General features: G+C 35.5%; 198 protein-coding genes, 3 tRNA genes and 2 riboswitches (1 of these 203 only partly in view). Of the genes, 80 read left to right on the top strand and 121 right to left on the bottom strand.

The features are described 5' to 3' along the window. Positions 1-96 precede the first annotated feature (96 nt). From ACJJVP_RS10415 to ACJJVP_RS10405, 3 genes are all read left to right on the top strand, one after another. Complete coding sequence (locus ACJJVP_RS10415) at positions 97-5,853, top strand: Calx-beta domain-containing protein (protein ID WP_405413440.1); 5,757 nt, start codon at positions 97-99, stop codon at positions 5,851-5,853. A gap of 287 nt (positions 5,854-6,140) precedes the next feature. Beyond that, positions 6,141-7,043: a type IX secretion system membrane protein PorP/SprF gene (locus ACJJVP_RS10410; protein WP_405413437.1), complete on the top strand. Its 903-nt coding sequence runs from the start codon at positions 6,141-6,143 to the stop codon at positions 7,041-7,043. Between the two features lie 18 nt (positions 7,044-7,061). Then, on the top strand, positions 7,062-9,008 hold the full coding sequence (locus ACJJVP_RS10405) for an OmpA family protein (protein ID WP_405413434.1): 1,947 nt from the start codon (positions 7,062-7,064) through the stop codon (positions 9,006-9,008). A gap of 72 nt (positions 9,009-9,080) precedes the next feature. On the opposite strand, the gene ACJJVP_RS10400 is transcribed toward ACJJVP_RS10405, so the two are convergent. The 4 genes from ACJJVP_RS10400 to ACJJVP_RS10385 all read right to left on the bottom strand — a co-directional run bounded on the left by ACJJVP_RS10400 (position 9,081) and on the right by ACJJVP_RS10385 (position 11,419). Beyond that, positions 9,081-9,629 (bottom strand): ClpP family protease, encoded by a 549-nt coding sequence (locus ACJJVP_RS10400; RefSeq protein WP_405413433.1) that lies wholly within the window; start codon positions 9,627-9,629, stop codon positions 9,081-9,083. Between the two features lie 118 nt (positions 9,630-9,747). Then, positions 9,748-10,581 (bottom strand): mechanosensitive ion channel family protein, encoded by an 834-nt coding sequence (locus tag ACJJVP_RS10395; RefSeq protein ID WP_405413430.1) that lies wholly within the window; start codon positions 10,579-10,581, stop codon positions 9,748-9,750. 20 nt (positions 10,582-10,601) lie between these two features. Then, positions 10,602-10,793, bottom strand: coding sequence for a hypothetical protein (locus ACJJVP_RS10390; RefSeq protein ID WP_036156071.1), 192 nt, complete (start codon positions 10,791-10,793; stop codon positions 10,602-10,604). Beyond that, entirely contained in the window at positions 10,793-11,419 is a 627-nt protein-coding gene (locus ACJJVP_RS10385) for an RNA polymerase sigma factor (RefSeq protein ID WP_405413428.1), read from the bottom strand. Before ACJJVP_RS10385 ends, ACJJVP_RS10390 begins: the two co-directional genes overlap by 1 nt. 78 nt (positions 11,420-11,497) lie before the next feature. Between ACJJVP_RS10385 and ACJJVP_RS10380 the strand changes: the two genes are divergently transcribed. Together ACJJVP_RS10380 and ACJJVP_RS10375 are read left to right on the top strand one after the other, a co-directional pair. Further along, positions 11,498-12,178, top strand: a complete 681-nt coding sequence (locus ACJJVP_RS10380) for a hypothetical protein (protein ID WP_405413425.1) — start codon at positions 11,498-11,500, stop codon at positions 12,176-12,178. A gap of 43 nt (positions 12,179-12,221) precedes the next feature. Continuing rightward, positions 12,222-13,388 (top strand): hypothetical protein, encoded by a 1,167-nt coding sequence (locus ACJJVP_RS10375; protein ID WP_405413424.1) that lies wholly within the window; start codon positions 12,222-12,224, stop codon positions 13,386-13,388. 6 nt (positions 13,389-13,394) lie between these two features. Here the strand turns inward: ACJJVP_RS10375 and ACJJVP_RS10370 are convergent, their stop codons facing one another. The 3 genes from ACJJVP_RS10370 to ACJJVP_RS10360 all read right to left on the bottom strand — a co-directional run bounded on the left by ACJJVP_RS10370 (position 13,395) and on the right by ACJJVP_RS10360 (position 16,400). After that, positions 13,395-14,543: an MFS transporter gene (locus ACJJVP_RS10370; RefSeq protein WP_405413421.1), complete on the bottom strand. Its 1,149-nt coding sequence runs from the start codon at positions 14,541-14,543 to the stop codon at positions 13,395-13,397. Between the two features lie 46 nt (positions 14,544-14,589). Next, positions 14,590-15,864 (bottom strand): kynureninase, encoded by a 1,275-nt coding sequence (gene kynU, locus ACJJVP_RS10365; RefSeq protein WP_405413419.1) that lies wholly within the window; start codon positions 15,862-15,864, stop codon positions 14,590-14,592. Positions 15,865-15,929: 65 nt separating this feature from the next. Then, entirely contained in the window at positions 15,930-16,400 is a 471-nt protein-coding gene (locus tag ACJJVP_RS10360) for a GNAT family N-acetyltransferase (RefSeq protein WP_405413417.1), read from the bottom strand. Between the two features lie 64 nt (positions 16,401-16,464). Here ACJJVP_RS10360 and ACJJVP_RS10355 point away from each other — a divergent pair, with 64 nt between their 5' ends. Further along, the gene (locus ACJJVP_RS10355; protein ID WP_405413415.1) at positions 16,465-17,106 is read left to right on the top strand and encodes an O-methyltransferase; all 642 of its coding nucleotides are present in this window, start codon (positions 16,465-16,467) and stop codon (positions 17,104-17,106) included. Here ACJJVP_RS10355 and ACJJVP_RS10350 read toward each other — a convergent pair. The 6 genes from ACJJVP_RS10350 to ACJJVP_RS10325 form a co-directional block, all read right to left on the bottom strand. After that, positions 17,069-17,644: a phosphatase PAP2 family protein gene (locus ACJJVP_RS10350; protein ID WP_405413413.1), complete on the bottom strand. Its 576-nt coding sequence runs from the start codon at positions 17,642-17,644 to the stop codon at positions 17,069-17,071. The two genes, ACJJVP_RS10355 and ACJJVP_RS10350, sit on opposite strands and share 38 nt — an antisense overlap. Positions 17,645-17,650: 6 nt before the next feature. After that, positions 17,651-17,989, bottom strand: a complete 339-nt coding sequence (locus tag ACJJVP_RS10345; protein WP_405413411.1) for a twin-arginine translocase TatA/TatE family subunit — start codon at positions 17,987-17,989, stop codon at positions 17,651-17,653. An 84-nt stretch (positions 17,990-18,073) separates the two neighbouring features. Beyond that, positions 18,074-20,386, bottom strand: coding sequence for a M1 family metallopeptidase (locus tag ACJJVP_RS10340; protein ID WP_405413408.1), 2,313 nt, complete (start codon positions 20,384-20,386; stop codon positions 18,074-18,076). Positions 20,387-20,443: 57 nt separating this feature from the next. Beyond that, complete coding sequence (locus ACJJVP_RS10335) at positions 20,444-20,950, bottom strand: DUF6702 family protein (RefSeq protein ID WP_405413406.1); 507 nt, start codon at positions 20,948-20,950, stop codon at positions 20,444-20,446. A 51-nt stretch (positions 20,951-21,001) separates the two neighbouring features. Beyond that, positions 21,002-21,775: a hypothetical protein gene (locus ACJJVP_RS10330; protein WP_405413404.1), complete on the bottom strand. Its 774-nt coding sequence runs from the start codon at positions 21,773-21,775 to the stop codon at positions 21,002-21,004. After that, positions 21,765-22,508, bottom strand: coding sequence for a hypothetical protein (locus ACJJVP_RS10325; protein ID WP_405413402.1), 744 nt, complete (start codon positions 22,506-22,508; stop codon positions 21,765-21,767). The genes ACJJVP_RS10330 and ACJJVP_RS10325 overlap by 11 nt, the downstream gene beginning before the upstream one ends. Before the next feature lie 293 nt (positions 22,509-22,801). Here ACJJVP_RS10325 and ACJJVP_RS10320 point away from each other — a divergent pair, with 293 nt between their 5' ends. The 5 genes from ACJJVP_RS10320 to ACJJVP_RS10300 all read left to right on the top strand — a co-directional run bounded on the left by ACJJVP_RS10320 (position 22,802) and on the right by ACJJVP_RS10300 (position 29,429). Next, a complete protein-coding gene (locus ACJJVP_RS10320) occupies positions 22,802-26,089 on the top strand; it encodes a beta strand repeat-containing protein (RefSeq protein WP_405413400.1) in 3,288 nt (1,095 codons plus the stop codon). Positions 26,090-26,094: 5 nt separating this feature from the next. Beyond that, positions 26,095-27,258, top strand: a complete 1,164-nt coding sequence (locus ACJJVP_RS10315; RefSeq protein WP_405413399.1) for a gliding motility-associated C-terminal domain-containing protein — start codon at positions 26,095-26,097, stop codon at positions 27,256-27,258. Positions 27,259-27,580: 322 nt separating this feature from the next. Further along, positions 27,581-28,315, top strand: coding sequence for a M15 family metallopeptidase (locus ACJJVP_RS10310; RefSeq protein ID WP_405413397.1), 735 nt, complete (start codon positions 27,581-27,583; stop codon positions 28,313-28,315). Positions 28,316-28,354: 39 nt separating this feature from the next. After that, a complete protein-coding gene (locus tag ACJJVP_RS10305; protein WP_405413394.1) occupies positions 28,355-29,125 on the top strand; it encodes a M48 family metalloprotease in 771 nt (256 codons plus the stop codon). Positions 29,126-29,261: 136 nt separating this feature from the next. Further along, on the top strand, positions 29,262-29,429 hold the full coding sequence (locus ACJJVP_RS10300) for a DUF6747 family protein (RefSeq protein WP_405413393.1): 168 nt from the start codon (positions 29,262-29,264) through the stop codon (positions 29,427-29,429). Between the two features lie 113 nt (positions 29,430-29,542). Here ACJJVP_RS10300 and ACJJVP_RS10295 read toward each other — a convergent pair whose 3' ends face one another. After that, positions 29,543-29,929 (bottom strand): ankyrin repeat domain-containing protein, encoded by a 387-nt coding sequence (locus ACJJVP_RS10295; protein ID WP_405413391.1) that lies wholly within the window; start codon positions 29,927-29,929, stop codon positions 29,543-29,545. Positions 29,930-30,109: 180 nt separating this feature from the next. Next, entirely contained in the window at positions 30,110-30,502 is a 393-nt protein-coding gene (locus ACJJVP_RS10290) for an ankyrin repeat domain-containing protein (protein ID WP_405413389.1), read from the bottom strand. Positions 30,503-30,727: 225 nt separating this feature from the next. Here ACJJVP_RS10290 and gpmI point away from each other — a divergent pair, with 225 nt between their 5' ends. From gpmI to ACJJVP_RS10275, 3 genes are read left to right on the top strand one after another with little or no spacing between them, the layout of a single operon-like run. Continuing rightward, a complete protein-coding gene (gene gpmI, locus ACJJVP_RS10285; RefSeq protein ID WP_405413386.1) occupies positions 30,728-32,245 on the top strand; it encodes a 2,3-bisphosphoglycerate-independent phosphoglycerate mutase in 1,518 nt (505 codons plus the stop codon). A 30-nt stretch (positions 32,246-32,275) separates the two neighbouring features. Beyond that, positions 32,276-33,094 carry a type I methionyl aminopeptidase gene (gene map / locus ACJJVP_RS10280; RefSeq protein ID WP_405413384.1) on the top strand — a complete coding sequence of 273 codons (819 nt, stop codon included), beginning with the start codon at positions 32,276-32,278 and terminating at the stop codon, positions 33,092-33,094. Between the two features lie 9 nt (positions 33,095-33,103). Next, entirely contained in the window at positions 33,104-33,868 is a 765-nt protein-coding gene (locus ACJJVP_RS10275) for a class I SAM-dependent methyltransferase (protein WP_405413381.1), read from the top strand. On the opposite strand, the gene ACJJVP_RS10270 is transcribed toward ACJJVP_RS10275, so the two are convergent. The 8 genes from ACJJVP_RS10270 to ACJJVP_RS10235 form a co-directional block, all read right to left on the bottom strand. Beyond that, positions 33,869-34,882 (bottom strand): FAD:protein FMN transferase, encoded by a 1,014-nt coding sequence (locus ACJJVP_RS10270; RefSeq protein WP_405413379.1) that lies wholly within the window; start codon positions 34,880-34,882, stop codon positions 33,869-33,871. Next, complete coding sequence (locus tag ACJJVP_RS10265) at positions 34,879-35,241, bottom strand: Na(+)-translocating NADH-quinone reductase subunit F (protein ID WP_405413377.1); 363 nt, start codon at positions 35,239-35,241, stop codon at positions 34,879-34,881. The genes ACJJVP_RS10270 and ACJJVP_RS10265 overlap by 4 nt, the downstream gene beginning before the upstream one ends. A 73-nt stretch (positions 35,242-35,314) precedes the next feature. After that, positions 35,315-36,622, bottom strand: a complete 1,308-nt coding sequence (gene nqrF / locus ACJJVP_RS10260; RefSeq protein ID WP_405413376.1) for an NADH:ubiquinone reductase (Na(+)-transporting) subunit F — start codon at positions 36,620-36,622, stop codon at positions 35,315-35,317. Between the two features lie 2 nt (positions 36,623-36,624). Then, positions 36,625-37,389, bottom strand: coding sequence for an NADH:ubiquinone reductase (Na(+)-transporting) subunit E (gene nqrE / locus ACJJVP_RS10255; RefSeq protein WP_405413374.1), 765 nt, complete (start codon positions 37,387-37,389; stop codon positions 36,625-36,627). Positions 37,390-37,410: 21 nt separating this feature from the next. Beyond that, complete coding sequence (locus ACJJVP_RS10250; RefSeq protein ID WP_405413373.1) at positions 37,411-38,058, bottom strand: NADH:ubiquinone reductase (Na(+)-transporting) subunit D; 648 nt, start codon at positions 38,056-38,058, stop codon at positions 37,411-37,413. 1 nt (position 38,059) lies between these two features. Next, positions 38,060-38,812, bottom strand: a complete 753-nt coding sequence (locus tag ACJJVP_RS10245; RefSeq protein ID WP_405413371.1) for a Na(+)-translocating NADH-quinone reductase subunit C — start codon at positions 38,810-38,812, stop codon at positions 38,060-38,062. Positions 38,813-38,814: 2 nt separating this feature from the next. Next, positions 38,815-40,095: an NADH:ubiquinone reductase (Na(+)-transporting) subunit B gene (locus ACJJVP_RS10240; RefSeq protein WP_405413369.1), complete on the bottom strand. Its 1,281-nt coding sequence runs from the start codon at positions 40,093-40,095 to the stop codon at positions 38,815-38,817. 3 nt (positions 40,096-40,098) lie between these two features. Next, positions 40,099-41,448 carry a Na(+)-translocating NADH-quinone reductase subunit A gene (locus ACJJVP_RS10235; RefSeq protein ID WP_405413368.1) on the bottom strand — a complete coding sequence of 450 codons (1,350 nt, stop codon included), beginning with the start codon at positions 41,446-41,448 and terminating at the stop codon, positions 40,099-40,101. 152 nt (positions 41,449-41,600) lie between these two features. Between ACJJVP_RS10235 and ACJJVP_RS10230 the strand changes: the two genes are divergently transcribed. From ACJJVP_RS10230 to ACJJVP_RS10210, 5 genes are all read left to right on the top strand, one after another. After that, positions 41,601-42,842 carry a DUF5103 domain-containing protein gene (locus ACJJVP_RS10230; RefSeq protein WP_405413365.1) on the top strand — a complete coding sequence of 414 codons (1,242 nt, stop codon included), beginning with the start codon at positions 41,601-41,603 and terminating at the stop codon, positions 42,840-42,842. A gap of 29 nt (positions 42,843-42,871) precedes the next feature. After that, on the top strand, positions 42,872-44,005 hold the full coding sequence (locus ACJJVP_RS10225; protein WP_405413363.1) for a DUF3667 domain-containing protein: 1,134 nt from the start codon (positions 42,872-42,874) through the stop codon (positions 44,003-44,005). A gap of 5 nt (positions 44,006-44,010) precedes the next feature. Then, the gene (gene apaG, locus ACJJVP_RS10220; protein WP_405416166.1) at positions 44,011-44,397 is read left to right on the top strand and encodes a Co2+/Mg2+ efflux protein ApaG; all 387 of its coding nucleotides are present in this window, start codon (positions 44,011-44,013) and stop codon (positions 44,395-44,397) included. An 81-nt stretch (positions 44,398-44,478) separates the two neighbouring features. Beyond that, positions 44,479-46,107: an L-glutamate gamma-semialdehyde dehydrogenase gene (gene pruA / locus ACJJVP_RS10215; RefSeq protein ID WP_405413361.1), complete on the top strand. Its 1,629-nt coding sequence runs from the start codon at positions 44,479-44,481 to the stop codon at positions 46,105-46,107. 115 nt (positions 46,108-46,222) lie between these two features. Further along, entirely contained in the window at positions 46,223-46,735 is a 513-nt protein-coding gene (locus ACJJVP_RS10210; protein WP_405413359.1) for a DinB family protein, read from the top strand. Positions 46,736-47,035: 300 nt separating this feature from the next. Here the strand turns inward: ACJJVP_RS10210 and rsmG are convergent, their stop codons facing one another. Beyond that, positions 47,036-47,671, bottom strand: a complete 636-nt coding sequence (gene rsmG / locus ACJJVP_RS10205; protein WP_405413357.1) for a 16S rRNA (guanine(527)-N(7))-methyltransferase RsmG — start codon at positions 47,669-47,671, stop codon at positions 47,036-47,038. A 120-nt stretch (positions 47,672-47,791) separates the two neighbouring features. Here rsmG and ACJJVP_RS10200 point away from each other — a divergent pair, with 120 nt between their 5' ends. Both ACJJVP_RS10200 and ACJJVP_RS10195 read left to right on the top strand, forming a co-directional pair. Then, positions 47,792-48,892, top strand: coding sequence for a fatty acid desaturase family protein (locus ACJJVP_RS10200; RefSeq protein WP_405413354.1), 1,101 nt, complete (start codon positions 47,792-47,794; stop codon positions 48,890-48,892). A 15-nt stretch (positions 48,893-48,907) separates the two neighbouring features. Then, positions 48,908-50,098: a pyridoxal phosphate-dependent aminotransferase gene (locus ACJJVP_RS10195; protein WP_405413351.1), complete on the top strand. Its 1,191-nt coding sequence runs from the start codon at positions 48,908-48,910 to the stop codon at positions 50,096-50,098. A gap of 80 nt (positions 50,099-50,178) precedes the next feature. Here ACJJVP_RS10195 and ACJJVP_RS10190 read toward each other — a convergent pair whose 3' ends face one another. Together ACJJVP_RS10190 and trkA are read right to left on the bottom strand one after the other, a co-directional pair. Further along, positions 50,179-51,672: a TrkH family potassium uptake protein gene (locus ACJJVP_RS10190; RefSeq protein ID WP_405413348.1), complete on the bottom strand. Its 1,494-nt coding sequence runs from the start codon at positions 51,670-51,672 to the stop codon at positions 50,179-50,181. A gap of 2 nt (positions 51,673-51,674) precedes the next feature. Continuing rightward, complete coding sequence (trkA, locus tag ACJJVP_RS10185; RefSeq protein ID WP_036156150.1) at positions 51,675-53,024, bottom strand: Trk system potassium transporter TrkA; 1,350 nt, start codon at positions 53,022-53,024, stop codon at positions 51,675-51,677. A 230-nt stretch (positions 53,025-53,254) separates the two neighbouring features. Here trkA and ubiE point away from each other — a divergent pair, with 230 nt between their 5' ends. Both ubiE and ACJJVP_RS10175 read left to right on the top strand, forming a co-directional pair. Further along, positions 53,255-53,992 (top strand): bifunctional demethylmenaquinone methyltransferase/2-methoxy-6-polyprenyl-1,4-benzoquinol methylase UbiE, encoded by a 738-nt coding sequence (ubiE, locus tag ACJJVP_RS10180; RefSeq protein WP_405413344.1) that lies wholly within the window; start codon positions 53,255-53,257, stop codon positions 53,990-53,992. 54 nt (positions 53,993-54,046) lie between these two features. Then, positions 54,047-54,739 (top strand): porin family protein, encoded by a 693-nt coding sequence (locus tag ACJJVP_RS10175; protein ID WP_405413343.1) that lies wholly within the window; start codon positions 54,047-54,049, stop codon positions 54,737-54,739. 35 nt (positions 54,740-54,774) lie between these two features. On the opposite strand, the gene ACJJVP_RS10170 is transcribed toward ACJJVP_RS10175, so the two are convergent. After that, positions 54,775-55,494 (bottom strand): TrmH family RNA methyltransferase, encoded by a 720-nt coding sequence (locus tag ACJJVP_RS10170; RefSeq protein ID WP_405413340.1) that lies wholly within the window; start codon positions 55,492-55,494, stop codon positions 54,775-54,777. A 54-nt stretch (positions 55,495-55,548) separates the two neighbouring features. Here ACJJVP_RS10170 and ACJJVP_RS10165 point away from each other — a divergent pair, with 54 nt between their 5' ends. The 13 genes from ACJJVP_RS10165 to ACJJVP_RS10105 all read left to right on the top strand — a co-directional run bounded on the left by ACJJVP_RS10165 (position 55,549) and on the right by ACJJVP_RS10105 (position 72,486). Next, a complete protein-coding gene (locus tag ACJJVP_RS10165; protein ID WP_405413338.1) occupies positions 55,549-58,113 on the top strand; it encodes a BamA/TamA family outer membrane protein in 2,565 nt (854 codons plus the stop codon). A 60-nt stretch (positions 58,114-58,173) separates the two neighbouring features. Further along, positions 58,174-59,241 carry a class II fructose-bisphosphate aldolase gene (fbaA, locus tag ACJJVP_RS10160; protein ID WP_405413335.1) on the top strand — a complete coding sequence of 356 codons (1,068 nt, stop codon included), beginning with the start codon at positions 58,174-58,176 and terminating at the stop codon, positions 59,239-59,241. Positions 59,242-59,273: 32 nt separating this feature from the next. Beyond that, positions 59,274-60,149 (top strand): acetyl-CoA carboxylase, carboxyltransferase subunit beta, encoded by an 876-nt coding sequence (gene accD / locus ACJJVP_RS10155; protein WP_036158588.1) that lies wholly within the window; start codon positions 59,274-59,276, stop codon positions 60,147-60,149. Further along, complete coding sequence (locus ACJJVP_RS10150) at positions 60,146-60,631, top strand: hypothetical protein (RefSeq protein ID WP_405413333.1); 486 nt, start codon at positions 60,146-60,148, stop codon at positions 60,629-60,631. Before accD ends, ACJJVP_RS10150 begins: the two co-directional genes overlap by 4 nt. A 106-nt stretch (positions 60,632-60,737) precedes the next feature. Further along, positions 60,738-61,007, top strand: a complete 270-nt coding sequence (gene rpsO, locus ACJJVP_RS10145; RefSeq protein ID WP_036156156.1) for a 30S ribosomal protein S15 — start codon at positions 60,738-60,740, stop codon at positions 61,005-61,007. A gap of 206 nt (positions 61,008-61,213) precedes the next feature. Next, complete coding sequence (locus ACJJVP_RS10140; protein WP_036156157.1) at positions 61,214-63,430, top strand: polyribonucleotide nucleotidyltransferase; 2,217 nt, start codon at positions 61,214-61,216, stop codon at positions 63,428-63,430. 160 nt (positions 63,431-63,590) lie between these two features. Then, positions 63,591-64,454 carry an RNA polymerase sigma factor RpoD/SigA gene (locus tag ACJJVP_RS10135; protein ID WP_036156158.1) on the top strand — a complete coding sequence of 288 codons (864 nt, stop codon included), beginning with the start codon at positions 63,591-63,593 and terminating at the stop codon, positions 64,452-64,454. A gap of 253 nt (positions 64,455-64,707) precedes the next feature. Then, positions 64,708-66,690: a type I pullulanase gene (gene pulA / locus ACJJVP_RS10130; protein WP_405413328.1), complete on the top strand. Its 1,983-nt coding sequence runs from the start codon at positions 64,708-64,710 to the stop codon at positions 66,688-66,690. A gap of 29 nt (positions 66,691-66,719) precedes the next feature. Further along, positions 66,720-66,944 (top strand): VF530 family DNA-binding protein, encoded by a 225-nt coding sequence (locus tag ACJJVP_RS10125; protein ID WP_036156159.1) that lies wholly within the window; start codon positions 66,720-66,722, stop codon positions 66,942-66,944. Beyond that, complete coding sequence (locus ACJJVP_RS10120; RefSeq protein WP_405413325.1) at positions 66,944-67,396, top strand: tRNA (cytidine(34)-2'-O)-methyltransferase; 453 nt, start codon at positions 66,944-66,946, stop codon at positions 67,394-67,396. Before ACJJVP_RS10125 ends, ACJJVP_RS10120 begins: the two co-directional genes overlap by 1 nt. A 271-nt stretch (positions 67,397-67,667) precedes the next feature. After that, complete coding sequence (locus ACJJVP_RS10115) at positions 67,668-70,778, top strand: glycosyl hydrolase (protein ID WP_405413323.1); 3,111 nt, start codon at positions 67,668-67,670, stop codon at positions 70,776-70,778. An 83-nt stretch (positions 70,779-70,861) separates the two neighbouring features. Next, positions 70,862-71,512, top strand: a complete 651-nt coding sequence (gene rpe, locus ACJJVP_RS10110; protein ID WP_405413322.1) for a ribulose-phosphate 3-epimerase — start codon at positions 70,862-70,864, stop codon at positions 71,510-71,512. After that, the gene (locus tag ACJJVP_RS10105; RefSeq protein WP_405413319.1) at positions 71,509-72,486 is read left to right on the top strand and encodes a YpdA family putative bacillithiol disulfide reductase; all 978 of its coding nucleotides are present in this window, start codon (positions 71,509-71,511) and stop codon (positions 72,484-72,486) included. The genes rpe and ACJJVP_RS10105 overlap by 4 nt, the downstream gene beginning before the upstream one ends. 1,281 nt (positions 72,487-73,767) lie before the next feature. On the opposite strand, the gene ACJJVP_RS10100 is transcribed toward ACJJVP_RS10105, so the two are convergent. From ACJJVP_RS10100 to ACJJVP_RS10025, 16 genes are all read right to left on the bottom strand, one after another. Then, positions 73,768-73,932 (bottom strand): hypothetical protein, encoded by a 165-nt coding sequence (locus ACJJVP_RS10100; protein ID WP_405416163.1) that lies wholly within the window; start codon positions 73,930-73,932, stop codon positions 73,768-73,770. A 125-nt stretch (positions 73,933-74,057) separates the two neighbouring features. Next, positions 74,058-74,131 (bottom strand) — tRNA-Arg (locus tag ACJJVP_RS10095). Between the two features lie 54 nt (positions 74,132-74,185). Then, a complete protein-coding gene (locus ACJJVP_RS10090) occupies positions 74,186-74,629 on the bottom strand; it encodes a GatB/YqeY domain-containing protein (RefSeq protein WP_396633599.1) in 444 nt (147 codons plus the stop codon). An 89-nt stretch (positions 74,630-74,718) separates the two neighbouring features. Then, positions 74,719-76,632 (bottom strand): cell division protein FtsZ, encoded by a 1,914-nt coding sequence (ftsZ, locus tag ACJJVP_RS10085; RefSeq protein ID WP_405413316.1) that lies wholly within the window; start codon positions 76,630-76,632, stop codon positions 74,719-74,721. Positions 76,633-76,675: 43 nt separating this feature from the next. After that, positions 76,676-78,019, bottom strand: a complete 1,344-nt coding sequence (ftsA, locus tag ACJJVP_RS10080) for a cell division protein FtsA (protein ID WP_036156175.1) — start codon at positions 78,017-78,019, stop codon at positions 76,676-76,678. Positions 78,020-78,023: 4 nt separating this feature from the next. Next, positions 78,024-78,743 carry a cell division protein FtsQ/DivIB gene (locus ACJJVP_RS10075; RefSeq protein ID WP_405413313.1) on the bottom strand — a complete coding sequence of 240 codons (720 nt, stop codon included), beginning with the start codon at positions 78,741-78,743 and terminating at the stop codon, positions 78,024-78,026. Beyond that, the gene (murC, locus tag ACJJVP_RS10070) at positions 78,733-80,088 is read right to left on the bottom strand and encodes a UDP-N-acetylmuramate--L-alanine ligase (RefSeq protein WP_405413311.1); all 1,356 of its coding nucleotides are present in this window, start codon (positions 80,086-80,088) and stop codon (positions 78,733-78,735) included. The genes ACJJVP_RS10075 and murC overlap by 11 nt, the downstream gene beginning before the upstream one ends. 1 nt (position 80,089) lies before the next feature. Beyond that, positions 80,090-81,178 (bottom strand): undecaprenyldiphospho-muramoylpentapeptide beta-N-acetylglucosaminyltransferase, encoded by a 1,089-nt coding sequence (gene murG, locus ACJJVP_RS10065; RefSeq protein ID WP_405413309.1) that lies wholly within the window; start codon positions 81,176-81,178, stop codon positions 80,090-80,092. Beyond that, positions 81,165-82,373 carry an FtsW/RodA/SpoVE family cell cycle protein gene (locus ACJJVP_RS10060; protein WP_396633593.1) on the bottom strand — a complete coding sequence of 403 codons (1,209 nt, stop codon included), beginning with the start codon at positions 82,371-82,373 and terminating at the stop codon, positions 81,165-81,167. The genes murG and ACJJVP_RS10060 overlap by 14 nt, the downstream gene beginning before the upstream one ends. A 1-nt stretch (position 82,374) precedes the next feature. Continuing rightward, positions 82,375-83,709, bottom strand: a complete 1,335-nt coding sequence (murD, locus tag ACJJVP_RS10055; protein WP_405413305.1) for a UDP-N-acetylmuramoyl-L-alanine--D-glutamate ligase — start codon at positions 83,707-83,709, stop codon at positions 82,375-82,377. Continuing rightward, a complete protein-coding gene (gene mraY / locus ACJJVP_RS10050; protein ID WP_036156187.1) occupies positions 83,709-84,929 on the bottom strand; it encodes a phospho-N-acetylmuramoyl-pentapeptide-transferase in 1,221 nt (406 codons plus the stop codon). Before mraY ends, murD begins: the two co-directional genes overlap by 1 nt. Positions 84,930-84,959: 30 nt before the next feature. Further along, positions 84,960-86,423 carry a UDP-N-acetylmuramoyl-L-alanyl-D-glutamate--2,6-diaminopimelate ligase gene (locus tag ACJJVP_RS10045; RefSeq protein WP_405413302.1) on the bottom strand — a complete coding sequence of 488 codons (1,464 nt, stop codon included), beginning with the start codon at positions 86,421-86,423 and terminating at the stop codon, positions 84,960-84,962. After that, entirely contained in the window at positions 86,420-88,426 is a 2,007-nt protein-coding gene (locus ACJJVP_RS10040; RefSeq protein WP_405413300.1) for a penicillin-binding protein, read from the bottom strand. The genes ACJJVP_RS10045 and ACJJVP_RS10040 overlap by 4 nt, the downstream gene beginning before the upstream one ends. Beyond that, a complete protein-coding gene (locus ACJJVP_RS10035) occupies positions 88,426-88,767 on the bottom strand; it encodes an FtsL-like putative cell division protein (protein ID WP_394330707.1) in 342 nt (113 codons plus the stop codon). The genes ACJJVP_RS10040 and ACJJVP_RS10035 overlap by 1 nt, the downstream gene beginning before the upstream one ends. Next, on the bottom strand, positions 88,754-89,656 hold the full coding sequence (gene rsmH / locus ACJJVP_RS10030) for a 16S rRNA (cytosine(1402)-N(4))-methyltransferase RsmH (RefSeq protein WP_405416162.1): 903 nt from the start codon (positions 89,654-89,656) through the stop codon (positions 88,754-88,756). The genes ACJJVP_RS10035 and rsmH overlap by 14 nt, the downstream gene beginning before the upstream one ends. Then, positions 89,646-90,311, bottom strand: coding sequence for a division/cell wall cluster transcriptional repressor MraZ (locus ACJJVP_RS10025; protein WP_405413298.1), 666 nt, complete (start codon positions 90,309-90,311; stop codon positions 89,646-89,648). The genes rsmH and ACJJVP_RS10025 overlap by 11 nt, the downstream gene beginning before the upstream one ends. A gap of 71 nt (positions 90,312-90,382) precedes the next feature. On the opposite strand from ACJJVP_RS10025, the gene ACJJVP_RS10020 reads away from it, so the two are divergent. Both ACJJVP_RS10020 and yihA read left to right on the top strand, forming a co-directional pair. Next, a complete protein-coding gene (locus ACJJVP_RS10020; RefSeq protein ID WP_036156195.1) occupies positions 90,383-91,147 on the top strand; it encodes an alpha/beta fold hydrolase in 765 nt (254 codons plus the stop codon). A gap of 11 nt (positions 91,148-91,158) precedes the next feature. Further along, entirely contained in the window at positions 91,159-91,773 is a 615-nt protein-coding gene (gene yihA, locus ACJJVP_RS10015; protein WP_036156198.1) for a ribosome biogenesis GTP-binding protein YihA/YsxC, read from the top strand. A gap of 716 nt (positions 91,774-92,489) precedes the next feature. Here yihA and ACJJVP_RS10010 read toward each other — a convergent pair. Next, positions 92,490-92,867: a GTPase gene (locus ACJJVP_RS10010; RefSeq protein WP_405413294.1), complete on the bottom strand. Its 378-nt coding sequence runs from the start codon at positions 92,865-92,867 to the stop codon at positions 92,490-92,492. A gap of 208 nt (positions 92,868-93,075) precedes the next feature. Here ACJJVP_RS10010 and ACJJVP_RS10005 point away from each other — a divergent pair, with 208 nt between their 5' ends. The 15 genes from ACJJVP_RS10005 (at position 93,076) to ACJJVP_RS09935 (ending at position 106,261) form a co-directional block, all read left to right on the top strand. Next, the gene (locus ACJJVP_RS10005) at positions 93,076-94,026 is read left to right on the top strand and encodes a DUF1837 domain-containing protein (protein ID WP_405413291.1); all 951 of its coding nucleotides are present in this window, start codon (positions 93,076-93,078) and stop codon (positions 94,024-94,026) included. A gap of 8 nt (positions 94,027-94,034) precedes the next feature. Continuing rightward, positions 94,035-96,149, top strand: a complete 2,115-nt coding sequence (locus tag ACJJVP_RS10000; RefSeq protein ID WP_405413288.1) for a DEAD/DEAH box helicase — start codon at positions 94,035-94,037, stop codon at positions 96,147-96,149. 185 nt (positions 96,150-96,334) lie between these two features. Beyond that, complete coding sequence (locus tag ACJJVP_RS09995; RefSeq protein WP_405413286.1) at positions 96,335-97,219, top strand: DUF5694 domain-containing protein; 885 nt, start codon at positions 96,335-96,337, stop codon at positions 97,217-97,219. Between the two features lie 143 nt (positions 97,220-97,362). Continuing rightward, complete coding sequence (locus tag ACJJVP_RS09990) at positions 97,363-98,028, top strand: hypothetical protein (RefSeq protein WP_405413284.1); 666 nt, start codon at positions 97,363-97,365, stop codon at positions 98,026-98,028. A 28-nt stretch (positions 98,029-98,056) separates the two neighbouring features. Next, positions 98,057-98,515, top strand: a complete 459-nt coding sequence (locus ACJJVP_RS09985) for a DUF2750 domain-containing protein (RefSeq protein WP_405413281.1) — start codon at positions 98,057-98,059, stop codon at positions 98,513-98,515. A gap of 94 nt (positions 98,516-98,609) precedes the next feature. Next, positions 98,610-99,125, top strand: a complete 516-nt coding sequence (locus ACJJVP_RS09980) for a hypothetical protein (RefSeq protein ID WP_405413280.1) — start codon at positions 98,610-98,612, stop codon at positions 99,123-99,125. Positions 99,126-99,234: 109 nt separating this feature from the next. Then, positions 99,235-99,864, top strand: a complete 630-nt coding sequence (locus tag ACJJVP_RS09975; RefSeq protein ID WP_405413277.1) for a hypothetical protein — start codon at positions 99,235-99,237, stop codon at positions 99,862-99,864. Positions 99,865-99,975: 111 nt separating this feature from the next. After that, positions 99,976-100,464, top strand: a complete 489-nt coding sequence (locus tag ACJJVP_RS09970; protein WP_405413275.1) for an AAA family ATPase — start codon at positions 99,976-99,978, stop codon at positions 100,462-100,464. A 71-nt stretch (positions 100,465-100,535) separates the two neighbouring features. Then, positions 100,536-101,264, top strand: a complete 729-nt coding sequence (locus ACJJVP_RS09965) for a zinc-dependent peptidase (RefSeq protein ID WP_405413273.1) — start codon at positions 100,536-100,538, stop codon at positions 101,262-101,264. A gap of 137 nt (positions 101,265-101,401) precedes the next feature. Further along, complete coding sequence (locus tag ACJJVP_RS09960; protein WP_405413271.1) at positions 101,402-101,746, top strand: cupin domain-containing protein; 345 nt, start codon at positions 101,402-101,404, stop codon at positions 101,744-101,746. Positions 101,747-101,755: 9 nt separating this feature from the next. Then, entirely contained in the window at positions 101,756-102,157 is a 402-nt protein-coding gene (locus ACJJVP_RS09955; protein WP_405413268.1) for a group III truncated hemoglobin, read from the top strand. 393 nt (positions 102,158-102,550) lie between these two features. Beyond that, complete coding sequence (locus ACJJVP_RS09950) at positions 102,551-103,186, top strand: transglutaminase family protein (RefSeq protein WP_405413265.1); 636 nt, start codon at positions 102,551-102,553, stop codon at positions 103,184-103,186. A gap of 69 nt (positions 103,187-103,255) precedes the next feature. Further along, positions 103,256-103,861, top strand: coding sequence for a hypothetical protein (locus ACJJVP_RS09945; protein ID WP_405413263.1), 606 nt, complete (start codon positions 103,256-103,258; stop codon positions 103,859-103,861). Positions 103,862-104,401: 540 nt separating this feature from the next. Continuing rightward, positions 104,402-105,391, top strand: a complete 990-nt coding sequence (locus ACJJVP_RS09940) for an IS110 family transposase (RefSeq protein WP_405409753.1) — start codon at positions 104,402-104,404, stop codon at positions 105,389-105,391. 210 nt (positions 105,392-105,601) lie between these two features. Continuing rightward, positions 105,602-106,261: a hypothetical protein gene (locus tag ACJJVP_RS09935; RefSeq protein WP_405413261.1), complete on the top strand. Its 660-nt coding sequence runs from the start codon at positions 105,602-105,604 to the stop codon at positions 106,259-106,261. On the opposite strand, the gene gldC is transcribed toward ACJJVP_RS09935, so the two are convergent. Both gldC and gldB read right to left on the bottom strand, forming a co-directional pair. Next, a complete protein-coding gene (gldC, locus tag ACJJVP_RS09930; protein WP_405413258.1) occupies positions 106,258-106,599 on the bottom strand; it encodes a gliding motility protein GldC in 342 nt (113 codons plus the stop codon). The two genes, ACJJVP_RS09935 and gldC, sit on opposite strands and share 4 nt — an antisense overlap. Continuing rightward, positions 106,600-107,577, bottom strand: a complete 978-nt coding sequence (gldB, locus tag ACJJVP_RS09925) for a gliding motility lipoprotein GldB (RefSeq protein WP_405413255.1) — start codon at positions 107,575-107,577, stop codon at positions 106,600-106,602. 70 nt (positions 107,578-107,647) lie between these two features. Between gldB and nadE the strand changes: the two genes are divergently transcribed. Then, positions 107,648-108,436, top strand: a complete 789-nt coding sequence (gene nadE / locus ACJJVP_RS09920) for an NAD(+) synthase (protein ID WP_405413253.1) — start codon at positions 107,648-107,650, stop codon at positions 108,434-108,436. A gap of 165 nt (positions 108,437-108,601) precedes the next feature. Next, positions 108,602-109,231 carry a response regulator gene (locus ACJJVP_RS09915; protein ID WP_405413250.1) on the top strand — a complete coding sequence of 210 codons (630 nt, stop codon included), beginning with the start codon at positions 108,602-108,604 and terminating at the stop codon, positions 109,229-109,231. Positions 109,232-109,304: 73 nt separating this feature from the next. On the opposite strand, the gene dnaG is transcribed toward ACJJVP_RS09915, so the two are convergent. Continuing rightward, entirely contained in the window at positions 109,305-111,290 is a 1,986-nt protein-coding gene (gene dnaG, locus ACJJVP_RS09910) for a DNA primase (RefSeq protein ID WP_405413247.1), read from the bottom strand. Between the two features lie 121 nt (positions 111,291-111,411). Between dnaG and ACJJVP_RS09905 the strand changes: the two genes are divergently transcribed. Beyond that, positions 111,412-111,663: a zinc-ribbon domain-containing protein gene (locus ACJJVP_RS09905; RefSeq protein WP_405413246.1), complete on the top strand. Its 252-nt coding sequence runs from the start codon at positions 111,412-111,414 to the stop codon at positions 111,661-111,663. Positions 111,664-111,722: 59 nt separating this feature from the next. Here the strand turns inward: ACJJVP_RS09905 and ACJJVP_RS09900 are convergent, their stop codons facing one another. The 10 genes from ACJJVP_RS09900 to rsgA all read right to left on the bottom strand — a co-directional run bounded on the left by ACJJVP_RS09900 (position 111,723) and on the right by rsgA (position 120,991). Further along, positions 111,723-112,805 (bottom strand): hypothetical protein, encoded by a 1,083-nt coding sequence (locus tag ACJJVP_RS09900; protein ID WP_405413244.1) that lies wholly within the window; start codon positions 112,803-112,805, stop codon positions 111,723-111,725. A gap of 89 nt (positions 112,806-112,894) precedes the next feature. Beyond that, a complete protein-coding gene (locus ACJJVP_RS09895) occupies positions 112,895-113,644 on the bottom strand; it encodes a hypothetical protein (RefSeq protein WP_405413242.1) in 750 nt (249 codons plus the stop codon). Further along, a complete protein-coding gene (locus ACJJVP_RS09890; protein ID WP_324025557.1) occupies positions 113,631-114,194 on the bottom strand; it encodes an RNA polymerase sigma factor in 564 nt (187 codons plus the stop codon). The genes ACJJVP_RS09895 and ACJJVP_RS09890 overlap by 14 nt, the downstream gene beginning before the upstream one ends. A 136-nt stretch (positions 114,195-114,330) precedes the next feature. Then, complete coding sequence (locus tag ACJJVP_RS09885; RefSeq protein WP_405416159.1) at positions 114,331-115,308, bottom strand: polyprenyl synthetase family protein; 978 nt, start codon at positions 115,306-115,308, stop codon at positions 114,331-114,333. 410 nt (positions 115,309-115,718) lie between these two features. Beyond that, entirely contained in the window at positions 115,719-116,762 is a 1,044-nt protein-coding gene (gene rlmN / locus ACJJVP_RS09880) for a 23S rRNA (adenine(2503)-C(2))-methyltransferase RlmN (protein ID WP_405413239.1), read from the bottom strand. A 104-nt stretch (positions 116,763-116,866) separates the two neighbouring features. Further along, complete coding sequence (gene queA, locus ACJJVP_RS09875) at positions 116,867-117,916, bottom strand: tRNA preQ1(34) S-adenosylmethionine ribosyltransferase-isomerase QueA (RefSeq protein ID WP_036156247.1); 1,050 nt, start codon at positions 117,914-117,916, stop codon at positions 116,867-116,869. A gap of 79 nt (positions 117,917-117,995) precedes the next feature. Next, positions 117,996-119,225, bottom strand: a complete 1,230-nt coding sequence (gene aroA, locus ACJJVP_RS09870) for a 3-phosphoshikimate 1-carboxyvinyltransferase (RefSeq protein WP_405413237.1) — start codon at positions 119,223-119,225, stop codon at positions 117,996-117,998. Between the two features lie 37 nt (positions 119,226-119,262). Next, positions 119,263-119,589 (bottom strand): nucleotide pyrophosphohydrolase, encoded by a 327-nt coding sequence (locus ACJJVP_RS09865; RefSeq protein WP_133688862.1) that lies wholly within the window; start codon positions 119,587-119,589, stop codon positions 119,263-119,265. Then, entirely contained in the window at positions 119,589-120,041 is a 453-nt protein-coding gene (gene dtd / locus ACJJVP_RS09860) for a D-aminoacyl-tRNA deacylase (RefSeq protein WP_405413234.1), read from the bottom strand. Before dtd ends, ACJJVP_RS09865 begins: the two co-directional genes overlap by 1 nt. After that, a complete protein-coding gene (gene rsgA / locus ACJJVP_RS09855; RefSeq protein ID WP_405413232.1) occupies positions 120,038-120,991 on the bottom strand; it encodes a ribosome small subunit-dependent GTPase A in 954 nt (317 codons plus the stop codon). The genes dtd and rsgA overlap by 4 nt, the downstream gene beginning before the upstream one ends. Before the next feature lie 107 nt (positions 120,992-121,098). On the opposite strand from rsgA, the gene ACJJVP_RS09850 reads away from it, so the two are divergent. After that, on the top strand, positions 121,099-121,911 hold the full coding sequence (locus tag ACJJVP_RS09850; RefSeq protein WP_405413230.1) for a hypothetical protein: 813 nt from the start codon (positions 121,099-121,101) through the stop codon (positions 121,909-121,911). A gap of 192 nt (positions 121,912-122,103) precedes the next feature. After that, positions 122,104-122,544 (top strand): hypothetical protein, encoded by a 441-nt coding sequence (locus tag ACJJVP_RS09845; RefSeq protein WP_405413228.1) that lies wholly within the window; start codon positions 122,104-122,106, stop codon positions 122,542-122,544. A 57-nt stretch (positions 122,545-122,601) separates the two neighbouring features. Here the strand turns inward: ACJJVP_RS09845 and ACJJVP_RS09840 are convergent, their stop codons facing one another. The 21 genes from ACJJVP_RS09840 to ACJJVP_RS09740 all read right to left on the bottom strand — a co-directional run bounded on the left by ACJJVP_RS09840 (position 122,602) and on the right by ACJJVP_RS09740 (position 147,529). After that, on the bottom strand, positions 122,602-124,692 hold the full coding sequence (locus ACJJVP_RS09840) for a DUF5723 family protein (RefSeq protein WP_405413225.1): 2,091 nt from the start codon (positions 124,690-124,692) through the stop codon (positions 122,602-122,604). 154 nt (positions 124,693-124,846) lie between these two features. After that, positions 124,847-125,929, bottom strand: a complete 1,083-nt coding sequence (locus tag ACJJVP_RS09835; protein ID WP_405413224.1) for a chorismate mutase — start codon at positions 125,927-125,929, stop codon at positions 124,847-124,849. A 6-nt stretch (positions 125,930-125,935) separates the two neighbouring features. Continuing rightward, on the bottom strand, positions 125,936-126,802 hold the full coding sequence (locus ACJJVP_RS09830; protein ID WP_405413223.1) for a prephenate dehydrogenase: 867 nt from the start codon (positions 126,800-126,802) through the stop codon (positions 125,936-125,938). A 4-nt stretch (positions 126,803-126,806) separates the two neighbouring features. Continuing rightward, complete coding sequence (locus ACJJVP_RS09825; protein WP_405413221.1) at positions 126,807-127,952, bottom strand: pyridoxal phosphate-dependent aminotransferase; 1,146 nt, start codon at positions 127,950-127,952, stop codon at positions 126,807-126,809. Further along, the gene (locus tag ACJJVP_RS09820) at positions 127,949-128,776 is read right to left on the bottom strand and encodes a prephenate dehydratase (RefSeq protein ID WP_405413219.1); all 828 of its coding nucleotides are present in this window, start codon (positions 128,774-128,776) and stop codon (positions 127,949-127,951) included. Before ACJJVP_RS09820 ends, ACJJVP_RS09825 begins: the two co-directional genes overlap by 4 nt. Before the next feature lie 345 nt (positions 128,777-129,121). Further along, positions 129,122-130,441, bottom strand: coding sequence for a hypothetical protein (locus ACJJVP_RS09815; protein WP_405413217.1), 1,320 nt, complete (start codon positions 130,439-130,441; stop codon positions 129,122-129,124). Positions 130,442-130,514: 73 nt separating this feature from the next. Then, a complete protein-coding gene (locus ACJJVP_RS09810; RefSeq protein WP_405413215.1) occupies positions 130,515-131,663 on the bottom strand; it encodes a serine hydrolase domain-containing protein in 1,149 nt (382 codons plus the stop codon). Continuing rightward, positions 131,660-132,454 (bottom strand): head GIN domain-containing protein, encoded by a 795-nt coding sequence (locus tag ACJJVP_RS09805; protein ID WP_405413212.1) that lies wholly within the window; start codon positions 132,452-132,454, stop codon positions 131,660-131,662. The genes ACJJVP_RS09810 and ACJJVP_RS09805 overlap by 4 nt, the downstream gene beginning before the upstream one ends. Before the next feature lie 10 nt (positions 132,455-132,464). Further along, positions 132,465-133,562, bottom strand: a complete 1,098-nt coding sequence (locus ACJJVP_RS09800; protein ID WP_405413210.1) for an acyloxyacyl hydrolase — start codon at positions 133,560-133,562, stop codon at positions 132,465-132,467. 229 nt (positions 133,563-133,791) lie between these two features. Next, the gene (metF, locus tag ACJJVP_RS09795) at positions 133,792-134,745 is read right to left on the bottom strand and encodes a methylenetetrahydrofolate reductase [NAD(P)H] (RefSeq protein ID WP_303600300.1); all 954 of its coding nucleotides are present in this window, start codon (positions 134,743-134,745) and stop codon (positions 133,792-133,794) included. Positions 134,746-134,922: 177 nt separating this feature from the next. Continuing rightward, the gene (metH, locus tag ACJJVP_RS09790) at positions 134,923-137,691 is read right to left on the bottom strand and encodes a methionine synthase (RefSeq protein ID WP_405413207.1); all 2,769 of its coding nucleotides are present in this window, start codon (positions 137,689-137,691) and stop codon (positions 134,923-134,925) included. Next, positions 137,691-138,047 carry a four helix bundle protein gene (locus ACJJVP_RS09785; RefSeq protein WP_405413205.1) on the bottom strand — a complete coding sequence of 119 codons (357 nt, stop codon included), beginning with the start codon at positions 138,045-138,047 and terminating at the stop codon, positions 137,691-137,693. The genes metH and ACJJVP_RS09785 overlap by 1 nt, the downstream gene beginning before the upstream one ends. Positions 138,048-138,071: 24 nt before the next feature. Beyond that, entirely contained in the window at positions 138,072-139,073 is a 1,002-nt protein-coding gene (locus ACJJVP_RS09780; RefSeq protein WP_405413204.1) for a homocysteine S-methyltransferase family protein, read from the bottom strand. A gap of 111 nt (positions 139,074-139,184) precedes the next feature. Next, a riboswitch (SAM riboswitch) is annotated at positions 139,185-139,302 on the bottom strand. 157 nt (positions 139,303-139,459) lie between these two features. Next, positions 139,460-140,521 carry an NAD(P)/FAD-dependent oxidoreductase gene (locus ACJJVP_RS09775; RefSeq protein WP_405413202.1) on the bottom strand — a complete coding sequence of 354 codons (1,062 nt, stop codon included), beginning with the start codon at positions 140,519-140,521 and terminating at the stop codon, positions 139,460-139,462. An 87-nt stretch (positions 140,522-140,608) separates the two neighbouring features. After that, the gene (gene cobA / locus ACJJVP_RS09770; protein WP_405413200.1) at positions 140,609-141,421 is read right to left on the bottom strand and encodes a uroporphyrinogen-III C-methyltransferase; all 813 of its coding nucleotides are present in this window, start codon (positions 141,419-141,421) and stop codon (positions 140,609-140,611) included. Between the two features lie 5 nt (positions 141,422-141,426). Then, positions 141,427-143,517 carry a HEPN domain-containing protein gene (locus tag ACJJVP_RS09765; RefSeq protein ID WP_405413198.1) on the bottom strand — a complete coding sequence of 697 codons (2,091 nt, stop codon included), beginning with the start codon at positions 143,515-143,517 and terminating at the stop codon, positions 141,427-141,429. A gap of 147 nt (positions 143,518-143,664) precedes the next feature. After that, entirely contained in the window at positions 143,665-144,912 is a 1,248-nt protein-coding gene (locus ACJJVP_RS09760) for a sulfate adenylyltransferase subunit 1 (RefSeq protein ID WP_036156285.1), read from the bottom strand. 105 nt (positions 144,913-145,017) lie between these two features. Beyond that, positions 145,018-145,968: a sulfate adenylyltransferase subunit CysD gene (gene cysD, locus ACJJVP_RS09755; protein WP_051941873.1), complete on the bottom strand. Its 951-nt coding sequence runs from the start codon at positions 145,966-145,968 to the stop codon at positions 145,018-145,020. Between the two features lie 48 nt (positions 145,969-146,016). Beyond that, on the bottom strand, positions 146,017-146,640 hold the full coding sequence (locus tag ACJJVP_RS09750) for a phosphoadenosine phosphosulfate reductase family protein (RefSeq protein WP_036156288.1): 624 nt from the start codon (positions 146,638-146,640) through the stop codon (positions 146,017-146,019). A gap of 14 nt (positions 146,641-146,654) precedes the next feature. Then, entirely contained in the window at positions 146,655-146,918 is a 264-nt protein-coding gene (locus ACJJVP_RS09745) for a DUF2061 domain-containing protein (protein WP_036156290.1), read from the bottom strand. Between the two features lie 200 nt (positions 146,919-147,118). Beyond that, complete coding sequence (locus tag ACJJVP_RS09740) at positions 147,119-147,529, bottom strand: RrF2 family transcriptional regulator (RefSeq protein ID WP_405413195.1); 411 nt, start codon at positions 147,527-147,529, stop codon at positions 147,119-147,121. A 92-nt stretch (positions 147,530-147,621) separates the two neighbouring features. Between ACJJVP_RS09740 and ACJJVP_RS09735 the strand changes: the two genes are divergently transcribed. Then, positions 147,622-148,152: a hypothetical protein gene (locus tag ACJJVP_RS09735; protein ID WP_405413193.1), complete on the top strand. Its 531-nt coding sequence runs from the start codon at positions 147,622-147,624 to the stop codon at positions 148,150-148,152. Positions 148,153-148,210: 58 nt separating this feature from the next. Here ACJJVP_RS09735 and ACJJVP_RS09730 read toward each other — a convergent pair whose 3' ends face one another. From ACJJVP_RS09730 to ACJJVP_RS09675, 12 genes are all read right to left on the bottom strand, one after another. Continuing rightward, entirely contained in the window at positions 148,211-149,383 is a 1,173-nt protein-coding gene (locus ACJJVP_RS09730) for a trans-sulfuration enzyme family protein (protein WP_405413191.1), read from the bottom strand. Between the two features lie 151 nt (positions 149,384-149,534). Then, the gene (locus ACJJVP_RS09725) at positions 149,535-149,846 is read right to left on the bottom strand and encodes a GIY-YIG nuclease family protein (RefSeq protein WP_405413189.1); all 312 of its coding nucleotides are present in this window, start codon (positions 149,844-149,846) and stop codon (positions 149,535-149,537) included. 149 nt (positions 149,847-149,995) lie between these two features. Next, positions 149,996-153,382 carry a bifunctional aspartate kinase/homoserine dehydrogenase I gene (thrA, locus tag ACJJVP_RS09720; protein ID WP_405413186.1) on the bottom strand — a complete coding sequence of 1,129 codons (3,387 nt, stop codon included), beginning with the start codon at positions 153,380-153,382 and terminating at the stop codon, positions 149,996-149,998. Positions 153,383-153,516: 134 nt separating this feature from the next. After that, positions 153,517-154,791 (bottom strand): O-acetylhomoserine aminocarboxypropyltransferase/cysteine synthase family protein, encoded by a 1,275-nt coding sequence (locus tag ACJJVP_RS09715; RefSeq protein ID WP_405413184.1) that lies wholly within the window; start codon positions 154,789-154,791, stop codon positions 153,517-153,519. Positions 154,792-154,930: 139 nt separating this feature from the next. Beyond that, a riboswitch (SAM riboswitch) is annotated at positions 154,931-155,034 on the bottom strand. A gap of 244 nt (positions 155,035-155,278) precedes the next feature. Then, positions 155,279-156,472 carry a hypothetical protein gene (locus ACJJVP_RS09710; protein ID WP_405413181.1) on the bottom strand — a complete coding sequence of 398 codons (1,194 nt, stop codon included), beginning with the start codon at positions 156,470-156,472 and terminating at the stop codon, positions 155,279-155,281. Between the two features lie 186 nt (positions 156,473-156,658). Beyond that, on the bottom strand, positions 156,659-158,281 hold the full coding sequence (locus ACJJVP_RS09705) for a sulfatase (RefSeq protein ID WP_405413178.1): 1,623 nt from the start codon (positions 158,279-158,281) through the stop codon (positions 156,659-156,661). Between the two features lie 72 nt (positions 158,282-158,353). After that, complete coding sequence (locus ACJJVP_RS09700) at positions 158,354-159,781, bottom strand: amidohydrolase (protein WP_405413175.1); 1,428 nt, start codon at positions 159,779-159,781, stop codon at positions 158,354-158,356. A gap of 89 nt (positions 159,782-159,870) precedes the next feature. After that, positions 159,871-161,814 carry a CocE/NonD family hydrolase gene (locus ACJJVP_RS09695; RefSeq protein ID WP_405413173.1) on the bottom strand — a complete coding sequence of 648 codons (1,944 nt, stop codon included), beginning with the start codon at positions 161,812-161,814 and terminating at the stop codon, positions 159,871-159,873. A 420-nt stretch (positions 161,815-162,234) separates the two neighbouring features. After that, the gene (locus ACJJVP_RS09690) at positions 162,235-162,432 is read right to left on the bottom strand and encodes a hypothetical protein (protein ID WP_405413170.1); all 198 of its coding nucleotides are present in this window, start codon (positions 162,430-162,432) and stop codon (positions 162,235-162,237) included. Between the two features lie 345 nt (positions 162,433-162,777). Then, entirely contained in the window at positions 162,778-164,034 is a 1,257-nt protein-coding gene (metK, locus tag ACJJVP_RS09685; protein ID WP_405413169.1) for a methionine adenosyltransferase, read from the bottom strand. Positions 164,035-164,288: 254 nt separating this feature from the next. Continuing rightward, positions 164,289-166,967: a carboxypeptidase regulatory-like domain-containing protein gene (locus ACJJVP_RS09680; RefSeq protein ID WP_405413167.1), complete on the bottom strand. Its 2,679-nt coding sequence runs from the start codon at positions 166,965-166,967 to the stop codon at positions 164,289-164,291. A gap of 38 nt (positions 166,968-167,005) precedes the next feature. Next, positions 167,006-167,863, bottom strand: coding sequence for a GLPGLI family protein (locus ACJJVP_RS09675; RefSeq protein WP_405413164.1), 858 nt, complete (start codon positions 167,861-167,863; stop codon positions 167,006-167,008). A 194-nt stretch (positions 167,864-168,057) separates the two neighbouring features. Between ACJJVP_RS09675 and ACJJVP_RS09670 the strand changes: the two genes are divergently transcribed. Genes ACJJVP_RS09670 through ACJJVP_RS09660 form a run of 3 tightly spaced genes read left to right on the top strand, consistent with a single transcriptional unit; the run spans position 168,058 to position 170,259 of the window. Continuing rightward, the gene (locus tag ACJJVP_RS09670; protein ID WP_405413162.1) at positions 168,058-168,672 is read left to right on the top strand and encodes a deoxynucleoside kinase; all 615 of its coding nucleotides are present in this window, start codon (positions 168,058-168,060) and stop codon (positions 168,670-168,672) included. Between the two features lie 26 nt (positions 168,673-168,698). Next, on the top strand, positions 168,699-169,673 hold the full coding sequence (locus ACJJVP_RS09665) for an aminodeoxychorismate synthase component I (protein ID WP_405413160.1): 975 nt from the start codon (positions 168,699-168,701) through the stop codon (positions 169,671-169,673). Beyond that, positions 169,657-170,259, top strand: coding sequence for an aminotransferase class IV (locus tag ACJJVP_RS09660; protein WP_405413157.1), 603 nt, complete (start codon positions 169,657-169,659; stop codon positions 170,257-170,259). Before ACJJVP_RS09665 ends, ACJJVP_RS09660 begins: the two co-directional genes overlap by 17 nt. Positions 170,260-170,261: 2 nt before the next feature. On the opposite strand, the gene ACJJVP_RS09655 is transcribed toward ACJJVP_RS09660, so the two are convergent. After that, positions 170,262-171,263, bottom strand: a complete 1,002-nt coding sequence (locus ACJJVP_RS09655) for an App1 family protein (protein ID WP_405413154.1) — start codon at positions 171,261-171,263, stop codon at positions 170,262-170,264. Positions 171,264-171,498: 235 nt separating this feature from the next. On the opposite strand from ACJJVP_RS09655, the gene ACJJVP_RS09650 reads away from it, so the two are divergent. Next, positions 171,499-172,206, top strand: a complete 708-nt coding sequence (locus ACJJVP_RS09650; protein WP_405413151.1) for an energy transducer TonB — start codon at positions 171,499-171,501, stop codon at positions 172,204-172,206. 57 nt (positions 172,207-172,263) lie between these two features. Here the strand turns inward: ACJJVP_RS09650 and ACJJVP_RS09645 are convergent, their stop codons facing one another. From ACJJVP_RS09645 to ACJJVP_RS09630, 4 genes are all read right to left on the bottom strand, one after another. Next, on the bottom strand, positions 172,264-174,690 hold the full coding sequence (locus ACJJVP_RS09645; protein WP_405413149.1) for a sodium-translocating pyrophosphatase: 2,427 nt from the start codon (positions 174,688-174,690) through the stop codon (positions 172,264-172,266). 105 nt (positions 174,691-174,795) lie between these two features. Next, positions 174,796-175,323, bottom strand: coding sequence for an inorganic diphosphatase (locus tag ACJJVP_RS09640; protein WP_405413147.1), 528 nt, complete (start codon positions 175,321-175,323; stop codon positions 174,796-174,798). 73 nt (positions 175,324-175,396) lie between these two features. Beyond that, positions 175,397-177,898, bottom strand: a complete 2,502-nt coding sequence (locus ACJJVP_RS09635) for a DUF5686 family protein (protein ID WP_405413145.1) — start codon at positions 177,896-177,898, stop codon at positions 175,397-175,399. Positions 177,899-178,004: 106 nt separating this feature from the next. Further along, entirely contained in the window at positions 178,005-178,982 is a 978-nt protein-coding gene (locus ACJJVP_RS09630; RefSeq protein ID WP_405413143.1) for a pyruvate dehydrogenase complex E1 component subunit beta, read from the bottom strand. A gap of 172 nt (positions 178,983-179,154) precedes the next feature. On the opposite strand from ACJJVP_RS09630, the gene ACJJVP_RS09625 reads away from it, so the two are divergent. The 8 genes from ACJJVP_RS09625 (at position 179,155) to egtD (ending at position 187,093) form a co-directional block, all read left to right on the top strand. Then, positions 179,155-179,895: an electron transfer flavoprotein subunit beta/FixA family protein gene (locus tag ACJJVP_RS09625; protein ID WP_405413141.1), complete on the top strand. Its 741-nt coding sequence runs from the start codon at positions 179,155-179,157 to the stop codon at positions 179,893-179,895. A gap of 37 nt (positions 179,896-179,932) precedes the next feature. Continuing rightward, the gene (locus ACJJVP_RS09620; RefSeq protein ID WP_405413139.1) at positions 179,933-180,901 is read left to right on the top strand and encodes an electron transfer flavoprotein subunit alpha/FixB family protein; all 969 of its coding nucleotides are present in this window, start codon (positions 179,933-179,935) and stop codon (positions 180,899-180,901) included. Positions 180,902-180,986: 85 nt separating this feature from the next. Next, positions 180,987-181,616 carry a bifunctional nuclease domain-containing protein gene (locus ACJJVP_RS09615; protein WP_405413137.1) on the top strand — a complete coding sequence of 210 codons (630 nt, stop codon included), beginning with the start codon at positions 180,987-180,989 and terminating at the stop codon, positions 181,614-181,616. Between the two features lie 155 nt (positions 181,617-181,771). Then, entirely contained in the window at positions 181,772-183,094 is a 1,323-nt protein-coding gene (locus tag ACJJVP_RS09610) for a NupC/NupG family nucleoside CNT transporter (RefSeq protein ID WP_405416157.1), read from the top strand. A gap of 134 nt (positions 183,095-183,228) precedes the next feature. Continuing rightward, positions 183,229-184,053, top strand: a complete 825-nt coding sequence (locus ACJJVP_RS09605) for a thymidylate synthase (protein WP_405413135.1) — start codon at positions 183,229-183,231, stop codon at positions 184,051-184,053. A 3-nt stretch (positions 184,054-184,056) separates the two neighbouring features. Next, positions 184,057-184,872: an energy transducer TonB gene (locus tag ACJJVP_RS09600; RefSeq protein ID WP_405413133.1), complete on the top strand. Its 816-nt coding sequence runs from the start codon at positions 184,057-184,059 to the stop codon at positions 184,870-184,872. Between the two features lie 75 nt (positions 184,873-184,947). Next, positions 184,948-186,108 (top strand): ergothioneine biosynthesis protein EgtB, encoded by a 1,161-nt coding sequence (gene egtB, locus ACJJVP_RS09595; RefSeq protein WP_405413131.1) that lies wholly within the window; start codon positions 184,948-184,950, stop codon positions 186,106-186,108. Positions 186,109-186,124: 16 nt separating this feature from the next. Then, on the top strand, positions 186,125-187,093 hold the full coding sequence (gene egtD, locus ACJJVP_RS09590) for an L-histidine N(alpha)-methyltransferase (protein ID WP_405413128.1): 969 nt from the start codon (positions 186,125-186,127) through the stop codon (positions 187,091-187,093). A 77-nt stretch (positions 187,094-187,170) separates the two neighbouring features. Here egtD and ACJJVP_RS09585 read toward each other — a convergent pair whose 3' ends face one another. Next, on the bottom strand, positions 187,171-187,467 hold the full coding sequence (locus ACJJVP_RS09585) for an isoamylase early set domain-containing protein (RefSeq protein ID WP_405413126.1): 297 nt from the start codon (positions 187,465-187,467) through the stop codon (positions 187,171-187,173). A 148-nt stretch (positions 187,468-187,615) separates the two neighbouring features. Further along, a complete protein-coding gene (locus tag ACJJVP_RS09580; protein ID WP_405413125.1) occupies positions 187,616-188,701 on the bottom strand; it encodes an aminotransferase class V-fold PLP-dependent enzyme in 1,086 nt (361 codons plus the stop codon). A 54-nt stretch (positions 188,702-188,755) separates the two neighbouring features. On the opposite strand from ACJJVP_RS09580, the gene ACJJVP_RS09575 reads away from it, so the two are divergent. Further along, positions 188,756-189,157 (top strand): 2TM domain-containing protein, encoded by a 402-nt coding sequence (locus ACJJVP_RS09575; protein WP_405413124.1) that lies wholly within the window; start codon positions 188,756-188,758, stop codon positions 189,155-189,157. A gap of 11 nt (positions 189,158-189,168) precedes the next feature. After that, positions 189,169-189,669: a dihydrofolate reductase gene (locus ACJJVP_RS09570; RefSeq protein ID WP_405416155.1), complete on the top strand. Its 501-nt coding sequence runs from the start codon at positions 189,169-189,171 to the stop codon at positions 189,667-189,669. On the opposite strand, the gene murI is transcribed toward ACJJVP_RS09570, so the two are convergent. Further along, a complete protein-coding gene (gene murI / locus ACJJVP_RS09565) occupies positions 189,656-190,444 on the bottom strand; it encodes a glutamate racemase (RefSeq protein WP_405413122.1) in 789 nt (262 codons plus the stop codon). The two genes, ACJJVP_RS09570 and murI, sit on opposite strands and share 14 nt — an antisense overlap. A 1-nt stretch (position 190,445) precedes the next feature. Then, positions 190,446-192,119 carry an alkaline phosphatase PafA gene (gene pafA / locus ACJJVP_RS09560; protein ID WP_405413120.1) on the bottom strand — a complete coding sequence of 558 codons (1,674 nt, stop codon included), beginning with the start codon at positions 192,117-192,119 and terminating at the stop codon, positions 190,446-190,448. Positions 192,120-192,230: 111 nt separating this feature from the next. Here pafA and ACJJVP_RS09555 point away from each other — a divergent pair, with 111 nt between their 5' ends. Next, complete coding sequence (locus ACJJVP_RS09555; protein WP_405413119.1) at positions 192,231-192,968, top strand: MlaE family ABC transporter permease; 738 nt, start codon at positions 192,231-192,233, stop codon at positions 192,966-192,968. Next, complete coding sequence (locus ACJJVP_RS09550; RefSeq protein ID WP_405413117.1) at positions 192,968-193,735, top strand: ABC transporter ATP-binding protein; 768 nt, start codon at positions 192,968-192,970, stop codon at positions 193,733-193,735. The genes ACJJVP_RS09555 and ACJJVP_RS09550 overlap by 1 nt, the downstream gene beginning before the upstream one ends. Here ACJJVP_RS09550 and ACJJVP_RS09545 read toward each other — a convergent pair. The 9 genes from ACJJVP_RS09545 to porV all read right to left on the bottom strand — a co-directional run bounded on the left by ACJJVP_RS09545 (position 193,732) and on the right by porV (position 203,285). Then, the gene (locus tag ACJJVP_RS09545; RefSeq protein WP_405413115.1) at positions 193,732-195,201 is read right to left on the bottom strand and encodes a DUF389 domain-containing protein; all 1,470 of its coding nucleotides are present in this window, start codon (positions 195,199-195,201) and stop codon (positions 193,732-193,734) included. The genes ACJJVP_RS09550 and ACJJVP_RS09545 overlap by 4 nt on opposite strands. Before the next feature lie 5 nt (positions 195,202-195,206). Beyond that, on the bottom strand, positions 195,207-196,286 hold the full coding sequence (locus ACJJVP_RS09540; protein ID WP_405413113.1) for a mannose-1-phosphate guanylyltransferase: 1,080 nt from the start codon (positions 196,284-196,286) through the stop codon (positions 195,207-195,209). 1 nt (position 196,287) lies between these two features. Beyond that, complete coding sequence (locus ACJJVP_RS09535) at positions 196,288-196,890, bottom strand: SprT-like domain-containing protein (protein WP_405413111.1); 603 nt, start codon at positions 196,888-196,890, stop codon at positions 196,288-196,290. A 2-nt stretch (positions 196,891-196,892) separates the two neighbouring features. Continuing rightward, positions 196,893-197,573, bottom strand: coding sequence for an SDR family NAD(P)-dependent oxidoreductase (locus ACJJVP_RS09530; protein ID WP_405413110.1), 681 nt, complete (start codon positions 197,571-197,573; stop codon positions 196,893-196,895). Then, complete coding sequence (locus tag ACJJVP_RS09525; RefSeq protein WP_405413108.1) at positions 197,573-198,613, bottom strand: M28 family metallopeptidase; 1,041 nt, start codon at positions 198,611-198,613, stop codon at positions 197,573-197,575. The genes ACJJVP_RS09530 and ACJJVP_RS09525 overlap by 1 nt, the downstream gene beginning before the upstream one ends. Positions 198,614-198,695: 82 nt before the next feature. Further along, positions 198,696-200,336, bottom strand: a complete 1,641-nt coding sequence (locus ACJJVP_RS09520; RefSeq protein WP_405413106.1) for a 2-oxo acid dehydrogenase subunit E2 — start codon at positions 200,334-200,336, stop codon at positions 198,696-198,698. A 4-nt stretch (positions 200,337-200,340) separates the two neighbouring features. Continuing rightward, positions 200,341-201,339, bottom strand: coding sequence for a pyruvate dehydrogenase (acetyl-transferring) E1 component subunit alpha (gene pdhA / locus ACJJVP_RS09515; RefSeq protein ID WP_405413104.1), 999 nt, complete (start codon positions 201,337-201,339; stop codon positions 200,341-200,343). A 188-nt stretch (positions 201,340-201,527) separates the two neighbouring features. After that, the gene (cdd, locus tag ACJJVP_RS09510) at positions 201,528-202,016 is read right to left on the bottom strand and encodes a cytidine deaminase (protein ID WP_405413101.1); all 489 of its coding nucleotides are present in this window, start codon (positions 202,014-202,016) and stop codon (positions 201,528-201,530) included. A 120-nt stretch (positions 202,017-202,136) separates the two neighbouring features. Continuing rightward, the gene (porV, locus tag ACJJVP_RS09505) at positions 202,137-203,285 is read right to left on the bottom strand and encodes a type IX secretion system outer membrane channel protein PorV (protein ID WP_405413100.1); all 1,149 of its coding nucleotides are present in this window, start codon (positions 203,283-203,285) and stop codon (positions 202,137-202,139) included. A gap of 440 nt (positions 203,286-203,725) precedes the next feature. Between porV and gldJ the strand changes: the two genes are divergently transcribed. After that, a complete protein-coding gene (gldJ, locus tag ACJJVP_RS09500; RefSeq protein ID WP_405413098.1) occupies positions 203,726-205,393 on the top strand; it encodes a gliding motility lipoprotein GldJ in 1,668 nt (555 codons plus the stop codon). 62 nt (positions 205,394-205,455) lie between these two features. Then, positions 205,456-206,733, top strand: coding sequence for a UDP-N-acetylmuramoyl-tripeptide--D-alanyl-D-alanine ligase (gene murF, locus ACJJVP_RS09495; RefSeq protein WP_405413097.1), 1,278 nt, complete (start codon positions 205,456-205,458; stop codon positions 206,731-206,733). Between the two features lie 17 nt (positions 206,734-206,750). Here the strand turns inward: murF and ACJJVP_RS09490 are convergent. From ACJJVP_RS09490 to nhaD, 13 genes are all read right to left on the bottom strand, one after another. Next, positions 206,751-206,825, bottom strand: a tRNA-Val gene (locus ACJJVP_RS09490). Between the two features lie 92 nt (positions 206,826-206,917). Next, the gene (locus ACJJVP_RS09485; protein ID WP_405413095.1) at positions 206,918-208,189 is read right to left on the bottom strand and encodes an Nramp family divalent metal transporter; all 1,272 of its coding nucleotides are present in this window, start codon (positions 208,187-208,189) and stop codon (positions 206,918-206,920) included. Positions 208,190-208,275: 86 nt separating this feature from the next. Further along, positions 208,276-208,977: a FadR/GntR family transcriptional regulator gene (locus ACJJVP_RS09480; RefSeq protein ID WP_405413093.1), complete on the bottom strand. Its 702-nt coding sequence runs from the start codon at positions 208,975-208,977 to the stop codon at positions 208,276-208,278. A gap of 997 nt (positions 208,978-209,974) precedes the next feature. Beyond that, on the bottom strand, positions 209,975-210,892 hold the full coding sequence (locus ACJJVP_RS09475) for a polysaccharide lyase family 7 protein (RefSeq protein WP_405413092.1): 918 nt from the start codon (positions 210,890-210,892) through the stop codon (positions 209,975-209,977). 109 nt (positions 210,893-211,001) lie between these two features. Then, positions 211,002-212,963: a PKD domain-containing protein gene (locus tag ACJJVP_RS09470; protein WP_405413090.1), complete on the bottom strand. Its 1,962-nt coding sequence runs from the start codon at positions 212,961-212,963 to the stop codon at positions 211,002-211,004. A gap of 16 nt (positions 212,964-212,979) precedes the next feature. After that, positions 212,980-214,428, bottom strand: coding sequence for a RagB/SusD family nutrient uptake outer membrane protein (locus ACJJVP_RS09465; RefSeq protein ID WP_405413087.1), 1,449 nt, complete (start codon positions 214,426-214,428; stop codon positions 212,980-212,982). Positions 214,429-214,446: 18 nt separating this feature from the next. After that, positions 214,447-217,545 carry a SusC/RagA family TonB-linked outer membrane protein gene (locus tag ACJJVP_RS09460; RefSeq protein WP_405413085.1) on the bottom strand — a complete coding sequence of 1,033 codons (3,099 nt, stop codon included), beginning with the start codon at positions 217,543-217,545 and terminating at the stop codon, positions 214,447-214,449. Between the two features lie 863 nt (positions 217,546-218,408). Then, positions 218,409-218,483 (bottom strand) — tRNA-Val (locus tag ACJJVP_RS09455). A gap of 59 nt (positions 218,484-218,542) precedes the next feature. After that, complete coding sequence (locus ACJJVP_RS09450; protein WP_405413083.1) at positions 218,543-219,754, bottom strand: bifunctional folylpolyglutamate synthase/dihydrofolate synthase; 1,212 nt, start codon at positions 219,752-219,754, stop codon at positions 218,543-218,545. Further along, on the bottom strand, positions 219,751-220,689 hold the full coding sequence (locus ACJJVP_RS09445) for an energy transducer TonB (protein ID WP_405413081.1): 939 nt from the start codon (positions 220,687-220,689) through the stop codon (positions 219,751-219,753). The genes ACJJVP_RS09450 and ACJJVP_RS09445 overlap by 4 nt, the downstream gene beginning before the upstream one ends. Next, positions 220,690-221,076 (bottom strand): biopolymer transporter ExbD, encoded by a 387-nt coding sequence (locus ACJJVP_RS09440; RefSeq protein WP_073247166.1) that lies wholly within the window; start codon positions 221,074-221,076, stop codon positions 220,690-220,692. 9 nt (positions 221,077-221,085) lie between these two features. Then, a complete protein-coding gene (locus tag ACJJVP_RS09435; RefSeq protein WP_405413079.1) occupies positions 221,086-221,775 on the bottom strand; it encodes a MotA/TolQ/ExbB proton channel family protein in 690 nt (229 codons plus the stop codon). Positions 221,776-221,827: 52 nt separating this feature from the next. After that, positions 221,828-223,198: a sodium:proton antiporter NhaD gene (nhaD, locus tag ACJJVP_RS09430; RefSeq protein WP_405413078.1), complete on the bottom strand. Its 1,371-nt coding sequence runs from the start codon at positions 223,196-223,198 to the stop codon at positions 221,828-221,830. Between the two features lie 339 nt (positions 223,199-223,537). Here nhaD and ACJJVP_RS09425 point away from each other — a divergent pair, with 339 nt between their 5' ends. The 3 genes from ACJJVP_RS09425 to ACJJVP_RS09415 all read left to right on the top strand — a co-directional run. Then, positions 223,538-224,677 carry an acyl-CoA dehydrogenase gene (locus ACJJVP_RS09425; RefSeq protein WP_405413076.1) on the top strand — a complete coding sequence of 380 codons (1,140 nt, stop codon included), beginning with the start codon at positions 223,538-223,540 and terminating at the stop codon, positions 224,675-224,677. A 322-nt stretch (positions 224,678-224,999) separates the two neighbouring features. Continuing rightward, positions 225,000-229,508 carry a glutamate synthase large subunit gene (gene gltB / locus ACJJVP_RS09420; protein WP_405413074.1) on the top strand — a complete coding sequence of 1,503 codons (4,509 nt, stop codon included), beginning with the start codon at positions 225,000-225,002 and terminating at the stop codon, positions 229,506-229,508. Between the two features lie 9 nt (positions 229,509-229,517). Next, positions 229,518-230,686: the 5' portion of a glutamate synthase subunit beta gene (locus tag ACJJVP_RS09415; RefSeq protein WP_405413071.1), read on the top strand. Its footprint extends 298 nt past the window's final position; the window shows 1,169 of its 1,467 coding nt (coding positions 1-1,169); it begins with the start codon at positions 229,518-229,520; its stop codon lies off the right edge, out of view.

Raw genomic sequence — 230,686 nt, 5'->3', positions numbered from 1 at the left:
ACAACAAAAATAGTTTTTTTACAGCTATCAAAATTAACTTTGAGTTCGATAAAGCACATTCAGTATGTTTCTTGAATGATTTGGATGCGAGGTATTATGTTTAAAATCCTACTTAAAATCTCATTTTTTCTTTGTTGTGTTAGTCTATCTGCCCAAATAGATTTATCACTAACCCAGTCTGCATCTATTTGTTCTTCTGATGGTAGTATATCCGCCACGGCTAGCGGTGGTTCCGAACCCTATCAATATCGAATTATAAGCGGTCCCCAACTTCGTCCATATCAGAGCTCAGGAAATTTTCTTGCCTTGCAACCCGGCACATTTACAGTAGAAGTAAGAGATGCAACGTTTACCACTATTTCAGACAACATTACTGTTAATGGTGATTATACGCTTCCTAACTTAAGTGTTACTATTACTCCCCCGACTTGCTCTAGCAACGCCGATGGTCAAGTTGTATTAAATGGTAGCGATGGAAATTTCATTGGAACGACAGAATTTCCAGAATATAAATATCGTATCGTAGATTTAAGTACCACGCCTCAGACAGTTATTCAAGAACAAAATACAGATACGTTTACTGGACTTGCAGAGGGTACATATACCTTTCAAATTGAAGATGGTTGTCAAAACACGGTCAGTGAAACAGTTACATTAACCGCCCCTACAATTACAACCCTAGATGGTCAAATAGATTTTGTAGAAAAAGCAGCTTGTGACACTTACGAAGTGGAATACGACCCCTTTGGCCGTGGTGTTTCACCACATGATGTAACGGTCACCGAAGATGCTACAGGTACTATAATTTTTTCAGGTTCAGTAGATTCTAGCTTTGGTTCTTCTTATAGTCTTGGTAGTAACTATAATTTTGGATCGAGCTATACTGCGAACATAGTTGATGCTTGCGGGCAAGCAGAAACGAAACCATTTAGCTTTACACCTGACCTTGATATGTGGAGTCAAAAAGCATATGATTGCTCTGGAGAAACGGCATTTTTTGTATTTGCCTCTTTAACGAATTCAAGTCTTCAAGAACCAAGTATTTTAGTTCCTGCCACTCTTACGTTGACCAATCAAACAGATGCAAGTGATGTTCTTATATACACTTTTACAGACCCAGATGATCTAGAGGCAGATATTCGTGAAGCCGATATTCAACTTGGGGATACTTATAATGCTGTTCTAGAAGATAGTTGCTCGTACACCATCAATACATCTCTAACATTTACACCTGTTCCCGCAACCACATTCGAGGTGAACGTTCGACCAGAACGCGGCTGTATGGATGGTACAACCGGAGTGGGATTTCATGTTAGAAACGGTGGAACAAATTATGGAAAAGTAACTATTTTATCAGGACCTGCAAGCTTTACCTCAGAAAGTGGCGTTGTTACCAACTATAGTTATCCGAGAGAATTTGTTAATCCGAACGGAAGTTCTGTATATCCAGAAGCTTTTCCTCCCGGAGTTTATGAAGCAGAAATTACGGACGGTTGTGAATCAGGTATTGAAACGTTTGAAATATTGGCATCGCAAACAGTTGAACATGATTTCAGCTTAGATTTTTTGCAAGGTTGTGGCAACTCGAACTCGTTAATTATCAATCCAAACATAATCAGTAATATTAACAGCACCTTCTACACCAATGTGAATATAACCAATCTAGATACCGGAAATTCCGTTTTTCGCGAGAGTATATATTTTTTTACAGAAGGAACTCCGGTTGCGGTACCTAATCTGCCATCGGGAAACTACCAGTTAAATCTAGAATTTCAGAGTGGCGGTGAATGTGTATCGAACAACGCTTTTACATGTCCTTGCGAACCCCAAACCAGAAATATAACTATACCAGGCTATGTGTCTACTTCTTTTGACAATATAGTTGGTTATCTATGCACAGAAGGGTCTGGCGTTATTTTTGCAGAAGGGTCTAACGGTATTGCTCCTTATCAATATGAAATAATAGATTCATCGGTTCCCTCAAATATTGGACGTACTTCAACAGATGGTATTTTTACAGCAACAGATGAAGGTACCTATACCGTAAGAATAACCGATAGTTGTGGCAACTCAGCTGATGGCGCTTTCGAAGTGGTTCCTTATTTACCTAATCTAGTAGCCAACTGCGAAGCTTCAGGTACACGTGTTACATTAACAGCCAACCCGGTTACCGATGCTATTTTCACTTGGATCGACGATTCGGGTACTACGATTCAACAAGGTACTAGTAACGAGCTTGTTTTTGACCCTTTTGATGCTTCCCAAGGAGGAGAGTACATCTTGCAAGTTGAAGCACCGGGCTTGAATTGTACTATTTTTGATGGTACCATTACTATACCGAATATACCTTGTGACTCTAGCATTGATATAAGTAAAACTGTTGAAACTGGTCCAATATATAATAGTATTACCGATGAATATACCGTAACCTATAGAATTACGGCCGAGAATAAAGGCGGACTCTCGGGTTCATACGATGTCATCGATACATTCATTTTAGGTGATGGATTTTCTTTAGTCAATGCAACTTTAGCTTATGGAAATGAAACTGATGGCGTAGATGGTAGTATTTTAACTCCTTTTATTAGTGGAGATCAGATTATAACTTCTGAATCATTAGCTGGACTTCGAACGGAAAGCTGGTTAGTAACGGCAATATTTACTTTAGATAAAGATTTATATGACCCTACCCAAAATTGTACTAATGGAGGTGGTCTTGGAAATCAAATTACCGCAACAGGCGACACCGACACAACGAATAACACAGCATGTGTACCTGTTGAAATAGGTAGACTAGAAATTACAAAAGATGGAGCATATGTTGATACGGACTCTAACGGTCTAACTAATATCGGTGATGAAGTAAACTATACTTTTATTGTATCCAACACAGGTAATGTTGCCATATCGAATGTAATCGTTACAGACGCATTACTTGGAGGTGTTATTTCTGGACCTATTGCTGGAGATACCGATTCTGATGGTGAATTAGACACTACAGAAACTTGGTCATTTAGCGCTAACTATGACATAACCCAAACAAATATAGATGATAATCAAGTGAATAACCTGGCATCGGTTACTGGCGAAGATCCCGATACGAACTCAATTACAGAAACATCTACAGACCCATCACCTTGTTCTACATGTACCCCAGATCCTTCTTGTGCAGATTGTACCTTAACCGAATTACCTAGCAATCCTAGTTTTACGATTAACGATTCATCTACAGTTGAAGGAACCAATAATATTTTTACAATTACAGCAACCAGTAGTATAAGCCAAGACATCACTTTTAATCTAGCGTATACCAATATTTCTACTACCAGTACTGATTATAGTGGCCCAAGTACGATTACACTGTTAGCTAATACTACTTCGGTCTCTTTTAATGTTGCTGCAGTAGATGACAATTTCATTGAGCCTAACGAAACATTTGAAGTAAAAATATCCAATGCCTTAAGTAGCGAAATCAACATTACTGACGATATCGGTTTGGGTGAAATTATAGACAATGATGGTGGTGTAGGTACAGGTATATCATTCGAAAACGACAATATTACCGTAGACGAATCTGCAGGTACTGCAACAGTAAACGTGTTACTTACAGGAAGCGTGCAGGGCGGGTTTACCTTAGACTTTACTTCTACCGACAATTCTGCTTTTGCACCAGGGGATTATACTACCACCTCAGGGCAGTTGACATTTACAGGTACCGATGGAGAAACCCTACCCATTACTATTCCAATTATCGATGATAACATTATCGAGGCTTTAGAAAATCTAACGGTTGATCTTTCTAACCTGTCTACTCCATTAATTTCCATTAATGATAACCAAGCGACCGTGAACATTACCGATAATGATGGTGGCGCCGGTACAGGCATATCATTCGAGAACGACAACATTACCGTTAATGAGGCTGCAGGTACTGCAACAGTTAACGTGCTACTTACAGGAAACGTGCAGGGTGGGTTTACCTTAGACTTTACGACAACCGATAATTCTGCTATTGCGCCAGGGGATTATACTACAAGTACAGGTCAGTTGACCTTTGCAGGTACCGATGGAGAAACCCAACCCATTACTATTCCAATTATAGATGATAACACTATCGAGGCTTTAGAAAATCTAACAGTTAATCTTTCTAATCTATCTACATCATTAATTTCCATTAATGATAACCAGGCAACCGTTAACATTACCGATAACGATAGCAATCCTTCTATATATGGTGTTCAATTTGACACTACCTCTGTTGAAGTAAATGAAGATGCCGGTACGGTTACTCTTGATGTGGTTCTAAATGCGGATGTTCAAGATGAGTTCACGGTTGAATTCTACACTGTTGATGGTTCTGCCAATGATAGTAAAGATTATACAGGTGTTTCTCGTAATTCGCAGACCTTGACATTTGGTGGTACCAATTCAAATACACAGACCATCGTTATCCCGATTATTGATGATATCGTCATTGAAGCCCCAGAAACATTCAATGTAATCCTTGAAAACATATCGAGCCCCATCGTAGGTATTCTATCGGATAATACTGCTACGGTAACCATTATCGATAATGATGGTGATGAAGGTTGGCCAACCGATGAGACTATCGAGGCATGTGATGCCATTCCTGATGCTTTTGTGATCACTTCAGATAGCTCTTGTGCCATTACTGTCGATTATAACGAACTGGTCGAAGGCCAAGATGACGAATGCGCTACGGAATATACGATTACCAGAACATGGACCATTACCGACTGTGTCGGCAATAGTCGTACGCACACTCAGGTAATCACTATCGAAGATACCGTTGCACCGACTTTCAACGAGGCATTACCTGAGGATGTGACCGTAGAATGCAATATGGTGCCAGAAGCTGAAACATTGACAGCTACGGATTCTTGTGAGCCAAACATCGTGGTAACATTTGAAGAAACGATTACCAATGATGAAAACTGTACTACCGGATATACCGTTACAAGAACTTGGACAGCTACCGATTGTGCCGATAATGAAACAGAACATACACAAGTAATAACGATCGAACCTAGTGAACCGATTATGAGCCAACCTTACGAGGAAGAAATTACAATCATTTGTGGTGATGAAATTCCCGAGGCACCAGAAATGGTTTTCACGGGTGGCTGTGATAATTTCCAGGTCGTATTCAATGAGGAAATACAACAAACAGAAGGTTCCGACGACTACTTGATCATTAGAACTTGGAACGTGACCGATTCTTGTAGTAACACTGCTTCTTTTGAACAGATCATATTTGTGCTACAACAACAATTGCAAGAGATTACAATCAACATCTGTATCGAAGAGGAGCCTATCGACCTGTTGAACTATTTACCGGCAGATTTTGACCGAAACGGTACATTCATGGTTTTAGAAGGTGATGTAGTTCTAGAAGAAAACTATTTCGACCCAATGAATCACCAACCTGGCGAGTATAAAATAGCTTACAGTTCTACCGAAGGCACTTGTAAATACTATGTTGATTTTACCGTCATTGTAGATACCGAATGTGTACCATGCAATAGAGACGATATTGAAATTTCTAGAGCGGTTACCGCAAACGGTGACGGTGTAAATGATATATTTGAAATAAAAGGGGCTGAAAATTGTGAGTTCAGTTTTGATGTTGTGATATTCAACCGATGGGGTGTTAAGATTTTTGAAGCCAAAGATTATCAAAATGACTGGGGCGGTGAATCTCCCGATGGTTCTTTCGGACAATCCGGAAGGTTACCTACAGGCACATACTACTATATTGTAGACGCCACCGATAAAAATACCGATACAACACTAGAACCTTTTAGCGGATATATCTATTTAGCAACGGAATAGAATCAATATATTTAATTGATAATTCCTTTTCTTGTTTGAAAAGGAATTTTTTATTTTCTGTCAATATCTCCCTGGTCAAACTACTTCTTTAGAGTCCATAATAAACCCAATTTACTTCGTCCGACAAATATATCAATTGAACGAAAATGCGGTTTCAGAACGAATAATATGGGGTGTCAGCCGTTATTTTTTAAATCTTTCAGAACAGCTATTAACTTTGTCCATAATAAGATAACCTACTTATTCCTTAACATATAGCCTTAAAAAGCTAAACCCTAAATATAACCATGAAAAAAGCTAATCTATTTTTAGCCATTCTCCTTTTTGCAGGTGCATTTGTAAGCGCTCAACAGCTTCCACAGTTTACGCAATATATGTACAATACCATTTCTGTAAACCCAGCTTATGCCGGTAGTAGAGAAACATTGAATGCTACAATTTTGCACAGAAATCAATGGGCAGGTTTAGAAGGTAATCCAAGAACTAGTACATTATCTATTCATTCTCCTTTAAAAAACGAAAAAATTGGTATTGGTGTTTCTTATATTAATGATAAGCTAGGTTTTGAAAGTACCAACTACTTTTATGGTGACTTCTCTTATACAGTTCCAGTAAGTCAAAAAGTAAATATGCGTTTTGGGCTAAAAGGTGGGTTCACCAGTTACAACTTAGAAAATCCTGATCCTAATGATCAGTTCTTCAATGCTAATTTTAATAATATCAATCCGAATTTCGGAGCTGGTTTTTACATTGGTTCTAACAGATGGTACGCTGGTATATCCTCACCAAGAATACTGAATACCGATTTAAACGATGGTGAGTTTGAAGCTATAGAACGTAATAGTTATTATGCTATTGGTGGTATGGTATTCGACCTTTCTGAAACTACAAAATTTAAACCCACCGTTATTACAAAATTCACCAATGGTGCGCCGGCTACATACGATTTTACTATAAACTTTTTATTCAACGAAAAATTTTGGATCGGTACTTCTTACCGCGTAAACGACGCATCGAACTTTGGTGCAATGATGGATTACCAAATATCAAGAGATTTTAGGGTTGGTTATGCTTACGATTTACCTACCTCAGCAGTAAGACCTTACACTGGTGGTACGCATGAAATTATATTGATCTATGAACTTTTCAAAAAGGTATTAGGACCTGTTAAGTCTCCTAGATATTTCTAATAATTTAAAATCGATACGATGAAAAATTATAAAAACTTCGTGTTATTGATGCTATTCTTACTTGTAGGTCAATTCTCAATAGCACAAATTGCATCTCAAAAAAAAGCTGATTATTATTTCAGTAAGTTCTCATATTCTTTGGCTATACCCGAGTATGAAAGAATGGTCGAAACTGACTTTAACACAGAATATGCTCATCAGCAACTAGCAGAGTGTTATTTGTTAATACGTGACTATAAAAAGTCTATTCCACATTTTAGCGCTGTAATCAATAATGCAACTTTACCTACTGATTACTATTTTAAATATGCTATGGCATTATATGCCAATGGAGATTTAGAAGAGTCTGAAGCTTGGTTAAAAAAATATAAGAAATACAATAAGAACGATTCTCGTATCAAGCGATTTTTAAAAGATGGTAACTTAGCTTCCGTTGTTTTCAATAGTAGACAACGATATGAGGTTGAGCTAGTTGCTTTCAACTCTACCGATAGTGATTTTGGTGCTTTTAGATTTTTAGGAAATATATATTTCGCATCTTCAAGACGCGATGTAGTCACAGGTGAAAGTTATGGCTGGAACGATGAACCATGGTTAGATCTTTTTGCGGTTCAAGAAGATAATTCAATGTCTGAACCTATACGTGTAAAGGGCGATATAAACACCAAATTTCATGAGAGTTCGGTTGCTTTTTCTACAGATTACAAAAATGATACGATCATGTATTTTACGCGTAATAATTTCTATGATAAAAAAGCCGGCTACGGAGTATCGAATGAAATTAATTTAAAAATATACACTGCCAAACTTGTTGATGATAAATGGGTAGAAAACAGCAACCTCAGAATTAATAGTGATTATTATTCTACCGGACACCCATCGGTAAATCTTGCAAGAACACGTATTTATTTTGCTTCCGATAGACCTGGTGGTTATGGTGGCACAGATATTTATTATGCTGAAATTCATGAGCGTGGTGGCATTCAAACACCAATTAATGCCGGACCGATAGTAAACACCGAGGGCAATGAAATGTTTCCGTTCATAAATGAAGAAGGTAAATTATTCTTCAGTTCAGATGGTCATGTAGGTTTCGGTCAATTAGACGTATTCTCAACAATTTCTAATGAAGACGGTAAAGTTATTGACATCATTAATTTGGGTACGCCTATAAATAGTTCTAGCGATGATTTTGCATATTACGGTTTACCTAATGGATTAGACGGTTATGTAAGCTCTAATAGAGAAGGCGGCGTTGGTAGTGATGATATTTACAAATTCAAATTCACCCCTGCATTAGATGTTGAAGGTTATGTGGTTGATGGTGTAAACAACCAAATGCTAGATAGTGTTAAAGTAACTTTATATGATCAAGTAACGAATACGTTAGTTGCACAAACTACGACAGATGAAAATGGTTATTATAGATTTCCTGTCAATAGAAAGACCGCGTATATGATAGAGGCCGTAAGAAAAACACACCCACATAAAAATGTTTTCTTTAACACATCGGCAACACCAAAGGCTCAAAAATTAATGCGACAAGATATCGTTCTTGAACCTGTTCTTGACCTTAAACTATTAGCCGGTCTAAACAAAATATACTTCGACTTCAATAAAAGCGATATAAGACCAGATGCCGCAAGAGAGTTAGATAAGGTGGTACGTGTAATGAACAACACCTACCCAGATATGATTATTAAACTTGAGGCACATACTGATCCCGTAGGTAGTCACTCCTATAATGACAACTTATCTGAAAGAAGGGCCAAATCAACATATGAATACCTCATCGAAAACGGGGTATCGCCAGACAGAATTGTCTCTTATAAAGGGTTTGGTAAGCGTATGCCTATTAACAAGTGCACCAGTAAACAAGATTGTACGCCCGAAGAATTGGAATTAAACAGGAGAACCGAATTCCCGATTATGCAAATCAAAAAAGGTGTATTGGCATCTAAATAAGTAACTACCAACCATAAAAAAAGTCCTTTACCAGTTTGGTAAAGGACTTTTTAATTTTTCAGATTTTAAAATCTATTCCATAATACCGTCTACGATACCATATTTAATAGACTCTTCTGCATTCATCCAGTAATCTCTATCGAAATCCTTTAACACCTTCTCAAAATCTTGACCACAGTTATCCGCTAATATTTGTGCACTTAACTCTTTAGTCTTAATAATTTCTCTAGCTTGTATTTCAATATTAGAAGCTTGACCTCTTGCGCCACCACTTGGTTGGTGAATCATTACCTGTGCATGTGGCTGAATAAATCTTCTACCTTTTTTACCTACCGATAATAGTATAGAACCCATTGATGCCGCCAAACCAGTACAGATAGTTGAAACCGGACTCTTTAAAGCTTTTATAGTATCATACATTGCAAAACCAGAAGTAACATAACCACCCGGACTATTAATATATAATTGAATTTCTTTATTGTTCTGCATATCTAGATATAACAACCTGTCAATTACATGTTTTGCAGAATCGTCATCAACCATACCCCATAGAAAGACTTTTCTTTCCTCCAGCATTTTTTCATCTATGGCTTCCTGAATTTTTCCTTTTTTAGCACTCATATTTTAAGTTTATTTATCTCTAACAAAATTAATGAATTAAATCATAAACATGATTAGCAATAATCCTTTAGATTATTACCAAACCTGTTTCTATGAATTTAAAAACGCTAATATTCGTTTAGGATTGTTCTTCTACGGTAACTGTTTTCTCTACCACCTTTTTAATCGGGATAACTACTTTACCGGTTTTTGTTTTTAATATCATTGAAATATTATCGATACCTATTACCGTACCTTGTAAATCTCCAATTTTCACCTTATCCCCTACCTCATAAATTTTTCTTGAGTAAAATGTTCTTAGCAAATCACCTACAATTTCTCTTGACCCTAAACCTAATGCCAATGCTATAGCCAATAAAAATGCACCTAGTACAATCGTAAAGTTATTGGTGATTATCTGTGTATCTATACCAGCTTGGTTCAAAGCTGTAATACTAACAAATATGATAATCAGGTAAAACAATACGTTACCTAAAAGCTTACCACCACCTAAACCAATAGAGTCAAATACCTTGACTATAGTTTCTTTTATAGTTTTGGCTAAAAACAAACCGATCATAAAAATGATCATCGCTGATAACAATACTGGTAAGTACCTTAAAAGGTTAGCAATTTCGGTAGATATAATGGTTAAGCCCATAATATCCGATGCAACGATTATAAATACCAACCATAATAGCACTTTTATAAAAGTGACGATTATTTTAGGTAAGTCTATTTTGATATCGGCATCTCCAAATAATTTTGCTTCATTAATTTTTTCAGAAGCTTTATCTAATTTGATCGCTTTAAATATTCGTCTTAATATGAAGGTAACCACCTTAATGATGATCCACCCAAAAATAATTACGATAAATGCCCCAAATATACCTGGCAATGCAGAAGCAATATCCTTGAATATATTGCTTAAAGAATCGAAGGTGAGGTCTTTCCACTTATCAACTGTTTCCATATAATTTTTCTACTTTATTTTTATTCACTTTTAGATTTTGTATTTAGCATACCTTCAATAATAGAAGCGAAACTACCTGTGAACAAATGAGACAATTCCATTATCAACTTAGCCGTAGCAACGTCTTCCATAACTTTTTTACGTAGTTCTGGCGGAACATCCTTTAGATCTCCCTGTAAGTTTTTAAATGGATTTTTGTCCTGTTCTAACATTAAGGTAGGGTTTTATACATTTCGGTAACTTTCGCTTTTGCTCTTTTGAGCCTCATTTTAATGGCACTTGATTTCAATTCTAAAATATCTTCCAGCTCTTTAATCGATGCCCCATCTTGATATTTTAATAGCAATATCGATTTATCCTCAGGTGCTATAAGCTCTAAGGCTTTCTTAAGTTTATCCACTTGCATTTCAAGCAACAAATTATCCGTCACCTCTACCGGAACATCTTCATGTGTTTCAAACTTAACCGAATTATCATTAATTTTCCGCTCCTTATTTCTATTCACGTAATTAACACAGAAATTATAGGTAAAAGAATATAACCAGGTAGAAAATTTTGAATTTCCTTTGAACGAACCTAATTTTACATAAAGCATTAGAAAAATATCTTGGGTCAAGTCTTCTGCCTCTTTATTAGACTTAGCAAAACCCAAACACTTATTGTAAACCAATTTCGAGTACCTATCATAGAGCACACCAAAGAGCATAGAGTCATTGTTAGTAACAATGCGTTCTACTAACTCTAAATCGGTATATTCTTCCTTCTTACCACCAGAAACCGATTTTCCACTGAATTGGTTTCCGATAATAATAAAACATAGCTTTTTAAGAAATGTCACTTTGATAGATGGTTTACAAAAAATAAAAGTAGGTTAAAGATACTGTAATTGATATATTTACTTGAAAATCTGCCGAAAATGAAAAAATTAATTATTCTCTCCGTTCTTATATCAAGCGTTTTCACAGCATGTAAAACCGACCAAAAAAAGCCTAAAATTGCTGTTGCCGAAGATACGCAATTGACAGTTCTTGAAAAAATCGCAAATGCGAACGGTTTTGAAAACTGGAAAAATGTAGAAAGTATTAAATTCACTTTCAATGTAGATCGTGAAGATGAGCACTTTGAACGTACCTGGTTATGGGAAACGGCACCTAACAACGTAACCATGATGACCAGACAAGATACCATTACATACAACAGAAAATCTGTGGACAGTACTATGACCGCGACCGATGGCGGATTTGTAAATGATAAGTTTTGGTTATTGGCACCATATCAATTGGTATGGGACCAAAATAGTTTTACCCACAAGCTTACAGAAAATGTAGAAGCGCCAATAAGCAAAGCTACCATGCATAAATTGACTACTGTCTATAATAATGAAGGCGGTTATACACCTGGTGATGCATATGATTATTATTTTGGTGATGATTATATTATTAAAGAATGGGTGTACAGAAAAGAAAACCAATCTGAACCCAATATGACGACCACTTGGGAAGACTATAAAAACCTAAACGGATTGAACATTAGTATGATGCACAAAAGACCGGATGCTGATTTTTCACTTTATTTTTCTGGGGTCGAGGTGAAGTAATATGGTACGGAGTTTGATATTGTTCAGAACTAACTAACCCAATATGAAATTTTCGCTTTTCACCTTACTTCTTTTTTCTTTTTTTGGCTATGCCCAATACAGCACTAGCGCTATTGTCTTGGATAGTGCAGATAATACACGATTAGAATTTGTTGGTGTTTACAATAGTATAGACCATACTATGACTAATGCTGACGGAAGGTTTCAGTTTTCATCATCATTAGATTCCGTTACAATTTACAGAGTTGGTTATGATAAATTAAGCACCACTTTTCAAAAAGTGGGAGACACTATTCGCCTCAACAAAAGTATATTAGAACTAAACGAAGTTACCGTTACTAATGAAAAAACGCTATGGCAAAAGGTTGGAGATTCTGTGAGATCAAACTACCCTATTTATCCTTATAAAGAGAAATTTTTATTAAGAGGCGTACTACGGTATAATGGTGAAATTACCCGTATACAAGACTTACAAGGAAAGTTGGAAAGGAGAACACTTCTATACACTAAAGAGATAGATCCCGATAAAAAGGACTTTAAAGTAGAGTTAACCAATATGCGTAAAGTTGGTTTAGTTAAAGATGAAAAGAAAGTATATTTCATTTTTGAAACTTTTTACCAACTATTCATGAATTTCACCCCTATAAATGCTACGGGTGATGCTTTTGATTTAACAGAATCTACTTTCGAGAATGGAAATAAAATAAATTTAAGTTTTCATACGAAACCTGAGTTTGACAATGAAAAAGTTGTTGGTTACTATATAATTAACAATAAAGACCACGCCATAGAGCGAATTTTAATAGAAATTAATTTTAAGAACAATCCATACAAGGAAGATGGTAAAACTAGATACAGAACTGTCTCAGTAAAAAAAGAAATGTCACTTAATAAATCATTGAACACTAACAAATACTACATATCGTCAGCAAAATATGATGTCAAGGTTGAATTGACCGATGAGCAAAATTCATATACCTCATACTACGATGTTTCATTTATTCTAACCACATCTGACAACGAAGGCGGTTTTGACGTCAAGAAAAACGTGAGCACATCAAAAGACTTATTTAAGATAAACTACCCGTACGACCAAAGTTACTGGAATGCACAAAACCAATTGCTTTTAACTGATGAGATGCTAGAATTTATTGAGAAAGTACAAGATCCCGCCAGCGAATTTAAAATCAAGAGTAATATTAAAAATTAGGAAAAGCTAAGCCGTTTTTCGCTTTAACAAAAGTGTAAATAATAGTATGAGAAATGCACAAACAAGCAATACCACAAAGCTTCTAGTCAAACTGTAATTCTCTGCTAGAAAACCCAAAATCGGTGGCGCACATAAAAACCCCGCGTAACCCGTACCTGCTATAAATGCAATGCCTTTAGAGGATTCAATTCCTTTTACATTCCCTCCTATTCTAAAAACTTCGGGTACCATTACAGAGAAACCTAATCCATTCAAGGTGAAACCTATAATACTTAAAGTAATGTCTGCCGAAAGCACTAAAAAATAACCTAGTATTGCAAAAATAGCTCCCAAAGCCACAATTTTCACCGACCCAATTTTATCACTTATACCATCACCTAAAAACCTACCTAAGGTCATGGTAATTTGAAAACCCAAAAATCCGATTCCCCATAAAGCTTCCGGAGCTAATGCTACTTCCTTAAGATACAATCCGCTCCAATCCACTATAGCTCCTTCGCTACCCATTGCAACAAATGAAATTAGACCTAGTAACAACAATGGCTTTAAAAGCCCTAAGCTGAAGGGTTCGTTTTCAATTTCCTCTGCTATTTCCGAAAAATATTGATTCCTAAATTTGAAATTGACCAATACTACCAACAAGACGGCAAGTGACATGTGTAATACGGGATTTGATAATGGACCAATCAAAAAACTACCTAAACCCGCCAAGACTCCTCCAAGACTGAAAAAACCATGGGAAGCAGCCATAAACTTTACTTTATCTTTTTTTTCAATCTCGGTTACCAAAGTATTCATAGCGATATCGGTAATACCGTTTGCCGCTCCAAAAAGAAATAATGCCAGCATCAACACATAATAATTAGACGCTAATAACGGCAACATAGCCGCAGTACAGCTCATCATTACCCCGTAAAAAGTAACCTTACCTACTCCAAATTTATTCACAATACCAGAAGCAAATGGAAAAACGGTAAACACCCCTAATGCCAAAAAGAATATAGCTATACCTAATTCAGATTTACTGATTTCCAAAGCATCTTTTACCGCAGGTATATAGATTGCCCATGTACCAAATAAAATATTAATACTTGCGAAAACCCATGAAGGGCCAAAGTATCTAGCATTTTCAAAAATTAATCGTAATGATTTCACTTTTTGTTGGTTGTTGGTTGTTGGTTGTTGAAAAACTTAAAATATGTTATTTTAAGTTTTTCAACACTCCTTCTTTTAAGATCTGACCAAAACGATACATATCTTCATAAGTAGAATAAAAAGGTGCCGGTGCTAAACGGATTACGTTAGGCTCTCGCCAATCGGTCACCACGCCGTTATCCATTAGATAATTGAACAAAGATTTTCCTTGTCCGTGTAAGAAAACAGATAGTTGACAACCTCTATCTTCGGGAGTTATAATTTCAAAAGAACTATCTACTTCTTCATCTATTTCGTGTAAAATATATTCCAAATACGAAACGATTAACTTTCTCTTTTCTATTAGCTTTTGCATCCCCACTTCTTCAAACATAGTCAGTGATGCTAGATATGGTGCTACAGATAAAATAGGTACATTACTTATTTGCCAGGCATCAGCGTTTTCCATAGGCTCAAATTCTGGCTTCATAAGAAAACGGGTTTCCTTCTTCGTTCCCCACCAACCTTCAAAACGTTGCATATCTTTTTTATTTAGGTGTTTCTTGTTTACAAAAATTCCCGATGCATTCCCCGGACCGCTATTCATATACTTGTAACTACACCACGATGCAAAATCCGCATCCCAATCATGTAATTTTAATTCCACATTACCAACGGCATGCGCTAAATCCCAACCTACATTGGCACCAACGTCTTTTCCGGCTTTTGTTATGGTTTCCATATCCATCACTTGCCCGTTGTAATAATTGACCCCACCTATTAACACAAGAGCCAGCTCATCACCCAATTCTTCAATTTTCGCTAGTATATCTTCTGTTCTCCAGTGATGTTCACCATCGCGTTTCTTTATTTCAACAATGGTTTCCTCAGGATCCAAACCATGAAAACGAACTTGACTTTGAAACATATATTGATCGCTAGGAAAAGCCTTTTCTTCACACAGAATCTTAAATCTCTTTTTTGTGGGATTGTAAAATGAAACCATCAATAAATGAAGATTTACGGTCAAGGTATTCAGTACTGATACCTCTTCCGGCAATGCTCCAACCACTTTTGCCAAAGGTGCCGCTAACCGCTCATGATAATCCCACCAAGGTTTTTCAGCATAAAAGTGACCTTCTACCGCTAATTCTCCCCAATCTTTCATCACCTCATCCACAAAAACCTTTGTTCGTTTTGGTTGCAGACCTAAAGAGTTCCCTGTAAAATAGATAACTTCCTCCCCCTTAATTTTAGGAAAAATGAACTCATCTCTATATGCTTTTAAGTTGTCTTGCGCATCTAAAGACTGTGCAAACGCCAACGTATTTTTAAATTCCATAACTAATTTTGTATAAAAGTAATCATAAGCCTATAATTCTATAGACTCTATTCAATAATTGGGTACTACGATTCTGTTCTTAAGCGCATTTCTATCATATGCCTTTTAAAACCTTTTTTCTCATAAGCTCTAATAGCAGGTTCATTATCATTGTACACATGCAACCGTATCTCAGTTAAACCTGCTTTTGTTGACCAATCTTGCAATGCACTTACTATTTTACCATTTATACCTTTACTTCTATAATCCGGTTCGGTATACATGAATCCGAAGTAAGCATATGTTTCATGATCTAGGTAATGTCTAGCCGGTTTTTCCAAGGCATAGCCAGTTGCTACAATTTTATCTCCGTCACAAGCAACCATAACTGTTGCTCTAGGGTTTTCCATTAACATGTCTAAATTATAATAAGTAACATCGCTACTTCTAATGGTTGGGTCCATCGGGCGTTCTGCTTTCACAACTTCCTGCTCATATTGTAACAAAACAGGTATATCACTTTTTACCGCTTCTCTAATCGTAATTTCAGTATTCATCGCTCTACTCTTTTTCAGTCCTTTAAATTAAGGCTTAAAACCCTATTTTTGCAAAAAGAAACGCATGCATTTTCTATCACCCCTTTTAGAAAACTATTTAGCCGATAATTCACAAGCTGAACCTAAATTATTACAGGAGCTTACACGCGAAACGCATTTAAAAGTCATACAACCTCGTATGCTTACAGGGCATTTTCAAGGTCGTGTTCTTAGCTTGCTTTCTAAATTGATGAATCCCACCAATATTCTTGAAATTGGCACTTATACCGGGTATTCTGCTTTATGCCTTGCAGAAGGCTTACAGAAAAACGGACAATTACATACCATAGATGTCAATGCAGAACTAGAACAAATTCAGCGTTCCTTTTTTGACCGAAGCGATTACGGTTCTCAGATTTTTCAGCACGTGGGCAATGCATTAGATATCATCCCAAAAATGGATATTACTTTCGACCTTATTTTTATTGATGCCGAAAAAAAACAGTATGATAAATACTTAGAGGCCGTTTTACCTAAAACCAAATCTGGATCTGTTATTCTTTCTGATAATGTATTGTGGTCCGGAAAAGTAGTTGAACCGTTAGATCCTAAGGATGTTACTACAAAAGTATTGTTGGATTACAATAAGAAACTAAGTGAACACCCACTTTTAGAAACCGTTCTGCTTCCTATACGTGACGGGCTGACCTTAAGTAGGGTAAAATAAGTAGACCGTATAACCTATAGAACAGCCAAGCTGATACGATACCTACCACAGCACCCACCATTAGATCAATGGGGAAATGTACACCTACATACACTCTACTCATAGCAAATAATAGGGGCCAAATATAAAATAGGTAAACCCACTTAAATTTATGTCTTAGAAAAAGTACCGTTAAAGTGATAATCGAAAAAGATGATGATGCGTGACCTGAGAAAAAACTGAAGCCAGACGGACTACGCAATATGCGAATTAAGGTATTTAGTTCTTCATCATTATTAGGGCGTAGTCGTGCAACAACGTGCTTTGTTAAATCGGTTATGGTAGCTACAAAAGCCGCCATGACCAAAATGGTCAAAATCATTGTTATGGCTTCACGTTTTGGAAACTTAAAAAAGAAAAGAAAAACGATAAGTGCAAATAAGGGAATCCAAGGTGGAAATTTGGTTACCGTAGACCAAAAAGCATCGTACTGCTCAATACCAAGACTGTTTAGATAGACAAAGGTATCTCGGTCCCATTGTAAAATGTCATCTAACATAGAAGTTTACTTTCGCTTGATGCTGCCCGTTACTTCATTGATATTTTTACTGACATCCGTAATTTGTTTTTTAACATCACTACCTAAACCAGAGCTAATGTCTTTTTTCATATCGTCGATATCTTTTTTGATATCGGTCACAAAACTAGTATCTATACCCTGCTTGTCAGCACTCTTCTGAATTTCTTGTTTAATATCTTCGGTAGCATCTTTAAGTTGACGCATACCTTTACCCAAACCCTTGGCTATACCAGGAATCTTGTCCGCGCCAAAAACCATCACTACGATAAACATAATGAAGAAAATTTCCGCGCCACTAATAAATAATGAATACATAGCAATCATACTACAAATATAAACAAGTTTCGCAACCAAAATTAAAAAAGCCCCGTAGTTATACGAGGCTTTTAACAATAATTATTTTCTTAATTATTTTCCTTTTACTCCATTCTTCATTTTATCGAAATCGCTCTCTTGCTCTTTCTTAGGCCAGCTATTGTTAGTTGTATCAATATCTGCCGTTTCCATTTTAGGATCAATGTTAATTCCTTTTAACTCAGAAGTAGATGAAATTACCATGCTTACCTCTTTGCTATTCTTTCTCCAAATTTCTGGAGGATAGGTAACATTCTTAACTGAACCGTCTGCATATGTATATTCTACGATCAATGGCATTGGTAAGCCACCCGGACTGTTATACGTTACTTCGTAAAAATACTTTGGCTCCTTAACCGCTGCTCTTTCTGCTGCAGTCATGTTATCCATCATAAATTCCTTTAAAGTTTTTGAAGTTTCTGATGGTAAATTATCCTTTAATTCTGGTGCTATCATGCCGGCATCATCATACTCCTCTAAATAAACCATTGGTCTTAAATTAGATTCAGGAATACCACGTTCTGCTAAATAAGCTTGCATTTTTTTGTTCGGCTTATCACTTACATAATATTTTTTAATATCCTTCACCGCCATATCTACATAGTCCGTAGTATAGAACCAACCTCTCCAGTACCAATCTAAATCTACAGCAGAAGCATCTTCCATTGTTCTAAAGAAATCTTCTGGTGTTGGGTGCTTAAATTTCCAACGGTGAGAATATGTTTTAAAAGCATGATCGAACAATTCACGACCCATTACGGTCTCTCTTAATATATTCAAAGCTGTTGCCGGCTTACCATATGCATTCGGACCTAGTTGAAATACGTTTTCTGGATTGGACATAATCGGAGAAATTGTACTTTGATCTCCGCTCATGTAAGGTACGATCTTTGCAGGATCACCTCTTCTAGATGGGTATTTGTCATTTGGTGCTATTGCCGTTGGGTATGCCTCACCGAATTCTTGCTCGGCCATAAACTGCATAAAAGTATCTAAACCTTCATCCATCCATCCCCACTGACGTTCATCTGAGTTTACGATCATTGGAAAAAAGTTATGACCTACTTCATGAATAATCACACTGATCATTCCGTATTTAGTTCTATCAGAGTAGCTACCATCTTTATTTGGTCTACCGTAGTTCCAACATATCATTGGGTACTCCATACCTTGCTGCTTGGCGTGTACAGATATTGCTTTAGGGTAAGGGTAGTCAAATGTATGCGAAGAATATGATTTCAATGTATGTGCAACTGCCTTAGTTGAATACTCTTCCCATAACGGGTTACCTTCTTTTGGGTACATAGAAACAGCCATAACATCTCTGTTACCTAATTTTACGGCTTGCATATCCCAAATGAACTTTCTTGATGTTGCAAAACCGAAATCACGAACATTTTCAGCCTTAAGCTTCCAAGTTTTTGTTTTATCTGAAAATCCTTTTTCAGCTGCTTCCGCTTCTGCTTGAGTAACTATAATAACTGGCTTGTCATATGACTTTTTCGCCTGCTCATAACGACTCATCATTGCTTTTGAATAAACTTCTTTTCTGTTCTGAAGTACACCTGTACCATCTAAGATATGATCTGCCGGTACTGTAATGTTCACCTCATAATCACCGAATGGAAGTGCAAATTCGCCATTACCCCAAAACTGGTGGTTCTGCCATCCTTCTACATCGTTATAAACTGCCATTCTTGGAAAAAACTGAGCAATTACATATGCTCTGTTACCATCTTCTTTAAAAAACTCGTATCCGGATCTAGCTCTGTTTACGGTATGATCAGGTATATTGTAGTTCCACTTTATGTCGAAAGAAAATTTATCTCCACTTTTAAGCGGTGTCGCTAAATCTACACGCATCATCGTAAAATTGATCGTATAAGGTAAAGCTTTACCAGAATCATCTTTTACGTAATCGATATTAAAACCGCCATCAAAAGATTCTGTCATGTAATTATTTACAAACTTTTCTGCTGAATCACCGAGTGGAATACCACCACCGTTCTTCAAAGCTGCTTTTGAGTCTTTTTCTCTAATATTCTGATCTAATTGTACCCATAAATACTCTAAATCATCTGGCGAGTTGTTTGTATAGGTAATCGTTTCTTCTCCAAATATTTTGGCATTTTTGTCATCTAAACGAATGTCCATTACATAGTCTGCCTGTTGCTGGTAATAATCAGGACCAGGTGCACCCGATGCAGACCTATAGGTATTCGGCGTAGCGAACTCCTCATATAATTGTTTGAATTTACTCTGGTTGTAGTGCCCAGGTTCCTTTTCTGTGGTTACTGCCTCTTGTGCAAAAGATACAGCGGCAAAAAGGAATAAAATAGACGCGAATGCGTACTTTACTCTTATCATTTCATAGTTATTTAGTACCCGAAAATTAAAGTTTTTATAGGGATATCTTAATCTATGTTACAAATTTAACATTCCTTTAGGACGTGATTTAACCAACACATGGCTCTTTTTCTGTCCGTTGACCTTCATATGTACCACATTTTGCTGATCATCATAAATATCGGTCAACACCTCATCGGTAATACCGATTTGTGTTAATTCGGCTAGAGGAATATTCGGCACTTCTAAGTAACAAATCACCATATCTGAATCATATTTATGACCTATAAAATCATACTTTACCGTTTCGCCGTTTATTTCTACCAGAAACTTAGTGCGCAGGTATTTCTCTAAAAACTCTTTATCAGTAACAGATTCTTTATCATTACCCAAATTGGCAGGAAAACCATAGCGCTCGTTTAAAACGGTATTCATATCATCTATAAATACACGGGTAATAATCTGTACGGCCTCATCTTTTTCTGAATAGTCTACATTGGTTACACTAATATAAAATTTATGCGCCCCGTTAAAAGCAAAAAGGGGAAGTACCATGAACAATAATACCAATCTTAAAATTCTCATGTTGTTCTATTTTATAACATCTTTACAAACCATATGCCAAAGATAATATGCCTAATCTAAAGCGTTATTCTCTCTATACAACAAACTTTTTTGTCGCAGATACTCCCAAATCTCTAATTCGCTATGCGTATCTACCACTTGCTGAAATCTAGGGTCAACCTCGCAGAAATAAAGAAAGTCGTCTATTTTATCTAAAGGAATCGATAGTTGCTTTACATACACACTATCTTCATAAAATTCTCTTACGCGCTGGGTCCTATCATAAAGTTTATTTCGCTCTACACGTTTTTTCAACATTTTGGTACGCCCAGAAATACCATTAAGTAAAGCATCCATACTCATGATCGGATTTTTAGTGGCGGCTTGTAGTTCTCGCTCTGCCTTGGTCGGTATTTTTACATATGCATTGGGCAAACCTAATGTAGATGAAGTAACCACGGGATCTAAACTTAAGGTCGGTAAATCTCTTAACAAATTGCCACTTAGGTTGTAAGGTGTTACCGTTACTTCATCTAATTCAGTTAAGGCTTCTTCCAAGCCGACGGAAATAAATTTGCTTTCTAATATAGCGGTACTAACAACTACGATTTTCTTTGCGTATTGAATGGCCGAGAACTCTAAGGTATCTAGCATTTTTACAGGTATGGAAAAATACCCATTTTCGTCTGTTATGGTTGCTCTTTTAGAAGTTAAATTCAGTACATGTGTAGCGGCAACGTCACCATCATCGCTGTATACCTTACCCTCTAATTTTTTAGACTCGCCTATTTGAGCGAAAACGAACACGCTAGAAAAAAGAAAAAATATAAGGAGTTTACTCCTCATTTATAGCCTCTAGAAAAGTTTTACTATGATTGACCAAAGAATCTATCAATTGAAATTCATTCTCTTTTTTCAATAAAGTTCTAGTTGGCATTCTAGCATCGCAATAGAATAAAAATTCGTTTATTTTATCTTGTGGTATTTGTAGATCTATTACAAAAAAAGAATCGTCGTATACCTGCCTAAGTACTTCGCTAACCTTTAATTTAGGTCCTTCTTCAACAGCTTCATCTTGAGCTTTAAAAATAGCCCTAAAAATATTCACGAAATTTAAACCGTCTTGCATACCTCTATCTGCCTCAGACATGGCTATGTTTTCTACCTCTGTACCACGATCAATTTCGTATTCATACTCCTTAAATTCTTGGTTTTTTACTTCTAAAAAACGCTCTTGCTGTTCTGGTGTAATAACTACCTCGTCTAGCTCCGTCACTTTTTCGTTTACCTCTACGACCAAACGATTATTAGCTAAAATTTCTTCGGTAATCGTCACTACCTTTATTTTGTAGTTAACGGCAGAAAAAGCAATTTGGTCACCAACTTTCACATTAATTCGAAACAAACCTTGATCATTGGTTATTGTGGCATGTTCTGCAGTGACATTGATTACATTTTCATTGGGAACCCCAATGTTCATGTAAATTACCGAACCATTTAATGGTCGCCTGGCATCTTCTTGCGAAAAGCCTGATACTGATACAATTAATACTAGTAAAAAAAGTAATTTTTTGGTCATTTAGTGTATATTAAGTCTCAAATTACCCCACTTATAGGGCATTCAAAAGATAAAGAAAAGATTTGTAATCTTTATAAAAAAAAAGCCGCCAATAAACTTTTGTTAATTTCTTTAGTGCAGATAGTAAAATAAGACCGAACAAGATCATAAATTAAGTTCATAAAATGACCCTTTTCAACGACTATACATGTTCTTTAACCCAATACCCTATAATTTCAACTTATAAATAAAGGGTATTACCAAGATAATTCTATTTTTGTTTATCACTATTTTCTGGTCATAAGACACTAAGTATGAAAGCAATAATTTTCTTTATTTTTTTTACAATACTAACCCTACCTACCGTATTTGGTCAAATTAAAATAGGTGACAATCCACAAAATATAGATGCTTCTTCTGTTTTAGAGTTAGAAAGCACGTCTAAAGTATTGGTAATTACACGCGTAACTACTTTAGAAATGGAAGCTATTACTCCGCAACGTGGTGGTATGGTTTATAATACAGACACCGAATGCATCAATTATTATGACGGCACAAAATGGGTAAATCTTTGCGATGCCGTAGACTTCAATATCACTAACGATCCAATTATCAATACCCGAAGTACTATTGAAATTACAGAATCTGCCGGAGCCATAAATCTAGAGGTGGCAAAAAACAGTATTCTAGGCGATAATATTATTGACGGCGGTATTGGCCCAGATGATATTCAAGATAATTCTATTACACAAGAAAAATTAGCCGATGCATCTGTAGGTTCTAGTGAGCTTAGACAAAATTCTGTTGGTGCCGAAGAAATTAGAGATAACAGTATTTCTGTAGCCGATATGGCCAATGACCAAGCCGGTCAAGTATTGACTACAGACGAGAACGGTATTGTACAGTGGCAAGATTCAGACGACTTATACGACCTTACTTTTAGTAAACTAGATACTACGTTGACCATTTCGAGATCTACAATAGCGGGAGTTTCTACTATTAGTTTAGGTGCCTTAATTGGTTCTGACGATCAGCAATTGAGTTTAGATGAAAATATTCTTAGTATTGAGAATGACCCGAATACCATTGACTTATCTACTTATTTTCAAACCATAAGTCTTGACCCTGACACAAACGAAATTGTTTTAAGTGGTAATGGAGGATCGGTTCCCTTACCTCAAACAGACGGTTCAGAGACACAACTAAGCGAAGGAAATAATATTACCATTACAGGTGATGGAACAGCAGATACGCCGTATGTAATAAATGCTGCCGATGCTGCAATTGTAGATGGTACCGAAACCGTTTTACAAGGTGGACCAACTATAACTATAACCGGTGAAGGATCTAATGACAATCCTTATATTATAAATGCTTCTGAAGTGATAGCATTAGATAATGGCAATATTTTTATTGGAGGAGACGAAGACACCGCAGTACAGGCTTTTATAAATGGTGATGCTACTATGAATAACCAGGGTTTGCTAACTATAGAAGAAGCTGCAGTAACACCTGCTAAAATTGAACCGGCACTTGGCGTACTGACGGAAGATCAAGTATTAATTACCACTACTGCCGGAGTTGTCGGATGGGCGGATTATACACCTGGTGGTGGTGACGATAATCAAGATGCCAGCGAAGTAGCATATGACAATACAACCTCTGGTTTAGAGGCTATTACTACTCAAGCGGCTATTGATGAACTTGTCGATAGTGGGTTGGTTGATACCGATGATCAAGATGCAAGCGAAGTAGACTACGACAATACCACCTCTGGTTTAGAGGCTATTACTACTCAAGCGGCTATTGATGAGCTTGCCGATAGTGGGCTGGTTGATACAAACACAACTAATGCAACATTGACTTTAACCGATGAAGATTTAGACAGCACTATTGAATCACTTACCATTACAGATTCTGAAGGAGCTAAAGTTAGTATTTTGCTTTCAGAATTGAATTCTGGAACAGATACGACTATTAGCACGCTAGCTTTGACTGATGAAAATTTAGACGGTATAGACGATTCGCTCACTATAACTGATTCGGCAGGTACAACCTTTAGTATTTTATTGACTCAAATAAATTCTGTTGTTGACGCAGAAATTGATGATGCACTAACAGATTTTAATGCAACCACCGGATATAGCATAAATGTTGATGATACCACAATCGAAATTCAAGGTGATGCCCTTCAAGTCAAAGAGGATGCAATAGGTTTAGACCAGCTGAACCCGATGGGCGCAGATACGAATGGACAGATTCTAAAGTGGAATCAAACTACATTGGGCTGGGAATTAGGAATCGATATTGGAGGCACATTGCTTGACGGACAAGTATTAATAGGAAATACGGCTGACCAAGCAACGCCGCAAACACTCAATGGAGACGCTACCATTACTAATACAGGTGAACTTACCATAACAACAGATGCTGTTGAAAACACTATGATTGCTGCAAATGTTGCGGGTAACGGACTTGTTAAAAATATAACTTCAGGCGCATTGGATATTATCCCTGGTACTTCGGATAACCAAATCCTAAAGTGGGATGAAGCAACAACCTCTTGGGAACTTGGTACCGATGATGGCGGTGAACTTCCTGATGGTCAGGTCTTGATAGGTGACACTAACGGAGCAGCAACACCACAAACGCTCTCTGGTGATGCCACCATTACAAACACAGGCGAACTTATCATTGAAGAGGATGCCATTGACAATACAATGATCGCTGCTAATGTTGCCGGTAACGGACTTGCGAAAAACATCACTACAGGAGCATTGGATATTATCCCAGGTACTACGGATAATCAAATTTTAAAGTGGGATGAAGCAACAACGACTTGGGAATTAGATACCGATAATGGTAATGTACCTGACGCCGTAGCAGGAACAATTTTCTTTTCGGATGGTTCCAATGCATTAGATATTGACGAAACCCAGTTATTTTGGGATAATACGGAAAATGTTTTAGGAGTGGGTACAAATACGCCAGATAGTGGTACAGGTATTAATAGTATAAAATTACATGTTTCTGGCGGTAGAATTAGGGCTGAAGGTATTCTTAATTCAGATGGCAGTGCAACTACCCCTGCATATCGTTTTGTAAACGATACAGATTATAATACCGGAATGTATTTTCCTGCTCAAGATCAATTAGGATTTTCTGCTGGTGGTCAAGAGGTTCTATTGCTAAAAGAATCTGCAGGAAATGGATTAGAGATTATCGCCGAAGGTAGTCTTGAACTAACAGAACAATTGTTAGATAGAAATGGCAGTCCAGGTAATGAGGGTGAAATTCTATCAGCTACAACAAATGGTACTGAATGGAAGGAACCTCAAATTTTTGCAATGGGTAAAGCTAACGGTGGCAATTCAATCAACATTAGTGGAATTCAATCAATCTCTGGCGGCTCTGGTATAAATACGGTCAACTTCATTACCCCAAGAGTTGATGAAGATTACATTATTCAATTGACAGTCCTGGGCAATAATAGAATATATGTAACCTCACAAACTATCGATGGTTTTACAGTAGAAATTAGAAATGCAACAACAGGTAATTTAGAAGTGGCTAATTGGTTTTTTACTGTTTCTGATTTTTAAATATTATGAAAAAATACACTTACATACTATTATTTCTGTTTACGGCAACTATTTCTGCCCAAACAGCTTTATATAATAACGGTAATTTTCGAATACATGAAGGTGGGCAAATTGGTTTTCACACCGATCTCATAAATGATGCCCCTACCGATAATAACCTTGGTTTGGCAGGTTTTTATGGTACTGAACAACTCACAGTTTCGGGCAATGTTACTCCGCAATTCTACGATATGGAAATTGCCCTAGAGAACAACATGCAATTAGACCTTGGTATGGACAATACCAATAATACCAATTTTATATTCGGTAGCATACGTACTCCCCTATCCGATTCAGACATATTTTACAACTTTGTAGACGTATCTTTTTATAGTGGCGAAAATGACTTTAGTAAAATTGAAGGGTACGCAGCGATTACCAATCAGCAAAGTTTTGTTTTCCCAATAGGTGATGTACAATTTCTTAGACCATTGATCCTAAACTCAGAAAGCATTAACCTATTTGCTAAAAGTGCTTACTTCTACGAAAACCCGAACAACCCTACGTCACTACCAGACACTTACAATACCGCTACTACGGATCTTGATGTAGAACTGGTAAACACCTTTGAGTTTTGGAAATTAGAAGGTACGGTTTCATCTACGGTAACATTAAGTTGGAACGAGAGAAGCACCGTAACAAGCTTAACAGAAAATGTAGATGAAATAATACCCGTAGGTTGGAGCAAAGCTTCGCAACAATGGGTCAACTTAATCGGTAGTGTTCCCGTAGGTACCCTAACCGAAGGCTTTGTAACTACAGCCGCATTTGTACCAGATGATTATGAAATTATAACGCTTGGCTCATCAGAAGACCCGTTCGAACCTCTATCACGAGACGTACTTTTTATAGATAATTTCTTTATTTCTGTAAATGGCGATGGTATAAATGACAATTTCTTTATTGAAGAACTACAAGATTTTGACAGTAATTTTCTTCAAATTTATGATCGTTATGGTTTAAAAGTATTTGAAAAGACCGATTACGTAGATGAATTTGTAGGCTTTTCTAATTTAAACAACATCCCTTTCGGAGCTGAAAAAGGTTTACCTACCGGTGTGTATTTTTACACCATATACATACCCGAAGACGATTTAAACTACCAAGGTTTTTTATACTTGTCTAGATAAAACAAACATTTTTAAAATTTTGGTTTCCTGCTAACAATTGCCACTATAGGTATTTCGTTATTTCTATCTGCTAAGAAAAAGTCTTTTAATGTAGCAATAGCCGAGCGCAATAAGCAACTTTTTTACTTTGTTTGTTTCAGCGACTATAATACAAAACGATAAGGTATTTGTATATTACCGGTTATCGAGTAAATTAATCTTGAAAATATTTAAGATCAAGATTTATTACTTTTACATTATAAGGACAATCTAAATTCAAGAGTTTTTTTCTTTTGATCAAGTTTGGCAAATCTTTTGTATTAAATAACACCAACATAGAGTTATGCAAAGAAGAACATTTATCAACAGAAGTAGTTCAGCGGCTTTGGCACTTGCTATTACACCGACCATCTTTATTCAAGAAGAAAAGGAATATTCCATTTTAGAACTTATGGGTAAAGAAGATATAAAATTATACGGTAAAGGTATCAACCTTCGTAAAGAGGCCCATGACGCTTTCGTAGAAATGAAGAAAGCAGCCTATAAAGACGGTATAGACCTTAAAATAGTTTCAAGTTTTAGAAATTACAACAGACAAGAGGCTATTTTTGAACGCAAATTCTTAACCTATACCGATGACGATGGCATGAACCCGACCGATGCTATCGATAAAATCATTGAATACTCTACCATACCAGGTACTAGCAGACATCACTGGGGTACTGATATTGACGTAGTTGATGGATATAGAAAGGTAGACGGAGACGTATTGGTACCACATAAATATGAAGGCGACGGCCCCTATGTAGATTTTAAAAAATGGATGGATGAAAATTCTGAAATCTACGGCTTCTTTCTAGTTTATACAGACGAGCCAAAAAGAAGAGGTTTTAAGTACGAGCCTTGGCATTATAGTTATGCCCCATTATCTATACCGATGCTTGAGCAGTTTAGAAGTAAAAATATAGCATCAATTTTAATTCGTGAAGATTTTTACGGCGCAGAAAATTTTACAATGAGCTTTTTAAGATCTTACATTCAAAATAATATTTTAGATATTAATAGAAACCTACTGTAAGCATTTAGTACATTAGAGTCTATACTATAACACTTTACCATGAACAGAGGAAGTTGGAAAATTAGAATATTCATTGGTCTGGCCATTGTTGCTTTCGCATTTATACAAAAATGTAGCAACACTGAAGAAAACCCATATACAGGTAGATCACAGCATATTACCATGACCTCTGATCAAGAAATTGCCATTGGTCTTCAAAGTGCTCCAGAAATGGCCCAACAGCATGGTGGGCTGTACCCTGACCAACGCTTACAAACATTTGTAGAATCGGTAGGCAATAAATTGGTTCAGAACAGTATTGCACGCGAAACTCCCTATCAGTATGATTTTCACCTATTGGCAGACGACCAAACTATAAATGCTTTTGCTTTACCTGGCGGACAATGTTTTATTACGTACGCCCTATTCTCTCAACTTAACGAAGCACAATTAGCTGGTGTTTTAGGTCATGAGATCGGTCATGTAATCGGCAGGCATTCGGCAGAAAGAATTGCAGATAGTCAAACATGGCAGACTGCCACTATGGGAGCAACAGTCGGCGCCGGCGATATGGGAAGTATTTTAGGAAGTATCGGTCAAAACACGCTATTAAAAAATGGTCGTGGAGATGAATTGGAAAGCGATGAACTTGGTGTATTGTTTATGATTCAAGCTGGTTACGACCCTTATGAAATGATCAAGGTTATGGAAATTCTTAAAGCTGCCGCAGGACCAGACCGCACCCCTGAATTTCAGAGTACACACCCTGACCCAGAAAATAGAATTGAAAAAATAAAAGAAGCCATAGATAAGTACAAAAACCAAGGTTAATCGGATTTTTAGAACACTTTATCTAGAGTACCTTTTCACCTATTTATATTTTTGTAGATTTGGGTAAGTCCCAAGCTTATTTTACCATTTATGAATTGCCTTTATAGCTATGATTTAATCATAGAAGAACACTATAATGGGAACAATTACACATTTCAGAAATTTGTACGTGCAGGCGTTTGAGAACTGTAAACCTGAATTATTGGTTGCATTTTTAAAAGTCTACTCAGTATTTTGTGCCCTAATGATATTTTCGGCACTGTATGCTTTTGTAGTTAGAGCTGCAAATGGATTTGATTTTTAACGCGTTTTTTACTCTTTTACTTGAACACTATTTGGAGTAGAAATTTATTAGGATTAAAAAAAAGGCTCATTGAAATTTCAATGAGCCTTTTTAATTAGTATAGTTTAGAAAAACTATGAATCTTGCTTAATAACGTCTAGTACATCTTTAGCATTTGACATTTTCGCATAATCTTTAGCAGTATAACCTTGGTCACTCTTGATATTAAGATTTGCACCGTTTAATAGTAATACTTTTAAAATTTCTGCTTTATTATAACGAGCAGCGTACATTGCAGGTGTAAGACCTAAAGATTTCTCGTTCAATTCTTCACCTAAAGCCAATAAGCTACGTACTTGGTCAACATCTCCTTTCATTACAGCTTTGCACAATGAATTGATTTCATCATTTGCCGAAAAAGAAATATCGTCATTTAAGTTTACATTACTTGTTGTAGTTGCATAAGCTCCCGTTAGTGTAAACAAACTAACACAGAACAATATCGCGATTGATTTTTTCATAATAATTACGTTTTATTGTTTAATTAAATTATTGATACTGCAAAATTACGTATACTCTATTATTAAATACATAATTTAAGAAATATATAATATATATTTAACAATTTCTATAACATAAATAAACAATTCTTCATATTCTGAAGGTTTTTTAGCTGTAATAGTCATACAGGGTAACCTAGTTTAGCTACCAGAAGCTATTTCTATAACCTGCAATGCATCGATAGCATTAGACAATTCTGCATATCGTTTAGCATTGAAACCCTGATCGCTTTTTGCATTTAAATCTGCACCGTTATTTATTAAAATTTCTAATATTTCAGCTTTGTTGTAACGTGCTGCGAACATCGCCGGAGTCATACCTTGTGACTTTTGATTAAGGTCTTCCCCTAAAACGATTAATTTTTTTACCATTTCGACATCGCCCTGTATTACTGCCTTACAAAACGAACTTATGTCTACACTAGTAACAAGTTGAGACCTACGAACTGCATTTAAATTTTCTGATGTTGCTGCTTTAAGGGTCGAACCTAAGGTAAGAGCTACCATTGATAATGTAAGAACTACTTTCTTCATGATGATTGATTTTTGATTGATGTGTACAATAGCGTACATATTAAAGACGAGAGTTACTTTAATTTGTTTCGGTCATTAACATTGTTATAACTAATTTTTAACACACACCTCTACATCTGAACTTAAAATTCGTTGCGATACGCAATCAAAACAAAAAAGGTAAGTAATCTAGTAGCTTAACTAGGTAGAACATAGTATTTTTGTACTTCTAAAACCTTATGAGAGATGAATAAAAAAGTAATCTTAATGATATTGGACGGATGGGGTAAATCTCCTGACCCAGCAGTATCAGCAGTCGATAAAGCTAACACCCCTTTTATAGATAGCTTATACACTAAGTATGCAAATTCAAACTTGCTTACAGATGGTATGAACGTTGGTTTACCCGACGGTCAAATGGGTAATAGCGAAGTAGGCCATATGAATTTAGGTGCCGGTAGAATTGTATACCAAGATCTGGCAAAGATCAACAAAGCTGTAAAAGAGAATACATTAAGTTCTGAACCCGTTTTAAAGGAAGCTTTCGAGTACGCCAAAAAAAATAACAAAGATGTACATTTTTTAGGACTGTTAAGTGACGGTGGTGTTCATAGCCACACTAACCATATTAAAGGTTTAATTGCCGCTGGTAAAGAATCTGGCGTAGAAAACATGTATTTACATGCATTTACCGATGGTAGGGATGTCGACCCTAAAAGTGGAAAAGGTTTTTTAGAGGACATTGTTCATTACGGTGCTGATAAAAACACAAAATTAGCCACGGTTATAGGTAGATATTATGCGATGGACCGTGATAAACGATGGGAACGTGTTAAGGAAGCTTATGATGTTATCGTAAACGCAGAAGGTGAAAAATCTACCGATATCGGTAAAACTATTCAAAAAAATTATGATAATGGTATTACCGATGAGTTTACAAAACCTATCGTAATGACCACTACAGACGGTACACCTATTGCATCTGTAAAAGAAGATGACGTTGTTATATTCTTTAATTTTAGAACAGACCGTGGTAGAGAACTAACCCAAGTACTTAGTCAGGTAGATATGCATGAACAGAATATGCATAAACTTAATCTGTATTATGTTACATTAACAAACTATGATGAATCGTATAACAACGTACATGTAGTTTACAATAAAGATAACATTGTTGAAACATTAGGTGAAGTATTAGCCAACGCCGGAAAAAAACAAATACGCATTGCAGAAACTGAAAAGTACCCGCATGTAACTTTCTTTTTCAATGGTGGTAGAGAAATTCCTTTCGACGGTGAGTCTCGTATTCTATGTCCGTCACCAAAAGTTGCTACATACGATCTACAACCAGAAATGAGCGCTTTTGAAATTAGGGATAAAATTATTCCTGAAATTAAAAAAGGTGATGTAGATTTTATTTGTTTAAACTTTGCCAATCCAGATATGGTTGGTCATACAGGCGTTATGGAAGCTGCTATTAAAGCTTGCGAAACTGTAGATCAATGTGCAAAAGATGTAATTACAGCTGCTATAGAAAAAGATTACTCTGTAATTGTTATTGCTGATCACGGTAATTGCGAAACAATGATCAATGAAGATGGTAGCCCCAACACGGCACATACAACAAACCCAGTTCCACTAATCTTAGTAGATAAAGATATACATGAGATTAAAGACGGGGTATTAGGAGATATTGCTCCAACAATTTTAAAATTGATAGGCGTTGAAAAGTCGAAATATATGACCCAAAACTCTTTGGTTTAAAATTAGACACAACAACTAGTATATAATAGTATGATAAAATTAAAGACAGCCGAAGAAATTGAATTGATGCGTGAAAGTGCGCTAATTGTTTCTAAAACTTTAGGAATGATAGCTTCGGAAGTAAAACCCGGAGTGACTACATTGCAATTAGATACTTTGGCTGAAACTTTTATTCGCGACCATGGTGCGGTACCTGGCTTTTTAGGTTTGTACGACTTTCCTAATTCATTATGCATGAGCCCAAATGCTCAAGTGGTACATGGTATACCTAATAATACACCTCTAGAAGAAGGCGATATTATCTCTATAGATTGCGGGGCTTTAAAAAATGATTTCTACGGGGATCATGCCTATACTTTTGAAGTGGGTGAAGTTAGTCCTGAAATTAAAAAATTACTAGAGGTTACCAAAAAATCACTTTACATTGGAATACGTGAATTTAAGGTAGGCAATCGCGTTGGCGATGTTGGTTATGCTATTCAAAAATATACCGAAGACCACGGTTATGGTGTTGTTCGTGAATTGGTAGGTCATGGTTTAGGACGTAAAATGCACGAGGGTCCAGAAATGCCTAATTATGGTCGACGTGGCAGAGGTAAAAAGTTCGTTGAAGGAATGACTGTTGCTATTGAACCTATGACGAACATGGGAACGAAAAGCATCAAACAATTGAAAGATGGCTGGACAATTCTAACGGCAGATGGTAAACCTAGTGCTCATTTTGAACATGATGTTGCTATAGTAAACGGAAAACCCGAATTACTTTCTACTTTCAAATACATTTATGACGCTCTAGGTATTGTAAGTGATGAGGAAGATGAGTTTACTTCATCTTCCATGAAAAGTTAGGAATTACAGATGAAAAAAATTTTTAAATTTTTTCTTAACCTTGTTCCAAGGCCTGTATTAATTTCCCTTAGCTATTTGGTAAAGCCTTTTTTCAAAGCTTACTATCGTGGTAACACCTATGAAGACCCGATTGACGGCAATACTTTTCGAAGTTTTTTACCGTATGGATACGAAAAACCGCGAGAGAACGTGCTTTCACCTTCTACACTATCATTAGAACGCCATCGTTTATTATGGTTATTTCTAAAAGAAGAGACTGACTTTTTTACCGCCCCTTTGCATGTTTTACATTTTGCACCTGAACAGGCTTTTTATAAAAGATTCAGGAAGCTAAAAAACCTGAATTATGTTACCACAGATTTAAACTCCCCTTTAGCAGATGTTAAAGCAGATATTTGCAACCTGCCATTTGAAGACAATACTTTCGATGTAATTCTATGCAACCATGTACTAGAACACATACCAGATGATACAAAAGCAATGTCTGAATTATATCGAATTTTGAAACCTAGCGGTTGGGGTATATTTCAAATTCCACAAGATTTAAGCAGAGAATTAACTTATGAAGATAATACTATAATCGATAAAGTTGAACGCGCTAAAATATTTGGTCAATACGATCATGTTCGTATTTATGGCAGAGATTACTTTGACAAATTAAGAAGCATAGGTTTTACCGTAGAAGAAATAGATTTCACCAAGTTAATGAGCCAAGAAAACATCAATAAATATCGCTTAGCATCAGGAGAAATAATTCCGTTCGTAAAAAAGTAGTTATTCCACTACAACAGCTTTAAATCCTTTGGTTAAGAATTCTTGGGTATCACCATTTTCATCCAAATAAATGATATACGCCTCTAAACTATCATTACCATTGATAATTTTAAATGCCTCATCCAAATCCATTGCCATAAATGAAGTAGCATACGCATCTGCCGTAGCACAATTATCTGCCAAAATAGTAACCGCAAGCGTATGTGATTGTTGGGTATACCCAGTTTTCGGATTTACAGTATGTACATATTTCTTACCCGTTTCTTCATCTATTCTAAACTTTCTATAATTTCCGGAAGAAGCTAAAGCCCTATCTTTTAAATAGATCAATATTTTGGTAGCTCTACTCCCTTCCATTTCAGGATCATCAATACCTACAACCCAAGATTTATTTTTAATGGTATTCTTTCCCTTTGCAACTAATTCGCCACCAACCTCAATTAAATAATTATCCACCCCTTTAGCATTCAACATTGCAGCAAGTCTATCTATTGCATACCCTTTTGCTATGGCATTAAAATCCATATAAATATTAGGATTGGTCTTTATTATACGATTTTCATCATCCAAGTTAATTTTATCTAAACCTACATAATTCAATAAACTATCTATTTTCAAGCTATCCATTGAAATTTTTTGTTCAGGTCCAAAACCCCAAGCATTTACCAATGTACCTACAGTAGGGTCAAAAAAACCATCAGTTTCATAATGAATAGTTTTCGAAAGCTCAAACACTTCTTTGAACATAGCATCTACAACAATAGAACTATCTCCTTTATTAATTCTGGAAATATCAGACTCTAGTATATAGGTTGACAAAGATTGATTTATAACAGCAAATACAGAATCAATCTCTTGCTGTAAATCCATTTCTTCAGGTGTAATAGAAATTATACTATAAGAAGTACCTAAAGCACCTCCAGAGTTTTGATTGCGAACACCTACCTCATTATTTTGCTTACAAGATTGAAACAACCCTACAACAACCGCTATTAATAAAATACATTTTTTCATATCTCAACTAAACCATCATAATCAACAATATATTCTTCATCTAAATAAACCGGTAAATTATGGTCTGTAGCATTTACCAAACCCACCCCTGCATAAAAAGTAGTTGCCTCAAATTTTATGGCATGATCCTTCATTTTTTTAAGGTCAGACATAAAGAAGTCCATATCCTTTGGGTCACCAGGGTATTCTATCGCCTTGACCACAACAAAGCGCATCTTTTTATCTTTCGTACAAACAAACTGCGGATTCTTTCGTAATTCACTGTTTACCGCTAAAAATTCAAAACCTTCTTCTTCCAACTTTTTACCGACAATGTTCATTGCCAAATTGTGAAGCTCTTGTTCTGTTAATACATGCATCCTAAACTATTTTTTATAAAAAAACCGATACATTATATATCGGTTAGTTTTTATTAATTTCTAGAATTAAGGTTTATCCACCAAAATCATCGAAACGTATATGCTCATCTGGTATACCGAAATCTTCACCCATTTTCTGAACAGCTTTGTTCATTAATGGAGGTCCACAGAAATAAAGTTCAATATCTTCAGGAGACTCATGAAGGCTTAAGTAGTTATCAATTACACAATTGTGAATGAAACCAACAAAACCATCACCAGGAGCATCGATATTTTCTTTTACTTTCCAGTTATCCTCTTCTTGTGGCTCTGAAAGTGCCAAGTAGAATTTGAAATTTGGAAACTCTTCTTCTAATTTATAAAAGTGATCTAAATAAAACAATTCTCTTTTAGAACGACCACCGTACCAATATGATACTTTTCTATTCGTTCTTAATGTTTTGAATAGGTGATATAAGTGAGAACGCATTGGCGCCATACCTGCACCACCACCTACGTATAACATTTCTGAATCTGACTCATTAATGAAGAATTCACCGTAAGGTCCAGAAATAGTACAATCATCACCAGGCTTTAGGTTAAAAATATAAGATGATGCAACACCAGGGTTAACATCCATCCATCCATTTTTAGCACGATCCCATGGCGGAGTTGCAATACGTACATTCAACATAATCTCTCTACCTTCTGCAGGGAAAGAAGCCATTGAATACGCTCTTTCAACTGTTTCTGGATTCTTCATAGTTAAAGGCCACAAGTTGAATTTATCCCACTCAGCTTGGAACTTATCCGGAGTTTCATGTTCTTCTGGGTGAGCTGTAATATCAATATCAGCATATTTTACCTCACACTCAGGAATTTCAATCTGAATATAACCACCAGCTTTGTAGCCCATATCTTCAGGGATTTCAACTACAAATTCTTTAATAAAAGATGCTACGTTATAATTACGTACCACTTTTGCAGGCCATTTCTTAATACCAAATACCTCTTCAGGAATGGTAATCTCCATGTCTTGCTTCACCTTAACTTGACAAGCTAAACGTGCACCATGGTTCAATTCTTTTTTTGAGAAATGCGGAGTTTCTGTAGGCAATGCTTCACCACCACCAGAAAGTACATGACATTCGCACTGAATACATGTTCCACCACCACCACAAGCCGATGGTAAAAATACTTTTTGATTACCTAAAGTAGATAACAAAGATCCCCCAGAGGCAACTTCAATTTTCTTTTCTCCGTTAATCGTAATCGTAACTGGACCCGATGGAGATAATTTTTGTTTAGTAAACAGAAGCAATGCTACTAATGCCATTAACAGTATTAGAAATGCGACAACAGTTATTAAAATAGTTCCGCCTGTACTTGCAGCTAAAATCATGTTTATTTATTTACATCGTTATAAGAAATTACCTTTTCGTCAATTTCTTCGTTTTTTTCTACTACTACTTCTTTGTCTACAGGAGTAACCATTTCTGGTACAATCACCTGATTAACTTGTTCAGCTGCTTCTTCAGCATCATCACCGCCACCAGTTAACATACCTCCAAAACTTTGAAAGCCAATTCCCATTAATCCCGTAATGATAAATGTTATACCCAAACCTCTTAAAGGAGCAGGAACATTACTATATCTTATTTTCTCACGAATAGCCGCAATCGCTAAAATTGCCAAGAACCAACCAATACCAGAACTAACTCCGTAATTAAATGCCAATCCGAAGGTTTCAATTTCTCTTGCCTGCATGAATAAAGAACCACCAAGTATTGCACAGTTTACCGCAATCAATGGTAAGAAAATACCTAAAGAGTTATATAAAGAAGGTGAGAATTTCTCAACTACAATTTCTACCAATTGAACCATTGTTGCAATGGTAGCAATGAATAAAATAAAAGATAAAAAGCTAAGGTTGTAATCTGCATATTCAGGACCCAGCCAAACTAAGGCTCCGTCTTGTAACAAATACTTATCTAACAACCAGTTCATCGGTACAGTAACCGCCAATACAAATATAACAGCAGCACCTAAACCAACTGCTGTAGCCACTTTTTTGGATACCGCTAAATAAGAACACATCCCCAAGAACACGGCAAACACCATGTTATCGATAAAGATGGACTTAAAAAATAATTCTACATGTTCTAACATAATTTCTACTTAAATGTCTGTTTAATTCTCTTCTACTAGCGCAGGGTTTCTTGAACGCTGTACCCAAATAATGATACCAACCACAATCAATGCCGCTGGAGGAATAATCATAAAACCATTATTCTCATAACCTGTAGCGTACAAACCTGTTTTTGTTATTGGGTCTCCTAATACAGGAATACCGAATAATGTTCCAGAACCTAATAATTCCCTAAAGAAACCTACGATAATTAGAATTACACCGTAACCTAAAGAGTTTCCTATTCCATCTAAAAATGAACGCCACGGCCCGTTCGCCAAAGCAAATGCTTCAAAACGCCCCATTATAATACAGTTCGTAATAATAAGACCAACGAATACCGCTAAGGTTTTACTTAATTCGTACTGATATGCCTTAAGTACTTGATCTACAATAATTACCAAGGTCGCAACAACTATAAGTTGTACGATAATTCTAATTTTAGAAGGTATAATATTTCTCATTAAAGAGATTACAACATTACCCGCACCTAGTACGAACATTACAGAAACAGCCATCACCAAAGATGCTTTCAACTCTGCTGTAATTGCTAATGCTGAACATATACCTAATACTTGAATGGTAATTGGATTGTTATCCGCTAGCGGATCCGTAATAAGATTTGTATCTTTTTTTGATAGTAGTGCCATATTACTTTGCTCTAATTGTTTCTAAATAAGGTTTATATAATTTGACAGTCTCGCTAATCATAGCAGAAACACCGTTACCGGTAATAGTAGCACCTGCTAAGGCATCTACTTCATTATCATCTTTTGTTTTGTTCAAAGGATCGTTGTTACCTTTTGCAACAGAGATACCCGCGTATTTGGTACCATTAAGAATAGTTTCCCCTTCAAAATCGTCCATGAAATATCGCATTTTAATGTTAGCACCTAGACCAGGAGTTTCACCTTTGTGATCAAAATAAACACCTTGAACAGTCATCGTATCATCTAAAGCGATAAAACCCCAAATAGCATCCCAAAGACCTTTACCGTACATAGGGATGATATAGAATTTCTTCCCCTCTTTCTCCCCAATAAAAACTGGTAACTTATAAGGTTCTCCTTTTTTTATCTTAGCCAATTCCTTTTTCAAGTCAATCAAATAAGCTTCTTTGTCCTCAGTGATTTTATCACCTTCAATAACCAATTGCTCTTTAATATAACTAGCAAACTCATTTTCAACCACGTCTGTTGGAATAAAGTTTACACTACCGGCATCATCACCATTCTCATTAACACCCATTGCATAAAGGATGTTCTGTTGTTTTTCAAAACGTTGATTTTCCTTGATATTAGGACTTAGTGCTGAAGCCAAAAACGCAAGTATTGACCCAACTACCACAACCATAACAGCAGCAAAAACTACTGTATAAACGTTACTATCTGTCTTTAGTGCCATAATTAAACTGTTTCAGCTTTAAGTTCTTCTGCCTTACCATCTGAATCTTTTGGATAGATAGTAGCATTTTTTAATCTGTTCATTCTTCTTTTAATATTACCCCTAACAACATAATGATCAATTGTTGGTGCAAATACGTTCATTAAAAGGATAGCCAAGAAAACACCTTCTGGGTACGCTGGGTTGAATACACGAATCATTACAGAAATAAACCCTATAAAGAAACCATAATACCACTTCCCCTTATTTGTTTGTGAACCAGTAACTGGATCAGTAGCCATGTAGACAATACCGAATGCCAAACCACCTACGATTAAATGTTTCCAGAAATCGAAACTCATTAATCCGTAAAATTTACTTGATTCGCCTACCCAACCAAAATCTACTACCTGATTGAATATTAAGCCCATTACCAATGAACCAATAACAGCGCTTAGCATTATTCTCCAGCTAGCAATTTTTGTAAATATCAAAAACAAACCTCCTAATAGAATTAGAAATGCCGATGTTTCACCTACTGAACCTGGTATAAAACCAAAAAACATATCTGAAATAGAATAGGTCATTTCAGCCCCTTTATTCTGAGCCAAATATCCTAAAATAGTTTCACCGGATATCGCATCGACGTTTGCGCCAGCTAATATTTCTTCTGAACGCTCACGTGCTCCGTAAACCCAAACTTTATCACCACTCATCCATGTTGGATAAGCAAAGAACAAGAATGCTCTAATTGTTAATGCCGGATTAAGAATATTCATTCCCGTTCCTCCAAATACTTCTTTACCTATAACTACACCGAATACCACAGCAACGGATAACATCCAAAGTGGAGTATCAATAGGAACTATTAAAGGTACTAACATACCGGTAACCAAATATCCTTCTTCTACTTCGTGTCCTTTAATTACCGCAAAAATAAATTCCACGATAAGACCAACTGCGTAAGAAACCACTACTAGTGGCAATACCTTGATTATTCCGATCCAGAAATTATCCCAAGTAAGGAAATCGTTCATTAAAGAAAAATCTGCCGGAAAACCATTAATAGCAGAATAGTGTTGATAACCTGCATTGAACATAGAAAATATTAACACTGGTACTAGTGCCATTATTACCGTGTTCATTGTACGCTTTAAATCATCTGCAGATTTAACATGTGTACCACCTGCATGAGTAGTCTCATCTGGCGAAAACAAAAAAGTATGAAAGGCATTAAAGGCAGGAGCCATTTTCTTACCCTGATACTTCAGTTTAAGTTCGTGTAATTTGCTTTTTAAACTCATTTCTTATCCTATTTCTTTTTGCAATAAATCTAACCCCTCACGAATAATCTTCTGGTGTGGTTGCTTAGAAATACATATAAACTCAGTTAACGAAAAATCTTCTGGAGCTACTTCATACAAACCTAATTGCTCCATTTCATCCAAGTCTTTTACCATACAAGCTTTTAACAATTGCATTGGAAAAATATCCATCGGAAAAACTTTTTCATATTGTCCCGTTACCACGAAAGCCCTATGCTCACCGTTGGTATTGGTATCTAAATCATATTTTTTGTTTGGCTGCATCCAAGAGAAAGTCAAAGCTCTGGTTGCCGAAATCTTATTGAAAACCGGCTTATTCCATCCAAACAACTCATAATCGTCTCCTTCTGGAATAACTGTTACCGTATTATTATAATACCCTAAATAACCGTCTGGCTTACTTTTAGAACCTGTTAGCACATCTCCGTTTATAACTCTAAAATTTTCTTCATTTACACCACTAGCGTATAAGAATGTAGAAATCTCCGCCCCTATTTTAGTTGTATAATATTTTGGCGCCTTAACCGATGAACCTGCAAGAGCTATAGTACGCTCAGCATTGAATTTACCAGTTAATAAGTATTCACCAATTATAATTAAATCTTGTGGTGTCACCGTCCAAACCAACTCACCCTTATTAATAGGATCTACCTTATTAATATGAGTACCTACCAAACCTGCAGGATGGGGGCCTGAAACATTATGCACCTCAACCCCGCTCATCGAAGACAAAGGCGATTTACCAGAGCCTACAGAAACATGAACCTTACCAGGTGTCAATTTATCCAATGCCGTAATTGCCATTTGTAATTCCTTTTCTTTACCCTGTAGTACATAATCCAAATCTGCCTGCAAGGGCCCACTTGAATATCCAGAAATAAAAATAGACTTTGGCGTAGTGTCAGGATTAGCCACTACATCGTAAGGCCTTTGCTTTATAAATGGCCAACAGCCACTTTTCAACAAAACCGCCTTCAACTCTTCTTTCGACGTATTCTCTACATCTAAAGCAGCACCTGAATACGCCTCTTGTGTTTTATCTGCTAATATCTTTAAGGTCAAAATACGTCTTCTATCCCCTCTTTCAATTTCAATAAGCTCACCGCTTACTGGAGAAACAAAAAGCATACCTTCTATGTTTTTGTTATAAAACAATGGCTCACCCGCTTTTACCTCGGCGCCTTGTTTTACCATCATTTTTGGGGTAATTCCGTGAAAATCACTTAACTGTATAGCGTAAACATTACTTAAAACAGCTTTTGAAGTAGTCTGTTCTGCGGTGCCCACCAGATTAATGTTGAGCCCTTTTTTAATTCGAATGTCTTTTGACATGTGCGTGTAGACCTTTAAGTTATCAAAATTTGAGCAAATTTAAGTACAAAAACTTCGTTTTCATAATTATTGTCCCATAAATTAGACAATAGAACCAGGTATATTTTTTAGGCATCGTTTTTGTTTACCTTTACCTAAAAAATAAGCCTATAATGCGCATTTTCTTCAAATATTTTATTTGCCTTCTATTTTTGCAAAATATAACGGCACAGGTACAGGTAGAAGTAAACCCGCCTAACAATATAAAATCTATTGTTTTTAAAGGTCCTACAGATGATCAATTTCCTGTAATTAAAATCGGAGAACCTATATATTTAGAGTTTGATGATATATTGGCCAACGAACAAGACTATTATTATAAGGTCGTGCATTGCGATTATGACTGGACACCTTCAACTTTATTAAAATCTCAATATCTAGACGGTGTAGACAACCAACGAATTACAGATTACGAAAATAGTTATAGCACCTTACAAGCTTATTCAAACTATCAACTTAGTATACCTAATGATAATGTAAGGTTAAAAGTGAGCGGTAATTATATACTAGAAATATATAATAACGACAATGATCTTCAATTTTCCAGAAGGTTCGTAGTATATAAAGATGTTGTTACTGTCGCCACTTCAATTAAGCGCTCTAGGGATTTTAACTTCATTAACGAAAAACAAGTGGTTCAATTCAGTATTACATCTGGCTCATTAAGACTTATAAATCCTAAAAAAGAGGTTAAAATCGCTATTTTACAAAATCATTATTGGCCAACAGCTATTACAGATATAGCCCCTCAATATACGCTAGGCAGCGAACTAGTATACAAGTATGATCAAGAAACAGCTTTTTACGGCGGTAATGAATATTTATTATTCGACACCAGCGATCTTAGAGCCCCAAGTTCACAGATTTCTAGCATAGATCTTACGGACCTCTATAATCATTATTTATTTTCAGACGATTTTAGAAACGACAAAGCTTATACCTACTTTCCTGATGTAAATGGCGATTTTCTTGTTAGAACTCTACAAGGCGACAATGCATCTAGAGAGTCAGAATACACCAATGTTTATTTTAGCCTGCCATACACAGAATATATTGCCCTTGACGACGTCTATATTTTTGGGAAATTCAATAACTACGCCCTAACTGATGAGAACAAAATGGCCTACAATGAAAAAAATGGCATGTTAGAAGCCACCTTGAAAATGAAACAAGGTTTTTACAACTATAAATATGCCCTAAAAAGTGGCGAAGAAATTAAATTAAACCAAGTTGGCGGTAATTTTCATTTTACCGAAAACAACTACCTAGTATTGGTTTATTATAGAAGTTTTGGTGATATGTACGACAGTATAATAGGTATTGGCTCTGCCAATTCTCGAAATATCACTAACTAAATGTATATTTACGTTTTTCATTTTTTTTCATGGAAAACCAATCAACTACAACGCCAGCCACAGAGAACAATAAATTGCAATACAGAGGTGTACATTGCCTTAATTGCGGACACCCATTAAACTTAAGTGACAAGTATTGCTCTAATTGCTCGCAAGCCAACAACACCAAAAAACTTTCTCTTTTAGATTTTTTTGAAGAATTTCTAGCAAACTATGTTTCATATGATTCTAAACTATGGAAAACATTAACCGCACTACTTTTAAGACCAGGGAAAATAACCCGAGAATATATTTCGGGAAAGCGCTTATCTTACACCAACCCTTTTCGATTCCTCTTAAGTTTGGCAATCATATATTTTCTTATTATTAGTTTCAATAACGAGTTTGAATCTTTTAACAAATACGGTACTGAAAAAGAAACGCCTTTTTTAAACGTTGATTTTGATTCGGAATTGGATAAAATTGAGTTTGAAAACGACGAAGAAAGAAAAATAGCACTTGCACACATAGACTCTCTTAAATTAAACAGATTCACCAAAAGCGGCATAAGTGAAAAAGACTCTGTAATACTTTCAGACCCTAAATCATATTTAAATAAAATTAATAAAGGAGGAGTAGCAGAACGTTTTTTTGAGAAAATGCAATTTTTCAAAACAATAATAAAACATGATACCATTTACTATTTTGAAGAGGCAACTACAAAATTTAATATGCCAAATGTGACAGAAAATGAAATGTCTTTTAACCTTGCCAATAGTTTAGCCGACATTGAGAAAAGACCAGGTTCATTTTTAAGTTCCCTTATTTCAAAACTACCCCTCACCACATTTTTCTTTCTTCCATTCTTTTCTTTTTTCATTTGGATGGTCTATATCAGAAAAAAATACACTTATACCGATCATTTAATCTTTAGTTTTCACAATCAGTCATTATTATTTATCTTGCTCATTGTTAGCAATTTGATTAACGCAGTGTTCAATTTTAGCAGTGAAGGATTCTTTATTTTGATCTTCGCTATTTATCTTTACAAAGCAATGCGCAATTTCTATCAACAAAGAAGAGTTAAAACGGTTATAAAGTATTTCTTCCTAAACACGATATTTTTTATCTTAGGCGGTATTGCGATAACCATATTAATCGCAGAAAGCGTATTTACATATTGAATATGATGATAACACAAGTTACTAAAGGCATAAAAATTTCGGTTCAAACAACTTTTGAAGGCACGTTCTTTAAAAACTACAAAATGCACTATGCATTCGGGTATACTATTACCATCGAGAATCAAAGTAAAGATGCTGTTCAGTTAACTTCTCGTCATTGGAAAATATATGACTCTTTAAATGACATGGAGACATTAGACGGAGAAGGTGTTATTGGCAATAAACCTGTAATTCAACCTGGCGAATCTCATACATATAATTCCGGCTGTCTACTTACATCACCTATTGGTGCAATGAAAGGTCATTACAATATGGTTATCATGAGCAATGCTGAAAAATTCAGAGTATACATTCCTACTTTCAAATTTAGCGCACCCTTTGCTTTAAACTAGGTGTTTTAAGTCTTTTTATAATTTTTAGTCCAACCCCCTTTTAGTACCTTTGGTCAACATTTTAATTTAAAATTTTTGACAATGGGTAAAGGATTTTTTCAAGTTCCTACAGCATTTAATGAACCTATTAAAAGCTACGCTCCTGAATCTTCAGAAAGAGAGGCGGTTTTGGAACAATACAAAGCATATTTCAATGACAAAATAGATGTACCTATGTACATTGGATCAGAAGAGGTACGTACCGGCAATACTAAGCCAATGTCTCCTCCACATGACCACCAACATATAGTAGGCACTTACCATACCGCAAATAAAGAGAATGTACAATCTGCTATTGATAATTGTTTATCATCGAGAGAGGCATGGGCCAACTTAACTTGGGAACAACGTGCTGCGGTCTTCTTAAAAGCGGCTGAATTAATTGCTGGTCCTTATCGAGCAAAAATTAATGCGGCAACCATGATTGCTCAATCCAAAAACATTCACCAAGCAGAAATAGATGCAGCCTGTGAGTTGATTGATTTTTTACGTTTCAATGTAGAGTACATGTCTCAAATCTATGCAGAACAACCAGACTCTGCAGAAGGTATATGGAACAGAGTAGAATATCGCCCGCTAGAAGGATTCATTTATGCAATCACCCCTTTTAACTTTACAGCTATTGCCGGTAATTTACCTGCAAGTGCAGCTATGATGGGCAACGTAGTGGTTTGGAAACCAAGTGATTCTCAAATTTTCTCTGCAAAAGTTATTGTCGATATTTTTAAGGAAGCAGGTTTACCTGACGGTGTTATCAATGTTGTTTATGGCGACCCAGTAATGATTACCGAAACTATTTTAGCAAGCCCAGATTTCGCAGGTATTCACTTTACAGGTTCTACACATGTTTTCAAAGAGCTTTGGAAACAAATAGGAAACAACATACACACCTACAAAACATACCCGAAAATAGTTGGTGAAACAGGTGGTAAAGATTTTATTCTCGCCCACCCTACCGCTAACACAAAACAAGTAGCTACAGCTATTTCTAGGGGTGCATTTGAATTTCAAGGTCAAAAATGTAGTGCAGCCTCAAGAGTATATTTACCAAAATCTACTTCTAAAGAAATTCTAGAATATGTCAAGGCTGATATTGCATCATTTAACGAACCTGGTTCTCCCGAAGATATGAGCAACTTTATTACTGCCGTAATTCACGAAGGTTCTTTTGACAAACTGGCAAAGTACATTACGCAAGCTAAAGAAGATAAAAATGCCGAAATATACGCAGGTGGTTCTTTTGACAAATCTAAAGGTTACTTTATTGAGCCAACGGTTATCTTAACAACAGACCCTAAATACACAACTATGGAAACTGAATTGTTCGGCCCTGTAGTTACTATTTATATTTACGATGACAAAGATTGGAGCGAAACATTACAATTAATTGATAGCACATCTGAGTACGCACTTACTGGAGCAGTACTTTCTCAAGATAGATATGCAATTGACGAGGCTACCAAAGTATTACAAAACTGCGCAGGTAACTTCTATATTAACGACAAACCTACAGGTGCCGTTGTTGGCCAACAACCATTTGGCGGAGCAAGAGCTTCAGGTACTAATGATAAAGCTGGATCAGCTCAAAACCTTTTACGTTGGGTTTCTCCAAGATTGATCAAAGAGACTTTTGTTACCCCTGTAGATTACAGGTATCCGTTTTTAGGATAAAAAAAAGCAACTTTAAAGGCTGAATGTAAATTCAGCCTTTTTTTTTGACATGGGCTACTTTTAGCTTAAATTACAAGTATTACAAATTACTTTTAACAACCTTAACACACTAATTATGAAAAAGTTATTACTCGTAGCAGTCATATTTACAGGCTGCTTTTCTTATGCACAAGAAGAACTGACACAAACCACGATTAAAGCAGTTTTAGCTGGAAATCAGTCTCAGGTCATTCAATTAGCCGAAGCTTTTCCTGAAAATAAATATGACTGGAGGCCAGAAAAAGGCATCAGTTCTGTAGGCGAAGCTTTGCTACATGTTGCAGGCGGCAATTATTTTTTAGCTTCTAAATTAGGATTTGCACCGCCAGAAGATGTCGATGTCATGAACCTGGGTAAAATCACTGGTAAAGAAAACATCATTGAAGCCCTTAAAAAATCAAACGAATTCGTTCTTGAAAATATCACTAAAGTAGAAGACGGAACTTTAAACGACGAAGTTGATTTCGGTTTTATGAAATCTAACAAATTAGGAGGGCTACTAGCTATCATGGAGCATAACGGAGAACACAAAGGTCAACTTATTGCCTATGCAAGAAGTAATGATGTTGTGCCACCCTGGAGTAAATAGATTTTTTCACCCTTACTACAAATGCCCATCAACCAAAAAGTTGATGGGCATTTTTTTGTTTTAACAAATATTAACACCGTATCAACACAACATCAATGTAAATTTAACGTTAATTAATTGTAAACTTCTGGTAATTTACCGAAATTTGTACCTCATTTAAAATCAATTGCTTATGACTATCGATAGTATTAGATTACATATAACTTGCATTCAAATTCATAGTTGGAATTATTTAAAAGAGTTCGCTCGTAAATACAAAAAGGCCTATTATAGCTCTTTTCTTCTATAAAAATTTTACGTTTACCCCTTAAATTTTAGTGGCAAGTAGACCATCTTCTTGGTTTCAAAGAAATCTTCTTTAAAATAATCGGTAAGATTATAAACTTCTGCCGTTCTATAGTCTTTCAATTCCTCTTTTAAATCACCACCTTTCAAATACAATATTCCATTACGAATAGGGTGTTGAGATTCTTTCTTGATTTTTCCTTTTACCCAGTAAACAAAGGTTGGCATAGCCGCAACTGCCCTGCTGACGATAAAATCAAATTTACCAGGTATCTCTTCTACCCTTGAATTTATGGTAGTTACATTAGTGATTTGAAGACCTTCGACAACCTCGTTCACTACTTTTATTTTCTTCCCTATAGAATCTACTAATGTAAACTGCACTTCAGGAAATAAAATAGCTAATGGTATACCAGGAAAACCACCACCCGTGCCTACATCAAGTATTGAAGAGCCATCTTTAAATTCTATAAATTTTGCTATTCCTAAAGAATGTAAAACATGCCTTAAATAGAGTTCATCTATATCTTTTCTTGAAACGACATTGATTTTTTGGTTCCAATCCTTATATAATTCCTCTAGTTTTTTAAACAATTGTTTCTGATGTTCAGATAAATTGGGAAAATTTTCAAATATGATTTCAGCAGTCATCCGTATATTTGTAAATAGATATTATTAGTATTATCACTAATGCAAAGATTTAGCTTTTAATTAAGCTATCAAACTATTATAGATTCAATTACATCATATTAAGTAAAAGATTACCGAATTATGGAACAAAATATCATTCGTTTCCCAAGAACCGATTCTGCAAAGTTCTTTAAAACTTTGAACAGTAGAGTTAACGATTACTTCAAAACAAATAAATTAAAGAAAACTGGAAACTGGAAACTTCACTTAAAAACTGTAGTAATGTTTGCTCTTTTTCTAGCCCCTTATTTTCTCATATTAACACTAGGCCTACCTAATTGGGCTAATATTCTACTAACCATTGTTATGGGGATTGGCATGGCAGGTGTTGGCATGAACGTTATGCACGACGGCAATCATGGTGCATATTCTAATAAAAAATGGGTCAACAAATTAATGGGCAGTAGCATTTACATTCTTGCTGGCAATGTATATAATTGGCAAGTACAACATAATGTACTTCATCATACATATACCAATATTCATGAACATGATGAAGATATGGAAGCAGGTAGAATTTTACGCTTCTCTAAACATGCAGAATGGAAAAAACACCATAGATTTCAGCACTTTTATTCTGTTTTTCTTTATGGCTTGCTAACGTTCAACTGGGCAATTACGACTGATTTTCAGCAAATGTACAGATATATGAAGCGAAAATTATCTTACGGTAAATTACCAAGTGCCACTATGAATTGGAGTACGTTAATCATTACAAAAATCTTGTATCTTACTATTTGGATTGTATTACCTATGTTAGTGTTGGATATTGCTTGGTGGAAAATTTTAATAGGGTTCTTTTTAATGCATTACGTAGCCGGAGTTATATTAAGTGTCGTTTTCCAATTAGCACATATTGTTGATGATGCAGACACGCCTTTACCAGATGAATCTGGAACAATGAAAAACACCTGGGCTATACACCAATTGTTCACTACTGTGAATTTTGGCACTAAAAACAAGGTTGTAAATTGGTTTACTGGCGGTTTAAACCATCAAGTAGAACATCACATATTCCCTAACATAAGCCATGTACATTACACAAATATTTCGAAAATTGTGAAACAAACGGCACAGGAATTTAATTTACCCTATCATGAGTATAAAACTACTAGAAAAGCTATAATTTCGCACTTTAAACATTTAAAAGAATTAGGCAAAGAGCCTACATTACAATACTAGAAATTTAGAGCAACCATGAGCAATCAACTTTCGGACAGAATTAACAGCGTTACACCGTCAGCTACTTTGGAAATGGCCGCTAAGGCCCGTGAATTAAGAGCACAAGGAAAAGACATTATTGGCCTAAGCTTAGGCGAGCCAGATTTCAATACTCCCGATTACATCAAGGAAGCTGCAATTCAAGCAGTAAAAGATGATTACAATTCTTATACACCAGTTGATGGTTATGTAGAATTGAAAAAGGCAATTATCACTAAATTTAAAAGAGACAACAACCTTAGCTACGAAGCTTCTCAAATTGTTGTATCAACTGGAGCTAAACAATCGCTATATAATGTTGCTCAGGTTATTTTAAACCCTGGTGACGAAGTTATTTTACCTTGTCCTTACTGGGTTAGTTATAGCGATATAGTAAAACTTGCAGATGGTGTTCCTGTAGAAGTATCAACTTCTTTAGAGAACGATTTTAAAATGACCCCTGAACAGTTAGAGGCTGCAATTACACCTAAAACGAGAATGTTATGGTACAGCTCTCCCTGTAACCCTAGTGGTTCTATTTATAGCAAAGCCGAGTTACGTGCACTTGCTGATGTTTTAAAGAATCATCCACAAATTATCGTGGTTAGTGATGAAATATACGAGCATATCAATTATGGCGTTACAGCACATGCTTCAATGGCAGAATTTGAAGATATGTTCGACCGAACGGTTACCGTAAATGGAGTAGCAAAAGCTTTTGCAATGACCGGATGGCGTATTGGTTACATTGGTGCTCCTGCGTATATTGCACGTGCAACAAACAAGCTACAAGGCCAAGTTACCAGTGGTGCAAACTGTATTGCTCAGCGTGCCGTTATTACTGCTCTAGAGGAGTCACCAGACCGTATCCAATACATGGTAGATGAATTTAAGGAAAGACGTAAATTGATTTTAGGTCTACTGAACGAAATTGAAGGTTTTAAATGTAACGAGCCAGAAGGTGCTTTTTATGTATACCCAGATGTAACCGCTTATTTCGGTAAAACATTTAACGGTACTACTATTAATAACGCTTCAGATTTTTCCATGTATATCTTAGAAGCTGCCAATGTAGCCACCGTAACAGGTGATGCTTTTGGTAATGGAAACTGTATTCGTATTTCTTATGCTGCTTCAGTTAAAGAAATCAAGGAAGCTATATCAAGAATAAAAGAAGCGTTGAAATAAAACTCAACATCTTTTTAGAACATAAAAAAAGTCCCATCAAATGATGGGACTTTTTTTATGCTTGAAACATTTCACTTTATTTAAGTTCTTTTCCAGAAATATGGTGTCAATAATATAAGTACGGTAAATAATTCTAGCCTACCTGCTAACATTAAAAATCCACACCACCATTTCGCCAAAGCCGGTAGACTATTAAAATTGCTCACAGGGTTCAAACTCCCTAACGCAGGACCAACATTACCCAAAGAAGATGCCGCGCCACCGATGGCAGATTCAAAATCTAATCCTAAAAAGCCCAACACTAAAGCCCCAATTATAAAGAGCAACATATATAGTACAAAGAATCCGATAATATTATAAACTATTTTCTCCTTTACAGTCTTATTATTATATCGTACAGGTATGATGGCATTCGTATGCAAAGTTCGCTTAAACTCCAATACACCATTTTTGATAATCAATAAGTGACGCATTACTTTTATACCACCTGCCGTTGATCCCGCCGACCCTCCTAGGAAGAACAATCCGAAGAAAAACACGGTCAAGAAAGGTGTCCATTGCGTAAAATCGGCACTTACGAATCCGGTTGTAGTAATCACCGAAATTATTTGAAATAATGAATGCCTGAATGCACTTTCCGCCTTACCTAAGACCATAGGGTAACCAGGAGTAAGTTCGGTAATATTTGCCTGAAAATAAACCACAAGCGCTACGATAATAGTAAATACGATAGTAAAACCAGCATAGTACTTAAACTCCTCATCTTGTATTACTTTTTGTACTTTTCCTTTGAAAGCAAAATAACTTAATACAAAGTTACTACCTGCCAAAAACATAAAGAATATGATGATATATTGTATCATCGGCTGGTCGTTATAGTAAGCCACACTCGCATTTTTGGTTGAAAAACCACCAGTAGACAAAGTTGCCATTGCGTGATTTATAGCATCAAAAAATGACATTCCCGCAACTTGAAGCAGAATAGTTTCAGCAACCGTATAACCAAAGTAAATCAACCATAGTCGTTTCGCCGTATCGGTAATTCTTGGGTGTAATTTATCGCCCGTAGGTCCTGGTGCTTCGGCAGAAAACAACTGCATCCCCCCTATTCCCAACAAGGGCAATATGGCAATCGCCAAAACAATAATACCCATACCGCCAATCCAATGGGTTAAGCTACGCCAAAACAAGATACCTTCTGGCATTGCTTCAATGTCATCCATAATAGAAGCACCCGTTGTCGTATAGCCGGATATGGTTTCAAAAAAGGCGTTAGTAACTGTGGGCAATGCACCAGAAAACAAGTAAGGCAACATACCAGAAATAGACATTACGATCCACCCGAAAGTTACAATGATATAGCCTTCTTTCTGTTTTACTTCTTTTTTATGACCTCTAGTATAGTACATCATAAAAACCCCTACGAACATAGTAGTTAAAGATGCAAGTGCAATGCTTAATGTAGCTCCATCCTGGTAAACACCACTGACAACAGCCGCCAAAAGCATAAAGCCTCCGTTGCATAGCAATAGAAGCCCCATTATATGAATTATGATTCTTAAATTAAGCCGCATTCTTAAAGGAACATTCGTTCTATTTTAGGTATCTCTGAAGGCAGACAACAAACCACTACCCTATCACCTTCTTGTATTTTAAATCCACCAAGTGCAATATGACCTTGCCCATCTCTTACAACTCCGCCAATTGTAGCTGCTTTAGGGAAGTCTAATTCTCGTATAGTTGCTCCTGTTACCTTAGAATTTCTTTTTACGATAAACTCTAATATTTCTGCATTCAAATTGTTCAAACGCATTAAGGCAACTACTTCACCTTTACGTATATGTCTGAATATATTATTGGCAGCAAGAAGCTTTTTATTGATCAGCGTATCAATACCTATGGAATGTGATAGCTGAAAATAATCCATATTCTCTACTAGGGCAATTGTCTTTTTAATATACTTTGACTTTGCCACTAAACATGACATAATGTTGGTTTCAGAATTTCCGGTTACCGCAATAAAGGCATCCATAGATTCTAAACTCTCTTCATCTAGCAACTCAACATTTCTACCATCACCATTAATAACAAGTGCATTTGGTAATTCGTCTGCAAGGTCAAAAGCTTTCTCTTTGTTCTTCTCAATTAACTTTACATTGAACTTATTGGCACAAAGATCCCTAGCGGTTTTATAACCTACTTTACTACCACCAAGAATCATTACATTCTTAATTTCTGCCTTTTTCTTTCCTGTTAATTTGTAAAGTTCATCTACCCCTTCTTTCACAGTAATAAAATACACTTGATCGCCTTCTTTAAAAAGCGTATCTCCCCTAGGTATTACGGTATATTGAGTTCCTGTTCGCTGCAAAGCAATTGGCATGAAGTGTAGTTCAGGAAAAATTTTGGCAGCTTCCTTTACTTGTTTGCCAACAAACGGAGCAGATTTAAGCAAAGAAACACCTACCATTATTAACTCACCTTCTTCAAATTCGTAGGTGTCGTTAAAAGCAGATTTATTTAACAGCATCTGAATTTCAGTTGCCGCTAAAGCTTCTGGAGATATCAATTCATCTATACCTAAGTCTGAAAATCTTAAAAGATCTTTATTTTTTATAAACTCGGTATTTGATATTCTGGCAATCGTTCGCTTACAACCTAACTGCTTAGCCAACATGCAAAGCGTTAAGTTGGTAGTTTCAGAAGAAGTTACCGCGATAACCAAATCTGAATCTTTTACCTGAGCATCATTCAATATTGCAATAGAAGTTGCATCACCTTTTAATACTCGTATATCTAGATGATTATCTGCATAAGCAAGACTTTCTTTTTTAGAATCAATCAAAGTAATATCCTGTGATTCATAAGAGAGTAATTTGGCTAAATGAAAGCCTACTTCCCCAGCACCAGCAATTATAATCTTCATTTATTTTATTAGACCGCTAAACATCAAGCACCAATATTCTTCTCTTAACTATTACATATACTTAAAAGTAGTCTTGAAAAACAATAGCATTTATTATGGCACAAAATTACATAATTAAATTAGTTTAATCTTTGTTTTCAATTCTTTAACCTATCAATTACCAACCTAACTGGCTAAAAAGTAATTAAGCATTCGCTATATTGTATATTTGCCAAAAAAATAGCTATAAAATGCCCCAAAAAGTTACTCCGTACAAAGATTCTGAATTAGGAAAGAAAGAACAGGTTACTAAAATGTTCGATACTATTTCTAAAAATTACGATGGCCTAAACCGTGTAATTTCTTTTGGAATAGACATTAAATGGCGTAAAAAGGTGGTTGAACTATTAAAAAAAGAACAACCACAATCTATTTTAGACATTGCAACAGGCACTGGAGATTTAGCAATTGCACTTACTGAAACTGGCGCAAAAAAAATTGTAGGCCTAGATATTTCACCCGGCATGCTTGCCGTTGGCAAAGAAAAAGTGACTGACAAAAAACTGGACAATACAATTGAAATGGTTGTAGGCGATAGTGAGAGCCTTACTTTTGAAGACAATTCATTTGATGCGGTTACGGTATCTTTTGGAGTACGGAATTTTGAAACACTAAATACCGGTATGGCAGAAATTTTACGTGTTTTAAAACCAAACGGAACTCTAGTGGTATTAGAAACTTCTGTACCTACTAAAACTCCATACAAACAAGGCTATAGTTTTTACACAAAAAATATTCTCCCGTTAATTGGAAAATTATTTTCAAAAGACGATTCTGCTTATGGCTATTTAAGTGAATCTGCTTCTGTTTTTCCACATGGAGAAAACTTCAACAATATTTTACGCGAAATTGGGTTTATAGATGTAACGAATAAGCCTCAAACATTTGGGGTTGCATCAATTTATGTTGCGAAAAAGGCTAAAAATTAATTTTAGCATACTCACAATATATTTTTGATGTTTTACAATCGTAAACCAGGATATATGAAGAAGTGGTTTTTTATACCCCTAGCGTTGTTGATTACGAATTTAGTAAGTGCTCAATTCAACGAAAGCCCCATATTGAATAAACAAAACGAAGATAAGAAACTCTTAAACTGGGGTTATTTTCTTGGCTTGAACCAATACGATTTTAAATTTGAATACAAAGAAAATGCTCAAGATATTTTGGTCAGCAAAAGCTTTGGATTTAATGTCGGACTTATTGGAGAAGTAAGACTAAATGAATTCTTAGATGTTCGCTTTGAACCTGGTCTACATTACGGATCAAGACTACTAGGTTTTCCTGGTTTTGATGATGAACGTGATGCTATTAGAGAAGTAAAATCTACTTATATAAATTTTCCGTTATTATTAAAAGCAAGCATGCGGAGATACGGGAACTTTAAGCCATTTTTGTTAGGTGGTGTTTCTACCGGGCTAAATTTAGGTAGCAATGAAGAAAGCCTTGACGACAATAGTTCTGGCACATTTAGAATGAAAAAATGGGCATACAATTATGAAATAGGATTCGGAATAGATTTCTATTTGGAATACTTCAAATTTACCCCATCTATACGCGGAGTATTTGCAATCACAGATGAATTGGTTCCAGATTTAGACCCTAATAGCCCTTGGACCGGAAACATCGAATCGTTAAAAACACGCGGAATTTTCATCAACTTCACTTTTGAATAGCAATTAGCAATTAGCAATAGTTAAAATTTCGACAATTATTTTCTAATTTCATTTAATAAAATTGCAGTTGCCGAAGCTACGTTTAAACTTTCCGTAGTCACATCTCCGAATTGAGGGATTGCCAATCTATCGGTACAAAGTTTTGCCACAGCTTCAGAAACTCCTTTTCCTTCATTACCCATAATCATTATTCCCTTTGCAGGTAACTGCGTTGAATTTACATTTTCACCATCCATAAAAGTTCCATAAACCGGTAACTTCATTGTTGACAAAAATGCGTCCAGATGCATATATTGAATATTTATCCTAGTGATAGAACCCATAGTAGCTTGTAATACTTTAGAATTATAACAGTCTACCGTATCAGTTGAACAAATAATATCACTAATACCAAACCAATCGCAAAGCCTTATTATAGTTCCTAAATTACCTGGGTCCTGTACTCCATCTAGCACCAAAATCCAATCAGAAGTTATTTTTTCGGTTAGTTTTGGAATATAGAAGACTCCAAGATATCCGTTCGGGTTCTTTAGGCTACTCATTTGACTAAGCTCCCTAGCTGTTACTTTTTCAACTTGTAGATCATCCACATCTAACCCATTAGGATCAATTGCAAAAAGTTTATAGACTTTCATATCAGAATTCACTACTTCTTCAATAGTCTTTTTTCCTTCCACAACAAATAGTTCGTGCTCATTTCGGCACTTTTTTTGCTGTAGACTTTTGATAAGTTTCAATTCACTTTTGACTACCATTCAAATAATGTATTTTTGATTTCTATGAGGATGGCACCTTGCTCCAAATACAACATGGCTAAATTAAGCTTATTATCCCTTCTGGCAATAGTTTTACTATCCTGCAACTCATTAAAAAAAGTTGAGGACAATGAATACTTGGTAGTCAAAAACTCCATCTATGCTGATTCTATCAAAGTTAACAATGAAGAACTAGAAAGTCTTATCTATCAAAAATCAAACTCTACCGTATTAGGCTACCCCCTCAGACTTAATCTTTACAACCAAGCAAAAGAAAATCCTGACTCTTCTTTTAACGCCTGGTTATACCGTAAAGAAAACAGAAAAAAAAGACTCACCAAACTTCTATCAGAAAAACAGGTTGAACGTTTAGGAGAATCATTTTTAGTAAAAGGTATGAGTAACTGGTTAAAAGATATCGGTGAAGAACCGACTATTCTTGACACTACAAAAACAAGATTAAGCTTAGCCAAACTAAGCGCATACTATCAAAGTAAAGGTTATTTCATAAATAGTACAACTTATGAAATTGACAGTACGAAGCAAAAAAAAGCTAAAGTTAATTATCATATAGAATTAGGAGATCCGTATATGATAGATTCTCTTGGTAACAATATTTCATCTACAGCAATAGATTCTCTTTATTTTCTAAACTCCTCTAAGTCATTTATAAAAGAAAATCAACAATTTGACCTTTCAAATTTTAATAAAGAAAGAGAAAGACTTACCAGCATTTTCAGAAATAGTGGTATCCGAAATTTTCAAGAAAGCTCCATCACTTTTGACATTTTAAGAGACACCACAAGAACCTCTGATGACCAACAAATGAATATCACTCTAAATATTGGTGATTTAAAAACAAGAGGTGAAAATGAGGTTACCACTTCTGCGTATAAGGTAGAAAAAATCAATAAAATCGATATTTATACTGACTATTTATCTACAAATTCACAAGATTCACTCTACAAAATTGATTATCAAGATTATACGATACATTACTCAAATAATTTTGACATAAAGCCCAAAACATTAGTTAATGCTATCTTTTTTAAAAAAGATAGCATATACAGAGACGTAGATAAAATTCGAACTTCTAGACAATTAAACGCCTTAAACGTTTTCAAATATCCAAACATCATTTTCGAGCCAGATAGTTTAGGAAACAAGGTAGATACAAACATCTATTTAGCTCCAAAAACCAAATATTCTTTAGGCACCAATTTTGAAGTTAGCCGTTCTAATTTAAGAAGATTAGGAGTGGGTATAGGAACCACATTACTTATTAGAAATATTTTCAAAGGTGCAGAAAACTTAAGTATTTCTGCAAACGGGTCTTACGGTTTATTGAGCAGTAATACTTTTGAAGCTAATTATTTTTCAGAATTTGGAGGAGATATTAGTTTAGATTTCCCTAGAATATGGTTTCCCTTTATTAATACCTCTAGAATTATACCAAATTATACACTACCTAAAACCAGAATCACCATAGGTACCAATTTTCAAAACAATATCGGTTTGGACAAACAAACCTTCAACACAGAATTAGGCTACAATTGGGCTCCTAGTGATTTTGTCAATCATGATGTAGAACTACTTAATATTCAATTTGTAAGAAACGTAAATAGTAATAGATTTTATAACGTTTACACGAATACATATGAACTATTAGATGATATAGCAGACAATTATGAAGATGCTGATTTATACCCAGAATTAGCCGAATATTTTGAAACTGGCGATAGTGACGATGAACTCAACCTGATTATTCCTTCAGGTACAACAGGGTTTACAAATGCTATCCTAAATGGTGAAGTAACCTCCACTACAGATGATTTTGATGATGTCAGCTCATACGAAGAAAGAAGGATTAGATTAACTGAGAATAATTTGATTTTTGCTTCTAACTACACTTTTAACAAAACCAATAGAACAGGAATCATCGATAATTCATTTTATCAATTCCGTTGGAAAATAGAAGGTGCAGGTAATGTATTGTCGGCTTTCTCCTCATTTATTCCATTCAATAAAAATGATGATGATCAGCTTCTAGTATTCGGCGTACCCTTTTCCCAATATATAAAAAATGAGTTCGAGTACGTAAAATACTGGGACTTAAAACGCTCTAACGTACTAGCGGCAAGAGCATTTTTCGGCATAGCAATACCTTATGGTAATTCTGACAATATCCCTTTTGTACGAAGTTATTTTGGTGGAGGATCAAATGATAATCGCGCATGGTTCCCCTATTCTTTAGGACCTGGTAGCGTATCTGCCGTGAATGATTTTAATGAAGCTAATTTAAAATTAGCATTAAATCTCGAATATAGATTTCCTATTGCAGGAGATATTAACGGAGCTATTTTTGCCGATGCTGGCAATATTTGGAATGTTCTTGATAATGTAGAAGACCCAGATGCTACTTTTGACGGTCTAAGTTCTTTAAAAGACATTGCTCTTGGCACAGGCGTTGGTCTTCGTTACGATTTCACATATTTCCTTTTTCGTCTAGATTTAGGCTTTAAAACCTACAATCCCGCTGAAATTCAATCTAAACGATGGTTTAGAGATTATAATTTCGCAAATTCAGTTTTGCAAATAGGTATCAACTATCCCTTTTAAATATAATTGTTTTATTACTTTTGTTTTTCATTTTTTTTAGAAACTAACAACTACATAATTATGGCTCATAATATCAAACCGGGAGTTGCAACCGGAGATGAAGTTCAAGCAATTTTCAACTACGCAAAAGAAAAAGGATTTGCATTACCTGCGGTAAACGTTATAGGATCAGATACAATTAACGGTGTTTTAGAAACGGCAGCTAGCTTAAATGCTCCGGTAATTATTCAATTTTCTAATGGCGGAGCCCAATTTAATGCTGGTAAAGGTCTTTCTAATGATGGACAAAAAGCTGCAATACTTGGTGCGGTTGCAGGCGCAAAGCATGTACACCAATTAGCTGAAGCTTACGGTGCAACTGTTATTCTTCATACAGATCATTGCGCAAAAAAATTATTACCTTGGATAGATGGACTTCTAGATGCTAGTGAAAAACATTTTGCTGAAACTGGAAAATCTTTGTTCAGCTCACATATGATCGATCTTTCTGAAGAGCCTTTAGAAGAGAATATTGAAATATGTAAAGGGTACTTAGAGCGAATGAGCAAAATGAACATGACGCTAGAAATCGAATTAGGTATTACTGGTGGTGAAGAAGACGGTGTTGATAATTCCGATGTAGATGATTCTAAATTATATACACAACCAGAGGAAGTAGCATACGCTTATGAAGAACTTTCTAAAGTTAGCCCTAAATTCACTATCGCTGCTGCATTTGGCAACGTACATGGTGTTTACAAACCTGGTAACGTTAAATTGACTCCGAAAATCCTTTTGAACTCTCAAGAATATATTTCTAAGAAATACGGTGTTGAGCACAACCATATCGATTTCGTATTCCATGGCGGTTCTGGTTCTACAGTTGAAGAAATTAGAGAAGGTATTAGCTACGGAGTTATTAAAATGAATATCGATACCGATTTACAATATGCTTTCTTAGCAGGAGTTCGTGACTATGTTCAAGATAATAAAGACTATTTGCAAGCACAAATTGGCAACCCTAAAGGTGCTGACGAACCTAACAAAAAATTCTACGATCCAAGAGTTTGGTTAAGAAAAGGTGAAATCTCTTTCATAGAGCGTTTGAAAAAAGCCTTTGAAGACTTAAACAATGTCGATACTCTTTAATAAATTTTTAGAACAACCAAAAAATGGATGATATGACGGCTTGGTTTAAAAGAAAAGAAAAAGGTATTCAAACCTCTACAGAGGAAAAGAAAGACACACCTAAAGGACTTTGGTATAAATCGCCAACAGGTAAAATAGTAGAGTCTGACGATCTTGCAAAGAACTTTTATGTAAGTCCTGAAGATGATTATCACGTAAGAATAGGCAGTAAAGAGTATTTTGAAATTTTGTTCGATAACAATAAGTTTACTGAACTTGATGCAAACCTTAGTTCTAAAGACCCTTTAAAATTTGAGGATACCAAGAAATATAGCGAACGTTTAAAAGCGGCGCAGAAAAAAACCGGACTTAAAGATGCTGTGAGAACAGGATACGGAAAGTCTTACGGTAAAGACATCGTAATCTGCTGTATGGATTTTAAATTCATTGGTGGTTCTATGGGTAGTGTCGTTGGTGAAAAAATTGCACGTGGCATAGACTACGCCATTAAAAAGAAAACACCATTTATGATGATTTCTAAATCTGGTGGAGCTCGTATGATGGAGGCAGCGCTTTCATTAATGCAACTTGCAAAAACATCAGCTAAATTAGCTCAGTTGTCTGAAGCCGGTTTACCATACATCTCTTTATGTACCGATCCAACCACGGGTGGTACTACGGCTTCTTATGCTATGCTTGGCGATATTAATATTGCAGAGCCAGGAGCATTGATCGGTTTTGCCGGTCCAAGAATCGTAAAAGATACTACAGGTAAAGATTTGCCAGAAGGTTTTCAATCATCTGAGTTTTTATTGGAACACGGCTTTTTAGATTTCATTTCACATAGAAGAGATTTAAAGAAAAAAGTGAACTTATATATCGACTTAATTCAGAACAACCCAGTAAGAGCAGAAAAAGCAACAGCGTGAAATCATTAGTATTCACTATACTATCTTTTTGGTTTTTATGCTGTTCTGCAGATAAAGAAAAAGTGCTCGTCGAAGAATCAGATTCGGCGAGCATTTTTAATTCTAATGCACAAGTTACCCAAGTAAGCATATCAGGTGAACCAAATGCATACACTTTCAATACTACAATTTCAAGTCCAGATACAGGATGTGATCAATATGCAGACTGGTGGGAAATTATAGATTTAGAAGGTAAACTTATCTATAGAAGAGTTTTGGCACATAGTCATGTAGACGAACAACCTTTTACAAGGTCAGGAAGCAACATTCCACTAGAAAGTACCAGAGAAGTATATATAAGAGTACACATGAATACTACAAGTTATTCAAATGCGGTACTTAAAGGTGCTATTGACACTGGCTTCTCTTCTTCTGAATTGGATATTGAATTTGCCAAAGAACTAGAAAACGTAGAACCATTACCAAATGGTTGTGCTTTTTGATTTTAAATTATTAAAATTTAAATTAAACATTTCAAAAAATATCTTACCTTTGCGGCTTGATTGAAAATCAATCACGTACATAAAAATCATTTAAAATAATATTGGAATGTATTTATCAAAAGAAGTAAAAGCCGAAATTTTCAAAAAACACGGCGGTAGCGAAACAAACACTGGTTCTACAGAAGGACAAATTGCTTTGTTTACACACAGAATTAATCACTTAACTGGTCACTTGAAAAAGAACCATAAAGATTACAACACAGAGCGTTCATTAGTAAAGCTCGTGGGTAAAAGAAGAAGTCTTCTTGATTACATGATTAAAAATGATATTGTAAAATACAGAGAGCTAATTAAAGAGCTAGGTATTAGAAAATAATATTGCAAAAGGGGATAGCTAGCTATCCCCTTTTTTAATACTCCCGCCTTAGGAGTTTAAGCCAAATATTTGGCAAAGGAGAACAAAAAGCTACACACGGTTTTTCATTGGTCAACACAACAACACAACAACTCCGACCAGAGAAATTTCAGTCGGAAAGACCATTGTTTAACAAATTTGCATGATGCAAATTTTAATCGAATTTTATGATTCCAAAAGTATTTAAAGAGGTCATAGACCTTGGTGACGGTAGAGAAATTTCTATCGAAACAGGAAAATTGGCAAAACAGGCACACGGATCTGTTGTTGTTCAATCAGGAAAATGTATGTTATTATGTACAGTTGTTTCCAACTACAAACAAAGTGATGTGGACTTTCTTCCACTAACGGTAGATTACCGTGAAAAATTTGCAGCTGCAGGTCGTTACCCAGGTGGTTTCTTCAAAAGAGAAGCAAGACCAAGTGACGGTGAAGTTTTAACCATGCGTTTAGTGGATCGTGTTTTACGTCCGTTATTCCCTAAAGATTATCACTCAGAAACTCAAGTGATGATTCAGTTAATGTCTCATGATGAAGACGTTATGCCAGATGCAATGGCAGGTTTGGCTGCTTCTGCCGCTATTCAATTATCAGATTTCCCTTTTGAATGTGCTATCTCTGAAGCTAGAGTTGGTCGTGTAAACGGTGAATTCGTTATCAACCCAACCCGTGCTCAATTATTAGAGTCTGACATTGATATGATGATCGGTGCTTCTGCTGATTCTGTAATGATGGTTGAAGGTGAGATGGATGAGATTTCTGAAGAAGAAATGACCGAAGCCATTAAGTTTGCCCATGAAGCTATTAAGGTTCAATGTGCTGCTCAAGAAGCTTTAGCTAAAGCTTTCGGTAAAAAAGATGTACGTGAGTACGAGCCAGAACGTGAAGATGCTGATCTAGCTAAGAAAATTCATGACATGGCTTATGATAAAGTATACGCTGTTGCTCAAGCAGGTTCTGCAAAACATGAGCGTAGCGCTGCTTTTGGCGAAATCAAAGAAGAAATCAAAGCTTCTTTCTCTGAAGAAGAGCAAGCTGATTTTGGCGGATTAATTTCTAAATACTACAGTAAAGCTGAAAAAGCCGCTGTACGTGACTTAACGTTGAACGAAGGTTTAAGATTAGATGGTCGTAAGACTGATGAGATCAGACCAATTTGGTGTGAGGTAAACTATTTACCATCTACACACGGTTCTTCTATCTTTACTCGTGGAGAAACTCAAGCTTTAGCTACAGTTACTTTAGGTACAAGTAGAGAAGCAAACCAAATAGACATGCCATCTTACGAAGGTGAAGAGCGTTTCTATTTACACTATAACTTCCCTCCTTTTTCAACTGGTGAAGCAAGACCTATTCGTGGAACATCTCGTAGAGAAGTTGGTCACGGTAACTTGGCTCAACGTGCATTGAAAGGAATGGTTCCTGAAGATTGTCCTTACACAGTACGTGTAGTTTCTGAGATTTTAGAATCTAACGGTTCTTCTTCTATGGCTACTGTTTGTGCTGGTACTATGGCAATGATGGATGCTGGGGTTCAATTGAAAAAACCAGTATCAGGTATTGCAATGGGATTAATTTCTGATGCAGATTCTGGAAAGTATGCTGTATTATCAGATATCTTAGGTGATGAAGATCACTTAGGTGATATGGATTTTAAAGTAACAGGTACTGCAGACGGTATTACGGCTTGCCAAATGGATATTAAAGTAAAAGGTCTTTCTTATGAGATTCTTGTTAATGCTTTAAAACAAGCTCGCGAAGGTCGTTTACATATCTTAGGAAAAATTACCGAAACTATTTCTACACCTAACGAAGATGTTAAAGATCACGCTCCTACAATGGTATCTAGACGTGTTCCTAATGAATTCATTGGTGCATTAATTGGTCCTGGAGGAAAAGTGATTCAAGAAATGCAGAAAGAAACTGAGACAACTATCGTTATAAACGAAGATCCAGTTACTGAAGAAGGTATAGTTGAAATATTAGGTGTTGGTAGAAAAGGTATTGATGCTGTAATGGCAAAAATAGATTCTATCTTGTTCAAGCCAGAAGTTGGTAGCGTTTACGAAGTAAAAGTTATTAAGATGCTTGATTTCGGTGCAGTTGTAGAATATATGGATGCTCCTGGTAATGAAGTATTATTACACGTAAGTGAACTAGCTTGGGAACGTACGGAAAATGTAGCTGATGTTGTAAACATGGGCGATGTATTTGACGTTAAGTATTTCGGTATAGATAAGCGTACTCGTAAAGAAAAAGTTTCTCGTAAAGCACTTTTACCAAAACCAGAAGGTTTTGTTGAAAGACCACCACGTGATGATAAAAGAAGAGATGACCGTCGTGGAAACGATCGTAATCGCGATAGAAAACCAAGAAGAGATTAATTCTTTTGTAAGGTAATTCTTAAAGCCTCGACTAAACAGTCGAGGCTTTTTTTATGTAGTTCAACGGAAAAATGAACTTTTTTTGATTGAATTGTAACATTCGGAAGTTTTTTACGTATAAGTATATGCAGTCTATGCAAACTGAACTTAATTTATTTTAATGAGACAGCTTAAGATTACAAAACAGGTCACCAATAGAGAGACCGCATCTTTGGACAAGTACTTACAAGAAATTGGAAAAGTAGACTTGATTACCGCTGATGAAGAAGTAGAGTTGGCACAACGTATCAAGGCAGGCGACCAGATCGCTCTTGAAAAACTCACCAAAGCCAACCTCAGATTCGTGGTTTCAGTTGCGAAGCAGTACCAAAACCAAGGCCTTACTTTGCCAGATTTGATTAACGAGGGTAACCTTGGATTAATCAAAGCTGCACAGCGTTTTGACGAAACGCGGGGATTTAAATTTATCTCCTACGCCGTATGGTGGATCCGTCAATCTATATTACAAGCATTGGCAGAACAATCTCGTATCGTTCGTTTGCCTTTGAACAAAATTGGTTCTATCAACAAGATCAATAAAACTTTTGCTTTCCTTGAGCAAGCGCATGAAAGAATGCCTTCTCCTGAAGAAATTGCAAAAGAATTGGACATGACTGTTGATGACGTAAAACAATCATTGAAAAACTCAGGTAGACACGTATCTATGGATGCGCCTCTTATTGACGGTGAAGATTCTAACCTTTATGATGTACTTCGTAGTGGTGAATCTCCTAATCCAGATAGAGAATTGTTACATGAGTCTTTACGTACAGAAATTGAGCGTGCTTTAGAAACATTAACGCCACGTGAGGCAGATGTAATTCGTTTATACTTTGGTCTTGCTAACCAGCATTCTATGACCTTAGAAGAAATTGGTGAAACTTTTGATCTTACTAGAGAAAGAGTTCGTCAAATTAAAGAAAAAGCAATTAGACGTTTAAAGCATACTTCTAGAAGTAAAATATTAAAAACGTATTTGGGTTAAAAACTCTTAGCGTTCAAGCTATAAAAATTACACGTTAAATATTCCCTAAATTGGTAATATGGCATATTAATTGTAATTTTAACGGTAACAACAGTTTATCATGACTGTTCGTTTTTTGATTGATGAATAAACTCCGGCTGATTACCGGAGTTTTTTCATTTATAATAGTTTCATTATTATTTACTTAGCTAACCCTAAACAACAATTATCCCCAAAATTTCTTTCCTTATCTTAGAGCATCATTACCATTTCAATGAAATACACACTACTAATTTCAATAGTTTTCATGTACTTTAATTCCTGTAATCACCATAAAAATAATACTGATTTTGGCAGCTACCCTACCCCTGTTAAAGAAAATTTATGGGCGCAATACAGTCAAAAATCAACTTTATTTAAACTTTGGTCCCCTAAGTCAGAAGAAGTGATTTTAAGACTCTATAGAACCGGAAACAACTCTAAATCATATGCAAAATATTCCCTAAACAAGGGCGACGAGGGTATTTGGGTAATTAACGTTGATGGCGATTTAAACGGAATTTACTATACTTTTCAAGTTAAATCAGATAACAAATGGCTTAATGAAACTCCAGGAATTTACGCACAAGCTGTTGGAGTAAACGGAAATAAAGCAATGGTTGTTGATATGGAAAAAACCAACCCTAAGAATTGGCAAAATGATATCTCCCCAGCGCTCAATTACCAAAACGAAGCTATTATCTACGAGCTTCATATTAGAGACATGACAATTCATCCCCAATCTGGGTCTTCTATGCCAGGAACCTATCTAGGCCTAGTTGAAACCGGAACTAAAAGCCCTAACCAAATTACTACGGGCATAGACCACTTAAAGGAATTGGGCATTACTCATGTACATCTTTTACCGTCTTTCGACCATTATTCCATTGACGAAGCCAACTTAAACACCCCGCAATTTAATTGGGGATATGACCCTCAAAACTATAATGTTCCTGAAGGTTCCTTTTCTACTGATCCTTTTATTGCAGAAGTTCGTATTAAAGAATTTAAACAAATGGTTCAAACTTTTCATGCTAATGGCATTGGTGTTATTATGGACGTTGCCTATAACCATACCGGCAAAACGGATGAATCTAACTTTAATCAGGAAGTGCCAAATTATTATTACAGACATTGGGAAGATGGCTCGTATTCAGATGCTGCTGCTTGTGGTAACGAAACTGCCTCTGAGCGCCCAATGATGCGCAAATTCATGATTGAATCTGTTTTACACTGGACTAAAGAATATCATATTGATGGATTTCGTTTTGATCTTATGGGCATTCATGACATTGAAACCATGAACATCATTGCTAAGGAAATTTTAAAAATAAATCCTAACGCACTATTATATGGCGAAGGATGGACTGCCAAAGATTCCCCATTACCTGAAGAAAAGAGAACGCTCAAAAAATACATGCAACAAATTCCAAAATTTGCTGCCTTTAGTGATGATTTACGTGACGGATTAAAAGGTTCTGTTTTTGAAGATGAAAGCTTAGGTTTTGTGAGTGGAGCTGTAAAAACGGAAGAATCAATAAAATTCGGGATTGTAGGTGCTATTCAACATCCCCAAATTAATTATAACAGTGTAAACTATTCTGAAGCCCCCTGGGCTAACGAACCTTGGCAATCTGTAAACTACGTTTCTTGTCATGACAATCATACGCTTTTTGACAAACTAAAAATCTCAAGACCTAATACAGATTCTAAGAACTTAATTGCTATGGATAAATTGGCAAATGCCATTGTTCTCACATCACAAGGAACTCCATTTTTACATGCGGGTTCAGAAATGCTTCGTACAAAAAATGGCGAACACAATTCATACAATTTACCTGATAGTATTAACCAAATAAATTGGAACAGGAAAAATGAATATATGGAGGTTTTTGAATACTATAAAAATCTAATCAAACTTAGAAAAGAACATCCGGCTTTTTATATGACCAAAGGTTCAGATATTCGTAAACATCTAATATTTCAAAAGACTAATGATTCGCTAGTTTCATTTATTTTGGAAGACAATGCAAATGGCGATAGCTGGGAGAAAATTTTAGTCATATACAATGCATCCAACGAAATAATAGATTATAAAATAGAAGGAATTTGGCAAGAAGCGGTTTCTGGTAGTACCTTTGATTTTGAAGGTTCAACTTTTTTGAAAAACCATATTAAGGTTCCAGTACTATCAATGTACATTGCTTTTCAAAAATAAAAGTAATTCCTACTAAATAAAAAACTATCATGAGCTCAGATTCTCAACCCAACAATCCACTTCACGGTGTAAAATTGGCAACTATTCTAGAAGAACTTACAGAAAAGTATTCATGGGAAGATTTAGCCGGTCAGGTCAATATAAACTGTTTTAAGAGTAATCCGTCCATAAAATCTAGCTTGAAGTTTTTACGTAGAACACCATGGGCACGTGAAAAAGTGGAACATTTATACCTTCAATCTTTTAAAAAATAATGGGATTTAATATTGTACTTATAGAACCTGAAATTCCCAATAATACAGGAAATATTGGCAGACTAGCACTTGGCACAGGTTCTACTCTACACTTGGTAAAACCTTTCGGGTTTGAACTTACAGACAAACGCTTAAAAAGGGCAGGGCTTGATTATTGGCAGCATTTAAATGTAATTATGTACGAGAATGTTGATGAATTCTTTGAGCAGAATAAAGAAAAGAAAATGATTTTCTTTTCTGCTAGCGCAACTAAAAATCATTGGGAAATTGATTTTGAAGAAGATATGTTTTTAGTCTTTGGCAAAGAATCTGTTGGCTTGCCAAAATCTATTTTAAATGACAATGAGGATAAAGCTGTAAAAATTCCCTTATACAGTAAACATATCCGCAGTCTTAATTTAGCCAATGCAGTTGCAATTTCAATTTACGAAGGTTTAAGACAAATAGAATAGCAGCTATTACCTTCTTGTTTATTTTGTCTTAGTAATTTTATATTCATTCTATTTATTCTCCGTTTGCTAATAGCTACATTTCATAACTATGGAAATAGCAAAATAATTAGTGTATTCTAAGAGTATTCTTAAGACAAACATCATTTAATAAGCTTACCATATTAAATGAGTGCTATCCTCGTTAAAATTTTCCTATCGCTTATTATTGGCAGATTAAATTATTATTTTCAAGCTAGTAATAAATCAATCTACCAAACAAACAACGACTACAATGAACTCAAAATCATCTCTCGTTTTTATTTTATCTTTTTTATTTATTTGTAGCTCTTTACTCGCTCAAAAAAAGAAAAATAAAAAAACCAACCCGCAAACAACGCTCAACAAAGCTTTTTATGACAATTTAGAATGGCGTAATATTGGACCTGTACGTGGCGGGCGTTCTTTAGGTTCTGCCGGTAGCCCTAGCAGACCTAATGAATATTATTTTGGTGCAACTGGTGGTGGATTATGGAAAACTACTGATGGCGGTAATGAATGGAAACCAGTTACAGACGGTCAAATAACCAGCTCTTCTGTTGGCGCTGTAGCGGTAGCTGAGACAAATCCTGATATCGTATACATCGGTATGGGCGAAGTACAATTACGTGGTAGCATAACGCAAGGCGATGGTGTATACAAATCTATAGATGCCGGTGAAACATGGAAGCATTTAGGACTAGAAGAAACTCAGGCGGTTTCTAGAATTAGAATTCATCCCACAAATCCTGAAATTGTATATGTTGCAGCCCTAGGTCATCCATATGGCGATAATGAAGAACGTGGTGTTTTTAAAAGTACTGACGGTGGTAAAACATGGAACAAAACACTTTATGTGAGTGATAAGGCTGGTGCCGTAGATTTGATCATTGACCGCAACAACCCAAATGTATTATATGCCAGTACTTGGCAAGTGCAGCGTAAGGCTTGGAAAATGTGGGGCGGCGGTACAGATTGTAAACTATGGAAGTCTACAGATGCTGGTGAAACCTGGACAGATCTTTCAAAAAATCCAGGTATGCCAGAAGGTCCGTTAGGAAAAATTGGAGTAACCGTTTCTCCGGCAGATTCTAATCGCGTTTGGGCAATTGTCGAAGCTAATGAAGGTGGAGTTTTTCGTTCAGACGATGCGGGTAAAACTTGGAAAAGAACAAATGATGAGCGTAAACTTAGACAACGTGCTTTTTACTATTCTAGAATTTATGCCGACCCATTGAATAAAGATATAGTTTACGGACTCAATGTAAACTTTTGGAAATCTACAGACGGAGGCGAAACATTTGATACAAAAATTAAGGTGCCTCACGGAGACAATCATGATCTTTGGATAGACCCTAATAATCCAGACCGTATGATTTCTTCTAATGATGGCGGTGGCGTTGTTAGTTTAAACGGCGGAAAATCCTGGACAGAAGAAGACTACACAACCACACAGTTGTACCACGTAATGACCACTAACGATGTACCTTACCATGTGGCAGGTGCACAACAAGACAACAGTACGATTGCCGTACCAAGCGATGGTTGGGAGCATATGCAAGCAAGAGGCCAAGGTGATGGTTGGGCATACGCTGTTGGTGGTGGTGAAAGTGGTTGGATTACCCAGCACCCAACCAATTTAGACATATTTTATGCAGGTAGTCAAGGTGCACTATTGACACGATATGACAGAAGTAATGGTCAATCTAGAGACATACAGGTATATCCACGATTTTTCTCGGGCGAGCCTGCTAGCGCCTTACCTGAACGTTGGCAATGGACGTTTCCTATCATGTTTGCACCAAAAGATGAAAATGTAATGTACACGTGTTCACAGCATGTTTGGAAAACTTCGAATGATGGACAATCTTGGGAAAAAATCAGTCCAGATTTAACCTATGCAGACCCATCAACCTTAGGTAAAACGGGTGGTATTATTACCATGGATATGAACGGACCTGAAATTTACGCTACGGTTTTTGCTCTTGCTCCATCTAACCATGACATTAATACTATATGGGCAGGTTCAGACGATGGTAAAATTCACATTACTAGAGATGGCGGTAAAAATTGGTCAGACATTACTCCTAAAGAATTACCAAAATTCTCTAGAGTTAGTATTATTGATGAATCTATTCACAATCCAGGAACATTATACGTTGCAGCGAATAGATACCAAGAAGATGATAGACAACCTTATGTTTTTAAGACACATGATTATGGAAAAACTTGGACAAAAATTATTAACGGAATAGAAGATGGGCACTTTGCAAGAGCGGTTCGCGAAGACCCTGTTAGAGAAGGACTTCTATTTTTAGCAACTGAACACGGAGTATATTTTTCAATGAACGACGGGGAATTATGGCAAAGTCTTCAATTGGAATTACCTGATACTCCAGTTAGGGATTTAGTCATTAAAGATAATGATGTCGTTTTAGGAACCCACGGTAGAGGCTTTTGGATTCTTGATGATATTCAACCCTTAAGACAGTTTACTTCTGAAATGGAAGATCAAGAAGCTGTACTTTTTAAACCAACCAATGCTTTAAGAGGATTGACAAATGCTTCTATTCAATATTATTTAAAGGAAGAAAAAGACACCATCACCTTTGTAATTTATGACACTAATGATAAACTCATAAATACATTTACTGGTAGTAAACCTAAATATGAAGTTGACCCTAACTTACCTTATTGGTTAAAAGGAGGGTCTACAAAACCTACCACAGCAAAAGGAATAAACAATTTTACTTGGGACATGAGGTATCAAGGTGCTACTACTTTTGAAGGAATGATCATTTGGAGTGCAAGACCTGCACGCGGACCAAAAGCTCCTTTAGGGACTTATAAAGTAAAAATGAAATCAGGGGATTATGAAAAAACATATGCGTTTGAAATAAAAATGGATCCAAATCTAAAAGGAATAACCAAAGAAGATTTAGATGAACAGTTTGAGTTATCCAACAAAATAATGGGTAAAACTTCGGCTGCCAATGAAGCGGTTATTAAGATTAGAGAAATTAAAAAGACCCTTGGTGATGCAAAAGATGCTATTGATGACTACGATAAGAACATCACCCCTTTCTTAAATGAGTTAACCGAAGTTGAGGAAAGTCTATATCAAGTGAAAAATCAATCAGGTCAGGATCCATTAAACTTTCCAATAAAACTAAATAATAGATTAGCATCATTAAGAAGAAGTGTAGAATCAGGTGAAGCAAAACCTACAAACGGGGCTTACAAAGTTTACAAAGAACTATCGGCAGAACTAGATGTTGAATTGAACAAGTTGAACACTATTATGAAGCAATACAAGTCAAAAATTAATCCCATACTCACTAAATATGGTGGAAGTAAAATTGATTAAATAGAGTTAAAGCTAATTTAAAAACGACTGTTGAACGAAATACAAATCCGTATTTTTGTATTTAATTACAAAGGTTATATATCATGAAAAAGGCAAGTATAGCGCCATCACTTTTAGCAGCAGACTTTGGAAATCTACAACACGATGTAGAAATGGTAAACGCCAGTGAAGCAACATATCACCATATCGATGTTATGGACGGAGTTTTTGTGCCAAATATATCTTACGGTATGCCTGTGGTCAAAGCAATACATAAATATGCCACTAAGCCTTTAGACGTACATTTAATGATTGTAGACCCTGACAGATATCTAGAGGAGTTTGCAAATTTAGGCGCTCATATCCTAACCGTACATTACGAAGCTTGCACCCATTTACATAGAACCATACAAGCTATTAAAGCTTTAGGGATGAAAGCAGGTGTTGCCCTGAACCCTCATACCAATGTAATGCTATTAGAAGATATTATTCAAGATATAGATTTAGTATTGATTATGAGTGTTAACCCAGGTTTTGGCGGACAATCGTTTATCGCTAATACTTATGAAAAAATAAAAAAGGTAAAGGAATTGATTACCAGAAAAAAATCATCTGCATTAATTGAAATTGATGGTGGGGTAACTTCTGCAAATTCAAAACAATTAATGGATGCCGGTGCAGATATATTAGTTGCCGGTAGTTTTGTATTCAAAAGTGAAGACCCAACCGCCACCATAAAAGAATTAAAGGGATGAAAACGGAATTTGATATTGTAATTGTTGGTGGAGGACCTATTGGTATTGCATGTGGATTAGAAGCAAAGAAAAACGGACTCTCTTATCTTATCATCGAAAAAGGGCCTATCGTGAATTCTCTTTTTCATTACCCTAGTAATATGCAATTTTTCTCTTCATCTGAAAAATTGGAAATTGACGAAATTCCTTTTATAAGTAACGAAGCTAAGCCTAAACGAGATGAAGCCTTAGAATATTACCGACGTATCGTCACTTCCAACAAACTGAATATGCATCTTTTTGAAAAAGTAGAGAACGTTCAGAAAAACAATAATACATTTTCCATAACAACGGACAAGAACACATACATTTCAAAACAAATTGTAGTAGCTACAGGATTCTATGATATTCCTAACTTATTAAATGTTCCAGGAGAGAATTTAGATAAGGTTGTTCATTATTATGATAACCCACATTATTATTCAGGTCAGAAAGTAGCAGTTATTGGCGCAAGCAACTCTGCCATTGATGCTGCCTTAGAATGCTACAGAAAAGGTGCTGAAGTATCTTTGATCATACGAGGACCGGAAGTTGGCAAAAGGGTTAAATATTGGGTAAGACCAGATATCATTAACCGTATTGAAGAAGGTAGCATAAAAGCTTATTTTAATACCACTGTAAAATCAATTTCCAAAGATGCCATTACTTTAACTTCAAATGATAAGGAATTAGAAATACAAAATGATTTTGTTTTGGCACTAATAGGATATAAGCCAAATTTTGATTTCTTAGAGAAACTAGGAGTAAACATCAGTGATAATGAGAAAAAACTACCTGAATATAATCCTGACACTATGGAAACCAACATTAAAGGACTTTACTTGGCAGGTGTTATTTGTGGTGGTATGGAAACACATAAATGGTTTATTGAGAACTCTAGAATACATGCAAAAATGATTATAAAAAATATTGTTACAGATTCTATTACAGTATAATTACAATCATAATCACCTGATTTATGGTAGCTAATGGTAAAGCAAATAATAGGTAATCTATAAAACAGATATATATTTACTTAATAACAAACTTAATCATAAGATTTTCTACGGTACCGGTTCTGCTAACCTTGACTCAGTAAAGACAAGAAATATTGCTTGTCAGCATGGCAAAAACCAAATACGGCATACATAAAGCCATAGCTATTACGTACATCAAACTCCTGACTATTATTCTCAATATTAGGGATACAAAATACTACATTTAAAAAATTTGCAGCTGTAGTAGTAGTAGTAGTAGTAGTAGTAGTAGTAGTAGTAGTAGTAGTAGTAGTAGCTTTATTAACGGTAACAATGTTCCTTGGTATTCCAAGGATATCCCTCTCTTCTAAACCTTGACTTTATTCCATAAAAAAAGCCCCTTACATTACTGTAAAGGGCTTTCGAAAAAGGCGGCTACCTACTCTCCCACTTGGTATAGCAGTACCATCGGCGCAAACGGTCTTAACTTCCCTGTTCGGAATACAACATACATAAGAACCTATTTCCTACTCCCGATTCCAAAATCATCTTCCTCGTTTGCGGGGTGCAAATGTACACACTATTATTAATTACACAACCATTTTTTAAAATAAAAAACGAAAGTTTTTTGACCACCTCATAACTGCATGATTTTGACAGGGTTGGAGTAGGATAAAATGAGGTGATAATTCAACCATTAAACCCACTGCAGCATTAAGTAACATATTCTGTTTATAACCCTGCTAGTATTTTAAACTACAAACCATAATTTAAAAAACAAAACAAGCTTCAAATACTCATCATCTCCTCCATCTATTACTCGAATAAAAACAGAAAAACGTATCAATATTTAATTTTCGCCCTTACTAAATGATAAAATGGATAGTCAAAAAAAGTGTATTTATTTCTAAACCTATATAATGTTTCAAATTATTGATGTAAGCAAACAGAAGATTATTAAACAACTATTCATTAAGGGCCATTACAATTTGAGCTTACACTATATAGAATAATAATATTTAATTATCTAACTGTACTTTAATATTCAAAAATAACAGCATCAAAACATAGTAACACAGGTATACAGATATGCGTTCGTCAAAAAGTACAATCACCAAATTAAAACAATCGCATTATTTAAAACAAAAAAAAGGTCCTGCAAAAGCAAGACCTTAAATTTAAGTGACCTCGAAGGGATTCAACCCCCCAACCCTCAGAGCCGAAACCTGCCTGCCGGCAGGCAGGTCTGATACGCTAACATTAATCATCAAGAATACTTTTTAAGTACTCACGACCAATTCCTGATTTAAAGTATTTTTCTCTTGCTCTTGCCTCAACTCTAGTTTCAAATTCTTCTTTATAAACCATAACCGACGGTAAAAAACCTTTAATAGATTTATTCTTACCTAAATTATGTTGTTCTATTCTTTTCTATAAATCCGTAGTCATTCCTTTATATAAACGACCATCAACTTCACTTTTTAAAATATATACGTAAAACATAATTTAAAATAAAAAAGGTCTTGCAAAAGCAAGACCTTGGATTTAAGTGACCTCGAAGGGATTCAAACCCCCAACCCTCAGAGCCGAAATCTGATGCGCTATTCAGTTGCGCCACGAGGCCATAATTTTTTAATAGCAATTAGCAAAATTAAAAATGCCCTAATACGAATCTATATTATGCCAATTTCTTTTTTACGATTGTAGAAATCAACTTACCATCTGCTTGACCAGCTAATTCCTTAGAAACAATCCCCATCACCTTACCCATATCTTTCATACCTGAAGCACCGGTAGCATCTATAGTTTGAACTACAACCTTTTCTACTTCTTCTTCAGTAAGTTGTTCTGGCAAAAATTGCTCTATTACAGCAATCTGGGCTAATTCTGGATCAGCAAGATCTTGTCTTCCTTGTTCTATAAAAATGGCTGCACTATCTTTTCTTTGTTTTACCAATTTCTGTACAATCTGTATTTCGTCATCTTCGGTAATTTCTTCACCTCCACTCGTACTTGCAACCAACAATGCAGATTTTATAGCTCTAAGCGATTCTAGCGCTACGGAATCCTTTGCTTTCATTGCTAATTTCAACTGTTCCATTACTCTTTGCTGCAAAGCCATATCTCTTTTATTTTGGTCTGCGAAGATAAAAAATAAAACCCGAAAACTATATTAGTTTTCGGGTTTTAAAAATATCGTAAGACTTACTATTAGTCTACATTATCATGTAAAAATGAGTTGTTAGATCTTAACTGAATATCATCATTACTATCTCCGCTTAAAGAGGTTCTAGAAATCTTTTTTTCTCTTGAGCTTTCATTCAAATCAACTCCTTGTCTTTGGTATGCCGGCTTCTTTTCGTCATAACTTGTAGGCGCGTTGTTTTTAAACTTATAATTGAAATCTTTTAGTTTTCTTCTGCGTTCGTCAGCTCTATCTCTCAACAATTCTTCAATAGGAGTTTCCATTGGATCTAACGGTTCCTCCGGACTTGCCTCCCTACTTGGTGCTACTGTCTTTCTTTCAAATACCAACTCATCTTCAACAACCTTTGGCTCAAATTCTTCTGCTTTAGACTTTGCTCCAGTCAGTTTACTCTCTAACTGCATATAGTCATCCAAGCTATAGCGTTTTTCACCATTCTTATTATATTCTAAGACCGGTACAATTTCAATGCTTTCTTTTACATCAATATCTTTTACCTCATCATGTAAGTCAAACATGATTACATTATCTTTCTCCTCTTCATCTTTTGATGATCTATCGAACCCTACTGCGAATTGATCATCTTTCTCATCAACTTGTAATTCTTCTGGATCAACTACTTCAATATCTCTAAAAGCGGATGGTGCATCTACTATTACAAAATCTTCTTCTGAAACATTTTCAGCTAATACTTCCTCGTAAAAAACATTGAAATTTTTAATATAGTTCGTTGTAGGTATCAAGTCAAAATCTTCTTCCTCAACGAACTCATACTTTTTTACGGGTTTGACTTGTTTTACCTCCTCTTCCTCGTCGTCCATTTCTAAAGTATGAACTGTTTTTTGGTTAGATAACAACATTGCTTCTGCTCGTTGTCCTTCTTCTAACGTATGGATAATTTTCTTAGACTCGGTATTTACAATATCATCTTGTTGCTCAATATTAAACCCAGTAGCAATTACCGTTACAGCAATAGCCTCACCTAAGCTCTCATCTTCACCAACACCCATAATAATGTTTGCTCCGTATCCTGCTTCTATTTGAATATGATCATTGATTTCACCAATCTCGTCAATTGTGATTTCTTGTGCACCAGAAACAATCAATAACAATACGTTTTTAGCTCCTTGAATCTTGTTATCGTTCAACAACGGAGAATCCAATGCTTTCATAATCGCTTCATTAGCCCTAGCAGAACCAGATGAAATAGCAGATCCCATGATAGCAGTACCACTATTTGATAGTACTGTTTTAGCATCACGTAAATCTATGTTTTGTGTATAGTGATGTGTAATAACTTCTGCAATACCTCTAGCAGCAGTTGCCAATACTTCATCAGCCTTAGAGAACCCAGCTTTAAAACCAAGGTTACCGTATACTTCTCTTAATTTATTGTTATTAATGACGATCAGCGAATCGACATTATTACGCAATTTCTCAATACCACGTTGTGCCTGCTCAACTCTCATTTTACCTTCGAATTGAAACGGCATAGTAACGATACCAACAGTAAGAACATCCATTTCTTTTGCAAACTTGGCAATTACGGGAGCAGCACCAGTTCCTGTTCCCCCGCCCATACCAGCAGTAATGAATATCATTTTAGTAGTTGTATCCAACATACTTTTAATCTCTTCCATGCTTTCCATGGCAGCTTGTTCACCTACTTCAGGATTGGCACCAGCACCCAAACCTTCTGTTAATGACACACCTAATTGTATTTTGTTTGGCACCGGACTATTGTCTAAAGCCTGAGAATCCGTATTACAGATTACAAAATCAACTCCGTTAATTCCTGCCTGGAACATGTGATTAATGGCATTACTACCACCGCCACCTACACCAATGACTTTTATAACGTTGCTTTGATTCTTTGGTAGATCAAAGGAGATATTATCAAATTCGCTGTTCTTACTCATATTCTAATTATTACTGGTTATGTATTCTCTTATGCTATGCTTATTACTCTGCGTTATCTAAAAATTCTTTCAATTTTTCAGACCACTTATCAAAAACGGATTTTCTTTCTTTATGCAAGTTAGGGCGAGCTACTGCTTCCGTATCACGATCTGCATATACCAACTCTTCTTCTTGCTCTAGTTCCTGTTCTTGTAAAATCTCTTCTTGCGTCAATTTCAACTTCTCTTGGTTTTTAATGGCATTCATTAAAAGACCAACAGCTGTTGCGTACAATGGACTAGCAACTTCTTCATCAGAATCGCCAGCCAAGTGTTCGTTAGGGTACCCTATACGAGTATCCATACCTGTTATATATTCTACTAATTGCTTTAAATGCTTCAACTGGCTACCACCACCTGTTAACACGATACCTGCAATCAATTTTTTCTTTTGCTCTTCGTGACCGTAGTTTTTGATTTCTACATACACTTGCTCAATAATTTCAACTACACGGGCGTGAATAATCTTAGATAGATTTTTCAACGAGATCTCTTTTGGCTCTCTACCACGTAAGCCTGGTATGGACACAATTTCATTATCTCTGTTCTCGCCTGGCCAAGCAGAACCAAATCTTGTTTTCAACAATTCGGCTTGCTTCTCAATAATCGAACATCCTTCTTTAATATCTTCCGTAATGACTCCGCCACCGAAAGGTATTACTGCGGTATGCCTAATAATACCATCTTTAAAAATGGCAAGATCAGTTGTACCACCACCTATATCAATTAATGCTACACCAGCTTCTTTTTCTTCTTGACTCAGTACTGCGTCAGATGATGCTAATGGCTCTAGTGTTATATTACCTAAATCCAATCCTGCACTTTTAATGCAACGACCTACGTTTTTAATGGAAACAACCTGACCAACTACTACATGAAAATTAGCTTCTAGCCTACCACCGTACATACCAACAGGTTCACGGATTTCAGCTTGCCCGTCAACTTTGTATTCTTGTGGTAACACATGAATAATCTCCTCACCTGGTAGCATAATCAATTTGTGCACTTGATTACATAACAAGTCTACATCTTCTTCTCCTATTACCTCCTCAGAATCTTTTCTGGTGATGTAATCGCTGTGCTGTAGACTTCTAATATGCTGACCGGCAATACCAACAACAACAGATCCAATCTTAAGACCAGAGTTTGCTTCTGCCTCTTCAACTGCCTGCTGTATAGATTTTATGGTCTGGGTAATGTTATTTACCACCCCTCTGTGTACACCTAAACTTTTGGACTTACCGATACCCAAAATCTCAATTTTACCATATTCGTTTTGTTTTCCGATTATGGCAACGATTTTCGTTGTTCCTATGTCTAAACCGACTGAATATTTAGTTTGTTCCATTTTATTATATTTTAGTGCACACCACCTGGTTATTGAATTCTAAACTTACTTCTGCATAATCCTCCAAGGTCTCATCCTTGTTCGCTTTGGCATAAAATGCCTTAAAATTGCTAAACTTGGCATCTAAATCTTCAATACCGCCTATGTTTACAACAAAATTGTTAAGCCTTAATCGTAACTGATATTCTTCTTCTCCTTTGATATGAATACCAATTACAGATTCCCGAAAAAAATCATCCATATTTATGTGTTCCAATATGACATAAACATCCTCAAGGCTTTTACCACTGATATTGCCTGTGATGATAGGAACTCTAGCCGAATGATTATTTGAAAGAGGCATTCTCTTTCCTTCATCGTCCAAATAGAACTTTGTGTTCCCTTCTATGCGCCCTATTGGTTTCCTTTGAACAATTTTAGACGTTAGCTGACCATCTATTGTTAAATAGACTTGTGCACTTTTCACCATTTCATTGGCCTCAAGGGCCTTTTCTACAGTATTCAAAACTATATTTTCTTTAGGCACATTATCAAGGCTACCGTAATTTTGTATTAACAATTTATTAACCGCTCCTTCAGTGAGGTACAAATTTTGATCCCCAATGAATTCTACCTTCATTCCCGTAACATTTTTAGCGCTATTACGCTCATTTGAAAAAGCATATAACCCCATGATTACTAGAACTAAAGCCGCTAACTTTATAAAATTCCAATTAACCTGCATACGACATTTCTTTTTTAATTTTAACAACTTCTAAACCTATATCTCCAGCTCCCATTGTTAGTAAAACATCAGGATCCTGTTTTTTTATTTCAGAAAGGATTTGTTCTTTCGAAATTAATTTTTTATTACCGCTATTTACCTTTTCCAACAACCATTCTGATGTTACCCCTTTAAGTGGTTCTTCTCTAGCGGGATAGATATCCAGCAACAATATATTCTGGAATTGCGACAAGCTTTTTGCAAACTCATCTGCAAAATCACGTGTTCTTGAAAACAAGTGTGGCTGAAAAATCGCCAATACTTTTTTATTCGGATGCATTTCTGCAACTGCTTCAAAAACAGCATTTATTTCTGTTGGGTGATGCGCATAATCATCTATAAAAACGAAATCATCATTTTTGATTTTGTACGAAAAACGCCTTTGCACTCCTTTAAATGTTGCTAATGCCTCTGCAAGGCGATGCGGTGGGGAACCTGCTTGCATCGCCATTGCGAAAGCTACCAAACCGTTCAACAGATTATGTCTACCTGGTTTGTTGAATTCAACCCCTTCTAGTTTAAGGTCAGGGGTCTCCAAATCGAATATGTAGGTGCCATGTTCTATTTTTATGTTTCGAATGCAATAATCCGAATCGTCTTCTATACCATAGGTCAACCCTTCTAAAGGCAAACCATTACGAACAAATAGTTTACCACCCGGTTTTAAGCGTTTGGTAAAATCAACAAATGTTCTTTCCAATTCTTGCGCATCACCATAAATATCGAGGTGATCAGCATCCATAGACGTAACACACGCTACATTTGGCGTCAACTGCATAAATGAACGATCAAACTCATCTGCTTCGACTACCGAATAGTCTATTCCTTCTAAAAGGAAATTACTATTAAAATCTTCTGAAATTCCGCCTAAGAACGCCGTCATTTTTACTCCTGTTTCTTTTAACAAATGTGCCAGAATACTAGAGGTCGTTGTTTTACCATGTGTACCGGCAACTGCCAAACAGAAAGAGTCTTTGGTAATTAAACCAAGTACCTCTGAGCGTTTCTTAATCGTGAACCCATTATTTAAAAAATACTGATATTCAGAGTGACTAGAAGGTATCGCTGGCGTATACACTACCAAGGTATGCTCTTTGTCATTCTTATATTCATCTGGCACTGCTTCAATATCATCAGTATAGTGAATATTCATACCTGAACCTGCCAATTCTTGTGTAAGCGGAGTTTCGGTTTTATCGTACCCGGCAACCGCTTTATCAATGAACGCAAAATAACGCGCCAAAGCAGACATACCTATGCCCCCAATGCCTATAAAATAAACCCTATGTATTTGCGTTACGTTCATTTTATTTGATCAATTTTTCTATTTCATCGCAGATATCAGATGTTGCATTTGGTAATGCCAACGACTTAATATTCTTTGATAATTCTTGTTGCTTTTCTGCGGATTTAAATACAGATTCAAACTCCGTTTTAAATGTTGTATCAAGTTCTTTCTCCCTCACCATAATTGCAGCATTATGACCAACAAGAGATAATGCATTCATGGTCTGGTGATCTTCCGCTACAACTGGCGACGGAATAAAGAATGTTGGTTTCCCAACCAAACACAATTCTGACACCGCACCTGCACCTGCTCTTGAAATGATGAAATCTGCAGCTACATAAGCTTTATCCATCGAATTTAAAAAAGCATGTACTTTAATATTCTCTGACTGATGCGATTTATAGGTTTCGTAATACCCTTTTCCACATTGCCATATCACTTGCAATCCTAATGCCTCAAAATATTCTAAATGATCGGCTACCAATTGGTTGATGCGTCTTGCCCCTAAACTTCCACCTAATACTAAAAGTGTTTTCTTATCGGCATTCAATTCAAAATACTGTAAAGCTTCATTTTTAGTAGCTTTCAATTCCACTAAATCTGAACGTACAGGATTACCCGTTTTTACAATTTTATCTTTAGGAAAAAACTTCTCCATGCCATCATAGGCCACGCATATTTTTTTCACTTTGTCTTTTAATAGTTTATTGGTAATACCAGCAAAGGAATTCTGTTCTTGCAATACACAAGGTATACCCTTAGTGGTTGCCATTTTTAACAACGGACCACTAGCAAAACCACCCGTACCAATTACGGCGTGTGGTTTAAACTTCGATACGATGCTATTTGCTCTCATTAAACTACTTATCAATTTTATTGGAAAAAGTAGATTTTTAAGGGTCAGCTTCCGCTGAATTCCCGTAATCCACAATCCTTCTATTTTATATCCTGCTTGCGGCACTTTCTCCATCTCCATTCTATCCTTCGCCCCTACGAACAAAAACTCCGCATCAGGATATCTCCTTTTCAATTCGTTCGCTATGGCAATGGCCGGATAAATATGTCCGCCAGTACCTCCTCCTGACAAAATGAACTTATAACTGCCCACTTAAAATCTCTAAAGGGTTCGTTTCATCTATATCAACATCATTGCCAGAAGCACTCTCCTGCGCAATACTTTTATTACTTGCACTTAAAATGATACCTATCGCCAAACAGGTCATCCAACTAGAGGTACCACCACTACTGATCAATGGTAAATTCTGTCCCGTTACCGGAAATAATTCTACCGCAACAGCCATGTTTATCAGTGCTTGAAAAACAATAGGTAATCCTACCCCTAGCACTAATAATTTGCTAAAGATCGATGCACATCCGTTAGCGACGACCACTATCCTAAACAACAGAAACAAGTAAAATAGCATCAAAATAAATCCACCTATTAAACCATATTCTTCAACGATAATCGCATAGATAAAATCTGATGAACTCTGAGGTAAAAAGTTCTTTTGCACACTTTTACCCGCTCCTTTACCCATTACTCCACCTGTAGCTATGGCTATTTTTGCTCTTTCTATTTGATAGGTTCCTTCTGAATCTTCAGGATTAGAGAAACTATCTATACGGCTCATCCATGTATCCACTCTATTTGGAAACAAATCCGGGAAAGCTTTTGCCGTTAATATGAATATGGACAAGCACACTATTCCCGTTCCTACGATTCCTAATAAGTATTTCATAGGATATCCTCCTAAAAAACACAATACCATAACCATGGAGAAAACAATGGCAGCAGTTGAAAAGTTAGCTGGTAATATTAACGCCACTACAGCAAATACAGGCAACCACAATGGCACAATGCTTTCTGTAAACGTTATTTTAATATCTCTAACCTTAGAGAAATAACGCGCCACATATATCATTAATACTACTGCCGCCAAGTTAGAGGGCTGAAAACCGAAACCTACCAAAGGCAGACGAATCCAACGACTGGCATTGGTACCACCACTTGATGTACCTTGCGCCAATACGAATATGAGCAATACCAACACTATGGGTAGCGCTATCATGGATAGCCCTTTAAAAAAGTGCGTAGGTATTTTATGTACCCCGTAAATTATTCCAAAGCCTAAAAACAACAGTATGGCATGTTTTACCAAGTGCCCAACCGGCGTACCACTACCTACAACATATACCAAATTACTACTGGCACTATATACTGGTAGAAATGAAAATAAGGCCAAGAGCGCCGCAATGGCCCAAATAGCTTTATCTCCTTTTATATTTTGAAATATATTCAACACCTTATAGGTTCTTTACACAGTTCTTAAATTGATCTCCACGATCTTCATAGTTCTTAAACAAATCAAAGCTTGCACATGCCGGTGATAACAAAACAGTATCGCCACGCTCCGCAATTTTATAAGCTACTTTCACAGCTTCTTCCATGGCATAGGTTTCTACCAATAGATCTACAGCATTACCAAATACATGCTTGATCTTTTCATTATCCTCACCTAAGCAAATGATCGCTTTTACTTTTTCACGTACCAATGGCATTAACTCCATGTACTCATTGCCCTTATCTACACCACCTACGATCCAAACAGTAGGTGTTTTCATGCTATCCAATGCGTAATAAGCAGCGTTTACATTCGTTGCTTTTGAGTCATTGATATATTCCACATGATGTATTTTCAACACCTTTTCCAAACGGTGGGGAGCCCCTTGAAAATTAGAAACACAAGCTCTTATCGTCTCCTTACGGATACCGACTAATTTGGCAATTGTTGCCGCTGCCATTGTGTTCTTTACATTGTGCTGACCTTCTAAGGCCAAAGTGTTCTTCGTCATGCTAATAGTGTCTGTTGTTGTTTTTATTATTATCTCGTTTTGTTCTATAAATGCGCCTTGTTCAACTACTTTATTCAATGAAAAGGGCATTAATTTTGATTTAACCGGGTGCTTGTTCAGCCATTCTACCAAAACTGTATCATCTGCATCATAAATCAAATAATCGTTTTCGTCTTGGTTTTCTGCAATTTTAAATTTCGATGCTATGTAGTTTTCAAACTCATATTCATACCGATCTAAGTGATCTGGTGTAATATTCGTAATCACGGCAATTTGTGGTTTAAAATCTACTATGCCGTCTAATTGAAAACTGCTGATCTCAAGCACGTAATACTCAAAATCATTCTCTGCAACCATTTTCGCATAGCTATCACCAATGTTTCCTGCCATACCCACTTTCAATTCGGCATTTGCCAAAATGTGGTTGGTTAGCATGGTAGTCGTTGTTTTTCCGTTGCTACCTGTGATACCAATAATTTTTGCATCTGTGTATTTTGATGCAAATTCTATCTCTGATATTACAGGAACACCTTTTGCCACCAACTGCTTTACCAAGGGTACTTTGTCCGGTATACCCGGACTCTTCATTACCAAATCGGCTTTTAGTATACGGTCTTCAGAATGCTGTTCTTCTTCCCAATCAATTCCAAAATGTTCAAGAACGTTTTTATACTTCTCTTTAATTTTTCCTTTATCGGATACAAATACATCATATCCTTTTTTCAATCCTAAAATGGCTGTTCCTACTCCACTTTCTCCTCCTCCAAGAACTACCAGTAATGCCATTATCTAATTTTTAAGGTCACTACAGTTACAATTGCCAATAGTATACCTACAATCCAAAAACGGGTTACGATCTTACTTTCATGGTATCCCATTTTCTGGTAGTGGTGATGTAATGGAGACATTAAAAATATACGTCTACCCTCACCAAATTTTTTCTTTGTGTATTTAAAATACCCTACTTGTATCATCACTGAAAGCGACTCCGCAAAGAAGATTCCACATAACACCGGTATCAATAATTCTTTACGCACTATAATTGCAATTACAGCAATTACGCCACCAATTGTCAAACTACCCGTATCGCCCATAAATACTTGTGCCGGGAATGCATTATACCATAAGAATCCAATCAAGGCTCCAGCAAAAGCGGTAATGAATACCAGCAACTCACCTACTCGTGGTATGTACATAATGTCTAAATAATCAGAAAAAATGATGTTACCAGATACCAAGGCAAAAATGCCCAGCGTAAATACAATGATTGCGGATGTACCCGCAGCGAGACCATCTATACCATCGGTTAAATTTGCGCCGTTAGATACTGCAGTTACTATCAAAATGATAATTGGTATAAACAGTAACCACGCATATTCTTTTGCTCCATCGCCTGCCCATGATATTAGACTACCATAATCAAACTCATTATTCTTAAAAAAAGGTACTGTTGTCATTGTCGACTTAATCTCAGCGCCTTTTACTTGTTCTACCGTATAGTCTTGCGTAATAATTGTTTTGTCATGATCACGCATGGTCACCTCTGGGTGAAAATAAAGTACTGCACCTACTATTAGGCCTAATACTATCTGCCCTAAAACCTTAAAACGACCTTTTAACCCTTCTTTGTTTTTTTTAAATACTTTGATGTAATCATCTAAAAAACCGATTGCTCCCATCCACAATGTGGTGAATATCAATAGTATAATGTAAATATTCTCTAACCTTGCAAACAGCAATACCGGTATTAATGTGGACATGATGATGATAACCCCACCCATTGTTGGCGTACCTGCCTTTTGCTTTTGACCATCTAATCCTAAATCGCGAATGGTCTCTCCTACTTGTTGCTTTTGTAGAAATAGAATTACACGCTTACCGTACACTGTTGCAATCATCAATGAAAACAGAATAGCCATTGCCGCACGGAATGTGCTGAACTGAAACAGCGAAGCTCCAGGCAACTGGTATTGTTTTTCTAAATATTCGAACAGGTAGGTTAACATATAATCTGTATTCTTGCTACTAAGCTTTGGTTATTTTTCTAAGCTTGCTAAAAGCTCTTTTACTATTTTAAAATCGTCGAAATCTATGCGTACGCCATTGGTCTCTTGGTAGGTCTCATGACCTTTACCGGCTACTAATATGATATCGTTATCGTCTGCTAGTTGACATGCCGTTTTTATGGCCTGCTCCCTATTTTCAATGGATAAAATCTTCTTTACATTCTGAGGTTCTACCCCCGCCTCCATTTCTGCAATAATTTCAGTAGGGGATTCAGTTCTAGGATTATCTGAAGTAAGAATAACTTTATTACTCATTTCAGATGCGATATTACCCATTACCGGACGCTTTGATCTGTCTCTATCGCCACCACACCCCACAACGGTGATGACGTTTTCATTTCCAGTTCTCAACGTGTTGATTGTCTCAAGCACATTTTTTAGGGCGTCCGGCGTATGGGCATAATCAACTATAGCCGTAATTCTTTTTTTTGATATATAATATTGAAACCTTCCATCCACATTCTCCAACTCACTCAATAAGCGAAGGGTTTCTAATTGCTCCAATCCCAATAAATCTGCTGTCGCAAAAATCGCTAGCATATTATAGGCATTGAAATGACCTATTAATTTTGTCCATAGCTCATGATCATTGATTTTCAACAATTGACCGTCGAACTGATTTTCTAAAATCTGTGCTCTGTAATCCGCATAGTTCTTTAAGGCGTAGCTTGCTTTTCTAGCCTTAGTATTCTGCAACATGACCAAACCATTCTTATCATCTACATTAGTTAATGCAAATGCCGTTTTTGGCAGTTGATCAAACAGTATTTTCTTAGTATCGCGGTACTCTGCAAATGTTTTATGATAGTCTAGATGATCATGAGACAGATTCGTAAAAATCGCCCCTTCAAACACTAAACCTTCGGTTCTTTTCTGGTGAATACCATGAGAACTTACTTCCATAAAGCAATACTCTACACCGGCATCGTTCATCAATTTTAAATGCTGATTGATTACCAATGCATCAGGAGTAGTATGTTTTGTTGGATAAACCGTATCATCTACCATAATCTTAATGGTGGACAACAAGCCTACTTTATATCCTGCTTTTTTGAATAACTGATATAACAAACTAGATACCGTGGTTTTACCATTGGTACCCGTAACACCTACTAATTTTAAATTTTTTGATGGCGTACCGTAGTAATTTGAAGCCATCAATGCCAATGCCTGATTACCACTTTCTACTTGTACATACGTAACATCATCTATCATCTCAGCTGGTAACTGCTCGCAAACTATTGCTCTTGCTCCTGCAGCAACCACCTGATCAATATATTTATGACCATCGGTCAACGTGCCTTTTATAGCTACAAAGGCATCGGATTTTTGCACCTCGCGAGAATCAAAACGAACTGATGCTATATCACAAGAGGTACTACCGCTAACAGCAGTAATACGCACTCCATATAATATGTCCTTTAATTGCATCATATTAATTCTAATACTATTTTTTTCACTGATTTTAAATCGGTGCCTTTGGTTATGGACTGTTTTTTCACCTTACCATTTCCTCTTACCTCTACTTCAATACCCAAATTCTCAAGAATTGCAACGGCATCCATACCACACATACCTTTTACATTTGGCATTGAAGCATATTTTGCTTGCGCCACCTTATAGTATCCTTGGTGAGAATCTTCATTTTTAGCGATCAAAACATTTTTTACATCTACCTCACTTGTTAAAGGTGATGTTGCATATACTTTTTGTGCTACAGATTTAAATACCGGACCAGATACATCTGCACCATAATATCCAACACTTTTGTCTGGCTTATGGATTACCACGATACAAGAGTACTTTGGATCATCTGCCGGAAAATATCCTGCGAACGAAGAAATGTATTCGTACTTAGACTTATCCTTAGACACATAGTTGGTTTGCGTAGTACCCGTTTTACCTGCCATAGAAAAATTCTTTGAATACATACGGTGACCCGTACCATGCTCCTTCTCTACGACATTCTTTAATATCTGCTGCACTTTCTTCACCGTAGATTGCGAGCATATTTCAGAATTCAACACCTTTTTATCAAACTTCTCAATCGTCTTGTTCCACTCTTTTACTTCTTTCAACAAACGTGGCTTTACCATTTCGCCATCATTTGCAATAGCATTATAAAATGCCAATGTTTGCAGCGGCGTCATAGATACTTCATAACCATAAGCCATTTGCGCCAATGAAAGACCTGACCACCCTTTATCACCTGGGTAACGCAATACAGGTTTTCCTTCGCCAACGACAGGCAACCCTAATTCTTTGTGAATACCCATGCTCATTAATCTGTTCACATATTTCTCTGGGTCATTCTTATACCCTTCATGAATCATTTTAGCAAAGGCAACATTTGACGATACTTCAAAAGCTTCTGACATGGTAATTTCACCATGACCTCCACGTTTCGTATCCCTAATAGTATGCTTATATAATTTCCAAGCTCCTTTTTCAGTATCTATTACAGAACTGGTATCTATCACCTTATCTTCCAAAGCAGCCACCAAATTCACTAATTTAAAAGTAGAACCAGGCTCGTGAGATTCACCGATAGCGTAATTCAATCGCTCGTAATATTTACCTTCTGAGGTCTGACCTAAATTAGATATCGCTTTTACCTCACCGGTTTTCACTTCCATTACGATTACCGTACCGTGGTCTGCTTGATATTTCTCTAACTGACCCAATAATGCATGGTGCGCTATATCTTGTATATTAATGTCTATAGTGGAATACACATCATAACCATCTTTTGGCTCAATGATGTTATCGTTACCAATTGGCTTCCACTGTCCTTTTGCAATTTTTTGCTTTAAACGCTTTCCAGAAATTCCTCTTAGGTATTCCCCAAAAGCACCTTCCATACCTACACGTGTATAATATCCGTTTTCATCTACACGCTCATACCCAACACTACGCTCGGCAATTTTACCTAAAGGATGCTCTCTTTTCGTTTTCTGCTCAATAATAAGTCCGCCTTTGAATGCACCTTTATTGAATAGTGGAAATTCTTTCACCGCCATGTATTCAGAATAATCCAAGTTTCGCACAATAAGCGCATACCTATTTTTATTCTCCCTAGCTTTTCTTAAAAGTTGCTGATAATGAGAAGATGTTTTTCCAAATTGCTTCGCCAGGGCATCTGCCAATGGTTTTACATTTTCCTTAAAATCTTCGTTGCTTACCGTTACGGCATCAAAACGAATAGTGTATTTAGATACTGAAGTTGCCAAAAGGCTACCGTCATCTGAATATAGGTTACCTCTATTCGGTTCAATGGTGAACATACGCTCGGTACGCGTATCTGCCAATGCCTGGTATTTTTCGCCATCTACAATTTGAATAGAAACCAGCTTAAACAACACAGCACCCGCAAAGAGCACCATGAAACCCGCCACTATGTAGAGCCTTTTTAATATGCTTTTATCCGTCGCTGCCATTATTCCTCCTCTTTTAAAGATTTCACCTTAATTTTCTGCGGGGGATTCTCTGAAGGATACAGTCCTTTTTCCGATATTTTACCGGTAATGCTCGATTCTAATTTTAGTTGTTGCACATCTGATCGCATATCTACGAACTCATTACGCAACTCTTTTACTTCTTCATTCAATAAAGCAATGCGGTGTACTTTTTGATCTGCACTATGAGAGCTACTGATCATAACCGTTGCCAAAAACGAAATGAAAATAATGAACAGCCAATTTTTAGGGGCGTCATCGCTCACCAAAAATTTACCCTTCAATAGGTCAAAAACACCTGTTTTCACTTTACTTTTCGCCATTACGCTCTGCTATTCTTAATTTTGCACTACGTGCTCTGTTATTCAATTTTATTTCCTCTTTAGTCGGCACTATCAATCCACCAACCTTTTTTAACGGTACATCTATATTGCCGTAAAAATCCTTTTCCGGCTCTCCCTCAAACTGTCCTGCTCTTATAAATCTTTTTACAAGCCTGTCTTCTAAAGAGTGGTAGCTAATTACACTTAGCCTTCCTTTTTCATTCAATAAACCAGGAGCCTGCTCCAAAAACTCTTTGATCACTTCTATCTCTTGATTCACCTCTATGCGAATCGCTTGATATATCTGCGCCAATATTTTATGCTGCCTATGTTCTGGCAAAAACTGCTTCAACACTGTTTTCAATGCATCGGTAGTCTGTATCTCTTCTTCTTCCCTACTGGCAACGATTACTTTTGCCATGGCGTTCGCGTTTCTGATATCGCCGTACTCGAACAACACTTTACGCAAATCATCATATGAGTACTTATTCACTACCTCAAAAGCAGATAGTGTATTGCGCTTGCTCATTCGCATATCCAAATCCGCATCAAAACGTGTAGAGAATCCTCTTTCCGCTTGATCGAACTGATGCGATGACACTCCGTAATCCGCAAGAATACCATCTACCTTCTTTATGCCATAGAACTTTAAAAACTGGGTGATGTATCTAAAATTCTCCGCTATCAGCGTAAATCTTGGATCACCTAATGTATTTGCTTGCGCATCCTCATCTTGATCAAAGGCATATAATTTGCCTTCTTTGCCCAATCTTTTCAATATCTCTTTAGAGTGACCGCCACCACCAAATGTCACATCTACATATATACCATCTTCTTTGATGTTTAAACCGTCTACCGATTCTTTCAGTAATACAGGATTATGATACATCTCCACTTGGTTTTTCACCTAACATTACACGCTTTGCCAACTTCACCTTCTCTTCTTTCGTTGCGTTTATAGATTCGTCATACGCCTTCTTGTCCCAGATCTCTAATCTTTTACCAATTGGTGCAATGACCACTTCTTTGGTAATACCACCTAATGAGATAATGTCTTTAGGAATCAATAATCTACCGGTAGCATCTACTTCTACTTGACGAAGCCCCGCAGTATACATTCTTATGAACTGTAGGTTTTCTTCATCAAACCTGCTCTTTTCGTTCAACTCTGCCATTACTCTGTGCCACTCGTAAGCAGGGTATAATTCTAAACACTCGCTCAAATATGATTTTTTGATAAAGAAGCCATCTTTTAGGATCGGAGCCACTTGATTGCGCAGCGCAACAGGGAGCATAATACGCCCTTTAGCATCAGCTTTGCAGTTAAATGTCCCAAAGAAAAAGATATCCAATTTGGTTGTGTTTAGTTTATATAACTCAAATATATAAATATTATTACCACATTTTACCACTAAAAACCACTTTGTTAATAAATTACCCCGCTTTTGAACACGTTTTTGCACTTCATCGGATTTTATGGGATAATTTTCCCACTCAGCCCCTAAATCTTGAAAAAGTGAATTCTTAAAGTTTCTTGTGGTCACCTTATCGAAAAGAGTTGTTTGCTATTCTCGGTAATTACCTATATTTGGACAATTACTGATGAGTAGTGCGCATGGAAAACGAATTGATCAACGACGGAGGATTTAAGTATATAGAAAAAGGCGAAGGAAAACCCATTATTATTCTACACGGATTAATGGGCGGACTCAGTAATTTTGAAGGAGTGAATACTTATTTCCCTCCTAAAGGTTACAAAGTACTGATTCCTGAATTGCCCCTATACTCAATGCCGATGCTAAAGACAACGGTAAAGAATTTTGCCAAATACCTTAAGAAATTCATTGACTATAAAGAGCTAGATGATGTTATTCTTTTAGGCAATTCTTTAGGTGGCCATATCGGTCTTTTACATACTAAATTATACCCGGCCAAAGTAAAAGCTTTGGTGATTACCGGTAGTTCTGGTCTTTATGAAAGTGCCATGGGCGACGGTTACCCAAAACGTGGTGATTATGAGTTCATTAAAAAGAAGGCGCAAGATGTTTTCTATGACCCGGCAGTGGCTACCAAAGAAATAGTAGATGAAGTTTTTGCTACGGTCAATGATCGTGTAAAATTGGTGAAGACCTTGGCAATCGCTAAAAGTGCCATTCGCCATAACATGGCGCAAGACCTACCTAGCATGAAAACCCCTACTTGTATTATATGGGGAAAAAATGATACGGTTACTCCGCCAGACGTTGCAGAACTGTTCGATGAGCTTTTACCTAATTCAGATTTATTTTGGATGGATAAATGTGGACATGCACCTATGATGGAGCACCCAGACCAATTCAATACCATTCTTGATGAGTGGTTGACGAAAAACAATTTCTAAATACCCTACGGATGAAAATAAAGTCGGCCGACTTTGTAATGAGCAACTCTGATGTTGCCAAATGCCCTAAAGAGCCTTTACCCGAGTACGCCTTTATTGGTCGTTCTAACGTGGGTAAGTCTTCTTTGATCAATATGTTGACCGAACGTAAAAGCTTGGCAAAAACATCTGGCAGACCTGGTAAGACACAATTGATCAACCATTTTAAGATCAATGAAAATTGGTTTCTGGTAGATTTACCGGGTTACGGTTATGCCCGTGTTTCTAAAAGAGATAAAAATACCTTTCAAAAATACATCACCAATTACTTTTTACAACGAGAGCAGCTAGTGTGTTCTTTTGTGCTTGTAGATATTCGCCATGATCCACAACCTATAGATATGGAGTTCATGCAGTGGATGGGTGAAAACGGAGTACCTTTTGCCATTATCTTCACCAAAGCAGATAAACTAAAACCGAAAGCTATTGAGCGCCAGGTAAAGCAATATCTGGACAAACTTTTAGCCGATATGTGGGAAGAAGCACCACCACATTTTGTAACCAGCTCTAGCCACCGTAGCGGTCGCGATGAAGTACTGGCGTATATAGATGATATCAACGAGAAGTTTTTTGAGGCAACGAAGTAGTTGTTCGTTGTTCGTTGTTCGTTGTTCGTTGTTCGTTGTTCGTTGTTCGTTGTTCGTTGTTCGTTGTTCGTTGTTTAACGCTGCGCGTTTTTTGTAATAAGTACTTGTTCTAGTGTTCAGTTGACAGTTGGCAGTATCAGTTGGCAGTAACAGTTGGCAGTAACAGTTGGCAGTAACAGTTGACAGTAACAGTTGACAGTAACAGTTGACAGTTTTTTTAACGCTGCGCGTTTTTTGTATTAAGTATTAAGTACATAGCTGTTTGTGTTAGTTCTTTGTACTTCGTACTCAGAGCTGTTCGCTTTATGCTATTCTCTTTACACTGCACATCCACTACTTAATAGGTTGTACACTTATTACTTTGTACTCTTTAATTACTTATGACTTCATACGCTGTACTTTTTACTCTTTAAAACCGAAATGTCACTTCGAGTGGATTTTTTACTGAAGCATAGCGGAAGTGAAAAATTTGTATCGAGAACCTTCACGTGTTCCAAACCTGTTCTCGATACAAATTTCTCGTACCTCGAAATTCACTCGAACTGACAATGGTACAACCAACAACTGCTTACTGTAACCGTTTACTGAAAACTGGCACTGCCAACTGTAACTGTCTATTGAAACCAAAATGTCATCCTGAGCGCAGTCGAAGAGACCGGAACAAGTATCACTTCGGCTACGCTCAGCGACCGAGTAAGACTGAAAACTGAAACTGCTTACTGATCACTGAAACTGCCTACTTCACCAATAAGATCTTCCACCGTCTCCATAGCGTTCAACTTCTCGGCAGACACCAACACTTCTAGGTCATGATCTGTTTCAACCAGTATAATAGGATAGGTATACTTATGCCCAAATTTGCTTTTATAATTTTCTTGGAATTCATCTTTATGAAAGAATTCTAACTCGTAGCCTTTTGCTAACAAGCTCTCTCTAAACCCTTTCCACTGTTTGTTCTCGGTAAAACTGCCATAGGTTAAACTGCAGAGATTGCAGTTATAGGTAGCTGGGTTAATGATTTTATGGGCGAAATCTAGCATTTTACTGCCCGTATCGCTATTGGCATTATAGATAAATAGAATTTTCTTTGACATGACCTTTTTGTCGTAAAAATACCCAAACCATACATAATTTTTTACCAATTATGGTTTCCCGTAATGCAGAGTGAAATGTTAATTGTAGGTTTATTCTTTAGTGGTATATTAGAGGTGTAATTACACATATTTCTGAATATAGGGGAATATGCGCAAGTGTGCATATACACCATAGTTGGGCATCATTAAAAGAAACATCGAACATTCAATGAAAGTAACCGAACCAAACATAGATTTTGAAATATTAATTGACGATTCATTTATAAATTTAAAGTCCGAAGAAGAAATTAAACACATTGAAAATAAAAATGTTTTAAGTCTAATAAATGACTTCGCTGATGGAAAATGGAGGTTTCGTAAGTTTCAAGAATTTATTTGGGATAATATAGCAGAAACAGCACTTTCTTATCAAGACAGAATGGCGTTAATTGACAAATCACATTCTACTTTAACAGAAGCAGCTAAAAAATTAAGACTAACTGACCTTTCAAAGAATCAAGATGGACAAGGAAGTGAACTAGCAGAAATAATATTATATGGATTTATGAAACATCATTATAAAGCCTTACCTGTTGTTCCTAAAATCTTTTACAAGCAAAACCCACAGGATAATGCTAAAGGTGCTGATAGCGTTCATATAATAGTTAATGATGATAAGAGCTTTACAATTTGGTTTGGGGAAGCTAAATTTTATAATAGTATAGAAGATGAAAGACTCTACAGTATAGTTAATTCAGTTGAAAATTCATTGTTATCTGATAAACTTCAAAAAGAAAATAGTATAATAACAAATGTCTCTGATTTAAATGATTTATTGAAGGACGATAGCGAATTGCTAAAGCAAATCAAAGAACTGCTTTCATCAAAAACGTCAATTGATGATTTAAAGCCAAAATTACACATTCCAATCCTTATGTTATATGAGTGTAAGATAACAGCAAAGAGTGATTCACTAACGGATGAATATAAAAAGGAAATCGTTCAATATCATAAAGAAAGAGCCGAATCCTATTTTAAAAAGCAAATAAAAAAATGCAGTATATCAATATTTAAATATTCGGAAATCAACTTTCATTTGATTTTATTTCCTGTACCTGAAAAACAACCGATTGTTGATAAATTCATTCAGAATGTACAGCATTATAAAAATCAAGATTAATTCGCAATATGGATATTTTCAAAACCTGCCATACAATAAACACCTATTTAATTGATAATCAAGAATCAATAGCAAGAGATGAATTAATCAAACTTTTAGACTATCATCAACAAAATGATATTCAATATTCAGAACTAGTAAATCATCTGATTAAAGAAACTGGTTTGTATCCATATATAGATTACGATAATGCAAGTTGGCAAGATAGATTTGTCTATGAAGTATTTAAAGTAGATACTGGAGATAAAGAAATACCAACTCTACATAGAGAACAATCTAGTCTTTTAAGAAAATTAGTTGAAGGTAGAAATATTGCCGTTAGTGCACCTACAAGTTTTGGAAAAAGCTTTGTAATTGATGCTTACATTTCAATCAAAAAACCAACGAATGTTGTTATAATAGTTCCAACAATTGCATTAACAGATGAAACAAGAAGAAGACTCTATAAAAAGTTTGCGCACGAATATAAAATAATTACAACTACAGAGGTTGAACTTGCAGATAAAAACATCTTTATCTTCCCACAAGAACGTGCTATTAATTATGTTGGAAAAATAGAACACTTAGATATTCTCATAATAGATGAATTCTATAAAGCTAGTTCAAAATTTGACGCTGGTCGATCGCCTACTCTTGTAAAAGCTATCTTAAAACTCGGTAAAGTTGCAAAACAACGTTATTTTTTAGCACCAAATATTAGTCGTTTAGAAGAAAATCCGTTCACAATCGGAATGGAATTCTTCTCTTTAGATTTCAATACTGTTTTTCTTGAAAAACACGATTTTCACGAAGAACTTAAGAATGATGAAGAATTAAAAAGCTTAAAATTACTTGAAATTCTGAAAGAGAAACAAACTAAATCTCTTATTTATGCTGGGACTTATAAAAATATAGAAAGCCTTTCAACATTATTGATAGGCAGTAATGTTGAACAAGAACGTGAACTACTTAATGGATTTTCATCTTGGTTAAGTAAAAACTATTCGTTTAATTGGAGCCTTACGAAGTTAATAAAGCGAGGAACAGGAATTCACAATGGTAGGCTTCATCGTTCTTTAAGTCAAATCCAAGTCAAACTATTTGAAGATCCAAAAGGCTTAAACAATGTTATTTCTACTTCCTCTATAATTGAGGGCGTAAATACTTCTGCCGAAAATGTAATTATTTGGGCAAATAGAAGTGGAAAAGGAAGAGCAAGATTAAATGACTTTACCTATAAAAATATTATGGGGCGAAGTGGTAGAATGTTTAAACATTTCATTGGGAAAATTTACATTTTAGACGTGCCACCTAAAGAAGAACAAACCCAACTAGACATACCATTTCCAGAAGAAATACTTGGTGATTTAGATGAAAAGAAGTTCGCAAAAGAACTAACGAGTGAGCAAGTCGCAAAAATTATAATGTACAAAGAAGAAATGGCTTCTATTTTAGGAGAAGAAGAGTTTGAAAGGTTGCAGGCTCAAAATATTTTCCAAATAAGTGATGCAGAATTGATTAAAAAAATCGCATATGACATGAAAAACGACCCAAATAGTTGGAATGGGTTAGGATATTTAAATTCAATGAATACCCAAAATTGGGGTAGAATGCTATTTAAAATAATTCGCTTACAGCCAGGTGGTTGGGAAGCAAGCTACACACAATTTGTAGAGTTTGTCAAAATCCTTAAATACAATTGGTTTAAACCAATACCAAAACTCTTAAAAGAATTAGAACCGCACGAGATTGGTATTGATGATTTTTTCAAACTAGAAAGAAAAGTTACATTTAAATTAACTTCATTGTTAAGTGATGTCAACATCTTACAAAAAGAAATATTAAAAGAAAAGAATTATGATATTTCTCGTTTTGTTTCATTAGCATCAAATGCGTTTCTTCCAACGGTTGTTTATCAACTTGAAGAATTTGGTTTACCGCGAATGATTTCAAGAAAAATACATAATGAAGGGCTTATTGATTTTCATAAAAAAGAACTGAAATTACACGATGTTTTAGCAAATCTAAATGAAATTGGCTTCAAACGAATTTCAACTATCGAAGGAATCGATAATTTTGATAAATATATTTTAGAATATTTCTTTGTTGGAATAACAGTTCGGAATAATAACGATGCCCAATAACGTATACAAAAAATAGCGGTTTTGGTACTTAAAGGAAAGATAAATAACAAAATTAAGTTCAATTATAATCTGAAAAGTTAGTGCTTGAAAATCCGCTACTTTCCATATACAGAGACGTAAACATTATTTTAAAAATATCTGTAACAAATAAGAAAAAATCTAATCTTTAAAAAAACATCTCCAAAATGTGCAAACGTATTAGATTAAGATTTTTAATTTTCATTTCAATTTCTTCATTAATTTCTTGTCAAATAAATACTAACGAAGATTCTTCAGAATCACCTTCCTCTTCAAGCAATGACTCCACGAAGACTGAAGTTCTATTAATTGGAACATTTCATTTTTCAAATTTTGACCCCAGTAACAATATAGATATTATACAAACGAACGAAGTAGATGTCTTGACCAAAAAAAATCAAAAAGAGCTTGAATTAATTTGTAATAAAATCGCAGAATTTGGTCCTAGCAAAATATTTGTGGAATATCCCTTTTCAAGACAGACAGAATTAGATTCTATTTATGAGCATTTTGTTCCAGGAGATTTTGAACTTAAAGAAAGAGACGAAGGAGATCAGTTATCATTTAGAGTTGCAAAACAATTAAAACATAAAAGAATTTTTGGTTGTGATTACAAAGACTCTTCTTTTCCAAATAGCTCGATGATTAAAAGTATGGAAACTTCCAATCAACAAGACTTAATTGCTTTAGATGAGATTAAAGACAAACAATGGGAATCTGAATATAATGCTATCGTAAATAAAGATCAATCTTTATTAGATGTTTTATATTTTCTAAATTCTGAACAAGAAAGAAAAATTGATAGAGCTTGGTATTTAAATTTTGCAAATAAAGCAGGCTCTGTAAAAGATACCATAGGAACTTTTTTGGCATCAGAATGGTCTAGAAGAAATTTGCATATATATTCTAAAATACAAAAGCAGGTTACTGATAAAGATGAAAAAATAATGATTCTCTTAGGCTCAAGCCATATTGCAATACTAAAAGATTTTATAGATTATAATCCGAATTGGAAAACAGTTGAATTAAAAGACTTACTGGAAAAAAACTAGTGTTGGCAAGTTCGTTCACCAATACAATAGAATTAGGCTAAAGATTATAAAATCTGATTCTTTTAAATTCTTAATTTCCATTTCTTTAAAAGACAACTTATCATTTATAAAAACGTTAGCTATAATTCAAAAAAGCATAAAAAATGGCAAATAGAAGTTATTTATATAATCTTGATTTCAATAGACTAGATAGAGCAAAGACTCCAGAAGATTCTGTATTAAGTGTGTCTGAATATGCTTATGAAATTCCATTGTCTTATAAGATATTATTGAGCAACGATACTTTAAATAGCAAATCTGTTCTATGGGATTACGAACACCCCATAACCATAAGTGGTGACGCTTATAAGGGAAAAGACAGTCTTTTTAAATTTTTGGACAGATTACAAACGTTGCATTTATTTGAACCCAAGTACCTTAAATCTGAAATTGAAAAAACAAAACAGTTTTTCAACGACAATAAATTCGATTTAAAATACTTCTTTCTTGAAGGTGGGGAATTGTACGAAATGGGAAATGAACCATTTGAAGAGCAAAACCTTGAAGTTTTTAATGAAGTAACGCAAATAGGAAAAACTATTGAAAATTTCATAAAACATGTGGAGTCCGTAAACAAGGAAATAGCGCATTTGGTATCGCAAAGAGACCAAATGACAAAGAAAGGTTGGTTCAAGAAATCAGTACCTGTTTTGTCAGAGAAAGAAAAAGCACAGATAGAGAAAACAATTCAAAATAAACAAATTGAAAAAAGAGCGCTGCTAGGAATTGATAATTGGTCAACAATACTTTATTTTCAGTTCGACAAATAAACAACACACCTTCCCACAAACAAAATACATGGAACAACAAGGCTCAGATATCATTGAAAATAGATACCAAAAATTTATAAAAACGGTTTGCGACACAGACATTGTTTATGCACTACAAAATCATGAAGGCTTTGCAACCTCAGCTTCTGCGCATTATGAAAATGAACGTGGCAAACCTGTTGACATTCTATGTTTTTGGGGAGAAGGTGCTAGAGCTAAATCTTGTACCATAAACCATTGGGCGAACTACCAGATTACAGAAATAGCATTAGTAGATTTTATAGAAAATTGGGGTGTAGGCATGGAAAATGACGGCATATTAGCAGGTATTGAATTCGACCAAAATATGTTTGGCTATGAAGCCAAACCTTTAGATTTAATTCTTGCCTTAGTTGCTGAAATAAAAGCGACCAATAAAGATTTACCGCTGCAAAAATTTGAAAATCTTGCTGATTTAGAAGAACAGGCGAAAGAGGCGAATGGGTAAATTATAATTTAATAAAACGCTATTTAGATGATGATGGCGGGTATACATCTTTGTATTAATTAATTTTTACCCCATTTAACCAGAAACCAACCACATGAAAACACCACTAATTTTAATGGCTTCGCTAATTCTATTCTTATTCGCTTGTAGTGAAACTCAATCGTCAAAATTCAAAGACGACGGTGTATCGCTTACCATACCAAAAGGGTGGCAAATAACCGATCAAGAAAACATGAACCACCAAGGTTACTTACTATCTATTGAAAAAGATGGTTTTGATTCTAGCGGTCTTGTAACTATGACATGGATCAATGCAGAAATTGACCTTAATGAATGGAAAACGAACTACAAAGAAGATTTTCTTAATAATATAATCTATGAAAATTCTAATTTAGTTTTTGAAGACCCAACAGAAGATCATTATAACAATATTAACTGTACTTCAATTAAGTTTAATGCAAGCCTTCTAGGTATAGAACACGATGGTGTCATTTATTTTTTTTATGAAGAATATAAAACTTTTGCAATTTTAGTACAACAAGCAACTGAAGATGCTATGGTAAACAAACCAGGGTTTGATATCATTGAAAAAAGTTTTGAGATTGAATAAATAAATATTATAAAATTTAAAAATCGGGTTTGAAGCCTTATCTTTTATTATTGCTATAATTGCCGCATTTGCAATTAACACATCAAATAATTAAAGTTGTAATTCAAAAATGAAAATAAAAATAACGTTTGCCCTTTGTTTATTTTCGATAGTATTTTCAAATGCACAATACGATTGGAGATTAGGAGAAGTAGTTCTTAGAACCAACGATACAATTAAAGGTTTTATAAAAATTCCAATGGTCGTTAGAGGTAAATCAACCACTAATAAAAAAGTGAAATATAGAAAGAATCTTTATGCTAAAATTTCTAAATATGACCATACAAATGCCATTAAAATTTTATTTAAAGATAAAAAAGGCAAAATCTCGTTTTTTGAATACATAAGAACTTCGCCAGATAAAGTACAATTATTAAAAATAATGTATAACAGTGATAAGTTAAGGATATACGCAAGAAAAGTAGCGCATCAAGATGTAGACTATTTTCCTGATGGTACACCCTTTTCTAAATCAGTTGAGCCAGATGACTATAATCAATTTTATGCACAACGTAAATTTGAACAAAATGCTACACTATTAATTAAACATTTGGGTCAGGAAATCCTTAATAAATACTTTCGCAAAAATGCAATGAAATATTTTTCAGATTGCCCAGAATTAGTTTTAAGACTTAAAAATAAAACGATAAGAGCTTCAAGTATTATAACAGCTGCCAAAATCTATAATAAATGTGAATAAACAATACTTTACTTGTTTCTATTCAAATTTCAAATCATTTCTTTATATCTCGAAGACATTTTCCTCCATAATATCTTCAATATAGAATACGTGTTTAAAAAAAATAAAATAATGCTACACCTCATCGTCGGTAATACAGGATCAGGTAAAACCACCTACTCAAAAGAGCTTAAAAAGAAAACCAAAGGCGTGCTCTTTTCCATAGATACTTGGAACAATACGTTGTTTCTACCCGACAAAACTGAAACTGACGGATTAGAATGGTTTTTAGAACGTATTGAGCGGGCGGAGGAGATGATTTTAAATGTAGTTGTACAATTAGAAGAGTCACATACAGACGCTATTCTAGATTTGGGCTTATCTAAATTTGAACATCGCGAGAAGTTTAGAGCTTTTGCAGCTTCTAATGGATTCGATATTAAACTTCATTTTTTAGACATTTCTAAAGAAACCAGATGGCAACGTGTACAACAGCGTAACACCGAAAAAGGAGCTACGTTCGAGTTTGAAGTTAGCCAAGAGAATTTCGATTTCATGGAAACCTGGTTTGAACAACCTACCGAAAATGAACTAATAGATAGTGTTGTTATCAACGAATAACACTAATTTCGCGCTCCACATTTTTTAGCGTTTACTATTTACTAAAACACTGCTTCAACCAACTCAACCATTTGAACGTAAAACATACCTTCGTCAACTTTTTTCTTAAATCCAGCAGCAAGCACGAATGCCACGAGGTACTTAGCAAATGGAACGCGTATTACACCGCCTTATCCAAAAAACACCAACAGTTTTTTGTGGTGAGAACTTTGTTGTTCTTAAAGACTACAAATTTTGGCGCTACCGAAGGTTTTGAACTTACTACAGAAATGAAACTGGTCATTTCCAGTGCTTTTGTTGAGATTACTTTTGGTCTAAAGCAAGATGTTTTAAGCATCTTTAAAACCGTATTCGTTACTCCGTCTTCGTACGCTTACAAGGGCAGAGATGTTTTGTACGATGGTGATGTAAATACGGTGACCAAGCGTGTAAACATGTCATGGCCTGCCGTAGAGAAGGGTTTTATCATAAACGATGACGGACTAAACATTGCCATACACGAATTCAGTCATTGCCTGATTATTGAACATGCTAAAGGTTCCTACTTCTCTAAGGTATTCAATGATACGGATCTTAACGCTTGGAAAGAATTGGCAACCAAAAAAATACCGCTTATACGCGAAGGTAAATACACCATTTTCAGGGATTATGGTGGTACTAACCTAATGGAGCTTTTTGCCATTACGTTAGAAACGTTTTTTGAGCAACCTCATGAGTTTTATTCATATTCGCCTACCTTTTACCGTACCACCGCAAAGGTGCTAAAACAAGACCCACGGAACGGCAAAAATCCGAAGTAAAAAAGAAATTACATAGGGTCATAATTTTATCTAACACTATAAGAAAATACGGAACAAAAACGAATCGCTCTTTCCGTAACCTGAGAAGTGTCATAGTTTAGCATACCAATGTTTTATACTATTGTAAAAACACGAGCATGCAAAAGGTATCTTTCTCCGAAAATTTAGATTTTAACGATGATAAAATAGTCACCAAAGTTCTTTTAGAAACTTCTTTCTCAAAAGAGATTAGAATTCTTTTAAAGAAAGGGCAACTCATGAAAGAGCACAAGGCTCCTTTTTCCATTATCATCCATATAGTTGAAGGGAGTATTGACTTTGGTGTTGAAGCCAAAGTTCATATGCTAAAACAAGGAGATATCATTACCTTAGCTGCCAATGTTCCGCATGATCTTTTAGCAAAATCCGACAGTATTGTACGTCTTACCCTTTCTAAACAAGATGCCGCTGAACGAGTTGAAAAAGTTGTTGCCGATTCATAAAAAGAGACTATGACCCAAATTACCAATAGAGAAGATGTGCGTGTATTGGTACATACCTTTTACGATAAAATACGGCAAAACGAAATGCTAGGACCCATTTTCAACGGACATATTACCGATAAGCAATGGCCTACGCATTTAAGCAAACTCACCGATTTCTGGGAGTCTAATCTTTTTGGTGTCCGCACGTTTAGGGGAAGTCCGTCTAAGGCTCATGTCAAGGTCGATAAAAATCTTCATCATTCCATATCACAAGACCATTTCGCACAATGGCTACAACTTTGGTTCGAAACGATTGACGAACTTTACGAGGGCGAATTGGCCACGAGAGCTAAAGACATGGCCCGCAGAATGTCTACAGGGCAGTATATTCACATTTGGCAGAGTAGACCGGAAGAGCTTAAGAACTAGATTTTAGGGGGTGGGATTTAGTAGGCAGTTTCAGTGTTCAGTGTTCAGTGTTCAGTGTTCAGTGTTCAGTTTGTTAGTGAGTTAGTGTTTAGCTACTTCTAGCTATTGGCTATTGGCTAAATACAAATTAAATATAAGTCTAACATCTATACTCTATTTTCTATCCTCTATTTTCTCTATTTAAACTTTACAATTACTTATTACTTTGTACTTAATACTGATTCTAAGCTTCTGATAAAAAAGTCTATTCTCTATATTCTAACTTACAATACTTACTTCATACTTTGTACTCTTTACTTAATACTTAATTTAAACCCTCTACCATTGACGAAGCAAGTATGCCAAATCTATTTCGTAAATTGAACATGAAACATTTTTCAAATTGAAACTTCTATGGACTACCTATCCCCTACCTATTTTTTTGATTATGAAAGTGATGAGATACAAGATTTAATATCAGATTTTAAAAACACTTCACTTTCCGAGAAAGAAATTACTATCGCACTTTACAACAAAGTGCGCGATACATGGCGATATGATCCATATAGCTTAAGCTTCAACAAAGAAAAATACAGAGCCAGTGAAATAGTAAAACGACCAAAGGGTCACTGTATAGATAAGTCTATCATCTTAATCGCAGGACTTCGTGCCCTAGGTATACCCGCTAGAATTCACTTAGCGAAAGTTAAAAACCATATTGGCGTAGAACGATTAATAGAGAAATTCGGATCGAACGAACTTACGCCCCATGGCATGGTAGATGCTTTTATAAATGATAAATGGCTGAAACTCTCCCCTACTTTCAATACATCGTTATGTGAAATGCTTAATGTTGCTCCTTTAGATTTTGATGGTGAAAATGATGCTGTTTTACAAGAGTTCAGTGCAGACGGAACGCAATTTATGGAGTACCTGGAAGACTACGGTCACTTTGAAGATGTACCTATGGAATTTATGGAACGGAATGCACGCGAGCACTACCCCAATATTTTTGATACCGGAACCAACCAGACGGAGTTTCAGTTGTAGGTTTTAACAAACTTTAATATTCAAAATTTCACCAATCTACTTTACAGATTATTTTTTATAGTACATTCGATGGAAAATACAATTCCCTTGAAAAAATTCATATTTACTTTATTCATAGCATTTTCATCTTCATTGGTATTTGCTCAAGAACCAATGGCATGGACGCCAGATTACGAATTACAATTGAGTGACTACCAATCTCCAGAATCGGAAATTGACTCTACACTTACCTCCTATTCTATCTATTCAGGTGCTAAAATTGATTTTAGTTTTAACATGAATTCGGTCTCTTTCATGTTCACCAAAAACTTCAACGACAAAGTAAAAGCTATTTTTCAAAGAAATTTGGCTGTTTTGGTTGCTCCAGATTCGTTGACCGCAAATCAATTACTACAATTTGGTCGGTACGATTTTGATCTGGTAGAGCTATACTCCAGAAAAATACGAAAGAAAATCTACGAGGAAAAAGGTGCTTTTAGCGACGCTAGTTTATTTCAACCTATTTTCAATCAACTACAAGAGGAAATGAACACCGTAAGCGCCCAAGTCTTTAAAGCCACCGATTTTGGGAAAGATGCTGAATTACTTCAAAAAGAACATAACAAGGTGATTGATGAAATCAATGCCCTTTCCGATTTTTGCATGACCTGTAAGCCGAAGAAGAATAGGAAATAGTTGATGGTTGATGGTTTTTTAACGCTGCGCGTTTTTTTGTATTAAGTAATAAGTACGAAGTATTAAGCCGTTCGGAATATCTTTTGTCTATAAAAATTGGTACTACGCACCTTTTACTATGGCAAAATGAAATGTCAGTTAAAACTTTATACTCAATAGATTACTACATTGCTAAAAAACCCCTCGCAAAGACTTAATACTTAGCACTCTCAACTATATCAAAACGAAATGTCAATTCGAGTGAATTTTCAAAGCATGAGAGAACTTGCATGCCTGCCGATGTGCAGGTATCGAGAACCTTTACGTGTACCAAACCTGTTCTCGATACATTTTCTTTTAGAAAACACTCCTTTAGATTTGTTATCTAGAATTAGTAAATTAAAAACGGAAAAGATACACTATCAAATCACTCCGAGTTCCAAGCTCATAGTTCGATTCAGATCTTTTCCGTTTATGATAAAACTCAAATTAGAAATTCGGGATATAAAGCCCATTATAAAGGAGTTGAGTACTATCTATTTAATCAAGTAAACCAAATTTATGAAAACAGAATTAAAGTTCATCGGAATTGATGTAAGCAAATCCACTTTGGATATTTGTATTTTATCCGACACAACGGAATCCCTGGTCATTAAAAATACCAAACGATCAATCTTTAAATACTTTGGACATCTGCTAAAAAACACTGCTCACGAATATCATATCTGTGTTGAGAACACAGGAAAGTATTCCTGGGAACTAATGAGGATACTTCCTAGTATGAAGTGTAGTTTTTATGTCGTAAACCCATTGCATTTGAAGAAAAGTCTAGGACTTGTACGTGGTAAAAACGATGTTATAGATGCCGTTAGGATAGCAAGGTTCATTCGTAAGAACCATGATGAAATGGATTGTTACATAGAAAAAAGAAAAGTACTGGAATCCCTACAGGTACTAATGTCGGAAAGAAAATTCAGGGTCAAACAACGCAAGGAAATCAAGACCAAAAATAAAGAAATACTTGTTTTGGACAACGCAAAGCTTGTCAAATCGATTCTCTCTAAAAACCAAAAGCTGATAAAGGAACTGACCAAGCAGATCGGCACTATAGAATTAGAGTTAAAACAACTTGTCGACTCTTGTCAAAGGATTAAGAATATGGCTTCACAGCTACAGTCCATCCCCGGTGTAGGTCCCATATTGTGCTTAAACCTAATTGTAAAGACCAATGAGTTCAAAACTATAAAAGAAGCGAGAAAATTGGCTTGTTATGCAGGTGTAGCTCCTTTTGCGAACACCTCTGGAATATCGGTATTCGGAAGGAACAAAGTATCTAATCTAGCGGACAAGGGACTCAAAAAACTACTCCATTTAGGTGCTCTGAGCGCAATAAGATTGAATAACGACCTAGCTATATACTATCATCGAAAAGTTAATGAAGGAAAAAACAAAATGAGTGTAATAAACGCTGTGAGGAACAAAATCATTCATCTAGTTTTTGCTCTGATTAACAACCAAACATTTTACAAAAACCGTTTGGCAACGTCATAGAAATCGAACTGACATTGTCATTATAAAGACCACAGATTGCCATGTTGCGAAACACAGCTCCCAATGATGTATACTTTTTACTTAAGACTTTGTACTTTGCATTTAAAACCTCTCAGCACAACTCAGCATCCAAAATCCACAATTGAGTAACTTATCTTCACTTCTGAACAATGATTACTTCATCTTTGAGCAACATAAAACAAACCGACCATGGAAAACATCATCGAAATATTTATTTATATACACGCTTTTTTTGGCGGTGTGGGGCTAATAACCGGTATTGCAAGTATCATTGTTAAAAAAGGAAGGCTAAACCATCAACGGCTGGGCAAATGGTTTTCTTGGTCTATGATTATTAGTTCTGCGATTTCTTTGGTGATTGCGAGAATGCCCAATCACATCAACACCTTTTTATTCTTGATCGGTATTTTTACCATTTACATGGTATTGGCAGGTAATAGAGCGCTTACATTTAAATCTGTCAAAAAAACAAAAGCAAATTTGACCGATATACTAGTTTCAGCAATTATGGCTGTTTGCGCGCTATTAATGATCGGCTTTGGTGCTACCGGACTTTTACAAGGTTTTTCTCACAGTATCCTATTTCTAGTATTTGGTCTTACCGGCCTCTTTTTAACCTTTGGCGACTACAAACTATTTAAGACCACATTAGAAAACAGAAAACTTTGGCTCATAAATCACCTAAGCAGAATGTTAGGCGCTCTAATAGCCTCGGTTACTGCATTTATAGTTGCAGGTATGCACCAAGATAATCTTTGGGCATGGCTTACTCCCTCCGTATTAGGAACTGCCTATATTATTTACTGGATAAAAAAAACAAAAGGAAAAAAGAAGTTGAAAACCGCTTAGCCTTGATCTTTAAGATTTAGGTTTTCTGCGAAGTAATCACAGAAATCTTTCATCGTAGCAGTCATTTTATCGTCTTGAGTCGCCTTTAAGAAAGTGTCGGTCAAAGAAACTAAAGTCTGATGAAAGAATGTTTTCATTTCATCAACAGGCATATCTTTTGTCCACAAGTCAATTTTTAAAGACTCTTGGTTCTTACTATCCCAAACGGATAATAACATTGCCTTGGCCGCTTCATTTTCTATACCACCGTCTTGTGCAGACCAGTTTAATGTTTCCGGAATTCTATTCTCATCTAATCCTACGCGCAGTGTAATTTCTGAAGTATGTAAATCTGCCATCTAATTTCTCGGTTTGTAATTTGATTTCTTAAATATTTCATCCGCAGGCATTGGCATTAATTGCATCATGCTTACATCATTGTTTTCCATAAAGGCACGTACTATTTGCCAGCCTATATAACGACCTAACCTTCCTGGCGACTCATTGTCCAACTCTAATCCAAATTTAGAAAAGGGTGCTGGTTCTAAAAATCGTTGATTTAATTTGTTATCGGTGCTATATAGATATTCGTTCTCTATAAAGTTTCTCCACATAGGCTCTTCATTTGCTATAGCCCAGTCTATTTCTTCTTGAGAATATCCTATCTTATTACCATCGCTAGCCTCCGGCATCAATTTATCCTTAAGGTAGAGTTCTTTTCCAAAATAAACCATACGGGCAAGGTATGTGCGGTCTCTAGGCCTTGGCACAACTTGCTTGGCAAATGCGCTTGCAACATCACTAACTAGATAATTACGATCTAAAGATTGTGCTATGTAACGCTGAAATCCACCATAGTACTTATGCTCAGAACCTAAATAATTATCAAGGCTAATAAATAACAAACTATCGGTTAAAATGATTCTGTTATTATAATCAACATCATTGGTAACCGTAAGCACCTTTGGCACTTTATACTGCGGAAAATAATATTTGATGTGCTTGAACAACTGAACCAACCCCTCTTCCTCATCTTCAAAACTACGAAAGGCATTACCCACTTCTTGAAATAACTCTATCTGAAGCGAATCCTGCATTTTAGCAATCCAAACACTATCTGGTGCCGGAAACAAGTACGGATATGTTTTACGTAATGCCGGTAAACCTTTTTCACCAGAAGCGGCGAACTCACGATCAAATCGAGAAATCTTGAGGTCCATCGGTATGGCGGCAATCTCTTCGGCTACCTTATCACTATCATTACAGCTAGAAAGAATGAAAAAAACTGATAATAGTATAAAAATAGGTTTGACCTTGGTAAGTATTTTACAATACATTTTATTATTCACAGTGTTCAACTTATTTTTAGGGCAAAGTTAATTGATTTTACTAAATAATTAGAGCGGTATGCAAACGGAAAAGGTAATTGAGCACATTGTTAAATGGTTAAAAGATTATGCTACAAATGCAAAACAGAAAGGTTTTGTAATTGGCGTGTCTGGCGGAATTGATTCTGCCGTTACTTCCACCCTCTGCGCAAAGACGGGTTTAGACCTACTTTGTCTAGAGATGCCAATTCACCAAGCGGAGAACCAAAGTGATCGTGCTTCTAGACATATTGACTGGTTAATTGCCAATTTTCCGAATGTTAGAAGGCAACCTGTTAATCTTACACCGGTATTCGATAGTTTAGTGGATGCACTACCAACGGTTGATAATGAAGAAGACAGATTTATGTCTTTAGCCAATACAAGAGCTCGTTTACGTATGACCAGTTTGTATTACTTTGCCGCTCTAGAAAGATATTTGGTAGCAGGTACAGGAAATAAAGTGGAGGACTTTGGAGTAGGATTTTATACCAAGTATGGCGATGGTGGGGTAGATTTGAGCCCGATTGCCGACTTAATGAAAACCGAAGTATATGCCATCGCTAAGTTTCTAGGAGTAAATGAAGAAATTATTGGTGCAGCACCTACAGATGGATTATGGGGCGATGACAGAACTGATGAAGATCAAATCGGTGCTTCTTACCCTGAACTAGAGTGGGCAATGAACATGAAAGATGAAGGTAAAACAATACATGATTTTGAAGGCAGAAAGAAAGAGGTTTATACGATATTCATGAGACTGAATACAATGAATCAACATAAAATGCTGCCAATACCTGTTTGTGAGATCCCAAAAGAGTTAAAATAACAACTCAACTAAGAATCAAGGTATTAAATCGAAAATAAAGTCCAAAATTATACGTTCCTAATAAAATAATGCAACTTTGACTTCTAATTTAGAATTTTAAGCCTTACATTGCATGTAGTCTTTTTAGACAGGATAGGTTCTAAAATCTATATAAAAAATTAATTAATGATCAAAGTTTTAATAGCGGACAACCACCCTATCATAAGAATGGGAATAAGAAAGGTTTTAGAAGCCGCTGAGGGATTTGAATTGATCGACGAGGTAGCTACTACCGAAGAGCTTTTTGAAAAACTCAAAGACACAACCCCCGATGTGGTCATGTTAGAAATGGATATTCCAGATATAAATGGAATAGCGGCATTGCGCAAGATCAAGAAAGATTATGCAGACGTAAAAGTTCTTATGTATAGCGGTCAATCTGAAGATGTATATGCCCTTAGCGCCATAAGAGCAGGAGCTTTCGGTTATTTATCAAAATCTTCTGGTGTAGAATACATAACTGCAGCAGTAACCAAAGTAAGTGAAGGTAGCATGTTCATCACAAACGAACTTGCACAACGTCTTGCTTTTGATGAAGGAACTAAAAAACCAAGAAGGTTCTTTAGAAAACTATCAACTAGAGAAATAGAAGTATTAAAACTTTTAGCTAGTGGTAAACGTAACAAAGAAGTTGCATTAGGCTTGAACCTAAATGAAAAAACAGTTAGTACCTATAAAGCTCGTTTAATGAAAAAATTAAATGTAGATAACATGGTAGATTTACTACAACAGGCAAAAGCCTTAGAATTGTACTAAATTCTTACAACTGTTACAAAACATAAAGACCTGCTTTTAGCAGGTCTTTTTTATTTTACATATCCATTCCTAATCAAGAAAACACCCTATTTAATTTTTTGTTTAGTAACTTATTCAACTGAATATAATTCATAATTTCCTCAATCGCTTCTCTATTATCTGCATTCATATCTTCGGTAGTATTCTGTAGAGCGGTCATTCTTTTTTTTATTAAAAAACAACGTAAAGTTAAAATAGTCTCACTTACCAATTGGGCTACACCAATTTCCTTTTTCTTCGGAAAAATTTCTTTACGCTCCCAATTATGTAAGGTATAGCGTTCCTCTTCCATTAATATTGAAGAAATTTGATTTGCCATATCTTGCTCCAAACTATTTACAAAAGCAGTAATTGAAAATTCTTCTTTAGTATTAAGAGCTTCTATTAATCTCGCATAAAGTTTACGAAAGTCTTCATTGGCCAATTCAATTTCATCCTCCTGAAGATCTAAGTAAATTTTCTCATAGACCTTTATCTCTAATAATTCTGGCTCTAACACCAAATCACCAGCATCATTTTCCTTTAACACCAAGTCTTCAAACTCTTCTTTATAACTACCATACAACATTAAAGATTCGATGATTTTTCGCTCTAACAAGTACTGTACATCAATTTTTTCTTCTTTCTTACCTTCGGTATTGCGAACAACATCAAAAGCTTTCTGTTCTTCTTTCTGTTGTACTTGCGCATTTTTCTCTTCTTTCTTACCAATTTGGGCAAGAGTATTGAATAAAACCGCTTCAGATATATTCATGATCTGGGCACACTCTTGTATATAAATCTCTTTTTGAATACGATCGGGAATCTTAGCTATACTGTTCACAATATCCCTTACCGTATCCGCCCTTTTAATTGGGTCGTTATCCGCCTCTTTTACAAGTAGTGACGCCTTAAACTGTATAAAATCTTTAGAGTTGTCATTAAGATAGCTCATGACATCATCTAGCTCATTATTCTTGGCAAAACTATCTGGATCTTCACCTTCTGGGAATGTACATACACGTACATTCATACCCTGCTCCAAAATTAAATCTATACCACGAAGCGATGCACGCAGACCTGCCGCATCCCCATCAAATAACACAGTTATATTTTTGGTCAATCTGTTGATCAACCTAATTTGCTCTGGCGTTAATGCCGTACCACTAGAAGACACCACGTTATCAATACCACGTTGCGCAAACTGAATAACATCCGTATAGCCCTCTACTAAATAACAATTATCTTCTTTTGCAATAGACTGCTTTGCATGGTAAATACCATACAACACCTTACTCTTATGGTAAATCTCACTTTCGGGAGAATTCAGATATTTGGCTGCCTTTTTATCGTTTGTTAAAATACGACCGCCAAAACCTAGTACACGACCACTTAATGAGTGAATAGGAAACATAACCCGTCCTTTAAATCGGTCAAACTTTCTTGAACCATTTGGGTTGTTCGGATCTTCTTTTACAATAGTGAGTCCCGTTTTTGAGAGGTATTCCAGTTTATACCCCTTATCTAGTGCTGCAGTTGTGAAACCATCCCATTGATCAAGACAATATCCTAATTCAAATTTCTTAATAGTTTCATCTGTAAAACCACGCTCTTTGAAATAGCTTAAACCAATTGCCTTACCCAACTCAGATTCCCACAACATTTCCTTAAAATGTGTTTGGGCGAATTCAGATACCAGATACATGCTTTCGCGCTCACTGGCCTGCTCTTTTTGTTCGTTAGACTGTTCAGTCTCCTCTACTTCAATATTATATTTCTTTGCTAAATACTTTATAGCCTCAGGATAGGTGAAATGCTCGTGCTCCATTAAAAAAGCAACCACATTACCCCCTTTTCCACTACTGAAATCTTTCCAAATCTGTTTTACGGGAGATACCATAAAACTTGGGGAACGTTCATCTGTAAACGGACTAAGACCTTTAAAATTAGAGCCTGACTTCTTCAACTGTACAAAATCACCAATTACCTCTTCTAAACGAGCGGTTTCATATACTTTATCTATGGTAATTTTTGAAATCATAATCCTCCCTTAATCCCTCCTAAGGAGGGAAACTCTATTATTAATATAATTTATAAAAGTATTAAAAATAGAATAGCTATAATAGTTTATGTAACAGGATGTAATTTTTTAATTTTGCAGTATGATTCTATTCTTTGGTACTAGACCTGGAAAGCCCAAAACTAAACATCTTTTTAATTGTGAATGCCCGTATTGTAAACAACGAGGGACGTTGATAGCTGTTATCCAAAAGAACTACTTTCATATTTTTTGGATCAAGCTTTTTAAAATTTCTAGTACTACTACCATAGAATGTAGCCACTGTAAACGTGGTTATTATGAGAATGAGTTTACCGAAGAGATGAATTTAGAACTTTCTAAAACAACTGATTAGCTGCAGTAACCGGGAATTAAACACGGCACCACAGCTAATTTGATTGATGAATTTCTTATTTAAAGGTCAAAACGAAGACCTAAGGAAACATTTCGTTGTTCTACAGCTGCATCTTTAAAAATAGGATTTAAATCATACTTCACATATAATAGAAAACCGTCAACACCGGCGTAGGCACTTAAACCATAAATTAAATCATTGGTATTATAGCTACGCTTCAACTTATCCTTTACATTATCACCGTCAAGGTTGTATTTTAATTTTTGACGTGTGCCTAAATTAAATCCTCCATAACCCCCAACTCCGACTCTGAATTGGTTCTTTAAAGAGTATCGCATCTTTTTTTCGCTTGTACTCTGTTTTGATGGTCCAAACTCGAAATGCATAGGAAAAACCAGGTTATCCATTCTGAATTTCGACTTGTCTAACTCATAATCGAACTCTTGAAGTTCGGACTGTCCATTATCTAAAGAAACTAAATACTGATTATCCTTCGGTTTTAAACCGTTAAACTGAAATGAGAATCCGTAATTGAATCTTAAGAAATTTGTATTTTTAAATACTCTGGTACGCCACTGCCATCCCATTTCAAAAAATCTACTACCGCCTATTTTATAAGGTGAATCATTAAGAGACCGACCTTCAACTATTGCATTATTTAGACCCACTGCAATTACCAAATCTGAATATGTTCTTCTATCATAAATAGGTTCTTTTCTATTCTGGTTTTCATTAAGTCTAAAACCCAGTAGTTTACCTCCATCCTTATCATCATCACCAAATCCGATTTGAAATGCAAATTTATAATTCAAGGTATCCAATTCTTTCACTTCACCGTTGTTCCTTTCTAGCAATGAAATTTTATTGTTGATAATAGCGATTCTATCTTCAATATTTAACGCATGCTTTTCAGCTGCTTTCATTTTCAAAGCATCCGCCTCTTCTTGTGTAATTTCTCCACCCTCTAACTGTTTTACTATTTTCGCTATTTCAAATTTTAATGCTTCTTTCTCTTGCCTAGTAACACTAAGCTTCTGCTCATTTAAAATATCGATCGTCTTTTGATAATCTTCTTGCGCTACTGAATTTTGCACCATAAAGAGTGTCAGCAACACCATTAAATACATTGTAATTGTTCTCATTTCGATTTTGATTTTTTTGATGAATAAAACTCCGCTCCCTGTCCCTATAGCATTTTATAGAGATGTAGGATAAAACGATTTGTGATTGATTAATTATTGCGGTCTGCCACTGCAGTTCGCACTTTTATAAAACCGGCTTTTAGGGAATCAAAAATTTGGTCTCGGAAAGATTGATCAAGTTCTTCTTCAACCTCTGTCAACAAAGCCATAGCATCGACAGTATTATCTGTATTAAATATTCGTTCTCTTAAAATTTCATCTTGTGCCCGTTTCAATAATGAATCTACTTCTGCATCTGTAACCACGCTACTTTGCTCCAAAACATCTACTTGAGCTACTATATCCGCAACTTTTAAATTAATGATTTCATCTGATACTTTTAATTTTGTATTGGAAGCATCTGTAGAAACATGTTCTACTGCAGCTACTTCTATAGCATCATTTAAATTGATATTCTCTTTTGTATTAGAAACTTCAACTTCTACCTTTTCTACAGGTATACTCTTTGGCTTAGTTTCTGTTTGCAGAACAACTATGTGTTCTTCTTTAAGATGAGCTGGGTCTTTAATGATTACTTCTTCAACCTTATCTTCGTTTTCTATCTCTACCAATTCTATTGGTGATTCGTTTAACTCATTAGTACCATTAAAATAAAATAATGCAACACCCAACAACACTATAACGCTAGCGGCAACACCCATCCATAAATACACAGGTTTCTTCTTTGTATCATCATCTTTTAATTCTGATGCTATTTTAGACCACCCATTTTCTGACGGATTAATCTCCCGTTCTTGAAACTTGGTTTTTATATGTTTTTCAAATTTATCGGTTTCCATACCCTATAATATTTTGTTGCCTTAATTGATCTTGAAGCAATTTTCGGGCTTTTAATAACTGAGTTTTTGAAGTGCTTTCGGTTATAGAAAGCATTTCTGCAATTTCTTTATGCTTATACCCTTCTACGGTATACAGCACAAATACCATTTTATAGCCTTGTGGTAAAGCATCTATCAATTGTTGAATATGCTCTGTATCTAAATCCGTACTTTGCGATATTTCTTCAGATTGATTCTTTTCGTACACCTCATCATCATACACTACAAACTGTTGTTTTCGTAAATAAGAGATACTTTCCCTGATCATTATCCGCCGTAACCAACCTTCAAAACTACCTTCAAACTTAAATGTATCTAGCTTGTTGAACATTTTTAGAAAACCTTGCACCATTACATCTTCTGCAAAATGAATATCTTTAATATACTGACGGCAGACACTCAACATTTTTGGAGCATGTTTTTTATACAAACGCTCTTGCGCATCGCGGTTACCCGATGTTGCTTTTTTAATGAGCTGCTTCTCGTTTTTATAAAAAGGTATAATTTTCAAAATATTGGTTTGGTCTTCTATTAGCATAGACGCAGAAGAAGAACATATAGTTGCCTGAAGATAAATAAAAATTAAAAATAATTTGCAACTAACTGAAATACAATTAATTAAACTTAAAAATTATTAATAGAAATATTTACTTTTTACGATCTACCACATAGTTTACCATCAATTCCAATGCACTTTTGTACTCAGATTCTGGATATTCACTTAGCAGTCCCAAAGCCTCATCTTTATACTGTAACATTTTAGTTACCGCATAATCCAATCCGCCTTTATCCTTTACAAAAGCAATAACTTCCTTGACGCGCTTTTTATCTTGGTTATGGTTTTTGATAGAATTGATGACCCAGCTTTTCTCTTTTTTGGTACAGTGGTTTAGCGCATATATTAATGGCAACGTCATTTTTTGCTCTTTAATATCAATACCGGTTGGCTTTCCTATTTGTTTGGTTCCATAGTCAAAAAGGTCATCTTTGATTTGAAATGCCATTCCGCAGAGTTCTCCGAATTTCCTGAAAGTTTCTACATCTTCGCTTTCTGGCTTTACTGAACAAGCACCGAGAGAACAGCAGGCTGCTATCAATGTTGCCGTTTTTTGTCTGATAATATCATAATAGACATCTTCGGTGATATCTAAACGTCTAGCTTTCTCTATTTGTAACAACTCACCTTCGCTCATTTCACGAACGGCAACAGAGATAATTTTAAGCAAGTCAAAATCTTCGTTATCTATAGAAAGTAAAAGACCTTTAGACAACAAGTAATCGCCTACTAAAACAGCTATCTTATTTTTCCACAGCGCATTTATGGAGAAGAATCCTCTACGCTTATTACTTTCATCAACCACATCATCATGTACCAATGTTGCGGTATGTATTAGCTCTATAACCGATGCTCCGCGATAGGTACGCTCATTCACCTCTCCGTTATTCAGCATTTTTGCCGTTAGAAAAACGAACATAGGGCGCATTTGCTTTCCCTTGCGGTTTACAATATAATGGGTGATTCTATTGAGTAGTGCAACCTGAGAGGTCATTGAATCTCTAAACTTCGATTCAAACAACTCCATTTCCTGATAGACAGGTTCCTTTATTTGTGCTACTATTTTCAGTTGCTCTGTATTAGAACGCTAAAATTAGTCAAAAGCTAGCATTTAACAGTACTAGGAAAGGAGATAATGGTTTAAAGGGATTGGTTGTTGGTTGTTGGTTGTTGGTTGTTGGTTGTTGGTTGTTGGTTGTTGGTTGTTGGTTGTTGGTTGTTGGTTGTTGGTTGTTGGTTGTTGGTTTAAACGCTTCGCGTTTTTAGTATTAAGTATAAAGTACTAAGATGTTACGTTAGCAATTACTCCAGTAATTCATATTACTTAATACTTTGTATTTTCTAAGTTTAGCTTTGCTAAATATAACACTTCGTAACAAGTCTGTTTTCTAAACTCTATATTCTCTTTTCTAACTTCAGACTTCCTACTTAATACTTTGTACTCTTTACTTCTTACCTCGCACTAATTACTTTGTGCTTCTAACTTTTATTCGCCAACTGTCCACATGCGGCATCTATATCCTTTCCTCTAGAACGACGAACGGTTACTACTATATTATTCTTCTCCAATGAATTTACGTAGCGGTCTATGGCTGCGTTAGAGGCTTGTTTGAACTCCCCGTCATCAATGGGATTATATTCTATAAGGTTTACTTTTGATGGTGCAAAACGACAGAATTCTACCAAAGCATCTACATCTTTTTGTGTATCGTTAATTCCGTCCCAAACTACATATTCATACGTAATCCGACTTCTTGTTTTTTCATACCAATACTGTAAAGACTCTCTTAAATCGCTTAAGGTAAACTTGGCATTGAACGGCATTATAGAAGTACGTATTTCATCAACTGCGGAATGTAAAGAAACCGCCAGTTTGAATTTTACTTCATCGTCTGCCATTTTACGAATCAACTTTGGCACACCAGAAGTGGAAACGGTAATTCGCTTTGGAGACATTGCCAATCCGTCAGGGGAAGTTATCTTATCAATTGCCTTCAAGACATTGTTATAGTTCATTAAAGGCTCTCCCATCCCCATAAAAACGATATTGCTTAATGGTCTTTCAAAATACAATCTACTTTCATTGTCAATAGCAACTACTTGATCGTAAATTTCATCGGGATTCAAATTACGCATTCGTTTTAAACGAGACGTTGCACAGAACCTACAGTCTAAACTACAACCTACCTGACTAGATACACAGGCAGTGGTTCTTGATTTTGTAGGAATCAAAACCGACTCCACAATTAAATCGTCATGCAAACGAACGGCGTTTTTAATGGTACCGTCACTACTACGCTGCATTTGATCTACCTTAATATGGTTGATAACAAAATTAGCTTCTAGCATTTCCCTGGTTTCTTTTGACAGATTCGTCATTACATCAAAAGAATAAGCGGCTTTTTGCCATAACCATTCGTACACCTGGTTACCACGAAAAGCTTTGTCACCATTAGAAACAAAGAATTCCCTAAGCTGCTCTCGCGTTAGTGCCCGGATATCTTTTTTCTTTATTTCTTCCATCTGTTTAAAGGTAGGTATTACTAGTGATAAAAATCCCGCTTTCTCAATATGTAGATAAAGCGGGATTTTAACTTTGTCCTTATAAAATAAGGTATGCTATATACTTAGATAATCAACATGGCATCACCATAAGAATAGAACTTATAGCTTTCCAATATTGCTTCTTTATATGCTTTGTTCATTAAATCATGACCCATAAATGCAGATACCATCATCAATAATGTAGATTTTGGTAAGTGAAAATTGGTAATCATGGCATTTGCAATACTAAAATCATACGGAGGGAAAATGAACTTATTCGTCCAACCTTCATATGTGTTCAATGTTTGCTTAGAAGAAACCGCACTTTCCAATCCACGCATTGCAGTTGTACCTACAGCACAAATACGACGCTTCTGTAACTTTGCATTATTAACGATTTCCGCAGCTTTTTCATCAATGAACATTTCTTCACTGTCCATTTTGTGCTTAGAAAGATCTTCAACCTCAACTGGGTTAAAAGTACCTAAACCAACATGCAATGTAAGCTCAGCAAAATCAACACCTTTAATTTCCAAACGCTTTAATAAGTGCTTAGAAAAGTGAAGACCAGCAGTAGGGGCAGCAACTGCACCTTCATGTTTTGCATAGATAGTTTGGTAACGACCCTCATCTTCTGGCTCAACATCTCTCTTTATATACTTAGGCAAAGGTGTTTCACCTAGCTCTCTTAGTTTTCTTCTGAAATCTAAGTAAGCACCATCATATAAGAAACGTAATGTTCTACCTCTAGATGTAGTATTATCAATAACCTCAGCTACCAACGTTTCATCATCACCAAAATATAGCTTGTTACCAATACGTATTTTACGTGCTGGATCTACAAGAACATCCCAAAGACGTTGCTCTTCGTTCAACTCACGTAAAAGAAAAACTTCTATACGAGCACCTGTTTTTTCCTTGTTACCGTATAAACGTGCAGGAAAAACTTTAGTGTTGTTCAAAACCATAACATCACCTTCATCAAAATAGTCGATCATGTCTTTGAACATCTTGTGCTCAATTTTTCCGGTATCTCTGTGGATTACCATTAATTTAGACTCATCTCTATTTTCAGATGGATGCTCCGCCAATAATTCGTCTGGAAGCTCAAAATTAAAATTTGATAATTTCATGTAGCTGTTATATTTAATGTAGCAAATTGCGGCTGCAAATATACAATCTGCAGATAGGCCTTGTCAAGTAAAACACTAATTATAATTCTTTTATCCCGAAATCAAGCTGTTTTAAGTCGTTCCAAAAATCTGGATAAGACTTCGAAACTACTTCTGCATCATTCACAAACAGCGTAGTTTTCATAGCCAATGGAGCAAAAGCCATAGCCATTCTATGATCGTTATAGGTATCTATAGCTACATTTGCATTGATTTCAGTACTTGGCACTATGGTAAGCGTTTTATCTGTTACTGAAATATTCGCCCCCAATTTAGATAACTCTTTATTAAGAGCTTCCAATCGATCGGTTTCTTTAATTTTTAAGGTATGTAGACCTGTTAAATGGCACCCTACTCCTAACCCGAAACACGTTACCGCAATTGTTTGTGCAATATCAGGTGCGTTGGCCAAATCGATTTCATTTTCTGTCAATACCTTTATGTCTGTCTTTTTTAAGGTAACCTTATTTTCGCCAAAAGTAGTTTCTACACCAAATGCCGTATAAATATCCGCAAGAACGCTATCTCCCTGAAGACTCTTCTGCTTGTATGCAGATAACGTGATTTCAGTACCCGGAGCGGCAAGTGCACAAATTCCATAAAAATAAGATGCTGAACTCCAATCAGATTCAACCACCAATGTTGTTGCCTCTACCTTTGCTTTCGGCGCTACTTTAATCGTATTACCTTCAAAAGAGGTTTCTACACCTATTTCTTCAAGTAATGCCAAGGTCATTTTTATATAAGGTACCGATGTAATTTTACCGACCAGTTCTAATTCCAGTCCGTTTTCTAAACTTGGTGCAATTAACAACAAAGAAGAAATGTACTGACTGCTCACATTTGCAGGTAAACTTACTTTATCTTTTACAATACGTTGACCTTTTATTTTTATAGGTGGATAACCTTCATCTTGAACATAAGAGATTTCTGCCCCTAAGGTTCTTAATGCTTCTACAAGAATTTTTATGGGTCTTTCGGTCATTCTTTTAGATCCCGTAAGAATAACATCTTTACCTTCTTGAGAAGAGAAATACCCCGTTAAAAAACGCATTGCCGTACCCGCATGATGAATATCTACCGTACCTTCTGAAATTTCCAATCCCTTCGCCATTACCTGGGCATCATCGGAATTTGAGATATTCTCTATTTTGATATCCGGAAATAATGCCGCCAATAATAAACTACGATTAGATTCACTTTTAGAACCTGTAATAGTTATTGTATCTTTTAATTGATGATTTGACGGACCAGTTAGGTGAAGTTTCAAAGCGTATGGTTTTAAAAATAGAACGCCAAATATACGCCTATTTCAACTTTTTATTGCTGTGATGACGGTCATGATCACGCTTTGTTTTTAAATCTAACTTTTTATCAAAAGCTTGTTGCAAATCGATACCGGTTTGATTGGCCAAACACAATACCACAAACATTACATCTGCCAATTCTTCGCCCAGATCTTTGTTCTTATCAGATTCCTTTTCGCTTTGCTCACCATAGCGTCTAGCAATAATTCTAGCGACCTCCCCTACTTCTTCTGTCAACTGCGCCATATTCGTCAGCTCATTAAAGTAACGAACGCCATGTTCCTTGATCCAGTTATCTACTTCTAGTTGCGCGTTTTCGATATTCATTAATCTTTATTTTTTGTATCTATTAGTATAGTCACAGGACCATCATTCAATAATTCGACCTTCATATCTGCCCCGAATATACCTGTGCCTACTTTTTTGCCCATTTTAGATTCCATAGTGCTAATAAAAGCTTCGTACAATGGTGTAGCCACTTCTGGTCTTGCAGCTTTTATATAAGACGGGCGATTGCCTTTTTTTGTACTGGCATGCAATGTAAACTGACTGACAACTATTGCATCGCCTTTAGTAGCTAGAAGTGACCTATTCATAACTCCGTCTTCATCATTGAAAATACGTAGGTTTGCTATTTTATTCGTTAACCAGTCAATATCAACTTGGCTATCTTCATTCTCAATTCCTACAAAAATGAGCACTCCTACATTTATGGAACTGATCTTTTTCCCTTCAACTGTTACACTTGCTTTTGAAACTCTTTGCAGTACTACTCTCATTTTTTATCGTCATGTATATCTACCCTATAATTCTCGTCTTCGCCTTTTATCATCTGTAAGTAACTATTATATCTACTCCATGCTATATCACCATTTTCTAAGGCATCTTTTACAGCACATTTTGGCTCGTCTACATGAATACAGTTATTGAATTTACAATCTTGTTTCAGTTCAAAGAACTCCGGAAAATAGTTTCCTATTTCCTCTTTTTCCATATCTACAATCCCGAATCCCTTAATACCCGGAGTATCTATAATTCGGGCATTAAAACTAAGGTCGAACATTTCTGCAAAGGTGGTTGTATGCTGACCTTGAGCGTGCTGTTGAGAAATTTGTTTGGTCTTAATATCTAAATTTGGTTCAATGGCATTTACCAATGTGGATTTACCTACACCTGAGTGACCGGAAAACATAGAGGTTTTACCTTTCATCATTTCTTTGACCTTATCTACATTCTTACCTGTAGCCGCAGAAATACCAATACAGGTATAACCTATATTACGATATAAGGCTGCCAAAAACTTAATCTCATCTAACTCCTCTGTAGCATATGTATCCACTTTATTAAAAAGTAATACAACAGGAATCTCATAAGCTTCGGCAGTAATTAAAAAACGGTCTATAAAAACCGGATAGGTTGGCGGGTTGTTCAACGTAACCAATAAAAAAACTTGATCCAAATTGGCTGCTATGATATGGGTCTGTTTAGAAAGGTTTACCGACTTACGTATAATGTAATTCTTGCGGGTTTTAATTTCATTGATTATACCGATGGTATCATCACCAATAGTCTCGACCTCAAAGCGAACACTATCACCAACAGCTACCGGATTCGTACTTTTTATTCCTTTTATTCTAAATTTTCCCTTTATTCTACATTCATAAAAATCACCATTCTCTGCTTTAACAGTGTACCAACTTCCTGTAGATTTGTAAACAATTCCAACCATTTATGTAAAATACCTTCCTTTTATACAAAGTAACTGCTTTAAATATAAAAATTGATATAAATTTGAAATTAGAACTATATTAATAAATAACAACCAAAATCAATAAAATGAAATTCTTTAAAAAATTATTACTAACGTTAACCTTATCGGCATTTAGCTATGGTGTCGCTCAAGAAACTATCACTAATGAATCTGTAGTACAAATGGTCGAACTTGGGTTTGACGATTACATGATCATCGATAAAATAAATACTTCTGATGTAAAGTTCGATGCTTCTATTTCCGCTCTTGGCGAAATGAAAAATGCCGGTGTATCTTCTGAAGTTTTGTCTTTAATTATGGACAAGTCTAAGCAGAACACCATGTCTAAAACGGGTATTTATTATACCGATGCCAGTGGTGAAGATAAATTAGTACAACCAAGTGTATTCTCTGGTTCTAATTCTAACCAAGTAGCACAGAAATTAGTTTCTGGTTTAATAAACGCGAAGAAAAAGGCACAATTACCAAAAACAAAATCGAACAACGTTATTCACCAAAGTCAGCCTGAATTCACTTTCATCTTTGACCCTAGTGTAACTCAAGTGGATAACATGCAAAACAACCAAGGTGGCGATACAGGTATCTTTAACTGGTGGTTTAGAATGGCAAGCAACCCGAACGAATTTGTTTTGGTAAAACTTACGGTAAAAGAGAAGAAAAACCTTAGAGAGGTGATAACCGGCAAAAGTAGCTGGATTACTAGCAGTAGTGGTATAGACCCTAAATATGCACTTAACTTTGCTATCGAAGAAATAGAAGGTAACAAGTTCAAAGTTACTCCTGACACTTTAGAGCCAGGTGAGTATTGCTTTATCTACCAAGGTCAAGTACCTCAAGGTAGAGAAAACCAATCGGTCTTTGATTTCTCTATTCAATAGAACAAAATCAAATAATTTATAATTTATCCTGATGCTTTGAGTATCAGGATTTTTTTGACTACTGGTTTTCTGGTAGATTTTTTTAAGGGTTTTGTATCATTTTATAAGAATAAATTGGGCAATTTTTCCTAATCTTCATTATACTTTTTACTTTCATTGCTTAATGAAAAATCTATTAGAAAAATCGCCATCATGAAAAATATCATATTATTCAGTTTTAGTGCCCTTTTGGGAATCACCACAATTACAGCACAAGAATACAAGGTTATTACTAGTGTAGAATCTATTGTTCCTAGTGGATTAGGTAGATCACGCATTATTGATGCAAATGCAGATAGGGATTTTAAAGAATTTACTTCTGAGCAGACCGAGGAGGATAATACCAGAAATAAATCTAAACGTGGCGATATTCGTGTAAAAGATTTTGAAGAAACTAAATTACTTAACTTTTACAATATTGCAGGAATCCGTTTTCAGAACATTGCCGCTAACGATGCGCTTATTTCTTCTAAACTAAGTGATATGTCACAAAATGGATGGGAGCTTGTTTTTGTCACCAGTGGTGTTGAAGCAGATGCGGGAAACACTGATGGACAAGGTATTTTCATTACCCGATATATATTTAAAAGGTAAAAAGTAGCATAAAAAAAGCCCGGTATTTACCGGGCTTTCTAATCTATATTTGTGAAACTATTGCGCTAAGTTAATCTCAACACGTCTATTCTTCTGCCTTCCATCTTTATACATATTCGTAGCAATTGGCTTACTTTCTCCATAACCAACAGCTGTTAACCTAGCCGAAGAAATACCACCATCTATTAAGAATTGTAAAACCGCTTGTGCTCTACTCTCTGATAATTTTTGATTAGTAGTTTCTGAACCTACACTATCGGTATGACCTTCTATGGTGAAATTAGCATTTGGGTATTCGTTCAAAATACTAATAATATCAACTAAAACAGGTCTAGATTCATCTTTAAGAGTCGATTTACCTGTCGTAAATAAAATTGTTTTGGCATACTCGTTCAATGACTTTTGAACCTCAGCGGTAACTACTGGCTCAGGACAACCCTTATTTGCCACAGTTCCCATTTCATTCGGACATTCATCATCTTTGTCCAAAACAGCATCTCCATCAGCATCTGCCCAAGGGCAACCATTATTCTCTACCGGACCAGCTTCATCAGGACATTGATCTTCATTATCCATTATGGAGTCACCATCACTATCAACCCATGGACAACCGTTATTTTCAACTGGTCCTGATTCATCTGGACATTTATCTTCATTATCTAAAACAGAATCTCCATCAGTATCTCCCCAAGGACAACCGTTATTTTCTATAGGACCCGCTTTTTTAGGACAACCATCTTCTTTATTTGGTATACCGTCTCCATCAGAATCTTTAGGCTGACCATAATAAACAGGCACTTTTAAACCTGCATATACATCTGCACCTTGAATTTCATTTTTAGTGAAAGTGGAAATCAATGAACCAGATCCAATATATAACGGTCCGGCACGTAACCCTGCACCTATTTGCATACCACTATATTGGTAGCTGCTAACCGGTAAATAGAAACTAAACCACTTGCTTTCAAAACGAGGGGTCAAAGAAAATACGTTTGCAGTTCTAAGGTTATTCTCCCCTGCAGATCGCATAGACAAATCTGTATTAAAATTTAAATAGAAGTTTTTCTTAATATTCCAATCGGCATTAAAATGAAGTGCCGTTGGCAACCCTGCTTTTAAATCTTCTGTAGCCTGACTGAATGTATACAGGTTTTGCAAATCGTCAGAATCTTCAATATTATCATAATCATCTTGAGTAATTGTGTTATTGATATTGTATGTATCTACCAAACTACCCTTATAATTTACCGATCCTACATCTGTAAGTGACAAGCCAAATTTAAGCTTGTACTTATTCTTATCTTTCATTACTGTTTTTTCCCCGTCTGCCCCTGCTACTACGTAATCTTCATAGTCTGGTCTCCACTCATAAACGAAACCTAAATCGAATCCGAATCCGCTTGCATCTGGTACTTCGTAATCATAATCATCATCATCGTATTCATCTGCACGACCATAAATTAAATCACCTGTAGATTGTAATGTACCTATAGTAGAATTATCTGGTAATGTTGCACCATCTGCATCATAATTAATAGTTACATTTCTACCTGTTACATATGCATTACCAAATCCTTTTAAATATTTGAATGTAAGACCACCTTTTAAGAAATGCTCTTCTTTATTCATTAACTCTTGCGCATAAGTAACTCCTAATTCTGCCCAACCGTGACCAGCCGCAAAGAAATCGCCTTCATCGACTAAAAAGTCTTGACTTTCGTCAATACTATCATCAAGGTCATCGATACTTTCACCGTTAAATTCGTTACCGGTTACAAAAGTTCTAGCTCTAGTAAATACAGCTATAGATGATTTTTTACCGATATTGAACATAAATGATGGTCCTAATACATCTACATTACCAGAAAAATTATTGTTGCTCGTCGACATTAGGTTCGCATCTCTATCAAAATCAAAATCACTTGACACTAAATCTGAATAACCTACACCTACATAATCATTAGCTAGAAAACCGCTCGCACCAACTATATTGATATCGGTTTTAAAACGAGAATCTGCAATATTTGCCGGGTTAGAAATTACACTATTTACACCACTGTAATTGTCAGTTAGATAGCCTATATAAGACTGTGCTTTTGCAGATAACGAAGCAATCAACATAATGGTAATTAACACTACTTTCTTCATACTTTTTGTTTGGTTAAAATGGTTCTTTAAACCCCTAACGGTTCATAATTAAGGATATTGTTAAAATGTAATATTTTTCTTACTCAATAAAAATTGAGCATAAAAAAACATCCGCATATTACGGATGTTTTGTTTTTATAAAGTTAAGCTAATCTTAAGCGTTTACTATCTTCTCTTGATGGTTGATAGACTCTTGGTGAATAGCTTTGAACATACGAAGAACAAATTCTTCACTTAATCCTTTACTTTCCCCTTCTAGTATCATAGCCCCTAGAATTTGATTCCATCTATTAGACTGAAGAACTGCAACGTTTTTTTGCTTTTTAAGTGCTCCAATACCGTCAGATACTTTCATTCTTTTACCCAATGTCTCTATTAATTGATTATCGATAATATCAATTTGAGCCCTTAGGTTACTTAATTCTGAGTTATATTCCGCTTCTGGATCACTTTCTTTTCTTATTCTAAGATCTCTCATGATTTGAACAAGTTTCTCTGGCGTAACCTGTTGTGCAGCATCACTCCATGCGTTATCTGGATCATGGTGTGTTTCAATCATCAATCCGTCAAAATTCAAATCTAAAGCTGTTTGCGATACATCAAATATCATATCACGCTTACCGGTAATATGCGAAGGATCGTTTATTAATGGAAGATCAGGGAACTTGTTCTGAAATTCAATCGCCACTTGCCATTCTGGTATATTTCTATACTTTGTTTTCTCGTATGTAGAAAATCCTCTGTGTATTGCACCTAATTTTTTAATACCTGCTGTATGCAATCTTTCGATACCACCTAACCATAAAGCTAAATCTGGATTTACCGGATTCTTCACCAATACAATCTTGTCTGTACCTTTTAAGGCATCTGCTAATTCTTGCATGATAAACGGACTAACCGTTGATCTTGCACCGATCCATAATAAATCAATATCATGTTCTAATGCCAACTCTACGTGTGCTCGGTTTGCAACCTCGGTAGCTGTCTTTAAACCTGTTTCTTCCTTAACTTTTTGCAACCATTTTAGCCCTAAAGCACCAACACCTTCAAAATTTCCTGGGCGAGTACGAGGTTTCCAAATACCGGCTCTGTAATAATTTACATCCGTATCTTTTAGAGAGTGTGCTATACCTAACACTTGTTCCTCTGTTTCCGCACTACATGGCCCTGCTATTACTAGTGGATGGTCAAGGTTTAAGTCATCCAACCATGTTCTCATTTGTTTTGAATTTTCCATTTTTACTTATTCTATTTCTTGTTTAACGGTATTTCTTTTTAATATTCCTTTAATCTTATTCGTATTATTCATTTCATTATAAATGCCCTCGTAATCATCTTTCTGTAACATTTCTTTAAATGCCGTAAGATTTTGAATGTACTCTTCCAATGTCTCTACCACATTCTCTTTGTTCTGCTTAAAAATTGGTGTCCACATAGCTGGCGAACTCTTTGCCAAACGTACCGTACTTTCAAATCCACTACCCGCCATATCAAAAATATCGCGCTCGTTCTTCTCTTTTTCAATCACTGTTTTACCTAACATGAATGAACTTATGTGCGATAAATGAGAAACGTAGGCAATGTGCTTATCGTGAGCAACAGGATTCATATACCTTATTCGCATACCAACTGCTTGAAAAACTTTCAAAGCTCTTTCCTGAAGTTTAAATGCAGTTAGTTCTACCTCGCAAATAATATTGGTCTTGTCTTTGAACAAATTATATATCGCTGCAGACGGACCTGAAAATTCTGTTCCCGCAATTGGGTGACACGCCAAAAAGTTCCTTCTCTTAGGATGATTCTCTAAAACCTTACAGATTAAAGATTTGGTTGACCCCACATCAAAAACTACGCAATCTTCATGTACAGCATCTAATATTACCGGAAGCTCTGTAACCATAACATCAACTGGTATACTTACAATGACCATATCCGCTAATTGTAAATCTTGATAGGTTGCCGTCTTATCGATGATACCCAAAGACAATGCCTCAGCTAAATTTGCTTCATTAGATTCTATGCCATAAATGGTAACATTGTCGACTGCCGACTTTATGTCTTTCGCTAAAGAACCACCTATTAAACCGATACCTATTACAAATACATTCATCACACTAAAATCTTGCGATTGCTTCTTTTATTTTATCTTCTGAAATACAAAGTGAAAAGCGAATATAGCCTTCACCATTACTACCAAATATGGTACCTGGGGTAATAAACAGGTCTTTGGTATACAATACATTATCTATAAATTCTTCTGATGTTGTACTACCTTCCGGCAATTTTGCCCAAACGAACAAGCCAACGGCATTTCTATCATATGTACAACCCAATTTGTCTACCAATTGATAAATCAATTCTCTTCTTTCATTGTATACCGTGTTCAAATCAGTAAACCAATCATCACTGCTTTCCAATGCTGCTATGGCACCTTTCTGAATTCCGTAGAACATACCAGAGTCCATATTACTCTTCACCTTTAAAATAGCATTGATATGATCTTCGCTACCCAATACAAAACCCACACGCCAACCGGCCATGTTAAATGTTTTGCTCAATGAATTCAATTCTAAACATACCTCTTTAGCATTCGGTATACTCAAAATACTCGCAGGTTCATCATTTAAGATAAAGCTATACGGATTGTCGTTTACTAACAGTATATCATGCTGCTTCGCAAAGTCCACTATTTTCACAAACTGTTCTTTTGTTGCCGTAGCACCGGTAGGCATATGCGGGTAACTCAACCACATGATCTTTACCTTAGACAAATCTTGTTTTAACAATGCATCTAAATCTGGAAACCAGCCAGTTTCTTCAGTTAAATCATAATATTTAGGTACTGCGCCTACCAAATTAGTCACAGAAGTGTACGTTGGATATCCCGGATTAGGAATTAAAACCTCATCACCTTCGTTCAAAAAAGAAAGGCTAATATGCATTATACCCTCTTTTGACCCCATTAATGGTAAAATCTCAGACTCAGGATTGGCGTCAACATTAAACCTCTTCTTATAAAAATCAGCAATTGCACTTCTTAACTGAGGTAACCCTTGATAACTTTGATATTGATGTGCACCATTTTCTAATACCGCATCCTGTATTACATTCAATACTTCTTTAGACGGAGCTAAATCTGGACTACCAATACCCATATTTATTATAGGTTTACCCTGCGCCATTAAACCGCGTACCTCTCTCAACTTTTTTGAGAAGTAGTATTCCTGTATGGTATTTAACCTTTCAGCGGTACGTATCATTGTCTTACATTTTTATATTCACCCAAAACTTTAAAGTCCTCTGCCATGATGTCCAATAGACTTTTAGCCTTTGTAAAATCTGCATAATCGGTAAAAGTGACATCCACAAAAAATGCATATTTCCATGGTGTTTCTATCACTGGTAACGACTGTATTTTTGTCAAGTTCAATCGGCAATCGCTCATAACATTAAGCACAGCGGCTAAACTTCCCCTTTTATGGTCGGTAATAAACCTTACCGAAGCCTTGGTAATTTCAACCTCTGGCAACGCATTGTTTTTTGTCTTTACAATGATAAAACGAGTAGCATTATTTTTAATAGTCTGTATGTCGCTCGCTACGATGTCCAACCCATATAATTCTGCCGCAACGTTTGGTGCTATCGCAGCAACATGCTTTAATTCTTGCTCTTGAATTCTTTGTGCAGTCTCGGCAGTATCTACATCTTCCACCAATTTTATATGCGGATATTGCCTAAAATATTCTTTACACTGCAACAAAGCCATAGGGTGAGAACTAACCTCTGTTATATCTTCTATTTTCTGCCCTTGTAACACCATTAAATTATGATGAATATTCAAATAATACTCGCCAATAATATGTAGGTTATTATGATTGACCAATGCATAATTAGGAATTATAGATCCTGCTATTGAATTCTCTATAGCCATAACACCTTGATCCGCTTCATTAGACAATAACTTGTCTACTAAAGCATCAAAAGAAAGGCATTCTACCAAATCGATATCATCACCAAAACAATCTTTAGCTACCTGATGATGGTTGCTTCCTTTAATTCCCTGTATGGCTATTTTTAAACTCATAATTCACATTTCAACTTACTGTAAAACCCTTCTACTACGTTCAGGGTTATCTCAATTTTTGAACAAAAAAAAAGTTCCGATGCATATCGGAACTTAGATTCTATTTTATTTTTAAAATATACTACAACAGTCCCGTACCTCTCTTAAAAAAGAAGTAAAAATAAAAACCGTTCCAGAAATATTGTTTTGTCATTGTGCTTGTAAACTTTGGCTAATGTAGTAATTATATTTAAAAATGGTTGTTTTCCGTTTTATTTTTTTTAAAAATTCTATTTCTATCTCAAAAAATGAAGGTTTTGTGTTAAAAATTGAATTAATCATGAATTAGCTCCACGATACCATAAATCAGTTAGAAACGGTATTGGGCTGATAATAAAAAGGAATAGTCCACGTAAACTCTTTTACATCGCCCAATGTTTTAGTAACTATCAATGTATTCTCACCTTTCTGCAAGAACTCTTTATCTATAAAACCTACTATACCAAATTGATCAGACACTGCATGGTCCTTCTTTAGAAAACCAACATTCAGTAGTTGACCGTTTAAAGTAACCTTATGGTATTTATTATAGCAATCAAGATAAAACTTTCTCGATTTTGTTCTTTCTTCTTGATTTGAGCAACTATCATCTTCCTCATATTCTCCACATGTAGTATCTTGGTAATTACGCTCATGATGAAATACGGGAATAAATAATTTGACTGTTTCACCTTCAATAATATCGGACTGTATTTGTGGAGTCAACAAAAACGATTCATCTGGGTTTTGGTCACTGTAATAACTTAAGTACATCAAATTAACATCATAATCTTTTGGAAAAATCAAATGAGGAATATTTGTGTCTTGAATTTTTATCAAAGACAAAAACATACCTGATGCAAAGAATAATAATACTAGATATACTAACGATTTTTTCTTTTTGAAGTTGGACCCAAACACCATAGTTACTTGAAGTAAATTACGGTATAGAGGACCATAGGTTACCATTGATGTTAACTTAACCAATTTAAACATCCAAGTTTGTACCCATACATTCGACTTATACTTTTTTAAATTCCCAATGACATTAAAAATCATTTGTAGCACAAGAAGACCTGAAATTATAAATAAAGGTATTAACAGTATGTAACTTGGAACATAATCTAATAACAAATTATAAATCAGCATATAAATACTTAAAAACAAAGACATGTAGGAGTAAATCAATAGTATAGTAAACGCCGAAGAAAATATTACACTACATAATTCATCTACCTTTTGGATAGTATCTTCCTGCTTTGGCAGTATCGATAAAATCTTTTCTGTATAAATTTTAGAGTATACACTATCTTCAACACTATAATCAGGAAAGACCGAGTTCAAGCCTACCAAACCAATCCAATAAGCTCGTAAAATAAAGTGGATAACAAACATCGATACCAGAATACTAATAGCCAGCAAGCCTAAAAAAACAATCATATATCCGTAAAAATATTGTTCAACAGGCAATAGATTTATATACTTATTTGTAGCCCATTCAATCAAACCAAATAACTGAAACGTACCAAAAATGGCTATCGCAGAGACTAGCAATTCTGCTTCCCAACTTTCTTCTTTAAGTCGTTGAAGCCATTTTATGTTTTTCTTATTCTCTAAAACGGGAGTGGTTTCTGGTGATAAGCTCATTCTGTGCGTAAAATCTTAATGGTTGGTAAGACTAATATACCCTTTCTTTAAAACTTAAAAAATAATTAGACCACTAAGCGTTACTCTCTTTTAAAATACTATCAATAACAGCATCTAGCTCTTCTTGAATTTTTGGGTCGGTACAATTAATGAGAATCGAAAAAACAAGCTGCTCTTTAGGGTAGACAAAGAAATTAGCATACCCTCCTACTCCGTTACCAACATGCCCAAAAAACTTTCTTCCTTTGGCATCTTCACTAACCTGCCAGCCTAAACCGTAATATGTAGAATTCCCATCAACTTGTTGTGCAGTTAAAAATTGATTTAAAACTCCTTCTTCGATATTAACTTTAGTATCTAAAAATGCTTGTCCGAATTTTGCGATATCCTCTGACGTAGATAAATAACCACCGCCAGCTAATTTGTAAAAATTATCTACAGGTATCGCCTTTTTAAATCCTGAAATGCTCTTTGTGTAAAATGTAGTAACACGGTTTTGTTCTTTTAATGCGAAAATATCATTTACCCCAAGAGCATCAAGATTTTTACTATTGCTCTGTGAGTCCGACTCATAATAACATTGGGGGCAATAAGTAGAATTCATCCCTAGCGGATTCAGCACCTTCACTTGCACATATTCCTCAAACGGAATTCCGCTTGCTTCTTGCATTGCCGCAGAAATCATTGCCCAGTCAAAACTATTATATAAATATTCGGTACCTGGTTTGTATACCAAAGGATCATCTTTAAATATCTTAAGACCCTGTTTGATGGATAATGGTTCGTTCAAACCATATTCCTTCCCTTTATAAACACGTATACCTGCAATATGACTAGCTAATTGGCGAATAGTAAAATCCCATTCTTTCTTAGGGTAATCTGGAAGGTAAGTATAGTAAGACTCATCTAAATCAATAAATCCTTCTTGTACCATATGTGCCAAAGCTGTTGCTGCAATAGGCTTTGAGACACTAGCAATTCTAAAAATAGATTTTATAGGGTCTATATACTGTTTCTCGTCAATATTGGCATACCCATACCCTTTTTGAAAAACTGACTTCCCCTCTTTTAAAACAGTAATTGCAATTCCGGGTACTTTATCTTCTATTATTAATTGTTGAAGTAAATAATCTACTTTTACCAATCCTGTTAACTCAGTATCATCCGCCAAAATACGTTTAGCAGCAAACACGTTTTTCAGATATTTGAGTATAGGATTCATTCCACAAAGATCAAGCGTCCGTTATACAATTCTTCAACATCCACTGTTGCCGGTCGGTTATAACTCTGTAAGTCTCCCGTACCTCTTAAAACACCGGTTAAACTTTCTTGCGGATTTACTAAAATATCATTTGAACCTCTATGGTTAAAATTTACCCGCTGGGCTATTAGTTCTTCTGCCTCTACCCTAGAATCACCTGCTGCAATACTTATATTAAAGCTTTCTGCGCTGCCCTTTAACTTGAAATATGATATTCCGTTGCTTGTCATACTTAAACTAGTAACGTCTAATTCTAAATTGAATTCCCCATCTGTAGTTTCTGCTTCTGGATCTGTAAAACTTTCTGACAGCAAGCTTAAACTTTCAAAAGCCAGCACTCCGTCACTTTGAACAGGAAAACCGGTACTACTACGAATACTGGTTAAATTTGGAGTGGTCACATAAACTACCGTGGTACCATAATCACGTACATAATTACAGTCATTTGCATCAGTCAATAACAATTGTTCATCCTCCACAACTGCAGCTACTTCATTACGTAAATTTTCACCGGTTTCAATCTCCACTTTTTGTGTATTCCCTTGTTTAATAACCAAAGCTACATTCTCAAAAACCGCTATGGAAGAGAACTCGGAAACAGAAACTTCTTGTCTCGTAATCTCACCAGTACTTTGAAAACAATCTGAAGCATTTTCAGAATCGCAAGAAACAAATAGGGAAACCAAAATTACCATCAAGACTATAAGGTCTCGACTGCGCTTGACCAGACAACTAAGTGAATTATTTATCATTTTTATCATCTTATAATCGTATTCCTATCCCGAATTCTACTGCTTCTGCTTTTGCTCCGTGAGATTTTAAGGTAACTGCCCCAAATATCTTTTCTCCAAAATAACGTTTTAGCCCTACACGTAAATATGTACGTCCTTCAAAATCAAACGGGTAATAAACATAATAACCGAACTGAGAAATCATGGACACTTTATTAATGAACAACTCATGACCTGCAAAGACCCCTACCCTTTTATAATCATCATCTGTATTCACCCCGTTTTCAGGAAAAGCAATACTTTGATAGCGAATCAACTCCTTTAAAAAATTAGAGAAATAGGCATCTACTCCAAATTGTAGCGCACTTTTTCTTCCCACTCTTTTATCCGCATAGGCAGAGAGTACAACAAAACCATACTGTCCAGAATCAATAACATCACTTTCATTTACACCTGTTCTTAAAGCAAAATTATAACGCAAAGGCTCTGTTATTTTTTCTTTTTCGCGATGTATATATTCTATTTCTTTGCCTCCATCTAAATCGTATACCACACCGGCATTGAAAGCCAAGGTATTGGTAGAAGTATTCGGAGCCCTAAAATTAGCATTTGAATAATGTATTAAAGAGATACCGGCTTTGAATCCTAGCCCTTTTATAATATTCTCTTTATGATAATTGAACATTAAATACGTAGAACTTAATACATCTGATCCGTATGCGTTATTTCTAAAATTTGTTACTTTATCATAAGGGTTAGTAGCATAAGAGACCCCTTGCCCAACGCGAAGCTGCACATTACGCTTAAAAAGATAAAAATTGTAATGAGCGTAAAGTCCGTAATTATCACCTAATGTACTATTATTAGAATTCTGATATATGAAAGAATATCCAAAATCAGGATAGTTATATAACTCTTCCCATGCATTTAAGCCATAGGTTTTTCTATTGTAACTCAAAATTACGCCCGCAGGGTGAGATGTGATTAAATGTGAAATATCTGGATTATGTAAAATTATAGACCCGTAAAACTGACTAGCATCAAGGGTATACTTTTTTTGCTCACCAGATTCTTGTGCGAAACAACAACTTACTGAAATCAGTAAAATGGATAGAAACTTAAAATTCATTGAAGGCAAAAATAAGTACTAAGTACCAAGTACCATGTACAAAATACAAAGTTCTTTCCTACAAATTATGTATTTACAAAAGTAACAATGTCACTTCGAGTGAATTTATGAGGTACGAATAAATTTTTATTGAGAAGCTCCCATGTTCTAAAAGTTCTCGATACATTTTTACATCTCCGTTACTCTACGATATTAAAACACTAGAACTTACAAACTAGCTTCACGGAAACTAAAACAGTGCCTCCGCTATCGCCTTAATATTATCAGATTTCCCCATAGAGTAGTAATGCAACACAGGCACACCAGCAGCTTTCAGCTCTTTAGATTGCTGAATTGCCCATTCAATACCTACTTTACGCACATCTCTATTGGTTGCACAACCATCTACCGCTTCTATTAAATCTTGTGGCATATCAATTCTAAATACCTGTGGTAATAATTGCATATGTCTTTTAACTGCAATTGGTTTTATACCCGGAATAATAGGTACGGTAATACCCATACTTTTTGCAGCTTCTACAAACTCAAAATACTTTTTATTATCGAAGAACATTTGTGTTACTACATAATCGGCACCTGCATCTACTTTCTCTTTCAATCGTTTTAAATCTGATTGTAATGAAGGTGATTCCAAGTGCTTTTCCGGATAACCCGCCACACCTATACAAAAATCACTGCAGTGTTCGCTTTCTATGGTTTCATGCAAATACTTACCACAATTCAACTCTTGAATTTGTTTTACCAAGTCAATCGCAAAAGGGTGTCCGCCATCCGTAGGTTCAAAATACTTTTGTTCGCTACGGGCATCACCACGTAAAGCCATTACATTCTGTATGCCTAAATAATGACAATCTACCAACATGTACTCGGTTTCTTCTTTAGTAAAACCTCCACAAATAACATGAGGTACCGTATCAACATCATACTTATGCTGTATAGAAGCACAAATACCCACTGTACCTGGTCTCATACGTGTAGTTTTCTTATCTAAAAGTCCTTCTTTCTTAATATAGATAGTTTCTTCACGAGATGTGGTCACATCAATAAACGGAGGTTTAAATTCCATTAATGGGTCAATATTATTATACAATTCTTGAATATTTTTACCCTTTACCGGAGGCACTATTTCAAATGAAAAAAGTGTCTTTCCGTTTGCATTAATGATATGGTCTGTTACTTTCATATGCTATACTATTACTCTTTTTGTGAGCAGACCTCAATGAGGCATTATTAGTTATAATTTAATTATTTTGGCGTTCGAGCGGGCTTTCAGCTCTATTTTTTCTATTTATATTTCATTCATTCATCTTGGTGAACATCAGTTTAAATAGAAAAAGATGCCGCTTCAATCCCTAACGCACTAGTCAACTATATTCGGTGCCAACCATCTTTCGGCATCCTCTAATGGCATGCCTTTTCGTTCGGCAAAATCTTTAACCTGATCATCTTTTATTTTTCCTAATCCGAAATAACGTGCCTGCGGATTTCCAAAATAATACCCACTTACAGATGCTGCTGGCCACATAGCCAAACTATCCGTCAGTTCAACACCAATAGTCTCTTTCACATTTAAAATATCCCAAATAGTCAATTTCTCTAAGTGATCAGGACAAGCAGGATATCCTGGTGCAGGACGAATTCCCTTGTAAGATTCCTTAATTAAATCTTCATTACTCAACTCCTCATTTGAAGCATAGCCCCAGTGTTTCAGCCGGACTTCCTTATGTAAATATTCTGCAAAAGCTTCTGCCAACCTATCTGCAAGAGCTTTTACCATAATGGAATTATAATCGTCTAAATCCGCTTCATATTTCGCCGCTAATTCTGCAGTACCAAAACCTGTAGACACACAGAAGCAACCCATATAATCTTGTTTCCCTGATTCTTTCGGTGCTATAAAATCTGCCAGAGCATAATCTGCTACACCTTCTCTACGCTCTAATTGTTGGCGTAAGGTTCTAAAAGTGTAGCTCTCTTTCGCTTCGGTTCCGCTCAGCGACCCAGTATTCTCATCTAGATTTGAGCTTGTGTCAACTAAAATATCGTCATCGTTGACGGAGTTAGCAGGAAAGAGTCCAAAAATACCTTTTGCCTTTAATTTCTTCTCAGAAATTATCTTGTTCAGCATCTCTTGAGCGTCTGCGAATAAATCTGTTGCTTGTTCTCCAACAACCTCATCTGTCAATATTGCCGGGTATTTTCCATGCAGTTCCCAACTTCTAAAAAATGGAGTCCAATCTATATACGGCACTAAAATGTTCAAATCTAAATCTTCTAGTACCTGTATACCAAGCTTATTCGGTTTTACGATTTCTGAAGTTTCCCAGTCTATTTTAAACTTATTTCTACGTGCCGTAGAAATAGATTTATACGTTTTACTTGATGAGCGATTTAAAAACTTCTCACGAAAAACGTCATAATCATCTTTAATGCTTTTCTTATAACCATTAGAAGTTTCTTTCTGCAGTAAATCTCCCACTACAGTAACCGCTCTAGAGGCATCATTTACATGAACTACAGCTTCTTTGTATTGTGGATCAATTTTTACCGCAGTATGTGCCTTACTGGTTGTTGCCCCACCAATTAGCAAAGGAATCTTAAAGTCTTTACGTTCCATTTCCTTTGCCAAATGCACCATTTCATCCAAAGAAGGTGTAATCAATCCGCTAAGCCCTATAATATCTACATTGTGTTCAATAGCTGCGGCAATTATTTTTTCTGGCGGCACCATAACTCCCAAATCAACAATCTCATAATTGTTACATGCCAGTACAACACCCACAATATTTTTGCCGATATCATGGACATCGCCCTTTACCGTTGCCATTAATATTTTTCCTGCATTGTCAGAATCACCTACCTGCGGATTCAACAACTTTTCTTCTTCAATATATGGCAATAAATAAGCTACCGCTTTTTTCATTACACGGGCAGATTTAACCACTTGTGGCAAGAACATTTTTCCACTTCCAAATAAATCACCCACCACATTCATACCGGTCATTAAATTACCTTCAATAACCTCAATTGGCTTACTTGCGGCAACTCTTGCTTCCTCTACATCTTCAACAATATATTGGTCAATACCTTTTACCAAGGCACGTGTAATTCTATCTTGTAACGGATCTTCTCTCCATGAAAGATCTATCTTACTTTCCTTAGTTTTCCCAACTACCGATTCTGCAAAATCAAGCAATCGCTCGGTTGCATCGTCTCTTCTATTTAAGATAACATCTTCAACACGTTCCAATAAATCTTTAGGAATATCATCGTATACCTCTAACATACTTGGGTTTACAATACCCATGTTCATACCTGCTTTTATCGCATGATATAAGAAAACCGAGTGCATTGCCTCACGCACAGGGTTGTTACCCCTAAAGGAGAAAGAAACATTACTTACCCCACCACTTACACTGGCATGTGGTAGGTTTTCACGTACCCAACGCGTAGCCTCTATAAAATCGATGGCATTCAGTTTATGCTCATCCATACCTGTGGCCACAGGAAATATATTTAAATCAAAAATAATATCTTCTGGTGCAAAATTCACTTTGTTCACCAAAACGTCATAAGAGCGTTTTGCTATTTCAATTCTACGGTCATAATTATCTGCTTGACCTACCTCATCGAACGCCATAACGATTACCGCGGCACCATATCTTTTTATTAGCTTGGCATGATGTATAAACTGTTCTTCACCCTCTTTTAAACTAATGGAATTAACCACACATTTACCCTGAACTACTTGCAGACCCGCCTCAATGATTTCCCATTTAGAGCTATCTATCATTATAGGTACACGAGAAATATCTGGCTCAGAAATAACAAGATTCAAAAATTTGACCATGGCTTCTTTACCATCGATCAATCCGTCATCCATGTTAATATCAATAACCTGTGCTCCATTCTCTACCTGTTCTCTAGCAACAGCCAACGCCTCTTCAAATTTCTCTTCTTTTACAAGACGTAGAAACTTTTTTGAACCAGCAACGTTTGTCCGTTCACCAACGTTTATGAAATTCGTTTCTGGGGTGACTATTAGGGGTTCAAGACCTGATAACTTCAGGTATTTAGTTGTCGGTTGACCGTTGTCAGTTGATGGTTTTTTTGAAATACTTCCAGACATTATTTGGTCTTTTTATAGTAATTGATAAACCCATTAATGAGTTTTTTACATTTTAAAATTTGCTTCGCAATGGATTCAAAATCTTCTTTAATCAAATATTCTTGATCCAAAGCAATGAATAGCTGAGTTTCTAATTCATATAGAGAACCTCTAGAAATGTGTAAAAACTGGATAGTATCTGCTGTTGTTCTTCTTCCACATCCTTCAGCTATATTTGACGGAACTGAAACAGCACAACGACGTATCTGATTTGTCAACCCATACATTTCAACTTTAGAAAACTGCTGAGAAACTTTATATATCAAATTCGCCAAAATCCTAGATTCTTTCCACACTTCTAATTCTGTATATTCCATTCAGTTACTATTTACTGACAACCATCAACCGACAACTGTCAACTTTCTAGGTTCAAAATTTTCCACTACCTCTGCTATCGCCGTAATATGTTCCGGAGTGGTACCGCAGCATCCACCTACTATATTTACTAATCCTTTTTCTGCGTATTCTTTAATTTGTTCTGCCATTTGATCAGGAGTCTCATCGTACTCTCCGAATGCATTTGGTAGTCCTGCATTGGGGTGTGCCGAAACCGCATGCTCACTTTTGGTTGATAATACCTCTAAATGTGGCACCAATTGATTAGCTCCTAATGCACAATTGAAGCCGACCGATAAAATAGGAATATGGGAAATGGATATAAGAAATGCTTCTGCCGTTTGACCAGATAACGTTCTACCTGACGCATCGGTAATGGTACCGCTTACCATGATAGGCACATCGACATTTCGCTCTTCTTTTACTTCTTCAATAGCAAACAATGCCGCTTTTGCATTTAACGTATCAAAAATAGTTTCTACCAATAAAATATCCGATCCACCATCTAACAAGGCTTCTACTTGTTGTTTATATGCAATACGTAGCTCATCAAAAGAAACTGCTCTATACCCTGGGTCATTTACATCCGGAGACATACTTGCCGTTTTGTTCGTAGGACCGATACTACCGGCTACAAATCTTGGTTTATTCGGTTCTTTAGCCGTGAATTCATCTGCTACCATTTTAGCGATACGCGAAGATTCATAATTCAACTCATACACCAAGTCTTCCATGTAATAATCCGCCATCGCTATCGTAGTTCCAGAAAATGTATTGGTCTCTACGATATCGGCACCCGCAGCGAAATACTTACGATGAACCTCAGCAATTGCATCAGGCTGAGTTAGTGACAACAAATCATTATTACCCTGTAATGGGTGTTCCCAGTCTTTAAAACGTTCTCCCCTAAAATCTTCCTCAGTAAACTTATAGCGCTGTAGCATGGTACCCATGGCGCCATCTAATATGAGAATTCGCTCTTTTAATATTTCCTTTATATCCTTCATTTTACGGTGTAAAATATTATTGGTTCAATAAAAATGTAATTCGTAATCAAGTAAGGAAAGTTCGGCTAGATGCCTTTTCTTAAGTTATCTGTCTTTGTAATGCCATATAGAATAACATCTTCTGCACAAGTACACAGAATAAAGATAGAATGTAGCACCTTCTTTTCCTTAAAGGAAAGGGTTGCCAAGGTTTCAATGGGTCTAGTCCCTCCACCTTTCTTGATAACGTTTCAATCTATTTATGAACGATTTGCAAAGTAACGGCACAGCATGCTCTAATCCAAAACTTCAACAGGTTTTTTACCCAACGAATTTTTAGAAATTTGTCATAAAAAAACCTCCAGAATCATAAAGAATCTGGAGGTTTTACTGACCAAATTATAACTTTATGCAATACTTTGTACTACTTCTTTTTTGGCTTCTTTCTTAGAACCATCGAATCCTTCAACACCACCAACGGTCGTATATTTCATTACGTAGCGCTTACCCGGATTGATTTGTTGGTATGCAAACTGACACATTACCGCTGCTTCATGGAAACCTGATAATATCAATTTCAATTTACCCTCGTAAGTATTTACATCACCAATAGCGTAAACTCCCGGTATATTTGTTTGGTAATCCTTTGCATTGTTTACTTTAATAGCATTCTTCTGAATCTCTAGACCCCAATCACCGATCGGACCTAATTTTGGAGACAGACCGAATAACGGAATGAAATTATCTACCTCTAAATAAGTATCTTCCTTTTCCTTATCGGTATGCTTAATAACTACGGCTTCCAAATTATCTTTACCGTGCAATTCTTTTACCTCAGCTTTAGTAATCAATTTGATTTTTCCAAGCTTCGCCAGTTCAGATGCTTTTTCAACAGAATCCAAAGCTCCTCTAAACTCATCTCTTCTATGCACCAAAGTTACTTCTGATGCTACATCGGTTAAGAAAATAGCCCAATCTAACGCTGAATCTCCACCACCGGCAATCACTACCTTTTTGTCACGATATACTTCTGGATCTTTAATCATATAAGAAACACCGGTATCTTCAAAATTTACAATATTCGAGATAGGTGGTTTTCTTGGTTCAAAAGAACCTAACCCGCCTGCTATAACAACAACTGGCGCATTATGCTGAGTTCCTTTATTTGTAGTTACTATAAAAGAACCATCTTCTAACTTATCTAAGGTTTCAGCTCTTTCACCCAATGTAAACCCTGGTTCAAAAGGTTTGATCTGCTCCATTAAATTATCTACCAAAGTACCTGCCAAAATTTCTGGAAATGCAGGAATATCGTAGATAGGCTTCTTAGGATATATCTCCGAACACTGTCCGCCTGGCTGCGGCAATGCATCTATTAAATGCGTTTTTAACTTTAATAATCCTGCTTCAAACACCGTAAATAATCCGGTTGGTCCCGCTCCTATAATGAGCATATCTGTTTTAATCATAATTTTTTGTTTAGTAAAAAGTAATTAGAAATCACTTTTCAACTTCTTTTAATTTCACTTCAACTATGTACTTAATACTTCGCACTTTTATATTTCGCTCAACTTAGCATTCTCCTTTGAATACTGATTCTTCGCCTGAATTAATGCCTCTCTATGTTTTACCACTTCACCTATGATGATAATTGCAGGGTTAGATAATTTTTCTTTTTCTACAACCTCAACTATAGTTTCAATAGTTGCAATGCCTAGTTTTTCATTCTTACGGGTCCCATTTTGAATAATGGCGATAGGCATATCTGCTTTGCCTTCTCCTTTAAACAGTTCTACAATTTGCGGGAGTTTTGACATTCCCATTAATATGACCACGGTAGCGCTACTTTTTGCAGCTAAGGCAACATCACTTGATAGTTTATGCTCTTTTGTAGTTCCTGTAATTACCCAAAAACTTTCTGATGAACCTCTTTTGGTTACGGGTATATTTTGATATGCAGGTACACTTAAACTTGATGAAATACCGGGTACCATTGCTACCTCTAAACCATGTGACGCTGCATATTCCATCTCTTCAGAACCACGACCGAATACGAATGGATCTCCTCCTTTTAATCGTACCACATGTCCCGCAGATTTTGCTCTGCTTATGATCAACTCGTTTATTTGCTCCTGTTGATATGCATAGCAACCTTTACGTTTACCTACAAAAATCAATTCTGCGTTTTTTGCATACTTTAGCAACTCTTCGTTTACCAAAGCATCGTACAAAACCACATCGGCATTTTCTAAGGTCTTGATCGCTTTTAAAGTGATCAATTCGATATCACCAGGACCTGCACCTACAACAGTCAAAAGACCTTGACTTCGGCTACGCTCAGTCTTCGTTAAATTGCTTTCTAAACTCATGCCGTTTATGCTTCTGCTAATTCTTGTTGTCTGAATTTCTCTACAGTTTCTAAAAATACTTTAGCATCTTTAATATATGTCGTAGCAAATTCTTTTGTTGGTTCGTTCTGATTTAACTGAAGCACCATTTTTTCAAATCCGCCTGCAACTTGTATTCTTCCGTCTGCCACAAATTTCTCATCAAAATCCTTAATGATACTTGCATGTGTATTCACCTTTGTATTCTCTGATGTCAACATCGCTTTCGCCGAATTTACCATAGAAGCGTATGCATGATAGATACTTGCAGACCACTTCTCAGCATCGAACATATCTTGTGCATTCTGAATTTTCTCTTCACTTTCAAAAAGAAGCGTTGCAATCAAGTCGATTACCACACCTGCACATTCACCTACACCAATTGCTTTTTCATAACGTTCCGTATTTCCCCAGTCAATAAAATCTTCTGGTGTTAAATCATCTGTAGATGAAAGCGGCGTAAGAAAATCGTAGAAATACATTTGTCCTTTTTCAGCATAGTAATCAGGGAAAGACAAATCGCCACCGTTAGCATCAAAATCATTCAAGATCAAACGTAATGCTTCCGGACCTCTTTTACTTGGCACTTTTACTACTTTATCCGCAAAACGACCTTGTCCATTACCATCATTACTACCACCTAACAATACTTGTAATGCCGGTGCAACTAATTTATCTTTTGTACGAACGGACATTCCCTGAAAACCAATATTTGCCATATTGTGCTGTCCACATGCGTTCATACAACCACTGATTTTTATTACAACATCTTCGTTATTGATATAATCAGGATATTCTGTTTTTATAACTCTTTCTAATTCTTCTGCAATACCAGTACTACTTGCAATACCTAAATTACAAGTATCTGTACCTGGGCAAGCTGTTATATCTAATGCTTTGTTATAACCTGCTTCTGCAAAACCTAATTTCTTTAATTCCGTATAGAAAAATTCAACATTCTCTTCTTTTACAAAGGGAATCAAAATGTTTTGACGTAATGACAACCTTAATTCACCTGCTGCATATTTCTGCACCAAGTTGGCTAATAAACGTGCCTTATCGGTATAGAAATCACCTAACAAAACTTTGATACCCAAAGCTACATAACCAGGTTGTTTCTGAGGAACAACATTCGTTACTTTCCACTTTTCAAATTCCTTTGAATCTGCTATTTCAACTGCAGGGACTTTTAAATCTGAAACTTTGGTTTTTGGATAGTCTTCTGGATCAATAGGAAAAGTATCAAAAGGGACTGCTGTTTTTTCTGCAGCCAACAATTCTTTGAATCCATCCAAGCCTAAATCTTTCAACAAAAATTTCATTCTTGCCTTTGCTCTACTCTTACGCTCACCGTAGCGATCAAAAACACGTATTACCGTTTCCATTAACGGAATGATTTGATCTGCAGGTAAGAAACTATATAATTCGTCCGCATGTCTTGGCTGAGAACCTAATCCGCCACCTAACATCACTTTAAAACCGACTTCTCCATTTTCAATTTTGGCGATAAAACCTAAATCGTGCATGTATGATAATCCTGTATCAGCATCACTTGCCGAGAAAGAAACTTTGAACTTACGTCCCATTTCTTGACTTATAGGGTTTCTAAGGAAATACTGAAATAATGCATGTGCATATGGCGAAACATCAAAAGGCTCATCTACATCAACACCAGCCGTTTCACTTGCCGTTACATTCCGTACGGTGTTACCACAAGCTTCTCTCAACGTAATATCGTCTTTCTCAAGTTCTGACCATAACTCTGGAGTTCTGTTCAAATCTACATAGTGAATCTGAATATCTTGACGCGTTGTAATATGTAATCTACCCGTAGAATATTCATCGGACACATCGCAAATACGTAGCAATTGCTGAGAAGTCACCTTACCATATGGCAATTTTATACGGATCATTTGAACGCCTTCTTGACGCTGACCATATACACCACGAGCTAAACGAAGGCTTCTAAATTTCTCTTCATCTAATTTGCCGCCATGGAACTCATGAATCTTGCGTTCCAATTCTAAAATATCATTCGCAACTACTTGATTCTCTATTTCTGTTCTAAAACTCTGCATATTGTGGCCCCTCCTAACCTCCCCAAAAGGGAGGAACACTTACTCGGGTTAAACAAGCGTTATTATTAATTTATCACTTTACTATTCCTATAGACTTACTATACTAATTAAAATATGATGTCTAGTTTGAATTCCCCTAAGAGGCTTTTACTGTATAAAACCAGCCCCTACGGTACTATTAGATTTTGTATCTATTAAGATGAACGACCCGTTAGTTCTATGATCTTTAAATTGATCGTAAAAAATTGGCTTATTTAAACGAAAACTTACCTGGGCAATATCATTCATACCTAATGAATCTGTTTCTGTATCGATACCCGAATAATCAGGCGCAATTTTATGATGTACCTGTTCCACTTTCGCCAATACTTTATTGACACCATGTTGAACAACATATTTGTTTCCTGCGGCTAACGGCAACGAATCCATCCAAGAGATTGTAGCTGTAAATTGCTTATCAACCGTTGGCAAATCTCCAGCTTTCACTAACATATCTCCACGACTCAAGTTAATTTCATCTTCTAAAGTAATAGTTACCGATGAACGTCTAGAAGCAGTGTTATACTTCTTGTCATGAAAATAGATTTCTTTTATTTTAGAACGCGTTTGCGAAGGAAGCGCTACCACTTCATCACCTACACTCAACTCTCCTCCATAAACCTTACCGGCAAACCCTCTAAAATCATGATGCTCATCTGTCTTCGGACGAATAACATATTGTACCGGGAAACGAGGTGTACCTGCATTAAAAATATCTTTTCTATCTAAAGCCTCAAAATGCTCTAACAAAGTAGGACCAGTATACCAAGGTGTCTTATCTGTTTTATTTACTACATTATCACCTTTCAATGCACTTACCGGAATGAAGGTTATCTTCTGATCTTGGTAATCTCTTTTCGCCATCAACTCTTCAAAATCAGCTTTGATAGCATTGTAAGTTTCCTCAGAATAATCTACCAAATCCATTTTATTAATAGCCACTACAACATCTTTAATACGTAATAAGTTATTGATAAAAAAGTGTCTGTTCGTTTGTTCGATAACACCCTTACGTGCATCGATCAATATAATCGCTGCTTGTGAGGTAGAAGCACCTGTAACCATATTACGGGTATATTCTACGTGACCGGGAGTATCTGCAATAATGTAACTTTTCTTTGCTGTAGAGAAATAGATATGGGCAACATCTATAGTAATACCCTGTTCGCGTTCTGCTACCAAACCATCTGTAGCCAAAGAGAAATCTAAATAATCGTATCCCTTTTGCTTACTAGTCTTTTCTATTGCTTCTAACTTATCGCTGGTCAAAGATTTTGTATCGTAAAGCATTCTCCCTATCAAGGTACTTTTACCATCATCTACACTACCTGCCGTTGCTATTTTTAGTACTTCCATTCTTATGCTGTTAGCCCTTAGCTTTTAGCTTCTGGCTATTAAATTATTAATTAAGGCTAATAGCCGATAGCTTAAAGCTAAAGGCTGAATTTTCTAAAGAAAATTCTAAAAATATCCTTGTTGTTTTCTTTTCTCCATCGCTGCTTCTGAACGTTTATCGTCTATACGCGCACCACGCTCTGAAATAGATGAATCTCTAATTTCCTCTACTACCTTATCTATAGATTCCGCATCTGAAAGTACGGCTGCTGTACAAGACATATCGCCTACTGTACGGAAACGAACCAATCTTTCTTCTACAACCTCATCTTCTTCTCTAAATACAATACCGTCTTCTGCAGACCATATCATACCATCTCTTAAAAAAGTCTTACGCTTATGTGCGAAATAGATTGACGGAATTTCAATTTGCTCTTCTTTAATATAAGACCAAACGTCTAATTCTGTCCAGTTAGATATTGGAAAAACCCTTACGTTCTGACCCAATTCTATTTGTCCGTTTAACATATCGAACAACTCTGGGCGTTGGTTACGCTCATCCCACTGTCCGAAATCATCACGAACAGAAAAAATACGTTCTTTAGCACGAGCCTTTTCTTCATCTCTACGCGCACCACCGATACAAGCATCAAACTTAAATTCTTCGATCGCATCTAATAATGTCGTCGTCTGCAAGCTATTTCTACTTGAGTATCTACCTGACTCTTCTTTAACCTTACCTTGATCGATTGAATCTTGAACATTACGCACAATTAACTCTAACCCTAACTCCTTAACCAATCTATCTCTAAATTCGATAGTTTCAGGAAAGTTATGACCCGTATCTATATGCATTAATGGGAAAGGAATTTTCGATGGCCAAAATGCTTTTTGCGCCAAACGAACCAGTGTAATAGAATCTTTTCCTCCTGAGAATAAAAGAACCGGCTTCTCAAACTGAGCGGCAACCTCCCTAATGATATAAATTGCCTCATTCTCAAGTGCATTTATATGGGCAGTATCTTTTAAAAGTTCTTGGGAAGGTGTTACTTCCAATTCCGTACTTGTATTACTCATTCTATATTTTCTTAGATAAATTATCTTATTCTTTTCTACGACCTTAGACTAACTATGCAATCCGCATTCTCTGTTCTCCAACACCTTGGTTGGGTCAAAATAGTTATGCTCGTTAGGAAGATTATATTTTCTTAAATAGGCATCTAATTGTGTATCGTTCCAGTGGTAAAACGGACTCACTTTCAACACTCCGTCTTTGCTTAGACTTAAAATATCTAAACTGTCGCGGTGTGCGGTCTGCCCTTTTCTCAAATTCGTGAACCACACATCTGGCTTGAATTCTGCCATAGCCCTTTTAAAAGGCTCCAACTTTACTTGCTCAGTAAACTCGGCATGTCTAGGGTCATCAATTTGTGGAATACCCATTACAGCATCTCTATGTGCAGTGGTTTGTTTTGGCACAAACAATTTTACGTTCAAACTCAACTTGCCGATTATTTCATCTGCATGCTTATATGTTTTTGGAGTGTTATAACCCGTATCGCACCAAACTACAGGAATATCTTTTTTTACTCCTGACACCGCATGTAAAATAGCAACTTCATAGGGTCTGAAGTTTGTTGTAACTACAGGCGTTTCTGCATGCTTTACTGCCCAAGAAATAATTTCTTCTGGCGGTATACCTTTAAATTGAATGTTCAACTTCTGAACTTGTGCTTCTGTCAATGCCATAATACTATTCTTTATTATTTACCCCACTTTACTAAATTCCAAAAACGCTCGTGAAAGAAATACAAAATCATTTTTGTCACGAAATCTATAGAGGCTATTGATGCTGCTACTGAAAACTCACCTGTAAGTATATAAGATATAATCAGCGTATCTACTGTTCCTATCACTCTCCAACTAAAAGCCTTGGCTATACTACGAATTGGCTTTTCAGATGTTTTATCATCTTGATACGTAGTTTTGTTTTCTTTTTTATTTAATATAAGTTGATCTGCAATCATCTTTTACTCAATTTTTATTACCCTACTAATTTAATAGAGTTTTCAAAAATAGTATTATTTTCCAATGTAGTCGCCCTAATCTCAGATAAATTTCATTTACCCTATAGATTTAGTAGATTATTAACAAAAGAGCATGAAAAATTAATATTTCGCAACAAACTGAAGCATTGCGAATTGCAGAATGAAATAAAAATATGATTTTATGAGATGATGTCTTTCAGTGTATTATTACGGTATACATCTAAGGCACTATCACGCACTTGTAGCATTAGTTTATGAACGGAACAAGTGTTTTCTTCAGGACAATCATCACAGGTTTCATAAAAATTTAGACTTACGCAGGGCACCATGGCAATTGGACCTTCTAAAACTCTCATAACATCCGTCATCGAAATTTCCTCAGGTGTTCTTAACAAATAGTAACCGCCACCTTTACCTTTTTTTGAACCTAAGAATCCTGTTTTTCTTAAGCTAAGAAGTATACTCTCCAAGAATTTTTGGGAGATGTTCTCCTTTTCGGCTATTTCTGATATTTGAACTGGTTTCTTATCTGGCTGTGCCGCTAAGTAGGCAAGCGCTTTTAAACCATATTTTGTCTTTTTCGAGAGCATAATGCTAAGATAGCCAAATAATAAAAATATCAGCAAAATACTTGAGCACACCATTTTTACGTTATAAGTTTCCAAATCAATTCTACCTACTTATGAAAAAAGTATTCTTATTATCGCTTATTGGCGTATTTGCATTAGTTTTTACATCTTGTTCAGATGACGACAGCGTTGGCGTTTCCAGCGCAAGTGAATCACAAATTATCGGTACATGGAACCTTACCGCTCTTGAAACAAGAGATGGCAGGTCTGATACTAATTTTGATGGAACATCAATACCCACTACGTTTACAGCTGTTGGTAAAGATTTTGATACTGTTGTTATTTTTTCTGAAGAACCACAAACAGTAACGAGTGAAGGATCATATACAACGGTGACAACCACTACTGTTATGGGTGAAACCTCAACAGAAGAAGAAACCGGCGAAGACTTTTTCGAAAGTAATGAATGGAGATTGGACGGAAGCATCCTTTATTTTGGCTCTGGCGAAGAAGAAATTGGTTTTACGATTACAGAATTAACAGATTCTCAAATCTCATTACGATATGAGTTAGATGAAACTGTAGATTTTTTAGGATTCGAAACTAGTATTAGTGCGACCTACAATATGACTTTAAGTAAATAAACACTTTAATTTATCGTATAAAAAAAGCCCGGTACATACCGGGCTTTTTTTGTTTCTACTATCCTAATGCCTGAGCAATATCTGCGATAATATCATCTATATGTTCTAACCCTACAGAAATACGAACTGTGCCATCAGAGATACCTACTGCAGCACGTTCTTCTACACTCAACTTACTATGCGTTGTAGATGCCGGGTGCGTAACTATAGTTCTTGAATCTCCTAAATTGGCAGATAGGGACAACAGTTTAATAGAGTCAAAGAACTCTCTACCTGCATCTAATCCTCCTTTAACTTCAAAAGCTACTACACAACCACCTGCTTTCATTTGCTTTTTAGCTATCTCATATTTTGGATGCGATTTTAAGAACGGATATTTCACCCAATTCACTTTATCGTTCCCCTCTAGATACTCCGCTAATTTCAATGCGTTTTCACAATGCCTATCTACTCGTATGGCCAAAGTCTCTAAACTTTTAGACAACACCCATGCATTAAATGGTGATAAAGCGGGACCTGTAATTCTTGAAAAACGATATACCTTATCCATCAACTCTGCACTACCCACTGTAATACCTGCTAATACTCTACCTTGACCATCCATCAGTTTTGTGCCAGAATGAATGACCAAATCTGCACCAAACTTTATGGGCTGCTGTAAATAAGGCGATGCAAAACAGTTATCGATCACAAGTATTAAATTATTCTTTTTCGCAATCTTACCCAACTCCTCTAAATCTAATACATCAACACCAGGATTCGTAGGAGTCTCTGCATAAATGATTTTTGTTTTCGGAGTGATCAAACTTTCTATTTCTTCCAATGCATCTATCTTGAAATAGGTATGTTCAATATTCCACTTTGGGAAGAAGTTCGTGAACAATGAATGTGTTGACCCAAATATGCTTCTTGCCGAAAGTACATGATCACCACTATCCAATAACGCCGCCAAAGTTGAAAACACTGCTGCCATACCAGATGCAAATGCGAATCCGCTTTCTGCACCTTCCATTTGGCAAACCTTATCTATAAACTCAGATGAATTGGGGTTTGAGTATCTTGAATATATATTACGATCTTTCTCTTCTGCAAACGACGCACGCATATCTTCTGCGTCTTCAAATACAAAACTTGAAGTCAAATACAACGGTACCGAATGTTCCAAATTTTCACTTCTTTTTAGTTGCGTACGAATCGCGTTCGTTTCAAATTTATTATTGTTCTTTTTCATTTCTTTACTTTTTGGCTTCGGCTACGCTCAGCCATTTACCTTTACCTTATTTACTCTTATCCAACTTATTTGGCTTCGGCTACGCTCAGCCACCTGTCTTAAACATACTACCTTTTTTATGCTGACCTTTAAGCTCCGCCGAATTGACATTTTACTTTTCTTTAAAATATCTATAATGTGTATCGTTTATACATTCTGCTAAACTAGGCAACTTCGCTAATTCACCATTTATTAATGCATCTTTCTTTTCTCTTCTCCAACCTTGTATTTGCTTCTCTCTGTAAAATGCAGAATCAATTCTTAAATACTCTTCTACATAAACCAATTTCACAGGTAATCTTTTTCTTGTATGATTAGCCCCTTTACCATCTTGGTGTTCTAATAATCTTTTATCTAAATCTTTTGTACTACCTGTATAATAACTTTCGTCTGAACATTCCAAAATATACATGAACCCTGACATACAATTATCATTTATCGGCTTCAGCTACGCTCAGCCACCAAACATTAAAATTTCTTACTTTTATTCATCTGATTTGGCTTCAGCTACGCTCAGCCACCAGCCTTTCACCTAACTACTCATTTGTACGTGGTGACTGAGCGGAGCCGAAGTCATCCTTTCTCCGCAATCCTCAATATATCTCCAAATACCCCTCTTGCGGTAACGGCTGCTCCGGCTCCGGCTCCTTGAATTACTAACGGATTTTCACCGTAAGATTCTGTGTATATTTCTATGATGGAATCTGATCCCTTTACCTGCCCCAAGGCACTTTCCTTTGGCACTGATATCAACTTCACATCTAATACTCCTTTTTCCTTTTGAAGGTTTCCATGCAAATCACCAACATATCTTAATACATGATTTGGCTTCTGATTCTTTTTAATTTCACTGAATTTGGCATCCAACACATCTAAATTCTTTAAAAAGAAAGCCACTTCTCCGTCTTGTAATTTCTTCGGGATAAGGTTATCAATATTTATATCTGCAAACTCATTATGTAAATCTAGTTCACGTGCTAAAATCAACAACTTTCTACCGACATCATTTCCTGATAAATCTTCACGAGGATCCGGTTCTGTAAATCCTTGCTGCATCGCATCTTTCAAAATAGATGAAAATGGTACATCGCTTTCTGAAAAAGTATTGAAAATATAACTTAATGAACCAGAGAACACGCCTTTAATTCTGGTTATGTTCTCACCGGATAAATGCAATAACTTAATGGTATCTATCAATGGCAATCCTGCACCTACATTAGTTTCATACAAATATTGCTTTTGATTCTTTTGCAGCTCTTCTCGTAGCAACTGATAAAAATCGTAACGTAAGGTATTGGCTATTTTGTTTGAAGACACAATATCGAAACCATGTTCTACAAATTCAAAATAGTTTGCTACAAAGTCTTTACTCGCCGTATTATCAATAACGATCAGATTCTCTAAATGATGACGTTTTGCAAAATCAAAAACATCTTCTACTTTATATGACTTTCCTTTTTGCTTTAAATTCGTTTTCCAGCTTTTGGTAATTCCCTTTTCATTCAATAAAATCTTCTTGGAATTCGCTATACCAAATACGCGCAAATCTAATTTCTTACGATCTTTAATTGTTTTGGCAGATTTTAGAATTTGGTCAATCAATGTTCCTCCCACATTACCATGCCCAAAAATTAGAATATTTATCCTTTTACTGATACCAAATACTTGTCCGTGCATGACGTTTACCGCCTTGTGTAAATCTGCTTTCTTCACCACCAGACTCACATTATTACCTGATACCGTGTTGTTGAACAACAAAGGCACAATCTGGTTTTTAATCAGTGCGTTAAAGGGATTATGGAACGTACTTAAATCTTGACCTACAATAGATATGATAGAAACATCATCTATTACCGTGATCATATTTACATCTTTAGATTCAAAATCATTACTGAATTCATTCTCTAAAGCCAATTTCGCTCTTTTCGCCTTGTCTTTCTTCACTACAAGACCAATACCCCTTTCTGAAGAACCTTGAGATATGATACTAACACTAATATTACTTGCTTCTAAAGCCTTAAATATTCTAGCATCTACACCCACTTTACCTAACAAACCGCGACCTTCAATATTGATCATCGCAACATCTTCAATAACAGAAAGTGATTTTATTCCTTCTTTACTGGATTTTGCACTGATCAAAGTTCCTTCACTATCATCATTATACGTATTTAATATACGCAACGGAATGTTCTTTTCAATAAGCGGAATTATAGTTTTCGCATGTAAAATAGTTGCTCCGAAATTCGCCAACTCATTCGCCTCTTCATAAGACAAGTTTTCCAACTTTTTAGCTTCGGGCACATAATCTGGATTTGCCGTGTAAATTCCGTCAACATGTGTATAATTCTGCAATTCTTCAGCATCTAAAAAATTAGCTAAAAGAGCTGCGGAATAATTACTTCCGTTCCTACCCAATGTAGTTGTCTCCCCATCTAAAGTAGATGAAATAAAACCGGTAACTACCGCAACAGTATCTTTGGGTATATTCGCAAACTTCAATAACACCTGCTCTTTTGACTCTGCCTCCAATACCTTGGCATCACCAAATGTATTGTCGGTCTTTATCACCTTACGCGTATCTACTAACTCTGCATTGATGCCTTTACCTATCAATAATTTGGTAACCAATTTGGTAGATATCAATTCACCATAGGCAAGTACCTCATCTTTAATTTTGGCACTATAATCACCTAACAATGAAACACCTTCATACAATTTCGCCAAGCCTTTAAACTCTGCCGACAAACTGATATTCTTATAAGTATGCTTTTGATATTTTTCTAAAGCCTCAAACTGAGTTTTATAGTCTTTACCTTTTGCGGCTTTCTCCAGCATCTCTTCTAGCTGATCCGTTGCTTTTTCCCTTGCCGATAAAACAATGGCAATATTCTCTTCATTCTTAACCTTATTGGCTACAATATCCAATACTCGCTCTAGTCCTTCTCCATTGCTTAAAGATTTACCGCCAAATTTTAGAATCTTAATCTTCTTGATATTGCCGTTGGTATTAAAAATACCACCAAGCAATTTCTCCATTTGATCGAACTCGATCAAAAAGGCGTCATGCCCATGTAACGACTGTACTTCGCCATAGGTAACGTTGCTTTTCGCTTGAGCCAATTGCTTAAACGTATCTTTATTTTCTTGAGCAGTAAAGAACATATCAGAATCTACACCTATAATATGAATATTGGTATCACTATTTTGCAGTCTGATGAAATTCTCATCTCCACCTCTAGTGACATCAATCGTTTTCAATAACTGATTCATCAACTTATAGGCAGATAGCTGAAACCGCTCTTGCAACTTATCGCCATGATGCATTAACCAACTTTCTACATTAAAGACCTGCAGCTCTTCGTTCGTACTTCTTTTGAAGCGCTCTTTAAAGGACGCCGGAGTTCTATAACATAACATTGCATGCATACGTGCATCGTGTACCGGTTGCTTAGAATTCACCAAAAACTGCTCTTGAATTTGACAATTGGCGATCAACCAATCTGTCGATTTCCAATCGGATGCCACAGGAATTAAATGCTCGGTTAAATCTGGTTGTAATGCTGCCATTTCCCAGGCAATACCACCACCTAAAGAACCACCGATCAAAGCAAATAAACGGTCTACTTTCAACTGCTGCAAACCCAGCAAAAACATCCTAGCTACATCGCCAGCAACAAAATCCTTATAGTTTTCAATCACGAATTTATCATGACCGTTACCCGGAATATTGAATGCCAGAATGGTATACTTTTGGGTATCGATACATTTTTCATCACCGATAAGTGCTGACCACCAGCCATCTTCACCAGTAACATTAGAGTTACCCGTTAAAGCATGGTTCACCAAAATAATAGGTGCCGTGTGCAGTTCTTTACCAAATACCTGATAAGACAATTGAATATCTTGAGAGGCACCACTTAAGGTCTTATATTTTTTAATCTGTAATTGATGTAGCATCTATTTCAAAATCAATTTATGGCTTGGCTTCTGTTCCGCTCAGCCAATAATATTTTACTATTTTAAATAATTGGTCACATAGTTTTAGCTCAATGACCGGTTATTTCAATTTTGCTTTATATCGATAACCGAGATTAAAGACTTGCAAATGCCTGTTCTAAATCGGCTTTTAAATCTTCAATATCTTCTAGACCAACAGACAAACGAATTAAATCTTGACCTACACCAGCACCTTCTTGCTGCTCTGCAGTTAATTGTTGGTGTGTGGTACTTGCAGGGTGAATGATCAATGATTTTGTATCACCAATATTCGCTAGCAATGAGAATATTTTAGTCGCATCGGTCAACTTCTTAGCAGCTTCAAATCCGCCTTTCACACCAAAAGTAACCAATCCGCTCTGTCCTTTTGGCAAGTATTCTTTTGCCAATTCGTTGTACTTATTGCTCTTCAATCCTGGGTAATTTACCCATTCCACTTCTGACCTACCTTCTAACCATGTAGCCAATTCTAATGCATTTGCACTATGTTGCTTAATACGTACCGGTAATGTTTCTAAACCTTGAATAATTTGGAATGCGTTAAACGGACTCAATGCTCCACCGAAATCACGTAAGCCTTCTAATATTAATTTAAATGTAAATGCCGCCGCACCTAATGCTTCGCTATATACCAAACCATGATACCCAGCAGATGGCTCAGTAAACTCTGGAAATTTTCCGTTGGTCCAGTCAAAAGTACCAGCATCAATAATTGCTCCACCTAAAGAAGTTCCTTGTCCGCCGATATATTTTGTCAATGAATGTATTACTAGGTTAGCTCCGTGTTCAATAGGATTCAATAATGACGGAGTAGCCACAGTATTATCTACTATAAATGGCACACCTGCTGCTTTTGATTCTTTCGAAATTCCTTTCAGATCCAACACATCCAATTTAGGGTTCCCTAAAGATTCTACAAAAAATGCTCTTGTGTTTTCCTGTACCGCTTTTCCAAAATTCTCAGGGTCAGATGCATCTACGAAGGTTGTTGTAATACCGAATCTTGGCAAGGTTACGTTCAATAAATTAAACGTACCACCATACAAACTACTAGATGCCACAATATGATCACCTGCTTTCAACAATGTCAACAACCCTGTTGAGATTGCCGCTGTACCCGATGCAAAAACCACCGCTCCAATTCCGCCTTCTACCGCAGCTAGTCTATCCTGTAAAATTTGATTGGTAGGGTTGTTTAATCTTGTATAAATAAAACCTAATTCCGCTAACGAAAATAAGTTTGCTGCGTGATCCGTGTCATTAAAGACATACGATGATGTTTGGTAAATAGGCACTGCTCTTGTACCACCGTTGGTAGTTGTGTCGTGACCTGCGTGTAATGCGTTTGTTGCTAATTTGTGATTACTCATGATTTTGTTGTTTTTAAAAATTAATCCTTCGGCTACGCTCAGGATGCAAAAAATTAAAAGCCAAACCTTGACCAACATCATATGCGGGTAGGTAAAATCAAAAAGTTATAAGAAAGTAATATCGAAAAAAAATCGATTACTGTTATCCATCCCCTAAGGGTAGAATGTAGCACCTTCTTTGTATGGAACAAAGGGTTGCTAAGGTTTCAAAGGGTCTAATCCCTCCACCTTTCTTGATAACTATTCAATAAGTGTTTGAACTTTGAGCTACAAATATTGGGCAGAAGTTTTTAATAACCTAGAACTTTAAGAAAAAAATATAATTTAAGGTCTTGTTGTTAGTTTTATCAAAGTATATTATCTCTTAACACTTGCTATTTAAAAGCCTATTGAAAACTATAAAAGGAAAGGATAAACACTTTCATCACAGCTATGCGATTGACATCTCAAGCTATAAATCATATTTCAGATAATTACAAATTAAATGCTATAATATCTTCACCCCTAATAAGATCGACAAACTTGTGAACTCAGTACTATAATTATTACTATCTGAAAATAATTCTCCTCTATCCATATCGTAACGTACTTCTAAAATAAATTTATGATATTCATATCCTAGACCAAAGGTCAAGTTTGTTCCCTTACTAAATTCAAAACCAGGTCTGCTAGTGGTAAACTCCGAATCTAAATCAAAAATAAGTACGTAAGAAGCATTAATAAAAAACTTTGATTCTTCATCTAAAAAAAACGAATGTCTTAATCCGACAGGAAATTCAAGAGTCCTGTAATTAAGTGTAACAGTTTCGGGCAAATAATTAAGCGATGTAGATTCTGATCTGAAATTATTATACGAAGTCTCAATAATGACAGCCCATTTATTTCTATTAAACGGCAGTACAAATTCGGACTCCAACCCTATTTGAAACCCTACAATATTTCCAAAATTAAATTCATAAGAAGAGGGGTTGTAAGCAGACCTAGAAGGAATTTTAAATGAGTTAAAATTAATTCCAGTCTTTAAATTTAGACCAAATATTTTTTTTCCTTCATCCTCCTTATCAAAAATTACACCTTTACATGTATTGTACTTTACAAAAATATTATACAAGCTCTTTTTTGAATATCTTAATGTATTGATATTGTTAGTAGAAATACTTTTACATATTAAATTGTTCAACAACTCTTGCTTATAAATATTACTTTCAGCAACTATTGATTCGCTTTTATAATATTTTTTATATACCAATTGTGTAATAGCTTTTTCTTTACCGTCATAAAAAAAAGTTGAAAAATTACCCTCAACATAACTGTAAAGATTTAAATTACCTTTTACAATTTGCTTTAGAAAAAGCACTTCCTCTATATAATTTGGATTCCTGTCATAATCTAATTTATCCAATAACCGTGAAGACCTATCGACTTCAACATTAAAACGTTTATAAACAACGTGTGATACTCCAAATTCACTTATTGATTTTATAGTTTTAGTTTGTATTTCACCATCTTTTGAAATTTTATATAGAATTTCATTAGGATTATTTAACCATTCTATATTTTTAATAAAACATTCAATTTTAACATTATTATTGCCATAATAATATCCTTTCTCAAAATTTACCTGAGAAAAACAATTTATACTAACTTGAATTAAACAAAGTAATATTATAAATTTTTTCACCTATTTTTTTTCATTAAAACTCACTTTAATTCTAAGAGCGAACTTTAAAAATTATCATTCATTAAATCAGCTTAATTACCCATATACAGAAACATTTCAATTAAAATTTTAACTTTCCTATTTCAAAAAGTCAAACGTAGCATTTGAGCCTAAAATATATATTAAAAATTTCTAATAAGGAACAACTTACTTTATCATCCCAGCACTCTTGTACTTCTCTATATATTTTTGATCTTGCTCTGGAGAGTCTTTGTATTTTTTACGAAGTGCTACCAAATCTTTCTTCAGCTTTTTAACGGTATCTGCATATGCAGGGTCATTATAAACGTTGGTCATTTCCTTCGGATCTTTTAATCTATCATACAACTCCCATTCATCTACATCATAGTAGAAATGCACCAATTTAAATTCTTTGTTTACAATACCATAATGGCGTTTTACCATATGTACTGACGGGTATTCGTAATACTGATAATACACTCCATCTCGTGTCCATTTGTCTTTTTCGCCTTTTAATAACGGAATCAAACTCTCCCCTTGCATATCGTTTGGCGGAGTGAAACCCACAGCTTCCAACATAGTTTGCGCAAAGTCTAAATTCTGTACCATTTCATTTTCTACAGATCCCGGCTTCACCACATTTGGCCAACGCACCAATAACGGAGTCTTAAAAGATTCATCATAAATAAATCGTTTATCGAACCAACCATGTTCCCCTAAATAAAATCCTTGGTCAGAGGTATAAATTACTATTGTGTTTTCTGCTAATCCGCTTTCATCTAAATAATCTAACAAGCGACCTACGTTATCATCTACCGAAGAAATACTACCTAGGTAATCTTGCATATATCTCTGATACTTCCATTTCATTTTTTCGGTATCGTTCATCTTTGGCCAATTCTCATAGAAGAAATCGTTGATAGAATCTAATACCTGATCATATAAAGCTTTTTGCTCAGCCGTAGCACGGTTATACGGACCATAAAAACTATTAGGAAACTCTTCAACTACAGGAAATACTTTACCTTCCATTTTCGCCAAGGTTTCTGGTCTTATTTTACTATCATGACTATACATCATATGCGTTAACAAATTCATTTCTGCAGTTTTCGCTGCAGAACCTCTATTGCTATAATCATCAAAAAGTGTCTCTGGCTCTGGGAATGTTCGTTGGGTAAATTCTTTGAACTTATCTGGTCTTGGCCACCAAGGCCTATGTGGTGCTTTATGCAAATACATCATCATAAAAGGTTCGCCATCGACAACTTCTTCTTTTAACCAATCTAAAGATACATCGGTAATAATATCGGTAACATAGCCCTGCTTGGTTATGGTATCGCCATTGGTAACAATAAAATCGGGATTTATATAATTACCCTGACCCGGCAGAATCATAAATTCATCTACGCCTTTTGGGTTGTTCCCAAAATGAAGCTTACCGAACATAGCTGTCTTATAACCATTCTTTTTAAATATTTGCGGAAATGTCACCTGTGTAGTATCGAACGGAAAGTAATTATCCACTTTTCCATTAATATGAGTATGCATACCCGTTAGAATCGTTGCTCGTGATGGTGCGCAAATAGAGTTGGTGACACTCGCATTGGTAAACAGCATGCCTTCTTTTGCCAAGCGATCAATATTTGGCGTATCAAGTAACTTATCATCATACGCACTAATGGCTTGGTACGCATGATCATCTGACATGATGAAAATGATATTAGGCTTTTTATTTTTTGACTTTTGGGCTTCGGATTTAGTAGGTAGCAGGAAAAGTACACCTGCTATGACTAAAATTAGATTTTTCATTTAATGTTTGTTGATTTTGACCGGTACTAAAAACAAGAACTATGTATAACTATTATCTAAAAAATGTTCAGATTACTTTCTATAATCCAATGCCGGTTCTCTATCACCTAACAAAGCAATATATTTAAAGTCAGCCCCTCTTCTTTCATTAAATTCAGCCTTCACCTTAGTTAGCAAAGCAGGTTTTTCAAAAATATCTATTGCTGTCAATGCCATGGTCTTTGCAGCCACCATCATTCCTTTAAATCCAATATCGGTTCCACCTGCAGCAACTGCTTGCCAGCTATGAGGTGGTGTTCCAGGAACCCAAGTAGCAGTTCTCACTGCCGCCAAAGGAGCGTTCCAACTTACATCTCCTGTATCGGCAGAGGCTTTACCGTAGGTAAAAACCATTGGTTTGATTTCGCTAGCACTTTCAATTTCTTTTGGTGTTTTTAATGTTTTCTGAATTTCTTCGGCAAATATTATTTCCTCTTGAGTATAGTTTACTCCACCAACCAATTGCATATTTTCATGCATTAAGGTTGCAAGTATTTCATTTGGCAAACGCTCATACGTTCCGCCAATAATTTCATATGACATTTCAGTTTCTGTTCCTATGGCAGCTCCTTCTGCAGCTTTAACAACTCTATCCCAAACTGCTTTTACTTCTTTTCTATTGGAATGGCGAACAACATAATACACCTCAGCTTCTTCAGGTACAATATTGGGTGCATCGCCTCCTTTAGTTATTACGTAATGAATTCGTGTAGATTCAGTTGTATGTTCTCTTAGCATGTTTACCAAATCATTCATACCCTCTACTCCATCTAACGCCGAACGCCCTAATTCTGGAGCGGCAGCAGCATGTGAGGAAACACCTTTAAATGTGAACTTACCTGATATCGTTGCCAAATTCGTACTTGGGTTAGAGGTATTTTGGTCTCCCGGATGCCAAGAAACAATAGCATCTACATCATTAAAAAGACCTGCTCTTACCATATATACTTTTCCTGAACCGCCTTCTTCTGCCGGAGTTCCGTAAAACCGAATGGTTCCAGATTTTTTGGTAGCATCTAGCCAATTCTTAACAGAAATTACTGCTGCCATAGAACCTGTTCCAAATAAATGATGTCCGCACGCTTGACCGGGCGCATCTACTACCCTTGATTTTTTAATAGGTTCCGCAGATTGCGACATCCCTGGTAAAGCATCAAACTCGCCCAATATTCCTATAACAGGTAACCCCGAGCCATATGTTGCCGTGAATGCCGTAGGTATACCTGCCACACCTTTCTCAACTTTAAATCCTGCCGCACTAAGTGTTTCTTGTAAAAGTGCCGAACTATTTTCCTCTAAGTAACCTAACTCAGGATTCTCCCATAGCTGGTTTGCAATATCTTTATAAGTTTCGTACTCTGTGTCTAACTGTTTTATGATTTCTTTTTTGCTCTTTTGTGCTTCAGTGGTTACTGGTAATAGTAATAATATAACAGCTATTGATCGGATTATTTTTTTCATTTTTGTGGTTGTTTGGTAAGTTAGAATAATACTAAAAGTAAGAATAATTCAGTTTTCATCTATACCAATAATGATATAAATAAACCATTTTACTCCAACACATAAAACTCAATACGAGAATCTGTAAATACCGTATGTGTTTGTGTTTTAAAATCGGACTCATCTGCCTTAAAAATATTATTCACATAGGTCTGCGGATTTAAATCTATTAAGGGAAACCATGTGCTTTGAACTTGAACTTGTAGCTTATGCCCTTTTTTAATGGTATGAAAAACGTCTTGTAACTTAATGGTTACATCTGTTTTTTGGTTTGCTACAAATGGCTCTGGGTCTGAGAAACTGTTTCTAAAGCGCCCACGTAATACTTCGCTACGAACCATTAAATGATAATTGCTCATTTTCAAATGGTCTTGCATGCCTTCGTAGGCAGGCTCATCTGCTGGATGTACATCAATGATTTTAACGATCCAATCTGCAGCTGTACCCGTAGTCGCTACTTTTAATTTTGCTAGAATATCACCTGCCAAAGTCATATCATTTTCCATCACTTCGGTTTCAAATACCAACACATCGCCTCTGCGTGCCGCAAAACGCTGATCGTCTGTCATGTATTTTCTAGGTGTAAAAACCGTTTTAATATCCTCTGAGTAAGGAACCGGTTTTTTAATATCGCTGATAAACTTTACTTCTTCCACTTCTTTTGGCTCAAAAGTCAGTTCTTGATCTGCAGATAAGTACATGTCTTTTTTAACTACTCCCGCTGGTGGCCAGGCATCATAAGTTTTCCAATCTTTTCTACCGGTATCAAAAACATAGGCCTCCGGCAATCCGCTATTTTTATCTCCGTTTCCTTTTAAGAAATGGTCAAAAAATTTAGTTTCTATATTCTCCTGAAAAAACTCTGAAATACCATCACCGAAGTAATAGTTACCTACAATATTCTGTCCTTTTCTTCGCGCCCAAGCCCCATGATCCCATGGTCCGAAAACTAAAGTGTTGTAATTATCGGCATTGTATTTTTCAATATTCTTATAGGTTTCCAAAGGTCCGTATAAATCTTCAGCATCAAACTCCCCTGCAACCACCATAGTTGCAACCGTTGGTTTTACATCCTTTAAATGCTGAATTAATCCGCGACTTTGCCATAGCTCATCATAATTTGGATGTTCTTTTAGCTCGTTCCAGAAATAATCGTCGGTAACACCTTCTTTTGCCATACGTGGTGTATCGCTAGTTTCGTATTCAAAGAAACGGTCCAAATTTTTTAGCGGACCTTCATCTAAAAAAAATTGATATTGATCTTTTGTCGGTAAATCTGGTAATACGTACCAAGCCGTATCAATAGGTTTATCCCCATCTGGCCTGGGAGTACCAAATAAAGAGGTTGCTCTAAAATAACTCAACAAATAGGCTCCGTTATGATGAAAATCATCAAAAAAGAAATCACCAATACTCGCCTGTGGCGAAGCTGCTTTTAATGCCGGGTGTGCATCTACAACAGCATACGTAGAATAATAACCAGGATATGATATACCCCAAATACCAACATTTCCATTATTGTTTTCTACATTGTTTACCAACCAGTCTATAGTATCATAAGTATCTGAACTTTCGTCAATATCCTTTTCCGTTTTTTTATCTGGATTGAAAGCACGCATATTTTCATAATGACCTTCGCTTAACCAACGTCCACGAACATCTTGGTAAACCACAATATAGCCATCTTGCATCATGTGAATATTAGGGGCTATTTTGGTTTTGAAATTACCTTCTCCGTAAGGTTGCGAACTATAAGGAGTTCGTTGCATAATGATCGGATATTGTTGAGAAGTATCTTTCGGCGAGTATATAGTGGTGTGGAGAGTGATGCCGTCACGCATGGTGATATCGACTTCTTTCTTCGTAAAGTTATCTTGTACATAGGTCTCAGAAACTTCTGTTTCTGATACTTTAGGCGCTGTTTTTCTACAGGAAACAATTACTGTAGCCAATAAAACAAAGGTAATAAGTTGTTTGATGGTAATCTTTGACATGTCTTAAGAATTTGAATTCTTAAAGCTAAGAAAGTTTAATCGATTAAAAAGGGTTTTAGTGACAGTGAGGAGAAGGAAAAAAGTTAAAATTTTCGGGTGATTAAAATACAGGTAATTTCAAATAGTAATTTGTATTTAGGCCACGAACAATGCGACACCAATTGAACATTAAAACTATAACCACTTATTAGAGGATAAGCTCAATGTAAAATTTGGATAGTATGTGTGTTTTCAATAGACAGATTACTTCTCAATGCCAACTATATGGCTGCGTAATTAGTAATTGTGTAAAGAACTATATCATAAACAACTTTCTGACCAGCATAAGAATACCTGAAAAGAAATCATTTTTATATACTTGAACAGTAGCTTCTTGGAGTAATTGTTTTTTCATTTAATTAGTTTTTGGTGGCATTGAATTTAATCAGAAAAAGGAATCAATGCAACTGTTTCTTTAGATTTTTCAATTTTAAAATTTGAATCAATTTGCAGCGAACTATATTCGGATCTTGTATCATCTAAAACAACATACTCAGAAATTAGGTCGGTTTCTTTTGAGCAAGATTGTAATATTATGCAAGCCAAAAAAGCTAGAGAAATTCTGTGGGGTAATGACATGGCATTCGTAGGTTAAGTTATTACTTTAATAGGTTTTCAAAGATTCAATACCTTAAACAGATTTAAAATTAAGCTGACTTTTGGGGCTTCAACTTGAACTTGTTTCTGTCCGTTTTTTGTTTGTACAAGCAGTATATATTTCATCTTTTGTAGGTGGCGAGATTTGGGATTCTCTATTTATTACACTTCAAATATATGTAATCTTTTTCCTACAAAATAGTTTTTGTGGTCAAACTATCTCAACTTGTTGTGAAGGGGTGTTAATTGGCTTGTGAGATAAAATCAGCCCATAAAAAAGCTCCTTAAAAGGAGCTTCTTAATTATTTATAAAACAATGGTATAACCCTAAAGACCAAACACCGACTTTATCTCAGCTACTTTATCTAATTTTTCCCAAGTGAACAATTCCACTTCTTTTTCGATACGCCCGTTATATGGCGATTCGAATACCTTTGTAATAGTTGTTGGTTGTTTACCCATGTGCCCGTATGCAGCGGTTTCCAAGTAAATTGGGTTCCTTAACTTTAATCTATCTTCAATAGCAAAAGGTCTCATGTCAAATAACTCTGCTACTTTCTTTGCTATATCGCCATTACTCAAGCCTACTTTAGATGTACCGTAGGTATCTACATAAATAGATGTAGGTTCTACAACACCAATTGCATAACTAACTTGCACCAAGATTTCGGTTGCTACACCTGCAGCTACCAAATTCTTCGCTGCATGACGTGCCGCATAGGCTGCACTACGATCTACCTTACTTGGATCTTTACCGCTAAAAGCGCCACCACCGTGAGCTCCCTTACCACCATAGGTGTCAACAATTATCTTACGACCTGTTAAACCGGTATCGCCATGTGGACCACCAATTACAAACTTACCTGTTGGATTAATATGATACGTAATCTGATCATCGAACAACTTCTGAGTATCTACAGGCAATTGTGCCTTTACCCTTGGTATCAATATTGAAATAATATCAGACTTTATCTTCGCTAACATTTTCTCGTCATCTGCATCAAAAGCATCATGCTGGGTAGAAACTACAATTGTATCTATACGTATTGGCTCATTTGTATCTGAATATTCTATAGTAACCTGTGCCTTTGCATCTGGTCTTAGATAATCAATCTCTTTATTCTCACGACGCATTTCTGCCAAAGTATGCAAAATTTTGTGCGAGATATCTAATGCTAATGGCATAAAGTTCTCAGTCTCGCTTGTTGCGTATCCGAACATCATACCTTGATCACCTGCACCTTGTTCTTCTTTTGAACCACGGTCTACACCTTGACTAATATCTTGAGACTGCTCATGTATCAATGATATCACTCCGCAAGAATCGCCACTAAACTGGTATTCCCCTTTTGTATATCCTATTTTATTGATGACTTCACGAGCAATGTTCTGTACGTCTAAATAGGTATCACTTTTAACTTCTCCAGCTAACACAACTTGACCAGTTGTTACTAATGTCTCACAAGCAACTTTACTTTCTGGATCAAAGGCAAGAAAATTATCTAATAACGCGTCACTGATTTGATCCGCAACTTTGTCTGGATGTCCTTCACTAACAGATTCTGATGTAAATAAATATGGCATAACAATCTTTTTTTTCAATGGATTTGAATGAATGCCGAAAAGAAGTATGATGTGATTAGAAATCAACACCAACTGCTTTAGCATTTTTTTGTTTTGAACCCTTAGGTTAAAACAGAGGTTGCAATCAGTCAAATCCCTCCTCACTTTTTAATTCAGGTGCAAAAATAGAAAAAATGTTCTGTTCAATTCTTAATATGCTGTTATTTATTGACGCAATTAAATGAATTAAGGATTCTTTCTTTAAATCTGTTAAACTAAAGATCATACTTCACGGACAACAACACATACCTAGGTTGTACAAAATAAGCTTGTGTACTAAAAAACAATTCATTGGTACTATCTCTATTCAAGGTAGTTGTGTTCAATAAATTTGTGCCTTTTATTCCGTACTCCCAACGACTATCTTTCTTCTGGTATGTTAAGTCAGAATCTAAAAAACTATAGGTATTAGAAATGGTATCCGCATCATCGGTATAATTGTAATAATCATAATCTACCGTAAAAATAAAATTCTTCAAGAAACTGGCATCAAAACGAGCATAAGGTCTGCTGGTAAAAAAAGTTGTTTCTAAATCACCATTCTCGTAATTGTTTACCGTATACCTATAGCCTAATTCTAAATTCGGAGCGTCTTTGAAATTAGTGGAAAGAGCTGCATTATAATTCTGTGTTAATGAGTTTGAGGTACTTTGCGTATCGTCAACCAAGTTATTGGTAGTCGACCAGCCCAAATTACCTTGCACAGATGCTTTTATTTTACCAAAGGTACGTTCATACTTTCCGCTTGCGGTTAAAGACTCATCATCAAAATTTGAATTAATAGTACTACTCACCCTATTAATACCTATAATATTCACTCCACTTTTTAAAGCATCTATTCTTTTGGTATATGCTACGTTCGCAAAAATATTGGTAAAATTGAACATATTAAAGCTAAAAAAATTAAGTGATACATTATGATTCAATGCACTTTCTAAATCGCGATTACCGCTATACAATGAATTGTAATTATTGAGCACATAGCCTTGCGCAAAATTACTGACATCTGTAAACGAACGTGTTACACGATAATTAAAGCGAAGGTTTTCTGATTTTTTCAGTTGTGCATTAATATATACATCTGGCAGCAACGACGTTAAGTTATCTTCTACCACAGTACCTAATTGTTCATTCTTTACATTGAACTGATGCAAGGTTACACCAGGATTAAAAGTGAATATGCCCGAAATAACTTTATAATGTAGACCCGCATAAATATCAGAAACATGAAAGGCTACTTCATTACCAAATTCATCTCCGCTCATATTTAAAACATCTTCATTATCTAATATCTGAAAAATGTTAGAGTTGAAATTCTGATTACTTTGCGTAGTACCTAATGTTAGATTGATATTACTCTTTGTACCCAAAACCCTATAATAATCTACCTTGGCATCGACCTTATTGGTTACCACTGATTTAGCCTGATTGATATTATACAAATCTTGCGTTTCATCTACCGGAAAAATATCAACAAAAGCAAATTCATTTCGTATTGCTTCATAAAAAGGATCTTCATCTTGATATAAATATTGTGCTTCTATTGCAAAAATGTTCTTCTCATTTAAAGTATAGTAAATATTTAAATTTTGATTTACAGATAAGGGTTTTTGTTTTTTCACTTCTGCAATTTGATCCGTAATCGAAGAAATAGAAAGCACATCTACCTCTTCATTATCATCAGACTGTTTTAGCAGTGCATCAAAATCTAATTGAAAAGCTTCATTAGGCTTATATTTGACACTAAGCTTTGCCAAACCTAAATGTACGGTCTGGTCTGTATTCGTGGTCGTGCTTTCAATATCGTTACTGGCAATATAAGATGTAGTTCCTTCAGACTTCATGAGCGTGCCGGTGTACGAGTAAATTCCGAATCCGCTTAAATCCAAACCATCCATCGGCGCGTAACTAAAATTAGCTGCCGCGAATTTGGTATCAATATCATTAGCCCTATTGTTCTGTGCCGAAGAAAGTCCTAATGCATCTGCACCTGTAGAAATTGAGCTTCCTCCTCTTGAGTTTAAATCTCTGAATCCGCCCGTAAAATTTCGGTAATCGCTACGCGTAAATGGCACCTCACCAATATTATTTAAATCGGTGATGATATTAATACTGTATTTAGGACTGTAGTAAAATAACTTTGGATGTGCCAAATACCTATTATCAGGACCGTAACCTGCCGTTATTTCTCCGAACCAAAAATTCTTTTTTCCCTCTTTCAGCTTTATATTTAAAGCCACATTATCGTCATCATTGGTGAGGCCTTTCATTTGAGAAACCTCATTGAAATTACGCAACACCTCAACCTTACTTAAGGCATTCGCAGGAATGTTCTCTACCGCCAATTTAGTATCACCATCAAAAAAATCTTTACCCTCAACCATAACCTTACTAACGGTCTTACCCTCCACTTCTATTTGACCGTCATCATTGATTTCGATACCCGGAAGGTTTTCCAAAACATCTTTCAACTTCTTTTCAGTACCGGAAACAAAGGCATCTGTATCATACACAATGGTATCACCCTTTACAGAAACCGGCATTTCATAGGTAACATCTACCTCATCTAATTGTGCCGCCTGCTCTTGCATTATAATATCTTTTACGGCATCACCATTACCTGCCGTAAACGTAAACGATTCTGGCTTAAAACCGAGATAGCTCACCTTCACCGTATATTGTTCTCCAGTTTTAAGCTTTAGCTTAAAAAGTCCGGCATGGTTGGTTATACCGTAAGATTCTAAACCTTGGGTAGCTGTATTAATAGCAATTACATTTGCCATATCCACACCTACCCCTAAGCTGTCTTTAACGGTGCCTGACAATGATATTTCTTGAGCCGAGCCAATGGCTGCTATCAAAAGTAATAGTGTAAAAAGTACTTTGTTTCTCATTTAATTGATGTAAAAAAGATGGATTATAGGTGCTAAATTTAGTTCGGTCTACCGCCATTACGACCGCCACGGTTTCTGAAATTCTCACGCATTTCTTTCATCTTCTCTTGAGAGATTTCATCATATTCTTCCTGTGTTACTTTTTTGCCTTTACTCGGTGCTTTAATTTCAATTTTCTCTGACGGATTCATTGTGATTTCTGAACACACAATAGTTGTAATATCATCGTTTACCGCTAATATTAAACCAGGTAATCCCCAATATAATCCCGGACCTTGATTTATTGGGATTTCTGGTGTGTACCATGCCACAACTTCTACTTCTTTGATAGTAAATTCATCTTCTTTTTTCGCCTCTTCTTCTTTTTCTTCTCCCCTGCCTGGTCGTCTAAAAACCGCACTCATATTGGGTCTTTTAATGGTTTTTGTAGCTGTTGCCTTAAATGCCGTATAATTACCTATGGTTTTAGACTCACTGCCCATTTTCCACTCTAAGGCCTCTAATTCATCATCGATCAAAAATATTTTACCTAGCAGCTCATTTTTTATCAAATAACGTTGCTCTTTAATATTCTTATACAAATCACCATCAGTACCAGCCATTCCACCAAAACGTGGACCACGACCACTACCTCTTTCACCTGGTTGTTCTAGCTTTTCTTCTTCCTCATAAATAGATGCTGTTTGATTGAAGTTAAGTACAAAAGTCTTTTCATTTGCCTTTTTTATACGCTCCATCATTTCCTTCTTTCTATCTTCGGGTATATTTCTATTACCAAAATCGAAATTAACCTGTGTCTTACTCTGGTATACTGCCTTACCTTGAAAGTCTTGTGCTTGCACAGGAACCCCCACAAATACAATCACAAATGCTACAAACCACTTAAATTTTATCATGTTCTAGAATTAAATTCAATAGTATGACATTATTTAGAGCTTTTGGTTTAATCGATTTCTGTTAATAAACAAATTGAGGTAATTATTTTTATGCCATACAACAAATATGTTTTTACTTCCTATAGTTATCTTGTATCTTGTACCATCGAATATTCTTATAGAACAAGAACACAACCATTAATCAATTTAATTCTATGCACATAGCAGTTGCCGGAAATATAGGTGCCGGGAAAACTACCCTAACCAGATTACTTGCAAAACATTATAAATGGGAACCTCATTTTGAAGATGTAGTCGAGAACCCATATTTAGATGATTTCTACAATCAAATGGAACGCTGGAGTTTCAATCTACAGATATACTTTTTAAATAGTAGATACAGACAAATTCTACAAATCAAAGAAAGCGGTAAGGAAATTATACAGGATAGAACCATTTATGAGGATGCACATATTTTTGCACCCAACTTACACGCCATGGGTCTTATGACCAATAGAGATTTTCAAAATTACTCTAGCTTGTTTGAATTGATGGAAACCTTGGTTGATCCGCCAGACCTTCTTATTTATTTACGTAGCTCTATACCAAACTTGGTAAAACAAATTCATAAAAGAGGTAGGGAATATGAAAACACAATTTCAATTGACTATTTAAGCCGATTAAATGAACGATACGAAGCGTGGATACATGGATATGAAAAAGGAAACTTATTGATCATCGATGTTGACGATTTAGATTTTGTTGACAATCCTGAAGATTTAGGTAGTATCCTTAATAAAATTGACGCTCAAATTAACGGTCTATTTTAAGTTCACTTTCGCAAATCCCGAAACCCGTGGTAGATTTTGAAAAAAAGGTGACACGCTTTCTTCATGATGAAATTCCGTTTTTATTCATTATCGATTTTGAAAAATCAATAAAAAAGGTTTTTACGTTTGAAGAAGCTGCAAACGAAAATATCTTCTTCAATATCAAAGGCAACGGTAATGATGAAAATCTTGCTAAAACTAATCTTGAAGATGTCGATTTTGATTTAAAACCAAAATTGGTTTCTAAAGAAATTTACGAAAGAGCTTTCAACAAGGTCAAACAAGAATTGAATAATGGCAATAGCTTTTTGCTAAATCTTACGTTCCCTACTGCTCTCAATACAGAGGTAAATTTAAATGAGATTTATCAAAAAGCCCATGCCCCATATAAGCTTCTTTACAAAGATAAATTCGTTGTTTTTTCTCCGGAATGCTACCTAAAAGTAAAAGATGAAAACATTTTTTCCTATCCTATGAAAGGGACTATAAATAGCGAGGTACCCAATGCAGAGGAATTGTTACTTTCCAATAAAAAAGAACTGTATGAGCATAATACCATTGTAGATCTAATACGAAACGATCTTTCTATCATTGCCAAAAAAGTAAGGGTAAATAAATTTAGATTCGTAGATAAAATAAGAAAAGGAAATCAAGAACTATTGCAGACTAGTACCGAAATTCAAGGAGAATTACCTGAGAACTGGAAAGATAACTTCGCCTCTTTATTACTAAAAACATTACCAGCAGGATCTATTAGCGGAGCACCAAAAAAGAAAACCTTAGAAATTATATCTGAAGCAGAAATTGCTCCAAGAGGATTCTATACGGGAATCTTTGGCGTATTTAATGGAAAAGATATTGACAGTGCAGTAAACATTCGTTTCATAGAAAAAATCAATAAAAAGCTTTTTTACAAAAGTGGGGGCGGAATTACACACCTTAGCGAGATGGAAGAGGAATATCAAGAACTTTTAGAAAAAATATATGTACCCATTATTTGAATCTGTTTGTATTGAAAATAGTCAAATTAAAAATGCCCATTATCACGAGGTTAGGTTTAGAGAATCTTATATGCAACAATATAAAACCCACCCTACATATTCATTATTCGACGGTATACATTTGACCAATTTAGACCCTACTTTAAAATACAAACTGCGCATAGGCTACAAGCAACATGGCACGCGATTCTCATTTTCTGAATATGAAAATAGCATACCTACATCGCTTCAACTAATAAGCGATGATATTATTTCATACCCCGTAAAAAGGAACAATCGTAAGAAATTGAACAACCTCTTTAAGCAAAAAGGAGACTTTGATGATGTACTAATTATTAAGCACGGACTCGTTACAGACACTTCTTATGCCAACATTCTACTTACAGACGCCAAACAGATTGTAACTCCAGCAACTCCATTACTTGAAGGTACCTGTAGAGCTAGATTATTGGATGAAAATAAGATTACGGAAAAAAGAATTTCAGTAGCTGATATACACAATTTTGAAAGCTTTCAATTGATCAATGCCCTAAATGATTTTGATGAAACCAGATGGGTGCCTATTACAAATATAAGTAGGGGATAAAATCATATAAATCCGTTTTTCTTTGCGTGATCAATAGCTTCAGCTGTTTTATTGACCATTAGAAAAGGTATATCTTTAAAGTCTGCAAAAAGATTTTCAATACGTGCCATTCGTTTGCTGTGGTTGACACTACGTAAATAAATAGCTTTTATTCTACCCGGAAAAAGCATGGATATCTCTTGATAAATATCACCATCTTTTTCACCACTATCACCAATTAATATAAAAGGTAATTCTGGATAGGACTTTAATAAATCACTAATTTCTTTTTGCTTCTGCGGCTTTTCATCACTCTTTTTTCTTCTTTTGAAACTTGCCATACTACGTAACAAAACCGGACCTTTTGGGAAATTATTAGTCTTTAAGAAAAGTTCAAGATACCTATACAAATTCCAAGGACTATGACTCACATAAAAAATAGGATTTGCCTCGTTTCCTGTTTTACCCTGATGTAGTTTTGTATAAAAATCGGATGCTCCTTCTAACTGAGACCGCTTAGTAGCTCTTTTAAACATCGTGTTTATAATGACCTTCCATTTTAAAGAAGACACTACTCCCGTATGTAAAATTGTATCATCAATATCACTGATCACCCCAAATTTGGCTTGCTTACATGGTATTAGCATTTCGCCGGGAAAACGATTTTGCAGAAGTATCTCCCTTTTTAAATTTGTATTGCCAAACGAAAGCTCAAATTTTACCCAACCTTCGTCATTTGCCAAATCTTGAAGACTCTCTATATTCCTATCAATTAAATAATAACCATCACAATCAGTAGTACCTTCTACTGTATCACCGTTAGAAAATGTGATTTTTAAAGGTGCATTTTTAATTTCATCGGTTTCAAAACGCTTCCATGTATTTTTAATTAAATTGAAAAAACCTTTCTGATCTAAATCGATATTTTCATCTTCAATTGCCCTACCTCTTACGTACAAACGATTAGCACTACCGTATGACTGAAAATTAATGATTTGAAGTTTATCTTTTTTAAAAATACCCATGACGTTAAAATTACGGTCTTTCAACAACCTTTAAAATTTTTATTTTAAAAATTATCTAATTAAACATTCACAATCATCCATTCTCCGCCTGCGTTTTTAGCGAAAGTCGTTTTTACTCACCCAAAAGCAGCGTTAACTCATTACTCGTTTTAAAACCTATAGTATAACCATAGTTTTAGACAAGCAAAAATGAATAATAACCCACTTGTATACGCAAGTCTAAAATTTAAACATTATGAGACCAAAAAAGAATCCACAGAAAGACCTGAACAAAAAGAGCGGAACGTTCTTTGTAATCGGACTACTATTAGTATTAGGTATGGTATACACCGCATTAGAATGGAAATCATTTGACCCTATCTATGATATTGATGTAGCCTTGAACGATGTTGATGACTCAATTGACGATGAAGAAGTTCCAATTTTCGAAATAGAAGTAACTCCGCCTCCAAAACCACCAGTTTTACCAACTGAAATAGAAATTATTGAAGATGATGATCCTATTGAAGAAACTGAAGTTATTGCCATTGAAATAACACCAGACACCGAAGTTGTAGATCCAACAGATTTTGAGGTCATAGAAGAGCCCGAAGAGGTAAAAGTAAATTGGATTACCATTGAAGAAGTCCCTGTATTCCCAGGTTGTGAAAATGAAAAAGATAAAAGAGCTTGTTTTAATGACATGATGCAAAAGCATATTCGTAAAAACTTTCGTTACCCAGAATTAGCTCAAGAAATGAACATTGAAGGCAAAGTGAACACAACATTCATGATTAACAATGATGGTACTATTGGCACTATTCAAAAAAGAGGTCCACACGATGTACTAGAAAAAGAAGCTGTAAGAATCTTATCGAAACTTCCAAAAATGACTCCTGGCAAACAAAGAGGTTCTGCTGTAAAAGTCTCTTTTGCAATTCCAATCACATTCAAACTACAATAGTTATAAAACAAAAAAACCTCAGCAATGCTGAGGTTTTTTTATATTCTAAATGTGAAATTACTGTTTATTGATTTCCACTTTTTCTATAGTTATTTCTGTAGCTGTACCTTTTTTCTCAACGGTAGCATTTTCAAAAGCTTTCAATTGAGCTTCTACTTCTGCCTTAGTACCATTATAAATTACTTCTTCCGTAACAGACTTACCATTAACAGTAGTAGAATAAGTGACAATAGCTTCCGCCAAATCTGCACTTTCTACATTCATTTCTATGGTCACTTCTTTCGTATCATTTAACGATGCAACACCTTCTTCTGCATGACCACCTAATATTGGTGCAATTACCAAACCTATTAAACAAGTCAATTTAATTAAAATGTTCATTGAAGGTCCAGATGTATCTTTAAAAGGATCACCAACCGTATCACCAGTTACAGCTGCCTTATGAGCCTCTGAACCTTTATAGGTCATTTCGCCATTAATCTCAACACCTGCTTCAAATGATTTCTTGGCATTATCCCAAGCACCACCAGCATTGTTCTGAAAGATTGCCCATAATACACCAGATACCGTTACACCTGCCATATAACCACCTAACATTTCTGCGATTGCCAATTTGTTCATTCCAAATAACATCGGAACAAAAGCAATGATTAAAGGGAAACCAATAGTCAACAATCCTGGCAACATCATTTCTTTTAATGACGCTTGTGTAGATATCGCTACACATTTATCATATTCCGGTTTACCCGTACCTTCCATTATACCGGGTATTTCCTTGAACTGACGCCTAACCTCTTGTACCATTTCCATAGCTGCTTTACCAACCGCATTCATTGCCAAGGCAGAAAATACTACTGGCACCATACCGCCAACAAATAACATTGCCAATACCGGAGCCTTGAAAATGTTGATTCCATCAATTCCCGTAAAAGTTACGTACGCAGCAAATAAAGCCAAAGAAGTCAATGCCGCAGAAGCAATAGCAAAACCTTTTCCTGTAGCGGCAGTGGTGTTACCAACTGAATCTAAAATATCCGTTCTTTCTCTTACAATAGGTTCTTGCTCACTCATTTCAGCAATACCTCCTGCATTATCGGATATTGGACCGAAGGCATCAATTGCCAACTGCATAGCAGTAGTTGCCATCATGGCAGAGGCAGCCAATGCTACACCGTAAAAACCTGCAAAAGCATAAGATGCCCAAATAGCACCTGCAAATAATAATACCGATGGGAATGTAGAAATCATACCCGTTGCCAAACCTGCAATAATATTAGTACCGGCACCAGTACTTGATTGTTGTACTATTTTTAAAATAGGAGACTTCCCCAACCCTGTATAATACTCGGTTACCGAAGAAATAACGGCACCTACTACCAAACCTACTAAAGTGGCATAAAATACACGCATTGCTGAAATCTCCACTAATCCTTCACCAAAGAATTCCATTTTCATAGTTTCCGGTAGCATCCACGTTACTAAACCAAAACAAGAAACTGCAACCAAAATAATTGATGTCCAGTTTCCAATATTCAAAGCGCCCATTACCTGGGCTTCTTTTGCATCGTTACTTTTAATTTTCACCAACATGGTACCTATAATGGAAATAATAATACCTACCCCAGCAATTGCCATTGGTAATAAAATAGGACCTATACCACCAAAGGCATCGGTAATACTACCGCCCATATCTTTTATTACATAGTTACCTAAAACCATAGCTGCTAGAACAGTTGCCACATACGAACCGAACAAATCTGCACCCATACCAGCAACATCACCAACATTATCACCTACATTATCTGCAATAGTAGCAGGGTTACGAGGATCATCTTCAGGAATACCCGCTTCTACCTTACCTACTAAATCGGCACCAACATCTGCAGCTTTTGTATAAATACCACCGCCCACACGTGCAAAAAGTGCAATTGACTCCGCTCCTAAAGAGAAGCCTGCAAGTGTTTCAAGAACCACAGTCATCTCCATAGTCGATGTCCAAACACCGCCCATGAAAAATTGAAAAAATATGATAAAAAATACGGTCAGCCCCAATACCGCCAACCCGGCAACACCAAGCCCCATTACGGTACCACCGCCAAAAGATATCTTTAAGGCATTTGGCAAACTTGTGCGTGCCGCTTGTGTTGTTCTTACATTCGTTTTTGTTGCTATTTTCATACCTATATTACCCGCATATGCAGAAAATATAGCTCCAAAAATAAATGCGACCACAATTAGCATATGTGTTGTGGGCACTACAAAAGAAACGATAGCAAGCAGAACGCTAACTAATACAACGAATACAGCCAAAAGCTTATATTCCGCACTTAAAAAGGCTAAGGCACCCTCATAAATGTAATCTGATATTTCTTTCATTTTTCCATCTCCGGCGTGTTGTTTCATCACCCAAGATCTTTTAATGCCCATGTAAATTAGGCCTAGTACTGCCATAAGAATTGGCATGTAAATCATCATTGACTCCATTTAATCTATTGTTAGTTGTTAGATCAACTAATGTAGTAAATTAGAATAGAATAAAAAAAGCCACTTTTTCTTAGAAAAAGTGGCTTAAATAAGGTAAAATATTATTTATATCATAAAAGTGCGCTTCGCTTTGTGCTCACTATTATCATATCTTTCAACACATTCATGGTAAATCTCTACCGCTTTCGCAGCATCGCTCCATCCACCTGTATCTACTTTTTTCTCTTCTAAATCTTTATATACTTGAAAGAAATGTTCTATTTCCTTTAATCTATGCGGATTTAAATCGCTAATGTCATTATTATTACTCCAAATTGGATCAGAAACCGGTACACAGATAATTTTTTCATCTGGTCCTTTTTCATCTGTCATGTGGAAAACTCCTATTGGTTTTACCTCCATTACCGTCATTGGGTAAGTAGGCTCCGTACCCATTACCAAAACATCTAATGGATCTTTATCCAATGCTAGAGTTTCTGGTATAAACCCATAATCACCAGGATACATCATTGATGAAAACAACATACGATCAAAACGAATTTTATGTAAATCAAAATCGTATTCGTATTTGTTTCTACTCCCTTTCGGAATTTCTATTAACACATCAAAGGTTAAGCCTTTTTCTGCTGCCATATTTAAAATTGTTTAATTTATAGTTTCTTATTGAAACGTTGCTTAGTTGTTATAATTGTAAAATTTAATCGAATTAAAAGACAAATCCAAACGTACCGGTTACACCAAACTTTCTTGCATTGGGATTTTCTAAATAATTTCCTCTAAAGTTAAAATCTAATCTGAACACTTTAAAGATATTTCCTATCCCAAAAGAATACTCATAATATATTTTTTCTGACGGTGCACGCAATGGTGTATTTAGTGTTGCCGGTGCACTTAAAGCTATATTTTCATCAGACAAATCTCCCCATACTCCTCGTAAAGCAATGATTTCCCTTAAATTATATTTTCTTAAGAACGGAATTCTAGAGAAAAAACGACCGTTGAAATTATGTTGCAAGTGAACTGCCGCATAAGTATCCGTAACAAACTCATAGAAATCTAAATTTGGAAATGTTCCATAATTGGAAAAAAAAGTTTGGTTACCAGGAACCACACTTAATAGCCCTAAAGGTACTTCGCCAAATGTTTTACCTAATTCTACCGTACTCAACAATCTACCTAAACCACCTAATTGCCATGGTTGACTGTATGAAAACTGAAGTTTACTATAATCAAAATCACTATTTAAAAACCCTTTAGTACCCTTTGTATAATTTAACAACAGAGTACTATAGGTGTCATTTACATCGCGGCGTTCAACACCAAAACCAATTGTTTTCTTACCCGGAGTATACAACACTAAAGCATTGAAATCGAACTGACGTATTTCTGAGGAGATGCCTGTTGGTGATTCAGGATTAAAATAATCTAAACTAAACTCATTTGGCAATGCCGAACTTAATGTTCTGAAGGTACCACCTACCGCCAATTTAAAATTTGTTAACGGTTCTATTTCAAAATTAAGAGCACTTAAGTTTATATTGGTAAGTCTATTGTTCGCCCCAACAGTCAGTAAAGATGATGATGCAATACTACGCCCTAAAACATCATTTGTCGCAGTTAAACTAACACCAAGTTGTTCTATATCTCTACGATTACCACCAGAAATTATCAACCTACTATTTTTATCCACTAGCACTTTACCTGCTAGCCCGTGTTTAAATTTATGATCCTTAAAACCGTAAGCAGTATAACCTTCTATACGCCATAGGTCGTTTTGACCATAATAGGTTCTCGCACCTATTCTTACCCTAGCCCCTTCTGCACTGTTATATCCAAAAAAATCATAAACTGAGCCTAAGTCTAAGTTCCATTTATCGACTTCAACATAGCCAGAACCTAAAATACTTATAAAATTATAGTAATTCTTAAATTTAGGTACAGTCTTAAGGGTATCTAATAACTTATAAATTCCCTGTTCATCTTTATTTAAATTCTCTAACCTGTTCTTTTCCCAAAAGGCATCATCTTTGATTATTTGAGTTACATCTAAAGGGTTTCTATCTTTCCTATAAACTTCTCTTGGCCTTGGTTTATTAAACTCATAATTATCATAAACAGATGTTCTTTTCCCGTATAAACCACGAGATTCCTCTTTTTTATTAAAGCTAAAATCACTTAACATATAATCTCGCTTTAGCAGAAAAACAGAATCGTTCATTACATCAAAATCTTGTTCAATGTAAATATCTTTCACCCAATTGATATTGGCACTTTTGGTAACTTGTAGATTAATATTCTTTACCGCCCAAGTAGAATCGTTTACCCAGAAATCGCCTTTAAAAGTCAACTCGTTTTTACGACGAGGATAATAAACAATATTGTAACACCACTTATTATCTATATAGGCGCTGTCTCGAAGTGCATAATTGTAAACATCTACCCCGGTTTTTGAAAGCGGACTTGTAAAACTCTTGTCAAAGAATTTTAAGTAGTTATCATAAACATCATACTCTTGATACAAATCTTGAACAAAAGCTATAATTGCTTGATTATTTTCAAATCCCGAATTTTTATTTCCTAAAACTTCCTCTTTTTCTTCTTTGATTTTATTATCTCCGTAAATTTTAGAAAAAGTTTCGTTTAAGAAAATCGGCAAGTACGTTTTGCCCGTTATACGCGAAGTATCTAGGTCTTGAAAGACAAATTCAAGACCTTTAAAAACTTTACTTTTTATAAGTGAACTATCAATAGTATTTAAATCGAACTCAACTTTTTCGTACTTATCAAATGCGTATTGATCAAATTGCCTAACACCGTTTTGACGCTTTTTAGCCCAAATTTTTCGAAGAATATCTATAGCAGGATTATTTTTCTTAGACTGTTTGCCCGCTATCAAAACTACCTCGTTCAACTGCTCCGCAGCCTCAATCATGGTTATTCTCAAGTCATAAACAACCTTATTTTTTAGCTGAAGTTCATAATCAGTATAGCCAATGAAAGATATGACAACAGTACTATATTCATTATCAGATTCTAAATAAAATCTACCATCATCATTTGTAATGGTACCTTCTGTAGAGTTTTTAAAGAATACATTCGCAAAAGATACAGGGTCACCCTGTTCATCAACGACGATACCACCAATTTTGGTTTGACCTTGAGCTATGAAGAAACATAAACTTAAGAATGTGAAAATTATCCCTTTCATTAAAAATCGTCGTTCAATAAAAATTCTTGATGTAAATAACATACTAATAAAAAAAGCTTCTCCAGACTTGGTCGGAGAAGCTAAAGTACTTTACAAAAGTATATTTTTATTTGTATAAAACTTTTTTAACAGCATCAACAACATCTTTATGGTTAGGTAACCACTCTGCCAAAAGAACAGGAGAGTATGGTGCCGGTGTATCTGCAGTATTTATTTTTACAACAGGTGCATCTAAATAATCAAAGGCATGTGCCTGTATATGATAAGTAATTTCTGTTGCTACGTTACCAAATGGCCAAGCTTCTTCTAAAACAACCAAACGGTTTGTCTTCTTAACAGATTTTAAAATAGCTTCGTAATCTAAAGGCTTTACAGTACGTAAATCGATAATCTCACAGCTAATTCCTTCTTTTTCTAATTCATCGGCAGCTTTATCGGCTTCCTTAATGATTTTACCAAAAGAAACAATAGTAACATCTTTACCCTCTCTACGAATGTCCGCTACACCTAATGGAATAGTGTAATCTCCTTCAGGTACCTCACCCTTATCACCATACATTTGCTCAGACTCCATAAATATTACGGGGTCATTATCTCTAATTGCAGCTTTTAATAGTCCTTTTGCATCTGCCGGATTAGATGGAACAACCACCTTTAACCCCGGACAGTTAGCATACCAACTCTCAAATGCTTGTGAGTGTGTTGCCGCCAATTGACCTGCAGAAGCAGTAGGTCCCCTAAACACTATAGGACAAGGAAATTGCCCACCAGACATTTGTCTGATCTTAGCCGCATTATTAATAATTTGATCTATACCTACCAACGCAAAGTTGAAGGTCATGAACTCTATAATAGGTCTGTTACCTGTCATAGTAGAACCAACTCCGATTCCTGCAAAACCAAGTTCTGATATTGGAGTGTCTATCACCCTCTTAGGGCCAAACTCATCCAACATGCCCTTGGAAGCCTTATATGCGCCATTATATTCAGCTACCTCTTCACCCATCAAATAGATAGATTCATCCTTCCTCATTTCTTCGGACATGGCCTCGGCGATTGCTTGCCTAAATTGTAGTGTTTTCATGTATGGTAAATATTATTCTTTGTTATATGCTAGAAAGCAAGCAAAAATAGGAAATTTAATATCAAAAAATAGAATGCCAGATTTAAAAAAAGTTATAAAATTTACTATGCATGCATAGTAAATTAGGATTTAAATAGCTATCTTCGTCACCATTGATATAAAGTTTTTAAACATGAAGATATTAGTTTGTATAAGTAATGTTCCAGACACTACGTCTAAGATAAATTTCACGGATGGCGATACAAAATTTGACACCAACGGTGTACAATTTGTAATTAACCCGAACGATGAATTCGGATTAACAAGAGCTATGTGGTTTAAAGAAAAACAAGGTGCAACCGTACATATCGCTACTGTTGGTGAGGCTAGCGTTGAACCTACAATGCGTAAAGCACTTGCTATTGGGGCAGATGAAGCTTTCAGAGTGAATGCATCACCTAGCGACGGATTTTTTGTTGCTCAACAACTTGCCGAAATAGTTAAAAATGGAGGCTACGATTTAGTTATTGGCGGTAGAGAATCTATTGATTATAATGGCGGAATGGTGCCAGGTATACTTTCATCGCTAACCAATATGAATTTCATCAATTCTTGCATTAGCCTCGAAATTGACGGAAACAATGTTACTGCCATTAGAGAAATCGATGGTGGAAAAGAGAATTTAAGCAGTTCTTTACCTTTAGTAGTAGGCGGACAGAAAGGTCTTGTTGAAGAAAGTGACTTGCGTATACCTAATATGCGCGGTATTATGATGGCAAGAAAAAAAGCGTTAACCGTGGTTGAACCCGTTGATGCCCTTAAAGCTACCGAAGATAAAAAATTCGACAAGCCAGCTCCAAAAGGTCAAGTAAAACTTGCTGATAGTGTAGATCAATTAGTTGATCTTTTACATAATGAAGCCAAAGTCATTTAATAACCTATATAATAGGTAATCATTAAAAATAAAAAAGATGTCAGTTTTAGTATATACAGAATCAGAACAAGGAAAATTTAAAAAGAATGCGTTCGAGGTTGCCTCTTATGCTTCTGAAGTTGCCAAAATGATGGGCACGGCTGTCACCGCAATAGCTTTCAACACCACTGAGGGTGATTCTCTTGGCGAATATGGGGTTTCTAAAGTATTGAACGTTAAAGATGGTTCATTAGAAACATTTAACGCTGGTGGTTTTGCTGCAACTATTGCCGAAGCAGTAAAAAGTACAGATGCAAAAGTTGTAATACTTAGCTCAAGTACAGATACAAAGTATTTAGCTCCTTTATTAGCCGCCAAACTATCTGCAGGTTACGTACCTAATGTAGTTCAATCTCCAGATAGCACATCGCCATTTACTGTTAAAAGAACTGCCTTTAGTAACAAAGGTTTTGCGCACACGCAAATAGACACCGATATTAAAATCGTAGGTGTATCTAATAATGCTTTTGGTGCTCACGAAAACAAAACCGATATTTCAGTTGAAGAAATAAGTGCTACTTCCGATACCGGTACAAATAACACTAAATCAGTTGAAATCGATAAGGTTGTAGGGAAAGCAACAATAGCCGATGCTGATATCGTTGTTTCTGCAGGAAGAGGAATGAAAGGTCCGGAAAACTGGGGAATGATAGAAGAATTAGCCGATGTTTTAGGCGCTGCGACTGCATGCTCTAAACCAGTTTCAGATCTTGGATGGAGACCTCATGGCGAACACGTAGGGCAAACAGGGAAGCCAGTTGCAAGCAATCTTTATATAGCTATTGGTATTTCTGGAGCAATTCAGCATTTGGCCGGCGTTAGTGCTTCTAAAACCAAAGTCGTCATCAATAATGACCCAGAAGCACCTTTCTTTAAAGCAGCAGATTACGGAATTGTCGGAGATGCCTTTGAAGTTGTTCCTCAATTGATTGAAAAATTAAAGGATTTTAAAGCGCAAAACGGTTAATTTTTTGTTATTTTGTGCCCCTTAAAGGGCTGTTCGAAAAGTTGGAGCCCCAAGTATTCGAACAGCCTTTTTTAGTTTAGAATCTATGAGTCTAGTACGATTAAAAATAAAAGGTATCTCTTACAGCCAAACTCAGAATGGGGCATATGCACTTATTTTGAACGAAGTTGAAGGCGATAGAAAATTACCTATAGTCATTGGCGCTTTTGAAGCTCAATCCATAGCAATTGCTTTAGAGAAAGAAATTAAACCGCCAAGACCACTTACGCACGACCTTTTTAAAAATTTCTCAGACAGGTTTGATATTGTTATCAAACAGGTAATTATTCACAAATTAGTTGATGGTGTATTTTACTCGAGTATCATTTGTGAAAGAGATGGTATCGAAGAAATAATAGATGCACGAACTAGCGATGCCATTGCCTTGGCATTGCGTTTCAATGCCCCAATCTTTACTTATAAAACCATATTGGACAAAGCTGGTATTTTCTTGAAATTCTCTTCTAAAGAGAAAGACCAAAAAGATAGCGACGACAGTATTATGGTCGATGAAATTTTGCAAGAAGGAGAAACTATAGAAATAGAATCAGGTGCTACAGATGGTTACACCGAACTTACTATAGATGAACTAGAAGCAGAATTGAAAAAAGCAGTCAATAACGAAGACTACGAAAAGGCCGCAAAATTGAGAGATGAAATCTCTAAACGCAACTAAACACTAAATTACAGTTTATGAAAAAGGGCAAATGGTTGCTATTTTTTGCAATAATTCTTACCTCAATTACTTTTGCTCAAGACGTAGACGTAACCCAACCCTTAGAAAGCACCGCAGATTCTATTTTGACTGAAAATGCTAATACTGCTAGCGTTATGGGAATGGAAGCCAATGAAGGATTTTCTTTAAACAGTCTTGGAAGAGGCATTTTAGGAATGGTAGTATTGCTACTACTTGCATTTTTATTCAGTTCTAACAGAAAAGCCATCAACTGGAAGACCGTTGGTATAGGATTACTACTCCAACTCATAATTGCTATCGGCGTTCTAAAAATAACCTTCGTACAACTTGTTTTTGAACAAATAGGAAAAATTTTTGTTAGTATTTTAGAGTTTACCCGCGCAGGCAGTAAATTTCTTTTTGAAGGTTTGGTTGTCGATACGGGCACTTTCGGATATATTTTTGCCTTTCAAGTACTACCAACTATTATATTTTTTTCTGCTTTGACCTCTTTATTATTTTATTTAGGATTAATACAGAAAGCAGTAAAATGGCTGGCATGGGCACTATCTAAAACATTAGGCATTTCAGGACCTGAAAGTCTTTCTGTTGCCGGAAATATCTTTCTTGGACAAACCGAAGCTCCCCTTTTAATAAAAGCGTATTTAGAAAAAATGACCAAGTCAGAGATTTTATTGGTCATGATCGGTGGGATGGCCACCGTTGCAGGCGCTGTATTAGCAGCCTATATAGGATTCTTAGGCGGCGAAGATGAATTACTACAATTAGTTTTCGCCAAACATCTATTAGCTGCATCTGTTATGGCAGCACCAGGGGCGATTGTTATTTCTAAAATTTTATATCCGCAAACCGAAGAGGTTAATAGCGATGTGTACGTTTCCTCTGAAAAGATTGGTGCCAATGTGTTAGACGCTATTTCAAATGGTACAACGGAAGGTTTAAAACTTGCTGTTAACGTAGGTGCAATGCTGCTAGTATTCGTAGCTATTATAGCTATGGTCAATGGAATATTAGAATGGACTGGAGACCTAACCCATTTGAATAGCTGGATAGCTGACAATACATCATATTCAAAATTCTCACTTGAAGCAATACTAGGAACTATATTCGCCCCATTAATGTGGCTAATTGGTGTCGCTAATGAAGACATTATGCTTATGGGGCAATTATTAGGAATTAAATTGGTAGCTAGCGAATTTGTAGGGTATATACAACTGGCAGAGCTTAAAGACTTGGCGCACGGGTCTAACTTAACCTATAACAAATCTGTTATTATGGCGACTTATATGTTATGTGGTTTTGCAAATTTCGCATCTATTGGAATTCAAATTGGAGGTATTGGATCATTGGCTCCAAGTCAAAGAAAGACTTTGTCCGAATTTGGTATGAAAGCAGTGCTAGGTGGATCATTGGCCTCACTACTTTCTGCAACTATAGCTGGCATGATTTTAGGATAGGCAAGCACTACCGCTTCAATTTAGTTAATAAGATCTTTATAACACATACTTTAATTTCCACTCAAAAATTCATCTAAATAGTATTTTTGCAATGTGCCGATAAATCAATTCGGCCTTTACATAATTCTATTGCTATGAAACAATACCACGACCTTTTAAAACATGTTCTTAAAGAAGGAAACCAAAAAGGCGACCGCACAGGAACGGGAACTAAAAGTGTTTTTGGATATCAAATGAGATTTGACCTGAGCGAAGGTTTCCCAATGGTTACTACCAAAAAGCTTCACTTAAAATCAATTGTTTATGAACTACTTTGGTTTTTAAAAGGTGATACAAATATTAAATATCTTCAGGAAAACGGTGTTCGCATCTGGAATGAGTGGGCAGATGAAAATGGAGATCTTGGTCCCGTTTATGGTCATCAATGGCGTAATTGGAATGATGATGAAATCGATCAAATCAAAGAAGTAATACACTCTTTAAAAACGAACCCAAATAATAGAAGAATGTTAGTATCTGCTTGGAACCCTAGTGTTTTACCAGATACATCCAAGTCTTTTTCAGAGAATGTAGCTAACGGTAAAGCCGCTTTACCACCTTGCCATGCATTCTTTCAATTTTATGTTGCAGACGGAAAATTATCTTGCCAATTATACCAACGTAGTGCAGATATCTTTTTAGGAGTGCCTTTTAATATTGCATCTTATGCATTGTTTACCATGATGATGGCTCAGGTTTGTGGCTATGAAGCTGGAGATTTTATTCATACTTTCGGTGATGCACACATTTACAACAACCATATGGAGCAGGTTGAGCTACAATTGAACAGAGAGCCTAGAGCATTGCCAAAAATGAAAATAAATACTAATGTGAAAGATATTTTCGACTTTAAATTCGAAGACTTTACTTTAGAAGATTATAATCCGCATCCTCATATAAAAGGCAAAGTAGCTATTTAAATTATGGATATTAAAGCATTTTTATTACTTGTCGTTAACACCCTGGTTTGTCTCAATTGTTTTTCTCAAAGAGAAGCTTTTTATTTTCCACAAGAAGAAATAGTTATTGATGACTGCGCCAATGCTATTGACAAAAATGCATGTTTAAACCTAAAAATAGAAGGGGAAGTTATCGATATTCTTGAAGATTTATTCAAAAATAGAAAACAAGAAATTGACACCTTAAAAGCAAGAATCACTTTTGAATTAAATGATTTAAATCAAATTAATGAGCAAAGAATATATTCCTATATTAATGATAAAAAAATAAATAAAAAATTTTACAAAGAGCTTAATAGTAGAATTAGCGACTTACACGTTTTAAGAGTTGACAATAAAAAACCCGTTACTTACAGACCACAATACTTTTTGAACTTTGATTATTTAAGTCATAATAAACAATTAACTAAAATTCCACTAGATAGCAATAAAATTTTTAAAGGTGGAGTAATTGAAAAACCACCTTTATTTCCTAATCAGCCTAGAATTGATAATTTATCTGATAGAAGAACCTTTAATACCAAAATACAGCAACATATTGGCGCTAATTTTATTTATCCTAAAGAAGCAATTGCAAAAAATATCAGCGGTAAAGTTAGTATTATGTTCTATATTGATAAGAATGGAAATATCAGTAAAATCAGAACAAAAGGTCCGTCTCTTATCTTAGAAAGAGAGGCCAAAAGAATTATCTCTTTGCTACCCCAACTGCAACCGGGCACCCGTAATGGTGTTCCTGCAAGAATTCCATATTCCATTCCAATTAACTTCAAACTTTAATTGTATCAATTTCTTAATTTATCAGGTCAAACTCCATTGATCATTTTTATTTAACTTACCACAAAAATTGTTTTCATGGTAGGTACTGATACGCTCATAGATTTCTTTTTAGAAACTAGAGAGCACACCGAGGCTATTTGCAAACCTCTTGAAATAGAAGATTATGTGGTACAACCTATAATTGACGTCTCCCCTCCAAAATGGCATTTAGGTCATACGACCTGGTTTTTCGAAGAATTTATTCTGAAAACATATGATAAATCTTATAAAATTTTTAACGCGGATTTCTCCTTTGTTTTTAACAGCTATTACGAAACTGTAGGCAAACGCGTTGTTCGTGCCGATCGCGGAAATCTATCAAGACCTTCCGTAAAAAAGGTATATGAGTATCGACATTATGTAACTCAGGCTATGAACGAATTGCTAAAATCTAATAACCACAAAACTCTTTTAGAGGTTCTTGAAATTGGAATTCATCATGAAAAACAACATCAAGAATTACTACTAACGGATATTAAGTATATTCTAGGAAACAATCCTTTATTACCTAAATACTCAGATACTTTTAAAGAATTCTCAATCGAGAAAGAACCTCAACGTTGGATATCGATGAGTGAAGGTATCTATGAAATCGGTCACGACTCTACAGATTTCTGTTTTGACAATGAATTAGGAAGACATAAAGTTTATCTTCATGATTACGAAATTTCCAACAAACTTGTCACCAATGCCGAGTATCTTAAATTCATTAAAGCCGATGGCTACAAGCGTTTTGACCTTTGGCATGCAGCCGGATGGGATTGGGTTCAACAAAATAAAATAACTGCACCTCTATACTGGCACGAAATAGACGGTGTCTGGCATTATTACACCCTAAATGGATTTACTGAAGTTGACTTAAAAGCTCCTGTAACTCATATTTCTTATTTTGAAGCTTTTGCCTTTGCTCAATTTAAAGAATGTCGCCTACCTACCGAATTTGAATGGGAGACCGCACAAAATCTATTTAATTGGGGCCAACGATGGGAATGGACCGAAAGTGCGTACCTACCTTACCCTAACTACAAAAAAGTAGATGGTGCATTAGGCGAATACAACGGCAAATTTATGGTCAACCAAAAAGTATTACGAGGAAGTTCTGTGGCTACACCTACAAAGCATTCAAGACACACCTATCGTAATTTTTTTCCGACAGAGTTAAAATGGCAGTTTACAGGAATAAGGTTAGCCAAATAATTACGACATATTGATTATGCAAGACATTAAAATAGCATCTGTGGTTTCAAATGAATTTGAAAAAGAAGTTTATTCTGGTTTAACAGACCACCCAAAACATCTCTCTTCAAAATATTTCTACGACAAAAAAGGCGATAGGCTTTTTCAAGATATCATGGCTATGCCAACATACTATCTAACTGATTGTGAATACGATATACTCGAAAACAATAAAAAAGAAATTACCGAATTATTCACAGGTTTTGGCACCTTTGATTTAATTGAACTTGGTGCAGGAGATGGCAAAAAAACTAAAATTTTATTAAAAGAATTCAGTGATAAAAATATTGACTTCAGCTATGTACCTATTGACATTAGCAACAATGCGCTGAACCAATTACAAAACTCTATTGAAAACGAACTTCCAAAAGTTAATATACAACCTTTTCAAGGCACATATTTTGAAGCCTTAAAAGAAATAAGCAGTCGAAAAAATAGAAAAATAATTCTATTTCTTGGGTCAAATATTGGAAACCTAGAACATGAACAAGCAATTGACTTCATGAACAATATTAAAGAGTTAATGCAGCAAGATGATTTGTTATTTATGGGATTTGACCAAAAGAAAAACCCGCAGACTATTTTAGACGCTTATAATGACCAAGAAGGCGTGACCGCCGCATTCAATAAAAATGTTCTTGCTAGAATAAATACAGAACTAAATGCAAATTTTGATTTAGAACAATTTCTACATTGGGAAGTGTACAACCCAGAAACAGGATCAGCAAAAAGTTACCTCGTATCAAAAATTCAACAAACTGTGCAAATTGAAAACTTAGAATTAACAGTTAATTTTAAGCAATGGGAAACTATACATACCGAAATTTCGCAGAAATATGATGACGAAATAATTAACTGGCTTGCAAGACAATCTGGTTTAGAAATGACAACAGCGTATCAATCTAAAAAATATGGATACAAAAACTGTGTATTCAAAAAATCATAATCTTGATATATATTTAAAGTGAATAAAAAAACCTGCATATTAATATGCAGGCTTTTTAATATATAGGTATAATTATTTTACAATTCTAAAACTGCATTTTCTGAACCAGCGAAATCATTCCATTGGTAACGATCAGCTTCTGCATCGTTTACGTATGCACCATCAACAATATATTTAAACTCAAATGAATTTTCTTTTGGAAGATCAAACGTTCCCTTAAAAGAACCATTTTTTTGCTTTTTTAACTCGCTCTTCTTTGCATTCCAATTATTGAAATCGCCTACAACAGCTACTTTCTTTGCATCGTCTGTAGGTACAGTAAAAGTAACCTTACATACTGGCTTAGTTTTTAAATATTTTTTTGCAATTGCCATGATTATTAATTTAATATTCATGGCAAAACTAGCACAATAAAACACTCATTTACAAGCCTTAAGAGATTTTTATCAAATCCTTAAAATTTAATCTTTTTATAGATACACTCCGAAATTAAAACACACAAAAATACTTTTTTGTGAATGGTTATCTATTTGTTTTCAAGATTTTTACAATAGTATCTATTTCTGCTTCTGTATTGTAGAAATGAAAGCTTAAACGAACGCCGTTACCCCTTTGAGCACAGAATACATCATTATCTTTTAATTTTTGAAAAGTAGCTTCATTCGCTTTGATATTGAAAATAGTGCTATGCTTATTTCTACTAATTACTTCATCAGACAACAAACCTATTTTTTGAAATTCAGCTTTTGCTTTCTCTGATAATTTACGATTGTGTTCGGTAATTTTATCCATACCTATTCTCTCAAAAAATTCAATAGAGTACTTTAAGCTTCCAAATATCAGAGATGATAGATGGCCAGGCTCAAACCTCTTGGCAAACCTTATCTCATTTTTTTTACCGTGATCTCCATCGGCGGCATTAAACCCTATATTTTTTAAAGCAATCTTATTTTTGATTTGATCTGAAAACAACATGAAACCATTACCATACCCTGCCAACAACCATTTATAGGCACTAGCCCCTAAAACATCAATACCTGAACTATCAAAATCAAAACTAGTGCTACCACAAAATTGAGTACCATCTACTATGATAATCAATTTTGAATTCTGCTTTTTTAAATCTTTTAAAAAATCTAAATCAATTGAAAAACCATCTAACCATTGCACAAGACTTAATGCTAATACATCGATACTATTATTTAATATGGTTTTTCGCATCTGTTCTTCTATATCTACAGACATCTTTAAGCATTCAATTTCAAAACCCCTATTCTCAAAACTCCAATTAAGTGAAGGATAATCATTTTCAACAAGAAGTACTTTTTTATTTGAATCCAATCCTTCTAATAATACGTTGAGACCAGTAGAAAAATTACTGATCAAAGCAACATTTTCTCGCTTACAATTAAAAAACCTACCTACTGCTGAGCGAGTATCGGATATTACTTTTAGAGCCTCATCCCGCATTTCACTGCCATCTATCAAAAAATCTAAATCGTGCTCTTGACGCCAGTCCAACAACGAATCGTAAAGCAATCCGTAAACTGCCGTGTTTGCATAAATACCTTTTCTTAAAACTGGGAACTCTTTTCTAATTTTTTCCATTGGCTATAGCGTATAACACATTTCCTGTATCTTTATACCAAAGATAGGAAGAGTATGTTTTCTAAAAATAAAAATACCTCCAAATTAGATTTAGAGCAGCATGAACTGCTAGAGAACGCTCAAAAACGTATCAAACAAAAGAAACGTCTTTATACGCATTTTATAGTTTTTTTAGTTGGTAGTGTTTTCTTAGTACTCATCAATAAAATTTTAAAATACGGCCAAGAATACAACTGGTTCGTTTGGGCAATTACCTTTTGGGGGTTTCTATTTGTTCTACATATTATCAATGTTTTTATTACCAATAAATTTATGGGTAACGATTGGGAACGTTCGCAAAGGGAGAAATTAGTAGAAAAGCAAAAGAAACGCATTGCACAAATGGAGAAAGAAATTACAGAGGATATAAAATCACCTACCTCAATTGAGGTTGTACCCAAAAAAAAATTACTTTGAAAACACTTATAATGATAGCTGCCGCAGCAGAGAACAATGCACTAGGCAAAGACAACGATTTACTATGGCATCTACCCAATGATTTTAAAAGATTTAAAAATCTAACGTCTGGACATAAGATTATAATGGGAAGAAAAACATATGAAAGTTTTCCAAAACCATTACCCAATAGAACTCATATTATCATTACAAGAGACAAAAATTACTCAGTAGAATATGATGAATGTGTTGTTGTTCATTCACTTGGTGAAGCTATAGATTTAGTTAAAAATGAAATTGCCTTTATTATTGGCGGCGGAGAAATTTACAAGCAAGGGGAAAAAGAATCTGACAAAATCGAGTTAACGAGAGTACATGGAAGTTTTGAAGATGCCGATACCTTCTTCCCCGAAATAGATGAAAATTATTGGATGCTGACAAAACAAGAGTTTCACCCAACGGATGAAAAGCATAAGCTTTCTTTCACCTATTTAACATACGTAAAAAAAGAAACGGCCCTTAAAAATCTTTAAAGGATACAGAATGTTTGACTTTTGCCGGACTTAAAATGGAAGCTAGCACTTTCTCATCCCCATTAGTGAAAAATTGATGCGTTCCCAACTCATTGGAATTGGTTAATAAATTATTTTGCTCCAGCACCGATTTAGTCTGTCTTGCCACTGCCTGACCTGAGTCTATTATAGTAACATTTTCTGGCAACATTTTTTGTAATAAGGGAATTAAGTATGGGTAATGCGTGCAGCCTAACACCAGATAATCCATTCCTTTTTCTAGCATTGGCATAATATAGCTTTCTAAGAGAAGGTACAATTCTTCACTTTCAAGATGACCATTTTCAATCATTTCAACCAAGCCTGTACCTCGCTGCTCCAATATGGTAATACCTGCTGCATGACTTTTAGAAGTACTATGAAACAAACTACTTGATAAGGTTCCTTTTGTAGCCAAAACACCTACAATCTTGGATTTTGAATTTATAGCCGCAGGTTTTATTGCTGGTTCTATACCTATAAAGGGAACGTTGTAATTTTCCCTTAAATAATCTATTGCATTGGTCGTTGCCGTATTACAGGCAACGACTATTAATTTACACCCCTTGCTTAACAAGAATTCCGTATTCTTTATACTGAGCGCTAGAATTTTTTCTTCCGGTTTTTCTCCATAAGGTGCGTTTTTGCTATCTGCCAAATAAATACAATCCTCTAAGGGTAAAAGTTCTTGAATTTCTCCCCAAATAGATGTTCCCCCAATACCTGAGTCAAAAATACCTATGCGCCTGTCATCCATATTATTTTATCACCTCGGTTATAGGTTTACCCGTTGTACCGTTTGGAAAAGATATACCCAACAATGCAGAAATAGTTGGCGCAATATCAGGAATTTCTGTTCTGTTAACCGTTGAACCTGACTTTACACCCATGCCGTAAAACAATAATGGAGCATGTGTATCATAAATTTGTGGAGAGCCATGCGTAGACCCTGTAGTATTGTATGAAATATATCCTGGCTTCAAAACTACCAACACATCGCCAGATTTCTTTTGACTATAGCCATTTTGTAAAATATAAGGAATGCCTGACGTATAATTATTACTCCACATTTGATTAGCGGTATATACTCGATCAATAGCATCGTAGCCTAAAAATTCTTGTGCTATTTCAACTTGTACTTCTGCCAAACTAAGCTCAAGGTTTTTTATAATTTTATGATCCAAAAATATTTGGTCATTAGAATAGTTCTTAATGATATCTTCTGTACCATATTTATATTGCAAAAATTCGCTCAATCTCTTTTTATTTGCAGCCGTATCTATATACCCAGAAGGTATTTTTTCACTTTTCAAATATGTAGGAACCTCAACAGCACCATGATCCGCAGTTAAAAACAATGTATACTCTCCTTCGCCAACATTTTTATCCAAGGCTTTGAACAATCTTTCTAAGTCTGCATCTAGCCTTAGGTAAGTATCTTGAATTTCTTTAGAATTCACCCCGAACATATGACCTACATAATCGGTACTAGAAAAACTGACAGCTAAAAAATCTGTGATATCATCTTTACCTAAATTCTCTTGCTTCAAAGCCTCTATTGCAAAATCAGCTGTTAAAGAATTTCCATAAGGTGTTGCCTTAATAATATCAAAATCTTTATTCTTATCTAAAAGCTCTGCCGGGTTATGCGGAAACGAAGTGGATGTTTCACCTTCAAACATTCCTTCAAAAAGATTATTGTCGGTACCACTCTCTTTGTATTCTTTAATATCTTTTAAGGTGTTCCATACTTTTTTGTATGATTGTGCAGTTCCAGATAAATTAAAGTCGTTCACCCATTTTGGCAATTGCGACATATAATAGGAGCTTGTTATCCATTTACCTTCATCTGCACCATGAAACCAATACGCAGCATTAGCTGTATGACCGCCTGGCAAAACAGCGCCTCTATCTTTCAATGCTATCGCTATAGTCTTACCTTGCATTTGATTACTTAAACGTACTTCATCGGTAATAGTGGTTACACCCATACGATGTGGAGACATTTTACCGGCATCTGAGGTTGTACCTACAGAAGTATAGCTCTCATCACTAGCACAATATACACTTGCATCAATTTCCTTATCGTACCAATTATTACCAATAATACCATGCACTGAAGGTGTAGTACCGGTATACACAGATGTATGCCCAGGCCCTGTACTTGTTGGAGCGTAGTTGAAATGATTATTCTTACAATTAAAACCTTGCTCAACAAGCCTTTTAAATCCATCATTACCGAAATGGTCATAAAAACGAGTTAAATAATCATAACGCATTTGATCTACTACAATACCTACAACCAACTTCGGTTTTACCCTTAGGAGGTTGTCATTGGTATTTTCTTTATTTTTCTTTTGAGCTGATAAAACGCTTACAAATAACATCGTGCTTATAAACAAAGAAGCAACAAAATAATTTTTCATTTTCATTAAGATAGGATTGTAGCACAAATGTAAATAATTTACACCTTTAAAGATTAAACGGAGGTTAAATCAAGTCCTTTATTGTTATTTTTACGGTAAGAATTTTATTTTTGATAAATGAACTATTTAGCATCTGTAGGAAGCTATGCAATTATGATCCGTGAGGTTTTTAAAAAACCGACCAAATGGAGAATAATGAAGTCACTTATATTCAAGGAAATAGATGAGTTGATCTTTAGCTCATTGGGCATTATAATTTTTATCTCCTTTTTTATCGGTGCCGTTGTAGCTATACAAACAGCACTTAACCTTACCAATCCTTTAATACCGCGAAACCTAATTGGTTTTGCTACTCGCCAGTCTGTTATTCTGGAGTTTGCTCCAACTTTTGTTTCAATTATTATGGCAGGCAAAGTGGGTTCTTATATTACATCTAGTATTGGCACCATGCGCGTAACAGAACAAATAGATGCTTTAGAGGTAATGGGCGTCAACTCGTTGAACTATCTAGTTTTCCCTAAAATTATAGCAATGCTTTTTTATCCTTTTGCAATAGCAATTTCTATGTATGTTGGCATATTTGGCGGATGGATAGCAGGTGTCTTTGGTGGATTTTTAACTAGTGAAGATTTTATTACAGGATTACAGTCAGATTTTGTTCCTTTTCATATTGCTTATGCATTCGTTAAAACCTTAATTTTTGCCTTTGTAATTGCAACCATACCCTCTTTTCACGGTTTTTATATGCGTGGAGGGGCTTTAGAAGTAGGTAAAGCCAGTACCACAGCGTTCGTTTGGACCAGCGTAGTTATCATCATAATCAATTACATATTAACCCAACTTTTATTAGGATAATGATAGACGTACGAGACATACATAAATCTTTTGGAGATGCTCATATCCTTAAAGGTGTTACTACTATTTTCGAAAAAGGAAAAACCAATTTGATCATTGGGCAAAGTGGATCAGGTAAAACAGTATTCCTCAAATGCTTACTTGGTCTTTTTGTACCCGAAGAAGGCGGTATAGCCTATGATGGAAAGTTATACTCAGATCATACCGATGACGAAAAGCGTGAGCTAAGACAAGAAATGGGAATGGTTTTCCAAGGAAGCGCCCTTTTTGACAGTATGACGGTTGAAGGTAATGTTATGTTCCCATTAGAAATGTTTACCAATCAACCAAAATCAGAAATGAAAGATCGAGTTGATACTGTACTTAAAAGAGTGAACCTTATCGATGCGCATCATAAATTTCCTTCTGAAATTTCTGGTGGTATGCAAAAGCGTGTAGCTATTGCCAGGGCTATTGTAATGAATCCAAAATATCTTTTTTGTGACGAACCAAATTCTGGCCTTGACCCAAAAACAGCAATTTTAATTGATGACCTTATCAAAGAAATTACCGAAGAATATAATATCACAACCGTAATAAACACGCACGATATGAACTCGGTTATGCAAATTGGTGAAAAAATTATTTTCCTTAAAGAAGGACTTTTAGAATGGGAAGGTACTAAAAATGAAATTTTCAAAACTGATAACGAAGCTGTTACGAATTTTGTTTATTCATCAGACCTTTTCAAAAAGGTACGCCAAATGTACATACAAGAACAAAATTAGTCTTTAGGCACTTCTTTAATCTGAATATTCTTATTGCTTAGTCTTAGACGCAACCAATCTTGCAGCTTACTCATATCTTTAACCGTTTCTGCCCTTTTAGCATCCTTTTTCCAAGTAACCTCAAATAATGGTATACTATCGGTTTTAGCAAAATCTGTCGAAATTAAATAAGCATAACCTATCCGTTCTAAATTTTCATAATTCGTCTTGGCTTCAAGACTAATTTCCTTGAAAGGAATTTGATTGGAAGAAATTTGGTTTAAGCGCACCAATTCACTTTCTAAGAGTTGTATTTTTTCATCCTTACTTGTTAGAATACTCTTTTGAGATTCATAAAGCTCATTAACATATTTAAGTTCATTTGCCTCGTCACTTCTAGATCCTTGAACAACCGCAAGCTCAGTACCATTTAATTGTTTATAATCTGCCATTTGCGTGCGCCATGTAGCAATTACATTTTCAGGTATACCTTCGTTACCCATAAAGAACAATTCTATTTTAGAATTACCTTCATCATCATAAACCACCTCACTAAAATCTCTTAGAAACTTACCTTCTCCCGTAAATTGATATGGTTCTATTTTCTCCGTAATAAAGGACTCTGCATCTCTATTAAACAATGATTTTTTAAATACATTGTAAAATGTAATACCAGCAGGAATCATTACCAATACAGCCAATAAAGAAGCCAACCTTGCAATTAATTTTCTTCGTTGCGAATTCACGTAACGAACCATAGGAAATTTTAAGAGCTTTATCACCAAGAAGGTCGCCAAGGCTATAAAAATAGTATTGATAATAAACAGGTACATTGCCCCTGTAGCGTACTCAAAATTACCAATTGCTAAACCAAACCCTACTGTACATAAAGGCGGCATTAATGCCGTTGCAATTGCAACACCAAAAATAACACTGGCTATAGTACCTTTTTTAGCACGGGCTATTACTAATGCCAAGCCACCAAAAAAAGCTATTAAAACATCTCTAATATCTGGCTCGGTTCTAGCTAAAAGCTCTGAAGACTCATCTCTAAGCGGAAAAAACCGATAAAATAGATATGCGGTAATGACACTAAGTACCACCATTACCGCAAAGTTCTTTAATGATCTTTTTAAGGTATCTATATCATTGATTGCCACAGACATCCCTATCCCTAATATAGGGCCCATAAGTGGCGATATTAACATCGCACCAATAACAACTGCTGTTGAATTGGCATTTAAACCAATTGATGCAATGAAAATGGAGCAAATCAAAATCCAAGAAGTATGCCCTTTAAAAGGAATATCGGCAATTATAGCTTCTTTAGTTGCTTGCTGATCTGTATTGGTTCTAATATCCAACAGCTCAGAAAGGAACTTTTTTACACTACCTAAAAGACCTTGAAAATCTTTTTTTACTTCTTCACTACCTCCACCTTCATTACTAGTAGGGGTAATATTATCTTGATTAAGATTGTTCTCCATATTTATTAAGCGAATTCATCACCAAAGGCATCTTTCACCTTATTTAAAACTTGTTTGATATCTTGTTCTTTAGTCTTTGGATAGATTAAAAGTACTTCATCTTTATCAACTATGATATAATCATTAAGACCATCTACAACAACAACCTTACCGGCTTTAGATCTTATCATGTTGCCACTAGCATCTTGTGTTAATACTTTCGCATTTACTATAGCATTTTTATTCTCGTCCTTATCTAACTTATCATATAACGATCCCCAAGTACCTAAATCATTCCAATCAAAAGTAGCCTCTTTAACGTAAATAGCTTTCGAGTTTTCTAAAATGGCATAATCAATAGAAATGTTTTCAGCCTTCGGATAGTTTTCTGAAATAAACTTCTTTTCATCGTCTGTATTATAGCATACTAGACCATCTCTAAACAACGCATACTGCTTTGGTTGAAAATTTTGAAATGCATTGACTATAGTTTTTGCACTCCACATAAATATCCCTGCATTCCACAAAAAGTTACCTTGTGCAAGAAAATCTTTCGCAGTTTCATAATCAGGTTTTTCTCTAAACTGATTTACTTTTTTAATTGAAGCAGTATCCGTTTTATTAGACTCTATATACCCAAAACCGGTATTTGGAAAAGAAGGCTTAATACCTAACGTACACAAAACATCTTCTTTTTCACACTTTTTAAAACACGCCGTTACATCTTTTGCAAATGCAGCTTCATCTTCGATCCAATGATCACTTGGTGCCACAATCATAACCGCATCTTCATTCATTTTCTGAATTTTCATGGCAGCATATAAAATACATGGTGCTGTATTTCTCATAGCAGGCTCAAGAACTACTTGCTCTTGCTTTACCAAAGGTAATTGCTCTAACACTAAATCATTATAACGCTCGTTGGTAAGAATTAAAATATTCTCGGTAGGTACAAACTTGTTTAACCTTTGAAACGTTTTCTGAATAAGGGTATCACCTGTACCCAACATATCATGAAATTGTTTCGGATTTTCGCTTGTACTTATTGGCCAGAATCTCGATCCTACTCCTCCTGCCATTAAAACGGCATAATAATTTTTATTCATGTCAGCTTTTTATTAATTCTACTTCAGCATTTGGTTGAAATAAAAACATCCTTCCTGTAGATATTTCTACACACTCATAACGCTTGGTTCGTTTATTTCCTTTTTTAAATAACTTCCCATTATAGATGCGAAAAACGCATCCTATCGGTAATTCGTAAACGTAAGTTTTTTCCGATTGTTGTTCATCGAATTGTTTTAAAGCAATAGATAACTGAGCGTCAGTACTACTACTTGCCTTTGGATTCTTAAAATGTCTAGCTAATAATGGTAATAATTGCGATGGAAATATCTCTGGTCTAATAAACGGAATCATTAAATGTTGAAATGTTTTTTTCCATTCTAGACCATGCGGTTTAATACCACGCCCATATTTCTCAAAAGCAATTAAATGGGCAATTTCGTGAATTAATGTAATTAAGAACCTGTATTTATTTAAAGAAGCATTTACCGTTATTTGATGATTACCGTCTTTTCTTCTTCTATAATCTCCATGCCTAGTTACACGCTCATTAACGATTTTTAAATGCACCTGAGTATCCTTAATTAGTTCAAAACAAGGACTAACCGCTAACTCAGGAAGATATTTAGCTAATGTTTGCTGCATTATTATGGCGTACTACTACTAACCTGCAAAATTTTACCGTTATACATTTTCTGTCCCTTTAACGCAAAGTCCATTACATATTCTGCCATTTCCTTTGCACTTACCGGAGCTTCATAACCTGGGAATGCCTCTTCTAACATTTCTGTTTGTACGGCTCCTAAGGCCAATGCGTTAAATGACGGACCAGTTTCTTTAAATTCTTCAGCTAATAATTCCGTCAAAGTCAATACCGCTCCTTTACTTGAACTGTAAGCTGAAAGCCCTGGGAATTTAGCACTACCCTGTATACCGCCCATAGAACTAATGGTAAGAACATGACCGCTTTTACTCATGAAAGGAATAGCCAGTCTTGTCACAGCGGCTACACCAAATACATTTACATCATATACCGCCTTAAATTCCTCTTCTGTTATTTCTAGAAATGGTTTATTTATAAGCTTACCCGCATTATTTATAAGCGCTAGAACATTAGCACTTTTATCTTTTAAAAATTCAGATAGATGATTTCTACTTTCTTTAGCGGAGACATCAAAAGAAAATGCTTCAATATTTTTATGATTAAGATTCTTAATCGGTTCTGCATTTCTAGAAAGCGCTAAAACCTTATACCCAGCGTCAGCCAATAATTTGCTTAACTCAAATCCTATTCCTCTACTGGTACCTGTTACTATAATGTATTCCATTAGTTATACTTTACTTCTTTTATAGGTGCATTGATAATACCCTCTAGCATTGGTACAGATTCGCTTACTATTTTAGCCATAAAATCATAATCAATTAACAATGCCTCATCACCTACCTTATGATACTCACCAAAATTGGTAAAATCAAAGGAACTATAGGTTTGCGAAGGCACATTAAACTCATCATGAAATGGCGCATTGTCCGAACGTCTGAACAAATTAAATTCTTTTGCCTTTGGAAGAAACCCTACCAAATTTTTATTGGCATAGCCATTACTGATTTCTGCTAAATTAGATAATTCATAACCTGTTAAATACAAACTATGATCCTTCTCCACCATTGGCACACCAACCATTTCAAAATTTAGCATAGTATACAAACTAATACTTTGTTCTTTTAATTTTTTAGCTAAATGCTTAGAACCTACCAATCCTTTTTCTTCTGCAGTGAATAGGGCAAAAATTACGCTCCGTTTGTTGTTTTTATGTTCACCAAAATATTTAGCAAATTCCAAAACAGCAGTAGTACCTGATGCGTTGTCATTGGCACCATTTGCTATAGTATCATCTCCGCCTCCGCTAATCAAGCCTATATGATCATAATGTGCGCCAATTACCACGAATTCATTTTTAAGTTTTGAATCTGTCCCAGGTAAAAAACCAACTACATTATAAGCTACACCGTCACTATAGTTTTCCAATGTATCTCTATATGTTGCAAAATAAGGTAGAACATTATTGTTCTTGAATACATTTTGAATATAATCTGCAGCCTTTTCAATTCCCACACTTCCAGTATCTCTACCCTGTAATTCATCTGACGTCAAGAAAGTCATGATTGCTTCTATATCAACGGACAAAGCTTTGACAGAAACATTTGACTTTACACTTTCTAATTGAGCATCTTTAGATGCAGGCAGAACCGAACCCTTTACACCTTTTGGATTCGTAGGATTCAACACTGTTGACTGATCCACTTTTGCGTTTCCACAACTTAAAAGTAAAAAGCTAAAAAAAACTACACATATATGTTTCATCATCTTATCTAGTTTAAAATATAAAGATAAAAAAAAGCATCCCTATGAAAGGATGCTTTTCTAATTCTATTTTTAAATCAATGTTCTACGCTAACATAGTAACAGGATTCTCTACAAAATATCTCAATGTCTGAAGGAATTGTGCTCCCACAGCACCATCTACTGTTCTATGATCACAAGCAAGAGTCAACTTCATAGTATTACCTACTACTATCTCCCCATTTTTAACAACTGGTTTTTCTACAATTGCACCAACGGAAAGTATAGCTGAATTTGGCTGGTTGATGATACTTGTAAACTCAAGAATACCGAACATACCTAAATTAGAAACGGTAAATGTACTACCCTCCATTTCTGATGGAGCAATCTTCTTGTTTCTTGCCTTACCCGCCAAATCTTTTACAGCACTACCTATTTGTGTTAAGCCCAATAAGTCAGCATGTTTTACAACTGGTACAACTAGACCTTCATCTACTGCTACAGCAACACCCATATGAATATGCTTATGAAATTTTGTAGCATCAGCACTCCAAGTAGTATTTACCTGTGGATGCTTCTTAAGTGCCATTGCGCAAGCTTTCAATACCATATCATTAAATGATACTTTGGTGTCAGGCAAACTATTTATTTGTGCACGTGAAGCTTTTGCATTATCCATATCCACCTCTATAGTAAGATAGAAATGCGGTGCGTTAAATTTAGAATTACCCAATGCTTTGGCAATAGCCTTACGCATATTAGAATTCTTAACTTCTTCCGTACCTTCCTCACCAGATGGCAAAGCCATAGAAACCGGCTGAGAAGCTATTGCATTATCAGCCTTTGCACTTGATGAAGCAACAGGAGTTGCAGCTGCACTTGGCGTATAATTTTCTATATCTTTTTTAGTAATTCTGCCATTATCTCCAGAACCGGAAACACTAGCCAAATCTATACCTTTATCCGCTGCTATTTTTTTTGCCAAAGGAGAGGCAAAAATACGTTCACCATCTGCAACCGATTTAGAAACCTCTTTCTTACCAGTAGTATCTGCAGATTTTTTATCTTCTTTTTTAGCTTCGGTAGCAGAACTCTTTTTACTTCCGCCAGAATTATTACTTAAAACGGCATCAACATCCGTTCCTTCTGGACCTATAACTGCCAAAACTGCATCTACAGGAGAAGACTCACCTTCTTGTATACCTATATATAACAATTTACCGTTATAAAAAGACTCAAATTCCATTGTAGCCTTATCGGTTTCTATCTCTGCAAGAATATCTCCTTCTTCAACATCATCACCAACTTTCTTTAACCAACTAGCCACAGTACCTTCTTCCATGGTGTCACTTAAACGAGGCATCTTAACGATTTCTACTCCTTCAGGAATTTCACCAGAACCTTGAGCTTCGGCATCTTCAGAAGAATCCTCAGCAACAGGCTCTTCAGCAGATTCCTCTTCTGAAGCAGTTGCACCACCTCCACTGATCAAAGCAGAAATATCTTCTCCCTCATCACCGATAATCGCTAATAGACTATCTACAGGAGCAGTATCTCCTTCTTGAATACCAATATGCAACAAAGTACCTTCATTGAAAGATTCGAATTCCATCGTCGCCTTATCAGTTTCGATTTCCGCCAATATATCTCCTTCTTCAATTTTATCTCCAACGCTTTTCAACCATTTAGCTACGGTACCCTCTTCCATGGTATCGCTTAAACGGGGCATATTTACTACTATAGCCATCTAATTAAAATTTATGTTCAACAAATGGAAAATCCTCTTGTTCGTAAACCATATCATATAATTGGTTTATAGGTGGATAATCTGATTCTTCTGCAAACTTCTCGCACTCCTTAACCATGACCTTAACATTCTTGTCAATGTCCTTGATTTCATCGTCAGTTGCGTATTTATTTTCTTTGATTATATCCAACACCTGAGTAATTGGATCAATCTTTTTATATTCTTCAACTTCGTCTTTGGTTCTATAATGCTGAGCATCTGACATTGAATGACCTCTATATCTGTAAGTTTTCATTTCAAGGAAAGTTGGTCCGCCACCACTACGAGCTCTTTCAATAGCTTTACTCATTTCTTGAGCAACCGTAACAGGATTCATACCATCTACTGGCCCACAAGGCATTTCATAACCCAAACCTAGCTTCCAGATTTCTGTAGAAAAAGATGTTCTTGCTACCGAAGTCCCCATAGCATAACCATTATTTTCGCAAATGAAAACAACTGGCAATTGCCATAACATAGCTAAGTTGAAAGTCTCATGTAAAGACCCTTGCCTTACAGCACCATCACCCATATAACATAAGGTAACGTTATCCCTACCTGCGTACTTATCACCAAAGGCCATACCTGCACCTAGAGGAATTTGCCCCCCAACAATACCGTGACCTCCATGAAAGCGATGCTCCTTAGAAAAGATATGCATGGACCCACCCATACCTTTAGAAGTACCTGTTACTTTACCATAAAGCTCAGCCATTACCATTTTAGGATCAACACCCATACCAATAGGTTGAACGTGATTTCTATAAGCAGTTATCATTCGGTCTTTGGTTAAATCCATTGCATGAAGAGCACCAGCCAAAACAGCTTCTTGCCCATTATACAAATGTAAAAACCCTCTTACCTTTTGCTGAATGTATACAGCAGCCAATTTATCCTCAAACTTTCTCCAAAATAGCATGTCTGCATACCATTTTAAATACGTTTCCTTGGTGATTTTTTTCATCAATTTTAACTAAAGGTTTAAATTCTTTATTTGATAACAGAGGTATGTATGACCTAGGTATCCAAGAAGAGCAAAAATACACATATAAATGAATCGATAAAAATATTAGAGGCAAATCCATTCAGAAATTATATGCTTAACAAATAAAGTGTATAACGTGTTTATTTACAATAGTTTTTGCAATTTTATTAATTAAGAAAGCTGCTATTAAAACCAAGCGGCAATAAATCTGCTAAAGAATTGCATTCTATAATACGACCTACTTCACCCATTAATAAAATTTTAATCGGTTCTTGCTGCCTAAATTCATACTCAGAAATCGCTTGCCTACAGTTACCGCAAGGGGCCGCAGGCTCGCTAACTTCATGGTTTAAAGAAGCCGCCGTTATGGCAATTGCTTTTATTTTCATTCCTGGATATCTTGCACCTGCATAAAATATAGCAACCCTTTCTGCACATAATCCAGATGGGTAAGATGCATTCTCCTGATTATTACCTTCGATAATTTCTCCATTTTCAAGTAAAATCGAAGCTCCTACATTAAAACTTGAGTACGGAGCATATGCCCTTTCTCTCGCCTTTACTGCTGCAGACATTAGAATTTGATCTTTATTTTTTAATTCATCAAATGAATCATAGATCGTTATTTGGAAGCTAATACTCTTTTGGCTTATCATATATTTATTTTTATAATCAATCTACAAATATAATCTTGGTGACAGAAAATAGGATGTCTAAGATTATAGGACATAAAAAAACCTGCAAAATGCAGGTTTTTTAAAAATATTCAACAAATGTTAATCGTTATAAAACTCTTCTCCTAAATTAAATGTCAATGAAAAACGAAGTGTATTTTCTAATGGATTTCTAACTTGTGAAGTTGAAAATAAGTAAGATAAATCTACTTGTGCTGCCTTAAATTTAAAACCTGCCCCTAACGTAAAGAATTTTCTTGAACCTTTATCTTCGCTCTCATTAAAATAACCTGTTCTCAACATAAAAGCATCTTGATAAACATATTCTGCACCTATTGCCCATGTAAACTCTTTTAACTCTTCGCTAAAACCATCTGGGGCATCAGTAAAAGAATTGAATATTCCGCTAAATCCACTTTCATTTTGATAAATATCATTATCAGCAGAGTCAACATCACCGTCACCATCAAAATCTTGAGGTGTCGGCACAAGTAATTTTGTAAATTCTGTAGTAATACCAATAACATTATCTTGATCTAAAATAAAATCAAAACCACCACCAAAACTTAACTTACTGGGCAAAAAGTTTTCTTGACCACCTTCATCGTACTGAATCTTACCTCCAATATTTGAAAGATTGAAACCAGCTCTCCATCTACCATCAAAATTATTATATGCTATTTCTCGAGACCTATAATAACCCGCTACATCTACAGCAAAAGACCCTGCTGCTTGAGAATCTTCTGTTCCGTTCTGTGGTAATTTTAAGTTAGACCTTATATATCTACCACCTACAGCCATAGAAAAAGTTGGACTTAATTTCAAAGAATACGAACCATCTAAAGCTAATTCATTAGGTTTAGCAGTAGTTCCTGGATCATTTGCAAATTGCCTTAGCTCTATTTCTCCTAACGTAAAATATCGCAAACTTACAGCGAACGCACTTTGTTCATCTATTTTATTATAAAAACTAGCGTTTAACAAAGATATATCCGTAATAATACTTTCCAAATATGGTGTATAACTCACACCTATCCCGATTTTTTGTTCTGCAAAAGCAAATTTAGCGGGATTCCATTGTTGTGAGAACGCATCGGTAGATGTTGCAACCCCCATATCACCCATACCAGCTGATCTAGCATCTGCTGCAATTGTAAGAAACGGAACCGCCGTAGTAATTACACGTTGATCGTCTTGGGCAAAAACCTTACCGATAATCAATACAAAGAAAATTATTGAAATTTTTCTCATCTTAAAATAGTTCTTTAATTTTTTAAAGCTGAAATATAGTCATTACTCCATTTCAAGCTCTAATATTTTACATGTAAACGCACTTTTTCCCGTTATCTTGCATCATTATTCAGTTTTTTATTAGAATTTAATTTCCCAAATTAATCAAAGCCTTTATGCACCGTAGTATATCTTAAAATATATAATCTAAATAATCATTGTAAAAGAAATATACAAAACCATACTAATTAACTGTTTTAAGCGTTTACTATTAAAGTGAGCCTAAATTTATTGACAGTAACTTTTGAGATTTTTAAAATTATTTTGAATCATAAAATAATCTCACGAAAACACCGTTCTATTGAGCGAAAGTGACAAACAAATAAAAAGAAATTACAGTATCATATTGCTATAGGAACCAAACTACTATAGTATTTGAAAATTGAACTCAAGTCCTAATTATGAAAAAACATTTAATAAAAGTTGTACTCTCATGCACTGTATTAGTAGGAGGTTTTACAGTTAGTAGCTGTTCTAAATCTTCATCCTCAAAAAACACGTCTAGAGCTACAGGTTGGAAAATAAATGCCAAAGAAGGTGGTTTTCAGTATAATACCGATTTTAAAGAGCAAGAAACTGCTCCAGGATTGGTTTTTGTTGAAGGCGGTACATTTACTAAAGGTAAAGTACAAGATGATGTGATGCATGATTGGAATAATACACCGACCGCGCAACACGTACAGTCTTTTTATATGGACGAAACCGAGGTAACAAATGTTATGTACCTTGAATATCTCGATTACCTTAAAAGTGTTTATCCACCAGAAAACCCTAAGTACACTAATATTTATGTCGGCGCCTTACCAGATACATTGGTCTGGAGAAACAGATTAGGTTTCAACGAGACAATGACAAATAATTACTTAAGACACCCAGCATATGCAGAATACCCTGTAGTTGGTGTAAACTGGATTCAGGCTACACAATTCGCTGAATGGAGAACAGATCGTGTGAATGAAGTAATGTTAGAAAGAGAAGGTTTTTTATCTGACGACGCAAAATACCAAGCTGCAACCGGAGAAGTACAAGGTACCTTTAGTACAGAAGCTTATTTGAACAGACCAGAATCTGTCTATAACGGTCAAATTGATTCTTTACAAGGAAAGCAGAAAAAAGATAGTACATCTACTTTCGCAAAAAGAAGTAGTGGTATAATTATGCCAGAATATAGATTACCTACCGAAACGGAGTGGGAATATGCTGCACAGGCACAAGTTGGACAAAGAGAATACAACAACTATAGAGGAAGAAAAAAATATCCTTGGGAAGGTGATTACACTCGAAACGGACAACGTGTAGGTAGAGGAGATCAATTAGCAAACTTTAAGCAAGGTAAAGGTGATTATGGCGGAATCGCAGGTTGGTCTGATGATGGTGCCGATATTACTGCTCAAGTAATGTCTTATAAGCCAAATGATTTAGGTCTTTACGATATGGCTGGTAACGTTGCCGAATGGACAGCTGATGTTTACCGACCTATAGTTGATGACGAAGTAAGTGATTTCAACTACTATAGAGGTAACATTTACATGAAAAGTGCTATTGGCGAAGATGGTAAAGTAAATATTTTAAGAGATTCTATTGTTTATGACACTTTACCAAACGGAAAAGTAGTTGCAGTAAATTTACCAGGCGAAATTAAAATGGTACCAGTAGATGAGGAAGAAACGTATTTAAGAACAAATTTCTCTTCTAGTGATAACAGAGGATATAGAGATGGTGATTCTGGTTCTTCAAGATTTTATGACAGATTTAATGACGGTGAAGAAGAAGATCCAAACAAGAAAATGTACAACTCCCCTAAGCATTCTGTAGAAAGAGATTCATTAGGAAACCTTGTTAAAGGCTATGATGCTTCAAACAATAGAACTACATTAATCAACGATGAAGTTAGAGTATACAAAGGTGGCTCTTGGAGAGATAGAGCATACTGGTTAGACCCAGCACAAAGAAGATACTTGCCACAATATATGGCTACTGATTATATCGGCTTTAGATGTGCAATGTCTAGAGTTGGTTCTAAATCAAAAACAAAAAACAAAACTGTTAGAGGAAAAAAAGCTAAATAATTTTCCCCCTTACGAACTAAAAAAGCCCCTTTATTAAGGGGCTTTTTTTTATCTTCGATTTTATGAAAATTCAAGATTTACATTCCGTTTTTTTAGCTAACCCTTCTGTCTGTACTGATACCAGAAAAATTAAAGCAAACGATATTTTCTTTGCGCTAAAAGGAGATAACTTTAATGGCAACAGATATGCTCAAAAAGCTTTGGACAACGGAGCTAGCTTAGCGGTCATCGATGAAGAGAAATACCAAATTGATGACAGAACAATACTAGTTAAGGATGTTTTAACAACATTACAGCAATTAGCTAATTTTCATAGAAGACAATCTAAAGCGCAGGTTGTAAGTCTAACCGGCAGTAATGGCAAAACAACTACCAAAGAATTAATTAATGCTGTACTTTGTAAGACTTATAGAACAATAGCCACCAAAGGTAACCTTAACAACCATATAGGTGTGCCGTTAACATTATTAACCATTCAACCTGACACTGAAATTGCAATTGTTGAAATGGGCGCAAATCACTTAAAGGAGATTGAGTTTTTATGCGAAATTGCTGAGCCAGATTTTGGATATATTACCAATTTCGGAAAAGCCCATTTAGAAGGCTTCGGTGGTATCGAAGGTGTAATAAGAGGCAAGAGCGAGCTTTACGATTATTTAATCAACCACAACAAATCTATCTTCTTAAATGCCGATGATCCAATTCAAATAGACAAAGTTAGCAACTACACCAAAAAATACGGATTTAGCTCAGAGAATTCTAAATATTACAATATAGAGTTAAAGGAAGCTCAGCCATTTGTCAGCATAAACTTAGAAGACACCAATATACAGACTAATTTAATTGGCTCATACAATTTCCCCAACTGTTGCGCAGCCATAATCATGGCAAAATATTTCAATGTTGAATTAAATGAAATAAAAAATGCTCTTGAAAATTATACTCCCGACAACAATAGATCACAATTATTAAATAAAAACGGTCATTACATTGTTCTCGATGCCTACAATGCTAACCCCTCGAGCATGAAAGTAGCGTTAGAGAATTTCAATTCTTTAAATAGAGAAAGAAAAATATTGGTTTTAGGTGATATGTTCGAATTAGGTGAATCTGCAGAAGAAGAACATCAAAATATTGCCGACCTAACAAAAAAATTAAATTTTGAACAAGTAATATTAATTGGGGAAAATTTTCTATTAACTACCTCTAACAATAGTAAGCTAAGGAATTTTGAAGAATTCGCCTCATTTTTAAGGCAAAATCCATTTCAATCTAAATCTTCAATTTTAATTAAAGGTTCAAGAGGCATGGCCTTAGAACGAGTATTGGACTTAATTTAAAAATATCATTTCAAATGTGGGATATACTGGATTCGAACCGGTGACCTCTGCCCTGTCAAGGCAGCGCTCTAAACCAACTGAGCTAATATCCCCTTCAAAATTTTACAAGTAAACAAAGATACTACTTATCTTATTTCAAAATGAATCAATAAAATGAAAAATAAAGATTAGATATTTTAAATGTTCAGAAATAGTCTAACAATGCCACAATACCATTATACGATATTACACAAGAAAAGAAAAGTGCTGCAAAAAGACCTATATTAAGTCCAATTCCTGCCTTATATTTAGTCATTAAACCCTTATTATTTATTAGAAGTATTATCCCTAATATTACTAATGGTAACACAAAAACATTAAAAACCTGTGATAGTATTTGCATTTGAATTGGATTAGCCCCATACACCGGAACGATTAATGCAAACAAAGATGCTATTGCCGTAATAATTCTAAATTGTTTTGAATTGGTATCTAATTCCCCTGATTGATAATCCGCTAATAAAATTGGAGCAATTAATAAACACGGAAATATAGAAGATAACCCTGCACTTAGCGTGCCAAAAAAGAATAACGTAAGAGCAAATTTACCAGCTACTGGCTCCAACGTATTCACCATATCCAAAACCTTAGTTACTGGTTGCCCTTGATGAAACAACGCCCCACAAGCAACAGCCATAACAGATGCACTGATAAAAAACACTAAAGAAGCTGCGATAATTGCATCTTTCTTTTGTTGTCCACGATTTTTTATGGTCCAACCTTTTCCTTTCACAAATAATGGTCTTGAAAGAAATGTTGCTGCAGCCATGGTCGTACCAACAAATGCAGCAACCATCATTTGACCTCCTTCTACTTTAGGTATTGTCGGCACTAAACCTTTTACTACTTCTACTGGCAAAGGATACACCATGAATAAAGAAATAATAAATGAAAGCCCCATGATGGTTACAAAAATGACTAATATCTTTTCAAAAAAAGCGTACTTACCAACCATTAACAACCCATAAAATAAAACAATAACCGTAATAGCTATTATTAAAACCGATTCATATTTAAAATTAGCTATACTAGGAAAGTAAATTAAAAATATCTCGTAAATTATATTTGCAGAAATACCAAGAATACCCATTAATGAATTCCATTGACCAAATGAAATACCGAGAATTATAAGTATAGCAATTAACTTACCCCATTTTAAATGTTTCTTAAATGCATATAAAGCGGTCTCTCCTGTTACTAGAGCAAAGTTCCCATAAGCATACATTAATAAACCCGAGAAAATGCAACTTAGCAGTAACACCCATAAAAGCTGCATACCATAAGTACTGCCTGCTACTATCATAGAAGTAACACTACCTGTACCAATAGTATATCCTATCGCAAAAATACCAGGACCAAAAGCCAATACTAATGCCAATATTTTTTTCCAAATGGACAAGTTAGTTGAATTACTCATTATTTATTCTTTTGTTGTTGTTGTTGTTGTTGTTGTAATTAAAATAAGTGAAAATTTTAAATTCATCTATGAGCTTAAATCTTCAACTAAATATTATAGCAAAATTGGTATAAATTCTTAAAATGAATTTTCATTTTAGCTTTTGCTAATTGCGGATTTTGACCTTCAATAGCATCGAAAATATCTTGATGTTCTTTAACTCCCCTAAATGCCATATTCTTATCACAAACATGATACTTTTCAAAATTAGTAAGTATTTCAGGTGTTATAATTAACATAAAAGTATTCATTGTACTATTGCCACTTGCTTTTGCAATTGCCAAATGAAACAATAAATCTTCTTGCACGGCATCTTCCCCGTTTTCTACCTTTTCACGATAAGCATCCATTGCTTTTTTCAATTGTTTCAAATCATCGTTAGTTCTTCTTCTTGCTGCTAGTCTTACGGTTTTTAGCTCTAAGAGAATTCGAGTTTCAACTAGCGATTTGAAATCAGGTTCGTCCAAACGCAATATATCATTCACCATACCATTCATTGCAATCTGACCTATGTCAGCAACGAAAGTACCACTTTGTGGTTTTGAAACTAATATACCATAAAACTCTAATTTTTGAATTGCTTCACGAACACTACTTCTGCTCACGCCAAACTTATCAGATAATGTTCTTTCTGATGGAAGCTTATCACCAGGTTCAAGATTTTTAATATTCATTAAATCTCTCAACTGTACTATAATTGAATTTTGTATTTCTTGATTTTCAGTCCTTGTGAGGATTTCTAACTTCATATATAGATTGCTTTTAAGGAAAATTGATGTTAGAATATCTATCTCTTTTCAATTTAAGATCGACTCAATTGGTTTCATCTTTCTTGTAAAGAATATTTAGATCAATTCTTACCCTTTGAGTCACGTTGAAATTTACTGGTCCGCTCAATACGAACCAATAAATTCAATTCAACAAATCTAACTCAAACAACTTTCTTATTCATACTAGCTATATCAATAGCACAACACTAATGTGTAACTTCTAATTTGTAATATTTCACTTTAACAAAAGCCTCTTTACCAAATCTTTGTAAATAATTCTTCGTGTTAAAATAATTTTAAAAAACCCTCACTTCCTTATATGAGTATCCTCTAATATATCGTTATAAAATTCATTAATAACAACTTCTAATCTAATCTCTGAAAGTAAAATTACCAAGGTAAATTGAACTATCCCTAATTTCTTTAAAACGATTAAATTCTGACTCCCAACAAAGAATTAGCCTATAAAATTTCTTTGCCAGAAAAACTTATGTTTCAAAGATTTTTTGTTAAGTTCAAATTATACAATACTGCCAATAAAATTTAAAAACAAAAGACATAACTAGTATAAACTCCTTTTTAATCTCATTGAACATTCTTTAACTTACCGTGAATTCACATTACTAAAGTTCGATAAAATCACCGTAATCATCAGTTGTAATTTCGGTTATGATCAAGACTTCTTTTAATTGGTATCATTTAAAAAATACTCTGTTTTCAGTATTCTCGTTATATCCAATTCACTCTCTTAGTATTGATTTCAAATATATTTATCGTACTTCAAAACCCTTATGATGTCAAATACCTATATCTAGCTACAAAATCATTACACATAATCAACAACTTCTCTTCACTATTTAAACTATCTTTCTTTCGGTTCTACTTTCTTCTCTAAGTCAATTTCAAAATTAAACATGATACTATAACAATATAGCGTTAGTAAAACAGAAAGTACTTACTAGCTAATTAAATTAATTTATTCGTGAGTGACCTCTAGCTCATAAAAACTAACTTTCGCAAATGAACCTTCATCTCTACTTTGAAAATAATTACCAGCTTTAAAGTAATTTTCAAATATGCCCCATTGCTTCATATTAAAATCATTATAAACAGCAAACTCCGTATTATTTAGGGATATTACCATTTTTCCATCAGACACCTTTACCTCCATTTGAAACTTTCGAAAGCCGACTTCTTGTTCAAAATTGAAACCCTCATCATCAGTCCAGGCTTCTTCATGTAGAATACTAAGAGCATCAACATCCCTATGTTTAAGTTTTTTAGTTTTAACTCTAATTTTACCATTCTGCCAATAAATTTTTAATACTGGTGGTGCATTATTGTCTTTTTGACCAATCAATTTCTTTTGTTCATTTGTTAATCGACCGTGAATTTGTAAAATTATAACCTTATGATATTTACCATTTTCATCTTTAGAAACCTCATCAATAGAAAGTTCTGCACTTAAAGTCCCACCTTGCTTAAAGGTCCAATTTTTATTATCGTTACCAGGAACCATTTGCTCCCTAAGTTCTGATCTTGAATACTTAGTATTTGCCGTAGTTGCCGTAGTTGGATAGGCATAAAATGTTAGTGCTCCTTGAATAGAATCATTGTACATATAAGACTTTAAAGTCTCATTTGTAGCATATTTCAAAATTTCTGGCGGCTCGACACTAATTGCCCCTCCTTTTCCTTTGCCTTCTGGTATAGTAACTTTCCAATGGCTTAAATCGATATTACATAATTTTACTTTCTTAATTTCACTATTATTCTTTTTTTTATTTATAGCTATAGATTCTATATTACTACTTTTTATATTTTGAGCAGTGACACAAATCGATAGCATTGAAAACAAAACAAAAAGCAAAAGATTATTTAGAGGTAATTTCATTTTGTCATTTAAGCTTAAAGCAGAATCATGATAGCCGAATAAGTATAAAAACCGCCCATCCCCAAATTAAAGGTCTGGGCAGTTTTTATTAAAAATCTATCAAAAAAGTTTAGTTCTCAGTAATAACAACATTATCTAAAAACACTTCATTACTACTATCTACTGCATCTAATGACCTAACATAAATTACTATTTGATTCGAAGATGCCGTGAATGTAAATGTACTTGTAGTAAATACATCGCCACCATCAAAGTCATTTGTAATTTCAAAATATGCATCAATAGAGGCATCTGAAGTAGATGCATCAATACCAGTTTCTGAGGTTATTTGTTCATTTAAAATAAATACCTCGGTATTAACACCTGCTGCTTCAGAACGTGTATCTATTGAAAAACTATAAGTAGTACCTTGCTGAACAGTAACAGGCTGATATAACCTACGATCATTGCTACTAAATTTAGCTCCTCTTGTATCATTAGCTCCATCTGATGTAGTAGCAGGTTGCTCATTTGTACCATAAGTCGCATCGATATAACTATTTAATTCGGTGTTACTCCAAAGCGCCCTGTAAGGACTATCTATAGTATTCCCATCATTATCGACTACCGTACTATTTGGTGTCATATCCCAACCATCTGCATTGTCACCTGTATTTGCCGTAAATTCATCAAATGTTCCATTAAGCACCTGAACAATAAAGCCTTCAGAAACTACAATTTCTTCTGTCGTCGTACTCGTATTACCGGTAACACTCGTGGCAGTCAACGTCACCGTATAAATACCGTCTTCATCATAGGTATGCGAAGGGTTCATTCCTGTAAACTGGAAACCATCTCCAAATTCCCATAACAACGTAACAGCACCTTCAGATGCATCCATAAAACTAAAAGTCCTATAATCATTCTCATCTACCTGAGACGTAAAATCAGCGGTTACAGGTGCGAGTATTTGGATAGACCTAGCTAATTCTGCAGACAAATTAGAATCATTTGTAGCCGTTAAGATAACCTCATACGTATCTGCAGTTGCATATGTATGCGTTGGAGATTCCTCTGTAGAGGTATTTCCATCACCGAAATCCCATTCGAAACTAGTAGCCCCAGTTGACCCGTTAGTGAATGCATATTCCAAGAAATCTACCTCGCTTTGTTCTACGGTAAAAGCAGCTGATGGTGGCACAGCACCAGCCGTTCCAATATCTATAGTAAAGTTATCAAGTCTAGCTTCTACTTCTCCGTTCGTAAAATAAATGGCTACAGTATTATTCTCACCAGAATTGAACGATAATTGTTGTTGAATATAGACCTCTGGATCCTCATCATCAGTTACCGTTACAGAAGCAATTGTTCCTTCATCAAATTGGTCAGCAGAAGTAAATGTACCTCCATTCTGAGTAACACCAAGTATTGAAACGGTTATTGAAGGATCAGATGAACCGCTAAACATAGTATAATAAAAAAACAAGTCATAATTAGAATCAGGCTCAACAGTAATCTCTTGATAACCTATACGATCACCTGCCGGCAATGGCAATTTCGCCCCTTGATCTCCAAATGTTACTGGCGAAGCAGTAATTTGAATAACCCCTCCTAAATCGTTATTTCTCCAAGAGTCGCGACCATCACCTCCACCATCGGGTAAAGTATCATCTTCAAAACCTGGCTCAAGTATAACTGGTTGAAAAGGACCTTCTGCAACAATCACATCTACAGTATTTGTTCCCGTTACACCATTACCGTCAGTAGCCGTCAATGTTACCGGGTAAGTACCTTCCCCATCCTCAAAGATAAATGTAGGATTCAGCTCTGTAGAAGTATTTCCATCACCAAAATCCCAAATATACGTCGCTGCTTCAGATGACAAATTACTAAAACTAACCTCCATAAAGTTATCTGAAGATGAGGCATATGAAAAACTAGCAGCTGGAAATATTGTATCTGCTATAGAATTAGCTCCTGGCAAATCATCTCTAAAAAGCCCGTCGTTTACACAGCTAATAGCAATGCCGGCCATAACCATTATCGTTAGTAAAAGTCTAATCTTACTAACTATTTTAAGTTTAAATTTCATAGTTTTTTATATTAAATTAATATCCAGGATTTTGTGTTAAAAGACCTCCACTTAAATTGATCTCCCTTGCAGGTATAGGCAACAATAAATCTGTTGCTGTAAAAGTATACCCCATTTCAACTGCATGGGCGCTCAATACCTCGGCCGCCACTCCAAATCTAATTAAATCAAACCAGCGTTGATTTTCAAATGCCAGTTCTACTCTTCTCTCTAATAAAAGTTCTTCCTTAGAAACACTAGTTATAGAATTTGGTGCGGTTTCAGGAAAAGCTCTGTCTCTTACTTCTTGAAAAGAACTTATTACACTTGCATCTGAAGTGCTATTACCTTCACCTATTGCCGCTTCTACATGCATCAACAAGACATCTGCATAACGTAATGCTATATAATCGTTACCCGCATTACGTGCATTATCACCATAAGTTGGAGGAAAAACCGATATATCCGATCCATCTGGCAAGAATTTCACCACTTCACTTCTAGTTGGAAAAGTAATAAACGATACCTCTGTACGATTACCGCCGAAAGCTTGAAAATCTGCAATCAAATTATCATTTACAATATTTTGACCGTCATCTGAACCAGCTCGAACCGTTGATGTGAATTCAGCAGAAAAGCTCTGACTCTCAAGTGTATTACCAAAGGCATACTGAATTGCAAAGATGATCTCACTATTTAACTCATTATAGAATACATCAGAATAGTTATCTTGTAAGCTATAATCGCCACTGTTAATTATGGCTTCACATAATAATTTTGCCCCTGAGTAATTTCTAGTTGGCTGGGTCATATAAACTTTAGCCAACAACCCTTGTGCGGCAGCTCTAGACGCTCTAGACTTATATGTATTGTCTAATGTACTTACAGCTTCTTGCAAATCTTCTACGATTTGTGCATAAATTAATTCTTCAGAAACTCTAGTAAAAGTTCCTTCAGTATCTGTAGCGAGTATTACCTCTGTTACTAATGGCACATCACTATACAACCTTACAAGCTTAAAATATGCATACGCTCTTAAAAACTTTGCTTCTGCAGTATATCTGGCTTGGTTGCTCTCATCAGCAATATCAATAAAACTTAAAATGTTATTCGCTCTAAAAATAACAGAATACATAGAAGCGTAAAAATCTTCTGATTCTGAATTAGTAGCCTCTATCAAATACCTATGAAAGTCAGCTCTAGAACCTTCTAAAGTTTGATTTCTAGTGTTGTCACTTCGGTGTTCAGTCAATAAATGTTCAAACTGAACTCCCCTATTAAAATCAGTGATATTCGATTCTGTATTAGCGTTAACTCCTTGAAGGGCATCATAAACCCCAAGTAAACCGGTCTCCACATCGGCGTCAGTTTGGAAAAAAGATTCCTCTACGACCACCGTATCTGGTAATGGATTTAAAAACTCGTCTGCATCACATGACGTCAACATAGCCGCTAGTGTGAATGCTAAATATTTTATATATCTCATAATTCTCTTTTTTTATTTTTAAAAATCAATATTAAGACCAAATGTTAGCGTTCTAAAAATTGGAGTACCAGCTCTTTGCGATCCGTATGCTCTCGGATTACCGTTATCATCATGCTCTGGGTTAAAACCATGATAATCATTTGCGGTAATATAAAGAAGGTTTTGACCGGTTGCGTATACTCTAAGACCGTCCAATCCAATTTTCGAAAGAACATCTTCATCAAAATTATAGCCAATATTTATATTTCTTAAAGAGAAGTAATCAGCACTAGCAATAACTTCACTAGTCAATACTTTTTCCTGAATAAAAGAAACATCTGAAACCAAACCATCTGCAACTATCTCTGATGGATCTCTAGTTGCGTTTCCAAACCAGTTATAGAAATACTGATCACCGATATTATTTACTTGCGCACCTAAACTACCTTGAACCTGAACAGAAAAATCTACTCTACCAATTTGAAATTCATTGGTAAAACTGTAAATTAAATCTGGATAAGGGTTACCAAGTATGGTTTTATCTTCAGCAGTAATAATACCATCACCATTTAAATCTTTAACAATCGTATCCTCTGATTGACCATTAATTCGATTCCAAGGATTATCTACATAATTTGTTCTAAAAGAAGTTTCATCATAAGCTTCAGTATCCACCACATAACCCCAGAATGAAGAGATCGGTTCACCAATTCTATTTATCCATTGAGAACTTCTTCCATAAGTATCCTCGATCAATGCGTTGTTCGAATCTCCAAAACTCAATAATTCATTTTGGTTGGTAGATGCAATAAACGTCGAGTTCCAACGGAAATTTTCTTTGGAAATATTTTTAGTTCTTAACTCAAATTCCAAACCTCTGTTCTGAACCTCTCCTAAATTTACAATACCACTATTAAACCCTGTAACATATGAAACTGGATTTTCCAGTAATAATTCATCACTAGTTCTTTGATAGAAATCAAGAGACCCAGTAATTCTGTTTCCCCAAAAACCATAATCAAGTCCGACTGTAAATTCTTTTGATGCTTCCCACTGTAATAAAGCATTCGCAATATTCAAAGGGGAAATACCTGAAACCGTACTACCCTCTACAACTGCATTTGTATTCTGCAACAATGCTAAATAAGGCCAAGAATTAACAACTTCTGAACCTACATTGAAATTTTCAGCTCCAGTAAGACCATAACTTGCTCTTAACTTTAAATTACTAACAGCGTCACTGTCTAACAAGAAATTTTCTTTTGCTACGTTCCAACCTAAGGATACCGAAGGGAAATTACCCCACTTATTATCTAAACCAAAAACAGAACTACCATCACGTCTAAATGATGCGTTAAACAGGTACTTATCTTTGTAAGAGTAATTCACCCTTGCAAACATACCTATCTTCTTTAATGTAGTATTGGACTGGAAAACAGTTGTATTATCTGGATTAGCACCTTGTATGTTTCTAAGACGATCATCAGAAAAACCATTTCCTTCAATTTCACTGGTTTCACTTGTACGTTGCTGAACAGTTAATCCACCCAATAAGTTAAGGTCATGATCACCAAAGGTTTTATTATATGCTAAAGTGTTATCAGAAATAAGTCTTTTTCGAAATCTATTCTGTAAAAGATAGTTCGATCTACTTGCACCCGAAGCATGATAGTTTACACCATCATATCTATCTCTAGTTCGTTGTTCCAAAGTAATACCTAATGAAGTTTTAGCCACTAAACCTTCTGCAAGTTTATAACTTAAGTATGTTGAACCAAACAATTTTGTATTATACTCATAATGCTGACGTTCCACGTATTGTTGGTAAGGGTTAGAATCACCTGAAGTTCTAGGTCTTTCTGTACTACCGTCATTATCTAAATCTAAATTAACCAAGTGATTTTCTAAAAAATAGTCACCTACTCCAACATCAGGATACACATCTCTATCAATAAACTGTAAAGATTCTTCAGTATGATAAATAGGCAACCATGGAGATAGACGTAATGGATTATGAATAGATGTAGGCAATGTTCTTTGTTCCGTATAAGACGGAGATGCTGAAAGACCAAATCTTAATTTATCTCCAATTTTAGTATCAAACTTTAAACTAGCCGTATACAATTTATAATCATCAGTAATAATAACACCCTCATCACTTAAAGATCTCAAAGACGCACTAAAAGTTGAATCTTCTGACCCTCCTCTTGCTGAAAGTGAATGGCTCGTAACATTACCACCATTAAAGAAAACATCTTGCCAATCTCTATCAACACCTGTAGTTTCCACTAACAACTGGGCATATAACGTTTCTCCTGATAGAGTTCCTGTTGCAGCCTGCTCCTTAACCGCCCAATCAGCAACACTCTTTCTGTAGTCATTACTTCCATGTGCTTGTTTAGATCCAGTATATGTTTGATAACTAAACTTAGTCTTACCCGCTTTACCTTTTTTGGTAGTAATCAAGATTACACCATTTGCACCTTCACTACCATAAATAGAAGCAGATGCTGCATCTTTTAAAACCTCAAACGACTCAACGTCATTCATATCAATGTTTCCAAGAAAATCAGAACTCACAACAATACCATCAACTACTAAAGCAGGACCGGAATCAGCAGTTACGGACCCTACACCTCTAATAGTTATGGTCGGAGCACCACCAGCCTCGGCGTTTGTAGCCTGTATGTTTACACCAGACACTTGACCAATAAGAGCATCATCTACCCTAGATACTGCAATCTGATCCAAAGTTTCATTAACTACTTTAGAAATAGAACCCGTTACCGTAGATTTTTTCTGAGTACCATACCCAACTACTACAACTTCATCTAGTTGACTAGCATCTTCATTTAAGGTAATATTCACTGTTTTTTGTGTAGCAACAGTAATTGTTTGTGTACTATAACCAATATAGGAAAAGCGTAATACATCTCCACTTGATACACTGATAGTATAGTTACCATCAAAATCACTTTGAGTACCTTTTGTGGTATTTGCTATAACAATATTCGCACCAGGTATTGGCACATTGTTTGCATCTGTTACGGTACCCGATAGATCGTAGGTATCTTGTGCAAATAATTGAATGTTGACAAGCAACATTGCAACCATAAAAATTTTCAGTTTAAAATTCATCTGTGTTAAATTAAGTTAGTTCTATTGAATTGGCTTCTGCCATTTTTCTGATCTACTTAAAATGCGAATTCTAATTTCGCATCATAATCTACAATTTACCACAACACATCTTTTCACTTTAAATCAATGAAAATCCTTATTTTTACAAGGAAATGTGTTTATAGTAATATTTACATGTTTGGATTTACTTCCCTTCGAAATGAAGTAATTGTTTAATAAAAAGGATGGGCGAGCACCCGTCCTTTTTTTATGCGATTTTTTAAGGTTTCATCATTTTAATTTTAGTTAGTAATGGTTTATTTCTATTAATATTTTAACTGGTTTACCAAATTGGTTCATCAAACTGGTTTACCAAATATATGTTATTATCTTGTTAAAAAAAATAACTTTGATGATTTAACGTTAAAATTTTTAAGATTTAACAAAATATGATCTACTAAAATTATGTAATTGATAATTTTTAACAACCAATTTTAAAGACTAGACAAATGTGGACAAATAAGATTTAGACCCATTTGAAGACAGAACAAATAGATATAACCCGTACCTATTTACACATGACCACTAACTTAAATTAAAGAGAAGAAAACAAAATTATTCTTGAGCATAAGCTCAAGTAAATAAAATTCACTAGACTGATTTTCTATTACTTGCACACCCTAAAAGAACATTCAATTAAGAAAAAGTTAAAATTCTTAAAATACGTGTAAATCAACACTTGCTCAACACAAAACAAAATCAATTCTAAACTAAAGAAAATTAAAATTGCCAAAAAGAAATCAGTGTAATTATAAAAAAAGCTGCTAGAAGGAAGTAACCGAAAATAAAAAAGGCTTTCATTTTCATGAAAGCCTTTTAACCTGTGGGCCCTACTGGATTCGAACCAGTGACCCCCTGCTTGTAAGGCAGGTGCTCTGAACCAACTGAGCTAAGAGCCCCAATGGGGGTGCAAATATATAATACTTTTACATTTCACAAAAGAAAAATCAATAAAAATTTAAAGAACTTCTGCTACTACAAAATTACTACCGCCAACATAAATGAAATCCTTTTTTTTTGCACGTTTTTTTGCAGCTATAAGTGCCTTATTTACAGAATCATAAATACAACCCTTAAAACCTGCTTTAAAAAAAGACCTTGCTAAATCTTTTTCATCAAGTCCTCTAAAATTTTTTGGCTTACAATAATAATATGTAGCCTTTTTAGGAAAAAGGGGTAATATTTTATTAATATCCTTATCCTTTACAAAGCCGATTACAATATGTAATTCGTCATATTTCTGTTTTTTTACTTGTTCCATGACAAGCGAAATACCTTCTTTATTATGTGCTGTATCACAAATTATAATAGGGTCTGAACCAATTTGCTGCCACCGCCCCATAAGTTGTGTATTATCTACGACACCTATCAATCCTTTAACTATATTACTTTCAGTTACTACAAAGCCAGATAACGCATTCAAAGTTGCAAGTACTCCTTTTATATTTTTCTTCTGATAAGAACCTAACAAACCGATTTCATAATTAGGATAATCTGCATCTTCAGCAAAAATTATTTTAGCATTATTATCTTTTGCGACTAAATTAAATACCTGTGCTGTTTCAATATTATACTCACTTATTACCACCGGAACACCCGATTTTATAATACCTGCTTTCTCGCCTGCAATTTTAACGATAGTATCGCCGAGCATATCAACATGGTCTAAACCAATATTTGTTATCAGACTAACCTCTGGCTTAATAATATTCGTAGAATCGAGTCTACCTCCTAACCCCACTTCGACAACAGCAATATCTACTTCTTCATTGGCAAAATAAGAAAATGCCATACCGACGGTCATCTCAAAGAAAGAAAGCTTGTTAGAAGTAAAAAAAGGCTTGTTTTCTTTAATAAAATCAACTACCCAACCCTCTCCTATCTTACTTCCATTAATTCGAATACGCTCTCTAAAATCCTTTAAGTGCGGCGAAGTATACAAACCAACTTTATAGCCAGCCTCTTGAAGTACAGAAGCCAACAAATGACTACTAGAACCTTTTCCATTGGTACCAGCTACATGTATACTCTTAAATTTTGTGTGAGGATTATTTAAATGGTTTACGAACAACTTTATACCATCTAATTTTGAGTTAAAAGCACTTTTACCTTTGTTCTGATACATCGGAAGTTGGGCAAACATCCAATCTAATGTTTCTTTATAGGTCACTCTCCTAACTTGAAATTTACCACTACGAAACCAACTTGTTGGCTCGGGGCATTACCATCTAAATTCCATTTATGCATAAATGCAGTTTTTTTAGCAGGATCTAGTAGACATGGGTTATTATTTGTTGTTCCTCTTACGCCAGGTTCAGCACTTATTACCTTACCATTGCGGTCTACAATAATTTTTACAACTACTCTACCAGACTCGTTACATTCTTGCTGCACTTTCCCTTTATTAACCAGAGACCGTCCATTTAATCCATAACCCCCAGTTCCGCTACCACTACCCGGACTGCCATAATAGCTGGTAGCATAAGGGTCACCATCTGGCTGACCTTTATCTCCTGCTTTATTATCGTCGCCTTCACTACCAGATGCCGTACCGTCAGATTTGTTTAGACCACCCATCATTGCGTCTAAAGCTTTCTTTTTAGCTTCTTGTTCTTGGCGAGCCTTATCTTCGGCATCTTTCTTTTGCTTAGCAATTTTTGCTGCTTCAGCCTTTCTCTTATTCTCCGCAGCTTCTGCTTTTCTTTTTGCATCTGCAGCAGCTTCATCAGCCTTTCTTTTAGCTTCTTTTGCCTGATTGATTTTTATAGCCTCTTCATTATCTTGAGTCAACAACTTTTCGGCAGGCGCCTCTTTCTCGGCCGCAGCTTCTTCGACTTCTTCCATAGGTTCCTCAACAGTTTCTGCAACTTCTTGTATTGTTGGCTCAACGGGAGGAGTATCTAATGGCTCTGATTGAATCTTTTCTTTTGGCTGCACTTTACCGCTTCCAAAATCCATAGTACCAAAATTAACAGAGATTCCGTTCTCTTCTGGTGGATCCATATAATTTAGACCGATATAAAACAGAATCAATAGCAGTGCACTTAACAACAATGTGGTAAGTGTCAATGATTTCTTTTTATGTTTCGTATCTAAAAATGCCATTTAGTTCGGGCGTACTGCCAAAATAACCTTATAATTATTTCTATTTGCGATGTCCATAACATAGACAGCTTCTTTAATCGCTACACTCTCCTCTGTTCTAAGTATGATAGTAGGACTATCTTGACCAGCTAAAGCTTTTTTCAATTCTATCTCTATATACTCCCCATTAATACGTTCATCATTGACGAAGTATTGAAGGTTCTTATCTATACTTACAGATACATTTTGGGTATTTGTAGATTTCCCTTTCGCTTTTGGAAGTAATAAATCTAAAGCGTTAGGCGAATTTGCGGTTAGCATGAAAAAGACCAATAACAAGAATACGATATCTGTCATTGAAGACATACTAAAGTCTGGACTGACTTTATTTCTTCCTTTTAATTTCATAGTATAAAATTAAAGAGGTTCGTTTAGTAAATCTAAGAATTCTACAGCGTTAGCCTCCATTTTGTGAACCACCTTATCAGTTCTGTTCACTAAATGATTATACCCAACGTAAGCAATAATACCCACAATAAGACCCGCAACTGTTGTTGTCATTGCTGTATAGATACCAGATGCCAATGAACCCATTTCTGCTTGACCACCACTACTGGCCATTTCATGAAATGCAAGAATCATACCGATAACCGTACCCAAGAAACCAATCATTGGGGCGGCACCTGCTACAGTTGCTAGAATACTAACATTCTTTTCTAGCTTATACACCTCAAGCGTACCTGCATTTTCAATTGCTGTATTTATATCATCTAAAGGCTTGCCAATACGAGAAACACCCTTTTCGGTCAATCTTGCTACAGGTGAATCTGTTTGTGCACAAAGTATTTTTGCCGCATCTAGTTTACCCGTTGTCACATAATCACGAATCTGATTCATGAAATTCTTATCTATTTTAGAAGCGGCATTTACAGCCAACAAACGCTCAAAATAGATATATAGAGCCACGCCCAACATTATAAACAAAACAGAGATAATGATAACACTACCCGTGCCGCCATTAAATATTAAATCTATTACGGAAAGAGTTTTCTCCTCAGACAATAATTCGTCGCTCGCATCTTGAGCCAAATCCTGGAATAATAACATAGTATTCTTTAAGTATTGAATTTGCCTTTATAACGATGATTTGCGAATTAAATTATCCATGAAGGACAAAATCTCTCAATAGGATAAAAACAATACCACCACTAATAAAACCAACAAAGGCTAACCATGCAATTTTTTTAAGATACCAGAAAAAATCTATTTTCTCCATACCCATGGCTACAACACCAGCTGCAGAACCAATAATTAACATACTACCACCTGTACCAGCAGAATAAGCAATAAAATGCCATAACGGATTATCTAAAGGTTCACTAAACATACCCATACTTGCTGCTACTAAAGGAACATTATCGATAACAGCTGATCCTAATCCGAATAACAATACAACAATATCAGTATTAGGTATTGCTTCATTTAAAGCTCCAGCAGCATTAAAAAGTATCCCTAAAGATTCCATAGCAGCCACTGCCAATAAGATTCCTAAAAAGAACAATATACTTGGTAATTCAATTTTGGATAATGAGTGGTGAACAGGACTATGATGTCCTTCACTATCCTGACCTTCTTGATCTACAGTAGAGATACTAAATTTCTTATTACTATATATTTCGGCAAAAGTTGCTACGACAGCCAAGGATAACATCATACCTACATACGGTGGCAAATGGGTAACAGTTTTAAAGATCGGAACAAACAATATAGCACCAAGACCTAAATACAACATTACTCCGCTATACTTAGATTTAGACTTATCTCCTTCCAAATCACCGTCAATCAAACCTTTAAACACTTTAAATCTACTTGCAATTACAACAGGTACAATCATACAAACCAATGAAGGCAGTAAAACATGAATTACTAATTGACCAGCACTTACCCTGTTCGCTATCCATAACATTGTAGTAGTAACATCACCAATCGGTGACCAAGCCCCACCTGCATTTGCCGTTATAACGATCATACCGGCAAACCATAATTTTGTCTCTCTATCTTTTATTACTTTTTGAAGTATAGTTATCAAAACTATAGTTGCAGTAAGATTATCAATAATTGCAGATAAAACAAAAGCCAATATTGAAAACAACCAAAGTAACTTTCCTTTTTGTTTGGTTTTGATAAAACCCTTAATAGTCGCGAAACCATCGAAATAATCAATTATCTCTACAATAGTCATTGCACCTAAAAGAAAGAATAGAATTTCTGCCGTCTTACCCAAGTGATGCAAAAGAGACTCCTCCATTAAATGCATCCTATCTAGGTGTTCAAAATTAGAGAAACCTTCGACTAGACTCTGTTGCGCAGAATCGAACCAATTTTCATAGCCATCTATACCTAGGGCAATTAACGCCCAAAGTATAGCCATCATGGCTAAAGCGGGTATAAGTTTATCTATTTTTAGATTGTGCTCTAATGTAATGGCAAGATAACCTGCCAAAAAAACAATAATAATGATGGTTTCCATTTTCGTTGGTTTTTTAAATATCTATTGATAAGGTGTCAAATATAAGTTCTAATTCCAAAAAATTAAATCGCCTAAAGATATTTAAAATTGTGTTTGAATACCTAATCAATTTACAATAAAATCAAAGATTACTGACATCCAAATACTTAAATATGGTCATTAATGAAAAACCACGTTTCAACCAATCATATTTTAACGCATAACAAAAAATTAAATCTCTTTAAATCATTAATCAACCGCCTTAGATTGATTTAAAAAGATAACAAAACTACTTACGTAAGTTTAATTTTTAACCCTGACTTCTTTATCTTTGAGAAGATAACATATACAAATTACTAGATGGATTTTTCATTAAATGAAGAACAAAAACTAATACAAGAAGCTGCTCGCGATTTTGCCCAAACTGAGTTACTTCCTGAAGTGATCGAACGTGACGACGCCCAAAAGTTTCCATTCGAAGAAGTTAAAAAACTAGGAGAACTTGGTTTTTTAGGAATGATGGTCGATCCAAAATATGGAGGTAGTGGATTAGATACACTATCTTATGTAATAGCTATGGAAGAAATTTCAAAGATTGACGCATCTACATCTGTAGTCATGTCGGTTAACAATTCCTTAGTATGCTGGGGATTGGAAAAATATGGTACTGAAGATCAAAAACAAAAATATCTCACAAAACTAACAACCGGTGAAAAAATCGGAGCATTCTGCCTTTCTGAACCAGAAGCGGGTAGTGATGCTACATCTCAAAAAACAACAGCAATAGACATGGGAGACTATTACATTGTTAACGGAACTAAAAATTGGATTACGAATGGCGGTACGGCGAGCACATACCTTGTCATAGCACAAACAGACAAAGACAAAAAACACAGAGGTATTAACGCCCTAATAATAGAAAAAGGTACCCCAGGGTTTGAAATCGGCCCTAAAGAAAATAAATTAGGCATTAGAGGCAGTGATACCCACTCACTGATGTTCAATGATGTCAAAGTTCCAAAAGAGAATAGAATTGGCGACGATGGATTTGGATTTAAGTTTGCCATGAAAACGTTAGCCGGGGGTAGAATAGGTATTGCCGCCCAAGCTTTGGGTATTGCGGCCGGTGCTTATGAATTAGCTTTAAATTATTCTAAGCAGCGCAAAGCCTTTGGAACTGAAATTAGCAATCATCAAGCAATTGCTTTTAAACTTGCAGACATGCATACAGCAATTCAAGCAGCTAGATTGCTAGTTTATCAGTCTGCATTAGACAAAGACAACGAAAAAGATTACGACCTTTCTGGTGCCATGGCAAAACTATATGCTTCAAAAGTAGCTATGGAAACAACCGTTGAAGCTGTTCAAATTCACGGAGGAAATGGGTTTGTCAAAGACTACCATGTCGAACGCTTAATGAGAGATGCCAAAATCACACAAATTTATGAGGGTACATCGGAAATACAGAAAATTGTTATTTCTAGAAGCATCTTAAAGTAACTCAAATTAAATATTCACCAACCACCCCTCTTTTTTATAGGGGTGATTGAAATTAAAACTATTTTAAACTTTGTTACCCTCTAAATAAAGTTAACCTCAATTGTTAGAAAGTTGTAAAAACTTAAATTTACCCCCTTCGACAAGCCTCTCATTTCATAATATTAACTTAAATTTATCAATCTGATAAATAGAAGGATTTAAAAATCAATAATTATCGATTTTTTAAGCTTTTATTTATTTCGTTGAATTTTTTATTTGAATTTATTCGAATCATTGAATATAATTCATATAAATTGATATTTTTGAAGAAATACCACAAAAGATGACACTGAAGAAGCAAGGATTATATTTACCGGAATTCGAACATGATAACTGTGGGGCTGGATTTATTTGTAGCCTTAAAGGAAAAAAATCCAACGACATTATACATAAAGCGTTGGAAATTCTTGAACGCTTAGAACATAGAGGCGCGGTTAGTGCCGACGGTAAAACAGGAGATGGAGCAGGTATTTTAATAGATATACCTCATGATTTTTTTCAAGCTGTCTGTAATTTTGAATTACCAGAAGCAGGCAATTATGCAGTAGGTAACATTTTCTTTCCCCGTAAAGAGAATCAGCGTGATTTTTGTATTTCCGTTTTTGAAGAAAACATTAAAAATCAAGGCTTAAAATTATTGGGATGGAGAGATGTACCTGTGAATAGATCTGTACCTGGTAGAATTGCAGCTGAAACAGAACCTTTTGTAAAACAAATATTCGTAGCGAAAGAAAGTGAAGATCAAAATTATTTTGATTTCAATCTTAAACTTTTTATCGCAAGAAAAGTAACAGAACATACAATAATTAAATCTAAGTTATCTGAGAGCAAGTTCTTTTATGTACCAAGCCTATCTACTAAAATAATTATATTCAAAGGATTATTAATGCCTTTGGACATAAGTTTATACTATTCAGATTTAATGGATTCTAGGGTTGTTACTAGATTAGCATTAGTTCACCAACGTTTCTCTACAAATACCTTCCCTACCTGGGATTTGGCTCAACCCTTTAGGTACATGTGCCATAATGGTGAAATCAATACATTAAGGGGTAATGTTACTCGCATGTATTCAAGAGAAGAGTTATTGCAGAGTGATATGTTCGGTGAGGAAATCAAAAATATTCTTCCAGTTATATTACCTGGAAAATCTGATTCAGCTACTATGGACATGGTTGTTGAACTTTTACTGATGACAGGTAGATCTTTACCTGAAGTAATGATGATATTAGTTCCTGAAGCTTGGGAAAAAAATGCAGAGATGTCAGAAGCTAAAAGAGCTTTTTACGAATATCATTCTTGTATGATGGAACCCTGGGACGGACCAGCTTCGATACCTTTCACTGACGGTAACTTTATCGGTGCTGTATTAGATAGAAATGGATTAAGACCCTCTAGATATACCGTAACAAAAGACGACTACGTAGTTATGTCATCAGAAACCGGTGTTGTTGACATAACCCCAGAGAACGTAGAATTTCATGGAAGATTACAACCTGGCAAGATGTTTTTGGTAAACATGGAAGAAGGTAGAATTGTTAATGATGAAGAAATTAAAGAAAACATCGCTCAAAAATTCCCATATAAGAAATGGTTAAATGACAACCTTGTTCACTTAAAAGACATTCCATATAACGATTGCCCTTTATTTTTAGGCGAGGAAACTTTAGAGAAGAGAAAGTCTGTTTTTGGGTATACTATAGAAGATATAAACACCATTGTACTTCCTATGGCGAAAGCCGGCAAAGAACCAATCGGCTCAATGGGTTCAGATACACCTATTGCTGTATTATCGCAACGCCCACAGTTAATATATAACTACTTCAAACAATTATTCGCTCAAGTAACGAATCCGCCTTTAGACGGAATTCGTGAAGAATTGATCACAGATATCAGTTTAACCCTAGGTAGTGACCATAATATCTTTGAGTTCTCAGAATTACATTGTAGAAAACTTAAAATTCAAAACCCTGTAATTTCAAAGGAGGATTTAGATAAAATCAAAAATTACGATGTAAGTCCCGATTACAAAGTTGTTTCAATATCAATGTTGTATTCCATTAAACAAGGGCATAACGGTTTAGAAGATGCTTTACAATCTGTATTAAACCAAGCATCACAAGCAGTAGATGATGGTGCAAACATCATCATACTTTCCGACAGAAATGTAACGGAAGATATGGCGCCTATCCCTGCATTATTAGCTTGTTCATTTGTAAACAGCGGTTTGCAAAAACTTGGCAAACGCTCTAAGCTAAGTGTCATAATAGAATCTGCAGAACCTCGTGAGGTACATCATTTTGCATTACTATTTGGTTTTGGTGCAAGTGCTATTAACCCATACTTGGTTAACGAAATTATTGCAGAGCAAATAGAAGAACATGATATTACAGAAATATCATTTGATGATGCTATTAAAAATTACAATAAAGCTGTTGGAAAAGGCATCCTTAAAGTAATGAACAAAATCGGTATATCTACATTGAATTCTTACCGTGGTTCTCAACTTTTCGAATGTATCGGTATTAATACTAAAGTAGTCGAGAAATACTTTCCGAATACACCTACACGTATTCAAGGTATCGGTCTATACCAAATAGAAAAAGAAATTGCATTACGTCATCATAAAACTTTCAGCAAAAAACATATTGATGCTAATTTAGATCTAGAAATTGGTGGTGAATACAGATGGAGAAGAGATGGTGAAAAACATATGTTCAATCCATTATCAATTGCTAAACTTCAGAAATCGGTACGTAACAACGAACCAGACACGTACAAAGAGTATTCGAGTATGGTCAATGAGCAATCAAAAAACCTTATGACCATTAGAGGTCTATTTGAATTCTCTAACTACGACCCTATTCCTTTAGAAGATGTTGAACCATGGACGGAGATTGTAAAAAGGTTTAAAACCGGTGCAATGTCTTACGGATCCATTAGCAAAGAAGCTCATGAGAATCTAGCGATTGCCATGAACCGTATTGGTGGTAAAAGTAATTCTGGTGAAGGAGGAGAAGATCAAAATAGATTTTACAAAAATTCGACTGGTGACTGGCGAAACAGTGCAATTAAACAAGTTGCTTCTGGCAGGTTTGGTGTTACTTCAAACTATTTGACCAATGCTAAAGAAATTCAAATAAAAATGGCCCAAGGTGCCAAGCCAGGCGAAGGCGGTCAATTACCAGGTCCAAAAGTAAATCCTGAAATTGCGAAAACCCGAAACTCTACACCTTACGTAGGTTTGATATCACCTCCACCACATCACGACATTTATTCAATTGAAGATTTATCTCAATTAATTTATGATTTAAAATCTGCTAACAGGAAAGCTAGAATAAACGTCAAACTAGTTTCTGAAGTTGGTGTAGGTACCGTTGCTGCAGGTGTTGCCAAAGCAAAAGCCGATGTTGTTTTAGTATCTGGTTTTGATGGTGGTACAGGAGCATCACCTCTAACATCTTTAAAACATTGTGGTTTACCATGGGAACTTGGTATTGCCGAAGCTCAACAAACGCTAGTTTTAAATGATTTAAGAAATAGAATAGTATTAGAATGTGACGGTCAATTAAAAACTGGTAGAGACGTTGCGGTAGCATGTTTACTTGGAGCTGAAGAGTTCGGATTTGCGACTGCTCCACTAGTAGCGTCAGGTTGTATTATGATGCGTGTTTGTCATTTAAATACATGTCCAGTAGGTATTGCAACCCAAAACCCTGAATTAAGAAAAAAATTCAAAGGAAAGCCAGAGCATGTTGTTAACTACATGTATTTTGTAGCCCAAGAGCTTCGTGAAATTATGGCTCAATTAGGATTTAAAACTATAAATGAAATGGTAGGTCAAGTTCAGAAACTAGATCGCAAAAAAGCCATTGATCATTACAAAGCTGCTGGTATAGATTTAACTCCAATTTTACACCAAGTAGACGTACCTAAGGGTACTAAATTCTACAATACAGAAAAGCAAAAACACGATATAGATAAATCTATAGAGTTTGATATTATAGCGAAAGCTAATCCTTCTTTGTTTAGAAAAGAAAAACTAATTTTAGATTATCCTATATGCAACACTGACCGTGCTGTTGGAGCAATAATAAGTAATGAAATTTCTAAAACATATGGAGTTGAAGGATTACCTATTAATACTTTAAGACTTAATTTTACTGGTTCGGCCGGTCAAAGTTTTGGAGCATTCGCAACAAGAGGTTTAACTATGATCGTCAATGGAAACACTAATGATTATCTAGGTAAAGGATTATCAGGTGCCAAACTAGTAATTAAAGTGCCAGAAAAATCTACTATAATTCCAGAAGACAATGTAATTACTGGTAACGTAACATTGTATGGCGCAACCGCAGGTAGAGCGTACATAAATGGTAAAGCCGGTGAGCGTTTTTGTGTTCGTAACTCTGGAGCCAAAGCTGTGGTTGAAGGAATCGGAGATCACGGCTGTGAATATATGACTGGTGGAGTAGCTGTGATTCTTGGAGAAGTAGGAAGAAATTTTGGTGCAGGTATGAGTGGCGGTATCGCATTTGTATTAGACAATAACAAAACCTTCAAAGAGAGATGTAGCACAGAAGGACTTAATCTTTTAGAAGTTACAGAAACCAATGATATCAAACAATTAAAAGATTTAATTGAGAGTCATTATAACTCTACATCAAGTCCATTAGCGCAACGTATTTTAGAGAACTGGGAATCATACTTACCTAAATTCGTTAAGGTTTTACCGGAAGAATACAGACAAGCTTTAATTAGATTAGAGCAAGAAAATTTACAAACTATTTAAGATCGGAATATGGGAAAGATAACAGGATTTTTAGAATTCGATAGAAAAATTGAAGCATACGAACCGGTTGAGGAACGTTTAAAAGATTATAAAGAGTTTACAATACCACTTCCTGAAAAGGAAATGAAAGATCAAGGAGCTCGTTGCATGGATTGCGGCATCCCTTTTTGCCATAGCGGCTGTCCCCTAGGAAATTTAATTCCTGACTTTAATGACGCGGTATATCGAGGTAAATGGGAAAAGGCAAGTGAAATTTTACATTCCACAAATAATTTTCCTGAATTTACAGGAAGATTGTGCCCAGCACCATGCGAAGAGGCATGTGTTTTAGGTATCAATGAAGATCCGGTTACTATAGAAAACATTGAGAAAAATATTGTAGAGACCGCTTTCAAAAAAGGGTGGATTACTGCAAAGCCACCTTTAAATAAAACTGGAAAGAAAGTTGCGGTTGTAGGTTCCGGACCTGCAGGTCTAGCTACTGCACAACAATTGAACAGAGCGGGGCATGATGTTACTGTATTCGAAAGAGATGAAAAACCTGGCGGATTATTACGTTACGGAATTCCAGATTTTAAAATGGAAAAGAATGTTATCGATAGACGTTTAGATGTTTTAAAGGAAGAAGGAATTACTTTCAAATGTGGAGTTCATATCGGTATAGATATTAAAGCCGATACACTTAAAGAAGAATATGACGCTATCGTATTAACGGGAGGTGCAACTATTAGAAGAAATTTACCTATTGAAGGCTCCGACTTAAAAGGTGTTGTTCAAGCAATGGATTTTCTAGGTCAAAATAACAGACGTGTAGACGGTATTATAGAATTAGGCGAAGAAATTAAAGCGACAGGTAAAGACGTAGTCGTTATTGGTGGTGGTGATACTGGTTCAGACTGTATAGGTACTTCTTTTCGTCATGGCGCAACATCAGTTTCAAATTTTGAAATTATGCCAATGTCAACTACTGAAAGACCAGAAGGTCAGCCTTGGCCTTTTTGGCCAATGAGACTAAGAACTAGTTCTTCTCATAAAGAAGGTGCTGAACGTTTCTTCAGTATTTCTACGAAGAAATTTCTTGGTGACGGTAATGGTAATTTAAAAGGATTAATAACTTCTGAAGTGGAATGGATTAAAGCTCCGGGTCAACGCCCACAACTTAAAGAAGTACCTGGTAC

Origin of the sequence: Maribacter sp. Asnod1-A12 (assembly GCF_045063735.1) — a bacterium.
GTDB lineage: Bacteria > Bacteroidota > Bacteroidia > Flavobacteriales > Flavobacteriaceae > Maribacter.
The sequence above is the reverse complement of the archived record's forward strand: the minus strand, read 5'-3'. Positions and strand labels throughout refer to the sequence as shown.

Excerpts from the sequence above, each read along its gene's own strand:
- ACJJVP_RS10415 (WP_405413440.1), top strand. The coding sequence starts at position 97 with ATGTTTAAAATCCTACTTAAAATCTCATTTTTTCTTTGTTGTGTTAGT.
- ACJJVP_RS10410 (WP_405413437.1), top strand. The coding sequence starts at position 6,141 with ATGAAAAAAGCTAATCTATTTTTAGCCATTCTCCTTTTTGCAGGTGCA.
- ACJJVP_RS10405 (WP_405413434.1), top strand. The coding sequence starts at position 7,062 with ATGAAAAATTATAAAAACTTCGTGTTATTGATGCTATTCTTACTTGTA.
- ACJJVP_RS10400 (WP_405413433.1), bottom strand. The coding sequence starts at position 9,629 with ATGAGTGCTAAAAAAGGAAAAATTCAGGAAGCCATAGATGAAAAAATG.
- ACJJVP_RS10395 (WP_405413430.1), bottom strand. The coding sequence starts at position 10,581 with ATGGAAACAGTTGATAAGTGGAAAGACCTCACCTTCGATTCTTTAAGC.
- ACJJVP_RS10390 (WP_036156071.1), bottom strand. The coding sequence starts at position 10,793 with ATGTTAGAACAGGACAAAAATCCATTTAAAAACTTACAGGGAGATCTA.
- ACJJVP_RS10380 (WP_405413425.1), top strand. The coding sequence starts at position 11,498 with ATGAAAAAATTAATTATTCTCTCCGTTCTTATATCAAGCGTTTTCACA.
- ACJJVP_RS10375 (WP_405413424.1), top strand. The coding sequence starts at position 12,222 with ATGAAATTTTCGCTTTTCACCTTACTTCTTTTTTCTTTTTTTGGCTAT.
- kynU (WP_405413419.1), bottom strand. The coding sequence starts at position 15,864 with ATGGAATTTAAAAATACGTTGGCGTTTGCACAGTCTTTAGATGCGCAA.
- ACJJVP_RS10360 (WP_405413417.1), bottom strand. The coding sequence starts at position 16,400 with ATGAATACTGAAATTACGATTAGAGAAGCGGTAAAAAGTGATATACCT.
- ACJJVP_RS10355 (WP_405413415.1), top strand. The coding sequence starts at position 16,465 with ATGCATTTTCTATCACCCCTTTTAGAAAACTATTTAGCCGATAATTCA.
- ACJJVP_RS10350 (WP_405413413.1), bottom strand. The coding sequence starts at position 17,644 with ATGTTAGATGACATTTTACAATGGGACCGAGATACCTTTGTCTATCTA.
- ACJJVP_RS10345 (WP_405413411.1), bottom strand. The coding sequence starts at position 17,989 with ATGATTGCTATGTATTCATTATTTATTAGTGGCGCGGAAATTTTCTTC.
- ACJJVP_RS10340 (WP_405413408.1), bottom strand. The coding sequence starts at position 20,386 with ATGATAAGAGTAAAGTACGCATTCGCGTCTATTTTATTCCTTTTTGCC.
- ACJJVP_RS10335 (WP_405413406.1), bottom strand. The coding sequence starts at position 20,950 with ATGAGAATTTTAAGATTGGTATTATTGTTCATGGTACTTCCCCTTTTT.
- ACJJVP_RS10330 (WP_405413404.1), bottom strand. The coding sequence starts at position 21,775 with ATGAGGAGTAAACTCCTTATATTTTTTCTTTTTTCTAGCGTGTTCGTT.
- ACJJVP_RS10325 (WP_405413402.1), bottom strand. The coding sequence starts at position 22,508 with ATGACCAAAAAATTACTTTTTTTACTAGTATTAATTGTATCAGTATCA.
- ACJJVP_RS10320 (WP_405413400.1), top strand. The coding sequence starts at position 22,802 with ATGAAAGCAATAATTTTCTTTATTTTTTTTACAATACTAACCCTACCT.
- ACJJVP_RS10315 (WP_405413399.1), top strand. The coding sequence starts at position 26,095 with ATGAAAAAATACACTTACATACTATTATTTCTGTTTACGGCAACTATT.
- ACJJVP_RS10310 (WP_405413397.1), top strand. The coding sequence starts at position 27,581 with ATGCAAAGAAGAACATTTATCAACAGAAGTAGTTCAGCGGCTTTGGCA.
- ACJJVP_RS10305 (WP_405413394.1), top strand. The coding sequence starts at position 28,355 with ATGAACAGAGGAAGTTGGAAAATTAGAATATTCATTGGTCTGGCCATT.
- ACJJVP_RS10300 (WP_405413393.1), top strand. The coding sequence starts at position 29,262 with ATGGGAACAATTACACATTTCAGAAATTTGTACGTGCAGGCGTTTGAG.
- ACJJVP_RS10295 (WP_405413391.1), bottom strand. The coding sequence starts at position 29,929 with ATGAAAAAATCAATCGCGATATTGTTCTGTGTTAGTTTGTTTACACTA.
- ACJJVP_RS10290 (WP_405413389.1), bottom strand. The coding sequence starts at position 30,502 with ATGAAGAAAGTAGTTCTTACATTATCAATGGTAGCTCTTACCTTAGGT.
- gpmI (WP_405413386.1), top strand. The coding sequence starts at position 30,728 with ATGAATAAAAAAGTAATCTTAATGATATTGGACGGATGGGGTAAATCT.
- map (WP_405413384.1), top strand. The coding sequence starts at position 32,276 with ATGATAAAATTAAAGACAGCCGAAGAAATTGAATTGATGCGTGAAAGT.
- ACJJVP_RS10275 (WP_405413381.1), top strand. The coding sequence starts at position 33,104 with ATGAAAAAAATTTTTAAATTTTTTCTTAACCTTGTTCCAAGGCCTGTA.
- ACJJVP_RS10270 (WP_405413379.1), bottom strand. The coding sequence starts at position 34,882 with ATGAAAAAATGTATTTTATTAATAGCGGTTGTTGTAGGGTTGTTTCAA.
- ACJJVP_RS10265 (WP_405413377.1), bottom strand. The coding sequence starts at position 35,241 with ATGCATGTATTAACAGAACAAGAGCTTCACAATTTGGCAATGAACATT.
- nqrF (WP_405413376.1), bottom strand. The coding sequence starts at position 36,622 with ATGATTTTAGCTGCAAGTACAGGCGGAACTATTTTAATAACTGTTGTC.
- nqrE (WP_405413374.1), bottom strand. The coding sequence starts at position 37,389 with ATGTTAGAACATGTAGAATTATTTTTTAAGTCCATCTTTATCGATAAC.
- ACJJVP_RS10250 (WP_405413373.1), bottom strand. The coding sequence starts at position 38,058 with ATGGCACTACTATCAAAAAAAGATACAAATCTTATTACGGATCCGCTA.
- ACJJVP_RS10245 (WP_405413371.1), bottom strand. The coding sequence starts at position 38,812 with ATGGCACTAAAGACAGATAGTAACGTTTATACAGTAGTTTTTGCTGCT.
- ACJJVP_RS10240 (WP_405413369.1), bottom strand. The coding sequence starts at position 40,095 with ATGAGTTTAAAAAGCAAATTACACGAACTTAAACTGAAGTATCAGGGT.
- ACJJVP_RS10235 (WP_405413368.1), bottom strand. The coding sequence starts at position 41,448 with ATGTCAAAAGACATTCGAATTAAAAAAGGGCTCAACATTAATCTGGTG.
- ACJJVP_RS10230 (WP_405413365.1), top strand. The coding sequence starts at position 41,601 with ATGCGCATTTTCTTCAAATATTTTATTTGCCTTCTATTTTTGCAAAAT.
- ACJJVP_RS10225 (WP_405413363.1), top strand. The coding sequence starts at position 42,872 with ATGGAAAACCAATCAACTACAACGCCAGCCACAGAGAACAATAAATTG.
- apaG (WP_405416166.1), top strand. The coding sequence starts at position 44,011 with ATGATAACACAAGTTACTAAAGGCATAAAAATTTCGGTTCAAACAACT.
- pruA (WP_405413361.1), top strand. The coding sequence starts at position 44,479 with ATGGGTAAAGGATTTTTTCAAGTTCCTACAGCATTTAATGAACCTATT.
- ACJJVP_RS10210 (WP_405413359.1), top strand. The coding sequence starts at position 46,223 with ATGAAAAAGTTATTACTCGTAGCAGTCATATTTACAGGCTGCTTTTCT.
- rsmG (WP_405413357.1), bottom strand. The coding sequence starts at position 47,671 with ATGACTGCTGAAATCATATTTGAAAATTTTCCCAATTTATCTGAACAT.
- ACJJVP_RS10200 (WP_405413354.1), top strand. The coding sequence starts at position 47,792 with ATGGAACAAAATATCATTCGTTTCCCAAGAACCGATTCTGCAAAGTTC.
- ACJJVP_RS10195 (WP_405413351.1), top strand. The coding sequence starts at position 48,908 with ATGAGCAATCAACTTTCGGACAGAATTAACAGCGTTACACCGTCAGCT.
- ACJJVP_RS10190 (WP_405413348.1), bottom strand. The coding sequence starts at position 51,672 with ATGCGGCTTAATTTAAGAATCATAATTCATATAATGGGGCTTCTATTG.
- trkA (WP_036156150.1), bottom strand. The coding sequence starts at position 53,024 with ATGAAGATTATAATTGCTGGTGCTGGGGAAGTAGGCTTTCATTTAGCC.
- ubiE (WP_405413344.1), top strand. The coding sequence starts at position 53,255 with ATGCCCCAAAAAGTTACTCCGTACAAAGATTCTGAATTAGGAAAGAAA.
- ACJJVP_RS10175 (WP_405413343.1), top strand. The coding sequence starts at position 54,047 with ATGAAGAAGTGGTTTTTTATACCCCTAGCGTTGTTGATTACGAATTTA.
- ACJJVP_RS10170 (WP_405413340.1), bottom strand. The coding sequence starts at position 55,494 with ATGGTAGTCAAAAGTGAATTGAAACTTATCAAAAGTCTACAGCAAAAA.
- ACJJVP_RS10165 (WP_405413338.1), top strand. The coding sequence starts at position 55,549 with ATGGCTAAATTAAGCTTATTATCCCTTCTGGCAATAGTTTTACTATCC.
- fbaA (WP_405413335.1), top strand. The coding sequence starts at position 58,174 with ATGGCTCATAATATCAAACCGGGAGTTGCAACCGGAGATGAAGTTCAA.
- accD (WP_036158588.1), top strand. The coding sequence starts at position 59,274 with ATGACGGCTTGGTTTAAAAGAAAAGAAAAAGGTATTCAAACCTCTACA.
- rpsO (WP_036156156.1), top strand. The coding sequence starts at position 60,738 with ATGTATTTATCAAAAGAAGTAAAAGCCGAAATTTTCAAAAAACACGGC.
- ACJJVP_RS10140 (WP_036156157.1), top strand. The coding sequence starts at position 61,214 with ATGATTCCAAAAGTATTTAAAGAGGTCATAGACCTTGGTGACGGTAGA.
- ACJJVP_RS10135 (WP_036156158.1), top strand. The coding sequence starts at position 63,591 with ATGAGACAGCTTAAGATTACAAAACAGGTCACCAATAGAGAGACCGCA.
- pulA (WP_405413328.1), top strand. The coding sequence starts at position 64,708 with ATGAAATACACACTACTAATTTCAATAGTTTTCATGTACTTTAATTCC.
- ACJJVP_RS10125 (WP_036156159.1), top strand. The coding sequence starts at position 66,720 with ATGAGCTCAGATTCTCAACCCAACAATCCACTTCACGGTGTAAAATTG.
- ACJJVP_RS10120 (WP_405413325.1), top strand. The coding sequence starts at position 66,944 with ATGGGATTTAATATTGTACTTATAGAACCTGAAATTCCCAATAATACA.
- ACJJVP_RS10115 (WP_405413323.1), top strand. The coding sequence starts at position 67,668 with ATGAACTCAAAATCATCTCTCGTTTTTATTTTATCTTTTTTATTTATT.
- rpe (WP_405413322.1), top strand. The coding sequence starts at position 70,862 with ATGAAAAAGGCAAGTATAGCGCCATCACTTTTAGCAGCAGACTTTGGA.
- ACJJVP_RS10105 (WP_405413319.1), top strand. The coding sequence starts at position 71,509 with ATGAAAACGGAATTTGATATTGTAATTGTTGGTGGAGGACCTATTGGT.
- ACJJVP_RS10090 (WP_396633599.1), bottom strand. The coding sequence starts at position 74,629 with ATGGCTTTGCAGCAAAGAGTAATGGAACAGTTGAAATTAGCAATGAAA.
- ftsZ (WP_405413316.1), bottom strand. The coding sequence starts at position 76,632 with ATGAGTAAGAACAGCGAATTTGATAATATCTCCTTTGATCTACCAAAG.
- ftsA (WP_036156175.1), bottom strand. The coding sequence starts at position 78,019 with ATGGAACAAACTAAATATTCAGTCGGTTTAGACATAGGAACAACGAAA.
- ACJJVP_RS10075 (WP_405413313.1), bottom strand. The coding sequence starts at position 78,743 with ATGCAGGTTAATTGGAATTTTATAAAGTTAGCGGCTTTAGTTCTAGTA.
- murC (WP_405413311.1), bottom strand. The coding sequence starts at position 80,088 with ATGAACGTAACGCAAATACATAGGGTTTATTTTATAGGCATTGGGGGC.
- murD (WP_405413305.1), bottom strand. The coding sequence starts at position 83,709 with ATGGCATTACTGGTAGTTCTTGGAGGAGGAGAAAGTGGAGTAGGAACA.
- mraY (WP_036156187.1), bottom strand. The coding sequence starts at position 84,929 with ATGTTAACCTACCTGTTCGAATATTTAGAAAAACAATACCAGTTGCCT.
- ACJJVP_RS10045 (WP_405413302.1), bottom strand. The coding sequence starts at position 86,423 with ATGATGCAATTAAAGGACATATTATATGGAGTGCGTATTACTGCTGTT.
- ACJJVP_RS10040 (WP_405413300.1), bottom strand. The coding sequence starts at position 88,426 with ATGGCAGCGACGGATAAAAGCATATTAAAAAGGCTCTACATAGTGGCG.
- ACJJVP_RS10035 (WP_394330707.1), bottom strand. The coding sequence starts at position 88,767 with ATGGCGAAAAGTAAAGTGAAAACAGGTGTTTTTGACCTATTGAAGGGT.
- rsmH (WP_405416162.1), bottom strand. The coding sequence starts at position 89,656 with ATGTATCATAATCCTGTATTACTGAAAGAATCGGTAGACGGTTTAAAC.
- ACJJVP_RS10020 (WP_036156195.1), top strand. The coding sequence starts at position 90,383 with ATGGAAAACGAATTGATCAACGACGGAGGATTTAAGTATATAGAAAAA.
- yihA (WP_036156198.1), top strand. The coding sequence starts at position 91,159 with ATGAAAATAAAGTCGGCCGACTTTGTAATGAGCAACTCTGATGTTGCC.
- ACJJVP_RS10010 (WP_405413294.1), bottom strand. The coding sequence starts at position 92,867 with ATGTCAAAGAAAATTCTATTTATCTATAATGCCAATAGCGATACGGGC.
- ACJJVP_RS10005 (WP_405413291.1), top strand. The coding sequence starts at position 93,076 with ATGAAAGTAACCGAACCAAACATAGATTTTGAAATATTAATTGACGAT.
- ACJJVP_RS10000 (WP_405413288.1), top strand. The coding sequence starts at position 94,035 with ATGGATATTTTCAAAACCTGCCATACAATAAACACCTATTTAATTGAT.
- ACJJVP_RS09995 (WP_405413286.1), top strand. The coding sequence starts at position 96,335 with ATGTGCAAACGTATTAGATTAAGATTTTTAATTTTCATTTCAATTTCT.
- ACJJVP_RS09990 (WP_405413284.1), top strand. The coding sequence starts at position 97,363 with ATGGCAAATAGAAGTTATTTATATAATCTTGATTTCAATAGACTAGAT.
- ACJJVP_RS09985 (WP_405413281.1), top strand. The coding sequence starts at position 98,057 with ATGGAACAACAAGGCTCAGATATCATTGAAAATAGATACCAAAAATTT.
- ACJJVP_RS09980 (WP_405413280.1), top strand. The coding sequence starts at position 98,610 with ATGAAAACACCACTAATTTTAATGGCTTCGCTAATTCTATTCTTATTC.
- ACJJVP_RS09975 (WP_405413277.1), top strand. The coding sequence starts at position 99,235 with ATGAAAATAAAAATAACGTTTGCCCTTTGTTTATTTTCGATAGTATTT.
- ACJJVP_RS09970 (WP_405413275.1), top strand. The coding sequence starts at position 99,976 with ATGCTACACCTCATCGTCGGTAATACAGGATCAGGTAAAACCACCTAC.
- ACJJVP_RS09960 (WP_405413271.1), top strand. The coding sequence starts at position 101,402 with ATGCAAAAGGTATCTTTCTCCGAAAATTTAGATTTTAACGATGATAAA.
- ACJJVP_RS09955 (WP_405413268.1), top strand. The coding sequence starts at position 101,756 with ATGACCCAAATTACCAATAGAGAAGATGTGCGTGTATTGGTACATACC.
- ACJJVP_RS09950 (WP_405413265.1), top strand. The coding sequence starts at position 102,551 with ATGGACTACCTATCCCCTACCTATTTTTTTGATTATGAAAGTGATGAG.
- ACJJVP_RS09945 (WP_405413263.1), top strand. The coding sequence starts at position 103,256 with ATGGAAAATACAATTCCCTTGAAAAAATTCATATTTACTTTATTCATA.
- ACJJVP_RS09940 (WP_405409753.1), top strand. The coding sequence starts at position 104,402 with ATGAAAACAGAATTAAAGTTCATCGGAATTGATGTAAGCAAATCCACT.
- ACJJVP_RS09935 (WP_405413261.1), top strand. The coding sequence starts at position 105,602 with ATGGAAAACATCATCGAAATATTTATTTATATACACGCTTTTTTTGGC.
- gldC (WP_405413258.1), bottom strand. The coding sequence starts at position 106,599 with ATGGCAGATTTACATACTTCAGAAATTACACTGCGCGTAGGATTAGAT.
- gldB (WP_405413255.1), bottom strand. The coding sequence starts at position 107,577 with ATGTATTGTAAAATACTTACCAAGGTCAAACCTATTTTTATACTATTA.
- nadE (WP_405413253.1), top strand. The coding sequence starts at position 107,648 with ATGCAAACGGAAAAGGTAATTGAGCACATTGTTAAATGGTTAAAAGAT.
- ACJJVP_RS09915 (WP_405413250.1), top strand. The coding sequence starts at position 108,602 with ATGATCAAAGTTTTAATAGCGGACAACCACCCTATCATAAGAATGGGA.
- dnaG (WP_405413247.1), bottom strand. The coding sequence starts at position 111,290 with ATGATTTCAAAAATTACCATAGATAAAGTATATGAAACCGCTCGTTTA.
- ACJJVP_RS09905 (WP_405413246.1), top strand. The coding sequence starts at position 111,412 with ATGATTCTATTCTTTGGTACTAGACCTGGAAAGCCCAAAACTAAACAT.
- ACJJVP_RS09900 (WP_405413244.1), bottom strand. The coding sequence starts at position 112,805 with ATGAGAACAATTACAATGTATTTAATGGTGTTGCTGACACTCTTTATG.
- ACJJVP_RS09895 (WP_405413242.1), bottom strand. The coding sequence starts at position 113,644 with ATGGAAACCGATAAATTTGAAAAACATATAAAAACCAAGTTTCAAGAA.
- rlmN (WP_405413239.1), bottom strand. The coding sequence starts at position 116,762 with ATGGAAGAAATAAAGAAAAAAGATATCCGGGCACTAACGCGAGAGCAG.
- queA (WP_036156247.1), bottom strand. The coding sequence starts at position 117,916 with ATGAAATTATCAAATTTTAATTTTGAGCTTCCAGACGAATTATTGGCG.
- ACJJVP_RS09865 (WP_133688862.1), bottom strand. The coding sequence starts at position 119,589 with ATGAATATCGAAAACGCGCAACTAGAAGTAGATAACTGGATCAAGGAA.
- dtd (WP_405413234.1), bottom strand. The coding sequence starts at position 120,041 with ATGAGAGTAGTACTGCAAAGAGTTTCAAAAGCAAGTGTAACAGTTGAA.
- rsgA (WP_405413232.1), bottom strand. The coding sequence starts at position 120,991 with ATGGTTGGAATTGTTTACAAATCTACAGGAAGTTGGTACACTGTTAAA.
- ACJJVP_RS09850 (WP_405413230.1), top strand. The coding sequence starts at position 121,099 with ATGAAATTCTTTAAAAAATTATTACTAACGTTAACCTTATCGGCATTT.
- ACJJVP_RS09845 (WP_405413228.1), top strand. The coding sequence starts at position 122,104 with ATGAAAAATATCATATTATTCAGTTTTAGTGCCCTTTTGGGAATCACC.
- ACJJVP_RS09840 (WP_405413225.1), bottom strand. The coding sequence starts at position 124,692 with ATGAAGAAAGTAGTGTTAATTACCATTATGTTGATTGCTTCGTTATCT.
- ACJJVP_RS09835 (WP_405413224.1), bottom strand. The coding sequence starts at position 125,929 with ATGGAAAATTCAAAACAAATGAGAACATGGTTGGATGACTTAAACCTT.
- ACJJVP_RS09830 (WP_405413223.1), bottom strand. The coding sequence starts at position 126,802 with ATGAATGTATTTGTAATAGGTATCGGTTTAATAGGTGGTTCTTTAGCG.
- ACJJVP_RS09825 (WP_405413221.1), bottom strand. The coding sequence starts at position 127,952 with ATGATACGTACCGCTGAAAGGTTAAATACCATACAGGAATACTACTTC.
- ACJJVP_RS09820 (WP_405413219.1), bottom strand. The coding sequence starts at position 128,776 with ATGAGTTTAAAAATAGCCATACAGGGAATTAAAGGAAGCAACCATCAT.
- ACJJVP_RS09815 (WP_405413217.1), bottom strand. The coding sequence starts at position 130,441 with ATGAGCTTATCACCAGAAACCACTCCCGTTTTAGAGAATAAGAAAAAC.
- ACJJVP_RS09810 (WP_405413215.1), bottom strand. The coding sequence starts at position 131,663 with ATGAATCCTATACTCAAATATCTGAAAAACGTGTTTGCTGCTAAACGT.
- ACJJVP_RS09805 (WP_405413212.1), bottom strand. The coding sequence starts at position 132,454 with ATGATAAATAATTCACTTAGTTGTCTGGTCAAGCGCAGTCGAGACCTT.
- ACJJVP_RS09800 (WP_405413210.1), bottom strand. The coding sequence starts at position 133,562 with ATGAATTTTAAGTTTCTATCCATTTTACTGATTTCAGTAAGTTGTTGT.
- metF (WP_303600300.1), bottom strand. The coding sequence starts at position 134,745 with ATGAAAGTAACAGACCATATCATTAATGCAAACGGAAAGACACTTTTT.
- metH (WP_405413207.1), bottom strand. The coding sequence starts at position 137,691 with ATGTCTGGAAGTATTTCAAAAAAACCATCAACTGACAACGGTCAACCG.
- ACJJVP_RS09785 (WP_405413205.1), bottom strand. The coding sequence starts at position 138,047 with ATGGAATATACAGAATTAGAAGTGTGGAAAGAATCTAGGATTTTGGCG.
- ACJJVP_RS09780 (WP_405413204.1), bottom strand. The coding sequence starts at position 139,073 with ATGAAGGATATAAAGGAAATATTAAAAGAGCGAATTCTCATATTAGAT.
- ACJJVP_RS09775 (WP_405413202.1), bottom strand. The coding sequence starts at position 140,521 with ATGATTAAAACAGATATGCTCATTATAGGAGCGGGACCAACCGGATTA.
- cobA (WP_405413200.1), bottom strand. The coding sequence starts at position 141,421 with ATGAGTTTAGAAAGCAATTTAACGAAGACTGAGCGTAGCCGAAGTCAA.
- ACJJVP_RS09765 (WP_405413198.1), bottom strand. The coding sequence starts at position 143,517 with ATGCAGAGTTTTAGAACAGAAATAGAGAATCAAGTAGTTGCGAATGAT.
- ACJJVP_RS09760 (WP_036156285.1), bottom strand. The coding sequence starts at position 144,912 with ATGGAAGTACTAAAAATAGCAACGGCAGGTAGTGTAGATGATGGTAAA.
- cysD (WP_051941873.1), bottom strand. The coding sequence starts at position 145,968 with ATGAGTAATACAAGTACGGAATTGGAAGTAACACCTTCCCAAGAACTT.
- ACJJVP_RS09750 (WP_036156288.1), bottom strand. The coding sequence starts at position 146,640 with ATGGCATTGACAGAAGCACAAGTTCAGAAGTTGAACATTCAATTTAAA.
- ACJJVP_RS09745 (WP_036156290.1), bottom strand. The coding sequence starts at position 146,918 with ATGATTGCAGATCAACTTATATTAAATAAAAAAGAAAACAAAACTACG.
- ACJJVP_RS09740 (WP_405413195.1), bottom strand. The coding sequence starts at position 147,529 with ATGCTCTCGAAAAAGACAAAATATGGTTTAAAAGCGCTTGCCTACTTA.
- ACJJVP_RS09735 (WP_405413193.1), top strand. The coding sequence starts at position 147,622 with ATGAAAAAAGTATTCTTATTATCGCTTATTGGCGTATTTGCATTAGTT.
- ACJJVP_RS09730 (WP_405413191.1), bottom strand. The coding sequence starts at position 149,383 with ATGAAAAAGAACAATAATAAATTTGAAACGAACGCGATTCGTACGCAA.
- ACJJVP_RS09725 (WP_405413189.1), bottom strand. The coding sequence starts at position 149,846 with ATGTCAGGGTTCATGTATATTTTGGAATGTTCAGACGAAAGTTATTAT.
- thrA (WP_405413186.1), bottom strand. The coding sequence starts at position 153,382 with ATGCTACATCAATTACAGATTAAAAAATATAAGACCTTAAGTGGTGCC.
- ACJJVP_RS09715 (WP_405413184.1), bottom strand. The coding sequence starts at position 154,791 with ATGAGTAATCACAAATTAGCAACAAACGCATTACACGCAGGTCACGAC.
- ACJJVP_RS09705 (WP_405413178.1), bottom strand. The coding sequence starts at position 158,281 with ATGAAAAATCTAATTTTAGTCATAGCAGGTGTACTTTTCCTGCTACCT.
- ACJJVP_RS09700 (WP_405413175.1), bottom strand. The coding sequence starts at position 159,781 with ATGAAAAAAATAATCCGATCAATAGCTGTTATATTATTACTATTACCA.
- ACJJVP_RS09695 (WP_405413173.1), bottom strand. The coding sequence starts at position 161,814 with ATGTCAAAGATTACCATCAAACAACTTATTACCTTTGTTTTATTGGCT.
- ACJJVP_RS09690 (WP_405413170.1), bottom strand. The coding sequence starts at position 162,432 with ATGTCATTACCCCACAGAATTTCTCTAGCTTTTTTGGCTTGCATAATA.
- metK (WP_405413169.1), bottom strand. The coding sequence starts at position 164,034 with ATGCCATATTTATTTACATCAGAATCTGTTAGTGAAGGACATCCAGAC.
- ACJJVP_RS09680 (WP_405413167.1), bottom strand. The coding sequence starts at position 166,967 with ATGAGAAACAAAGTACTTTTTACACTATTACTTTTGATAGCAGCCATT.
- ACJJVP_RS09675 (WP_405413164.1), bottom strand. The coding sequence starts at position 167,863 with ATGATAAAATTTAAGTGGTTTGTAGCATTTGTGATTGTATTTGTGGGG.
- ACJJVP_RS09670 (WP_405413162.1), top strand. The coding sequence starts at position 168,058 with ATGCACATAGCAGTTGCCGGAAATATAGGTGCCGGGAAAACTACCCTA.
- ACJJVP_RS09660 (WP_405413157.1), top strand. The coding sequence starts at position 169,657 with ATGTACCCATTATTTGAATCTGTTTGTATTGAAAATAGTCAAATTAAA.
- ACJJVP_RS09655 (WP_405413154.1), bottom strand. The coding sequence starts at position 171,263 with ATGGGTATTTTTAAAAAAGATAAACTTCAAATCATTAATTTTCAGTCA.
- ACJJVP_RS09650 (WP_405413151.1), top strand. The coding sequence starts at position 171,499 with ATGAGACCAAAAAAGAATCCACAGAAAGACCTGAACAAAAAGAGCGGA.
- ACJJVP_RS09645 (WP_405413149.1), bottom strand. The coding sequence starts at position 174,690 with ATGGAGTCAATGATGATTTACATGCCAATTCTTATGGCAGTACTAGGC.
- ACJJVP_RS09640 (WP_405413147.1), bottom strand. The coding sequence starts at position 175,323 with ATGGCAGCAGAAAAAGGCTTAACCTTTGATGTGTTAATAGAAATTCCG.
- ACJJVP_RS09635 (WP_405413145.1), bottom strand. The coding sequence starts at position 177,898 with ATGAAAGGGATAATTTTCACATTCTTAAGTTTATGTTTCTTCATAGCT.
- ACJJVP_RS09630 (WP_405413143.1), bottom strand. The coding sequence starts at position 178,982 with ATGAAAACACTACAATTTAGGCAAGCAATCGCCGAGGCCATGTCCGAA.
- ACJJVP_RS09625 (WP_405413141.1), top strand. The coding sequence starts at position 179,155 with ATGAAGATATTAGTTTGTATAAGTAATGTTCCAGACACTACGTCTAAG.
- ACJJVP_RS09620 (WP_405413139.1), top strand. The coding sequence starts at position 179,933 with ATGTCAGTTTTAGTATATACAGAATCAGAACAAGGAAAATTTAAAAAG.
- ACJJVP_RS09615 (WP_405413137.1), top strand. The coding sequence starts at position 180,987 with ATGAGTCTAGTACGATTAAAAATAAAAGGTATCTCTTACAGCCAAACT.
- ACJJVP_RS09610 (WP_405416157.1), top strand. The coding sequence starts at position 181,772 with ATGGGAATGGAAGCCAATGAAGGATTTTCTTTAAACAGTCTTGGAAGA.
- ACJJVP_RS09605 (WP_405413135.1), top strand. The coding sequence starts at position 183,229 with ATGAAACAATACCACGACCTTTTAAAACATGTTCTTAAAGAAGGAAAC.
- ACJJVP_RS09600 (WP_405413133.1), top strand. The coding sequence starts at position 184,057 with ATGGATATTAAAGCATTTTTATTACTTGTCGTTAACACCCTGGTTTGT.
- egtB (WP_405413131.1), top strand. The coding sequence starts at position 184,948 with ATGGTAGGTACTGATACGCTCATAGATTTCTTTTTAGAAACTAGAGAG.
- egtD (WP_405413128.1), top strand. The coding sequence starts at position 186,125 with ATGCAAGACATTAAAATAGCATCTGTGGTTTCAAATGAATTTGAAAAA.
- ACJJVP_RS09585 (WP_405413126.1), bottom strand. The coding sequence starts at position 187,467 with ATGGCAATTGCAAAAAAATATTTAAAAACTAAGCCAGTATGTAAGGTT.
- ACJJVP_RS09580 (WP_405413125.1), bottom strand. The coding sequence starts at position 188,701 with ATGGAAAAAATTAGAAAAGAGTTCCCAGTTTTAAGAAAAGGTATTTAT.
- ACJJVP_RS09575 (WP_405413124.1), top strand. The coding sequence starts at position 188,756 with ATGTTTTCTAAAAATAAAAATACCTCCAAATTAGATTTAGAGCAGCAT.
- ACJJVP_RS09570 (WP_405416155.1), top strand. The coding sequence starts at position 189,169 with ATGATAGCTGCCGCAGCAGAGAACAATGCACTAGGCAAAGACAACGAT.
- murI (WP_405413122.1), bottom strand. The coding sequence starts at position 190,444 with ATGGATGACAGGCGCATAGGTATTTTTGACTCAGGTATTGGGGGAACA.
- pafA (WP_405413120.1), bottom strand. The coding sequence starts at position 192,119 with ATGAAAATGAAAAATTATTTTGTTGCTTCTTTGTTTATAAGCACGATG.
- ACJJVP_RS09555 (WP_405413119.1), top strand. The coding sequence starts at position 192,231 with ATGAACTATTTAGCATCTGTAGGAAGCTATGCAATTATGATCCGTGAG.
- ACJJVP_RS09550 (WP_405413117.1), top strand. The coding sequence starts at position 192,968 with ATGATAGACGTACGAGACATACATAAATCTTTTGGAGATGCTCATATC.
- ACJJVP_RS09545 (WP_405413115.1), bottom strand. The coding sequence starts at position 195,201 with ATGGAGAACAATCTTAATCAAGATAATATTACCCCTACTAGTAATGAA.
- ACJJVP_RS09540 (WP_405413113.1), bottom strand. The coding sequence starts at position 196,286 with ATGAATAAAAATTATTATGCCGTTTTAATGGCAGGAGGAGTAGGATCG.
- ACJJVP_RS09535 (WP_405413111.1), bottom strand. The coding sequence starts at position 196,890 with ATGCAGCAAACATTAGCTAAATATCTTCCTGAGTTAGCGGTTAGTCCT.
- ACJJVP_RS09530 (WP_405413110.1), bottom strand. The coding sequence starts at position 197,573 with ATGGAATACATTATAGTAACAGGTACCAGTAGAGGAATAGGATTTGAG.
- ACJJVP_RS09525 (WP_405413108.1), bottom strand. The coding sequence starts at position 198,613 with ATGATGAAACATATATGTGTAGTTTTTTTTAGCTTTTTACTTTTAAGT.
- ACJJVP_RS09520 (WP_405413106.1), bottom strand. The coding sequence starts at position 200,336 with ATGGCTATAGTAGTAAATATGCCCCGTTTAAGCGATACCATGGAAGAG.
- pdhA (WP_405413104.1), bottom strand. The coding sequence starts at position 201,339 with ATGAAAAAAATCACCAAGGAAACGTATTTAAAATGGTATGCAGACATG.
- cdd (WP_405413101.1), bottom strand. The coding sequence starts at position 202,016 with ATGATAAGCCAAAAGAGTATTAGCTTCCAAATAACGATCTATGATTCA.
- porV (WP_405413100.1), bottom strand. The coding sequence starts at position 203,285 with ATGAGAAAAATTTCAATAATTTTCTTTGTATTGATTATCGGTAAGGTT.
- gldJ (WP_405413098.1), top strand. The coding sequence starts at position 203,726 with ATGAAAAAACATTTAATAAAAGTTGTACTCTCATGCACTGTATTAGTA.
- murF (WP_405413097.1), top strand. The coding sequence starts at position 205,456 with ATGAAAATTCAAGATTTACATTCCGTTTTTTTAGCTAACCCTTCTGTC.
- ACJJVP_RS09485 (WP_405413095.1), bottom strand. The coding sequence starts at position 208,189 with ATGAGTAATTCAACTAACTTGTCCATTTGGAAAAAAATATTGGCATTA.
- ACJJVP_RS09480 (WP_405413093.1), bottom strand. The coding sequence starts at position 208,977 with ATGAAGTTAGAAATCCTCACAAGGACTGAAAATCAAGAAATACAAAAT.
- ACJJVP_RS09475 (WP_405413092.1), bottom strand. The coding sequence starts at position 210,892 with ATGAAATTACCTCTAAATAATCTTTTGCTTTTTGTTTTGTTTTCAATG.
- ACJJVP_RS09470 (WP_405413090.1), bottom strand. The coding sequence starts at position 212,963 with ATGAAATTTAAACTTAAAATAGTTAGTAAGATTAGACTTTTACTAACG.
- ACJJVP_RS09465 (WP_405413087.1), bottom strand. The coding sequence starts at position 214,428 with ATGAGATATATAAAATATTTAGCATTCACACTAGCGGCTATGTTGACG.
- ACJJVP_RS09460 (WP_405413085.1), bottom strand. The coding sequence starts at position 217,545 with ATGAATTTTAAACTGAAAATTTTTATGGTTGCAATGTTGCTTGTCAAC.
- ACJJVP_RS09445 (WP_405413081.1), bottom strand. The coding sequence starts at position 220,689 with ATGGCATTTTTAGATACGAAACATAAAAAGAAATCATTGACACTTACC.
- ACJJVP_RS09440 (WP_073247166.1), bottom strand. The coding sequence starts at position 221,076 with ATGAAATTAAAAGGAAGAAATAAAGTCAGTCCAGACTTTAGTATGTCT.
- ACJJVP_RS09435 (WP_405413079.1), bottom strand. The coding sequence starts at position 221,775 with ATGTTATTATTCCAGGATTTGGCTCAAGATGCGAGCGACGAATTATTG.
- nhaD (WP_405413078.1), bottom strand. The coding sequence starts at position 223,198 with ATGGAAACCATCATTATTATTGTTTTTTTGGCAGGTTATCTTGCCATT.
- ACJJVP_RS09425 (WP_405413076.1), top strand. The coding sequence starts at position 223,538 with ATGGATTTTTCATTAAATGAAGAACAAAAACTAATACAAGAAGCTGCT.
- gltB (WP_405413074.1), top strand. The coding sequence starts at position 225,000 with ATGACACTGAAGAAGCAAGGATTATATTTACCGGAATTCGAACATGAT.